The organism is Pseudomonas sp. LB3P14 (genome assembly GCF_054898045.1).
The window spans coordinates 717,460-945,069 of record NZ_CM142714.1 but is presented as its reverse complement, the minus strand read 5'-3'; the positions used below and the strand labels follow the sequence as shown (position 1 = coordinate 945,069).

Sequence of the window (227,610 nt, the reverse complement as noted above, 5' to 3'; positions counted from 1 at the left end):
AGTGCAGCGAGGTCGAGTTGAAGGTAGCGATGTAAAAGATCGAAATGCTGCACCGGCTGGCAGACCGGCTGATTGCACATGCAGATAAGGTGAAGGCAGGAAGAATTACTCATGATCCAGAGATGGGTAGTTGGCCTGGCGGGGATATTTAGGGAACATGCCCCTAGCCGATCTGGAACGAGGTTTGATGGCATGGCGCACTCACTTCAATACCAGATAACTGAATCCGTTCGCGTCGTTGAGATCGAGGTGGGGAAACTGCTCGATTTGGCAACAATGCTGAAGGACGCTGGAAATGATGTCTTGGCGACGGCGGTCTCGAACCAGGCGAATAAGCTGCTTGAGGCTGCGGTAGCACTGAGAATTGCGATGGCAAGCTGACTGCTTGTTGATAAAAAAAAGCTTGCCTCTTTGAGTCTACAGACGAGTTTTTTCAATCAAAATCAAGGCCATATCCACACGAGCAATTCGGATGCAAAATAGTTCAAAACCTTAATTCAACTCATTGTTATAAAAGAGATTTTAGAAAAAAGACGCTAACCTTTTTCACGTACTAGCCGATGGCCTCTTAAAGGAACCAAGGAGCAATCGGAATGAGAAATAATCAGCCAGTTACGCAGCGTGAGATTTCACTCGCACCTCAGCAGAAACTCATCTCGACGACAAATGATCGAGGAGTTATTACGTACTGCAATGACGCCTTCGTAGAGATCAGTGGTTTTGATAGAGCCGATCTGATTGGCGCCCCGCAAAATATCGTCCGCCATCCTGACGTCCCCCCTGCCGTATTTGCCCATATGTGGGGTGCTCTCAAGCAAGGCCGCCCGTGGATGGGTATCGTCAAGAACCGTTCTAGAAATGGCGATCACTACTGGGTCAACGCGTACGTCACACCGATATTTGAAGGCAGCCAGGTGGTGGGCTTTGAATCGGTCAGAGTCAAACCGACGACTGATCAGATTCGCCGTGCTGAATCCCTGTATAAGCGCATCAGCCAGGGAAAACCGGCCATCCCCCGCCAAGACGCTTGGCAACCTGCTCTGCTAGATTGCTTGCCGTACTTAGCTATGGGACTGGCGGGTACCATGAGCGGCTTGTTCTTCAGCGCGCCCGTGGCGATTGCCGTGGCCGTAGGCATAGCCATGCCGATCGGCTTGCTCTCTTCACGCTGGCAGATGCGAGGAACTTTGCGCCTGCTGCAGATGGCTGAGCCCTCTACCTCCGACTCACTAATCGCTCAGATGTACAGCGATGCGCGCGGACCACAAGCCCGCCTGGAAACCGCCTTCGTCAGCCAGACTTCGCGCCTGAAGACTTGCCTGACGCGCCTGCAAGACACCGCCGAGCAACTCAGCGAGCTGGCGGGACAATCCGACGTACTTGCCACTGACAGCTCAAAAGGCCTTGATCGCCAGCGCGTCGAAACCGAACAGGTGTCTGCCGCGGTCAACCAGATGGCCGCGACCACCCAGGAAGTCGCCAGCCACGTCCAGCGTACGGCTGATGCTACCCAACAAGCTATCCTGCTGACCAGTCGCGGCCGCGATGTGGCCCGAGACACCCGAGAGGCTATCGAGCGTCTCTCCGCTGTCGTTGGTGAGACAGGTCTGACGGTTGCACAGCTGGCCAAGGACAGCAACGAAATAGGGACAGTCGTTGACGTGATCAAAGGCATCGCCGATCAGACCAATCTGCTGGCACTGAATGCCGCCATCGAAGCAGCGCGCGCCGGCGACATGGGCAGGGGTTTCGCTGTCGTGGCCGATGAGGTTCGCCAACTGGCCCAACGCACCTCGCAATCCACCACCCAGATCCATGACCTGATCACCAAGCTCCAGACGTCGTCCAACAATGCTGTGCAGACCATGGAGAGCGGTCATCGTCAGGCCCAAGAAGGTGTGACCTGGGTACTTGAGGCAGACGAGGCATTGGTGGGGATCAGCGAAGCGGTCTCCCACATCACCGACATGACCACCCAGATTGCCGCGGCCACTGAAGAGCAAACTGCCGTCGCCGAGGAAATCAGCCGAAACATCACCACGATCGCCCACTTGGCCGATCAAACCTCGGAACAGGCGCACCAATCGGCAGATCTGAATAAGGAACTGACCAAGACCGCGTCCACGCAGTACTCATTGGTTGAGCGGTTTAACCGATAACCGATCAATCCTCATGGAGAGGCACGCCTTACGCGGGCTTTTGCCCGCGCTTTCGTATCCGCCCTGTCATGCCTTCGTCACACCCACCAAGCACAATGTGGTCAGCCAAAAGGATTTGGCCCCATCGACAGAGAGCCCGGCTAAGTGCCGGTTTTTTTGCGTTCCAGCGACATGCTTTTCACGAAGTGCTCACAGAACGGAGCGCAGATTGAACGGACAAAAGGATTTGACCCCATACAGAGAGCCCGCCATGCGCGGGCTTTTTGTTGTCAGACATTCCCGCTGCTAAGCTCCCCACTCTCTCGAATGGAGTCGAAGCTATGCCCTCTCGCGAATACTCGCTACCCGATGTCCTCGAACGTCTGTACCAAAACCAGCTGGCCTTAGAGGCGGCCGTGATGGAGTAGACCTTGAGGGTCGAGCGCCAAGGTGCGTCGGATACTGGCGACAATGTCCGCGGCGCGCTTCACACGATCGGTGAGAACGCCGGACACATCAAACAGGGCTTGGCCAAGCTGACGGCCCAAGGCCCACACCAATCAAGCTGCCCCCGACGTCCGCCTGCAACAGCGTTTTTGGACTTTGTGCGCATGCAGTCCGGGTTAGCACACGCTGTTCGGCGCGAAGGATGACCCCGTACGACACAATGCGTCAGATACAAATCCCAAACTATGTGTTCGCGGGCAAAATGGCATAATATGCCAATGGTCGAAAGAACCTGTTTGCCCAGAGCTGGAGCTAATTATGGCGACGCGAAACGTTGTGCTCACCCCTCACCAGGAACAGGTTATCCATGACCTGGTGCAGTCCGGCCGTTATCAGAATGCCAGCGAAGTGATGCGAGAAGGTTTGCGCCTATTGGAACAGCGCGTCGCCGAAGACACTGCCAAAATTGAGGCCCTGCGTCAGGCGACCTCGATCGGCATCATGGACCTTGAGCGCGGGCGCTTTACTCAGTTGAATGAAGGGGATCTGGAGCACTACCTCGAGGGGTTGAGCCTGGAGGCAACTATCCCCGCGAGAGAGAAACACTGAGCATGCCGCAGTATCGGATTTCCAACGCGGCGCGCGCCGACATTGTCGACATCCTCAGGCTCTCCCGGACGCAGTTCGGCGATCAAGCACGCCAACGCTACCAGGCGCTGATCCTCTCCGCATTACAAGCTATCGCCGACACGCCCTATCGCATTGGCAGCCACGACCGCGATGAGCTTGCACCGGGCCTTCGCAGCTATCACCTCATCTACTCACGCCAGCAGGCTAAACACCCCCATGGAACGGTCAAAAGCCCGCGCCATGTCGTGTTCTATCGCGTGGCAAACGACGACGTGATCGAGGTCGTCCGACTCCTTCATGACGCCATGGAAGTGCAACTGCACCTGCCCAACGACTGATCACCGACCTGGCCCAAAGGCTTAACTGGCCATGAACAGCGAAGGTCAGGCGCCCGCCTCTACATCTCAATCTGAGTGCACAGCGCTGTCGCCCGATTCGGCGAAGCACGGCCACACTATCGAGGTCGACGGCCGGATTGATATCAAGCCCTCCCTCGACGATGGCGTACCGGAAGAATTGATTTAAGCAGGTTCGGTACGTCTCTGCCGTCGAGCACGCGCCACGACGTTCAATTTCGCGCACCACCTCCAGCGCATCCTCAGACTCAACACCTTGAATCACGTCAACGTTCTAAGGCCCTTTCTTAGGTGTTTTCCGTGGTCAGGTGCCTGGCGTTACACACCTGCTGCCTATGAGCGCACGGATCGATGCCTCTGGCGACCAGCGACCTCGCAACATCACGCAGAGCGCGAGCATCTCGCAGGCTAATTTCAGGATAGGTACCGAGGGAAATACGGGGTTGCTTAGGCGCAGCGACCGAAGATTGCCTTCGGCCGCCGCGCCAGCAGTGGGCAAAGCCCGTTGTGGATCAGTAAGTTTCCAGCTTAAACGGCGCGTCCGCAGTGGCGGCATTGCCGGTGCTGAGCAGACCTGCCGCATTTGGCCGCTTCAGGACCGAGTCACGGGTCTGTATTTCCACCTCGATACTGTCGTCGTCAATCGCCGAGTTATCGGCGTTGAGTGGCAGCTTGAAGGTGGCCTTGGCTTCCAGGTGCGTCTGGCAGTTCATGCAACCTTCGACGTGCCAACGGCTGAGGATCGGCCGGGTACCCAGGTACTCGCGCTTGCCATCGACCTTGGCGTAGGCCGAGATCAGGAACGAACCACGGATTTTCGCTCGGTTGATACGGCTGACCCGCAGGGTCTTGCCGGTTGGCTGCGGTGCCGCGGCCTTGAACAGCAACTGCTTGGCGGGTTGGGCATAGGCATCCAGGGAACCGGCGCCATAGACGTAGCCCAGTTGCTTCTCGATGTTGATGCAGTCACGGGTGGTGAAGGGTTTGCCGTCTGCCTTGACGAAGGGGTCCAGGGTGGTGTCCAGGCTCAGTATGGCGTTCGGGTCCAGGCCCGCACCGCCCGCCGGGGGTTGCACGCCGTCGGGTTTATAGTAAGTGGCACCGGGATCCTTGGGGTCGATGCTGAATTCATCGGTGGCCCCTTGGCGGCACTGCCAGGTCCAGAACACATAGTCGATAAAGCAGTGGTGGAAGAAGAAAACCGGGTCCAGGCCGGCGGTTTCATTCTCGCCCATATCGCCATTGGCCCCGGGAATCGCCGAATTGTCGCCCTGGCCCGGATAGTCAAAACCGCCGACCGCCAGGTGCATGAAGTTGTGAGGCTCCTCCAGCGGCACATAGTGAGGGCCCTCCGGGACGGCGTCGTTCTTCGCGCCGGCGGAGGTTGTATTGGAGAATAGCGTGTAGCTCGGAGAGTCGAGGCAGGCTTCGAAGCGACTGAACACCTCGCCGCGCCACTTGCCACCAATCTTGATCTTGCCGCTCAGCCAGGTGCTGACGTTCTCATTGAGGTAGGTGATGTTCTTCGCCGGGTCCTTGAACTGCGCGTTGTGTGCCGCCGTGGCTACGCGGTCCGGTTCAGTGCCCAGCAGCCCGGACAGCGGATAGCGCACGGTCTCGTAGCCTTCGGGCTTGCTGTAGATGATCGGGGTGCCCGTGACCTCATCGGTGATGGCTTGCGGGAACACGAAAGAGCGCAGCGGGTTTTCGATCTTCTGACCGTCGATCACGAAGGATTCCTGGGTCAGGGCCGAAGGCAGGCCATTTTCTCGTGACTCGTCGCTACATTCATCCCAGAACGGCAGGGTGACGTTTTCACATTTGGGGATACTGCGCAGCGCCTCTTCCAGGCGCCAGAGATAGGCGCGGTGCCAGCTCGGAAAGAGCACCGTGCCGTGCTGGCAGTAGCCGCCCCACCAGTTGGGGTCGGTCTTGCCTTCACCACGGAACGGCTCGCCATGCAGACCACCGATGGAGAAGAAAGAGTTGGGGTTGTTGGCGGGAAGATCCTTGATGCCTTTCCAGGCGCGGATCAGTGCTTCAAGTTCATCTTTTTTGCCGTGGTCATAGTCGTACTGAACATCACTGAGAGAACGGCGTACACGTGGGGCGGATGACATGGTGACCTCCTTGTTGCCAGAAGTCCCGAAAGGCTCGGGGGGGTACTGCTCCATCGTCAGCATATATGGGATCTAGCAACGTGCCAGTAGGAACGCCAATACAACAAAGACCTGCGGCTAATATTGGTCGAAAACAGATGAACGACAAGGTCAGGATTCAGAATGTTGACTAGGAGTTGTCGATGGATCTTCCGCCCCTACTATCGCTCATCAGAAAACCGGTTACCTGACTCTGCGAGAAAATATCGGACTGGATGTTGAAGCGCCTGTTGCTACCAACCTATCGTCTTTCTCATGAGCGCGGGGCCTGTCATCACCGGCTAGGGGGCCACTGGGAACCATTGGGCGAACATGCAGAGTTCTCTGTTTATTTGAAGCGTCCGACCGACTCAGCGCCTAAAATATCCCGCAGCGCTTTTAGAGAAAAAAACTGAAATCACCCAGTTAAATATAGTATTTGAAGCGTGGGGCGGTTCAGTTCGCTATCCAGAACACATAATCGTGTACGACATTGATGAGCGGCCGGTGATTTGGACGTTCACCAACATCCCATGCAAGGACATCGTTGTACTCGACGAAGGTTGGGTTCGATTTTCGATCGAGCAATACCAGCTTCGCCGCTGTGAATTCAGCACTGGCACTGAACATCAGCGATGTTCGTCAGCTCCATCTGGGCGCTGTATACCTGACAGTTTCAGCCTTCGAGTCGGAAACCTCCGGTTACCCGCATAGGTTTTCGGGCTAAAACGGTTCTGCCGCGACCGCGAAAAACACCGCCTGAACTCCCTCCTCGCTAATCACTACCTCCCCCCATAGATACCGCCAGCGTCGATCAGTACCACTCAGCACCTGCCTACGAAAACGCCTTGCAGGTGGGCTGGCGTCGACTACGCTCCCCAAAAGCTGCCCTTGGGTATTAGTTTGAGGCAGCAAGACCTCCGGTTTTGCTGTCCGGGCATCGCAACGCTGATTAGCAGGACGCTACACACCTGACGACGCAAGCGCGTTCGCCGCGGTGTTTCCCAGGAGGGAGCCATGCCCGCACCAGGCCAGTACTTGATTGCAATCCCGGTTTACAATGGTGTGGACTTGCTCGACGTCAGCGCCCCTTACGAGCTGTTCAACTGGATGGCTCAGATTGAATCGCAGCACAACCCCGCCGCGCCACCCCGGGTAGTTCGGTTGATTTCTCTTGATGGGCCGTCCATCACCACCCGGGACGGCCTGACGCTCGGCGGCGATTTGCCCATTTTCGATCAACACTCTGAATACATCAGTCTGCTGTGGATTCCCGGCGGCGAACCTGACGACTTACAGCGCCTAATGGGCGATCCACAGCGCATGAACTGGCTGTTGCGACAAGGCGAGGCAGCGAAATTTTCCGCCTCCGTCTGCGAGGGTGCATTGCTGGCTGCCGCCGCCGGTTTGCTGGACGGTTACAATGCGACGACTCATTGGGCCTTCATCGCCTGCCTGAAACTCTTCACCCGCGTTAATGTGGTGGAAGGCTATCCGCGCTTCATCGTCGACGAACAACGCATCACCGGTGGCGGCATTTCGTCGGGGCTGGATGAGGCATTGAAAATTATCGCCTTGATCTCCAGCGATATCGTCGCCCAACAGGTGCAGTTGACCATCCAGTACAACCCCGCCCCTCCCTTCACCAGCGGCGACCCTTCCGTGGCCCAGCCGCCGGTCTACACCCCGGGTGCCGGACGCACCTGCGATTTTGCCGGCATGGCCGCGACCATCGCCAATGTGCTCAAGCGCAAAGGTTCTTCCTCAGCAACGTGTAGCCACCGCAGGGTCGATGCCGATTTCCACGTTAATCTGCTAATCAAAGGACACACGGCCATCATGGCTGTCGCACACATCCGCGCAGTGGCGCAGGGAGAACAACATGACTTCGCTTCGCATAGTCCTGGCCGGGTTGATGGTCTGCACAACCTCCTCGGCAGCGCTCGCCGAACTCGTGGCCCAGCCTTTCCTTGCACCGCTCAGACTCCTTGAAAAAGGAGCGCCGGGCACACTGAAGGCGACCGAGCAGGCCCTTCCGGAAACAGTTTGCAACCCGGCGGGCGACATCACCCGTGACGGTCAAACCGTCGAACTCAACCTGCAAGTGCAGAAACGCGAAAATTACATCTACAACCCGGGCAATCCCGACGGTGCCAAGGACAAGGTCAAGCTGCGCTCCTATGGCGGCTGCTTGTCGGGGCCGCTCATCGATGTGCAGCCAGGCAACACCCTGCGGGTGCACCTGGACAACCAACTGGAGAAAAACGATCCCAGCTGTCCGGGGGGAAACGATCCGGCGAATGGCGAGGCAGGATGCTTCAACACGATCAATCTGCATTACCACGGGATGCACGTGTCGCCGTCGGGCAACAGTGACAACGTGCTCTTGAACATCGCTCCGCAAACCAAATTCGAATACGAGATCAACATCCCCACAGATCACCCTTCGGGCACCTTCTGGTACCACGCGCACCGGCATGGTTCCACGGCGCTGCAGGTCGCCAGCGGCGCTGCGGGAGCCTTGATTGTGCGCGGTGACCGACCCTACACCGGCGGCAAACCAGGAGACATCGACACCATTCTCAAGGATGCTGCCGGGAAACCCATTACCGAACAAGTCTTTCTGTTCCAGCAAATCCCCTATGCCTGTTTCGACGACAAGGGCGCCATCATTACGCAAAAGGATGGCACCTGGACGTGTCCCAGCGGCAAAACAGGTGTTGTAGAGAACTTCAATGCGCAGCTCTCCTCGGCCACTGTCTGGGATGAAAGCGGTCGGTTCACCAGCATCAACGGCGCGGTGCAACCAACCCTCCAGGGCGTTGCCGCGGGAGAAATCCAACGCTGGCGCTTCATTCACGGGGGGATCCACGATACGGTGAACCTGCAGATCGTGCCCATAAACACGACCAGTCCCAAAGCCAGTCTCGCACTCAAGGGTGTGCTCAGCGGTACACCGAAGGAACAGGCTGCGATGATCGCCGACCTGTGCCCGGTGACGGTGCCCGATTCCAGCAAACCGGTCGAGCTTGTCCCTCAATTCGAGATCGCCGCTGACGGACTCACGCGCACCGCAATTCGCCCCATCGGCGTGAACAAAAAAAGCGTTAGCGGTGGCATCGGCAGTAACTTTCTGCAACCCGGTTATCGCAGTGATGTGCTGCTGATGTTCCCCCACGACGGCACCTACTGTGTGCTGAATCAGGCGGCCACGCCCGCAGAACGCGCCAATGCCGGCCCGGGTGGCCAGGGCCCGAACGAAACCCAATTGCTGGCGACGGTTATCGTCTCTGGCGGCAAGGTCGTGACCGACGACCCGCAAAGCTATATCCAGCAAGCGCTCTACGACGCCAACAAAACGGACCCGTCGCTGCCCGCCGAGGCCCTCGAAGGATTGCGTACCGGCAACCTGAAACCTTGGCGCGGGATGGACGACCTCAAGGATGCGGTGGTCAACAACGACATCCAGAAGGCTGACTTCTTCATCGGCAATCCGCCATTCCCGCCCTCACCGCCTGCCACCCCTCCGAAAAAACCGGGAGAACCTTGGACAGGCGCGTTCGGCTTTTACATCAACTACAAGTCCTATGACCCGGACCGCATCGACTTCACTCGCCAGGTCAACACCACCGACGACTGGGTGCTGACCTCGCAGGTTGAACCCCACATCTTTCATATACACGTCAACCCGTTCCAGGTGATGGACGTGCTCTACGCCAAGCCCGGCGAGAAACCCAAAAGTATCTTCGGTCCCAATGGCGAGTGCCTGGTGCCAGCCGACGAACTGGGACTGCAAAACCAATACTGCGGGATGTGGCACGAGTTCAAAGACACCATCTTCGTGCAGAACGACTACCAGGTGCTGGTGCGTACGCACTACGACCGCTACATCGGCGAGTTCGTCATCCACTGCCACATCCTCGACCACGAAGACGGCGGCATGATGACCAATATCCAGATCGTTCCAGACATCAATGCCATCGGCGGCGGCTTTGGCATGGCAGGTATGACGCACGCACCGCATCAACACTCAGATTCCAAGCAACACTGATAAGGAGATGTCAGTAATGAGTAATCCCTTTGCAGGAAAATGGACTTATAGGAGCTTTCTCAACAACCCTGCGTTGACAGACGGTGACCCGGAAAAACTGGCGGCCCTATTGTTCGCGGAAGGCGTGTGGACAGTGGAGGACACCGCCAACGGGACGTTCATCGGAGAACTCGGTTTCGGGTCGAACGCCCTCATGGACTTGAAGGGGGTCATCACCCCCGCCCACAACGGTGTTCCGGACCACGTACACATTGAGGGCAGCGGGCGGCCCGGGACCTCGACACAAGACTACTTCTACGATTATGACGGGTCACTGACGGAGCACTGGCCAAACGGCGTAAATCAGGTTTCGGCCATCACTGGATCGGTCATCCGCATGAAGCCTCACAACGGCGCCCCAGCTGGACTGGTCGCCTCGTTCATCGCCGTCAAGACAACCTAGGCGCTGCTTGTCGGGATACTACCGGGTCGCCAGGGCATTTCGAGCAAGATGCATGCGTTGAGCACGAGCATGCTGGCGACCAGGATCCGGTCCACTGGAACTTTTTTTGTTATTGACGACAAGGAGTCGGGCATGACAATGACCTCCACCACAGCGCCTATCACCAACGCTACCTGGTATGGGCAGGTCCGCGATTTGTTTACCTCCGAGGACAGGGAGCACATGGCCAGGCTAGGCCTTGATCTTGCCAGCTACAGCGTCGTGATGAACCTCGCCGGCAACATCTACCAACAAGTGGCGGCGGGCAACATGCCGCGGCGACCCTGGTCCCCTGACTGGGTGGGTAAGCGTTCTCACGCGAAGTGGTGTCGTGAGTTGAGAGCGACATCATGCGGGTAGGCCCAGTTCTACGCAGTTTTACTTACGACCCCTGGCCATTGCTTTTAGCCACGGCGGGACTCGGCCTGGCCCTTTCCGTTTACAACGAGGTGAACACAGAAGGTCCCGCGTTTTGCGTGTCCGTGAATGGGCTATCGATCATCACGAGTTGGCCCGTGGCGCTGCAAGCGGAGCTCGCACTGAACCCACTCCACCGAATCCTGGCGGGTTGGGCCCTGATGCTTTTGGCCATGATGCCGCCCCTTCTGGCGATGCCACTGGTGCATGTCTGGCGCTCTAGCCCGCCAAGCAGGCGAATACGAGCGTCGGTCGGGTTCCTGCTCGGTTACTGTACGCTGTGGATGGCAGTTGGCCCCATTCTGACAGCCCTAGCGTTGTTGCTACAGATTGCTGTCATAAAAAACGCCCTGGCGGTGGCACTGCTGATCGCGATGCTATGGAGCGCAAGCCCGTGGCACCGTGTAGCACTCAATCGGGGCCATCTACTGCGCCGAATAGGTATGTTCGGCTGGGCTGCCGACAGGGATTGTCTGATATTCGGCATGACGCATGGCGTCTTTTGTATCGTTTCGTGCTGGGCCTGGATGCTCGTGCCGCTTGTTAGCGGGGCATGGCACATTCCGATGATGCTGTTCGCAGGCGCCACCATGCTGGCTGAACGGCTCACGCCTCCTGGGCCACCGCGTTGGTGCTGGCACCCGTTTTTTTTACCGGTTCACCTTTACACCCTCCTCACTAAGCGCAATGCGGAGGGTCCCCATGGTTAGGCGTGTTTGTCTGGCAATCGGAGTGAGCGCGGTGACTCCTGTCCCGCCGAGGTCGTTGACCAGTTGATCCTGGCATTTGGCGGTCATGGACTCACCGATGCGAATATCGGTTCAATCTCATGCCTGTTAAGCGCCTCACTGCACCTGTAATACCGTGTTGTGGCCGATTTGTTCTATGCGGAATTACTACTGCGCGGCGTCAAGCGCATCACGCTCATTACCAATGCCTGCCGCGAAGCGCCCCAGAGTCTCGAGCTGATGCGGCTTGATGGAGTACGCGGGATCGTTGTACAGCGCGCTCAAGTTGAATGCCCTAGATTTGATCGCCTGCCGTCGTGTCAGGACGGACAACTCGGCTATATGGTCTATGACCCGGCGTCCCACGCGCCGGGCAAGTGCGTGTTCTTTGGCGTCATGGCAGATGTGCTCCGGGTTGTGGAACCGGCCGCCATCGCCGCCGGCTTGCAACCCTGGCTACACATCCCTCCCTGGGAATGCCGGGTCGCAGCAACTCGTGCCGGGTAGAAAACGCCTTCACCTTCGTATCATCGTACACAGTCGATTCTCCTAGGGCGTTTGTCGGTAGATCAGACTTCGATCTGGGGCGTTCACAGATGGCGACGCACGGCATACCCGCCCTGTGAGTTTTTTGCTGCCTGCTACGCTTTTCCTCACGCAAAGGAGGATCAAGCCATGCCGACCAACGACCTCATCCCTTCCCTGATCTACAAGCTCAATGAAAATCAGCTCGCCATTGCAGCGGCAGTGGAAGATCTCTCTGTTTGGATTGAACAGCTACATGGCCCGGCCGAGGACGCGGTCAGAATCCGCAACTCACTAACCAAGCTCGATGAAAACTTAGAGTTCATCACGCGCGGAGTCGCCGAGTTGTTGAATGATCGATAGCTCTATGGGGACTTTTCCCTGCTCCCTGTGCTTTCCCTTCTAACTGGAGGACCGGCCATGTCAGACGACCTTACCCCCGCCCTGCTCTACCGCATAAACCAGAACGTCATGACCCTTGAGTCTGCTGTCGAGGAGATCGGCATCTGGATCGACCAGCGTGGCTTCACGGAAACGTCCAGTCGGATAAACGCGCATCTGCAGGTATTGGCAGATAACACAGACGCCATTGCTGAGTTGATGGCTGATCTGATAGGTAGGTGGAAGCCGGAGGAAGAGATTGATCCGGAAGATTGAACCCGCGCAGCCCACCGCCTTTTAGCTCTTTTTGGAATCAACAAAACGGGTTCCAGCCTTGCGCGCGAGCTTGCGCCACTGGTCATCGTTGATGACTCCCTCTTTCTCCATCACGTCGGCTGCACTCAAGAGTTCGTGGTACTGCCCCTCGGCGTCCGCCCAGGAAACATGGCGATCGAATATTTCGCGCCCTCCAGCGCTAGATCAAGAGGGCGGCGCCTGACTGGAGAAGCTCTAATGTTCCAAAAGACGCTTGAGGCGCCAGGAACATTCGATGCCTGGCATGCAGCCCGCCACTGACTGGAAGATCGGGGCTACAGCTGCAGCGACACCTCTTCAATGCACCTAGTCGCAGTGCTCCAGGGAGATTGGCCGATCGCCAAGTGGAAGAACCTGACGCGAAAAGAAATCGCAGCGCTGGATGGCAAGGTCGATGGTAACTTTCGCGATGGGCCAGTGACCGTGCCGCTGAAATTCGCGCCGACCGCCTGACCCACCACTACCTATTCCGCCGAAGATCGCCTAGTCCTTTTCTAGGCGAAAGAGGAAGTCGCCGCTCAGTGAGCTTGCAACGTCGTCTTCAAGGAATCCCGCGAGCTTCCCGGAAGAGGAATAGATTTCCTCCCCTTCGATCCGGAAAAGCCAAGTTCCATTGTCGGACCTGACGAACTCATCGTGATCAATCCAGCCAACGCGAGGGCCATCAAGCCCTATTCCGTAGGCGGTGTACCGACCTTGACTGTAATCAACTGCCATCTCAGCGCTCCTTGATCCGGCCTTATGCCGGGATATCAATCAATAGCCCACAAACGCAAAGCACGCCACCGCATCCGGTCACGGAGGACGGCGCCTACCCGAGGTAATCGCAATGCCTGTTCTCCACAGCGTAATCCACAAGATCGACAAGAAGCCGGACGGTAGCCCGGCAGTCCTGCACCTCAGCGGCAGCCAGTTGGTCGAGAGCGGCGTCCGCGACAATCTGATCAGTCAGTTCAACGAAGGCTACAACGCTAAAACGGGCAAGACTTGGGGCTCCTTCCACGCCGAATCGGGAGCTCATCCGCTCAGCGGTTGGTTGGGCAAGTACCTGGCCGGCACCGAAAACTTCATGGAAGTCAGTAATAACGCCGTCGAGCATCTGACAATGCTCATGGAAGAATTCAACCTGTCTATCGGTGGAAACGCTCTCTTCTGCCACTACCTGCAAGACATGACCGACTACCTGTTGATTGCCCTGGTGCAGGAAACCGAAGCGGTGACCATGACCGATGGGCTGACGCGGATGCCAATCCGGCACTTGGACCTGGACCACATTCAGCTGGCAACTCGAATCAACCTCAGCGAGTGGAAGAGCAACCCCAGCGTCCCGCCAGTACATATCGCTAATCAAGGGCAAAAACGGCCGGCGTGCTAGCTATTTCCGCGACTTCATCGGCTGCCAGGAAGGTGTCGACGGCCCGGGCGAAACCCGCACTCTGCTCAAGGCATTCAGCGACTTCGTTGAAAGCGAAGACCTAGGCGAGGATTCGTCCCGCGAGAAGACCAACACCTTGGTCAGCTACGTGATGGCTCAAGCCAAGTTTGGTGAGCCGATCACCCTCGACGAATTATCCGAAGTACTCGACGACGACCAGCCAAGGGCGTTTGCCGACTTCATTCGCGACCAAGACTACGGCCTTTCGGCTTCGCTCCCGCCGGACAAGAAGACCCTGAATAAATTTTGGCGCTTCACTGGGCGGTCGGACGGCCTATCGATCAGCTTCGAGTCGCACCTGCTCAGCTCGAAGGTCGAGTTCGACAAAGCTGGCGGTACACTGATGCTGCGCGGATTGCCAACCCAGCTCACCGATCAACTCAAGCGTGCAGTCGCCTGACGCCTACCGCAACGCCGCGCTCTGAACGGAGGGCGGCGCCTGACTGAGGACAAAGCGATGTCTTCCCCCCTCCGCGTCAAGCGGATTGATCTATCGCGCCCGCGCATTCGTCGGCGCGTCCTGCAGGCTCTCATATCGAGTTACAGCCTAACTGGCGATCGATCACAAGAGCCTGGCTGTGTACAGCCAGCACACTGGTTTCACGCTGGGCGAATGGCGCGGGCACTACAACGCCAAGAACGAATGGGTGCCGCTATGACACCTCACGAGCTCATCGAAAAAAATGTGCACGATGAGCTGGTTAAGCAGGGCTTCAAAGCGGGCATATGCTTTTCGGTCTCGCGTCACGCCGTCGACTATTACCGCCAGCGCAGCATGTTCAAGAAGAACGTCATTGCGGATGTGCTGGCCTGGTCGAAGAAGCAGACGAAGGAGATGTCGCGGTGACCACCCTCACCTATTGAAATTCAAGTCGCCCAGTGATCGTCGACGAACTTCTCGGCCGCCTTTATTCCCGACTGGAGCGCGTCATCGTACGTTGCCCAGCTTCCAAAAATGACGTCGTACACGACCAGCTGACTATCAGTAGGCCTGCTGGGCTGCTGGTCCGGAGAGATGAAAATTCTCTGATAATTCCCTCGTACCGAAAATTAGATCAGTAAGTTTTCTTCTCGATAGGCGTGGACATGGGGAGGCCAACGTTCACTCATACGCTGCTCCTTGATCCGATCTTATGCCGGACCATAAACCAATAGCCCACAAACTCATGTCACGCCAGCCAGAAAACCTGATGCCTGGTCGAATGCCCGATCACTCATCTTCATCTAATCGGAATCTGCTCAAGACAGAAGACCCCGGAAGCTTACTAGTCTCAACCTCAACATGCCTCCCGCCACAGTGCTCGCAATTGAAAATCTGGCTGTCGATGTCCTCGTCAAAGCAAAGCTCTACGGACGTATCTTGCTTGCATTTCTGGCAGATCAGTTTTTTCGTCATGACTGAAACCCCTGAAAATTTGACCGCCTGAGCTTAGCCAACTTTTCCTATGACCACAGAGACACATCCCCATCCCAACAGAAAACAAACTTGCCTTGAAGCAGCAGCGCGTCGAGCACGTCAATCAGGCAATCCGGATCATCGCCGACCATGGCCGGCGGTTCTTCTCCAGTCAGGCCGTAAATCGTTACGCCAGCATGGAAGTCGATTCGCGGGGCAAGATCTGGTTTATCGACGACTACAGCGGCAAGCGCGTCTTCACGCATAAAACTGTATGGGGTGGCCGGTGGCGAGGCTTCACTCAAGGCGGCACGCTGCGCCAGTTGGTGGAAGAGTTCCGCGATTACATCCGGACCGGTGAGCCGCTGCACCCTGGCTATCTCGGACCTGAACGGTTCGATGACAACAACATCTGGGGTTACGACGACGAAGGCATGCGCGCTGTACGCGAACAGGCCGGCGCCCTTCCCGTCTTCCGTCAGCCAGTCGCGGAGGCCGCATGAAGCGCGCAGCTGCACCTGCCCAACGACTGGCCACCGACCTGGCCCAAAGGGGTAGCTGGCCATGAACCGCGAAGGTGAGGCGCCCCTCCTCTACATCTCAATCTGAGTGCACAGCGCTGTCGCCCGATTCGGCGAAGCACGGCCACACTATCGAGGTCGGCGGCCGGATTGATATCAAGCCCTCCCTCGACAATGGCGTACCGGAAGAATTGATTTAAGCAGGTTCGGTACGTCTCCGCCGTCGAGCACGCGCCACGACGTACAATTTCGCGCACCACCTCTGGCGCATCCTCAGACTAGACGTCTTTAAATCACGTCAATGCTGAAAGACCCCTTCTTAGGTGTTTTCCGTGGCCAGGCGCTGGGCATTACGCTCCTGCCGCCGATGAGCACGCGGATCGATGCCCCTGGCGACCAGTGCCCTCGCAACATCACGCAGAGCGCGAGCATCTCGTAGGCTAATTTCAGGATAGGTACCGAGAGAAATACGGGGTTGCTTATCCGCCCAGGAAAAGCGGAAGTGCCAGCACTTGGCGCCTTTCGTACTCACGAAAAGGGCGAGGCCGTTGTAGTCAGGGAGGGTGTAGTCCTTGGCACGGGGTTTGGCGTGTCGGACCGCGGTATCGGTGAGGGCCATCGTACAATCTCCGTCTCGTTTGAATAGAGGAGATTTGTACGGTTTCCAGAGAGGCGAGTACCACAAAAAAGTGATCTACCAAACGCCGGATTAATGTACTAAAAAATGTACTAAAAAATCGTGGCTGATAGTGCTTTCGAGTGGAACTTACTGGAACTAAAAAAGAGGCCGAAGCCTCATTTTTTCAGTCTCTGCAGACTTCAATAGAAGCCTGTAGAAAAATAATTGGAGCGGGAAACGAGACTCGCATCTGGCGTCCGACCCATTGAAATCTAAGGGGTTTCTTTTCTCGCCGAAGCTAGGAAAGGCTCAATTCTGGACTTGTTTTTTAGGTGTATCAAGAGCAAAAAAGGAAGAATCCCAAGGCAAGCTATTGGGCTCCAGAGGGCGACTAGACGATGGCGATCGCGAGGACGCCACCGCAGGTAAGTCGTGCTCCTACAACAGGCATTCAACGGCCATTGCCGTGGCCTCGCCGCCGCCGATGCAGATCGCTGCAACGCCACGTTTCAGGCCTTTCTGGCGCAAGGCCGAAAGCAAAGTCACGAGAATCCGGGCGCCGGACGCACCGATCGGGTGACCCAGGGCGCAAGCGCCGCCGTGAACGTTGATCTTCTCGTGGGGGATTTCCAGTTGGGTCATGGTGACCAGACTGACCACGGCGAAGGCTTCGCTGATTTCGAGCAGATCGACTTGCTCCAGCGACCAGCCGGTTTTCTTCATCAGTTTCTTGATCGCGCCCACTGGTGCTACCGGAAACAGCTCCGGAGCATCGGCAAACGCCGCATGGCCGTGAATCACCGCCAGCGGTTTCAGGCCTCGCTTTTCAGCTTCGGAACGGCGCATCAACACCAGAGCCGCGGCGCCATCGGAAATGGAGCTGGAGTTCGCCGCAGTCACCGTGCCGCCCTCGCGGAACACCGGCTTCAGCGAGGTGACCTTGTCCAGTTTGGCTTTCGGTGGTTGCTCATCGTTGCTAATCAGCACTTGCTCCTTGCCAATCGTCACGGTCAGCGGAACGATTTCATCCCTGAAGCTGCCGTCTTTGATCGCCTGCTGCGCACGGGTGGTCGAGGCAATGGCAAAGGCATCTTGGGCTTCACGGGTGAAACCGTTGGTCTCGGCACAGTCTTCGGCAAAGGTGCCCATCAGACGTCCCTTGTTGTAGGCGTCTTCCAGGCCGTCGAGGGACATTGAATCGATCACCCGGCCATGGCCCATGCGGTATCCGCTGCGTGCGCGATCCAGTAAGTAAGGAGCATTGGACATGCTTTCCATGCCCCCGGCGATAACCACTTCGGCGCTGCCGGCCACCAGCATGTCGTGAGCGAGGATGGCTGCTTCCATGCCCGAACCGCACATTTTGTTCAGGGTCGTGCAGCGGGTCGATTTATCCAGCCCGGCGCCCAGTGCGGCTTGGCGCGCCGGCGCCTGGCCCAGGCCGGCCGGCAGTACACAGCCGAACAGCACTTCGTCCACGGCATCGGGGGCAACACCGGCGCGCTCGACCGCCGCCTTGATCGCGGCAGCACCGAGTTGCGGCGCGGTCAGGCTTTTCAGTTCGCCCTGAAATCCACCCATCGGGGTGCGGACGGCGCTGACAATGACAATCGGATCGTCGGAAAGGGTCATGACAAATCCTCCTTATTTAGCGGCCATGCGCAAGGCTCCGTCGAGACGGATTACCTCGCCATTGAGCATGCTGTTTTCAATAATATGTTTGACCAGCCCGGCGTACTCGGCAGGTTTTCCCAAACGCGGCGGGAACGGCACGCCGGTCGCCAGAGAGTCACGGACTTCCTGGGTCATGCCGGCCATCATCGGGGTTTCGAAAATGCCCGGCGCGATGGTCATCACCCGGATGCCGAAGCGCGCCAGTTCACGGGCGGCGGGCAACGTCAGGCTGACGATCGCACCCTTGGACGCGGCATAGGCCGCCTGGCCGATCTGGCCGTCGTACGCGGCCGCCGAGGCGGTGTTGATGATCACGCCGCGCTCGCCGTCGGCATCCTCTTCGGTTTCAGCGATTGCCGCCGCTGCCAGGCGCAGCATGTTGAAACTGCCGATCAAGTTGACGTTGATCATCTGGCTGAAATTGGCCAGCACATGAGGGCCATTCTTGCCGAGGATCTTCTCACCGCGCACGATGCCGGCGCAGTTGACCAGACCATTCAAGCCACCGAAGGCTTTCACCGTCGCCTGCACGGCGGCTTCGGCCGCGGCTTCGTTGCTGATATCAGCCACCACGCTTTGCGCGCCGAGTCGTTCAGCCTGGACCGCAACGGCCTCGGCGTTCATGTCCACCAGCATCACTTTGGCACCGGTCGCGACCAGCATTTCAGCCGTGGCCGCACCGAGCCCGGAGGCACCGCCGGTGACGAGAAAAACCTTGTTGTCGATCTGCATTATGGTTTCCTATATTCGAGCTGGAACGTTATCGCCGCAGTCTCAATCGACATGGCAATATCGTGGAATTCCTGGCTGGTCTTGTTAAGGTTTGAAGAACTAAAGTTGATGAAATACTGGGGCCACATGACTAGCCGGACAATGGTCAAAGCCACCAACTTGTGTGATCGGTTTGGCCAAGGGCCGGGTTAGAAAAGACCAAATTCGCGGCTTGTAGCGAATGCGAACTGACCACGAAAGTCATACACCGAGCACAGCACTCACCACGTGGAGAACATGATGGTTACACCTCAGGACAAGGGAACCACGTCAATCGCACTGGTGCATGAAGCCCTCTATAGCGCCAGGCAACGAGGCATCGACGTGGCACTGGCCTTAGGGAAAGCCGACATCGACCCGCAACTGCTCGAAGCCCCAAAAGCAAGGGTGTCAGCCAGCTCATTCGCTCGCCTGTGGGTCGAGTTGGCGGATCTGTTGGATGACGAATTCTTCGGTATAGACAGTCATCCGATGCGACGCGGCAGCTTCAAACTGATGTGCCATGCCCTCCTTGATTGCAACACTTTGGGCCAGGCTCTGCAGCGAATGCTTTCGTTCTTGCGGCTGGTACTTGATGACATCCATGGTGAAATACAGACCAAGGAAGATCACGCCTTCATCATCCTCCACGATCACGAAAACCAGCGGCGGCTGTTCGCTTACGGCACCTGGTTTATCCTCGTACATGGCTTAGCGTGCTGGTTAGTCAACCAACGTATTCCATTGCTGGCGCTCAGTTTTCGCGCCAAGAAGCCTGCCGATGAAAGCGACTACCGAATGCGTTTTTGTGAAGACATTCAATACGACGCGCCGATAACACAGGTCAACTTCGACAAAAAATTCCTGGATATGAAGATTGCGCAGACTCCCGCCAGTCTTTGCGCGTTTTTAAAAGAGTCCCCCGCCAGCCTCTTGGTCAAATACCGTAACGACGACAGCATCAGTGCGCAGATAAGGCGACGCTTACGAGGGTTAAGCCCTGACCAGTGGCCGGAAAGGGACGAGCTGGCACTTGTGCTCTGCATGTCCAATTCAACCCTGCAGCGCCGGCTACAAGCAGAGGGCACCCATTATCAAAACCTGAAAGATGATTTACGCCGCGACATGGCTATTGACTTGCTATCGCGCGGAGACATGACGGTTACCGAGGTCGCGACAGAAACCGGCTTTCAGGAAACCAGCGCCTTCCACCGCGCATTCAAAAAGTGGACGGGAGTCAACCCGGGCGCCTATCGACGCAACCATTCAGACGAGTAATTTCAGTTAGCGGAACGATGCCCCAGCCCCATCCACAAGCGCCATGTGGATTTATTAGCTACGCGTTTTCTCTACAACCGCGTACGTCACTTCAATGCTTTTTCGCTGGTGTTTGACTCACTGGCGCCCTTCTCAGACATGCCCAAAGAGCTCACCCAAGTTGGCACCGCCAGGCATGGGCTGCTTTAAATCGCCTACCTAGAATGGCCATGAAACAGCAACCGCTCTCTCATCAATAAAGGCCTAGCAGTCGGCAGTGCCGAGCTGGCTTTTCGGCAATCTTGATGTACGCAAGCAAGTGCACTTCACCAAAAAAAATAAAATCGAAGGAGACACGATATGCAACCAGTCAACGTATACACGCTCGCGGGCAACTCAACATTCAACAGCTTCCATAGACTGATTCTTTTCTGGTGCGTGCTGATATTGGTCATTGACGGCTACGACCTGGCCGTCGTTGGCGCTGCATTGCCTGCCATTATGTTGGACATGAGGATAGACCCGACCAGTGCAGGCATCATGGCCGGCTCGGCCCTGCTAGGAACCATGCTTGGCGCGATCTTTCTGGGGACGTTAGCCGACCGCATCGGTCGACCAAAGATGATCGCCATCTGTGTTGCGTTGTTCAGCCTGTTCACCGCGGCTGCCGGGCTCACCAGCGACCCGATCAGCTTCAGCGTCGCCCGATTTATCGCAGGGCTGGGTATCGGTGGCGTTCTGCCGATCGTGACTGCACAAATGAGCGAGTTCTCTCCAGCGAAACTTCGTACCCGGCTTGTCACGTTAGTGTTTGCGGGCTATTCCGTGGGCGGGATTCTGGTCGCACTCACCGGCAAGCAACTGATCGAAAGTCACGGATGGCAGTCGGTGTTTTACGTTGCTGGGCTCCCCGTGCTGTTGATCCCGTTGATTTTGAAGACCATGCCGGATTCCATGGCTTTCTTGCTCAAGCAGGGTCGCCAGCAGGAGCTGCGCATCATCATCAATAGGATTGATCCCGCTTATCCATTGGATAGCGAGATGGTGCTGGCGGGACATCCTGCCGAGAACAATTCCTCACTCGACACCCCGATCAAAGGGCTGTTCAGCGATGGCCGCGGCTTCAGTACGGTGATGATCTGGGCAGCCTTCATGACTGGACTGTTCATGGTCTACGCGCTCAATTCCTGGTTGACCAAACTGATGGCGATGTCCGGCCATAGCCTGGGCTCGGCTCTCAATTTCGTCATCGTTTTCAACGTAGGTGCGATTGTCGGTGCGCTCGGCGGCGGATGGCTCAGCGACAAGTTCAACATCAAATATGTACTGGTTTCATTCTATGTAGTGGGCGCGCTGGCTCTCACCGCAATGGGCTTTACACGCTCGACTGAGTTGCTGTTCGTGGTCGTCTTCATTGTTGGCGCCTCCACCCTCGGCACTCAATTGATTGCCTATGCCTATGCAGGCGATTTCTACCCGACCTCAATCCGTTCCACGGGTGTGGGCTTCGCGTCCGGGGTCGGCCGCATCGGCGCAATTATCGCCCCAGTGCTTATCGGCTGGTTCGTCTCGTTGGCCTTGCCGCTCGAACAAAACTTCATGGTGATCGCACTTGCAGGCCTGATGGGTGCGGTGGCGGTCACGTTCGTAAACCAGTCACGGGCGGATTCGACACAGCTACGCAAAGCGCCTGCGTTGTCACGCTAAGCCACAGGTTGCAGCTCAGCTCTCATGGCCCGTTAGACCCGATGTGTTGAAGGATGTGAACCTTGAATCGCTTGTCACTACCACCGTTGTCAGCGCAAGAACTTAAACGCACTGTCGACTGGGCAATTGCGTCACGTCGCAGTGTCAGAGCTTTCCTGCCGACTGCAGTGTCGCGTGAAGAAATCGAAGCGATTCTGGACATCGCTCGTTTCAGTGCCTCAGGCGTCAATATGCAGCCGTGGCGTGTTCATGTCGTCACCGGCGAGGTGAAGGAACGTTTGTCGATGGCGATCGCCGCCATCGATAACGATCCACAGCTCAGTAGCGGTGCGCAAGATCCGTATGAGTACTACCCACGTGAATGGGTGACACCTTATGTGGATCGCAGACGCAAAGTGGGTTGGGATCTCTACGGTCTGCTTGGGATCAGTAAGGATGACAAGCACCGCATGCACCAACAGCACAGTCGCAACTACCGATTTTTCGATGCCCCGGTAGGACTGTTATTTACCCTGGATAAAGTGCTCGAGCAGGGCAGCCTGCTCGATTACGGCATGTTCCTGCAAAGCGTGATGGTGGCCGCCCGTGGTCGTGGTTTGCACACGTGCCCGCAAGCTGCATTTCTTAAGTACCACAACGTCATTTCAGAAGTGTTGGGCATTCCATCTGAGCAAATGCTGGTGTGCGGTATGAGCCTTGGCCATGCCGATCCTGCGTGCATTGAAAACACGTTGGTAACGACCCGCGAGCCAGTCAGCACTTTTGCCGTTTTTCATCAAAATAATAAGGAGACCTGCCCATGATTACCGGTGCCTACGCAAACGGACTCGATCAGAGTCCAGCGAACCATGTTCCGCTGACCCCCCTCGGTTTTTTGGACCGAGCCGCTCTTGTTCACCCTGAACGCGTCGCTATCATTCATGGTGAGCTGCAGAGGACCTGGGCGCAAACGCGTGAGCGCTGCTATCGACTGGCATCGGCACTCGTTGGCAGGGGCGTACTCCCAGGTGACACGGTCTCCATCCTTTCACCCAATACGCCGGCAATGGTCGAAGCGCACTTCGGGATTCCATTATCCGGAGCGATTTTGAATACGATCAATCATCGTCTGGACGCTGAAGGCATCGCGTTTATTTTGCGCCACAGCGAATGCAAATTGCTCCTGGTCGATTGCGAATACATGGCCGTTGCCTCTGCGGCACTTGAACTACTCAAATTCCGTCCGGTCGTGATTATTATTCGCGACCATTTGGCTGCAGTGTGCGTCGACCTGGAAGTACCTGACTACGAGGCACTACTCGCCGAGGGTGACTTGGAATTCGAGGGGATTTGGCCAAACACTGAGTGGCAGCCCATTGCCCTCAATTACACCTCGGGCACCACCGGAGATCCGAAAGGTGTGGTGGTCAGCCACCGGGGTACCTACTTGATGAGCCTGTTGCAGATGACCAACTGGCCGCTCCCACGTGCGCCTCGGTACTTATGGACGCTGCCTATGTTCCATGCCAATGGCTGGTGCTTCCCATGGGCTATCACCGCCGCAGCCGGTACACACGTGTGCCTGCGCAAGGTATCGGCTGAAACTGTATTCGACGCGATCACCCTTCATCAGGTTGACCATTTCTGTGCGGCGCCCATTGTGATGGCCATGATCGCCAACGCCCCCCATAGTCCTGAGTTGCCCCATTCAGTTCGCGTGTTGACGGCAGGCTCACCGCCGCCTGCAGCAGTGCTGGATGCCGCTGTGTCCATGGGGTTCGAAGTTGATCATGTGTACGGTATTACTGAGGTGGCTGGCACACCGATCAGTTGTGTCTGGCAGGACGGATGGGATGATCTTCCCGCTCAAGAGAAAGCGAAAGTACGGGTTCGGCAAGGCGCCCGCGCAGCAGCATTCGAGGGTTTGATGGTCGCAGATGCGGAAACGTTGCAGCCCGTTCCTCATGATGGTCAGACCACCGGCGAACTGCTGCTGCGCGGCAATACAGTAATGATGGGATACCTGAAAAACGAGACAGCAACGCAAAAGGCATTCGAAGGCGGATGGTTTCATACCGGAGACGTCGCAGTGGTCCATCCAGACGGATACATGCAGATAACGGATCGTTGCAAGGATGTCATTATTTCGGGTGGCGAGAACATTTCTTCCGTCGAAATCGAAGACATCCTCCATAGCCATCCGGCGGTGCTTCATGCCGCAGTAGTCGCCCAACCGGATGATAAATGGGGCGAAGTGCCTTGTGCTTTTATCGAACTGAAAAATGAACGTCACGCCCCTACAGAGGCCGATTTAATCGCGTATTGCCAGACACGCCTGGCGCGTTACAAATGTCCAAGTCGAGTGATCTTCAGGGTGCTGCCGAAGACGGCTACGGGAAAGATCCAAAAATTCATTCTTCGTGAACAAGCCGGTAGCCGGGAAGCCATCGTTCGGCTGGCCTCATGCGGTTAACACGTTACCGGCGCTCTGTTATGGCTGTATCTATACCGCCGACTACAACCCTTGCTTGAGCAGCGTGCGGAGCAAAGTCGCATCGCTCTTTCAATGAGCGGTGCGCGCTGCTGACACCAAAAACAACAACAAATGGTGCATTAGACATGTCGAAAAAAAGTGTGACGTCGCTCTCGGCGATCCTGTTCACGTGCGCGGCGCCCAGCGCCTTCGCGGAGTTTATCAGCGGCACAAAGACCAGCCTTGAACTGCGTAACTTCTATTACAACCGTGACTATCGTAACGACGAAGCACGGCAGTCCAAACGTGATGAATGGGCGCAAGGCTTCATCTTGAATGTGCAGTCGGGTTTTACCGAGGGCACACTTGGTTTTGGCGTGGACGCGCTCGGCCTGCTCGGCGTCAAACTGGATTCCAGCTCGGACCGAACCGGTTCCGGGCTGTTGGCTTTTGATTCGCAACGCAACGTAAACGATGAGTACAGCAAGCTAGTACCTACCGCCAAGGCTCGCCTGGCCGCTAGCGAATTACGCATCGGAGGGCTAAATCCCGTAATGCCCCTGCTGTCCAGCAATAACAGTCGCTTGCTCCCGCAAGTCTTCCGCGGTGGAATGCTGGTATCCAAAGACTTTGAGCCTTTGACCTTCAGTGCGTTACGGATCAATGCTGTGAAGCAGCGTAACTCGACGGACTTTGAATCGCTGACCACCTTCGGCTACAAAGCGGTGCAGGCCGACCATTACACCTACCTGGCATTTGACTACAAAGTGATGCCGCAACTGTCGCTCAGCTACCACGTGGCCGAGTTGGAAGACCTCTACCGTTCGAATTTTTTCGGCTTGAAATTCGAACGAGCACTGGGCCTCGGATCGGTGATTTCCGACGTTCGTTATTTTGCTGCCAGCGAAACCGGGGATGAAGCGCTGGGTGAAGTGGACAACCGGACACTCAGCACGATGTTCTCCTACCGTCAGAGTGGTCATACGTTCGGCCTCGGTTTTCAGAAAGCCTGGGGGGACACGCCCTTCGCCATGGTCAATGGTACCGACACGTACCTGTTCGGCGAATCGCTGGTGAGCACCTTTACCGCTCCGAACGAGCGCGTCTGGATTGCTCGTTACGATTTTGATTTCGCTGCTGCCGGTGTGCCCGGGCTAACTCTGGGCCTGAAGTATGTAAAAGGAGACGAAGTCGATCCTGCTCTTTTGGGATCATCCCAGGCAGCCAGTCTGCGAGCCCAAGGTCAGGATGGCAAAGAATGGGAACGGGTCAGCGATATCACCTACACCATTCAAAGTGGTCCGTTGAAGAACGTTTCGGCACAGTGGCGTAACTCCACAAACCGCTCCACCTACGCCGACAGCGCCAACGAAAATCGGTTGATCTTTCGATACACGTTCAAGTTCTGATCGCTGTGCGACCGCCGCACACAAGTTCTGTGTGCGGCAAATTCCAAATTGACCGAATTGAGATGTGAGCAACCACTTGATGTGGCCTTCTATTTGTTCCCATTAAGGCTCATCACCAAGCGACAACGGCAAAGATGCGATGATTTCAGCCTGGCACACCTGGAGTATTTCATCAGCCAACGACGAATCATCTGGGCACGCTCGCGACAACATGACCGCACCTATGGCATGCGCCAACATGTCGATCATTTTTGCCCGCGCCCTTTCTGGCGCTACGCCCTGCTCCGCCCTGTACTTCTCTTCGAGAGCCACCAGCGTGCTTTCTATCCCACTAGTAAAGGTGGCCTTCAATTCGGGTGATTGACGTGCAGCGTCCCCACACAAGGCTGCCATGGTGCAACCGTTTCCTCGCCCATCTCGGTGATCTCTTGACACATAGATTTTGATGAACTCTGCAACATCGAGACCACTGGTATCGGCGAGCGATTGCGAAAGACTATCCGCTGCCGCTTCCGCCATCAGATCAGCCTTAGAACCGAAATGTTTGTAAAAACCTCCATGCGTAAAGCCGGCCGCAGCCATGAGCTCCGCCACTCCCACGCCATCGTAGCCACGTTCACGAAACAGCATGGAAGCTGTCTCGACGATAAGAGCTCGATTGGCGAGTGATTGCGTCTTGGTGATCTTCATTTCGTTGAGCCTTCCATCTCGAATCCAAGGGGGCATCTTACTATGATGTTGATTGCAATCAAAAGCGTTGACTTCTTTGAGTATGGTCGACATCATAAATCCGTCTTCGCGAATCGCCGTATCTAGGGCGCCCTCGTCACTCATCAACGATCATGGAAACAAGATGAACACTAAAACTTTGTTTGAACCTTATGCGCTTGGCGCGTTGACGCTTTCCAACAGAATTGTCATGGCACCGCTTACGCGCAACCGTGCTGGCGAGGGCTTCGTACCTGGCGCGTTTACTGCGACCTATTACAGTCAAAGAGCATCAGCAGGTTTGCTCATCTCCGAAGCTTCCCAGATATCACAGCAGGGACAGGGCTATCAGGATACGCCCGGGATTTACACGCAGGCGCAGATAGATGGCTGGCGCGAAGTCACCGGCGCTGTGCATGCAAAGGGCGGCCGGATTTTCCTGCAACTGTGGCATGTTGGGCGTGTTTCCCACGTAGACCTGCAGGAAAATGGTGCAGCTCCAGTCGCCCCCTCCGCGCTACGTCCCGCCACTAAAGTGTTCGTCAACAATAGCTTCCAAGACGTTTCGGAACCCAGAGCGCTTGATATCAGCGAGCTGCCCGGAATCGTTAACGACTTTCGTCAAGCCGCGGCAAACGCGATTGCTGCCGGGTTCGATGGCGTAGAGATTCACGGTGCAAACGGTTATCTGCTGGATCAGTTCGTCAAGGACGGCGCCAATGTCCGTACTGATGCCTACGGTGGCTCGATTGAAAATCGTGCTCGCCTACTGCTGGAGGTGACTGCGGCTGTGGTCAGTGAGATCGGTGCTGGGCGAACTGGTATTCGTATATCGCCGGTCTCACCGGCCAATGGCGTCTCCAGCAGCGATCCAAAGGCTCAGTTCGACTACATTGTCGACCAGCTCAATGCCTTGGACATCGTTTATCTCCATGTCGTCGAAGGCGCTACCGGCGGGCCACGCGACGTTGCCCCCTTCGACTTTGGCGCCTTGCGTCAGCGCTTCAAAAACACCTACATCGCCAACAACGGCTACGACGTCACTCTGGCCACCTCGCAACTCAACGAGGACAAGGCCGACTTGATCGCTTTTGGGCGCCCGTTCATTGGCAATCCGGATTTGGTGGACCGGCTTAAAACCGACGCCCCTTTGTCAGCATTTAATCCTGCAACCCTGTATGGCGGCGGTTCAGTGGGTTACATCGACTATCCAACTTTGACTGAATCCAATCTCCAAAAGCATTGAAATTTCGCGGCTAAGCGCGTGCGCCAATTACCGCGCATGAAACGCTTGGTCCTCTACTTGAAGAAGAGAATGACACTATGAGCACGCGCACAACTGTTCTGATCACTGGCGCCTCCACCGGCATTGGCGCTGTTTACGCCGAGCGCTTTGCGCAACGCGGACAAGATCTTGTACTGGTAGCCCGTGACAATGTACGGCTAGAAGCATTGGCCGCCCGGCTGCGTAGCGAACACAACGTCAACATTGACATTCTCAAGGCCGACCTCACCCAAATCAGCGATTTGACGACAGTCGAGGCACGCCTGCGTGAAGACACGAGCATTAAGACCCTGATTAACAATGCAGGCGCGGCTCAAACCGGCAACTTTCTCGAACAGACACCAGACAGCGCCGCTCAACTCGTATCGCTCAACACGACCGCATTGGTGCGCCTCGCAAGCGCCATAGCCCCACGCCTGGCACAGGCCGGTGAAGGCGCGATCGTGAATGTCGGCTCAGTCGTGGGCCTGGCACCTGAGTTTGGTATGACGGTATACGGTGCAACAAAGGCGTTCGTGCTGTTTCTATCACAAGGAATGAGCCTGGAACTCTCCCCGAAGGGAGTCTACGTGCAAGCCGTACTGCCTGCGGCTACCCGCACCGAAATCTGGGAGCGCGCGGGAATCGACATCAATACCCTCAATGAGATCATGGAGGTGGGTAATTTGGTCGATGCAGCGTTGCTCGGTTTCGATCGTCGCGAACCCGTGACGATTCCGCCATTGCAGGAGGCTGAACGCTGGGATGTTCTGCAAGCGGCCCGCCAAGGTCTGCTCTCGGAGATCAGGCAGTCCCGTGTCGCCGAACGGTATCAGAGCCAAGCGTGATCATCTCGTAGCAGTGGCGGCAGGCAATTGGGGGGGGGTGAGCTCGATGCATATCGACTGCTGTGCATCGAGTAAAGCCTTCCGATTCTCACCTCGAGCACGGAGTAAAAATGACTATTTCAAATACAAAACCCGACCTCGAATCGCAAGTGCCGTTTGTGAGGGCAGCGAATAAGCAAATTTACGTTAACGGCACGGCCTTCGTTTACCGTGAGGTAGGTCCTCGTGGAACCGTACCGCTCATTCTGTTGAATCACTGGGGCGCAGTTCTAGACAACTTCGACCCGAGGATCGTCGACGGTCTCGCGAAGACGCGGCGTGTAATCACCACTGACTACCGTGGAATCGGCGCATCGGGTGGGACGGCTCCAGCGACCGTTGGTGAAATGGCAAACGATGCAATCAGTGTGATTCGCGCATTAGACCTCAAGGAAGCCGATCTACTCGGTTTCTCACTGGGAGGATTCGTAGCGCAGGAGATCGTTCTAAAAGCCCCTGGTTTGGTACGCAAGCTTATCCTCACCGGGACCGGACCCGCCGGTGGTGAGGGTATCGATAGGGTTTGGTCAGTATCATGGCCATTGATGGTAAAAGGTTTTCTGAGGCTAAAGGACCCAAAGTCCTACCTTTTCTTCACCTCGACATCCAACGGCCAGCAAGCCGCTAAAGACTTCTTGACGCGTCTTAAGGAACGTAAGACTGACAGAGACAAAGGTCCGACACCGACAGCGTTCTTACGGCAACTCAAAGCAATCATCGCATGGGGCAAACAAGCCCCACAGAATCTCAGTCATATCCGCATCCCAACGCTGATCGCGAACGGTGACAACGACATCATGGTACCGACCAAGAACTCTATAGACCTGGCGAAACGAATTCAAAATTCGCAATTGATCATTTATCAGGACGCAGGGCATGGCGGAATCTTCCAGCATCACGCTGATTTTGTGGCCAAAGCACTGGTATTCCTTGATGCGTGAGGACGAGGTCAACCCGCCACTGAGTTCGCGCATGCTTAGGGAAGTATTTCCACTTCGATGATGTGCATGTCAGCTGCGGACATTATTATTTAACTTAAGCAGAAAATATTTAGGAATGGCTGATGAGTGAATGTGAGCCTGCGCCAAAAACACACCAGCCTCACGCGGAAAGAATTGATGAAGGTCTCGTATCGCTTGACCACGCGACTGAGAATCCAAATTACTTACTTCACATTAAAGCGCAGCAAGATCAATCATCAGATGTGGATATTTCAAACCTTGCTATTGCGAAAAAAAATATTAAGTTGCAGCCTTCTACTGTTCTCATCGACCCTTCAACAATCATCTGGCGCAACTTGATGTTGGAACAGTAAAAAACCAATTCGCTAATGAAAGTTTATTCACGAGGAGCATTCGTGCCAGGTTAGCGCAGTAGCGGCAGCTGATCCCGTATTACCTCCAGACTGATGAATACAGCGAACTATCCAACCTATGCTCGCTGTTGATCAATGATTATGGGCATCGCTGCCATCCGCAAGAAACTCTTCTGAGACGAATGGGTGCGGTGATTGAGATGCGGAGCGTTATCTCACTTTGACGACGACCTTACCCTTCGAATGCCCTTCGGCAAGATACTCAAGCGCCTCCTTAGCCTGCTCGAACGCAAACACCTTATCGATTACTGGCCGGATGCGCTCCTCTTGAGAAGTTCGCCGATTTCGTTCAATTGATCGCCATCGGGACGCACGAACAAAAATGAATAGGTGACCTCCCTCCTTCTCGCAAGTCGCAATATCTTTCGGCCCATCACAGCCCGTCGCGGCTTCCTTGCCACCGAGAACATAGCACCGACGCCCGTGCACAGCGGCGCACCGAGGCGCCGTTGAAGTCGGCGCTCGGCTGATGAGCATGACGCCATGCACGAATAGCCAGCATCGCGAGATGCTGGAATCGCCGCGACACACTGTCATGCGTTTACGTCGACGACTGTGCGCCCCCGCACCTTGCCCTCAAGGACTCGACCGGCGATTGCGGGGACTTCGGCCAAACCGATCACCTGGGTCGTCCGCGCCAGCTTGTCGAGGTCCAGATCTGCAGCCAGGCGTGACCATGCCTGCAGCCGCACCTGCTGCGGTGCATTGACGGAGTCGATGCCTGCCAGCGTCACGTTACGCAGGATAAAGGGCAGCACCGAGGCCGGCAAATCAATGCCCTGGGCGAGGCCGAAGGCCGTGACGACGCCACGATACTGAGTCTGTGCCAGTGCGTTAGCCAGGGTATGACTGCCTACTGAATCCACGACGCCTGCCCAGCGCTCCTTGGCGATGGGCGCCCCCGGTTCAGACAGCGTACGGCGGTCAATGATCTCGGCGGCGCCCAGAGCGCGCAGATAGTCGGCCTCTTCGAGGCGCCCAGTCGATGCGATCACGCGGTATCCCAGGCTCGATAGCAGCGCGATCGCCACGGAGCCAGCGCCGCCATTGGCACCGGTCACCAGGATGTCGCCGCTCTCCGGCGTCAGACCACCATGCTCGAGCGCCAGCACCGCTAGCATTGCGGTGTAACCGGCAGTACCAATGGCCATTGCCTCTTTAGTCGAAAATACTTCCGGGACCTTGACCAGCCAGTCACCGCTGACACGAGCCTTTTGCGCGAAGCCACCATGCCAGGTCTGGCTTAGTCCCCAGCCGTTGGCCAATACACGGTCGCCGGCTACGATGCCGGGATAGGTAGAGGTCTCGACGATGCCCGCGAAATCAATACCCGGAATCAAGGGAAACTGACGGATTACCGGAGACCGACCACTGATCGCCAGTGCATCTTTGTAGTTCACGTTTGAGTACTCGACTACCACGGTGACGTCACCCGGCATGAGATCCTGATCGTTTAAATTGACCAGGTTGGTCGAGATCGCGTCGCCCGTCTTGGTGGCGAGCAGTGCTTTGAAGGTCATGATGTTCTCCTGTTCAAGTATGGGGACGCTATTGGTGCTGGATCAAAATACTGACTAACGCTAATACGAGCGGCCTGCCCAATTGGCTAAGGAACTTCAATGCTCGATCAGGGACAACGTCGCGTGCAGAAGTGCTGATATCGAACTGCAACTTTACACAGCCTCCCTCTAACAACTCGCTCGCCGCTCGCATCGTCTCAAGTGATGCGCTTTTCGAGTAAATGGAATGCGTATTTTATGATTATAATAATAATCATAAAGCATTGAGAGAGCAAGAAATGCCCCATGAATTCTTCGTCGGCACCAGGCTGCTGTTTTTTTCACGCTAAGTGGTCGTATTGCCTTTTGACTCGAATACAAGCGCTTAATACCTGAAGCGTCGTTCAATAGATCTATGGCAATACGTGAAGTGGATGTCGCGCGAGGAAAGTGACCAAATGCTTTACGACTTCATTCGGTGCGGAGTCGGGAAAGAAATGACCGCCTGGAATTGCGGCAGCTTCTATGGTCGAACAACGTTCAGACCAAGTGGCGGGAATGTCGTAGTGTCGGGCCATCGTTCCTGACGCACCGTAAAGAATCAACACAGGGGCCGCAATACGTCTTCCTTGATCAATCAAATCGTCCGAGAAATCGACCGCCAGCGTAGCGCGATAGTCGTTGCAGTAGCCGGCGATGGTCATTGGATCTCGCCATGATTGCCGGTACGCCGACAGTTGCTCTACATCGAAGTCCTCAGGCCCCGCCGCCCCCCATCCGAAAAGACAGCTCTCGAAGAAGAAATCAGGATCAGCCCCGATCATTCGCTCTGGAAAGGGGCCCGGCTGGGCCAAAAAGAACCAGTGCCAGTAGCTTTGCGCGACTTCCTTGCGCAGATCGGTCAGCAGCACCGTCGTTGGCACAACGTCCATCAGCGTTACGCTGACTACCGAGTCAGGATGGTCGAGCGCTAAGCGATACGCAGTCCGAGCGCCACGGTCGTGACCTACGATATGGAACTTTTCATGTCCGAGTGCACGCATAAGTGCCAACTGATCCAAAGCCATCGCCCGGAACCCATAGTTCACCAAGTTTGCCTGGGCCGGGGGTTTACCCGACGCGCCATATCCGCGCAAATCAGCGCAAACGACCCGACGGCCCTGCGCGACCAACGCTGGCGCGATCTGCGCCCAAACTGCCATGGTCTGCGGAAAGCCGTGAAGCATCAGTAGAGGTTCGCCTTCACCTGCAACGACACAGGCGATTTCAACTTCGCCTACTGTGATCTGATGACGCGTGAAGCCTTCAAACATAAGCCCTCCTTCCACACAAAGAATGCTCAAAGCTTGTCTCTTTGAATCACCTCCCATCGAAGCAGCGACCCTTTTTCAAGCATCTCCCCTGCCCCCAGGATAAGATGCCGCCCTTCAATGAGCCGCGCGAGTTCCGCTCCTGATAGTTGACGGTCGAGTTTTAGCGATCTTCCACATTATTTAACCTTAACGATGACCTTGCCTTTCGCCCGACCTGTTTCAACATAGGCCAAAGCATCCGGCGTCGATTCAAATGGAAAGATCTGGTCCACAACCGGGCGTATGGCCCCAGAATCGATGAGTGCGGTGATCTTACGCAATTGCTCACCGCTTGCTTTCATGTAAAGGAATGAATAACTGACGCCACGGCGTTTGGCTTTTTTCCTGATCCCATAACTCAACAGACGCATGACCAGCTTCAGGAACCCGGATAATCCAGCGCTTTTCGCAAAGTCAGCATCCGGTGGTCCAGAAATTGAGATGAGCTTTCCACCAGGCTTTAGCACACGTAGCGATTTCTCCAGTGTCTCTGTGCCCAGACTGTTCAAGACCACATCGTAATCGTGCAGGACTTTTTCGAAATCGTCTTTGCGGTAATCGATTACGACATCCGCACCAAGGCGCTTCACCCATTCGACGTTCGCCGTGCTCGTGGTCGTCGCGACGATTGCTCCCAAATGCTTGGCCAACTGAATGGCCAGCGTACCCACGCCACCAGAACCCGCATGAATTAACACTTTTTGGCCTTTCTTCAGGCCCGCTTTTTCGACCAGCGCCTGCCAGGCCGTCAAGCCAACCAGAGGGATAGACGCCGCTTCCTCCATGGTCAGACCTTTCGGCTTGATCGCCAACGAGCCCTGATTGATCGCAATGAACTCTGCGAACGCACCGATTCGATCATCGTCTGGCCGTGCATAGACTTCATCGCCGGGCTTGAACTGCTGCACTCGTGAGCCAACCTTTACGACGACACCGGCTAAATCATTACCCAGGATAAGCGGCATGCGGTAAGGCAAAATCATCTTGAACTCGCCGTCCCTGATTTTTAAATCCAGAGGGTTTACACCCGCAGCATGGATCTGGACTAAAACGTCATCTTTGCCCAATTTTGGTTCGGGCATTTCAGTCGCCCGTAACGCAGCTTTTTTTCCATAGCGATCGATAATGAATGCTTTCATCGTGTGTCCTTATTCCTGGCGTAACCAGGTCTGTGAGCGTCCCAGCACCGGCATGCCAATGTAGCCGCGCACACTGAGCTTTTTACCATCGTCGGTCAGGTGGACTTTGCTCTTGTAGACCTTACCGTTGTCAGGATCGAGGATTTGGCCATCGGTGTATTCTTCGCCGTCCTTTCGCAAGCCGGTCAGAATGGTTAGGCCAACAATCGGCGCGTCCTTGTTCACGCCCTCACATTTCTCGCACTTCGGATTCTGAGATTCGCCGGAGGTAGGAAACGCTTTTTCGATAACACCTTTTAGAACGCCCTCGGATTCGGTGATTCGAATCAGCGCCCTCGGCTTCCCACTGACGTCGTCTATGTTCTGCCACAGCCCAACGGGCGAATTATCGTCTGCCCAAAGTGCAGATGACATGACTGCTGCTGCCAGGGTAAGGCCGAATACACCTGCTTTGTTCAGATTACGCATTACCTGATTCCTCATTTCGAGAGTCTTTTTAATAATGGCTTGATGCCATTTTCGGGTTGTGAAATAGGCTTGGGGCTCATGGCTACCGGTTTGCGCATTCAGATTTAAGATCGTTTTGTGAGGCACGTGAGACGTAAAGGAACGCAAAGATGAGCGCGACTTCGATAAGAACGGCGGGCAAGATCCCAAAGTCCACATTACCCATGGCAAGTTCGAATATGCCAAGGACGGCGAGAATCAAGCAGGTCACGACCAACCCTGTGACCAACGATGAGCGGGCCGAGGACGGCCCCGTATTTCTTGCTGAAAAAAACATGACTCCTATCCCCGCATACAACGCAGCCCCGCGTCGTCCGGTTACCCCGACGGACTCAGTGAAATCCACGCCCCAGCTTGCCAGCAAAAAACCGGGTGCAAACGTCCAGGTGAAGGCCAGAGCAAAAAACAGACATGCTGAAAGGATGGCGAGATTTCTGAAGTTAACTTGCATTAGTAGATCCTAAAGTATTGTTTTTCGTTGTGGATGGACCAGGCGTGCCACCCTTCGCGCTTTACCGTTTTCGAGATCCACGCCTGAATCCCATGACGTCGATCCCTCATAAGCCCAGCTAGGTCTCCAGCCACTCGAATATATAACACTGTTATTTGATAAACATAACTCCGTTATGGCACTATTGCAATATGACCTCTGAAAACTCACTCCCTAATGCCCCCTCTCGCCTTGTCGAGGCGACCATCCGCGTGCTTGCGACTAGCGGCCCGTCCGAAGTCAAAGCGCGCTCGGTATCGAGTGAAGCCGGCCTCTCGACGATGGGCGTTTATACTCACTTCGGTGGCGTGCCTGAGCTTCTACAGGCGGTCGCTGACGAGGGATTCAAGCGGCTGGCAGCGGCCTTCAAGGGCGTGCCGGTTACGGATGATCCGATAGCCGACTTGTGTGCAATGGTCCTGGCTTGCCGAGAACTGGCACGAAGCAATCCTCATCTGTACGACTTGATGTTTGGTCTTTCGATTGACGGGAGGTATAGCCCCTCACGAGGTACCATGACACCGATTGCAGATGGACAATCGGAAGCGTTCAAGGCGACATACGCGATTCTGGTCGATGCCTGCGCTCGCTTGGTTGATGCGAAATGCGTCCGCAAAATCGATCCTGCTTTCATCGCACCGCAGCTATGGAGTGCTGCGCATGGATTCATCATGCTCGAGCTCGCCGGTCACTTTTCGAGCACAGCCAATCCTGCCTCAGAGATCCTGGTAGCGACGTGCAACAACATTGTTGTCGGCTTTGGAGCGAAGCGCCAAAGAGTGGAGGCTTCCACCGCTGGCGTAATTGCAAACTGGGCAAGCACGCCAGGCGTTTGAAAACCGCGCAACCCTGCAGTAGCGCGGTGCGAACGGTACTTCAGTTCATGTACTCATGCCGGTCGGCATATTCAGATGAGGGTCAACCGGTTCGTTCATTAGAAAATTGACCGGTCGTGATGAATGCTCATTTGCAGAGCAGGAGCGGGATCTGTATCGAGGCCACACGCGGATCATCTGGATGACTCGGCGCGACATCGGACTGCCTCGTAGCCACCGCTTCACCTCCTCCATGATTACCTTTGTTATTGCCCTGACGGGCCTCCGGTATCTGCGCCATTGCGTACTCGGCAAGTGCCGTGATGGTCAGCGCTGGATTAACCCCGGGATTTGCAGGCATCGCAGCGCCGTCACAAACCAACATGTTTTGATAACCAAAAACGTGGAGGTTCTGATCAATCACGCCGCTTTTAACATCGGCACCGATGACGGCGCCGCCCAGTACATGGGCTGTGGTTGGAATATTACCCAGTGCTTCCATTACGTTGCTCTGAGCAATACCGCCGGTATGCCTGGCCAGCCATTGAGCAGCCTGATTACCCATTTCAATGTACGTGGGATTTGGCTTGTCGCGATTCTGTTCTGTGACGAGGCGGTAGCCGCGGCCCAGCCAACGCTTGCTGGGGCGGAGAGCGATCGCATTGTCCAAAGTCTGCATTACGAGCAGCATCACCATGTGCCGGCTCCAGCCCCATGGCCATAGTGACTTCAGCCATCGTACCGGGTGCAACACGATAGTCCCCAGCCACTTCAGCGGCCGCGTCACGCGACCACCCTTGCCGACCAGCAGAGTGCAGAGCAGGCTAAGGAAGTCGGCGTTGCGACCGTAGGTGAGAAACTCGATGTGAGTATTCTGATCGACGTGCACACTGCTGCTGGCAGTGACGTCGTTCCAGGTTTTACGGTCCTCGGGCAGGCGCACGTTTAGAACCGATTCGCTGTTGGTGCGCACCAATTCGCCAAGACGATCGCTGACCCGGGGCAACGAGCCGCCGTGCTTGCAGTTGGCCAATAATTCGTTGGTACCGAGAGCCCCGCCGGCGAAGATAATTCCTCGTGCGGTATACGTCTGACGGTCACGGAAGAACCAGGCGCCGGGACGCTGAGTGGTCACACTGTAGCCTTCACTGCCATCGGCTGCCCCAAGCGGGATCACATCAACGACCTCGTGCTCTGCCAGTATCTGCACACCGCGTTTCTCTGCGAACCACAGGTAGTTTTTCACCAGCGAGTTCACAGCACCGACGCGGCATCCGACCATACAGGCGCCGCAGCGTATACACCCCGTGCGGTCAGGTCCTTCCCCACCAAAATAGGGGTCCTTGACAGTCTTGCCCGGCTCGCCAAAAAAGACCCCGGTGGGTGCGCGATTGAATGTGTCTTCGGTTCCGAAGTGTCGTGCCATCTCCCGGGCGAGTTGCTGGTTCGTCGAGTCAAAAGGCACCGTCTTTACCCCAAGCATGCGCTCGGCCGTTTCATAGTGAGGCTGCAACAGCTTGTCCCAGCGACCGAGTTCACGCCACTGCACGTTTTGGAAGAACTCTGGCTTGGCGCGGTACAACACACCGCCATACACGGTGCTGCCGCCGCCGACACCCGACTGACTGGGGAAGAAGACATGGCGAAACAGCGACATGCGCATAATCCCCTTCAAACCCAGTGCGGGTGCCCACAGGTATTTGTTGAACTGCCAAGCCGACTTGGGAAGGTCTTCGTCACGATAACGTCGGCCGCGCTCGAGCACCGCCACGCGATAGCCTTTCTCCACGAGGCGCAGCGCCGAGACGCTGCCGCCAAATCCCGATCCGATCACCAGCCAGTCGAAGTCGGTGTTTTTCATAGTGTGTCCCCTTCTACGTGCCAGCTGCTTTGCCGCCTAATGTCCATCAGGGAATTACCCTTCAATCGACCCACTCGGTCCACATCTTCCGCAGCCTCAGTTTGTCGACCTTGCCCACGGCGTTCTTCGGCAAGCTGTCGATGATGTTGATCGTGGAAGGTCTTTTGTAACGCGTCAGCCGGTCGGTACAGTGCTCATTCAAGCGCTGTTGGGTACCCGCGAACCCCGAACGAAACGCGACATAGGCAACAACAATTTCACCGAGTGTCTCGTGGGGAGCACCGATCACAGCTGCTTCGAGAACGCCTGGAAATTCGAACAACACATCTTCGATCTCCTTCGGATAGATGTTCTCGCCGCCGCGAATGATCATCTCTTTAAGGCGCCCGACAATAGCCAGATAACCGTCCTCGTCGATCCGCCCAATGTCACCGGTGTGCAGCCAGCCACCAACGATGGTCTTCGCTGTTTCCTCGGGTTTTCCAAGGTAGCCGCGCATGACGTTAGGGCCTTGCACCAGCACCTCGCCAATGGCGCCCTGCGGCAGATGCACACCGCTTGGATCGGCGATTGCAATGTATTGCCCGATGAAGGGCAGCCCGACAGTACCGACCTTGCGCAGGCCGTCGAAGGGGTTGATGGTCGAAGCACAGGTACCTTCGGACAGCCCATACCCCTCAAGCAGCGGAAAACCGAAACGAGCTTCAAATTTTTTAAGTAATTCCGCCGATGCAGGTGCCGCGCCGCAAATGCCATACCGAAGACTGGAGGTATAGGGTTTGATCTCACGGGGTAATGCGTTAAGCATTGCGTAGATGGTTGGCACTGCGGAGAAGTACGTGGGCCGAAGCCACTCGACATCCTCAAAAAATGTGTCGATGTTAAAACGCTTCCTGATCGTCACCCGGCCACCGCTTAATAGCGGAATAAGGGTACTCACCAAAATGCCGTTTACGTGAAATAGAGGCAGTATCAATAAACAATGGTCCGTTGCCGTGACCTTTAGCGAATGTCGGCCCATTTCCGACATAGCTTCAACATTGGCGTGATCGAGCATCACACCCTTCGGTAAGCCGGTGGTGCCACTTGTATAGATCAGGAGTGCCAGTGCGGTAGGCTCTTCGAAAGGTACGCCGGTGTAGGCCGCCCCACTTTCCAGAGTCGATACAGGCAGGGACAACACGCTTGGGACCACAGCTTCGCCACTGGTATTGATCAACAGCTTGGCCTTTGAATCAACCAGTTGATGGGTTGCTTCCTTACTGGTAAGCGCAGGATTAATAGGCGTGATCGCCGCCCCCAGACGCCAGGCGGCGAACATCGCCACCACAAATTCGACCTGGTTGGGCAACATGACGGCGACGACATCTCCGACGCCGACACCCATATTCGCGAAGACTCCCGCCGCGGCGAGGATTCTGGAGTGAAACTGCCGGTTAGTCAGGTTGCTGTTGTCGTCAGCGACACACAGAGCATTGGGCTCCGACGCCGTGCGTAAATCTGAAAGCTTGGAAAAGCACATTATTGTTGTTCTCTCTTAAAGTGACGGAAACGCTCGAATCAGTTAGCTGAAGATCCAAGTAGATGTTTCGTCAGGAAGTGGGTCTGATCCGCCACCAGCTCTTCGAATGCATCGCCCATGTAGAACTCGAAATGCCCAGCGCTATAAAGCCTCGTTTCTCCATGTGGCGCTCTGCGCACCAAGGCGATCGTCTGCTCTGCCGGCGTCACGGTGTCGGTAGTGCTGACACAAAATAGAATGGGGAACTTCACCTTCGCGGCGGAGCGTCCAGGTCGATACGCAATGATCTCCGGGAGCACCCGCGCTGCGACGTGATTGATGAACACCATCCCCTCTGGCATCAGGGCCAGATAACCCGGCAGGGCGTCATGGGCATTCATCAAGGCAGGCTTACCGGGAGCGGCAGCGATGGGCACCATCACTGGCGGGCGACCCAGCAGCTTGGCTGCAAAGTCACGCAGGAGGACCGGGGTAACCTGCAGCGACCCCTTCACACCCAGTGCGGCTGCCGCAGCCAGACCGTCGGTAAAGGGACACTGGCTGATAGCTGCCAGTAACTCAGGATGTCGGCTGGCCACCGTGATGGCATGCCCTCCCCCAAACGAGCTTCCCCATATGGCAACCCGGCTTCCATCGACATCCGGGCAGCCTTTGACGAAGTCCAGCGCCGCATCCCAATCAGCCAGTTGCCGCTTCACAGACATCAGCTGCCGGGGCCAACCACCGCTGTCTCCAAAGTAACGGTAGGTGAAGGCCAATGTAGCAATTCCCGCAGCGGCGAACCGCTCAGAAAAGGCATCGAGACGCATCTCGCGAACCGCACCGAGTCCGTGGCCGAGTACGACAATCGGTGGTTTCTCTACCCCGACCGGCAGGTAGAGCCAAGCCGAACAGTAGGTTTCGCCCGAGTCAAAGCGGATGTCCTGGCGAATGACTTGATAGGGAAGTCGCGACGCTTGATTCATTTCTCGCCTCCTGCGTTTTGCAGGGGCAAAGAACCTTGCTCAAGGGTGTGCTCGAAAATGGCCGGGTTGTAGAACGGGACGACACCGTCGCGATCGGTGCGCTCAAGGTATTCGACCATTAGCGATTGCGCAGTCTCGGAAGGCGAGATCTTGATGAATTCGGTGCGCTCCATGTGCAACCCCTCATCGAGGGTGGCTGATCCGCCCAAGTACACAGCCCGCTTGATAGCCTCAATGGCGCCCCTGGGTCGGGAGCCCAGATACCGGGCCAGCTCAATGGCTCGATCAAGCAATGCATCCGGAGCAACCACTTCGTCGATATAACCTATTTCGAGCGCTTTCTGTGGCGACACCGGACGGCCTTCGAGCATCAGCATAAGAGCTCGATGGGCACCGACCAGCCGTGGTAATCGCTGAGTGCCCCCGCCGCCGGGAAGGATTCCAAGAAGCACTTCTGGTTGCCCGATCAAGAAATCGCCATCCGCCATCAGGCGGACGTCGCAAGCCAGGGCGAGTTCGCTGCCAAGGCCCAGCGCGGACCCATTCAGAGCCGCGACGAAAATGACGCCGCTGCGGTTCATCCGTAAAAAAGTGTCGTGCAGCTTGTCAAGCTGCATTCCGCCCTCTAGCGGTGTCAGAGACGCTGCTGCCGCCAAAGGCGGAACACCGCGAACGGTCTTTGCGGTTCGAGCAATCGCCGAGGCAGCAGTGCGGCCGACCTGCGGGATGCTCTTCCCACCTTCTTGCAACCAACGAACGTCTGCGTGACCGATGAATCGCTCAGGGTGAGTTCCGGTTAGCACCACCGCTTTTACCGCAGTATCGGACTCTAGCTTGTCCAATAGCTGCGAAAGCTCATTGGCCATGTCCAACCCCATCAGCCCGTGTGGACCTCCATCCAGCCGCGCTATCAACACAGAGCCACGGGACTCCATATCTAGGTACTCAGGCGGCGTATGCATCTTCGTCATCTCTTGGATCCTCTGGTGATAAGCCTGGAGAGCAGGTCCGCGCTCCATCTGTAATGTCCACCTCGTAACAGCTATCAGTTCTGCTCGGGGTGGCAACCGTCGACTCAAAATCAATAACACTGTTATTTGCGAAACATAACACTGTTATAGTATGGTCGCAATACGGCCATCCCGTGCACGCGTTTTTTGATGACGACGATGGCCTTCGCTGACGCCGGCACCTGAGGAAACCAAAGAAATGAAACCGCATATCACTGTGGTGCAGAGCAATCGAGCCGCCAGGAATCCGTCCGAGTTGCCTTTTTCAGAATGGAGGCCTGCAATCCTCGTCACAGGCGCAGCCTCCGGAATCGGTCGTGCCTGCGCTGAGTTGTTTGCGCAGCGCGGCTGGTTTGTGGGTCTATACGATATTGATTCAGGGGGTGTCGCAGCGGTCGCAGCGACCTTGGGAGAGGGCAACGCCGTCTCCGGCACTCTCGACGTCAGCGATCCTGCGGCATGGGCGCAGGTGCTTGCAGAGTTCTGGACGCAAAGCGGTCGGCGGCTCGATGTACTGTTCAACAACGCAGGAATTCTCGCTGCTGGGCAATTTGAAACCGTCCCGTTGACCAAACACCACGCGATGCTTGACGTGAACGTTCAAGGAATGATTACCGGCTGTCACAGCGCCTTCCAGTACCTACGAGGGACGCCCTGCTCTCATGTCATCAATATGGCCTCAGCCACCGCAATTTACGGTCAGCCTGAACTCGCAACTTACTCGGCCAGCAAGTTTGCCGTCCGCGGATTCACTGAAGGACTTGACCTCGAATGGCAAAAGTTCGGCATCCGCGTGAGCGACATCTGGCCAAGTTTCGTAAAGACCGCAATGGCTGACGACTTCGGCCGCATCCCCAGCGCCAAGTCACTGGGCATTCGACTCACACCGCAAGACGTCGCGTCGACCGTATGGGCTTGCGCGACGGCAAAGCGACGCATCCACAAGACTCACTGGACTGTCGGCATGCAAGCCGGATTCCTATCGTTCGCTACACGCCTGGCGCCTCCAGCCCTCACCCGATGGATAGTCCAACACATGGCGAGATAACGGACGAGTTTACGACTCTCGAAAACGAACCAGGGCGAGACATCAGAAAACACGACTGACCAGGCACGGCCCCATAGGTGGACTTAGTGTCCCTGGGGCCATCCGATCGGGAAATGCTGCTCCCCATCCACCAAGATCTCGATACACAATGCCAACGATGGAGCTGCCAACAAAATGAAAGGCTTCAACTGGATCGATGAACTGAGCCCTCAAGTGCGGGATTCCATTTTACGTTGCGCTCATCCAAGAACCGTTGCCGATTCGAAGATCCTGTATCAAAGCGGCGATCGAGTAACGGAAGTTTTCCAGATCGTTTCCGGAGCCATCCGCAAATGCATCCTCACCGAGGACGGCCAGGAGGTACTGCTCTACGTTTATGGACCTGGCGATATAGTTGCTGATGCCCCGGTGACTGATGATGAGCCCTCCCCCGTCACACTGACGACGCGGGGAGAAACCAGATTGAGGGTCTGGTCGGCGAGCGATCTGAAACTGCTCCGGGAGCAGCACCATGAAATCGAAACGGCGCTCGCCTGCCAGATCAACCGTCGCTTACGGGTAGCACTTCAATTGATCGAGGAGCTGCTGACCTTGCCGGTCGCGGCAAGAATCGCGTCCCGCTTCGCTCAACTTAGTGATCTGCAGAAGCCTTCTGATCGAGGAATCGATTTACTGCTCTCGCAGGTAGATATAGGTCTCATGGTCGGAAGCACACGGCAAAGCGTCAATCGAGTGGTCAACGAACTGAGAGGGCTGGGCCTGATAGAACCGCTCTACGGCAAGATAACTATCAAGGACCTGCCAGGACTTAACCGCTACGTTCGAGAACATCACCGCTCGAGCGAACGATAGCTTTCGCAATGTAATTTGGAAAACGTTGTTGTTGTTTCGATAATCACTCCGCGGCAAGAGGTCCAAATCCTCAGAGGCGAAACGAAAAATAGCTCACACAATGTAATCTGGAAGACGTTTCCCTGGGATAACGCGCCCTACCATCAACTCCGTAAGCGCCCATGTCATAACAATAAATCAGGCGCTACCGGAGATCTCATATGCATCTACAAACACTCGCCAATATTTCGCCCTTTTACTCCCCTCCTCCATGGCCTCATCTCAGGCGCAGCCAGGCCAAGATCGGGGCAACGCATCCGCTGGCCCTCTCGATGATAACCAGTTCACCCAACTGCCGCCCGAGCGTGGCAACCAACGTCTTCCTGGTAGAAGCGATGCCTGCCGACCTGCCGATGCCGTCCTCGCTGATCTAGCTCCCGTTTTGTGTGTTGGGAAGTATGAAATTGAGCCCTTGTTACGGTTATAGATCCGCTCCGCTGCACCTGCGCATGTCGGATAAAGCGATCGCCGCAAGCTGGTGAAGAACCACGCTGTCACCCTCATCGGAGTAAAAAAATGAACAAAATTATTCTCCAAGGCACTTTCACACTGGCCTCCTGCGCGCTGTGCACCACCGCTGTTGCCAACGGCCTGGCCCTCAACGAGCAAAGCGCCAGCGGCGCCGGCACTGCCTATGCCGGCCGCGCCTCAACAGCGCTGGATGCCAGCACTGTCTATGGCAACCCCGCCGGCTTGAGCAAGCTCAAGCGCACCGAGGTCAGTGGCGGTTTCGCGGTGGTTAGTGCCAAGGTAAATATCAGTGACGCCCAGAGCGGTGCCTCGGGCAGCAACAAAGGCGACTCAGTACCGTTGGTTACAGTGCCTTTCGGTTACTTCTCCACGCCGATCAATGAGGACTTCACCTTCGGAATGGGCGTTTATGTTCCCCATGGGCTGATCAACGATTATGAAAGCGGTTTTCAGGGCCGCTATCACGGCAGCTATAGTAAGGTACAAGTGATCACCTTGCAGCCAACACTTGCCTATCGCATCAACGAGCGCGTCACTATCGGCGGCGGCCCAACCATCAATCGCATAGACGGTAAGCTGCAAAACTATCTGGCCACGGGGGCCCTGAATGCCGGCAAGGACACTCAGATCACAATCAAGGGCGACGATACCGCGATCGGCTACAACCTGGGGCTGATGGTCGATCTGAGTGACGCCACTACCTGGGGCATCACTTACCACTCCAAGGTTGCCTATCGCCTCGAAGGCCACACTGAAGTGAGTGACTCTCCGAGCGCGTTCGGCCTGAACGGTAAGTACAAGACCTCCTTGGATGCGACCCTCCCGGAGTCAGTAAATACCTCTTTCACTCATCGCTTCAACGAGCGTTGGACTGGTTACCTCGGTTCCACCTGGACGCGCTGGAGTCGTCTGCCGAAGCTCGAAGCACACAATAAGGGTGTGCCACCGCTCGGTCAGCAACTAGGTTTCAACACCATTGGCGAAGAGCTGAATTGGCACGACACCGTATCGGTTGCAGTGGGTGCCTCCTATCAACTTGATAAGGAGTGGGTGCTGCGTGCAGGCTTCGCTTACGATCCGTCACCGACCACCAACTCAGACCGGGAAGTGCGCATTCCCGTAGGCAACCGCCGAGCCCTGACCCTGGGAGCCGGCTACTCACCCAACGCGGATCTCACCGTCGATCTCGCCTACGCCTACCTGTGGGAAAATAGCAGCTCGGTTAGTCAGCCCAACACTTCCGGACTCCAGCCAGCCTACAGCGCCAAGTACGAGAACAGCGCCAACGGCCTACTGGCGCAACTGACTTATCGTTTTTGAGGCCAGCGCAACACGCCATCTGACGTGGGCGGGGTCATGATAAGTAAAACCACGCCAGCATCCGACCCGCCATGTGCAAAGCAGATCCCCTCATGTAGTAGAAGAGGCCAGACATCACCGGAAGCCGCCCCATGGTAGTAGGTGATGTCGTCGGCCAAGCAATGCCTGCTAGACCCGTCCCGTATCATCGATCAGATTCTCTCAATGATTACCCGGGCTTAAGACACGCAAGCTTTCCATCAAATCAATGATAATTATTTGTAGTCGATCCTCGTTCATCTACCACCAGCGCTACTTGGCCTTGACTCGAACAAAGAATAACTTGAACACAAACTCCCCTCTCAATGCCCGCGAGGTCTACCAGGTTCTAAGGGACGTCTCCCTTGGCATACGCACCATCCAAACGACGCTGGCAACGGCGCGAGGGTAGTGGAGGCCAATCTGTGCGTGATGCGCTCCCCGCGATCGTGCCCGGCCAGATGGAAGCGTTCACGCCCCAGAGCGCGCATCAGTGCCAGTTAGTATGCAGCCACCGCCCGAAGCCGTAGTGGGAAAGATCCGCTTGCATCGAAGGCTTACCCGACCCCGCCATAGCCGACCAGGCCAGCACACACTACGCTACAGCCGCGCGCGACCATTGCTGGTGCGATTACTTCTAGATCGCTAGCGGCTGGGGGAACCCGTGGAGCATCAGGACGGCATCGCCATCCCGCCGCTGTAAAGCATACGACCTCAGTGCGGCTGCATCGTGAAAGCCTTTTAACATGGAACCTAAGCTCCACAATGCCCCAGGGGCTTTGTTGGCATTGAGTCTATCGGCGAGACAAAGGACGACCCGAGTAATAGGTCAACGCCAGTGCTGCAATAAAGCGGCCGACAGGTGCTGGGGCAGCGTCTCTGGACTCGCAGCTTATGCCGGTTTCAGGAGCGGGCCCGCAAGCGGCGAGTGCGGAATGCCCCCCACCCGCTACCGAACGCAGCTTTAAGGAACGCCCAGAATCCACTTTCGTTGGGGCGAGGCTCGCCACCTTTGGCAATGCGTTTGAGTTGTCCGGTGTACCAGAGGATTTCCATAATCCCCATGCGATCCACGGCCTTGATGCCGGTATTGATTGGTCGCACCTGTTGATAGCTGTCGCTCCCCTTCAGCAATGCCGCTGGGGCATCCGGATCAATGGCCAACAATCGTGCCAGACCGACCACATCTAGCGATCCGGAGCGCAGTGCCTCGTTCATCCCTGCCGCCGTGCGAAAACCGCCTGTGACCATCAAGGGCACTTGTACGTTAGCTCGAACCTTCGCGGCGAACTCTAAGAAGTAGGCTTCGCGTGCTACGGTAGAGCCTTTTTTAGGCTCATGCATCGCACCACTCATGGCTGGAGCCTCGTAGGTGCCGCCGGATATCTCGACTAGATCAATACCTGCGTCGATCAGCGCGCGAATAGTTTCCATCGACTCCTCTTCAGTGAAGCCTCCGCGCTGGAAGTCAGCGGAGTTGAGTTTAATCCCCACCGGGAAGTCCGCTCCGACTTGACGTCGAATTTCGGCGTAGACGGCCAGCACAAAACGGCGACGCTTCTCCGGTGTGCCACCCCATTCGTCTTCGCGCCGATTGTGATGGGGTGAGAGGAACTGATTGATCAAGTAGCCGTGTGCTCCGTGGATTTCCACGCCACTGAAACCAGCTTTTTTGCAGATGGCGGCACTGCGCCCGAAACGCTCGATGATGTCTTGGATCTCGGCAACAGTGGCTTCACGCGGGGTTTCGAAAAAGGCAACCATATCCTCTCGGAACGGAACAGCCGATGGAGCAAGGTTGCTGGCGTTCAGCCCCTTTGTCGATTGTTTGCCAGGGTGGTTGAGTTGCACCCAGATCGCCGCCCCCTGGTCGGTAGCAACCTTCGCCCACTGTCGCAGTACCGGCAGATCTTTCTCGTCCTCAATGACGACATTGCCCGGTTCGCCAAGGGCGCGACGGTCAATCATCACATTCCCCGTAATGATAAGTCCCAGACCGGAAGCTGCCCAGCGACGGTACAGTTCGACCAGCCCCAGGGTGGGACGGTTATCGTAAGTGCCCAGCGTCTCGCTCATCGATGCCTTGGCCAGTCGATTGCGCAGCACGCTTCCGTTGGGCAGTTGCAGGGATTGGTTCAGCAGGTTTGTTTCAGCTTTCATCTGGTGTTCCCACAAGGCTGGAATGAGGAAGAGCAGCAAGCAATGTGTCCGGTAAGTTTTCCGGATTGAATTCGAGCACTTGAAACAGTTGCTCGAAGGTTTCGAGCTGTGTGTGCGGTAGATGAGCCCGACCTTCGCGCAACGCGTCTGCCGGCGAAATTTGTCGTAGGGCCAGCGCCATGAAGGTATTCAGATCGCAGTGGATGACTACATCGGCCGCTGGGGCAGAACCTGAGCGCGCGAGTATCTCGCTGTCATCCACGCGTACGTGAAAGACTTCCTCGCCCACGTGAAACTCGTATGTGGCGCGTAATCCAGTGTTTGCATCGGAGCGGCCGATGCCCGTGAGGCTCAGGGCTATGAGTTCAGCGCGTGCAGTCGCGGGATCGATGCGTTCGTCCACTGGCAAGCTCAGCCCCCAGAGTCCTAACGCGAGCAGTGGTTTACGCAACTGCTCCCCCAATTCCGTCAATTCGTAGGCGGAAATTGGCGCTGTAGCAGGCTTGGCGATTCCGTTGTCTACCAGCACCTTCAGGCGTGCGGACAACCGGTTAGTCCCCATTGCCGGCAATACCGCCAACAGCTCTTTGAACCGCTTTGGGCCCAATAGCAGTTCGCGGAGCACCAATAGCGTCCAGCGCTCGCCTAGCACATCGAGGCTTCTGGCAATCGGACAAAGCTGCCCATAGGTCTTGTTTAGCATTTTGTCAGGCGCCATCGTGGTTAAAACGCAGTGCGGTCATAGGGAGCGACCACTGTGGGTGGCTGCAGGTAAGCAGTCAGTCCCTGGAAAAACATTACCTTGAGGAAATCACCGTTGATAACCAACTCCTCGTTACCCAGCCCCCTAAGGAACGCTGCCTGGCTGTCCTTGGCCGAGAGAATTGCAAAACCCTTATCGGCGTCTTTAAATTTCAAAGTGAAGCGCGGATTGTCGGCCAGGCCGGCAACGGATCGGATGGTGCCGTTTCGGATGACGAAATAGCGGCCGATACCCGCATCGGTACGGATCTGGAACACAAGATCCTCGCCTTCGATGTAGCGAGCGCAACTGGGGTTTATCCTGACCTGCCGTTTCAGCAGTTGAGTGAACATCCACAATAGAAATTTGAACTTGATCATGGTGACAACCTTGAGTCAGTGGATCGGGTTTGACGTTATTCGCTGAGAAACCTAGCGGCGTGATAGAGAAAGCGCTCCGGGTACTGGAACTGCGCGCCATGTCCGGCATCCGGATAAATAAATAACTGCGCGTTCGGCAGATTGCGCGCCATGTAGAACGAGTTGATGGTCGGAATCATTACGTCGTTCACGCCATTAAGGATAAACGTCGGTTGCTTGATTTGACGTAAGTAGGCAAACGGATCCTCTTCGGACACCCTCGGCAGATACAGCATGTTTGCCTCGATCTGCGCTGATGCAACTTCCTGCGAAGCAGGCGGATCCTGATCCTCGCGCTGATGCCGGCGCTCCCAGAATTCGCTTGCAGCTCGCTTTGCCACCTCGGAACGGCCAAAAAACAGGTACTCAAAGTCTTCGTAGGTCGGAACTGGACGCGGCGCGGTCGTCAGTACCTTAGGTTCCATGTCCGGGTTGCCTCCACGCGGGCCTGTACCCAATAGCATCAGCTTACGAATAAGTGCGGGATGTCGCCATGTCAGATCCAGCGCCTGGAAGCCGCCAAGTGAGAAGCCCAAGACATCGATTTTTTCCAGGCCCAAGAAACCTACGAAGGCGGCGGCATCATCAGCCATGTCTTCAATGCGACGACGTGGCTGGCCGGACGACGAGGCCACGCCTCGACCATTAAAGAGGATCACTTCCCGGCCCTGGGCCAAGCCGTCGGTCAACAGCGGATCCCAGTGATCCATGCCACCGCGAAAGTGCTGAAGCATCAGCAGCGGCGGCTGATCGGTGGCCGTATTTCCCCACCTGCGGTAGGCGAAGCGGTCGCCATCGATCTCGCTGAAGCGGGTTTGGGCAGTCTGATGCGTATCGGTCATGTCTTTCCTCACGAGCGGTTTCGGATTCTGAGGCTGGAGCAATTCTAGCCTGTGACCGCCGGCATTTACTATACAAAAAATATAGCATTAATGAAATACGAATCGTATAGTGAATTCGTGACTGGGCCTTGCTCTGCTTTTGCAGGCCATGGCCTCTCCAAAAAAATAAAAATGGGAGCGTAACGTGGAACTGGCTTTCGACTTTGACTTCATCGTCATAGGCTCGGGCTTCGGCGGCAGCGTTTCGGCGCACCGGCTGACGGAGAAGGGCTACCGTGTTGGCGTGATGGAAATGGGGCGCCGTTGGCGTGCCGAGGACTTTCCGAAAAGCAACTGGGATCTGCGTAGATGGATGTGGATGCCTGCGCTGAAAATGTTCGGCTTCTACAGCATGCGGATGTTTCGACACGTGGTCGTCGCAAGCGGCAATGCGGTCGGCGGAGGCTCCATCACTTACGCCAACGCACTGCTGAGGCCTTCGGATAAGGTCTGGGACGAGGGCTCATGGGCAGGTCTGGCAGATTGGAAGAGCATCATGCCAAGGCACTATGCTGAGGCCGAGAGAATGCTGGGAGTGACTGAGAGCAAAATCCTGGGAGAAGCGGATTTGCGTCTTAAAAGGATGGCGGAGCTAAATGGCGTCGCCCACACCTTTCACGCACCCAATGTTGGTACCTTCTTCGCTCCAGAGGGCGAGGTCGCGGGCAAAACCTATCCCGATCCGTACTTCGGCGGTGAAGGCCCTGAGCGAGGAAGTTGCGTGGGCTGCGGCGGCTGCATGATGGGCTGCCGGCACAATGCCAAGAACACACTCGACAAGAACTACCTGTTTTTGGCTGAGAAGAACGGAGCTCAAGTCTTTGCGGAAACTCAAGTCGTAGACGTCCGACCGTTGAATGGCAAGGTGGACGGCAGCGATGGCTACGAGATCCACACGCAATGTTCGACTTCCTGGTTCCGCAAGAATAAGCGGGTCTTCCGCGCCCGAGGCGTGGTGTTCGCGGCATCCTCGTTAGGGACGATGGAGTTGCTGTTCCAGCTCAGGGAGAAAGGCTCTCTGCCTTGTATCAGTCAGGATCTGGGTAAACGGATACGCACCAATGCCGAGTCACTTATCGGCGTCCGCTTCCCTTCCACAGATAAAAGTATGTCCCCAGGCTTGGCGGGCGGGGCCAGTATCTACTTGGACGAGCACACTCATATAGGTGTCGTACGCTATCCGGAAGGGTCAGATGCCATAGGGCTGATGATGACGCTGATGAGCGGTGGTCGCCCTGGCTGGAGACGAATTGGTACTTGGATACTGGCATTACTCAGACACCCGATGCAGGCCCTACGGGTACACAACCCCAGAGGCTTTGCACGGGAAAACATGTTGTTGCTTGTGATGCAAACGGTCGATGCTCATATCAATATGCGTCTTAAACGTCGCTGGTACTGGCCGTTAGGAAGCCGTCTAGTGACAGAAGGCGGCCCAATTCCTACGTTCATCCCGCAAGCGAATGCCTTCGTCGAGAAGGGTGCCAAGGCACTAGGTGGTATAGCGACCACCTTCCTCAGCGAAATCCTGTTCAACATTCCAACAACCGCGCATTGCATGGGCGGTTGCGCCATGGCGGAATCCGACGGCCATGGTGTCATGGACGCGCAAAATAGAGTGTTTGGATATCGCAACCTGCTGATCTGCGACGGATCAATGCTCAGTGCCAACCTTGGCGTGAACCCAAGTCTGACGATCACTGCACTAGCAGAACACGCGATGTCGCACATACCAGTGAAAGGGAAACCTCAAGTCGAAACTCGGATTGCGATGACCCAGTTGGAATAACGGGTTGCTTTACGGGCGAACGTGCTCGGCAACTAGAGCAGAACCGTTGCGCCACGTGGATGCGGCGACCAAGACTCGATAAACGTCTCGAATTGCAGAAGCCGATTAGCGACTGCGTTTGCGCTGGTTTTGCTAGGGGTATAACTATCCATGTCCAAAAGTCATACAGGACGGCGCAAATTACGCCTTCTACAGAACCATCTAAAGAAGCCGTAAGAGAACTTTAAATCGATAAAAAACCATATCAATATAGAACCAGATTGGTCATATTAAAGAACTGCCATCCTTAGCTGGAAACGGCACCATTGCCTAAGACTAAAAACAAAAATGGGTCATCCAATGAATACAAAAAAAACTGTTGAACCATCAGCTGGCGTGATACCTCACCCCTGCCCTAGCGTCCAATCTAAACTTAAAATAAACACACACCTTACCCTGCGCAGTTCAACATTATTCGGGGCGACTCTAATACTAACACTAGGAATTCCATCTGCTTCATGGGCAAATGGACTTGCGCTCAACGAACAAAGCGCTAGTGCTGCGGGGACTGCTTATGCTGGCCGCTCCTCGTCAGCAATAGACGCAAGCACCGTGTATGGTAACCCAGCGGGTTTAAGTAAAATCAAAAAAACAGAGGTAAGCGGCGGACTGGCATTAATTGACGCAAAAGTTAACATAAGCGATGCAAGAAGTACTGCCACAGGTACCACTGACGGAAATTCCGTACCTCTTACAGCTATTCCTTTTGGATACTTCTCCTCGCCAATCGACGATCGCTTTACCGCTGGCATTGGTCTGTATGCGTCATACGGCCTCGTTAATGATTATGAGAGTTCCTTCCAAGGTCGCTACCATGGCTCCTACAGCAAGGTTCAGGTTAAAACATTGCACCCTGCTGTCTCGTACTGCTTAAACGATCAAGTAGCTATTGGCATTGGCACCACATTCAATCGTATTGAGAACAACATGCAGTCCTATTTAGCCACAGGAGCTTTTAATGATGGAAAGGACACACAGCTTACTGTAAAAGGAAATGACACTGCCATTGGCTATAACTTAGGCCTGATGGTTGATATGAACGAATCAACCACATGGGGATTAACTTATCACTCAAAACTCGACTTCCATGTTGATGGCCACACTAAAATAAGCGACAGTCCCGGCGCACTTGGCCTCGATGGAAAATACAACAACAAGATGGATGTGACCCTACCAGAGTCAGTGGATACATCGTTCACCCATCGCTTTGATGAGCGCTGGACTGGTTACGCAGGTGCTATTTGGACTCGGTGGAGTCGAATCCAGAGGATTGAAGCAATTAATAGTGGATTACCCTCCCTAGGCCAACAGTTAGGATTCGGCGCCGTTGGCGACGACTTTAAACTTCATAATACTGTGTCGACGGCTATTGGCGTTTCGTACCAACTCTCTTCGCAGTGGCTACTTCGCAGTGGCTTGGCTTTTGATCCTTCGCCGGCCCGCAACTCCGACCGAAACGTGCGACTTCCAGTAGGAAACCGAAAAGCCTTGGCTTTTGGTGCCGCTTACTCACCCAACTCTGATCTGACTATCGATATAGCCTATACCTATCTTTGGGAGTCAACCACATCTGTTAATCAAGCCGATACAAATGGTTTACAACCCGGTTTTAGTGCTAAATACAACAATAGCGCACACATTATAGCAGCACAGCTAACACATCGGTTTTGATGTCCCTTTGGCGTGGCATCTTGAATGATGCCATCGTCATTCTTGCAGACTAAGGGGCGTTGCGCGTTTCTTATAAATGAACATGAATCGCCCCAGTACTTAAGCCACTCGGATATCTCCGACTGGAAAAATCCTGATAATGCAATGCCAAACTCTTCGACTTTAACCCCAAAATTTTCAGAAACAGAAGGAACCCATACCGACACGAGGGCATAAATCTACTAATAGGCATATCTGAGTCAGTAATAAAAACGATCGTCTCAATAGCCGAGACACCAAAGTCACCCCTTGTCGACGAAACAAGGAAAATTTCTGATTCGATACTCAGGTTATAACATTGTCTCGGCACACCATCTTTTCAATAGTAGGTTTTCAATCCGCCGATAATGGCAAGGTGCCCCACACATCGACTAGAGCAAAAAAATGATAGCAATAATACCACACGGCAAGTGTTTTGATTTTAGTCACTCTTGCCCCAACTCAGCTAATGAATAAGATAGTCAAATGAGGTGTGAAAATGAGTTCCAGCAAAGCACAGGCGCGGAAAAATCGGGTACGCGTTGTTGAATCAGCTTCAGTGCTGTTCCGCGAGCGCGGCTATAACGGTATCGGGGTTAAGGAATTGATGGCGGGGGTCGGACTCACTCATGGAGGGTTTTACAACCAATTCAGCTCAAAGTCGACACTGATGATCGAAGCTACGTCGTTCGCTCTTTCCCAAATGACTGCTGACTCCAATGCGAGTGACTTCATCAATTACTACGTATCCCGTGCTCACCGTGATTCAGTCGGCCAAGGGTGCGCGATCGCTGCGCTCGGTGGCGATGCTGCTCGTCAACATAGAGATATCAAGTCCGTATTTGAGACCGGCATAGAGAAGCTAATCTCAGGCTTGAGTTCCGGGCTGTCCGCTGATGAGCAAAAGGAAGCCCGTGCCAAGGCAGTTTCATTGTTGGCACAAGCGGTCGGAGCCATTGTACTGTCGCGGGCCTGTCCAGATGATTCGCTATTAACCGACGAAATCCTGGACACCTGTAAGCTATCACTCGCCATTTAGTTCGCGCCCAGAAGCATGTTTCACCAGCAAGAGCCCTAATTGTTGGCGCAGATTGAACACAACCCTACCCTGTCGATTCAAATTTGACCTAGGGCGAAGATCGGTATCATGGATCTTGAGCATGGGCGCTTCACTCAGTTGAACGAAGGGGATTTGGAGCACTACCTCGAGGGGTTGAGCCTGGAGGCAGCCCTCCCCGCGCGGGAGAAACACTGAGCATGCCGGAGTATCGGATTTCCTACGCGGCGCGCGCCGACATTGTCGACATCCTCAGGCTCTCCCAGACGCAGTTCGGCGATCAAGCATTGGCAGCCACGACCGCGATGAACTTGCACCGGGCCTTCGCAGCTATCACCTCATCTACTCACGCCAGCAGGCCAAAAACACCCCATGGAACGGTCAAAAGCCCGCGCCATATCGTGTTCTATCGTGTGGTAAACGAAGACGTGATCGAGGTCGTCAAACGCCTTCATGACGCCATGGAAGTGCAGTTGCACTTGCCCAACGACTGATAGCAGACCTGACCCAAAGGGTTAAGTGGCCATGAACAGCGAAGGTGAGGCGTCCCACTCTACATCTCAGTTTGAGCGCCCAGCGCTATCACCCAATTCGGCGGCCAATTGAAGCGGGAGGCTGTGGCAAGGCCGCACTATCGAGTGCCCGCGGCCGGATTGGACTCGAGCCCTCCTTCGATGATGGCGTACCGGAGGAATTAATTTAACCAGGTTCGGCGCGTCTCCGCCGTCGAGCGCGCCACGACGTTTAATTTTGCGCACCACCTTCAGCACATCCTCAGACTCAACGCCTGTAAATCACGTCAATGCTGAAAGACCGCTTCTTAGGTGTTTTCAATGGCCAGGCGCCTGGCATTACGCTCCAGCCGCCGATGGGCACGCGGATCGATACCCCTGGCGACCAGTGCCCTCGCAACATCTCGCAAAGCGCGTGCATCCCGCAAACCAATTTCAGGATAGGTACCGAGAGAAATACGGGGTTGCTTATCCGCCCAAGAAAAGCGGAAGTGCCAGCGCTTGGCCCCTTTCGTATTCACGAAAAGGGCGAGGCCGTCGTAGTCAGGAAGGGTGTAGTCCTTGGCACGGGGTTTGGCGTGTCGGACCGCGGTATCGGTGAGGGCCATCGTACAATCTCCGTCTAGTTTAAATAGAGGAGAGTTGTACGGTTTCCGATGAGGTAAGTACCACAAAAAAGTGATCTACCAAACGCCGGATTAATGTACTAAAAAATGTACTAAAAAATCGTGGCTGATAGTGCTATCGAGTGGAACTTACTGGAATTAAAAAAGAGGCCGAAGCCTCTTTTTTTCAGTCTCTGCAGACTTCAATAGAAGCCAGTAGAACAATAATTGGAGCGGGAAACGAGACTCGCATCTGGCGTCCGACCCATTGAAATCTAAAGGGTTTAATATATTCCTGAAGCAGGAATGGACTTGATTCTGGACTTGTTTTTTGGGTGTATCAAGAGTGAGAAAGGGAATTAATCCAAGACACGCTACTGGGTTCTGCCCATAGCCACTCAACGCAGCCGGCAACGCGTTCGTTACCGCGAACGCCGGCTCCGCCGGGTACTGTGCCCGATTACGTACCAACAAGCTGGTTGCTCCGAACAATCTGTAAGTCTCCCCGTCTGCTGCACCACCCGAAAGTTGGCGCTTTTAAGCGCTTTGTTTTCGCAAACAGAAAGACCACCGTTCGAAGTTTCAGGAAAAGCGGCGAAACAGCAAGTCGTCAGCCCGGCATCACCTCCCGCGCGATCAACGCCCCCGGATACTGAATCACTCGCCCAGCCAGCCGGTGCCCTTCTGCAGCCGCGTGTTGTGGGGAGCCGCCGTGCAGCCGGGTGGCCAGGTAGCCCGCGCTGAACGAATCGCCGGCTGCCGTGGTATCGACCACCCTGTCGACCGTTGTCGCACAGACTTCATGCAACGCGCCGTCGTGCTGGACCAGACAGCTCTGCGCGCCACGTTTGATCACCACTTCACTTACACCCATCTGCCGATAGCGATTGAAGGTCGACTCGACATCGGCCTCCTCGAACAGCTCCTGCTCATCGTCCAGGGTCAACAAAGCCAGGTCCAGATGAGGCAGCAGTCGTTGATAGGTGTCTGCCGCGTGCTGACGGTCGCGCCACAGGCGGGGTCGGTAGTTGTTATCGAACACCAGTTTGGCGCCACGAGCGCGCGCCGCAATCAGTCGTGGCAAGAGGCGATCAAGACCGGCCTCACCGAGCACCGCCAAGGTGATCCCACTCAGATAAAACACCGAGTAATCGTCCAGCGCCGTCAGCACCTGAGCCGCCAAAGCGTTGGTAAAGCATTCGCGCACGGCGGCTTCGTTACGCCAATACAAAAAGCGTCGCTCGCCTTGGGCATCAGTCTGGATGCAATACAACCCCGGCAGGCGTCCGGGCAAACGCTGAACCAGCGACAGGTCGATCCCTTCATCCGTCCAGGCGGCACACATGGCGTCGCTGAAACTGTCATCACCCAGCGCCGTGACATAGGACACCTGCCAACCCGCTGCCATCAGGCGACGCAAATAAACGGCGGTGTTCAAAGTATCGCCGCCGAAGCTCTGCCGTAGTTGGCCGTCGGGGCGCTGTTGCAGTTCGATCATGCATTCGCCGATCAGGGCGATACGCAAAGGCGCGCGGGTCGGCGCAATGAAAATCATAAAGTTAAATCATCCGATGCAGGTCATAAAAAGCTCCTCATAAAAAGGAGGGGCAGATGCAGAAAAGCGGCATGCCGTCTTCAGGCGAAGATCAGCTGCACCTTCGCCGCTTTGCTTTTGTCACCGGCCAACTCCAGCGCCTCGATCACCTGGTCCTGATTGAATTCGGCTGACAGTAGCGGCAGCGGATCGATACGACCGCTCTCCAACCAGCGCACCGAGGTGGTAAACTCGTCGATGAAACGGAATGAACCGACCAGCTTGATCTCTTTGACTAGCAGCAGGCCCAACGGCATCTCGACCGTGTTGTGCCCCATGCCCAATTGCACCACCGTGCCTTTCGGGCGAGTGAATGATGCTGTGGAAGCTATTGCTGCCGGCGAGCCGGACGCTTCGAAGCACACATCGAAGTAACCACCCTCCTCGGCCCATTGTGCCGTTTGCGCGGAATCGGTCGGATCCACGGCGAGCGTCGCGCCCATCTGCACTGCCAGTTCGCGGCAGCGTTCGCTCATATCGGTGGCGACCACTTCGGCTGCACCGGCCTTGAGGGCGGCCGCCATCACCAGACAACCGATCGGGCCGGAACCGGTGACCAAGACCTTTTTACCAACCAGATCCCCGGCCTGATGCACCGCGTGAATGGCCACCGCCAAAGGCTCGGCGAAAACCATCACGCTGTCTTTGGAGCTATCGGCATACGGTACGCACTGCTGTTCCGTGACCGCGACGTATTCGGAAAAACCGCCATTTACATGGGGATTGAACTGCGCGCTGCCCATGAACTTCATGCTGCGGCAGACATTCTGTTTGCCCTCCAGGCACAGCGCGCACTTGTTGCACGGCTGCGACGGATTGACCGCGATCCGCTGACCCACTTTGAGTGCGCTGCCGGTCGGCACGGCTGCAATCACCCCGATGAATTCATGACCCAGCACCAGCGGGTTCTTGAGGATCGACATACCGGCCTTGGCATGCTGGTAGTAATGGATGTCGGAGCCGCAGATGCCGCCACGACTGACTTTGACCAACACTTGCTCCTGGGCGGAGTACGCGAGCGGCAGCGATGTGTGGCGAACGTCCTTGATCCCGTAGGCGACACACGCGCGGTTTTCTATTGTTTGAATGGCCATTGTGATTTACCTCATGCCTCGGAGTGTTTGCCCAAAGGGCGATCGGATTTGGATTCGGCGTTTGGAAGCTCGACGACCTCGATCTTGCCCACCAGAAATGTGTAAGCGAGAAAGCCCATCAGTGCGACGGCGGCGATGTAGAACATCGCGTACTGGAAGCTGTGCGTGCGCTCCAGAATCACCCCAATGACGATCGGACTGATGATCCCCGACAGATTGCCGAAGATATTCAGGAAGCCACCGAGAGTGCCGATCAGGTGCCGTGGAATGACGTCACTGCATACCACCCAGCCCAGATTGGAGAAGGCATTGGCGAAGAACGCCACCGACAGAATCGCGATGGCAATCACCGGCTGGTCTTCGAAAAAATTCACCAGGCAAATACTGGTGGTCACTGCCAGCCCGAGCATTACCGGAATCTTGCGCGCCTTGGTCCGCGAGTGACCACGTTTGAGCAGCATGTCACTGAGCACACCGCCGCAGAGCACGCCGCACATGGCCATCAAGTACGGAAACATGGCGCCGATCCCGGCTTTGGCAATCGACAGCCCCAAGCCTTTTTCCAGATAGACGATGAACCAGGTGAGGAAGAAATACAGGGTCGAGGACGCCGCGAATTGCGCGATAAACAACCCCCAGACCGTTGGCTGGCGCAGCACATGGCGCACGTCCGGCCAGTTGACCTTCGTGCTGTTGCCCCGCTGGTTGGCCGAACCATAGCCGCCACCGTCGCGGATCATGTCCAGTTCCGCCTGGTTGGCCTTGGTGCTGTCCTGCGGATCGCGATAAGCGATCAACCAATAGATACCGAATACGATGCCCACTGCGCCAGAGAGATAGAACGATGCTTCCCAGCCCCAAGTGGCGACGATATACGACAGCACCGGGGTCAGCACCGCCAGGCCAATGTATTGCGCGCTCGAATAAGTCGCCGTGGCCCGCGCCCGTTCATGATCGGGGAACCAGTTGGCGATGATCTTGGTGTTAGAGGGAAAGGACGGTGCTTCGGCCACGCCGATCAAGGCACGACAGACCAGCAGCATCACAAACGACGCCGACGCGGTGGCGAACAAATGATGGGAGGCGAAGCCCATGAGGAAGGTGAAGACACTCCACAGGATGATCGCGCTGCCGTACAAACGCCGTGGGCCCACGCGGTCGAGTACATAGCCGACCGGGACCTGGCTCATGGCATAGAACCAGGTGAACATCGAAAACAGCAGACCCAACTGGGTCGGCGACAGGGAGAACTGGCCCTGGATGGCCGAGCCGGCCACGGACAGGTTGGCCCGATCCATATAGTTGATCGCCGTGACCACAAACAGCATGGCCAAGACCGAAAGTCTTGCGCGTGTGGGTTTCATCGCTCTACCTATTTATTTGTATTTATCAGGTAAGTTCTTGCGCCCGCGAGCATGGCCACCGGCTGCCACGCTCGCGGGGTTGGATCACAGCGTGGCCAGCCAGCCTCCATCGACGTAGATGATCTGGCCGCTGACGTAGTTGGAGGCCTGGGATGAGAGGTAAACAGCGGTGCCAATCAATTCGTCAGCACGGCCCCAACGCTGCGTCGGGTTGCTGCTTTTGACCCAGCGATCGAAGTCTGGGTTGTCCACCAGTGCCGAGTTCATTTCGGTGAGGATGTAGCCTGGCCCGATGGCGTTGCACTGAATATCAAACTGCGCCCACTCGGCAGCCATGGCTTTGGTCAACATCTTGATGCCGCCCTTGGCCGCGGTATAAGGCGCGACCGTGGCGCGCGCCGCTTCGCTGGTCAGCGAGCCAATGTTGATGATTTTGCCGCCACGACCGGCGGCCACCAGGCGCTTGGCCACCGCCCGACCAACGATGAAGGCACTGGTCAGGTTGACGTCCAGCACCCGCTGCCAATCGGCCAGCGCCAGCTCAAGCATCGGTTGCCGGTGCTGTATGCCGGCGTTGTTGATAATGATATCGACCAGCACGCCCTGGCTGTCGAGTTCGCGGAACACCGCCTCCACCGCCGCTTCATCCGCAACATTGAAGAGATGGCCCGTGGCGTGATGCCCCTTGGCGGCGAGCTGGCCGATGGCGTCTTCCATCCGCGCGGCATCGGTGCCGTTGAGAATCACCGTGGCACCCGCCTCTGCAAGACCCAGGGCATAGGAAAAACCCAAGCCGCGGGTGGAGCCGGTAATCAGTGCGGTGCGTCCGCTCAAATCAAAGAGTGATGACATGATTTCCTCGCTTTTCAGCCATTTTTTGTTCTTGAGCCGAAGTCCTGACACGCCTGGCAAAGACGCTTTTCTCATCATCTCAACCTATAACATGACTAATAAGTTGAAAGAGAATATCGGGCTGATCGGACAACCTTGCGCTATCCTGATCCCGTTTTCAGGCAATAATCAAGAAATTAATCAGTTTTATTCCTGAACGGCTATTTACTTCTTCGAATTCTTGGCGGAAGGTGCTACAAAGATTGCTACTTATGTGACGAGCTAAAAACAACAAAATGAACACTGAAATCGTCAAAACGCAAAACACCGTCAACATCGTTTACGAGCAGATGAAGCGCAACATTCTGGAGGGGCTTTGGCCGCCCGGCAGCAAGCTGCCCTCCGAGTCCGAGCTGATCGCTACCTTCGATGTCAGCCGGGTCAGTGTGCGTAGCGCGGTTCAACGCCTGCGCGGCCTGGGCATTGTGGTGACGCATCAGGGCAAAGGCACCTTCGTCATCAAGGACCTCGAGCAACACGGCCTGCTCAATGACAACCAGCCGATCATGCACCTGTCTCAGGAAGAGTTTGAAGACATGCGCGTCTTTCGCCAGGCCGTGGAATTTCGCTGCATGGAGTTGGCGGTGGTGAACGCCACCAGCGGCGACATCGCCCTGCTGGAAGCGGCTCTGAACCGGATGCTGGTGAACAAGGATGATTACAAACGCTATTCCCTGGCCGACTTCGACTTCCACTACGCAATCGTCAAGGCCTCGCACAACAAGATCTTCATCCATGCCATGGATTCGATCCGGCACATCTATTTGTACTACCTCGAAGAATTGAATCGCGTACTAGGCATCACCCTGGAAAGCGTCAATGCGCACATCAAGGTCTACATGGCCATCAAGAACCATGACGCCGTCGCCGCCGCCGAAACCCTCAATGAGGCGATGGCCAACAACGTAGACGCGATCAACGAAGCACGACACATCGAGTAATGGGCCAACGCTGGCGACTGACTTAAGACTTATGCAAACGACGGTTTAACCGGGAGACCGAGATGGAATCTATAACAATCACAAACGTAAAAACGATTCTCACCGCCCCAGGCGGTATTGATCTGGTGGTCGTGAAGGTGGAAACCAATCAGCCGGGCCTCTACGGTCTGGGCTGTGCGACCTTTACCCAGCGCATCTTCGCGGTCGAGGCGGCCATCGAGCAGTACATGAAGCCCTTCCTGATTGGCAAGGACGCGCTGCGCACCGAGGACATTTGGCAGTCGGCGGCGGTCAGCGGTTACTGGCGTTCCGGGCCGATCATAAATAACGCGTTGTCCGGCGTGGACATGGCGCTGTGGGACATCAAGGGTAAGGTCGCCGGACTGCCGGTCTACCAGATGCTCGGTGGCCGCTGCCGCGATGGCGTGCCGCTTTACCGGCATTGCGACGGTGAAGACGAAATCGCCGTGGAAGACAGCATTCGTGCGGCAATGGAAGAAGGTTATCAGCACGTACGCTGCCAGATGGGCATGTACGGCGGCTCGGGCACCGAGGACCTCAAACTGATCGCCGGCAAACTGGCCAGAGCCAAAAACATCCAGCCGAAAATTTCCCCACGCAACAAGACCCACGGTATCTACTTCGATCCGGACGCTTACCTGCGCGCTGTGCCGAAGCTCTTCGATCATCTGCGGGACAAGCTCGGCTTCGGTGTCGAATTCATCCACGATGTACATGAACGGGTATCGCCAATCGCCGCCGTGCAACTGGCGAAGAACCTCGAGCAACATCAACTGTTTTTCCTCGAAGACCCGGTCGCACCGGAAAACATCGAATGGCTGAAAACCCTGCGCACACAGAGCTCGACACCGATTTCCATGGGTGAGTTGTTCACCAACGTTAACGAATTCAAACCACTGATTCAGAACAATCTGATCGACTTCATCCGCTGCCACGTCAGCACCGTCGGTGGCATCACCCCAGCGAAAAAGATCGCCACCTTTGCCGAGTTCCATGGCGTACGCACAGCCTGGCACGGACCGGGCGACATCTCACCAATCGGCGTCGCCGCCAACCTGCACCTGGACCTGAGCACCACCAACTTCGGCATCCAGGAATGGACCCCGCTCAACGACAATTTGCTGGATGTCTTCCCCGGATGCCCGGAAATCGACCGAGGCTACGCCTACCTCAGTGACCGCCCGGGCATCGGCGTGGACATCGACGAAGAGAAAGCCAAACGCTATCCATGCCAGGGCGGCATTCCGAGCTGGACCAATGCGCGCCTGCCAGACGGCACGGCGGCTCGCCCCTGAGATTGTCTGACGCCGTCGAGGGCAAGCCGCCCTCCCCTGGCTTGTCGGCGACGACCCCAGACCTGACCCGCATCACCTGAATGCAACACCCTCGCCTACAACAAAAATGAAGGGCCATTCATGAGTACCGTCAGAGATACAGCTCTCCCTACCGGAGACACCCCCGCCACCGTCCAGTCGAAGTCCGAAGGTTTCGCGACCAAACGCTGGTTCTATCTCATCCCACTGATCTTCATCACCTACAGCCTGGCCTACCTCGACCGAGCTAACTACGGTTTCGCCAGTGCCTCCGGCATCGAGCAGGACCTGAACATCAGCAAGGGCACCTCGTCGCTGATCGGTGCGCTGTTCTTTCTCGGCTACTTCTTCTTCCAGGTCCCCGGCGCCATCTACGCCCAACGTTACAGCGTGCGCAAACTGGTGTTCTGCAGTCTGATCCTGTGGGGATTTTGCGCCATGGCCACGGGCCTGGTGACCAACATCCCGATGCTGATGATCATTCGCTTCTCGCTGGGGGTGGTCGAAGCCGCGGTGATGCCCTCGATGCTGATCTTCATCAGCAACTGGTTTACCCGCAAGGAACGCTCGCGGGCTAACACCTTCCTGATCCTTGGCAACCCGATCACCGTGCTATGGATGTCGGTGGTCTCCGGTTACCTGATCAATGCCTGGGGCTGGCGTGAAATGTTCATGATCGAAGGTGCCCCAGCCATACTGTGGGCCTTCGTCTGGTGGCGTCTGGCGCGGGATAAACCCGAGCAAGCCAGCTGGCTGAGCCGCGAAGAAAAGGACCAATTGGCCGCCACCCTGGCCGACGAACAAAAAGGCATGAAGGTGGTACGCAACTACCGTCAGGCGTTCACCTCCCCATTGGTGATCAAGCTGTGCCTGGTGCATGCGCTGTGGAGCATCGGCGTGTACGGCTTCATCATGTGGCTGCCGTCGATCATCAAACAGGCCTCGGCGTCTGACATTGTCACCACTGGCTGGTTGAGTGCCGTGCCCTATGTTGCGGCGGTGGTGACCATGCTGGCGGTGTCCTGGGCCTCGGACAAAACCGGCCAACGCAAACTGTTCGTCTGGCCGCTGCTGGCGCTGGGCGCCCTGGCGTTTCTTGGTTCTTACCTGCTGGGTTCGACGCACTTCTGGCTGTCATTTAGTCTGCTGACCATCGCGGCGGCGGCGATGTACGCACCTTACGGTCCGTTCTTCGCGCTGATCCCGGAGCTGCTGCCAGCTAATGTATTCGGCGGCGCCATCGGTCTGATCAATGCCTGTGGCGCATTGGGGGCGTTTCTCGGTTCGTGGATTGTCGGCTATCTGATTGGCCTGACTGGCAATCCGGGGGCGGCGTATATCTTCATGACAGCGGGAATGTTGGCGGCGGCGGTCATTATGGGATTGGTTGTGGTGCGGCGCGAGGCTTAGCTATCTAGCCCCCTGCGACTCACTCCCCATGCCGTTTGATGCGCATCAATCCCAATGACGTTGGGGGTGATCTGAAACAGACAACCTGAAGCCGGTGCTGTACCGAGCGTTTCTCTGCTCAGTTCATGTCGGGCACTGGTGATGTACAGGACGTCTTTGTTCGGCCCGCCAAAAGCCAGATCAGTCGGGCTGGGCACTGGCAGTCCGATCATACGATCAAGACTGCCATCAGCATTGAGACGTACCAGACTCCAACCATCACGCAGGGTGGTCCAAACCCCTCCCTCGCTGTCCAGCGCCAAGCCACTGAGTCGACCGGACCCCTTGGGCATCGAGGCCAGACGGCGGACACTGCTGCTGCCAAATTGCATCACATACACGCTGCCGGAGTCAGGCCCCACGGCATACAGGGTTTGCCCATCGGCGTCCCAGCAAAATGCACTGATACGCTCCTGAAACGACCAGGGCGTGCGCAACTCGCCTTGCGCGGTCAACTCGCCAACCTTGCAGCCGCCAGCATTGCTCAAACAGGCCCAAAGGCTTCCGTTCGGGTGGCTGGCAAGCCCCAGCAAAGGCTTGCCTGGCCAACCCGGCAACGGATGTTCCTGCCCCTGCTGGTCCAGCAATGACCAGCCGTTGGCGTGAGCAATCAGCAGCCCTTCGCGATGCAACTCCATGGCTTGCACCGGCGCGTCGAGACGGGCGAATACCCGCTCGCCTTTAGCATCCAGTACCCGAATCGTCGGCGCCAGGGTGTCAGCCCAATACAGACATTGCTGCCCATGGGACCAACGCGCGAATGCGCCATTGAACGCCCAAGGTCCCTCCACCAGTTGCACTTCGCTGTCGGCAATACGCACCTGAGACTCACTCAACTGGGCACCGACCCGGCGAGCGGCGTCGGTCAGTTCCGGCCCCAATAATTCCAGGCGTTCCAGCGTCAGGCGATAGGCCGGCCCGGCGACGCTCAAGGCACCGCGCACCTTGCCCGAATTGTCGCGAATCGCTGCCGCGACACAGCGCACACCCAAGACAATCTCTTCGTCGTCGATGGCGTAACCACGGGCGCGGGTGATCTGCAACTCGGCGTGCAATCGCCGGCGATCGGTGATGGTCAGGGGCGTCAGCGCAGTGAGTGTCAGGCCCTTGATGATCTCCTCGCGCCTGGTTTCATCCAGCGCGGCGAGTATCGCCTTGCCCTGCCCGGTGCAATACACCGGCTTACTTCGCCCCAGGGCTGCGGCCGAGCGAGTGGTGTGTGCGCCGTCGCAGCGCTCCAGCGACATCACCTGATTACCGTCGAGCACAGCCAGGTAGGAGGTTTCCCCGGTCAGGTCGCGCAGGGCACGCAACTCGAAACTGGCAGCGGCCACCAGATCCGGCATCAAGTAGGCGTTACGCACCAGTTCCAGGTAACGAAACCCCAATCGATAGACCTTGCGCAACGGATCGCGCCGGATCATGCCGCGCTCGACCAGGCTGGCGATGATCCGGTAGAGCGTGGTGCGTGGCAGCGCCACCTGCTCGGCAAGATCGCTCTGGCTCAGGCCGTGGGGCGCCGAACCGATTGCCTCGAGTACGTCGAGCGCCTTTTCCAGTGCGCCGGTGCCTTCTACTGCCGCCATGACAAATTCCCACCATATGGAACTTAGATAGAGACCCACGATATGCGGCGTTTGAAATAAGTCAATCAAGTCTTAGGATCAAGCCATCGCAGGACGATGCGCCAAGCGCAAGTCCCAAAATGCGGGAATAGACGTCCTGCACTGTTTCAAGTTGAACCGCTGATCTTCAGGAGAACAACAATGACCACGATCCACCAGTACGCCGATGCCTACGACAACTCGGCCAATCGCCAAGTGGCCGTCAGCGACGAAGTGCTCGCCAAGCTCGCGACCTGCAGCAGCGGCTCGTTAACCACGCAATTGTTCAAGCTGGGCTTTCGCCAACCGGCGCTAGTCGGTCTGCGCCCGATGAGCAAAGACATCAAACCCTTCGCCGGGCGTGCCTACACCATGCGCTTCATTCCGGCCCGCGAAGACATCGACACGTATGGCACCATGACCACCAAGCCCAACGGTGACAATCTGCAATGGCAAGGTGTCGAGCAGATCCAGCCCGGCGATGTGCTGGTGATCGACAGCCAGAACGATCCTCGCGCGGCCTCGGCCGGCAACATTCTGGTGACCCGGCTGTTGGCCCGCGGCGCCAAGGCGATTGTCACCGACGGCGCGTTGCGCGATGGCAGCGAAATCGCCGCCCTGCCGCTGCCCGCTTACGCCCGGGAAATCACCGCGACCACACGTATCTCCTACCACCATGTTGCCGACTTGCAGGTACCGATCGGCTGCGCAGGCGTAGCGGTCTATCCCGGTGACGTAATCGTCGGCGACGCCGATGGCCTGACCGTGGTCCCCGCGCATCTGGCGGCAGAACTGGCCGAGTACTGCTCGCTGCAAGACGACCTCGAAGATTACCTGGGCATGCGCATCGCCTCGGGTGAAGCCCTGTGGGGCATCTACCCGCCAAGCCCTGCGGCGATTTCCGACTATCACGCATGGATCGCCGCTGGTCGCCAGCCGATCCCGAGCATCATCGCCAGCAAGGAGTCCAAGCGATGAGCCAGCAAGCCCGATACGCCGCATTGATCCGTCGCTACTTCGCCGCCTGCAATGCCGCCGACCACGCTGCCCTGGTGTCATGTTTTACCCCGGACGCCGTGCACTACTTTCCCGCCGGCTTGCCGGAAATTCCGTGGCGCAGCGCCGAAACCATCGCCGCCAAATGGGTATGGTGTGTGGAAAATCTCGGCTCGCAATGGACCATCGAAAAAATCCTGGTCAGCCCCGACAGCCCGGAGGCGGTGATCGAATGGACCCACTGGAAAGGCAAGCTCGGCACCGCCTTGCGTGGTGACGAATGGTATGTATTCGACGAGCAAACCGGCTTGATCAAGGAAATCCGTGCCTATTACGCGTCCCCCGCCGATCAGGCAGTGACGATCAATGAGTTGGTCGACTTCGATTACAGCGGCCGTGGCTACCACCTGGAACCCCAAGGGAATCGCTCATGAAAAGCCCGGAAATAATCCTGATCGATCAAGCTGTAGAGGCAGCGGCTAACTCGGCACCCTTGTGGGCCGAGTCGAAAGCCGGCCTGCGTATCCAGTTGCTCAATGGCCTGGCCGACGCCCTGGAGCGGCATCAAGTCGAACTGATCGCCATTGCCGATGAAGAAACCGGCCTGGGCGTGGCACGCCTGACCGGCGAAGTGGCCCGTACCGCTTTCCAACTGCGCGGTTTTGCCGATGCGATCGAAGCCGGTGTGCCTTACGCCGTGGTCGACGACCAGGCCATTGCCGGTGCACCGCCCGCCGGTCGCCCACATCTGACTCGGGTGCAACAGGCACTAGGGCCGGTAGCGATGTTCTCGGCCAGCAACTTCCCGTTCGCTTTTTCCGTGCTCGGTGGTGATACCGCATCAGCCCTGGCTGCCGGTTGTCCGGTGGTGGTGAAAGCTCACTCCGGCCACCCGCGATTGTCTCGCGCCGTACACGAAGTGGCGCTGGGCGTACTCTGCGCGCAAGGTTTGCCCACCGGATTGCTGGGACTGGTGGAAGGTGCATCCCGCGCAGCCGGCGTGCATCTGGTGGAACACCCGAAAATTGCCGCCGTGGCCTTTACCGGTTCCTATCAAGGTGGCACCGCCTTGTGGAAAGTCGCCAACGCGCGGCCACGTCCAATTCCGTTCTATGGCGAGCTGGGCTCGATCAACCCGTTGCTGGCGCTGCCGGAAATTCTTGAGCGCGACGGTGAAAGTCTGGCCAAGTCGCTGGCGGCCTCCATCACCCTGGGCTGCGGCCAGTTCTGCACCAGTCCTGGCGTGATCGTGCTGTTCGACCATCCGGCCAGTGAGCGTTTTGTCGAGCAGTTCGCTGCAGCCCTGCAACCCTTGAGCACTCACCGGATGCTCACGCCGAGCATGCGCCGTGGCTTCGATGACGGCGTCGCTCGTCTTCAACAGGCCCCGGCGGCTCGCCCGCTATTGCAGCCACACGCCGATACCGAAGGTCCGGCGCCAAGGCTGTTTGCCGTCGACGCCCAGGCCTTTGTCGAGGATGCGCACTTGCGCGAAGAAATCTTCGGTCCGGCGGCGGTTGTGCTGAAGGTCACTTCCGTGGCTCAGGCCATCGACGTATTGAACGCCATCGGCGGCAGCCTGACTGCGACCCTGTGGGGTTTCGAACAGGCCAGCGATGACAACCGCGCGCTGATCCGCGCCGCCCGCCAGATCGCTGGACGGGTGTTGTTCAGCGGCGTACCGACCGGTGTAGCCGTCACTGCCGCACAGCAACACGGCGGACCGTGGCCGGCCTCGACCCAACCACAAAGCACTTCGGTGGGGTACGCCGCGCTCGAACGTTTCCTGCGCCCCGTGGCGTTGCAAGACGCCCCTGTCTGGCTGCTCGACGAATAAGGAGTCCGGAAAATGATGAAGCACATTGTGATGTTCCGCCGCCTGCCCGGCAGGGAGCAAAACGTCGAACTGGAAACCCATCTGATCCAGTGGATGCGCGACCTGCCCAAGGACATCGACTTTGTCCGCGACTGGAAAGTCTCGGCCAATGAACTGGATCGGCCGATCTGCTGGGACTACCTGCTGGAGTCGAGCTTCGATGACGCCGCCGCCGTGCAGCGTTACCTGCCCCACCCGGCCCATGTGGCACTGATCACCGAATTGAAGACGTACTTCGAGTGGGTCGCCATCGATTACACAGAGGACACCGACCGACAGGCCGCCTGATCACTCACTCACGACGCGGGTCTTGCTTGCCCGACGCCTGACGCACTCGCGACAACAATAATTATATGAGGCACCAAATGAACAATACTGAGCGCTATGCGCTGGCCGGTGCCCCCGACCAGCCAGCGATTGCCGGCATGGGTGTTGATCACCCTGCCGCTGCGAGGCCTGCTGTGGCCAAAACCAGCTATCGGTTTCTGATACTCGCGCTGATCACGATCGTGCTGGCCCTCAGCACCGGTGACCGCGCCGCACTGTCGGTGGCCGGCACCGATATGGGCAAGGAGCTGGGTATCAGCGCGGTGGAAATGGGCTACCTGTTTTCCGCGTTCAGCTGGGCCTATGTGATCTTCCTGATTCCTTCCGGCTGGCTGACCGACTGGATCGGTTCCAAACGCTCGATGATGCTCGCCGTGGTGGTGTGGTCCTGCTTTACCGTGATGATGGGCATGGTGCATTTCATCGGCATGATCGTACCCCTGTTGCTGGGACTGCGCTTTTTGCTGGGCGCTGCTGAATCACCAGTCGGCCCGGCCTCGGGACGGATCATCGCGGCCTGGTTCCCCTCGTCTGAACGGGGCGTTGCCGGGGCCATCTTCAACAGCGCGCAATACCTGTCGCTGGCGTTGTTCACACCGATCATGGGCTGGCTGTGCTACCGGTTCGGCTGGGAATACGTGTTCATTATCATGGGCCTGATCGGCCTGGTGATTGGCGCGGTCTGGTGGAAGCTCTATTACCTGCCCATCGATCATCCGAAAATGAACGCCGAGGAACTCGAATACATTCGCGCGGACGGCGGTCTGGTAGACCTCGAAGGGCTCAAGGCCAAGGGTGCACAAAGCAAAGGCATGAAGCTCGGGGAAATCGGCCAGCTGTTTCGCAGCCGTATGCTGGTAGGGATTTTCATCGCCCAGTACTGCATAACCTCGATAACCTGGTTCTTCATGACCTGGTTCCCGATCTATCTGGTCAAGGAACGTGGTTTCGACATTCTCCAGGCCGGTTTCATCGCGGCGATCCCCGCACTGTGTGGCCTGGTAGGCGGCGTCTCCAGCGGCTTCATTTCCGACCGTTTACTGAAAAAAACCGGTTCGCTGAGCCTTGCCCGTAAAACCCCGATCACCATCGGCTTGCTGCTCAGTTCCAGCATCGTGCTGTGCAACTACGCCGACAGTGCCTGGCTGGTCGTTGCGCTGATGAGCGTGGCGTTCTTCGGTAAGGGCTTCGGCTCTTTGGGCTGGACGATTGTCGCCGACACCGCCCCCAAAGAGCTGATCGGCACCACCGGCGGTGTGTTTAACGCCTTCGGCAACACGGCCGGGATCATCACCCCGGTGGTGATCGGCTACATCCTGCAAAGCACCGGTTCCTTCGACGCGGCCCTGCTCTACGTCGGCGCCCACGGCCTGCTCGCAGTGGCTAGCTACTGGCTGATCGTCGGCAAGATCAAGCGCTTCGAACTGAACAGCGCATCCTGACAACAAGGCGTGAATGAGGTATTCCCGATGAAAATGATTTTCCGCTGGCACGGTCCGAAAGACCCCATCAGCCTGCAATACATCAAGCAGATCCCAGGCCTGTACGGCATAGTTTCCTCGCTGTACGACATGCCGCTGGGCGAAGTCTGGCCTGCGGATCGCATCCAGAGCCTGCGCAGTGCCGCCGCCGCGCACCACTTGAAGATGGACGTGGTCGACAGCTTCCGCGTGCATGAAGAGATCAAGCTCGGCAAATCGGGTCGAGAAGCACTGATCCCGCAGTACATCGAAACGCTGAAAAACCTTGCTGCCAGCGGCATCAAGATTGTCTGCTACAACTTCATGCCGGTGTTTGACTGGACCCGCACCCATATGGAGTATCAACTGCCGGACGGCTCCAACACCCTGGCGTTCGAAGCCGCGTTGGTGGACAAGCTCGACGTCTCCAGCGGCGTGATTCCGCTACCGGGTATCGGCACCAAATATCCGCCACAAAAACTCCAGGCACTGCTGGAAGAATACAAAGGCGTCAGCACCGAGCAGATGTGGAGCAATCTCGAGTACTTCCTCGGGAAGCTGGTGCCCGTGGCCGAACAACTGGGCCTTAAGCTGGCGCTGCATGCCGACGACCCGCCCCGTTCAGTGTTCGGCCTGCCGCGCATCATCAAGAACATCGAAGACCATCGTCGGGTGCTCGACATCATCGACTCGCCAGCCAATGGCCTGACCCTGTGCAGCGGTACCATCGGCTCGGACCTGAACAACGATGTGCCGGCCTTCATCAACGAATTCGCCGCCCGTCAACGCGTGCACTACGTGCATCTACGCAATGTGAAGGTTGCCGATAACGGCGACTTCTACGAGTGCGCACACCCGACAGAGTGCGGTTCCCTGGACATGGCGGAAATCATGCGCGCCCTGCATGACGCCAACTTCAGCGGCTACGCCCGGCCGGACCACGGTCGCATGATCTGGGGGGAAACCGGCGTGCCGGGCTACGGTCTGTACGACCGCGCACTGGGCATCATGTACCTGCAAGGCCTGTGGGAAGGCATCGCCAAACAGAAAAGCAAAGCCCTCCTCAAGTCCCTCAGCTCCGTGGCCTGATGCACATGTCGATGGGTACAAAACCCATCGACAGCCCAATAACAAGAACTGGAGAGTTCCATGACTACCCGTGAAGTCAGCCCCGTCATTCGCCTCGACCCTGCCGACAATGTCGTGGTGGCCCGTGTCGCCATCGCTGGCGGTACACCGATTCCCGGCGAAGGTATAACGACCCTGCAAGAAATACCGCTAGGCCACAAGATCGCCACGCGCAGGATCGGGCAAGGCCATCCAGTGCTTAAATACAACACGGTCATCGGTTACGCCAGTGAAGACCTGGCGCCTGGTACCTGGATGCACAGCCACAACATTGCCTTTGGCGAAACCGACCGCGACTATCGCTACGGCCTTGACTACGTGCCCACCGACCTGCTGCCGCCGGAACAGCGTGCAACCTTCCAGGGCATCGTACGCAAGGATGGACGCGTGGCAACGCGCAATTACCTGGGTGTGTTCGTAGTCGGCAACTGCGGCGCCACCGTCGCCCGGAAAATCGCCAACCACTTTGACGACCAACGCCTGGCGGATTACCCCAACATTGATGGCGTGGTGCCGTTCGTTCACGAAATCGGCTGTGGCATGGAAATGACTGGCGAGCCCATGGACCTGTTGCGTCGAACCATCGCCGGGCATATACGCCACGCGAATACCGCTGGTGGTTTGTTGATTGCCCTCGGCTGCGAACGCAACAACATTTACGGTTTCATCGAGCAAGAAAAACTCAAAATCAATGATCTGCTCAAAACCCTGGTGATCCAGGATGTCGGCGGCGTGAAAAGCGCGGTCGCACAAGGCATCAAACTGATCGAAACCATGCTGCCCGAAGCCAATCGGGTCAAGCGTGAGCCGGTGTCGGCCGAGCACTTGATGATCGGTATGCAATGCGGCGGCTCCGATGGTTTCTCGGGGCTGTCGGCCAACCCGGCGCTGGGGGCTGCGGTGGATATTCTAGTGCGCCATGGCGGCACGGCGATTCTCTCGGAAACCTCAGAAATTTTCGGTGTGGAGCACACGCTGACAGCACGGGCGGTGACCCCGCAGGTCGGCCGCAAGCTGATCGAACGCATCGAATGGTGGCTCAAGTACAACGAAGGTCGCGACACCCAGATCAATGGACGGGTCAGCCCCGGTAACAACGCCGGCGGCCTGGCCAATGTTCTGGAAAAATCCCTCGGCGGCGCCAAGAAAGGCGGCAATGCACCGCTGATGGAGGTCTATGAGTACGCTTATCCGGTCACCACTCACGGCCTGGTGTTCATGGACACCCCCGGCTATGACCCAGTGTCTGCCACCGGCCAGATCGCCGGCGGCGCCAACATGATCGCCTTCACCACCGGACGCGGTTCGTGCTTTGGCTCGGTTCCCGCGCCAACCTTCAAGCTCGCCAGCAACTCGCCCATGTTCAACCGCATGAGCGATGACATGGATATCAACTGCGGGCAGATCATTGACGGCGACAAGAGCATCAAGGAAATGGGCCAGGAGATCTTCGAACGCCTGCTGGCCCATGCGTCCGGCGAGAAGACCAAAAGCGAACTCAATGGTCTGGGCGAGGATGAGTTTTGCCCGTGGCAGATTGGCGTACTGGCCTGACAAACCGCTTCATCCCACAACAACAAAAATAACGCTGCACTCTGCGCGGCATGGCCACGCCATGCCCGCAATTCCCTTGGAGAGACCATGCACAATAATAAGAAAGCGTTTCTGGGCACCACCCTGCTCCCTCTCGGTCTGTTCGCCCCGTCAGCGTTCGCTGCGGGTTTTGCCGACGACAGCCATGCCACGTTGCAAACCAGTAACTTCTACATGAATCGGGATTTTCGCGAAGATGCCGGGGTGTCCAAACGAGAAGAATGGGCGCAAGGCTTCGTGCTGGATTTTCGTTCGGGCTACACCCCGGGCACGCTCGGTTTTGGCGTCGATGCGCTGGGTATGCTGGGGCTCAAACTCGACTCCAGCCCTGATCGCAGCGGCACCGGTTTGTTGCCGGTTGGCCATGACGGGCGAGCGCCGGATCAGTACAGCAAATTCGGTTTAGCGGCCAAGGTCCGGGTATCCAAATCCGAAATGAAAGTCGGCACACAGATTCTCAAATACCCGACCATTGCCTCCAGCACCGGACGAATCCTGCCGCAGACTTTTCAAGCCGGCATCCTGACCGCCAAAGAGCTCGACAATTTCACGTTCACCTTTGGTGATATCAATCGCACCACGTTGCGCGACTACTCGCACAACCAATCGCTGACCCTGGTAAACAAAAACAAACGCTTCAGCAGCACACCGGATGCCGACGATTTCAAACTGGGTGGCGCGGATTACGCGATCGGCAAAAGTCTGACCCTCAGCTACCAATACGGTGAGCTGGACAACATTTACCGACAACAGTACATCGGCCTGGTACACAACCTGGCGCTGCCGCTCGGTGCGTTAAAAAGCGATGTGCGCTACTACGTCAGCAACGAGGCCGGTGACGCACGTGCCGGCAAGGTCGACAACCGCACCCTCAATGCGCTGTTCACCTACACGCTCAGCGGTCATGGGGTTGGCCTTGGTTACCAGGGACTCAGTGGTTCGACTGCCATGCCGTATGTGGTCGGTACCGACGCTTACCTGACCAACTACATGATGGCCAACGACTTCATGGAACGCGGCGAGCGCTCATGGCAGCTGCGCTACAGCTACGACTTTGCCGCCCTCGGGATTCCCGGCCTGACTTTCGCCACCCGCTATACCAAGGCCGATCACGCCAGCCCGGCGACCGTTGCCGGAGAGGGCCGTGAGTGGGAGCGTGACACCGACCTGGGCTACACCGTCCAAAGTGGCGCCCTGAAGAACGTCAGCGTGCTTTGGCGCAACGCTGCATTGCGCTCGAACTACCTGCGCGATATCGACGAAAACCGATTGATCGTGAGTTACACCCTTCCATTGTTTTGACCGCGCAGGGGTTGTAAGCCCTCCAATGTCTACATCAGTCTCTCAAGGCAAGGCACCCAGTAGCCGGCAATAGGTAATCCCCGCTGCCAAATAGAGGCGTTGTAAGCCGTGGAATGGAATTCTGCGAAGGGGCGTGATCGGAAACGGAAAGTCCTGCGTCGCCCCCGACAGCTTCGCGGCCAGATGCCTGCCTAACGCCGTGGACAGGTGCCAGCCTTGTCGTTGCCGTTGCAGCCCCGTGACGCGACTGTGACCGTGGATCATCGCGCCCTGCCCCATTGCGGCCTTCGCCGGGCCACGAGCATAACTCAATGGATGCAAGCTGCCGGCCCGCGGGTCGACCCAGCCACCCAGATAATTCTCGGTACCAATACGTTGACTGACAGCTGCTCGGTCCAGCAGCTCCACATCGAAACCCCGTCGTTGCAGAGCAGGCCTGGTCTGACGACTGTCGCTTAAACCAGTTCCGAACGCTGTACCGAGGGCAGTTCTGGCCCCCGGTGCAGTTTTTTGGGCCCGAATTATTCCCCCCTTCACTCACGTGGCATCAGCAGTCATCACATCACCTGAATTCTCCGGTTTCGCACCTCGCACCATAACCAGCACCACAACCGCCCCCGCAGCTGCGGCGATACTCGCCAGAACGAACGCCGTGTTGTAACCCCCTCCGTACTGCACAACATAGCCAGTCAAGGCTGGGGCCAACAGCCCCGCCAAATTCGCCAGCAAGTGAACAAAACCACCGGTCCCTCCAATGTGCTCGGAAGGCACAATTTCTTGCAACAAAATCCAGCACAGCTGTGGCGACATGAACAGGAACAGATTGCCAAGGGTGATAAGCACCACCGCACTGGTCAGGTCGGACGTGCGCGACACCAGCAACACTGAAACAGCCGCTACGGCGAGCCCGAGGATCAGAATCGATTTGCGGGCAAACACACCTTTGCCAGTCTTGCGCAGAATGGCGTCCGAAGCGGTGCCTCCAGCAAGAAAACCAATCGCCGCTCCCACCCAAGGGATCATGCCGATGATGCTCATGCTTTTGACGTCCAGGTGCTGATAGTCGGTCAGGTAGCTGGGCAGCCAGCTCAGGAAGAAATACATCACGTAGTTGGAGCAAAAATAGGCAAACGCCACAGCCAGCACCGGCACGGAAAAGATGTAATGCCAGACGCTGTGCTTGCCCGCCTGACTCGCCACTGGTTGACGGGCGCGACTGCTCTCAATCAGCTCACACTCTTCAGCCGTCACTCGTGAATGCTGTGCGGGCTTGTCCTTAAACATCAGACACCAAGCCGCCAACCAAACCAACCCCAACAAGGCGATGACCACGAACGACACCCGCCAGCCATAGTGCCAGGCCACCAGGCCGACTATCGGCGCGGCAATCGCGGCACCCAATGGCTGTCCGCAGCTGGACAGACCTAAAGCGAACGCGGCCTCCTCCCGGGGAAACCAGTTGGTGACAGTCTTGTTGGTGGTACTACCCATCGGTCCTTCGCCGATGCCAAACAGCACCCGGCAGATCAGCAATTGAGTGAAGTTGCCCATCAACGCGGTGAGGCCGCAGAACACTGACCAGAACGCCGCCGCGCAGCCGAACACGCGTTTAGGTCCAAAACGGTCCGAGGCATAACCGCCAATAAAACAGAACACGCAGTAGCCCAGGAAGAAACTGCTGAACAGAATCCCCATCTGTGCGTCGTCGATTTTCAGGTCTTGTTTGATCAAGGGAGCGGCCACCGACAAGGCTGCGCGGTCGAGGTAATTCAGCATGCCGGCAAAGAATAGTAAGGCAGCGACGACCCAACGATATTTTTTATTCATGTGCGTTACCTGACTCAGGGAGTGGCTTATTTTTATGGCGACCACGCACCCATACGTAAGCTCACATCGCGCGGCGGTTCGATATACGAAGTTCACACGCGCGGATGTAACTGCCAATGCTTTAGGCATGTCCTACAGACCAAGAACGCCGGGTTGTCCCACGATCTGAGACTGTCCTCCATCCACCGCGAAAGCCCGACTTTGCTCATTACCCACCTCATGAATCGGACTAAAGCCTGCTTTTGTCTCAGGTATTGGAACGTCAGCAGCTCTGCCGTGACAGGCCAATGTTCAAGTGCCTGAGCGCAACGTAGGGTAAAGGACAGAAACCTGTCTGCTCACCCAACGCCCCTAGAGGTGGTTCATGCCTAACAATAAAAAGAAATATCGCTCCACGATTCTGTTCATGTTGTTGATGGCCATGATCATCAACTATATCGACCGCGCAGCCCTGTCGATTGCCATGCCCTTCATCACTCAGGATTTTCATCTGACGCCCGTTGAAAAGGGCCTCATATTCAGCGCATTTTCCGTCGGTTATGCCTCATTCAATGTCATTGGCGGCTATTTGTCCGACCGTTTCGGAGGACGCCGCGTGTTGATCTGGTCCATGGGAGGCTGGTCGTTGGTGTGCGGCATCACCGCATTGGTTTTCAATTTCTGGTCGTTGTTGGTGGTGCGGGCATTTTTCGGTGCCGGTGAAGGCCCGAACTCAGCCACTGCCAACAAAGTGGTGAACACCTGGTTCCCTATCAAGGAACGCGCCAGTGCGGCAGGCATCAATCAGGCCGGCGGCCCGATCGGTGGGGCCTTGGCCGGCCCGATCATCGGCTTCATGGCCTTGTGGCTGGGCTGGCGAGTGGCCTTTGTGGTGATGGCAGTGATGGGCTTGTTCTGGGTCGTGGCCTGGGCGCGGCTGACCACTGAAACCCCGGCTCAGCACCCCAAAGTCAGCCCGCAAGAACTCGCACTGATCAACCAAGGTCGTGAAGACAACGCCAACGTGGCAGGAAAGAAAGCTTCGTTTCGCGATGTGCTGCGCAACCGCTCGGTATTGCTTATGGGCATCTCACTGTTTTGCTACAACTACATCCTGTTTTTCTTCATGACCTGGTTCCCAAGCTATCTGGTGGACGCCAAAGGTGTGAGCCTGCAGAACATGAGCATCGTCAACTCGTTACCATGGATTGTCGGTGCCGTGGGATACCTGTCGGGCGGGCTTCTGGTGGACTACATCTTCCGCCGCACGGGCAAGCAGATGTTCTCGCGCAAGGTCGTGCTGGTCACCTCGTTGCTGATCGCCGCGTTCTGCATCGGCCTCACCGGACTGGTGGAGAACGTTAATCTGGCGGTTGGCATCATGACCGTCGCTATCGGTTTCCTGATGCTCACTGCGCCCGCCTACTGGGCGCTGATCCAGGACGCCGTGCCAAGCAATCAGGTGGGCACTGCCAGCGGTTTCATGCACGGGCTGGCAAACCTGTCGGGCATCGTCGGGCCGACGATTACCGGTTATCTGATCCAACATTCGGGCACCTACTCCACCGGCTTTGTGCTGGCGGGCACCTTGGGCGTTATCGGAGCGTTGATCGTGGCGTTGTTCGTCGGGCGCAACAAACCTGAGCCGGTAGGCGTGGCGCGTATGGCCTGATTGATCGTTGCTTCAATCCAGACAGCTGCCTTTGGGCGGCTGTTTTCATTCCCTTGCTACGGGCGCATATCCAATGCCTGCACCCTACCCCTTGAGCCCACAGATCCAGGCGATGCTTGCGCGAAGTTTGGTTTTCGCGCCGTCCGAAAACTCCCTGACCGCAAAACGTACGGCCTTTCTTGCCTTGTGCCGTGACTTCACTGGCAACAGGCCCGCAGGCTTGACGCAGCAGGACATTGACCTGGACGGACTGGCCTTGCGTGTCTACCAGCCTGAAACCAAACAACCTGAAAATGGATGGCCCACACTGCTGTACCTGCACGGTGGCGGCTGGAACATGGGTGGATTGGACAGTCACGACTGGTTTGCCTATGCGGTTGCCAGACGTCTGCACATTGCGATCGTCGCGGTGGCGTATCGACTGTCGCCGGAACATCCGTATCCGGCGGCCCTACAAGATTCGCTGACGGCATTGCACGCCTTGCGGACAGGGCGAGTATTGAACTCGTTGTCGTCGGATCGATTGGTTGTATGCGGAGAAAGCGCGGGCGGTACGCTGGCGGCCGCGCTGTGCATGGCGTTACGCCAATCAGGCGAGATACAGCCACTGGGTCAGGCACTGCTCTATCCGGTGCTAACGGCATTCGAGGACCTGCCATCTGCACATGAATGTGCCGATGCGCCGTTTCTGACCAGTGCCGCGTTAAGGGCATCGATTGAAAGCTATCTGCCGAATCGTGCTGACTGGAATTCGCCCTTGGCGATGCCGCTGGCGGCGACTGACTATACCGGGCTTGCGCCAACCTTCATCGGCGTCGTCGAGTTCGATCCATTGCGTGACCACGGCATCGAGTATCAACGCAGGCTGCTTGAGTCAGGGATCAATAGTGGGTTGTATATCGGCAAGGGGTTGGTGCACGGGTGTTTACGGGATGATTCAATTGCAGAGGTGGCGGCCCTGTATGAGCATTTCGTTCACCATGTTGCTGGCTTTTTCAAACTCTAGGAGCGTGCGTACCTACGATGAATCACTGAGGCGAGGGATTTTTATCGCCTGTCAGATCCAATCGCGGATAAGCGCGCATCTACAACGCATTCAGCAGGACCCACACGTCAATGGTGGTTGATCGACCACATCGCAGCCTACGGCAGTTCAGGGAGCACAGGCGCGGTCTTAGCCGCGCAAAAACTTCGCCACCACCCCCTCATCCGGGGCCAGCCCGATTCCCGGTTGATCGTCCAATACAAACTCTGCACCCTGGCGAACCGATGTCAGGTCGATCAGCCAGGCTGCAGGGTCCACGTACAGGTATTCCACTTGCATCATCTGTGGGAACGCCGCCGCCAAATGCAGCGTCGCCATAAAACCCGGACCGAAATACGGACTGTGCGGTAATACGCCAGTATTGTGCTGCCCAGCATTGTGCATGATCTTGATGAACTCGCTGATGCCACCGACCTTGCTTACGCTGGGTTGGATGTAATCCACCGCGCCGCTTTCCATGGCCTGCCGGAATTGATGTGCAGTGCACCAGTTTTCCCCGGCTGCAATTGGCACATCAGGGTTGCGCAGGCTGTTCAGCGCGGCGAAATCCTCCGGGGGGAAAATTGGTTCCTCCAACCAGGAAATGTTGCTCATTTGCCTCAGGCGTTGCAGGTTGTTCCGAGCCTCGGCCATTTCCCAACTGCAATTGACGTCAACCGAAATCGGTATCTGTCCGTCAGTGACCGCGTGGCAGGCCTCGATCGGTGCCATGTTGATTTCGTGCAGTTTCAGGCTGTCGAAACCTTCGTCCAGCGCCTTCTGGCAGATTTGCGGAGCGATCTCGACGTCGTTGTAGCGAACCAGACTCGCATAGGTGCAAAGACGTGTGTTCTCTCCCTCACCCAGCACCTTGTACAAGGGCTTTTTCGCTCGTTTGGCATACAGGTCCCATAGCGCCATGTCGACGCCTGAGATGGCGAACATCGTCACACCATAGCGACCGAACAAATGTAGCTGACGCTGGATGCGCTGGCTCCACCGCTCAATAGAATCTACCGTGGTGCCTTCCAGCATGGGTTTGATCAAACGCTCGACCACGGCCTTTGGGAATCGGCGATGAAGTAACCGAATGCCTCGCCCCATCCCACCACGCCGTCGCTGTCCTCAATGCGGATGAGTACAGTCTCCAGGGTATTCCAGGTCGTTGGTGTGATGCCCTGCCCCTTGCCACCATCAATGAACGGGATTTCAATAATGCGTGTCTGAACCGAACGGATTTTCATCTACACCTACCTTATTGTTTTATTCAAATCGATTACGCCAGCTTCAACGCATGAGGGATGTAAGGGCCGCCGACAAAATCAGGCCCTTCGCTGATCGGCATGTTGGTAAGAGCGACAAAATCATCGGCAAGATGCTCGCTGGCATGATCCAGAGGACGATAGCCCAGCGCGTGAGCTCGGGTATTTTCGAACAACGCATCAGGGCATCGAGACACGCCATAGACGGTTTCGCAGCGTAGATCTGGATGATTCAGACCGATTTCAATCAGCTGCACCAGATCGCGAATACTCACCCAAAGACGCAGCCGGCGGGCATCCACGACGGTGTCGCCTGCACTGCCGATGCGTATGTTCAGCGCTCGTAATCCAGTACGGTGGGCATACAGCGCCACCGCCCCTTCGCCAAACACTTTGCTCAGGGCATAAAAGCCGTCCGGGGCTACCGGCGTCTCGTCACCTGCAAAACCGACTGTTGGATGCTGACCCAACACATGGTGGCTGCTGGCGAACACGAAGCGCTCGATGCCGAATCGCTGACATGCGTCGAGCAAGTACAACGTGCCACGATAATTGGCGTCCAGGGTAGCTTCGAAGCTGATATCCAGGCTGTGAGCGCACGCGAGATGAATCACAGCATTGACACCCTGGCACGCTTCCAGCACCGAAGCCTGTTCCGCAAGGTCGGCAACAAAACAGGTCTCACCCTCTTGTAGGTCAGACGCGGCAATGCGGTCCAGCAAACGCAGTCGATAGTGTTTGCGTAATAATGGCCGGATGCGCGTGGCAACACCGCCAGCAGCGCCGGTTATCAGCAGGGTTTTCATGTTTTGCACCTTTAAAGTCGATTCTTGTCGTTGTCATTAGTAAGCGGACTGGGTAAAGGACAGGGTGCAGACAGCCCACGGTGAAATCAAAGTACAAAGGTCACAAACATCTGAACGAAAGCGGCCCGATCCAACAAATGGGACAGGCCGCCATAGAGTGTGTTTCAACCCACCTTGTCCAGCTCCATGCGCTGGATCTTGCCGACGATCATCCAATAACTGAATACCGCAATCAGCCCGTGAGCACCGACAAAGATCAGTGCACTGGCGAACGAGCCACTGGATTGCAGCAAGTAGCCAATGACTACTGGAGTGATGATTCCGGACAGGTTGCCAATGGCGTTGAACACACCGCCGGTGGTGCCAATCAATTCTTTCGGCGCCGTATCGGCGACCACCGCCCAACCTAGCGAGCCGAAGCCCTTGCCGAAGAACGCCAGGCTCATCAGGGCGATCACCAGTATCTCGCTGCTCACTACGTTGCACAGCATGATGCTGGAGCTCAGCAGCAGACCGATGGTGATCGGGGTTTTGCGGGCGATGCTCAGGTTGCCGGTCTTTTTCAGGATTGCGTCCGAGACGAAGCCGCTGGAGACACCACCGACCAAACCGCAGAGAGCCGGAATGGCCGCCACGAAACCAGCCTGAAGAATGTCAAAACCACGCTCCTTGACCAGGTAAATCGGAAACCAGCTCATGTAGAACCAGGTGATCGCGTTGATGCAGTACTGACCCAAAAAGATCCCTACCATCATGCGGCTCTTGAACAACCGACCGATATCGGCCAGCTGACTGCGTTTCTGCTCTCCAGCCTGCTTGTTCGAGGGCCGTTGTTCGAGATTTACCAAGCCATCACCAGCACGGATGTACTCAAGCTCGGTGGCGTTCATTTTTGGGTGATGGACCGGCAGGTAGTAATAGCGCCACCAGATGCTGCCGATGATCAGCCCCAGAAAGCCCATGATGATGAACACGTATTCCCAGCCGAAGCGATGACAAAGCCAGCCCATGAACGGCGTGAATACCGCCAGCGACAGGTACTGCGCACTGTTGAAAATCGCCCCGGCCGTCCCGCGCTCGGACGAAGGGAACCAGGCGGCGATCACCCGGCCTGCTGCGGGGCCGACCGGGGATTCCGCCGCGCCCAGCAAAAAACGCAGGGCCAGCAGCAGAGGGACCACCATGCCAATGAAATGGACTAGGCCCATGCACACAGTAAAAACTGACCAGACCACCACAGCGAGCATCATCGCCTTTTTAGAGCCGATGCGATCGGCCAGCCAGCCCGAAGGAATCAGAAACATCACATATGCCCAGCTGAAGGCGGAAAACAGATAGCCCAACTCGATGGAGCTGATGCCCAGCTCTTTGCCCATGTCACCGCCGGCTACCGACAGCGCCGCGCGGTCGCCGGTGCTGAGGGCCAGAACGATGGTGATCAGCGCCAGAATCCCGAAGCGGTAGTGAGTAGCCTTGAGTGCGCCCGCGACAGCCTTGGTCCCAGCGACGACTCTGGCCGGTCGCTGTTCGTCTAATGTGTGGAGTTTGTTCATGACTCAGCCTCATATAGTTATTGTGATAGGCAGGTGTTAGGTGTTGTTGCCTTGGCAAGAGGTTCAGCGTAAATCGCAGGCAGCCGAGCCCCGTCAGCGAAACGCCAGACACAAAAAATCATCAGTTCAAAGGGCTGACTCAAACAGCATCAGCCCTTTTCAGGTGCGCGGGTCAGTCAACCACGCCGATTGGCCACGGGACGAACTCATTGAGTCCGACGCCCAATGCCTCGCTTTTAGTCGGTTCGCCCGAGGCGTGGCGCAGGATCTGTCGGAAGATCTGCTGGCCCATTTGCGCGATGGTTGCATCACCTTCAATGACAATGCCGCAGTTGATGTCCATGTCGGCGACCATCCGCGTGTACATCGGGGTATTGCTTGCCAACTTCATGGTCGGCGCGGGCACCGAGCCAAAGCACGAACCACGTCCGGTGGTGAAAGCGATCATGTTGGCGCCACCGGCAATCTGCCCGGTCGCAGCCACCGGGTCGTAACCCGGCGTGTCCATGAACACCAGACCGTGCTGCGTCACCGGTTCAGCGTATTCATAGACTTCCATCAACGGAGCATTGCCACCTTTCTTGGCGCCGCCGAGGCTTTTCTCCAGCACGTTCGCCAAACCACCGGCGTTATTACCCGGGCTTACCCGGCCGTTGATCTGGGTGTCGCGGCCTTCGTTGTACTTGAGCCACCAGTTAATCCGCGCCACCAGCTTGCGCCCAACTTCCGGGGTGCGTGCTCTCGCAGTAAGCGTGTGCTCGACACCGAATATTTCCGAAGTTTCGGAAAGGATCGCCGTGCCACCGTTGGCGATCAACAACTCCATGGCTGCACCCAGCGCCGGGTTGGCCGACAACCCGGAAAATCCGTCTGAGCCGCCACATTGCAGACCGATCATGATGTGCTTGGCAGACACCGTTTTGCGCTCTACGTCGTTGGCTTTGGCCAGCATTTTCTCGACGGCGGTGATGCCGGACTCGATGCTGCGTTTCGTCCCGCCCAGCTCTTGTATCACCAGCGTTTGCAATTCTGTACTGACTTGAAGTTGCTGCTCTTGCAGGAACGATTCCAAATCGTTGTGCTCTTCGCCTAGCGCAATCAACAACCCTGCTACTGTATTCGGGTGCCTGATATAACCGCCCAAGGTACGTCGCAGCAACGCCATGGGCTCGCCGGTTTTCTCCATGCCGGAGCCTTGTTCGTGGATGTAAGGGACCACGCCATTGATGTTTGGATACGCCGCCAGCCGCTCCGGAGTAAACCAGGCGGAAATCTTGCGGGCCACTGTCGCGCCGCTGTGACCGACCGTGAAGATGCCGATGTAATTGCGGGTGGCGACCCGGCCATCTGCGCGAACAATGCCCTGGAATGTCGCTTGATGGTCCGGTGTGACCCTTTTCGTCGGGTGGTAATCCAGGCCGTGGCGATAATCCTTCACAACTTCATCAAAGGCGATGTTGTGGCTGTGGACCCAAGTACCCGGGGTCACGTCCTCTGAGGCGAAACCGATCACCGTGTTGTACTTCAGCACCGGTTCGCCCTTGGCCAGAAAACGTGTGGCAATCTTATGCCCGGCAGGCACCTTCTGCAGAGTGGTGACGCCTTCACTCGGTACCGCAGTGCCTGGTTCGACGTCCATCCGCGCAACCACCACGTTGTCCTTGGGGTCCAAGCGGATAAAAGGGCTTTTCATCGGCACGATGGTAGCGTTTGTTGTTTTGCTCATGTCTGCTGTTGTCATTGTTCTCTGCTCCACAATCAGGCCAAAACGCCCTTGGGCCATGGCACGAACTCGTTTTCGCCGACACCAAGGTCTTCGCTGCGGGTCTTTTCACCGCTGGCGTGCCGGAGCAGGCTGTCGAAAATGCGCTGTCCCATTTGCTCGACCGAAAGCTGGCCGTCGAGCACTGGCCCGCAATCCAGATCCAGGTCGTCTTCCAGATGGCGGAAGACTAGGGTCGTGCTGGCCAATTTCAGGGTGGGTGCCAAGGCTGCGCCAAAGCCGGAACCCGTGCCCGTGGTGAGGCAGATCATGGTGGCGCCGCTTGAAACCTGCCCAGTAGCCGACACCGCTTCGTAGCTCGGTGCATCCATGAACACCAGCCCCTTACACGTCACCTTGTGCGCGTAGCCGAATACACCCTGAATCGGCGTGCTGCCGCCGCGGCTCAGCCCGGTCACGGCTTTTTCGCGAATGGTCGACAGGCCCTTGGCTTCCTTGTCAGAGAAGATCTGTCGGTTCAGACGGGTATCGCGACCGTGCTGGTAGCTGCTCCACTCTTGCAGAGTCAATCGAAGTTGCCGGGCGACTTCATCGTCAGCCGCACGGCTCAACACGTCCCCACCCAATGCGGCAAGATCGCCGGTATCGGAGAGAATCACCGTCCCGCCGTTTTTCACCACCAGGTCCATCGCAGCGCCGAGGGACGGGTTTGCCGAGACCGCGCAGAAACCGTCCAGCGCGGCGGACTGAAGGCCGACACTCAAGTGCTCAGCAGATACCGTCTGACGAATGAACGTATTGGCCGTTGGCAGCATCTTTTCAATGGCGGCGATGCCTTGTTCGATGGCATTGGCAGTGCCACCGACCTCCTGCAACACCAGGGTCTGAAAGTCTGATGAGGCGCTAAGTTTTTCCTGATCAAGGAAGCCATAGATGTTGTTGCGTTCACAACCCAGGGCCAATACCAAAGCCCCGGCAATGTTCGGGTTGCGAATACTGCCACTCATGGTGCGATGCAGCAGATCCATGGGCTCGCCGGTCATTTCCATGCCGCAACCGATTTCATGAATGAACGGAATCACACCGTCGACGTTTGGCCAAGCCACCAGTCGTTCTTCAGTGAACCAGTCGGCGATTTTGCGCGCAGCTGTCGCCGCGCAGTTACCGACGATGAATACGCCCAAATAATTACGGGTTGCAACTTGCCCGTCGGCGCGCACATAACCTTGAAAGGTAGCGCGTTGATCTGCTGAAAGTAACGCCGTGACGCTGGCGGTCGGCAACGGATCACTGGACTGGTCATCAAGTTTGAAATCAGTGTTGCGGATTCTTGAGCCCGCAGCGATATCTCCTAGGGAAACGCCGATCAACCGGCCACCTTTGATTACGGGCTCACCCGCAGAAATATCACGCGCTGCGACTTTTTGGCCGGCGGGAATAGATTCGCGAGTGGTGATCGCTTCTCCGTCCAGAGCGGTGGCGCAAACAATGTCGACACGTGCGACGACCAAATTGTCGTCGTGATCAAGGCGAATTGTCTGGCGGTTAATGGACATCCTCGTGGACGAGGCTGCCTGTTGAGAGTGACGTGTGGACACGATTATCTCCTCTGCGCACGGATACTGCGTGGTGCGCGAAAGTTGAATGTTGGTCGAGATGCCCCCGACCGTTTTGTTTTTATGGAGGATCGATGAAACGACCGGACTTTATGAGAGCCCGGCTGACACACTCAAACGGCGACTACTTCCGGCATCGGATATTCGTCAGCGTTACGCACGAATCCAGGCATCAACGAAAAATCCAGTCGCGGCGGGCCGAAAATGTCCACCAGCCAGCAGCCTTGTTCCATGGCCTGACTGGTGTGAATCAAGCCAGCTGGAATGGCCAGCGCAGCAGGGCTGCCGATGTCCAGATGCTGATCCTCCTGCCACTGGGTGGAGTCAATTCCCCAAGGCGTTCGCAGGTGATGCACGAAGCGCCCGGCGCATGTAAGGGTGATCTGCTCGAAACTTTGGTGTGAGTGCGGTTTGAGCTTCTTACTGTCGCGCAGACCTGGGTAAATGTCGGTGATATTGACCATCAGGTTGCTACTACGAAACGCGCGGCCCGGCAGGTCGGCATCGACATATCGATCCAAGGGGTAATGTCGTAAACGATAGCCTTCAGGAGGCTTCGGCCACGGCACAAGTGGTGCAACCTCCGGCGCACCATTCGTGTAATCAGTGTAATTACTCGCCAAAGGCAATAGATCAAGCGCCTGATTGCTGAAAATCCGAACCAGATGACCACGCCCCTTAACCTCAATGGTGCTGGCACCCGGCGGGACGATAAACAAAGAGTTGCCGTCGCTCATAACATGCTCGTTGTCGACGGTGACTGAAACTTTCAGCCCTGGCGGTACGACAACCATATATTCATCGGTGTTAATCCGCGGCAAAAAAACCGACTCACTTACTTTAGTCATTGCCAATAAGAAGTTAGCCGTTCTCAAGTAACGAGTTTCTTCATCCTCATTTAAGTCCTGATATTCGATTTTATATTTTTCTACGGCTATTTTCCTCACGCCACACCTCTTCTTATCCGTTCACTGGCGTTTTACAAAGTCCGTTCCTAGGCGACATTAACCTCGTTCAGCCTGCGGTAGATCTGGCCGGCCGGCGGCCACCCACTGCTGATACTCCTGGCGTGTCTTGTCGTTGGCCGGGAATACACCCCAGATAGCGTCGCCACTGCCGATACGCTGGGCAATATAGTTTTCGATATCGTCCTGTGCCTCGCAGACATCCGCCAACTCCGCTGCCAGATGGGCCGGAATCACAGTGATGTTATTGCGGTCGCCATGGATCACATCGCCCGGATAAACCGCGACATCGGCGCAACCAATCGGCACTTGCAGGTCAGCGACATGATGAAACGACAGCCTTGAAGTAGCCGTCACTCCAACGCTCCAGGTCGGGATATCCATTTCCGAGATCTCGTCGCCGTCGCGGAAAGCACCGTCTGTGATCACTGCCCTGGCGCCGCGCAACATCATGCGTTTGATCAGCACATCCCCCATGGCAGCGGCGCGGGAATCGCCGCGACTGTCAATTACCAACACGTCGCCCGACGCCACCTGCTCGACACCAAACCATTGCAGATTGTCCGGATTGGGGCCAGTCGTCACGGTGGCAGCGGTATCGAGATCTTCTCGCGCCGGAATGAAACGCATCGTGTAGGCGCGCCCGGCAAACGGCTTGACCTTTTTGTTCAGCGGCGTCACTCCAACCATAACCGGCTGGCGAAAACCGCGTTTGAATAGTTGCGTGGTCAATGTACCGCTGGAAACTTTCGCGAGTCGATCAAGTATTTCATCGGACACGTAAGTGGTATTAGTCCGCAACGCCAATTCTTCTAAAGAGGGCGGTCTCGCGTTGGAAATTCTCTGTTGGCTATCTTCACTCATGGACATACTCACTTATTGAACTTAGTCTTTAGCGACACGGCAAAAGTTATCTGGCAGTGAATATTGCAGATCGCCGGGTGAGATAAAAGTGCTCCTGCTGCGCATCAACGGCACTTCGACCCATTCGTTCCATATGGTGAGACTCGACCATGACTAAAAACACAGGCGAAGGTACTGGCTCGCTGGAAAAAGCCATCGATATTCTCGACCTCATCAGCGAAAGAACCGACGGCATGAGCCAAAACGAGCTGACCGAACGCCTGGGACTGCCGCGCACAACGATCTATCGCATTCTCGCTACCCTGGTGGCCCGCGGACTGTTGCGCCGGGACCCGGGACGACGGATGTACTGCTTGGGTTTTCGCTGCGTGGAGATGGCCAAGCAGGTCTACTCAATGCCGGATCTGGTGTCAGCCGCTTCATCGGAGCTGCGCGCGCTTCGCGACCTGACAGGCGAGACGTCTTATATCGGCACCCTGGAAGGACTCGACGTCGTATCGCTTGAGCGTTACGACAGCCCTCACTCACAACGCTCCAATGCATCTCTGGGTCATCGCAAACCGGTATACGCGACCAGCCAGGGCAAGGCGATCCTGTCGGCATTGCCTGCCGAACTACGCGACTCAATCATTCGCGATCTCAACCTCAAGCCGCTGACTGAACTGACCATCATCGACCGGCGTCGGTTACAGGCAGAGCTGCGCATTATCCAGAGCCGTGGTTATGCCATCGACAATGAGGAGAACGTCATGGGTACCCGTTGCGTCGGCGCGCCCGTGATCGATCAGCAGGGCGTGGTGCGTGGCGCCATCAGTGTTGCCGGTCCCGCATATCGTTTAACGATGGCGCGCATCGAACTGTTGGGGCCGGAACTGGTAGACGCGGCTCGTCACATCGGCGCGCAGTTGCAGCCGCTGAAGTCCACGGTAAGCGACTCTTCAGCCCACGCCATCAGCGCGGTCCCGCAGACGATTCACGGCAGTCATCCATTGTGGTGTGCATTCAGCGGTCGACTGGTGTGGCTCGACACTCTGGGACCGGCCTTGCGCTTTTATCAACCTGGCGGCGAACACCAGAAAATACCTGTCGAACAACCCATTGTCGGCGTGTTCTTCAAGGATCAAAACCCGGTACTGATCATGGAAAAAGGTGCGGTACTGATCAAGGGCAACCAAGTGGAGACACTGACCAGCTGGACCCATAGGCAAGTACGAGCGGTCTGCAATCGGACTTCAGGCACGTTATGGGCTTCGATGGTCGCAGGCAACACCAGCCACATCGGCATCGTCGAGAGCGATGGTACTTTCGACCCGCTCTGGCAGCTCAACGAGACTGTGGATTACCTGTTGTGGCATGCCCAGAGCGAAACGCTGTACGCGAATGCGCCAGACTCGGGGAACATCCTGATGCTGAAGCCTGGGTCTAGCGCGGTGCGCAAGTTTGCCACGGTCCCGAAAAGCTCGGGAATCATCAGCGGCCTGGACATTGATGCCAACGGCGGTCTATGGACGGCACTACGCGATGGTTGGAGCGTGGTGCACTTCGCCAAAGACGGCAATCTCGATCACGTCATTCCGCTACCGATCCCCTGCCCGACCGGTGTTGCCATTGGTGGTATCGAGTGCAGGACGCTGTACGTGACCTCGGCAAGACAATTTGTGCCGCTGGACATTCTGAAGAAAGCGCCGTTATCCGGTTCGCTGTTCGAAATCGCACTATAAGTACAGTTTTTCTCACCATCTGGAACGCAAGCCGGCGTCGAAAAAAACACGCATTCCCATCAGCAAATAGCGCCCGTAGGATCGGACCACCTGAAGGAGCGAGGCCGCTTTTGCCCCTCCACCTGATGTAAGGAAAACAACCATGCGCAAGGGAGACCTCTGATGGCCGATATCGACCAGGCAAACTATGCCGCGCTGATACGTCGCTACTTCGACGCCTGCAATGCTGCCGATCACGCCGCACTGCGGTCATGCTTCACCGCCGACGCGGTGCACTTCTTCCCCGCCGGCCTGCCGAACATCCCATGGCGCGGCGCACAAACCATCGCCGACAAATGGGTCTGGTGCGTCGAGAGCCTCGGTTCACAGTGGACCATTGAAAAGATCCTTGTCAGTCACGACAGCCACGAAGCCGTTATCGAGTGGACCCACTGGAAAGGCAAACTCAGCACCGCCCTGCGCGGTGATGAATGGTACGTCTTCGACGAGCAAAGCGGCCTGATCAAAGAGATCCGCGCCTACTACGCCTCACCTGCCGACAAGGAAGTCGCAATCAACGAAATGGTCGGCTTCGACTATGCCGGCCGTGGCTACCACCTTGAACCTCAAAAGGACACAAGCCGATGAGCACCCCGGAAATCAACGCAATTGACCAGGCAGTTGCTGCCGCGTACACCGTGTCCCGCCAATGGGCGGAGTCCGATGCAAAGGTACGGGCAGGCTTGCTCGATGCGCTGGCCGGCGCGCTGGAGAATAATCAGGCCGACCTGATCGCACTGGCTGATCAGGAAACGCACTTGGGCAGCACGCGCCTGACCGGCGAAATCGCCCGCACGGCGTTTCAATTGCGTGGTTTTGCCACCGAAGTGCGCAACTGTGTGCCTTATCAGACCGTCGTTGATGCCGCACTCGCTGGGGCGCCTCCCGTCGGCCACCCGCGTATGAGTCGCGTGCACCAGCCATTGGGGCCGGTGGCAATGTTCAGCGCCAGTAATTTTCCGTTCGCTTTCTCGGTCTTGGGTGGCGACACCGCATCGGCGTTGGCCGCGGGCTGCCCGGTAGTGGTCAAGTCTCATTCGGGTCATCCACTGCTGTCAAAAGCGGTGCATGCGGTCGCACAAAAGGTGCTGTCCGATCTCGGGCTGCCACCCGGTCTACTCGGCCTGGTTGATGGTGCATCTCGGGTGGCAGGCACGCATCTGGTGTCTCATCCGGACATCGCAGCAGTAGCCTTCACCGGATCGTTCCAAGGGGGCACGGCCTTGTGGAAAGCCACCAATGAGCGCCCCCGCCCGATTCCTTTTTTCGGTGAGTTGGGCTCGATCAACCCACTGCTGGCACTGCCGCACGTCCTTGAGCGTGACGGCGACGCGCTGGCAACCACCCTTGCCAACTCCATCACCATGGGCTGCGGCCAGTTCTGCACCAGTCCGGGGGTAATTGTGTTGTTCGATCACCCCGCCAGCGAACGCTTTGTCGAGCGCTTAAGCGCAGCACTGCATCCATTGTCGACCCACACCATGCTCACCCCAGGCATGCGTCAGGGCTTCGAATCCGGCGTTAATCACCTTGCTGGCTCGGCCAACGCTCGCCTGCTGTTCGAGCCGATGGCTGACGGCGCAGGCCCGGCACCGCGTCTGTTCGAGGTGGATACGGACGCCTTCATTGCCGATCCGGCGTTGCGTGAAGAGATGTTCGGTCCGGCAGCTGTCGTGCTCAAAGTCCGGTCGGTGGAACATGCTGTTGCGGTGTTTGAGGCTATCGGTGGCAGCCTGACCGCGACCTTGTGGGGGTTGGAGCAAGACAGCATAGACAACCGCACGCTGATTCGCGCTGCACGTCAGGTGGCCGGACGGGTGTTGTTCGCAGGCGTTCCCACCGGCGTTGCCGTCTGCCACGCCCAGCAGCATGGAGGGCCATGGCCGGCGTCAACACGCCCGGACACGACGTCAGTGGGCTTTTCGGCGTTGTATCGGTTTCTGCGCCCCGTAGCGTTGCAGGACGCGCCGACCTGGCTGTTGGAGCTGTAACCGCCAAACTACTACCCGGCCGTCATAGCGGCCGGGTTGCTCAATTACCCCCTCGCTCAGGAACAACGCCACTCAGCACATCTGCTGGAAAAAACGCTCCACGCACCCCAGCACTCGCCGCAGCAAAGCCACTGCTCGAGTCAGAAACCCCACAACAATAATGATCGATGACTGACGGGACATTTCCCGTCAGCGGGGACGCTTAGCCATGAAAAAACGCACGCTACAAACCTGCTCCACCTTGGGCCTTGTTGCCGCCTGCCTTAACCAAGCCGCCTATGCTGATTTCCTCAAGGACAGCAAAGCCACGCTGTCCACGCGCAACCTGTATTTCAACAGCGACAATCGCGACGGCAGTGCCACACCAAACAAGACCGAAGAATGGGCCCAGGGCTTCGTCCTGAACTATGCCTCAGGCTTCACCGACGGCACGGTAGGATTCGGTATCGACTCCCTTGCCATGCTCGGCATTACCCTGGACAGTGGTGCCGGTCGCCATGTGGGCAGCTCTATGATTCCTTCCGACGGCGACGGCGCGGCCGCCCAATGGGCACGTTTCGAACCGACGGCGAAAATGCATTTCGCCAACACCGAAGCGCGCTACGGCACTTTGCAACCCAAGCTTCCGGTACTCATGGCTTCCGATGGACGTCTGTTGCCACAGACCTTTCAGGGCGGCCAAGTGACGTCCAAAGATCTGGACAACTTCACCTTTACCGGCGGCTTGATTTCCCAGGCCACCGGCCGTGGGTCGACTGATCGCACCGGGCTGAGCGTGGTCGGCGGTCAACAAGACAGCAATAGGTTTTACTTCGCTGGCACCGACTACAAGCCCCTAAAAAACCTGAACCTGCAGTACTACTTCGCCCGTCTGGACGACTATTACGATCAGCACTTTTTCGGTCTGCAGCATTCCTGGACAATCGATGATGCTAACTCGCTGTTCACCGACTTGCGTTATTTCAAAACAGGATCAAACGGCGCAAACGCCTCCGCCAGCGGCCGTAGTCAGGGCTACATCGCCAGTGGCTACAGCAAGGATCGCAAGGGTGAAATCGACAACGACACCTGGAGTGCCTACTTCACCTATCAACACCTGGCGCACTCAGTCACACTGGGTTATCAGGGCGTGTCCGAAAACAGTAATTTCATCCAAGAAAACCAGGGCAGCCTGGTGGACAAGGGCGCTGGAGGTTCGAGCTACTACCTGTTCACCGACCGCATGCTGCAAAGCTTCGTGCGCGCGGGAGAGCAAACGGTATTCGGTCAGTACACCTACGACTTCGCACCACTCGGGGCACCGGGCCTGAGAGCTACTCTCGTGTACTTAAAAGGCACCGGCATCAAGACCTACACCGGCCCCGATCAGTCGGAGTGGGAACGCGACGTAGCCCTAGAATATGTGGTTCAGAGCGGCACATTCAAAGGTCTAGGCCTGTCCTGGAAAAATGGCATGGCAAGGACCGAAGCCGGGCGTAACAGCGATCAAAACCGGGCGATTTTGAACTACACGCTGGCGTTGTTCTAACAGGCAGGATCGGCTCATCCAGTGTGATGAACAGGACAAATCGATTCAGCGTCTGAGGGGTACCTAACCGCTTATTGATGCCCCGTTCGAGCAGACCTATCTTTTCAGATAGGATACTGCCCCCTGGGAAGCCGCAGATTGGCTCCATCAGTGAGATAAATGTTCAATCCGGCCATTGTTGAGGCGCAAGTACGATCCCCGGCACATTGACGGTGTCGTTGGCATCCCCGCATTGGCCCCCGCTCGAAAAGGTAGACAGGTTTTGTCCGGCCCACCAAAAGCCAGATCGAGTGGGCTGGGTACCGGCAGCCCTATCATGCGGTCGAGACTGCCGTCGGCATTGAGCCGCACCAGACTCCAACCGTCACGCAGGGTGGTCCAGCCCCCTCCCTCGCTGTCCAGAGGCCACTGAGTCGTCCGGAACTCTAGGACAGCGAGGCCAGACCGCGAACGCTGCTGCCAGGTTGCATCATCCGTTATCAGTTACAGCGGCAACGTGTACGACACAATCAGGCGGTTTTCGTCGATCTTGCCCGCAGCATCGGAACGCATTATTGCGTTGCGCCAGCGCATGGCGACGTTTTTCAGCGGGCCGCTTTGCACGGTGTAGGTCAAGTCGAGATCACGCTCCCATTCCTGCCCCTCGTTCCCGGCGACTTTGAACTCGTCGCCCTTGAGGTAACGGTTGAACAGTGTCAGGCCGGGCACGCCTAAAGCGGCGAAATCAAGGTCATAACGCACCTGCCAGGACCGTTCCTGAGTCCGTGTGAAGTCGAGTATTTGCACGACGTTGGCGACGTTGGCGTCAGTGTCCTGCAGGTGCGGAAAGGGTGAGTCGCCGCGATTGTCCTGATAGCCCACACGAAAGGTGTGTGCCTTGAAACCCGCCGAAAGCAGCGCGGTAGTCAGGCCGTTATCGATTTTCCCTGCCCGTTCGTTCCCGACTTCTGACGAATCGAAGTAGCCGACGTTGGCCCCAGCGTCCATTCTCCCAGCGGCTGACTGAGCTGAACGCCCACGTAGTTTTGTAGGTAGACGTCCTTGAGCTCCGCACGCCATAACGAGGATTTGATGCCCGGCGTCCAGTTGTAGTCGGCTCCTGCATAGCTGAAGCGATCACTGCTGGCCGCGAAGTTGGCGGCGATGAAGTCATCGTGATTGCCACTGGAGTTGCGGTAATTGACGTCGCTGAACTGTGCCGCACTCAGCAGAAGGTTATCGACTTCGCTGGAAGCCAGCGTCACGCCGTTGAAGATCGGCGGCAAGAGCCTGGCGTCGCTGGAAAGCATGACCGGGTTTTCCGGAATGAAGCCGCCCACTTTGAGTTCGGTTTTGGAGAAACGGGCTTTGACTGCACTCGACAGATCGCTGAATTGATCGGGGCCCGAATCACCGAAACTGTTAGGCAGCAACCCGGTTCCCGCCCGCGCATCCGAGGAGTCGAGCTTGAGCCCCAAGGCTGCATACAGATCCAGGCCAAAGCCAATGGTGCCTTCGGTATAGCCGGACTGCACATTGAGCATAAAGCCTTGAGCCCACTCCTCACGCTTGGATTGCACCGCATTGTCTTCACGAAAATCGCGGTTGAAGTAGAAGTTGCGCAAGCTCAAGGTTGCCTTGCCGTCATCAATAAAGTCGGCTGCGGCCATCAGCGGAAAGCACAACGCTGAGCCCGCGCACAGAGCATTGCGGGTGAGCTGCCGGATAGTTTTTTTCATCGTTGAAGTCCTGTTGTTTATTGTTGTTATGGGTAGATTTTGCGCAAAAAAAGGCCAAGCGAATCCCCGGCACCGGCTTTTCAGTCAGTGCCCCGAAGGCTTATGGATGGCAACACGCCGGGTACAGGGTTGTTGGCGGGGAAACAGCACCCTTGGGCGAACAAAGAAGAGGTCGAACACATTCGTGCCGGTGGCGGCATCATCGACCTGGACAACGCCGACCGGCCGCAGAAAGCCCAGGTACGCACCTTGGCCTGTCGGCGGGGCGCTCGGGCAGTTGATGGGCCGCAAGTGCCGGGCCGCTTGGGCCACCAAAACCACCGTCACCACCCAACAGGCTGAAGTCGTGCCACGAGGTGAGTCACTCTCTGTCGCCTTGCAGTTGGCTGAAAAAGTCGGTGGACAGAGCCCCTCATCTGTCAGCCGCTGTAAAAGCCTTGTGATGAGCGCTCGGATATCGCCGCAAGCCGAGGGCTGGGCCAAGGAACGACAATTGTTCCTCGAACTTTTCGATACCCAAGATCAAAAAGAAGGTGTTACAGCGTTCCTGGAAAAGCGCAGTCCCCACTGGCTCAATGCTTGAGTATTTCAAAGCGAGAGCCCGTACAGGCTCTCGCCGTTTTACGATCAATTCAAGTACCTGAGTTTACGTTGGTTACGGCATGGATCGAGGGGTACCGCGACCACGATGACCAGGCCTTTGTGGGACACGGGGGTTATCGACGAAATTCACTTTTGACCCGTTCCAGCATCATCCGGCTGGACTCATCGGGGCGGTCCTCCCAGGCAAACACCGAGATCGTGGCAATGCCGTCGAACTTGATCTCGCGCAAGGTGCCAAAAAACGCTTCCCAGTCGACCTCGCCCTGGCCGATATCCAGGTGCTGGTGCACGGTGGCGTTCACTCCGGGAGGGTTGACGATATAGCGCTGCCCCGAAGACACCCTGTGATTGTAGGTGTCGGCGATGATCAGGTGGGTGAGCTTGGACCCGGCGTATTTGAGCATCGGGGCGATATCGCCCTTGCCGTCGTCATAAAAGAACGTGTGGGGCGCAGCGTAGACGTAGTTGATCCAGTCGCGATCCAGGCCACGGATGATGTCTACAGCCTCATTGTTGCGCTCGCAGAAATCGTAAGGGTGAGCCTGGATACTGAGATTGATACCCTCGCGCTCAAACTCAGGCATCAACTCGTCCATGGAGCGCATGAATTGGTTCTCGCACACCAGCGGTTTGTCCGACTGGCCGGTGAACTCGGTGTTGACCAGCTCGCAGTCCATCTCCACGGCAATCTGCAACGCACGCTTCCAGTTACGCACCGCGGCCGTCCGCAAGCCTTCGTCGGCGGAGGCCCAATGGTACATCGGTAATAAGGAAGAGAGCTTGACCCCTGTATCGCTCAGGGCTTTGCGAAATTCCTTGATCCGCGCCTTGTCGACCCGCGGGGCTTTGTAGAACGGTAGGAAATCTTCCCGGGGTGACAGCTCGATGTGTTCGTAACCAAGCTCGGCAACCTTGTCGACCATCTTGCCCAGGGGCAGATTGCGGTACATGTAGGGATCTAGTGCAATGCGCATAACTTACTCCTCTCATTCCCGCGCAAAACGCGTGGAACCGTCAACAATGAATTTTTATTTGAGGTAGTCATGTGCGAAGTCAGGCAGCACCACTTTGATAGTCGTCCTGCATTATTCGCACAAATGAATTATTTGGCCGTCGGCATGCTGAATTCAGGGCCCTTGGCGATGCTGTCGGGCCAGCGCTGCATCACGCTTTTGTAGCGGCTGTAGAAGCGGATGCCTTCTTCGCCGTACGCGTGGTGATCACCGAACAGCGAGCGCTTCCAGCCACCGAATGAGTGCCAGGCCATGGGCACCGGAATCGGTACGTTGATGCCGACCATGCCGACCTTGATGCTGCGGGCAAACGAGCGCGCAATGCCGCCGTCGCGGGTAAAGCAGGACACGCCGTTGCCGAATTCATGGGCGTTGATCAACGCGACGGCGCTGGCGAAATCCGGTACCCGAACGATGCCCAGCACCGGGCCGAAAATTTCCTGTTGGTAGATGCTCATTTCGGTCGTCACGTTATCAAACAGCGTCGCGCCGACGAAGAAGCCGTTCTCGGCGCCCGGCACCTTATAGTTGCGGCCGTCGACGATCAGCTGTGCGCCCTGGGCCACGCCTTCGTCGATGAAACCTTCGACTTTGGCCTTGTGCTCGGCGGTCACCAACGGTCCCATGTCGCTGTCGCCTTGCAGGCCGTTGCCGACCTTGAGCTGATCGATACGCGGCAGCAGTTTGGCAATCAGTTGGTCGCCGACATCGCCCACCACCACGGCAATCGAAATCGCCATGCAGCGCTCGCCGGCCGAGCCGTAAGCGGCACCGATCAGAGCATCGGCGGCTTGATCCAGATCCGCGTCGGGCATGACGATCATGTGGTTCTTCGCCCCGCCCAGCGCCTGCACGCGCTTGCCGCGGGAGGTCGCTTGCTGGTGGATGTACTCGGCAATCGGCGTCGAACCGACAAAGGAAATCGCTTCGATGTCCGGATGTTGCAGCAAGGCGTCGACCGCGGCCTTGTCACCCTGGACCACGTTGAACACACCGTCCGGCAACCCGGCTTCGGTCAATAATTTCGCCATCAGCAAACTGGCCGATGGATCGCGCTCGGAGGGTTTGAGGATGAAGCAGTTACCGGTGACCAGCGCGATCGGGATCATCCACAGCGGCACCATCACCGGGAAGTTGAACGGGGTGACCCCGGCGCAAACACCTAACGGCTGGCGCCGGTTCCAGTTATCGATGCCGCCGCCAATGTTGTCGCTGAAATCGGTTTTCAGCAGGTTCGGCGCACCGCAGGCGTACTCGACGATTTCGATGCCTCGGGTGACTTCGCCCTTGGCATCCGAAAACACCTTGCCATGTTCGCGGCTGATGATTTCTGCCAGTTCATCGTGATGGCGGTCGAGCAGTTCCTTGAACTTGAACATCACCCGCGAACGGCGCAGAGACGATTGCTCGGACCAGACCGGAAAGGCTTTCAGAGCCGAGGCGACGGCTTCGTCTACAGTCTTCTGGCTGGCCAGCCCGACTCGCGCCTGGACGCTGCCGGTGGCCGGGTTGAAGACGTTGCTGAAGCGTTCGCTGTTGCTGTCTTGCACTTGACCGTGGATGTAATGGCCTATTACCGAGGTGTCACTCATTGTTCTTGTTCTCCATTTGGATAAATTCAGAGATCCAGCAGCCAACTGTGCTGCGGATCGTTATGGAACCTGCCAGACGCGTTACGGGTCGCGCCATCACGTCCTATCGTCAAGCAGTGCTCGTAAGGTGTCGTAGCCTTTTTTGGCATAGACGTAGCTCGGCGCCACCGCCGGGTCCTGCTCGGCTTCAACCACCAGCCAGCCGTGGTAATCGGCCGCCAGCAGCACGTCGAGCAAGGCGCCGAAGTCAATATCGCCATCGCCGGGCACGGTGAACGTGCCGTTGATGATGCAGTCCGGGAAGCTCCACAGATTGTTGCGTGCCAGTTGCACCACCGGTTTGCGAACGTCCTTGAAATGCACGTGGCAGACGCGTTCGATGTGTTTGCGCAGCACCTGCAACGGTTCGCCGCCGCCCATGTAGCAATGGCCCGAATCGAACAGCAGACCGACTTCACTGCCGGTCAACGCCATCAACTTGTCGATGTCCGCCGGGGATTCGACGTAGGCGCCCATATGGTGGTGATACGCCAGGCGCACGCCTTGGGACAGGGTGAAGCGTGCTAGCTCAGTGAGCTTGTCGGCGTATTCCTGCCAGGCGTGTTCGGTATGGAAACGCGGGCGTTCAACCAGCGGAATGCGCTGGCCTTGAATGGAGTCGGCGACTTCACCGTACACCAGCACCTTGGCGCCGTTCTTCGCCAACAGCTCGACATGGCTGCTGATGGCGTCGATTTCTTCGGCCACCGAGCGGCGGGCCAGACGGCTGGAATACCAGCCGGACACCAGCGCCAGGTCATAGGGGCGCAGTACATCGCCGACACCCTTGGCGTCCTTGGGGAATTTGCCGTTGAGTTCGAAACCTTCGTAGCCGATTTCCTTGCCTTCGCTCAGGGCGGTGCTCAGCGGCGTCTCCCCACCGAGGGACGGCAGGTCGTCGTTGCTCCAGGAGATCGGGTTGATGCCAATTCGAATAGCGGGCATGGCTGCACCTTTTATTGTTTTACCTAACCATTGAATGCGGCACTAAACCCTGTGGGAGCGAGCTTGCTCGCGATTTCGGTGTATCAGACGACATTGATGTTGACTGTCAGTCCGCTATCGCGAGCAAGCTCGCTCCCACAGGTTCAGTGTTCACACATTGAAAATGTTCAGCTCCGCGCCGTGCGCCAGGCATCGATCAGTTCAACGAACGTGCCCTGCACCTGGCTGATCAGCGCCTCGTCATCGATTTCACCGGCCAGCCACGCTCGGCTCGGCTCCTGGAAAATCGTCCGGCCCACGGCGAAACCACGGCAGGTCTGGCTCTGGCTGGCCTGTTGAAACCCTTCGGCCAGTGCCGCTGCCGGTGCATTCAGCCCCAGCAACACCACGCCACGGCAGTACGGATCACGCTCCTGAATCAGCTCGTCGAGTTGTTTCCACTCCTCGGCGCTCTGCGCTTCGATCTTCCACCACGCCGGGTAAATGCCCAGGTTGTAGAGGCGTTTCAGGGCGCGATACAGCACGTCCGGATGGGTCGATGGATGATCTTTGGGCGGGATGATTTCCAGCAGCAGCTCATGACCACTGACCTGGGAGGCCTGATACAAACCCTTGATCTGCGCTTCCTGTTCCAGTCGCAGCAGCGGCTCGTCGTCGGGGTGGAATTGCACCAGGCACTTGATGATTTGTTCCTGCGGCCAGGCGATCAGGTTGCTGCCAATGGAGCGCCCATGTTCGAAAGCCAATGGCCGCGAACCTTGCACTTCCACCGGCCGCGCCACCCACCAGCCACGACCGGTGGCCGCGTTCAGCGAGTCCTGACCGAAGCGCTGATCGGCCAGCAGCCCGACATCGGCCTCGATGCCTTGCTTGCGCAAATCGGCTTCGACTCGCTCCACAGCCTTGATAAAGAGTTGCTTGAGTTCGCAGATGGCGTTCAGGTCGCGACCGCCCTTGTGCGCCAGTTCCACCAGTTGCCCGCGATGGTCAAAGGCAAAAATGAACAGTTGCTTCCACTGTTTGCGCGGCACGCTGACCTGATGCAGACGCTGCAACACCGCGTCCTGATCCGGCCGGGTAATCGGCACCGGGCTGTTAAACAGATAGTCGAGTTCGGCACGGGTCGGCATGGCCGGGGCGCAGGCATGGCGCGACACCACCAGACCACCGCAGGCATTGGCCAACTGGCAGCAGCGCTCGTCGCTCGCATCCTCCAGCCAACCGCTGAGGAAACCCGACATGAAGGCGTCGCCGGCCCCCAGCACATTCAAGACTTCCACCCGAACGCCGGGATAAATGGCGCCGTCTTCGAGACGCTCCGGAATGACTCCGTGAATCACCGTGCAACCCTGCGGGCCGAGCTTGACCACCAGGGTCGCAGCGCTCAGGCGCCGCACATTACGCAGCGCGGTGAGCAAATCCTCGGAGCCGCCGGCAATCAGGAATTCTTCTTCAGTGCCGACGATCAGGTCGAAACGCGGGAGAATTTTCTGCACATGCTGGCTGACGTTCTGGTCGGCGACGAAACGGGTTTCGCCGTCGGCCTTACCGGCCAGGCCCCAGAGCACCGGGCGATAGTCGATATCCAGTACGCGTTTGACGTTGTGCTTTTCGGCGTAATCCAGCGCCTGAATGCTCGCCTTGTAGACGCCGTCGGTGGAGAAATGGGTGCCGGTGATCAGCAAGGCTTTGCTGGAAGCAATGAAGGCTTCGCTGATGTCTTCGGCCCGCAGCGCCATGTCGGCGCAGTTTTCGCGGTAGAAGACCAAAGGAAAGGTTTCGCGATCCTTGAGGCCCAGCAGGACCATGGCGGTCAGGCGCTCCGGGTCGACCTTGATGCCGCTGACATCGCAACCTTCGCGAACCAGGGACTCAACGAGGAAGCGGCCCATGTGGTCGTCCCCTACCCGGCTCAGCATCGCCGATTTCAGACCCAGCCGAGCCGTGCCGAAGGCGATGTTAGCGGACGATCCACCGAGGTATTTGGCGAAGCTTGAAACATCTTCCAAGCGCGCTCCGACTTGCTGCGCATAAAGGTCGACGCCAAGGCGCCCCAGGCAAATCAGATCCAATTGACGCCCACTGGCAAAACGAGTCTGGCCCATGTTGGCTCCGGTTATTTTTATCAGCCTGCGTTCGGGCGAAAAGGCGCCGAACACTCTTGGTGGGATGCAGACTAAAACGACCGGAACCGAAAAATCAATATTTATTCCATTTCATTTTTTATTAGAATTATTTTTCTGTAATTTTGCTGAAATCTTCCAACTCACCAGGCACAGACGGTCAAAGGTCTCCAGGCGGGCCGAAGCCCCGGAAATAGGGGCAGCTGATCTTGCGGTTGCTTCAGGCAATCGCAAGATGCATAGGATCCAGTCTGCTCAGACTGCTCAGACTGCTTTAATGTGACGCCAGGACGCGACAATGGCGCAGACGCCGGGAAGCGCGATGAACAGCAAAGCCGAGAAAACGATATGTCCGCCATCCCGCAATCCATCCATGACGCCAGCGAGCGTATTCAGGACCGCAAGAGCACCGCCAAGGATCAGCATCGTCCAATTGGACGCGGACGTTCCTATCAACGCGAGCAGAACAGGGATAATCCATGCGCCATAGAAGATGGATACCATCCACAACATGCTTGAGTCGAACGTGATCGTCGGCATTGCGCCGCCCGCCCTGACATAGTCGTTGATGTAAGAAAACGACTGGACCGTCACGAATAGCACAGCACCGACTGCAGTTGTCAGCCAGAAAAGAGCGAGCCTGTTTTGTTCCTTGGTAATCATTTACGAATTCTCCTACCGCTATAACAAATGTAAAAAGACGTGAGGGCATACCCATGTCAGCACGACAAGTGCGAAGCGATCATTCGAACACCGAAGAAGTTCGATACTATTCGCGATCAGGCATACATCAAAAACTTTTGGTGAGCCCAACCCCTAACGTTCGGCCACGGCCCACTGAAACAATCTCCAGACCGCCGTACACACTCCCGAATGTTTCGTAGCGTTTGTCGAACAGATTACGTCCAAAAAGATAAACCTCGAGGTCCTTGTCTTTCCAACCAAGCCTGGTATTCACAATGCTGTAGGGATCGAGGTAGAACGACTTGTCGATGTCCGCAGTACGTTTTCCCGTGTATTGATATTGCATGTTGAATGACAGCATGCCTGGCACATTAATAATCTGGGCGGACGTTTCGTACTGCGGTCCCACCGACGCGGTCCATTCAGGTGTATTTGGCACCGGATTACCCGAAACAGTATTAGTGGCAGCGCCATTACTGCCGAGTGCACTATGGGTGTATCCAAGCCCGCCATTAAAGCTCAAACCCTCTGTAATAAGCGCACGCCCCTGCAACTCAAACCCTTTGGTTTTATAATCTTGATAGGCCGTGCGGAATGCTCCGAGTGCGGGATCGAGATAAGACATAACGCCGTTCTTGACGTCATTGTAATAAACGCTTGCGTCAAGCTGGAGACGATCATCAAGCAAGGCGGCTTTTATGCCGGCTTCATAGGTCCAGTCGGTTGCCGCCGGATAAGGGTCGGCCTCGACGCCGTTCACTGGATAGCTGAAGAGCGGATAAACCCGCGACGCATGACCCCGCGCAACCGACACGTAGGTTTGAATATCATCTGTCCACTTGTAAGCGAGCGCCATTCGCCCCGTTGGATACATCTGAGCGGTCGAATTGGAACCCGTCAGCGAGGCCAACCCTAAAGAGTTGTGTCGTTTCATCTCAATGTCGTCATGGCTTACCCGTGCACCCATTGACAACTCCCAGCGCTCTGCAAAGGGGATCGACACATCACCGAACAACCCAAGACTCAGCGTATCAAGCTCGCTGCTCATCGTAATCGCACTGGAGTAAGGAGCCGGCGCACATTGCGTGCTCTGGCACACTCGGGTGACGTCGGTGTGCATGGCGCTAGTCCCCACCACCCAACGGATTGGCTCACCCTCAAGCGAACTTAGCCGCAGCTCTTGGCTTACCGTATTTTCTTTATCAGTCAAGTAACTGACAGAACTGGATGCCGGGAGGCCAACCGCGCCATAGACAAGGCTATCAGCGCCGTCGAGTTCACTTTCCAGTTCGTTATATTGGTAAGCGGAGACCGACGTTAATTTGAAATTATCAAAAAAATGCTCAACGTTTAAGTTAGTGCCCACCTGAGTGTTCGTCGAATCCGGCTCGGTGAGAATTCCGCTTTTCGGGGTATGTTTACCGTTACGTAACAGATAAAGCGGAGCGTTTGCTTCGTCATGCAAGTAATTGCCCGTCAATGTAACAATGGTGTCATCCCATTCGGTAAATCTCAGTCCCCCTCGAAAAGCACCGATATCACGCTCACCCAGTTTATCGGTATGTACGCTGCTAATGTCGCCATCCTCATGGCCGAAACGGATCGCCATGCGCCCATCGAGTATGTTGGGGATCAGGTTGTCACCCATGATCGCCTCGCCCATACGATAACCATCTTCACCCACTTCAGTCGTCACCCGAACGTCATGGGTGCCATCGGGCTGATTGGTGATGACATTGATTGCGCCACCCAGCGCGTTGGTCCCCCAAAGAGTGCCCTGAGGTCCACGCAGCACCTCGACATGATCAACATCAAGCAAGACATTCGAAGCGCCCATCATGCTGGTAGGTACGCCATCGACATTGAACCCGATAGTGCCGTCGGAATAGTTGGCCGGCGACCCCAGTGAATTGATACCGCGAATCGAAAACCACTGAGAACCGGTCGTGCGGTTAACCCATTGAACATTGGGGGCGTTGCGAGCGATAGCCGCCCCCGGATCGAAAGGCGTTTCTTTCAACGTTTCGGCAGGCAAAACCGTAATGCTCACAGGAACGTCTTGAAGACGTTCAGTAGTTTTGCGCGCCGTAACCGTGACCGCCTCCAGCACTATGGGTGTTGATGAGGATTGCGACGTTGAGCTTTCCTCCGAACTGGCGGCTGCTTGCGCCTGTGTCACCTCGGCGGCAAACATCCCAGACGCGTTGACGAGAGCGGCGACGGCAATCGTCGTCCTAAAGAATGCGTGGCGCATGGTGCGTAGCTGGCCAACCGCGCCCGAGAGCACACGGCCGCTTCCTTTTACAGAAGGCGTACTAATCATTAAATAAAACTCATTCGTATTTTTGAGTGTTCTATTTAACGCTACGCATACAGGCGCAGATAACGAAATTTGGCCAGACTATTGTTTGTTTCGGCCAATGAGCAAAACGCCATCTATTTGGCCGTATTGCGAAATAAACTGACTAGTTTTCGCAATGCAGATTCTGGCCGGTATGGATAGGCTGCGCCTCATCGTGGCCTGCTATGCGTCAACCCTCGTCGCTTGGCTCAGCCGACCGAGCACTTCTTCCCAAGGAAATCTCCCCATGCATTCACTTAGCCCTGGTGGATCGGCGACGCAAAGCCGGTCACGCCCCATCTTGATTTCCATTGTTGTAGGGAGGCGCGCATGAGCACCGCTGTCACCCGCAACGCCAAACCCATCGCTATCAGCATTATCGGCCTCGTCGTGGTCTTTGGCCTGCTATATACATGGCGCATCTCCCGCAGCAGTGCCGCCGAACACCCTGTCATGCCCGCCATACCTGTATCGACGATCCGCGCCGAGACCCGCGGCGTGGCAGAGGAACTGCAGGCCGTTGGTAGCCTACAAGCTGTTCGCGAGGTGATGGTGGCCCCTGACACATCTGGACGCGTGACAGCCATCAATTTCGAAGCAGGTCAGGTCATTAAAGAAGGGACCATTCTGGTACAGCTTTACGACGCCCCGGAACAAGCTGATCGCACCGCTGCTACGGCCAAGGCCGATTTCGCGCAGCTGCAACTTCGGCGGTCGCAGCAGCTGGCGCCAACCGGTGCCGAGCCTCGTGAACTGCTTGAACAGCGCAAGGCCGACGCCGCACAGGCTGTCGCGGCGGTCCGGCAACTGGACGCGCGCATCCAGCAGAAGACCATCCGCGCGCCGTTCTCCGGCCAGATCGGCATACGGCGCATCAATCCTGGCCAATACCTCACGGCCGGGGACGCCATCGCCACACTGACCCAGCTCGACCCGCTCTACATCAACTTCACACTGCCCCAGCAGGATCTGCCCAGACTGACCTTGGGCGCCCCGGTGCAGGTGACCGTGGATGCAGCGCCGGGCCAAGTGTTCAACGCCAGGATCAGTACGATTGAGCCGCGTATTGAGGGCGAGACCCGCAACATTGTCGTGCAGGCGCTGCTGTCCAATGCCGACCGGACTCTGAAGTCCGGCATGTACGTGACGACGCGGCTGGTGCTGCCCGCGGCGACCAACGCCATCGTGTTGCCGCTGACGGCGATCCAAACCTCAGCCTCCGGCGACAGCGTCGTACTCGTGCAGGGTGCCAACGCGGAAGGGATCGGCAAAGCAGTCGCGGTGCCGGTCACCACCGGGCGCCGGCTCGGCGACGACGTCCTGGTGACCCAAGGAATCAAGCCGGGAGATACCGTGGTGACGGCCGGCCAGAATCGGCTGCCACCTGGTGCGATGGTGAAAATCAGTACCGCCGCACTCTCAGCCGCTGCGCCTCATGCGACCCCGGCTGTTATCTCTGCCACCGCCAGCGCACAGTAGGGAGACAGCACCATGCATTTTACCGACATCTTCATTCGTCGCCCCATCCTGGCGCTGGTCGTCAGCCTGCTGATTCTGCTGATGGGCGCCACCGCAGTGTTCCTGCTGCCCGTGCGGCAGTACCCGTATCTCGAAAACGCCACCATCAGCGTGAGTACCACCTTGCCGGGCGCGACCCAGGAAGTGATGCAAGGCTTCGTGACCACGCCGATTGCGCAGTCGATCGCGACTGCCAGCGGTATCGAGTACCTGAGCTCGACCACTACGCAAGGCAAAAGTGAGATCAAGGCGCGACTGGTGCTCAATGCCAATGCCGACCGTGCGATGACCGAGATCCTGGCCAAAGTGCAGCAAGTCAAATACCAGTTACCGGCCGGCGTCACTGACCCGGTCATCAACAAGTCCACCGAAGGCGGCACGGCAGTGCAGTACGTTGCCTTCTACAGCGACACGCTGTCGATCCCGCAGGTGACGGACTTTGCCACCCGGGTGGCGCAGCCGCTGTTCACCGGCATTCCCGGCGTAGCCTCGGCCGACATCATGGGCGGACAGACACTGGCGATGCGGATCTGGATCGACCCGGTGCGGTTGGCTGGACGCAGATTATCGGCTGGCGAGATCTCCGCCGCGCTGCGTGCAAACAACGTACAGGCCGCGCCGGGCCAGCTCAACAGCGCGCTGACCGTCACTAACATCAGCGCTGCGACCGACCTGCGTGGTGTCGAGGACTTTCGCCAGATGGTGATCAAGTCCAGTCCCGAGGGCGGTGTGGTGCGGCTGTCCGATGTAGCCACTGTCGAGATCGGTGGCCAGAACTACAACAACGCCGCATTCGCTACCGGTACGCCGGCCATTTTCATCGGCATCCAGCCCTCGCCCGATGGCAACCCGATCGAGATCGTCAAGCACGCCAGCGAACTGATCTCCAAGATCCGCGACATGGCGCCGCCCGGGCTGACAGTGTCGCCCAACTACGATGTCGCGCGTTTCGTTAACGCTTCTATCGAAGAGGTGAAGCACACGCTGGTCGAAGCCATCGTGATCGTCATCGTGGTGATATTCCTGTTCCTTGGCACCTTCCGCGCGGTCATCATTCCAGTCGTCACCATCCCCCTCTCATTGGTTGGCACCGCGGCGCTGATGCTTGCCTGCGGCTTTTCGATCAACCTGCTGACGCTGCTGGCCATGGTGCTGGCGATCGGCCTGGTAGTGGACGACGCTATCGTGGTGGTGGAGAACATCCATCGCCACATCGAGGACGGCTTGACGCCCGTGCGCGCAGCGCTACTGGGGGCGCGCGAGATTGTCGGGCCGGTGATCGCCATGACCATCACCCTGGCGGCGGTGTATGCGCCCATCGGCATGATGGGTGGGCTGACCGGTACGCTGTTCAAAGAGTTCGCCTTCACGCTGGCCGGTTCGGTCATCGTCTCAGGCGTGGTCGCACTGACGCTGTCGCCCGTGATGAGTTCGATGCTGTTGCATTCAAAGCAGGGCGAGGCTCGTCTGGAGAAATTCATTGAGCGCTACATGGCACGGCTGACCGCTGTCTACGGACGGCTGCTGGCGCACACGCTGGCCGCGCGCGGTGCGGTGTTACTGGTCGGTGCTGTAGTGTTGGCGGCGATCATGGTGCTGTTCAGTGGCGCGCGCCACGAACTGGCTCCGACCGAAGACCAGGGCTTGGTGATCGTCGTCACCAAGGCACCGCAGTACGCGGGAGTGGGCTATACCGCCCGCTATGCGGAGCAGATTGAAAAGCTGTTCGAGTCGATTCCAGAGTTTGACAGTAGCTTTATGCACATCGCCGGTATCGCCGGCGGCCAGAACCAGATGCTCGGCGGCGCAATCCTCAAGGATTGGTCCGAGCGCAAACGCTCGGCTACCGAGATCCAGGGCCAGATCCAGGCCGCTGGCGGCGCCATCGAAGGAGAAACGCTCACCGCCGTGCAACTGCCTCCGCTGCCCGGCTCTGCCGGCGGTCTGCCGGTGCAAATGGTGCTGCGTTCTCCCGACGACTTTAAAACACTGTACGAGACGGCTGAGAAGATCAAAAACGCCGCCTATGCCAGCGGCCTGTTCCTCTACGTGCAGAATGACCTGGCCTATGACAGCGCCCAGGCACACATCACCATCGATAATGCCAAGGCCAGCGAGATGGGTGTGACCATGCAGGCCATCGCCGATACGTTGGCGGTGCTGGTCGGTGAGAATTACGTCAACCGTTTCAACTTTCACGACCGCTCCTACGATGTTATCCCTCAGGTGCGCGGCAGCGAGCGCATGACACCCGAAGACCTCGGACGCTTCTACGTCAAGGCGACCTCCGGCGCGCAGGTGCCGCTATCGACCGTGACCCGCGTCGAAATGCGGCCGCAGGCCAACCAGCTCACCCAATTCGGCCAGATGAACTCGGCAACGCTCGAAGCGCTGCCGGCTCCGGGCGTGAGCATGGGCGAAGCTGTGGCATTCCTGCAGTCGCAACAACTGCCGCCCGGCACCAGCGTCGACTGGCTCAGTGACAGCCGCCAGTTCGTTCAGGAAGGCAACCGCCTGCTGGTCTCCTTCTGCTTTGCGCTGGTGGTAATTTTCCTGGTGTTGGCCGCGCAGTTCGAGAGCCTTCGCGATCCGCTGGTGATCCTGGTCACCGTGCCGCTGGCAGTTTGCGGCGCACTGGTGCCGCTGTGGCTGGGCTACGCGACGCTCAACATCTACACCCAGATCGGACTGGTCACGCTGATCGGGCTGATCTCCAAACACGGCATCCTGATGGTCACTTTCGCCAACCATATCCAGCACCATGAGAACCTCAACCGCATCGAGGCCATCGAAAAGGCCGCGGCGGTGCGTATGCGTCCCGTCCTGATGACCACGGCGGCGATGGTCGCCGGTCTGGTGCCGCTGCTGTTCGCCGACGGCGCAGGTTCGGCCAGCCGTTTCTCCATCGGAATCGTGGTGGTGATGGGCATGCTGGTCGGTACCTTCTTCACGTTGTTCGTCCTGCCCACCATCTACAGCTTTATCGCCAAGGACCACCGGACGGCGGCGCAAAGCCCCCGCGCCCGTGAACTGGCGTCGACGGAGGTCCCCAATGTCTGATCAAAACCACCGATCAAACGGCACCATCATCCGCCCTCGGCACGTGCCGCGGGCTACCCTGGCATTGCTCGTCCTGGCAATGGCCGGCTGCGCCAGCGGGCCGGACTATCGTACCCCGCCTCTCCCTCATACCGCTGCCGATCCCTTCATCAGCCGACCGGCCAAGACGGATTTCGCCGCATCGTTGCCAGCGGACTGGTGGAAGCTGTACGACGATTCAGTGCTCGACAGCCTGGTCCAGAAAGCCTTCTCGGCCAATACCAATCTGCGCGAGGCGCTGGCGAATCTCGACCGCGCACGAGCCATCTACAACGAAGCCCGCGGTGGACTGTACCCCTCGACCAACGTATCGGCGGGTGCAGGCTACGGACGTGACCAAACTACCTGGACTGGCACAGGGCAGGCGCCCAAACAGTGGAGTTACAGCGGCGGGCTCGACGTCTCCTACGAACTCGACCTGTTCGGCCGGGTCAGACGCGATATCGAGGCCGCGCGTGCAGATACCGATGCAGTTGCCGCGGCCTACGATGCCGCTCGGGTGATGGTGGTCGCAGAAACAACTCGAGCCTATGTGGACGCCTGTACCTATGGCGAATCCATTGACGTTGCCCGTTCATCCATCGAATTGGCGCGGCACAGCTTTGACCTCGTAAGCAGCCAGGAACAGGCAGGCTCGGCGTCTCGTCTGGATGTGGAGCGGGCAGCAGGCACGCTGGCTCAGACCGAGGCCGCCTTGCCGCCGCTGCAGGGTCAACGCGATTCCGCTCTCTTCGAGTTGGCGGCGCTGATGGGCCGCCCTCCGTCACAGGTACCGGAGGCGGCACGCGCCTGCTCCAAGGCGCCGGAAATAGCCGGTGAGCTGCCAGTCGGCGATGGCACCGCGCTGCTGCGCCGTCGTCCCGACGTGCGGCAGGCCGAACGCCAACTGGCGGCCGACACCGCTCGGATCGGCGTGGCCGTAGCCGATCTCTATCCACGCGTTACGCTGGGTGCTTCGGGTAAGTACCTGCGCAATGACTATCTGAAAGGAAATCGCACTTTCTCCTTCTCTGTCGGCCCGCTGATCTCCTGGAGTTTCCCCAACACCCTGGTGGCTCGCAGCCGTATCGCGCAGGCAAAAGCACAGAGCGCGGCCTCACTGGCCAGCTTCGACGGCACCGTGCTGAATGCCCTGAAGGAGTCCGAGCAATCGCTGAGCGCCTACGGTGCGGCAATGGAGCAACGCGATGCCCTGATCGAAGCGCGCAACCGTGCCGATAACGCCTTCCGGCTGGCAGACCAGCGCTACCGTGGTGGATCCATCAGCTACCTGGACGTCATCGTTGCGCAGAACACTCTGATCGATGCGAAATCGCAGGTGGCCACCGCCGACCAGAAGGTGGGTTCCACCCGAGTCAGTGTCTTCAAGGTGCTGGGTGGTGGATGGGAGCACGTCAATACGCAGTAAAAGAGAATGTTGCTCCTCAATGCCGCTGAATTGTTTCGCATCCTCTGCACTGGTAGATCTGGCTGCGCGGCTCTTGTCGCCGGCCAGTTTCAGGGCATCAATCAGGTCTTCCTGGCTGAACTCGGCAGACCAAAATGATCGCAATAACTTCTCGCAGTAGAAACCGCAATAGTCTTTTGGTTTGATTTTTCGAAAAGCACCCATATTTGAACGCGCTACACACATCCCGAATCTGTAGAAGATTTATTTGTGATCACGCGAGCGATCATCCTCTAAAAAGACCAGAGAACGACAACTATAAAAATAGCCACCCTATGGGTGACTATTATTTCAATAAGTGGTAGTTATGGCGAGATTCAAGCATGACAAAAGCTTCGGTGATTCAAAGCGTATCGCGCAGTAGCAAAATAAAAACAGACCGTCACCTGAACAACAGTTGCGAATCAGCATGCGCTCTCATGTCGAAAGCGCATGCCACACACAGTTAATTACAAGTCGGATCAGGAATATGTGAAGAACAGTTAATCGATGAGGCCTGTGCAACTTCTGCCATTACGGCGACGCTACCCACTGCCAAAATAGCCTGGAGGCAAACGGCAATGACCCGCTTGCGACCGACACTGTCGCCAAGCATTTTATTTCTAAACGTGTTTCCGATGGAATTACTCATAAGACACCTCATTTCAGAAAATAATGGAGCTTTTGTTTCCCAATTAATGGGACCTTTCCCCCGACACCGATAGGCCATCGAGAAAATCTTAATATGAGATACAGTTATCATTGCGCGAAAATTAACACCCACGCAAACCACTGGAATCAATAATAAAATTTATCTTCAGCTCTCTAAAAAAACTGAAAACCGCATGAAGCAGGTTTTAAGACAAAACCGCTTAATCTTTTTTAATGATGCCTCACCAATTTCTGTCCGTCATTTCGAAAGACTGCCATATTGTTATTCAGATCAGCCAATCGCTTTAGTCATGGCAAAAAACCATGTTCGCCGACTATTAATAACAGCACCACAAGATCATTGCAGTTCATGCACGACGTCGCGAGTCGCTCTTTAGAAGCAACATTAATTTTCACCTGAGATGGAGTCTGCAGGCTAAGTGCCCGTCATCGTGTAAAGGTTATATGATCGAACGGACCACGCCACCGTCCGCCCGAAGCGCCGCTCCAGTGGTGGCCGACGCTTGAGCGCTGCACACATAAGTAATCAACGCGGCAATTTCTGCCGGTGTCGTAAATCGCTGCAAAAGCGAAGACGGCCGCGCCGTCGATAGGAATTCGCGCTCCACTGTCGCGATATCGACTTCACGCTCAGCAGCCATCCGCGCAACTATCGCCCCTACGCCTTCCGACGAGGTCGGCCCGGGTAAAACACTGTTTACCGTAACATTCGTCCCTACCAAAGTCTCGGCAAGCCCGCGGGCCACAGCGAGTTGCGCGGTCTTGGTCATGCCGTAATGGACCATCTCAGCCGGAATCTGGAGGGCTGATTCGCTTGAAACAAACACGATCCGTCCCCAATCACGTGATCGCATTCCGCGCACATAGTGACGAGAAAGACGAACTCCGCTGAGTACGTTGGTTTCGAAGAAACGCAGCCAATCTTCATCCGCGATCTGCTCGAACGATTTCGGCTCGAAGATGCCGAGGTTGTTGACCAACAGGTCGACCTCCTGAAGCTGGCAAAGCAGTGTCTCGCAGCCTTCACGGCTGCTCAGGTCGGCGGCGACCCCGGTGATAATCGCGCCAGGAAGGTCACGTCTGAGCTCGCCCACCGCGCTGTCGACTCGCGCCTGAGTCCGGCCGTTCACCGTGACGTGAGCGCCCTCTGCCGCCAGCGCGCGCGCGGTTGCCAGCCCGATGCCGGCCGTTGATCCCGTCACCAGCGCCCGCTTTCCTTTCAATCCCAGATCCATGACCCGTCTCCCGCCTATTTGTTGATTTTTAAATCTAGCGGTGTTTTACGTGACTCGGTAGCGATGTCTGGTCAGATCATTGTTCAATCCAGACAATCAACATCGCTGCACGATTGGATAGGGTCAGACCTGATTGGGCAACATGATACCGGGCACAGAAACTGACTCACCGCCGACCAGGGCGCTAGCCATGCGATCAGAAAGGTATCGCGCTGGCGGCTTGCCTACCGCTTTACGGAACATGGTGACAAAACCACTGGCACTCTCATAACCAAGCTCCAACGCAACCGTCTGCACACTCTCCCCTTTAGTCAGGCGCTGCAGCGATAGAATCACATGCAGCTGCCGGCGCCAGCGTCCGAAACTCATCCCGATTTCGTGCAGCAAAAGCCGACTCATGCTCCGTTCACTCATGCCAATGCGAATGGCCCAGTCGCCCATCGATGTCTTGTCGGTGGGATCGGCCAACAACATTTGCGCGAGTCGACGCAGTCGCGCATCGCGAGGCATCGGCAAATGGAGACTTTCCACGGGGGCCGCCGACAACTCGTCCAGCAATGTTGCGATCAACCGGCCTTCACGCCCCTCGCAGGCGTATAGCTTAGGGAACCCCGCCGCCTTCAGAAGCAACTCACGGAGTAGCGGCGATACCGAGATCGTGCAGCAGATCTTCGGAAGATCTGGCGTGGCGTCAGGCTCGACAAACAGGCAATAACACTCTGTTTCGCCCGAACCGCGTGCCGAATGCGACAAGTCTCCGGGTATCCATACGGCGCATTGCGGCGGAACAATCCAGACGCCATCTTCTATCTCGCAATTGAGGATGCCACGCACGGAGTAGAGCAGTTGTGCCTTGCGATGATGATGCTTGGCCTGCTCCCAGTCCTTACTCACCATCGAAGCGCTCAGAGCAACAACCGGCCGAGAGATGCTGTCGACATCGAGGCTCGCGACAGGGTCTCTGAATACGGTGTCTGACATGGTAGGGGTGGACCTCGAACGGAAACAGCCATATGGCTGACTTGAACAATATGATGGCCAAATTGTGCAATGACGTCCAGTCGCTTGCTGGGTATCGTGAGATTAATCGTGCTGGTTACCGTTAGGACAGACGCTCTTCTGCGACAAGCGAGACTGCCAGCGATTTTTCACCCACTACCAAAGGAATATTGACATGCTTATAGATGCCTCCCGATTCCCACTCGTTTGGATGCAAATCGCCACGCCCAGCAAGAATCCTGGCGACTCGCCGTTTGCCGAATTCGAAGCTTTGCTCGCTCGTAAAGAACCCTTTGTACTCCTGAACGATGAAGGCCTCCATCAGGGAAGCCATGAGCACTCACCGGATGAAATGAAGCAGACTTCACTTTGGATGAAGCGTCACAAGAGTGATTTGAGGACCTTCGTCAAGGCCTCGATCCACATCGAACCGAGCACCCCCAAACGCCTGGCGGCCAGAGCATTTGCAATCGTGTATGAAAAGTTCTGGGGTTACCCCATGCTCATGACGGCCACCAAGAAAGAGGCTCTGGCATTGGCACAGAAACTTTTGGCGAAAGAAATCAACTCGGAATTCCGGGCTGGCTGAAGCGCAAGATTGACACGCAATAGAACAGTAACGCCAAGGCCGCCAGCAAGCCTCCAACCAGCCCTATGTAGGCGAACCCGAACTGGCCGCCTACCCAACTCCCCAGGAGTGCGCCTCCCCCTATACCCACGTTATAGATACCCGAAAACAGCGCCATCGCCACATCGGTAGCGTCCGGAGCCAGCACTAGGACCTTTGATTGCAGAGCCAGTCCGAAGCCCATGATCGCCATCCCCCAGAACAGACTCAGCGTCCCCAGATACGAGACCTCGCCGCTCAAAGGCAACAGCAATGCCAGGCACAACGTGAGCAACACCACAGTCACTATCAGAAAGCGCTGCGGGCTATACCTGTGCAGCCAGCTGAAAAGCAGCGAGCCGAAAATACCGGCACCACCGAACAACAGCAGAATGAGGGTCACCACATCGCCACTCAAGCCCGCCACCGCCTGAACGAAGGGCTCGATGTAGCTGTAGGCGGTGAACTGGGCGGTCACCACCAGCGCCGTCAGAACATAGAGTGACACCAGTGCAGGCCGCCTGAACAACAAGGGCAGACTTCTGAGAGAGCCCGAGTTCTGACTGGGCAACAACGGCAGGGTCCTGGCCAGCCAGAGCACCAATGTACCCGCCAGCACAGCGATCACGATAAAGGTGGTGCGCCAACCCATCGCCTCGCCCAACAACCTGCCGAGGGGAATACCCAGCACCATCGCCAGGGAAGTACCGGTGGCCAGCAAGCCCAAAGCCTGAACTTGCTTGCCCGGTGGCGCCAGGCGCACTGCCAGAGATGCGGTGATAGACCAGAACAGCGCATGAGACAGCGCCACTCCGATCCGGCTCAGTAACAGTACTCCGAAGCTTGTGGCCAGACTCGACAGGACATGACTGGCGATGAACATCCCAAACAACACGATCAACAGCTTGCGCCGCTCGATGTTACGAGTCAGCAGCATAATGGGAAGCGACGTCAGGGATACCACCCACGCATAGATGGTAAGCATCAGACCGACCTGAGCCGTCGACATGTCGAAGCTGCTGCCAATCGAACTCAACAGACCGACAGGCACAAACTCGGTGGTGTTGAACACAAACGCGGCCAACGCCAGCGCTATGACCGGGTGCCAATTACCGTCAGTTGTAGCGGCAGAGATGTTCATTTAAAGGTCACACTACTCTATCGATGATCAAACGGACCCTAGACTAGATACACACCGCGCCAAACGCCGCTTTTACAATCAAGCGACGCTTCGGTGCATATCGAGCAGGGTCCAGACAGGAAAACGAGGGCCACACTCGAACCTTGCAACACGCTACATTCCCCCGGCGAGCTCAGGCATGAACTGTGCCAGAGCGTGCTGGACACCACGCTGGGATCAATTCATAGACTTCTCGAACTCCTGTTCGTGATCATCGATTCCCCGGATACTTCAACTACACTGCCGGCGAAACTCTTCCTCGATGGATTCCAGACTACGTCCACGTGTTTCCGGAACGCACATCTTCACAAATCCCAGAGACAGCAACCCCAGAGCCACGAAGATAAAGAATGTGTAGCCGATGCCTACCAGGGCGACCAGGGTCGGGAAGAATAACCCGATGGTGAAATTGGTGATCCACAGGACGCAAATCGATACTCCCATGCTGAAGCCGCGCATACGCAGTGGGAAAATTTCGGAGATCATCACCCAGGCCACAGGCGCAATCAGGCCCTGCATGAATGTCAGAAACAGTGCCATGGCCCCCAGAATCAGGAAGGCACGAAACTCCGAAGGTGCGACCATTAACGACACCAGCCCGATCAGGAACAAGGCCAGGGTTGTGCCGGACAACCCGAGCAACAGCATTGTCCGCCGGCCGATGCGATCCAGCAGGTAAATGCCGGCGAAGGTGGCAACAACCGAAATCACGCCGTTGACAATATTGGCATACAGCGCCCCACCCCGCTCAAAGCCGGCCTCGGTGAGAATCTGGGTACCGTAGTACATGATCGAATTGACACCGGTGCACTGCATGACGATACCAATCCCGATACCGATAAAGAACACCCGACGAATCCAGGGTTTGGACAGTTCATGCCACCCCCCGCGACGAGCCAGATTGTCTTCGGCAGCCAAGTGTTTGATTTCTTCAAGCTCCGCGTTAGCCTGATATTCCTCGCGCACCCGTTTGAGCACCTTCAGCGCCTCCGCAAAGCGGCCCTTGGAGGCAAGCCAGCGAGGACTTTCCGGCATAAACATCATGCCGACCCAGAGCGCCACCGCCGGTACGCTGGCGATGACCAACATCCAGCGCCATACGCCATCGACCTCGCCAAAGAGATTGCCAATGGTTGCATTCGAGGTGAAGGCAAGGAACTGCCCGGCCACGATCATCAACTCATTCTGGGTGACGACCTTGCCGCGGATATGGGAAGGCGCCATCTCCGCCAGATAGGCCGGCACCGTGACTGAAGCGCCACCCACCGCGATCCCCAGGAGAAAACGCGCGGCCACCATCACTTCCATGCTCGGTGCAAAGGAACATGCCAAGGCACCGAAAAAAAATAGCACCGCCAGCACCAGAATGTTGTTACGTCGTCCGCGGCGGTCGGACCGACGCCCACCGAGAAATGCACCCACCGCCGCCCCCAATAGCAGGGAGCTGGCCACCAGGCCTTCGGTGAAGGGCGTCAGCCCCAGGTCATGCTTCATGTACAGCAGCGCACCATTGATCACACCAGTGTCGAAGCCGAACAACAAGCCTCCAAAGGTGGAAATCATGGTGATCAAACGTAGATAGCGTTTGGCTTTACGCTTTTGCGAAAGCACCACCTGCGTCGAGCCGGATTCGGCAGATTCATAAACGGGCATTGTCATTGTTATTCTCCGTATTTTTCAGTCAGCCTGCCCGTCCCGGGGGCCGGGCAAGAACGATTAATCAGCTCGGGTCATAGAATGCGGGCCTGGCTGGCATGTTGATTGGCACAATGGCACCGCTGATTTGCGCCTCGGCACAGGCGTCGGCGGCCAGCGCTGCAGCGAAACCGTTCCAGGCGGAGGGCCCTTTGATCTGGCCCTGGCCAGCACCGTCGATGAAGGCCTGCAGCTCATGGTCATAGGCGTCGATGAAGCGCTGCTTCCAGTCCAGCAATACGCGCTGCGAATTCGAACCTGCACGGCGTACCCGCGGCGAAGGCGGCGCCGCCAGTTCAGCGGTCCCGTCTTCACACACCACTTCGCACTGGATGTCATAGCCATACTTGCAGTTGACGAAAATTTCGACGTCGATACGCACGCCTTTGGCGGTTTCCAGAAGGACGATTTGCGGATCACGCAAATTGCTGTGGGCATGCCGAGTCACCCGGGGGAAAACCACTTGCGCCGAGACGTAATCGTCGTCAAGCAGCCAACGCAAAACATCGAGCTCATGCACCAGCGTGTCGGACACCGCCATATTGGTGGTGTAGGCATCGTTGACCTCTGGATTACGGTGCTTGCAGTGCACCATCAGAGGCACACCCAAATCGCCCGTGCGAATTTCTTTGCGCAGGGCGTTGTAGCCCTTGTCCCAGGGCCGCATGTAACCCACTTGCACCAGACGTTTGCCGTGGGCGGTTTCGGCTTCGATGATGCGTCGACAGCCCTCGGCAGTGACCGCCAGCGGCTTCTCGCAGAACACTGGCTTGCCTTCGGCAATGGCCGATAGCACGAACTCTTCGTGGCTCGGCCCCCAAGAGGTCACCAGTATCGCGTCAACCTCCCTAGACCTGATCAACTCATGGCCATCTGCGTACACCTCGGCGGAAATCCCCAAGGTGTCCAGCGCGCGCTGCGCCTGCTCGAGGTTGATGTCATTCACTGCGGTCACGCGGCTGCCGTTGAGCGCAAAGTGGCAACGGCGCATATGGTCCACGCCAATGGCACCGCTACCAATCACACCAATATTAAGGGTCATTTCTGGGGCTCCGTTCGCTGATACATAGGAAAACTGCTGGTGCGGTCACTGGCTGATGGTCTGTTTGAGAGCGTCGATAGAGGTACGAATGCCCGCGTCTACGCTCATGGTCAGGTCTTCCATTTCCAGGGATACATGCCCGTCGTATCCGAGCATGCGCACTACCGAGAAGAATTCGCGCCACCACTGCAAATCATGGCCACAGCCAACCGCCACGTAGTTCCAGGCGCGGGCCACCGTATCGGTGACTTCCTTGGTTTCCATGACACCGTTGATATCCACCAGGCCGCGCTCCAGGCGCGAGTCTTTGCCGTGCACGTGATGGATCGCCGGACCTAGGGCGCGGGCAGCGGCAATGGGGTCCGCGCCCATCCAGAACAGGTGACTTGGATCAAGGTTCAAGCCCACCAGAGGACCTACCGCATCCCGCAGCCGGAATAGCGTCTCGGGGTTGTACACCAGCATGCTGCTGAAGTTTTCCAGGGCTATTTTTTCCACCCCACAACCGCTGGCCTTGGCCACCAGCTTGTGCCAGTAAGGGATGGCGACGTCATTCCACTGGTAGTTCAGATAGTCCTTGAGCACGGGTGGCCAGCTCACGGTGTAGCTGATCCAGTTCGGCACCCGGTCTTCGGCACAGGCAGGTGGAAGCCCACTCATCATGATGATCTTCTTCACCCCGAGAGCTTCAGCGAGCTCGAAGGTACGCTCGGTATCATCTCGGTGTTTGGCCCCAAGGGCGCCCGGATCCAAGGGGTTACCGGAAACGTTGAGCGCGCACAGTTCAATGCCACGACTCTCCAGGGCACCGAGGAACGCATTGCGTTTCTCCGCACTTTCCAGCAGTTCATTCATCCGCAGGTGCGGCGCGCCTGACCACCCCCCGGTAGTCATCTCCACTGCCGTGACGCCCATCTGCGCCACCCGGTCGAGCATTGCTTCGAGGGGCAGATGCCCGAGGCTGTCGGTTACATAAGAAAGCTTCATTACCAGTACTCCGCGGCTTTGCCGCCTTGCGTGAACAATAGGGAAAATGGAACGAGCGCAGCCCTGCTACCAACCCGACTGCAGGCAACCAGAAGCCACCGGCGTCACGAATGACAGCGGCCTGTTTGAACCGGTTCTGCGAGGGCTGAATCGAGAGAAATCGCGAAGCAATAGCGCTGCGAATGCGCAATGGCGGCACAGAGAGAGAATGGGGGCGAACGGTGGAGCGGGAGTGGCAAGCGCCATGCTGGACCTCATTCATATATCATCTTGCGGCTGGCATTGATGGCGCCAGTTGAAATGATATATTTATATCTTTTTGTGATTGTTTTTGAGAGACTCAACTCAGATTATCGGAGAATTTTTTGATGTCAAGGATCACACCCACAATGTCAGACGTTGCACGCGAGGCGGGTGTGGCGATCGCGACCGTTGACCGTGTATTAAATAAAAGGGCGCCGGTGCGTTCTGGCACCGAAAAGAAAGTGCTGGAAGCCGCGAAAAGACTGGGCTTCGCTTTGGGGAAACTCAAAAGCCTGGATGACATCTATCAAGAGCATGATAGATCTCACATCAAGAAAATTGCATTTGTTCTTTTGCGCAGCTCTTCACCTTTTTATCAGATGCTTGCAACCGCCCTCACATCGATGAGCATTTCAGTACCCGGAGTCCGCGGAGACTCCGAGGTATTCTTTCTCGACGATCGACCTCCAACCCAAGTCGCCGAAACCTTGCTGGAGCTAGGCGAGCGCTTCGACGCCATCGCCCTGGTGAGCGTTGATCATCCCGCCATCAACCAAGCGATCGACACCCTCTACGGACGCGGCATTCCGGTCTACGCCCTGATCACCGACCTTACCGCGACCCATCGCGCCGGCTATATAGGCCTGGACAACCGCAAGGCCGGACGCACTGCCGCCTGGGCAGTGGCAGGCCTGAGCCGGCGTCCTGGCAAGATCGGCATGCTGATAGGCGATCATCGCTTCCTTTGCCAGGAACTATGCGAAATCAGCTTCCGCTCCTACATCCGGGAGCACTGCAATGATTTTCAGGTACTGGAGCCGCGCCTGGTTTACGAGGATGCCCAGCGCGCCGCAGAAGCGACCCATGCTCTACTTGCCGAGCACCCAGATCTGGTAGGCCTGTACGTCAGCGGCGGGGGAATGGAGGGCGTGGTGGAGGCACTCAAGGAGAGTGGCCGTGCGCGCGAGATCGTTGTGGTCTGCCATGAACTGACCGAAGTCACCCGCAGCGCACTGGTCGAAGGCGTCGTGGATGTAGCCCTGTCCATCCGTTGCGAACAGCTGGCACGCACACTGATGGAAACAATGACGCGCGCTGCGGACTCCCGACAAAATGGATCAGCATCCCTCCTGCTGCCCTTCGACATCATCAGCGCAGAGAACATCTAAGAGCCCTCTAACCACTGAACTGACCTAAGAAGGCCAAACACCATTGAAGGACTGGAATCGCGCTTGATCGAAGAAATTCGAATCCCGCTGCATAGCCTGGACCAGGCTCTCACGCACCGATGCTCGCGAGTTGGATACCTACTGACGCTGAAACTCTGCGTAATTTTCCCGGGTGATCAGTTGGGTCGGCACCCACAGATCGCCTTGCAGCTCCTGATGATTGACCAGCTTTAACGCAGCGTCGAGAGAGCCCGCGCCGATTGCCACCGGATCGCGGAAGACACTGACAGTCAGCTGGCCTTTCTTCAGCGCGAGCAAGCCATCCGACGTGCCGTCAATACCGCCAACCAAGATGTCGTCAGACCCCGCCTGGCGCATTGCCATGGCAGCGCCGATACCCATTTCGTCGTTGTTGGCGGCCACCGCATCAATGCGCTGGCCCTTGGTCAGCCATTCGTTCATCAGGTCCATGCCTTTTTCCCGCTGCCAGTCGCCGGACTGCTCTTCGACGATATTGATCTGCGGGTACTTGGCCAGTACATCCTTGACCCCGCTGGTGCGCTTGCCGGTGTCGCTATGTGTGAGGCGCCCGAGAATGACCGCAAGGTTACCTTTGCCACCCATTTTTTCGGCCAGGTACTGCATTTGCATCCGGCCGATGGCGCGCTCGTCGGTGCCGACGAACACTACTCCGGCTGGCAAGATGTCTACTTCCGGACGGCTGTTCATATAGACCAGTGGAATACCTGCGGCTATGACCTTCTCGCTGATCTGGCGGGTGGCGGCGGTATCCGCCGGATTGACGATGATGGCATCGACCTTCTGGCTGATAAAGCTTTCGACCTGGCTCAGTTGCCGCACCACGTCGCTGCCGGAGTCTTCCACTTGCAGGCTGATACCCCCCGGGACTTGTTTTGCGCGGTCCTGCATGGCTTTCACCAAGTAGGAAATGTAGTTGTCGAACTGGCCCACTGTCACGCCAATGCGCAGTTCGGCGTGAGCGGAAACGGACAGCAGCAGTGCGCATAGGCAGCCGAGAAAACGCCTCATGTCATGTGATCCTTTTTATTGTGGGAGACGGGAGAAGCCGGAACGATGGGTTCTGAAACTCAGATTAATGGAATAAATATTCCATATCAATCACCAATAGAATTTTTTATCTCAAGTGCGGTCTCATCTCACCCCCCGCAAACGACTACGCGTTTTAGACCGGCATCGCATCTTGTGTAACCAACGCCCCCGGCTACTGAATCACTTGCCCTGCCAGCCTCAGGCCTTCGGCAGCCGCCTGTTACGGGGCCTCCGTGTAAACGGGTGGCTAGTCACCCGCATTGAACGAATCGCCGGCAACGGTGGTATCAATCACCTCTACGAGCGGCGACCCGCCTGTTAGCGAGATTGGCACTAACCAGTGTTAGAGCCGACCTGGCGCTTTGGCAATAAAACTTGGCGGAATCAATAGTGCCGCTGCGACACCCCATGCATACAATCACCGCCTCAGAAAAGGGCGCCCACTTAAGTCGCGGGACCACGCGCCTTGCCACTTGTGATCAGCCTTCTCTTCAAAAAAGCGCAGCTAACTGTAATGGTGAAACCAGTTGTCGGCCTGAACTTAGCACGCTCGTGGCTAGCCAATACCGCGGGTAATTGCCAACGCCTCAACAATCCGTCAGAACTGGAAGGCGAAAAAACCATGAATCTTAGAACAATAAACGTCGCTCCAAGGGTCGCGGTATTTTTCTCTCTTATCGTTTTGGTGGTTTTCGCGCTGGGGAGTGTTGCTGCACTGCAAATGGGTAAGCTCCGTGAGTCCGAGCAGGACGTCGAAACAAAGTGGATAGCGAGCATCCGCCAGACAGATCTCATGAACGCGGGCGCTTTGCGCCTGCGCCTGGAAAGCTTGCGAGCCACCTCCACGCCGGACCCGCAACTGAGACAGAACACAGTGGCCGTATTCAGCGGTTATCGCGGCACCTTCTTTGATGCTGTCAGTCGTTATGAACCCCTAATTACGGACGAAGGCGAGCGTGCGCTGTACTTGGCCCTGCGAGCCACGGCTGATGCTTATGCCAAGCAACTGGACACACTCGAACCGCTGCTTCGTTCTGGTGACAACGCCGCCGCAGTGACTCTGATCAACACCAACATTCGCCCCTTGACCAACACATTGGAGGGCCAGATAAGTAAGCTCGCGGCCTATAACGATCAAGGGGTTAAGGATGCTGGTATCTATGCTTCTGCTGTTTACTCCAACGCCAAGAAGCTAGTGATCGGACTGGTGGCCATCACCGTATTGCTCACCATGGTGCTGGCCATTCTGCTGACCCGCAGCATCACCGCCCCGATCATTGACGCATTGGCGGTGGCTGAGCGCATCGCCTCCAGTGACCTTTCCAGAGAAATACAACTCAGCGGTCGCGATGAGGCTGGGCGCCTGCTCAGCGCATTGGCGAAGATGCAGGCGAACCTGCGTGAAACGATCGCGCACATTGCCAACACCTCCACTCGGCTGGCCTCGGCGTCGGGAGAAATGACCATCGAGATTGAAGAAGCCAGCAGAGGACTGATCGAGCAGAACGACGAAGTCAATCTGGCTGCCACCGCCATGACCGAGATGAGCGCGGCGGTGGATGAGGTCGCTCGGAACGCCGAAGCCGCTTCTCAAACCTCCCGAAAATCCCAGGAATTTACCCGCACCGGCATTGAAAACCTGGCCCAGACTTTGAAGGCCATCGAAGGGCTTGCCAGTAACGTGGCCAACACCGGCGAACAGGTCAAGGCGTTGTCAACCAGGGCGCAGGGCATCAGCAAAGTGGTAGAGGTAATTCGCGCCATTGCGGAACAGACCAATCTGCTCGCGCTCAACGCGGCGATCGAGGCGGCACGAGCTGGTGAGCAAGGGCGCGGGTTCGCGGTGGTGGCCGACGAGGTGAGAGCGCTCGCGCATCGGACCCAACAGTCGACTCAGGAAATCGAACAGATGATCATCGCGATTCAAAGCGACTCAGCGCAGGCCGTGAGTGCAATGAGCATGAGTGCCGACATGGCGAGCAATTCCATCGTTGTTGCGCAGAATGCGGACGTTTCGCTCACGCAGATCGCTGAGGCCATCACCCAGATCAACGAGCGGAACTTGTTGATCGCCACCGCTTCCGAGGAGCAGGCGCAGGTGGCCCATGAAGTCGATCGGAACCTGACGAGCATTCGGGAGTTCTCTACACAGTGCGCAGCGGGGGCCAGTTAAACGGCCATCGCTTGTGGCGAAATGTCCAATTTGGCGATCAATCTGAATCGACTTGTAGGACGCTTCAAAGTTTAACTATATGAACCATGGAGGAGAGGGTTTATGTGGCTGCCAGGGCCGAATCAAGGGCTCTGGTCAGCCGCTCGCTGACGATTAGGCGATTTGCCACTCTCTTCGCTCGGGGCAGAACCGGCCGAGAAATGCTGTCGACAGGGCTCTCTGTATACGGTATCTGGCATGGTAGATATAAATCTCGAACTAAAACCAAGCCATATGGCTGACTTGAACAATATCTTGGCCAACTTGTGCAATGACATCGAGTCACTAGCTGGGTATCGTAAGCTCGATCGTGCGGTTATCCGTTCGGCTAGGCCGAGCGTCACAATAGTGAACTGGGTGCCTTCGTCAAGGCCTCGATCCACATCGAACCAAGTACTGCCAATGCCTGGCGACCAGAGCATTTGCAATCGTGTATAAAAAGCTCTGGGGTTACCCCCATTTTCATGACCGCGACGAAGGAAGAGACACTGGCATTGACACGGAAACTTTTGGCAGGCAAACCCGAGAAAATCCGGAAACTCTAGTTCCGTAGCCTGGAATTCAGGGCTGGCAATGTGACGAGGTGATAAGCAGCGTTGACGACGTTCTGCACGGATCGCGCGTACGATCATTGCTTTCGTCAGAACCTACTATCCCGACATGGAGCTGCGTCACCTTCACTGTTTCGCGTGTTCGCTGAAGAACTGCATCTCACCCGTATGGACATCACGGCGGAGAACATTGTCGAGCGCATCACATTACGCACGATGCAGAACGTCCGCGCCATTTAAGACTAACAGCGTGCGAGTCGTGCCATTGATGAATGGACGCTTCATTGAGCAGATTGTCCAGGTGGAATTCGCGACCAGTTGATATCGATGTCACGATGATCGATACCTTCGGTAAAACTCTTGGAAAAAACCTTTCGACCCTGACCAGCAATCTGGAGCGTCAATTAGCTAAACTTGGTGCCCTCTGAATAAGTAATGTCAATTCAGACACAGCATGAATGCTCCATACATGAATGCTCCATACATGAAGGCTTCATGTAATTAGTTTTTGGGAGGCCGGATGTCTAAGGAGGCTTTTCAGCATGTATGCAACCCAAAGCTGTAATCCTTACGCCAAGGTATTTTATCGTCCCGTCGATGCAGCAATACGTTGGTGCAACCTAATGGCCTACGAAACGCAAATTCTTGAGGTGACCTGGCGCTCCCTCACCACGCTCGGATCTGCCTTTCCACAATGGCCGTGTCTACATGCCAACATCGAGAAAATTTTCGACGCCATCCAACATGGAGAACTACCCTACGGCTGCCTAGGTATACCGGTCGCCATTGGGACTCACATCGATTGCCTCCAGGTAACCATCTGCCATACTGACCTCAAACTTTGGATGTCACGCTTCCACCCTGAACAAAGACCAGCTTTTCTTTTCGAACAATCATCGGACCAGCATGGAGCTATTAGCATCGGTACCTATCTGGCCTTACAAGCCGACCGCGATGCCTTGCAGCTACAGGTAAAGAGTATAGAAACAGCCTATCAACAACTGTTGAATGAACTTGAAGCTGTCGGGCTGGAAAAGGAAAGCATCCATCATCTGCTCAACACCAATAGCAAGGTCAGCGACCGGAGCGAAAACGCTTACCTCCACATCATCGGCGCAATGGTCAGTCTGTTTCTAAGTCACTCTCCCTCGGGGAAACCTCATTCTGTTTTCCAATCCCAAGCCGCCATTGTCGACGCACTGACCGCTCACCATAAAAACCTGTCTGGCATTTCCAAGCGCACCCTGGATGAGAAATTCGCCGCCGCCAAGCGCAGCCTCTCCAAGCGCTGAGTCGTATTGCGCTGCAATCGCCCCAATTGCAGTGCAATGACTCTCTCCCGTTTCTGCTATTCAATTCAGGTCATTTCCCACCACGCGCCAATCGGCGCCAGGAGTGACCAGCATGTTCAACCAACCCTCCCCCATCGCTGAAGCACCTCTACCACCGGTCGAACGTCACATCATGCGGCGTGACGAGGTGGAGCGTAAAACCGGCTTCAAGCGTGCGCACATCTACAACTTGATGAAGGAAGGCAAATTCCCTCAAGCCAAACGCATTGGACTGCGCGCGGTCGGCTGGGATTCGTTGGAGATCGAGCGGTGGGTCGTTGAACGCTTAGGTCAGCAGGCCTGATGTCATGCGTGTGGTATCGTTGGTTTCCACCAAGGGCGGCGTGGGCAAAACAACGGTGGCCGCCAACCTTGGCGGTCTTCTGGCAGATGCTGGTCTGCGAGTTCTGCTGCTGGACCTGGATAGCCAGCCCACTCTCTCAAGCTATTACGCATTGAGCCACGAGGCCATCGCTGGTGCGTACGAGTTCATTGCGCTCAACCTGACAGATCCTGCGCAGATAATTTCCACAACCACGGTTGTTGGTCTCGACCTGATCCTATCCAACGATGATCGAGGCCGACTGAGCACCTTGTTGCTGCATGCCCCTGATGGGCGACTGCGTCTGCGCAATTTGCTCGACAATTTCCGCCCCAGTTATGATCTGCTTTTGATCGACACCCAAGGCGCACGCAGCGTGCTGCTGGAGATGGCCATCCTGGCCTCTGATCTCGCCCTCTCTCCCATCACGCCGGAAATGCTCGCCGCCCGCGAACTGCACCGCGGCACCTTGAAGCTGCTCAGTGAGCTCGAACCGTTCCGCCACTTGGGCATTACACCGCCTCCCTTGCGACTGCTGCTGAACCAGGTAAATAGCATCCGGGTGGACACGCGAATGATCATCCGCGGCCTGCGCGAGACCTTCGCTGGGGCTACCAACATCTCGGTTCTAGACACCGTAGTTCCAGACCGAGTGGCGTATCTCAATGCCGCCTCCCTTGGCCTGCCGGTCCACCGAATCGAGACTCGCCAGTCATCGCCATCTGCGTTGGAAACCATGCAAGCGCTGGCCATCGAACTGTTTCCGGAATGGCGCGAAGCGATCTCTACGGTGAGCAGGTGCGCGGAGGTTCAATGAGACGAATCACCAAGCCGGCATTTTTCATCAAATCATTTTTTATCGACCTTGATGCCAACAGCGTTTGGCAAGGAGTCTTTTGATGTTGGATCAACCTCCCATCATCGTTCAACCATCCATTCGACCACACCACCCACCTTGCGAGAAGTACTGCACCGTGGTCTTTCGCCTGCAGGGTGGGGGCTCGGCCATGGGGTGGTTCCTCGCAGAACTCTCCCGACATTTCGAAGGTTCGGGGACTGCCGAGATCGTCAAGTTCGAGGTCGGTGACCATTTGCGCAACCGGCGTTAACTGAGGCTGTTCATGAAAAAGCTCAATCAGGAGGAGATTAACGACAAGCTGCACCAAGACCACTTCCCTCGAGGTCCAGAACTGGAGCGGCTGTCCGATCCACTCATCGACACGCCTATGCTGGTCACTCTGGAGCAGTTGCGGCCCTACGAACACAACCCGCGTTTCATCCGTAATCCGCTGTACAACGATATCAAAGCCTCGATCCGCGAACGCGGGCTGGATCAACCACCGCCGATTACCCGCCGCCCGGGAGAAACCTATTTCATCATCCGTAACGGCGGTAATACTCGCTTGGCGATTCTCGGCGAGCTGTGGCAAGAAACCCGCGACGAGCGTTTCTTTCGCATTCATTGCCTGTTCCGGCCTTGGACCAGTGAAATCACTGCCCTCCTCGGCCATCTGGCCGAAAGCGATCTGCACGGCCAGCTCACCTTCATTGAACGTGCGCTGGCGGTAGCCAATCTCAAAACCATGCTCGAAGCAGATGGAGCGGTGCTCTCGCAACGCGAGCTGGCACGACGTCTTGCCGCTGGGGGCTATCCCATTTCGCAATCGCACATCAGCCGGATGCTCGACACCCTAGAACACCTACTGCCCGCCATTCCACAAACCCTGTATGCCGGATTGGGTAAGACCCAGATCGAACGCCTGATTGGTCTGCGTAGCCAAGCCGAGCGAACTTGGAACCGTTATCCAACCGCCACCGTTGCGTTCACCGAATTTTGGCTCGAGGCCCTGGGCGACTTCGATGCCGAACCCGAGTCCTTCGATCTTGAGCAAATCCAGGATGAACTGCTCGAACGCATGAGCCGCTTACTCGGACAGTCCTACCGTATGTTGGCCTTGGAACTGAGCGATACCCAACATGTCATCTCGCCGCCTGGCATTGTGGTCAGCACGCCCTCGAAGAACGGCCATCTCCCGAACGTTGATGAAGCCGCGGTTAAGTCTCCCTCCTCCGGGTCTCAACCCAAATCAGCTGAGACCAGAACCCAGACCGAAACAGCTCAGGAAGAACTGCCCACACCACCCGAAACGAATGTCGTATCAGCAGTCAGCCCTCCGTCACGTGTCCAACAGATTCGCGAACAGATTGATCGCGACACAGCCACTCAAGTAACACCGACCGTCGAAACCTGCACGATCGACGACATCTGGAGCATCACACCAGCACTGGATACCCCCGAACAATTACGCTCAGCCATTGCCGGGCTGGCTCGGGAAATGGCGGCAAATGCCGGACATCCTGAGAGCATTATCGATCAGAAGCTTGGCTTGGGCTTCGCCCTGAACATCGAGCGACTTGATCTTGCAGCGCCTCGCGCGACCGGCGTTCACCTACTGCTCCTGGCCCTATTGCGCGCTCAAGACGACGTGAACTGGGAGGATCGCCAGCAACTGCCCTCAGCCCTGTTCGGCCAGCTGTTGCTGGGTATCTATCAACTCCCTCTGACAGATCGTCCCGCCGTGGACGTAGGACTGGAGCGACTGCCCGACAGTCTGTTAATCAAATTGTATCGCCTGATCCGCCTGGCCCGTCGCCTGATCGACTTAACGCTTTCCCCTGAAAACGACTCACCGAAGGGGCTGCCATGAACCTATCCTTCAATGTGCTCAACCACGCCATGCTGACTCAGGTGCTGCATGAGCTGCGCCTGGGTAATCTGCAACGCTGCAAGGCACTCGGCCTGGGGGAGGATGACATCTACCTGTTGCAATCCTTACCGCCCACCACCCTGTCGCGCTTGGCCCATGCCACCGTACCCTGGGTTGAGGTCAAGATTGACTCGCCGGTACTGCATCGGTTGATCGAGCAAGCCGAACGCGACGAGCAAAATGAGCGCTTGATCAACCGAGCGCTCAAGCTCGGCGCCAGCAGTACCATCATGTATCAGTGCTTCGGCTTGGCGCATTCGGAAACCGCCCTGCGCCGACGTCTGCTCAAGATCGAAACCCGTAAAGGCCGCCCTCAGCATTTGAGCGAAGCACAGGAACATGCGCTCTGGCAGCGATGGTGCCAGCTACGCACTCAAGACGGTACCGAGGATCAGCTCGACGCCATGATGATGCTGGCCGAAGAGCAACAGATCAGCTTGACCATCGTTTGGCAGCAGATCGACCATTACAGCAACGGAACATGAACACCACTCCTCCCAGTCGCTGGCAGCGTGTCCTGCAGCAATGCACCCAGCAGCTGAATGAGCGCTGGCCCGCACGCCCTACCACTGAACCACCCTCTAACCAGGCTCTGCAGGCTGGCTTTCTGTTCAGTGGCCAATCACACGAAGTCGTGCCGCGTCGCCTGCTGTTGGATAATCGGCTGACGCCATTGGAACGGAATGCCTGGCAGGTGTTTCGACTCATGCTGCAAGGTCAGGGTGTGGTGACGCCGCGCTATGAGGATTTGCAGCCTTACCTTTCGAGCGTGCCCTATGGTGCGCTAGCCTCCCGTGAAACCATTGCTCGCGTCTTGACGATGCTAAGGCTGACGCGCTGGCTCAGCTTGGTGAGTCGCGGACGCGATCAGCTCAGCGGGCGCCTACAAGGCTCTCTATACGTCCTGCACGATGAGCCGTTAACCCCCGCCGAAGCCATGGAACTGGATCAGGATTACCTGGAGCTGGTCGGACATTGCCTCAGCCATAACACCAAGGCTGTGCGTATTGTCGCCCAGCACGTTCTGGAGGAAGTCCGCCAAGATACGAATATCGATCGGGATCGGTTACCGACGCGACTCGACAGCTGGGGAGATCACTGGACGCAGCAAGGATTGGACCAGGCAACCGATGACGCTTTACACGATTCCGAACTAGGGGAAGATCACCTAGTTCGGAATCGTGTAGGCCCTCGTTCGGAATCCGAACCAGGCTTGAACGCCAGTGTTTCCGGCACCGTTCGGAATCCGAACGCCGCCTGTACTGTATTAAAAGAAAGTATTTGTACTGTACCGCGCGCGACCCCAGCGGTGGATAACCTGCAATGGCCCGATCCGCTGCACCTGAGTCCAAGTGAGCGTCAAGCTATCGCCGTGGCGCTGAACAAGCTCTATCCAGCGGATCGTCAGGCGGTGCTCAACGAAGCGGGGGCACGCTGTGCGGCAGGAAGTGTCCGCAAGCCAGCGGCGTATCTGATGGCCCTAATCCAGCGCGCACTGAAAGGAGACTTCCGTCCTTGGGCAGGTCAGACAGAGCCCCCACCCGTTGCAGAACCGCTCCCAACAGCACCGTCACGCCCACCCCGAAAACAGGGCGAACCCGCTTCCGCCCTCGCCCAAGCGTGCCTGAATGAGCTACGTCAACTGCGCGGAAAACGCTCTGGACGTCAGTAGATTTGATGCCAGTGGCATCAAATCCACTGAATTCTACTGTGAGACCGCGTAGAGCCGGTCTTGAGCAATCCGAGCGATACGGCCATCGCCATCCCTGGAAATGATGCCACTGACATCACTCGCGAACGTCTCCGGAATTAATCCTCTCAAACCAAACCGAACAGACCGCATTCAGCTTTTTGGCTGCCCTTGACGATTATCCGTCGCAATGATCTTGCCCAAGATTATGCGAGGACAACACCGTGGCCGATCACTATCAACTCAACCTGGGTTCATTGCGTAGCAGCATCACCCTGACCCTGCACACTCACCACGCCGCTCGGATCTGGCAAGGTCGCACCGCACGCGACGGTGTCCACGCGATCATGGGCATGGCCGGCTACATCAGTGTCACCAACCTGATCAAACAAACCGCGGCCCAGGACGATCCCTATGCCGACTGGGCCATCGTGCAACTCGAAGAAAAACTGATGCAGGCCAAAGCTGGGATGCTGGAACTGACCCAACAGCTGGATCGGATTAGACAGGACCTGCCGACACAGATCGACATGGGCGACAACCTCAACATCCACCCCGTCACCTTGCCGCTGTACATCGGCAGCCAGCTGGGTTTTCTGGCGGTCTACCTGCTGACCGACTACGACACCCTGGTGCGCCGGACCCTATTGGCCCACCACACCGCCCTGATCGGCCGAATTGACATGGAAGCCTGGATCGACGACGGTGCCCATTTGCTGCGCAGCCTGTTCGGCCAGGCACAGCGCTATCGGCATGCCGGCGTCACCCGTGATGACATCGCGGCGAACAACGCCCGTGCCCTGACGGCCATCGCTAAAATGGGTTTGCCCCCCATGGACATCCTAGAGGGTCATCGTCGCTCCCAGTTCGCACCGCCGATCATTCGTCGTGGTGCGGTAGCGGTGGATGACCCTGACGCGTTGGCAGAGGAAGCCAGATCATCTGCGGCAGTGGATGAGCCCGAGGACGAAGCATGAATCCCATGCTCCCGGCTCAACCAACGCCCTTCGAAACGTTGACACCGGATGCCTATCGACAGCTCGAACACGCTACCTCCCTAAAAGGCCTTTTAAAGCCCTTTAAGGGTAAGGGGGAGTTGGAGCACCTGGCGCAGGTGGCGAGGGAAATCGAGGCGCAGTTATGCCACCTGATGGAGGCTGTGGTGCAGCAAGCCGGACAGCCCCCTTACTCACTGCTGGACATTCGATTGGTGCTGCAGAACACCAGCGCTGGCAGCACCTTTTTGCGTTGGCGCACCCGTGACTTCACCCGCATGGGGGTTGCGGTTTGGGAACGCCAGGTGAGCAACAAAGTCCTGCCGCTGGCCGTACACGAGGGATTGCACCGTTTCGAATGCAACCGCATTGCACTGAACCTGCAGATGAGCGTGGTGCATTCGCTTTACCGCCAGGCCACCACCTGCGCGATCAAAATGGCCAGTGCCGAACGGTTACTGCGCCAACTCACAACCGCAGTGGAGGTATCACGATGAGTACTTTTTTTGTCGGCGAAGGCAATATCGGCAGTGCGCCAGAGTTCCAGGAATTCCCGTCAGGCAATGACGAGCCACGGCGTTTGCTACGGCTGAATGTGTACTTCGACAACCCCGTGCCGCGCGAGGGCAGCTATGAAGATCGAGGCGGCTATTGGGCGCCGGTTGAGCTTTGGCACCGCGAGGCTGAACACTGGAGCACGCTGTACCAGAAAGGCATGCGCGTGTTGGTCGAAGGCCGCACCGTGCGCGATGAGTGGGAGGACAGCGAAGACAATGCGCGGGTGACCTTCAAGATCGAGGCCCGTCGAGTCGGCATCCTACCTCACCGGGTATACAGTGTGGTAATGCGGGAACGCTCCAGTGAACCGGCGGCATCTGCGACACACGTCGGGCAAAATACAGAGCAGGCCAGTTCAGCTACGTCCAAACCCAGAAAGCGCAAAGGACAGCCATCTCCGGACTGACTTCAGGCATAAAAATTGCGCCTTTGCGCGGAGTTGCTGGGTTGTTATTACTCGCTGCTCGTGAAAACCCACCCTGTTGCCCTCGCTACAGCAAGGTAGCAGGCCCGCGCATTCAAGGCTGCCATATGGACTAATATGAGGAACCTGCCATTCAGGTTTCTCCTATCTCGCAACGGCTGTTTCCAACAACGCTGCTCCGAACTCAATCCGGAGTAGTTCTATGCACCTCTTCCTCTGCGAGAAACCTTCCCAAGGTCGTGACATCGCCAAGGTTCTCGGAGCCACTCGGCGCGGTAATGGTTGCCTGATCGGTACCGATTCAACCATCACCTGGTGTATCGGCCATCTGCTCGAGACAGCCCCACCTGAAGCCTATGGCGATCAGTACAAATCCTGGTCGTTAGATCAACTACCGATCATTCCCACGCAGTGGCAGGTCGAGGTCAAACCCAAGACCGCCGCACAATTCAAAATCATCAAGCGCCTGCTCAGTGAAGCCACCACCGTCGTTATCGCGACCGACGCCGACCGCGAAGGTGAAATGATTGCCCGCGAGTTACTGGAGCTCTGCAAGTATCGAGGTCACGTGCAGCGTCTCTGGTTATCCGCACTCAACGAGGCGTCGATTCGCAAAGCATTGTCCTTGCTGAAGTCTGGTCAGGAGACCTTCTCGCTCTACCACTCGGCCCTCGCCCGCAGCCGCGCCGACTGGCTGATCGGCATGAACCTCAGTCGCTTGTTTACCCTCCTCGGTCGGCAGGCGGGTTACGACGGCGTATTGTCGGTTGGACGCGTCCAGACACCCACTCTACGCCTGGTGGTGGATCGGGATCGCGCGATTGCCAGCTTCGTCTCGGTGCCCTACTGGGACGTGGATGTGCACCTGTCCTCCATGGGGCACCCATTCATCGCCTCGTGGTTACCACCCAGCTCAGGACAAGATGAGGCCGGTCGTTGCCTGCAACAGGCGCTTGCCAGTCAGACCGTCCAAGCGATCTCTAGCAGTAAGACCGCCACAGTGCTCTTGCTGCAGACTGAGCATTTCCGCGAAGCGCCGCCCCTGCCCTTCGACCTGAGCACACTGCAAGAAGTCTGCTCTCGCAAGCTGGGACTCGGCGCTCAGGAAACCCTGAACACCGCCCAAGCCCTGTATGAAACCCACAAAGCCACCACCTATCCGCGCAGCAATTGTCGTTACTTACCGGAGAGTATGATCGACGAGGTACCCGCAGTACTCGATGCCCTGCTCAAAACAGATCCCGCACTGCGGCCCGCACTGGGAGGACTCGATCGATCATTGCGCTCACGGGCATGGAACGATGCCAAGGTCTCCGCGCACCACGGCATCATCCCCACCACCGAGCCGGCAAACCTGGTGCGGATGTCCGAACAAGAACGCCAAGTCTACGAACTGATTCGTAGTCACTACCTCGCGCAGTTTCTTCCGCATCATGAGTTTGATCGAACCCAAGTCGAACTGGAGTGTGGCGAAGAACGATTGACCGCTGTTGGCAAACAGATCCTGGTCCAGGGCTGGAAAGGCTTACTCTCCGAAAACGTCGAGGAGTATCAGCCCAGTCAAAAGCCCCAAGTCTTACCAGTCTTGCAACAGGGTACTCAGTGCGCAGTGGACGACGTCGAACTCAAGTCCATGCGCACCGCCGCTCCCAAACCTCTTACCGAGGGCGATCTAATCAAAGCGATGAAAAATGTGGCCAAGCTGGTCAACGACCCACGCCTGAAACAGAAACTGCGAGACACCACCGGAATCGGTACCGAAGCCACGCGGGCCGGCATCATCAAGGGGTTGATTGATCGTGGTTATTTGCTGAAGAAAAAACGCGCCTTAATGGCCTCTGCTGCGGCCCATACCCTGATTGAAGCGGTTCCCGCTGCAATCGCAGATCCAGGTATGACCGCGATCTGGGAACAGGCCCTGGACGAAATCGAAGCGGGACGCCTGTCTCTGGATTCGTTCGTCGCCAAGCAGGCGAGTTGGATTGCACAATTGGTCGAACACTGCGGAACGCTCACCTTGGCGGTACCGGTCGAAGCCGGTCCAGCCTGCCCCATATGCAATGCCTCAACACTCAGACGAAAGGGGAAATCAGGGCCGTTTTGGTCGTGCTCCCACTACCCAGACTGCAAAGGCACTGTGCCCATCAGAAAAGATGCGCGTCGCCCATGACGCGCCATTGACGATCAACATGAATATTGGAGGCGATGTACTGGTCAGTGCATCATCAACGGCGGCTGCCCCCTCTCTAAGTCGCTTATCGGTTGTCCGATTTCACGGGCCAAGGCGATGCCTGTCGAAATCCATATCTGCCCTAGTTCGTTGAACGCTTTCAAGTGTGCAGGATTTTCGTTGAGCCAATGAACAAGGCTGTCGAAGTGTTCGGGGTTATCCGGGCAATCATGGATCTTGATGAACAGCTCCAGTGTTCGATCCCAGATCAGATCCATGACGTTCTCGCTCTCATCTTCCATGCTCAACCATTCCTCAGCTTGGCCCTATCAGACCGTTCATTCTCACTGGCCATCCTGGACTCTGATCCTGGAGGAACAGAACCCACGTCGCATTACTCAGCTATTTCAGCCAATATAACAACCTTAAAAGTCGATACTCAACCTTTAAGGATGTTCATGTCAACGGGTCTTTGCTCAACCATTCGGGTTGAACTGGAGAACTCATCACTTGGCACATAAACATCCAACCCAAGCCCAAATCGGGCGCATGATCGCGAAACATCGCACCGAGCGTAATCTGACCCAGGAAGAGGTGGCTGAACGCTTGGGGATCGGCAGCGAAGCCATTTCGCGCCTGGAGCGGGGTGTGGTGGAGCTTTCCGTGGTCAAGCTGATGCAACTGGCGGACATTTTCGACTGCCGGATGGATGAACTGCTGACGGAATCGAGCAATCGCCCCAATGACCAGAGCCAGAGGATCGCCGGCCTAATGAGCGGACTGAAAGAAAGTGACCGCGCCTTTATTCTGGCTACCGTCGAACAGTTGGCTGCTCATCTCGGCAGTAAGTAACTTCTTTCATTGCGCTCAATGCGGGGTCTTATGAGGATCACCCACTGGCTTGACGTAGTCCCACCCTCTCTGCTGTAGTGCCTCAGGATCATCGCCAACGGCGACCCAAGACCGATTCGCTCCGGGTAGCTCGGTCGGACTCCTTGAGTTCGGAGCCCTCTCTTCTGCGGAATTTCATTCCCGTTTTGTGCTCGACCTGATCGTGGTGGCGGATGACCACTGTTGCCTCTGCCAGGCAATAGCGGTCATCCGCTACGGCGATCGTATTCAGCCCCGGAGCCCACCGGGGAAACACTGGGCACCCTTTGTGCGCGGATGCGTGCCAGCATGTTTCGACCCAGGCCACGACAAGGGTCGGTTGGCGAATCATGGCGCAGTTAAACCAAGTTTTGCGAGGAGCTTGTTGACTGCGTAAGACCGCCAAAGGTGGCTTTTCTCTTCCTCGCCTGGCACCCCGCCAGGCCCCCTCTTCACTTTCTTCAGTCCAGTGACTATCACTATATTCCAGCCATAAAAAATCGGGTTGCAGCGTCTTGACGCTCCCCTGTGACAGTCTTATACAAAGGGCGTGGTTCGCTGTCGTTGACAGCCCAGCCCAGGTAGCCAGAACCTTCAAGGCTACGCCACGTTTGTGGTGGTTTACCCAAGTGCGATCAGCGTTCGGAAGCTCGCGCGGTTACCGCTTCAGCGGTAATGAATGCCCACTCCCCCATGCCTGCGAACCACCACCGCAGACCTTTCTCTGCTGCACCGCTATTCCTCCAGACGCATTGTTCTGAACGTCATCGGCTTGCCGGTGGCGAGTAGTCCATCGCTCACCTTCACCTCACCCACCCTGACGGGGGCTCACTTTCCCGTCAGGGATTGCGCGTCGCCGTTTCCCTTGAAACAGGAGAACCACCATGGCCCACGCCAACCATTCCCAAGAAGCGACCACTTACTTCAACCTGCACACCGTCGGTATCGGCTACCTCAACCGTGTTCGTGAAGTACAAGTCCGCCGCGGCCAGCCATTCATGGCCTGCGATATCGCAGCCCTGCACGGTGCCACCGATGCGGTGGAGTACACCCGCTTCGACTGCAAAGTCGCTGGGGGCGAAGCTGAACGCTTAATTCGTCTCTATATGGACGCCGTCAACGCCGAGAAAAAGGTCTTGTTGTCGTTCCGTATCGGCGATCTCTGGATCGATCCATTTCTCTACGAGAAAGGCGAGAAACAAGGCCAACCGGGCGCCAGCCTGAAAGGTCGTTTGTTGTTCATCGACTGGATCAAGGTCAACGGCACGTTCGAGTACAAAGCGCCCGCCAGGCAGGAAGCAACAGCACCTGCTGAGCAAGCGCCGATCAATGAACCCTCTCCAACGTCGGTTGATGCCGAAGCTGAGGAGACCGAAAACCCAACAGAGGCTCGGGTCGAACCTGAATCTCCACCTGCTCCCCGCACGGCCCGCCGTGATGCCACCCGTACCGTTTAGTCCGCCTGAACAGTCCACGATGTTCCACATCAAGGCGCTCCCTCGAGCGCCTTTTCTTCAATCAGCACAGGAGAACCAGCATGGAATCCTTCTGGCTTTGCGACGACTGTCTGTTCGCTGCTGCTTACGAGGACTACGGCTCGTTATCGCTCTACTACACGACCGATGAAATCGAGAAACGCATCGCCGGTATTAATCGTGGACTGGTCCGGTTAATGCCCATCAGTGCCGACTTCGATCCCGAAGCCGGCAGGGGAATAAAAGCCTTTTCCCCATTGCCCTGCGACGGTTGTGGTTCACACCTACACGGTCAACGCCATCGATTTACTCGGCTGTAAACAGCGCGCCATCTGCTAACACCCGCGACTCTCTATCCACCTCGGGGACACCACTCCCCTAGGGCGTGTACCCCTGATTGTTCCCTTCGGAGGTACCACCATGAGCACCCAACTCGTACGGATTGAAACTCCAGATTTCGAGGCTGATCGTATCGTCCTAGAAAACCAGCTGATCGACGAAGCGCTGCATATTCTGGATCGTCGGCTGTTCACCCGCGGCCCTATCCTGACCTCCCCTGACACCGTAGCTGCTTACCTAAAACTGCAGCTTGCACAACAAGAGCATGAAGTCTTCGGTGTGATTTTTCTCGATGCCAAGCACCGGGTGCTGGCGTTCGAAGTCCTCTTTCACGGCAGCATTGATGGGGCCAGCGTTTACCCCCGCCAAGTCGTTAAGCGTTCCCTCGCGCATAACGCTGCGGCCGCCATTTTTGTTCACAACCACCCCTCAGGTTGTACGGAACCCAGCCAGGCGGATCGCGTCTTGACCGCACGGTTGAAGCCTTGGCCTTGATCGAAGTACGCGTACTGGATCACTTCATCGTGGGCGAAGGTCGCCCGCTCTCCCTTGCCGAACATGGCTGGCTTTAACCCTCACAGGCGCCTTCGGGCGCCTTGTTAATTTTCATCTTGGAGAACTCTCATGAACCCCGCCCCCGAAGCCCCAGCCCTGCGTACGGCATCAAACCCGTTTGCTCGCGGTTACGACAACCTTCATATCGAACGGCTTTTACTGATCACCTACGAAAACGACTGCCCTCCCTGCTTTCGACCTGTGCACGACTCACAGGCCCATCTGTGCGACGATGAGCTGCAGCTGTTCCCCTGCCTGTTCAATGACGATTTCGCCTTGATCAGCGAAGGCCAATCCATTCCGGATGAGTTGGATGAACGCTGCCAGTCAACCGGGCTAGTGCGCCAAGTGATCTACGCCGTGATTGGCGAAATGTTCAATGAGCGGCATCACGTCGGCGACCTGTACTCCCTGGAAGAAGCCCAAGCCATGGTCCATCGCTTGGTCTTCGAAACGGGACACTACAGTCGAGCCTGGGAGATCAGTACCGCACACCTCACTGAAGAAGCGATGTTCTATCTGGAAGGGTGGATCAGTAACTCCGCTCCGAGGCAAACCGGCCTTTTGTTTGAGCTTTTCGCATTGCCGGATTGCTGCGGTATCGGTTGCAAGCTGATCGGCACACCATGGACGGACGACAACTTTATGAACATTGAGGGCAAGCCTTACTCAAGCCTGAGACAAGAGCAGTTCGACGCTGGCACGCCGGAAGCCTTGATCAACGCACTGTATCTGGCGGCATTGGCGGATGTGCGATTGTTGATCTTCGACCCCGACGCTTCCGCCGTGGATGGGCTAACCATTTTTGATGAATAGCAACGCGTTCAGCGTTAACACGACCCGCCTTGAATCAACTTTCTCACTGAATCGCTCCTTCACCTCATGTCAGGTTCTGCACTGAATCTGACATGAGGTTTTTTACATGGAGCGTTTTTTCACGCCTGTCTGCCTGCTGGGTTTGTTGAGCGCCTGCACCGCGCAAATCCCCAACCCATTGCCGACCAATCAAGAGATCGACAGTGGCTCCAATCGGGCACAGCTCTCGAGGGGCACAGCCGAAGGAAACCATCCGGCAGAACTCCGCTATGGCCGCTATACGCTGGTCAGCACCGAGCCCACCACGGAACAACGCGATCTTCTCGCCCAAATTATCGACGTGAGTATCCCGTCCAACCTGAATCCTTCGGTACAGGAGGTGATGCACTACGTGCTGCAGCGCTCAGGTTATTCGCTCTGTCCTGCCGCTGAGCCAGTGAAGGTGCTTTTTACCCGGCCTCTGCCCGCAGCCCATTACCGGCTCGGCCCGATCTCTTTGCGCCGCGCGCTGCAAGTGCTCGCTGGCCCAGCCTGGCAACTCACGACCGACGAAGTCAGCCGTTCGGTCTGCTTCGAACAGCAGAAAACGGAGGCCGGCGTCGCGCTGATCACACCAGTCTCGCCCCATCTGTTGGAGGCACGTCCATGAAAGCCTCGACGTTTCAAACCCTCATCATTGGGCTGCTTTGCTTGGCGGTCGCCGGCCTGAGCGGTGGTTTGTATAACAAGTATCAACGCGTGGCCGAACTACAGAGCACGAACACGCAATACCAACAAACCCTGGACACCCTGCAACGTGATTCAAGCGCCCTCAAGGATGCACAGGAAAAACTGCAGTACGCGCTGAAAGACCTGAAGCAAATGGTCGATTCCGGTGAGCAACAGGCCAATACCCTCGATCCGATGTTGGATCAATGGGCACAAGAGATACAGGAACTGCGCGATGGTCTGGCAGCCCGCTCCACCGCGGCAGACATGACTGCGCTACGTGCACGCCTTGAACAGGTCGAGCAGCAGCTCCTGGACCTCAGGACAAAGCCATCCTCCCCACCACCGACGCCTTCCGCGACCAAACCGAAAAAGACCGCTCGCCCCAAGCCCGCCCTGCTCTCGCCGCCGTTCTCAGTGTTGAGTGTCGAGTCCCGCGGTGGCGAGCGTTTTCTGGCAGTCGCACCTCATGACAGTCGCTCTCTCACGGATGTCCGGCTGCTACATAGCGGCGAGCAGCTCGGGGCCTGGCACCTAAAAGTACTGGAGCCGAACTCAGCCATCTTCGCGGTGGACGCTCAGCCAGACCAGACCGTGAAACTCCCTTGAGAAGCGATCATGAACAGAGCGCTACTGCCCGCCGTCGTCTGTCTCGTTTCTCTATTGACCACGGGCGCAGCGATGGGCAACCCCGTCCCTACACAGTCACGGATCCAGGACACGCAGTCCGTTCCCCTGGGGCGCTCGCACTCTGAGCAGGCTGCGAGCTGGGGTCTGACGGAGCAGGAGTGGACGCGCTTCGAACAGATCCAAGCCGGCCCGCGCGGTTTCTGGAGCCCGAGCCTCGATCCGTTGACTGCACTCGGGGTCGAGGCCCAGACCGACCAAGAGCGCCAGCGCTATGCCGAATTACAGGTAGCACTGGAAGCCAAACGCGCCGAGCGCGAGTTGGCCTACCAAAACGCTTACACCGCGGCCTGGGCCAAGCTGTTTCCCGGGCTGCTGCCGATCCAGGGCATGGCATCCCCGTCCCCTGCCAGCTCATCGGTCGTGCCACGCCCGGCCCTGTTTGTGGAGGACCACTGTCCAGCGTGCACCGCCGAAGCACAGCGCCTGCAAAGCAGTGATAAGGCGTTCGATATCTACCTGGTGGGCAGCCAAGGCGAGGACGACCGCGTCCGTAACTGGGCCCGGCAAGCAGACATCGATTCGGCCAAGGTTCAGCGCCGGCAGATTACCCTGAATCATGACCGTGGTCGCTGGTTCAGCCTAGGTGCCCCGGGGCCATTGCCTGCCACATTCCAACAGGTGAATGGACAATGGCAACGCCTCGACTGAGTGTTATTGCGCTCCTGCTGACGGTGCTCGCCGTCCAGGCTGACCAACTTCCGCCTCCTGCCTACCAACTGGCCGCGCATGAGGCCGATATCCCTTCTACGGTGCTGTTCGCGATTGCCTTGCAGGAGAGTGGTATCCGCGTCCGTGGTCGACTGCTGCCCTGGCCTTGGACCCTGAACATCGCCGGAACACCCTACCGCTTCGCCACTCACCAGGCCGCCTGCCACGCCTTGCTCCAGGTGCTCGCCCGACATGACGCCAAGCGGGTCGATGTCGGACTCGGGCAAACCAACCTGGGTTACCACGGACAACGTTTTTCCAGCCCCTGCGAAGCCCTAGACCCCTACCGAAATCTCGCGGTGACCGCCGCACTGTTGCAGGAGCATCACGCCGTCACCGGTGATTGGGTGTCAGCTGCCGGCCGCTATCACCGCCCGGCAGGAGGAACGCCGGCCGCGCGTTACCGCGCCGGCTTTTCCCGGCAACTCGAACGACTGATGGTATCCTTTAAACAGGGCACACCACCATGAAGCGAATACTTCTTGCCAGTAATTGCATCCTACTTTTGACAACTTTTACCCAGCTGCAATTGGCCGTAGCCGGGGATCAGCCTAGCGACTACGCCCGACCCCATTTTCAAGCTGCCAGGCCGTCAATAAACAACAGAACCCAGCCTGATCGGGCCATGCATGCGGACCTGTCCACGTTTGCCGATGAAGCCTGGACACTGCCCGTCCGCAGCTCACTCCTAAGCCCAGGCCAGATCATTCCTCGCGCCCTGAACATGCCGGGCTTGCGGCCATTTTTCCTGGTCGGTGAGGATCCCCAATCACTGGCTTGGTTGCGTCAACGCGCAGCTGAACTGCAGAAAATGGGTGCCGCCGGCCTCGCCATCGAAGTGGCCGATACCGAAGCTTTGGCCCGGATTCGAGCAGCCGCTCCGGGCATCACCATTCTGCCGGTCAACGGCAACGACATCGCCACCCGCCTGCAGATCGAGCACTACCCCGTCTTGATCACCGCCACCTCACTGGAACAGTGAGTCCAGGTCGTGGCCGAACATGCGATGGAGTCCAAGCTCCGGCCAGCGGTGGAGCTGTACACCGTAGCGATCTCCATCGCCGCCGCGGTGTTGTGCGTGTACTCACCCTGGGCTGTGGCCCTGTCACCCGAGATCGGTCTGGTTGCGGCGCTGGCCTATGCCCTGTTCGGCCTGATCCGCTTGCGACAAGCCTGGGAAGTGCTGCGCTATCGGCGCAATATCCGTCGGCTGCCGCGCTACGAACTGACCAGCCGACAGATTCCTGTCAGTCGTAAGCGCTTGTTCATGGGTCGCGGCTTTCGCTGGACCCGCCTGCACACCCAGCGCTTGGTCGAAGCCCAAGACCCGGCGGTCGCTCACTATGTCGACCAACCGACCCGTTACCGCCTGGCCCGTGGGCTCGAACATCGCTTGGAACATGCACCGTTTCCATTCTCGACACTGGCCCGTGTCACTGCCTGGGATAGCGTCTTCAATCCGTTGCGCCCTCTGCCCCCCGTAGGTGGCTCGCCGCTGTTGCATGGAGTCGAGCCTGACGAAACGGAAGTCAGTCTGCCGCTGGGCGAACGGGTCGGACATACCCTGGTGCTGGGCACTACCCGTGTTGGCAAGACCCGGCTCGCCGAGGTGTACATCACCCAGGACATTCATCGCATCGAACATGAGGTGGTCATCGTCTTCGATCCGAAGGGCGATGCCGACTTGCTCAAACGGATGTACGTCGAAGCCAAACGGGCCGGTCGGGAGAAGGAGTTCTATGTTTTCCATCTGGGCTGGCCGGAGATCTCCGCCCGTTACAACGCCGTGGGACGTTTCGGCCGCATTTCGGAAGTGGCGTCACGCATTGCTGGGCAGCTCAGCGGTGAAGGTAACTCTGCGGCCTTCCGTGAGTTCGCCTGGCGCTTCGTTAACATCATCGCCCGCGCACTGATCGAACTGGGCCGGCGTCCGGACTACCTGCAGATCCAACGGCATGTGGTCAACATCGACGCACTGTTCATCGAATACGCCCAGCAGTTTTTTGCCAAGACCGATCCGAAAGCGTGGGAAGTGATCGTCCAGCTTGAAGGCAAGCTCACCGAGAAGAACATTCCTCGGCATATGGTGGGACGCGAAAAGCGCGTGGTGGCCATCGAGCAGTACCTGGCGGTGAAGCGGGTATTTGATCCGGTAATGGACGGACTGCGTTCGGCGGTACGCTATGACCGTACTTACTTCGACAAAATCGTTGCCTCGCTGCTACCGCTGCTGGAGAAACTCACCACCGGCAAGACCGCCCAGTTACTGGCCCCCAACTACACCGATTTAGATGACCCGCGGCCAATCTTCGACTGGATGCAGATCATCCGAAAACGCGGCATAGTTTACGTCGGTCTGGATGCGCTGACCGACGCCGAGGTGGCCGCCGCTGTGGGTAACTCCATGTTCGCCGACTTGGTCTCGGTCGCCGGACACATCTACAAACACGGCATCGACCATGGCCTGCCCCAATCGGGTAACAACAGTGACAAGTTGCCGATCAACCTGCACGCCGATGAGTTCAACGAGCTGATGGGCGATGAATTCATCCCGCTGATCAATAAGGGCGGCGGTGCTGGTATCCAGGTAACCGCCTACACCCAGACCCTCAGCGATATCGAAGCGCGAATCGGTAACCGCGCCAAGGCCGGCCAGGTTATTGGCAACTTCAACACCCTGCAGATGCTGCGGGTGCGAGAAACCGCGACCGCTGAACTGCTCACTCAGCAGTTGCCCAAGGTTAACGTGCTGACCAAGACCCTGGTGTCGGGTGCCACCGACACCTCCGATCCGGAGGCCAATACAGACTTCACTTCGTCCTCGCAGGACCGCGTCAGCAGCACCAGTGTGCCGCTGATCGAGCCAGCGCACATCGTCAGCTTGCCCAAGGGGCAAATGTTCTCCTTCCAGGCCGGTGGGCAGCTCTGGAAAGTACGCATGCCTTTACCTAAATCCACCAACGACGATGCCATGCCCAAGGACTTGCTGGAACTCACTCAGCGAATGCGGGCGGCCTACAATGAGCAAGCGGGGCAATGGTGGAGCGCAAGCGGTGGCGGCCCAACAACACATTTCGATTTGGATCAGGTGGTGTAGCCCCACCTCTCCGTTTCGATTCAGCACAAAACCATTCAGAAAGCGTCGTGACGACATCAACTCTGCAGCGCGTAATGGAGTGAACAATGGCGACTTCAGCACAGAACACGTCGCCACAACCGATCCAGCGCCCGGGAGTGATCGTCTCGGCGATTGGCTTGGTTTTTCGCATCATCGGTTTGCTGATCGCCTCGTTGCTGTTCTCGATCCTGATCGAGTTCGGCCTACTGCTGCTCTGGGGCGATCAGGGCTGGCGACACAGCCAGGCCATGCTGACCAGTGAACTGGGCTGGCTCAGAGAGCACTTCAAATCGTCACTTATCATCCAACAACCCGGACCGACGATTGTCCATCTGCTGGACTTTCTCAATCAGTGGCTGCTGGTCAAGACGGGCTTTGCGGATTTTGCCCAGCAGGCACGGGTATCGAGCATGGACGACGGCTTCTGGGGGTGGATCACCAAGTTTTACGTGAGCATTGAGGATTTCGTGCTGGCGGCGGTGTACGTCACCTTCACCTTCGTCGTGAGGCTAACCATTCTGGTCCTGGCGATACCCTTGTTTCTGCTGGCCACGCTCACTGGTTTTGTTGATGGTTTGATGCACCGCGACCTGCGCAAATTTGGAGCAGGACGAGAAAGTAGCTTCGTCTATCACCGTGCTAAACGAGCAGTAATACCGCTGCTGATCGTGCCCTGGATCATTTATCTGTCCCTACCCTTTTCGCTCAATCCTATGGCCGTATTTTTGCCTTGTGCTGTAATGCTTGGCATCACAACGGCAATCACGGCATCTACATTTAAGAAATATCTCTGATTCGGGAAATTATATTTTCCTTCATATATCCCCTGGTGTCAGGATAGTTATCCAGCGACTGCAGAACTGATACCCCGCACGAGTTAACCCGCCAGAATTCGACCGAGATTCCCCACTTCGAGCGGAGTGTTGAATGAAAGGCAGGCTCCCAAAGTTTGTGAGTGTGCCTCGAGATTGGTGCAGGAGTGGGACCAAGATTCGCATTCAGGACTCATCATCCTCACCAACAAACAAGCGCCCATTCAGAGCCCTTGTAATCAAACCGTTCTTACTGCGTACGCCACGACTCGACAACGTCTGCGCCAAACTCGATTTTCCATTCTTTCAACTGCCGATGGTTACCTCCCTTGGTTTCGATCAGCTCACCAGAGTTCGGATTTTTGTAAATTTTCACATCGCGAGCTTTACGTGCTGCCTTCACAGGTGCTGCTATTAATGTCGAGGTACGACGGCCAGCCTTTGGATCTAGGATGCTAAGGATGTTCTTCAAGCTGAAGCCGTACTCGCCAAGCAACGCCCGCAATTTGCTCTCAAATTCCATTTCTTTTTTCAGGCCGGAATCACTTTTCATCGACTCAAGCTCTGCGAGCTGTTCGGCCAGTTGTTGCTCAAGCTTACGAAATTCAGCCAACCGAGACATGTGAAACTTCCTTCAGGTTAGGGAAATGAGGAATGAACATTTCAATGCTAAGCGATGATTAGCTCTTCGTCACCCATGCCGCCTTCAAGCACGAGCTATTCCACTCATTACCGCATGAGCAGCACATAATTATCGAGGTAGGAGTGCTGTCTGAGCTTTCTATATCGCCGAATCGATTGCTGATGTATGTGTGAGCAATCTTCTTCCGCTCTCCCCCAAAAAAGCGATACATCCCACCTCGCGTTTAATACTGAATAGTTCAACCTCTAACTTGATGCTGGCTCCATCTCCACATGGGCCAGCATCATGTCGACTACCGCCTTTTGCTATTTTTTACTCCTGTCACTGATCATCGTTCAAGGCAGCAGCTATGCCGCATCTGCTCACGAGCAGGAACAGCTCAGCCTGGTCCAGCAGCAACTCGACACCATCGAACGCCTTGCAACACGATCTGCGACAGCCACCACGTCTGAACCCGACGATCGCTATCGCTTCGACTATCCCCGCCTGTCTCGGGACATCCAGCGCATCCGTCACGGTGTGCAGGACTATCTGTCCCCCTCTCGCGCTCAACCTCGCGATCCCGCCGAACTGGTCGGCGATTACCGCCTCGACACTCCGCCCGCGGAGCTGTCGCCATGAGCATGACTGACGTTCAGAGCTCAGCGTTCCAAAACGCCTCCGGCTTCTCGGCACAGAGCAGTTCGACGCTATGGCTGTCCCTGGTTCTCGTTCTCACATTGCTCTGGTGCACATGGGTGATGTGGACGGCCTACCGGGGATGGGCGACAGGCAGTGTGCGCTTCGGCGCCTTCGGCGGCAGTGCTGTACGCGTGTTGCTCGCGTTGTTGGTCCTGATGTTCTTCACCCTTTCCTAACCCCGGAGATCGCCGTCATGCTCAAGTGCCTTATCCCCCTGAAAAACAACCTGCGTGATCGTGCCAGCCAGCGCTTGATCGGCCTGCTACTGGTGCTCGGCCCAAGCCTGGCTTTTGCCGAACTCCCCACCATGGAAGCGCCTTCACGTGGTGAAGGCTCCGGGTTGATCGAGACGATCAAAAACTACGCCTATGACGGCGGCATCCTGCTCGGTCTGCTGATCGCCCTGCTCGCTTTTCTAGGTGTGGCTTGGCATTCGCTGACGGTGTATGCCGACGTGCAGAACCAGCGTAAGACCTGGAAAGACCTCGGCGCGGTGGTCGGCATCGGCGCCCTGCTGGTGGTGATCATCATCTGGTTCTTGACCAAGGCTGCCGCGATTCTGTGAGGTCGACATGAACGACACCATCGAACGACTTACGGACGGCACCTTGGTCTTTCTGCCGGAGCGACTTAATCGCGATCCTGCTGTATTGCGCGGTTTGACCAATGATGAGATGTGGTTAGCGCTCGGCACCGGCGCAGTCATTGGCCTGCTGCTGGGCGTTCCTCTGGCGTTCGCCACCGCCTCCATTGCTGTGGCGCCGACCGGCATGATCGCGGGTATGGCGGTGGTGCTATTTGCCGGTGGCACGCTACTGCGGCGGGCCAAACGGGCCCGCCCCGAGACCTGGTTGTACCGCAAATTCGAATGGATACTCGCCAGCCGATGGCGTCTGGGTCGTGGAAGTTTGATCCTCCATACCGGCGCCTGGACGGTTCGCCGCTCACGTCGACTACCCCCTGCCCTGTCTCGGTGGCAGTCATGAGCCGATTTCGAAACAAGGTCGATGCCCAACAGGCCCACATCTTCAGTCTTCGTCTGGCGGTAATGATCCTCGCCCTGGTCTGTGCCGGACTCTGGTATGGCTGGCGCTCGGCACCGACCGATCTGACCGTACATGTCCCCCCGGATCTGCGCTCGGGCAGCACGCGCAAGTGGTGGGATATCCCCTCAGAGAATGTCTATGCCTTTGCCCTCTACATCTTTGGCCAACTAAACCGCTGGCCCTCGGATGGCGAGCAGGATTATCGCCGCGCCATCTATGGCTTGCAGTCCTACCTGACACCCGCCTGCAAGGCCTTCCTCGACGGGGATTACGAGTACCGCAAGGCCGCTGGCGAACTGCGCCAGCGGGTGCGTGGCGTCTACGAAATTCTGGGCCGAGGCTACAGCGAGGATCCGGAACTCAGGGTCAAGCAACTCGATCGCGACAGCTGGCTGGTCAAGCTCGACCTCAATGCCGATGAGTATTACGCCGCCGAACCGGTGAAACGGGTGGTGGTGCGTTATCCATTACGCGTGGTGCGTTTTGATCTGGACCCCGAACGCAATAAGTGGGGGCTGGCACTGGATTGTTATCAGGGCATTCCGCAAAAAATCTCCCTGCCTGGAGGTGAGCCATGAAGTGGATTTCTAACCTAGGACTCACCGTCGTACTGATGTTATGGGGAGTTGCTGCGCAGTCCGTCGAGCTGATGCACTGGGAACGCCTCCCCCTCGCGGTCCCACTGGTGGTCAATCAGGAGCGGGTGGTCTTTGTCGATGAGGATGTTCGAGTCGGTGTGCCCTCAACCCTGACGGGCAAGCTGCGCGTGCAATCAACCGGCGGCACGTTGTACCTTCGCGCGTCGGAAGCCATCGCCCCGACCCGCCTGCAACTGCAATCAGTCGCCACGGGCGAGATCATCCTTCTGGATGTCGCGGCCACTCCCGGCGATCAACTGCTGGAGCCCGTGCGTATTCTCAAGAATGCTCCGGTGCAAACTACCGAGACGGAATCGAGCACCGCCCCTGTTCCAGAACGTACACCGATCCCGGTCGCTTTGACGCGCTACGCCGCGCAAAGCCTGTACGCGCCGCTGCGCACCGTGGAGTCCCTGCCCGGGGTACGCCGCGTCCCGCTTAAGCTGCGCACCGAACTGCCAACCCTGCTGCCGACCGAAAACGTGTCCAGCACACCTGTCGCCGCCTGGCGACTCGGTGATTACTGGGTAACGGCGGTGAAGTTGCGCAATCGTGGTTCGGAGACGTTGCAACTCGATCCGCGCCGGCTGCAGGCCAAGCTGTTCGCTGCGGCCTTCCAACATGCTTTCCTCGGACCAACTGGCAGCGCTGAAGACACCACGCTCGCCTACCTCGTCACCCGCTGTGCCGGCCTCGAACACGCCGTGACGCTGCCGCCCGTTGCGCGAGGTGCTGACGATGAAAGCTAACGCCTTGCTCAAATGGCTGGTACCGGCTGCGCTGCTGGCCGTGGTGTTGATCATCCTGAAAACCTGGGTCGCGGGTGGCAGTACGCCCTCTCCAGAGAACCCAATTGACCAGGGCAACCTTCAGTTATCCGCCGAGCAAGCCAAGTCGCTCGGCATTGCTGGCGATACCCCACGCGATACGGTTGCCACCCTGGTCGGCCAGGTGAAGGCCATGCGCAGCGACATGCTCGGTTTGAAGAAACACAACGATTCGCTGCAGACGGAGAACAACCGCCTGCGCGAGCGGGAAAACAATGTCGATTCGCGTATCCAGACGGCGCTTGGCAGCGTGACCCAGCAGGTCGACGAAGGCCGCCGACAAGCCAACGAGGCCCGACTCAAAGCGGAACAAGACAGTCGTCAGGCGCGCGGTCTGCTGACGCAATTGCAGGAACAGTTGTCGGGGCTGACCGGCAAAGGCAAGGATATGCCGATCGGATTGGGGCTTGAGCCCGGCGACGGGGCTCAGTTCGAAGGGCGGCATTCTGCCAATGATGCGCTGCAGTGGATTGAACCCTCGGATGCTCTGTCCACCGACGCCCGAGGCAAAACCAAGACCTCCTCCGCACTGAGTCTGCCTACTGCCTTCAACTCACTGGAAGGCTTGAAAGATAACGCCATTGATCGCAGCCAGAAACAGCTACGGGCAGTCACCAAGGGTGAGCGTGACCTGACGCGATCCGTTGATCGTACCGAAGGCGCGAAGCCGGTCTACACCATTCCCGAAAACGCGACATTGATGGGCTCGGTCGCCATGACCGCGCTGATCGGCCGAGTCCCGGTGGACGGTACAGTGAATGATCCCTATCCCTTCAAGGTGCTGGTCGGTCCGGAGAACCTGACTGCCAACGGCATCGACCTGCCGGACGTTGCAGGTGCCGTGATGAGCGGCACGGTGTCCGGTGACTGGACCCTGTCTTGTGTACGCGGACAGGTCGAGTCAATCACCTTTGTGTTTACCGACGGCACCATCCGCACAGTGCCTCAGCCGAAGGCGGTAGCCAGCCGCAATGCCTCCACCACTCAGAGCTCGAACACTGACAAGATCCGTGGCGGACTCGGCTACCTGTCCGATCCGTATGGCATTCCTTGCATCGCCGGCGAGCGCCGCTCAAACGCTCAGCAATACCTCGGCAGCCAGAGCCTGATCACGGCGGCTGGCGCCGGTGTCGCCGCTCTGCTCGGGGATGAGCGGAACAACAGCAGTGTGATCAGTTCGGGCGGCAGTACGCTCGGGGTCACCAGTAGCACGGGCAACAGCGCACTGAACTCAATCCTCAGTGGTGGTGTCAGCGACATCCGCGAGTGGATCAACAAGCTGTATGGCGAGGCCTTTGCTGCCGTGTACGTGCCTCCTGCCGCCCACGTCGCACTGCACCTCGACCATGAGATCACCATCGACTACGAGCCCAAGGGCCGGAGCGTTCGCCATGAAAAAGACCATGCCTCCCTGTCTGACCTGGATTAGCCTGATCTGCTGGGTCCTGGCGGGGTGTTCCACCGACAAAGAGACGCTGCTGCCCCATGGCGAGCAAACCATGCTGGACATCTGGAACGGCGCTGGTTCGCAAGGTACTCAGCAGCAACTGCTGGATGCTCGGCAGCAGTTACGCCGCCCGCTGGCCCAGGCAGATTTCTCCGCTTCTCTCCAGGAACCGTACACTCGCACAGCAGAGAACGAGATCCACAGCCTGTTCCCTCGCCTGCCCAATCCCGATCTGGTGCTGTACGTGTATCCGCATTTGAGTGGCACCGAGCAGGCACCGGTCCCGGGTTACTCGACCGTCTTTCCGTTCTACCAACGGGTGCAGTACGCATTGCCTGGTGAACGCCAGGAAGACTTGTAGTGCGTCCCAGTAATTTGGACAACCGCACTCCCGCGTGGAAAGCCTGGCGCAACCCATTGCGCCCTCGCGCGACCTTGGCCGATGAAGCGGCACTCTATGCGCACAACCCCAGCTTCACCGATCATCTGCCTTGGGTCGAGTACCTCGACACCGAGCAGTGTTTTCTGCTGGATGACAATCGCTCGGTGGGTGCGGTGTTCGAGTTGCTGCCCATCGGTACTGAAGGGCGCGAACCCGATTGGCTGACGGCCGCCCGCGATGCTCTCGAGGATGCCTTGCAGGATAGCTTTGACGAGCTGGATCAAGCGCCTTGGGCGGCGCAGTTTTTCTGCCAGGATGACAACGACTTCACCCCCTACTTGACCCGGCTCACCGATTACATTCAGGACAGCGCTCGAGGCACGGTCTTTACCGAGGCATATTTGGAACTCAGCCGCCGTCATCTGAAGGCCATCGCCAAGCCCGGCGGTCTGTTTGAGGATAAGGTGGTGACGCGTCTGCCCTGGCGTGGCAATAACCGACGGGTGCGCCTGGTGGTCTATCGCTGGCTTGAGTCTGACGCTGAGGAGACAGGACTCAACCCGGTGCAATCCCTGCATCAGGCTTGCGAACGAATCGGTGCCTCGCTGCAAGCCTGCGGGGTGCAATCGACGCGAGTCGATGGCCGAGGTCTGTATGCCTGGTTAGTGCCCTGGTTCAATCCGGCACCCAGGCTCACTGATGAAGCGCCCGAGGAGTTCTACCGCCACGTGGCCTATCCGGAGTCGGGTGACGGTGAGTCGCTGGAACTGCCCTTCGATCATGACTTCGCCGAGCGGCTGTTCTTCAACGAACCGCGTTCGGATGTGCAGCACGGACTTTGGTTTTTTGACGATCAGCCCCACCGGGTCATGGTGGTGGACAAGCTGCGCCGGGCCCCACTGATTGGTCAGCTCACCGGAGAAACCCGCAAGGGCGATGCGGTGAACGCATTATTTGACCAGTTACCCGAAGGCACGGTGATGAGCCTGACCTTGGTGGTCAAACCGCAGGATGTACTTGAGGATCAGTTGAACCGCCTGGCGCGCAAAGCCATCGGTGAAACCCTGGCCTCGACCCGGACCCGCCAGGATGTCGAAGAGGCTCGCGCGATCATCGGCCGCCAGCACAAGCTGTACCGGGGAGCCCTGGCGTTTTACGTGCGCGGTCACGATGAGCAGCAATTGCACCAGCGTTCGGTCAGCCTGGCTAACGCACTACTGGGTGCGGGCCTGCAGCCGGTACGCGAAGGCGATGAAGTCGCCGCCTGCAACAGTTACCTGCGTTGGTTGCCGATGGCTTACAACCCAGCCCGCGACACACGCAACTGGTACACGCGTTTGATGTTCGCCCAGCACCTGGCGAATCTGGTTCCAGTCTGGGGCCGCAGCACCGGCACCGGCCACCCGGGCATTACCCTGTTCAATCGTGGCGGCTCGCCGTTGAGTTTTGATCCGTTGTCTCGCCTGGACCGGGCCATGAACGGTCATCTGCTGTTGTTCGGCCCCACCGGCGCCGGCAAGTCGGCGACCCTGGTCTCCCTGCTGATGCAGGTCATGGCCGTGTACCGCCCTCGCCTGTTTATCGTCGAGGCCGGTAACTCATTCGGCTTGCAGGGCGACTACTTCGCGACACAGGGCCTGTCGGTCAACAAGGTCCAATTGAAACCTGGCGCCTCGGTCAGTCTCGCCCCGTTCGCCGATGCTTGGCGCCTGGTCGAGCAGCCGGATCAGGTGGCGAATCTGTCGATCGATGAGTGGGACGATGAGGTGGTAACCAGTCGCGAAGACCAGCGCGATGTTCTCGGCGAACTGGAAATCACCGCCACGTTGATGATCACCGGCGGCGAGGCCAAGGAAGAGGCGCGCCTGAGTCGAGCCGATCGCAGCTTGATCCGCGAGTGCATCCTGGATGCGGCACAGACCTGTGTCGCCGCGGGCCGCCAGGTACTGACCCGCAACGTGCGCGACGCCTTGCTGCGCGTCGCCGCCGACCCGCACTTGCCGGAGAAGCGTCGCGAGCGTGCCCAGGAAATGGGCGAGTCCATCGACCTGTTTTGCCAGGGTTTCGAGGGTGAACTGTTCGATCGCGAGGGCACGCCTTGGCCCGAGAGCGATGTGACCATTGTCGATCTGGCCACTTACGCGCGCGAAGGCTACGAGGCACAGATGTCCATCAGCTACATCAGCCTGATGAACACCGTGAACAACCTTGCCGAGCGCGACCAGTACCTGGGCCGACCGATCATAATGGTCACCGACGAGGGCCATATCATCACCAAAAACCCGTTGCTGGCGCCCTTCGTGGTCAAGGGCACGAAGATGTGGCGCAAGCTCGGCGCCTGGTTCTGGCTCGCCACACAGAACCTTGCCGACTTTCCCACTGCGGCGCAGACCATGCTCAACATGATCGAATGGTGGATTTGTTTGAACATGCCGCCCGCGGAGATTGAAGAAATCGCTCGCTTCAAGAAGCTCACGCCGGCACAAAAGGCCTTGTTGCTCTCCGCCAGCAAGGAGCCGGGTAAATACACCGAGGGGGTCGTGCTGTCGAAAAAGCTCGAAACACTGTTTCGAATCGTACCGCCCAGTCTTTATCTCGCCCTGGCCATGACGGAGCCCGAGGAAAAAGCCGAGCGCTGGACACTGATGCAGGAGAACGGCTGCTCGGAGTTGGAAGCGGCTTTCCAGGTCGCTGAACGCATTGACCAGGCCCGTGGAATCGGGACGTAAGTATCGATTTGAAGCCCAAATAGCGTTACATCTGCAAAGGCTGGAGAGCGGTTTTGTGCTGGATATGCCCGAACTATCTGAGTAGATTACTCGTCAACATTCAGCCAGCAGAAGGAGTCAAACATGAATAAAAACGATCTTGTCGAGGCCATAGCGACCTCCGCCGACCTCCCGAAGTCCACTGCCGGGCGCGCACTGGAAGCCCTCACAACCCTCATATCCACTGCGTTGCAAAACGGTGAGAACGTCACCTTGGTTGGTTTTGGTACCTTCGCGATGAAAGCGCGTGCAGCGCGCGACGGTCGTAACCCTAAAACAGGCTTGAATATTCACTAGGATCTAAATTCTTATCATTAGGATTTCAATTAAAGGATTCAATATATCTGCACTCGTATTAGACAAATACTGTTAGATAAGCAACCCCCTAGTGTCTCTCACTGTCAAAACCCCATGTAAAGGACCGCGTAAAAAGCGCTGACGACTCATGAAAACTTCCTTTCCTCACCAAACTATGAAGGTCGGAGCTATCTACAGAACAAGGCGAATCAATCGATGAAAGTCAAAATCAATTATGCACCTATCTTTTTTAACTTTCTTTTTAGATACCAAGACCCTCACCTTCGACTATTTCAAAACCTCATAAAGCACCTTTAAAATTGAAATTTAAATTAACACCCAGCTTCCGACGCTCGGCTCTAATCTATATTGCAATTTAGACAAATCCGGTCTAGCTTGTACGAATAAAAATGCGACGAAAACCGTCATACGAACAAAATAAAATAACAACAAGAGCATCATCAGATGAAAGTTATCTACATCTACCTTGGCATCTCCATCCTACTCATCACAGGTTGCAACAACGCATCCCATAACAAACCCCTGCCCGAAATCACTCTCGCCACATACTGTAACCAGCAAATGAACTGCCAGTACTATGGCTACGGTTCTTCGTGGCCAAACGCCTTCTAGTAAGACAGTCGCATGACCAGAGCGCCGACGGATTCAGAACCAAGTTTCACCGTAAGAACGAGACATTTGCTAGTAACCATTCATCATTCTGATCACCGCTGATGAATTCTTAGATAAATAGCGTCTTGATCTTGCATCCGGCCCGCTCATCCAATCGGCGAACCTTTACCAGCAGGGCTGACTCGGTACCTGGTGAAACTCTCCTGATTGCGAATGCAGGCTGGCCTACGTTGCGTAGGCCCTTCATTGAAGCGCGCCTTTAACGCGCGCCGTCTATCAACAGCCCACCGTCGAGATTCATCGCATAACAGGTGAAATAGGACGAATCTTCACTGGCGAGGAATACAGCGGTTCTGCCGATATCCTCCTCGCAGCGCCCAATACGTTTAATGGCCAGCTTCGCCACCACCTGTTCTTCGAATCGTTCCTCCGACCGCTCATCGATAATCTTCTGGATGGGTGGGGAATCGGTCTACTCATATTATTTTTCCTTCATTAAGTTAAGCATTGTGCAAGGTGCACCATCTTCAGCCGATCAACTGCACACAGCTGAACCGCATAGCTTTCAAATTGTCACGTGAACTGATAATCGAAGCTGCGCATCGACATCAACTAGCGCCGCACCACCGCGGACTGTGGTGTTAGTCGCATTCTCAGCAAAGCGTTCATTCAGGCGCCTTGAACTCCGTCAAGTTTTCAAACGAGCACCAAAGCGAGGAGCCTGTATATCCCCTCCCAATCTCGCTACCTCCCGCTCGACATTAGCGAGGATACTGGGCGCCTCATCTTCGAAGCGCGCCACATTCATATGGGCGTGGACGAGCGCCAGAAGTAACTTATCGCGCTCGTCATCGTTTCTGGCAGCGGGAAGGGGTTTGATCAGTTTGGCAGGATGCGGCTGTGCGTAACCTCGAACCACAAGTGTCTCGAAGGCTGCCAGCGGCAGCGGATCGCCGATCACCTTGTTCGCGCGCTCGCGCTTCTCCACCATATTCCACAAGATTTCTGCATACCCTTGAGGAGGGAGTAGTTCGCCAATCACGAAATTGCCGGCGTATGCGCCGGTATCGGCCAGCGCGATATTCAACGACTCCACATAACGGAGCAACCCTGCCATCGCAATGCTGACATTGGTATGACTGGGCAGCGGTACGACCGCGGAAAGTCCCGAGGTAAAAAGCAAGGCGCCATCGCCTCGCTCAACCATATCATCCAGAACACGAGTCGCAGCCGTGATGGCGCCATAGACAACATGATCCATAAATGGCATCACGCTTTCTGGCGTGGTGCTGGTGGCCGAGCGCAGATCGTTGGCATCGATCATCGGGCTGTATTCCAAAACATCGATTCGACCAAAATGACTTTTTAACTCATCAATAGCCGACTCCAGCTGCGGCCGATTGCATACATCCTCCAGAAAGTATGCTGCGTCGACACCTTCATTCGCGAGCTCGGCAACATATACTGCAAGGCGCTCCTTATTGCGCGCCACCAGACCAACTCGATAGCCCGCCCGCCCGAATCGGCGCACGACCGCCATACCCAGCTGCGGCCCCATACCGACAATCGCCAATACCTTCTCTGGACTCTTCATCAATTGTTTCCTCCCCTAGCGGTTCTGGGACGCACTTGATGCGATTCGATCGAATACACTCTGCCGCGTGCGCCTCATATTCGAGGCGTACCTCCAGCGTGTTGTCAGGCTGTTCAGGCGAGTGCTGCCTCAATTGCCGAAACCAGTACTGGGTCTTCTGGGGAAGTATCGGGAGCAAACCGTCCTGTAATACGGCCAGAACGATCGATAAGAAACTTCTCATAATTCCACGCAATATCACTTGGATTTTTCGGAAGTCATCCATGTTGCTCAAGTAACAAAAACATTGCGTTGTCGCCGGATGGCACTCTTGAAGGCTGTTCTGTAATCAAGGCGGCATACAGAGGGTGTCGGGCCGTCCCATTAACGTGGACCTTCGCAAACATTAGGAACTGCACTCCATAGTTGCTAGTGCAAAAACTCGCAATCTCCTCGTGCGAACCAGGTTCCTGCTCACCAAAGTCATTGCACGGAAACCCCAGCACCTGCAGCCCATCCTCGGCGAAGCGCTCCCGGAGCACTTCCAAGCCGGCATATTGAGGCGTCAGGCCGCATTGGGATTCGACATTTACGAGTAACAATACCTTGCCGCGGTATTCATCCCGTGTGGTGGGTTTCCCGTCAAGCCGCTGTAAAGGGATCTGGTAAATTGAGTCGCTCATGTTTGTGCTTCTCTAAGGTCGAGGTTCGCCCATGAACAAAAAAGTAGGGTCGGCATTGCCCAAGCGAATAACAGGTTTGTCTGGACAAACGCACACCGGCCCTACTGGAAAAACCTGTTAATCGACTGCCTTGACCATATCTTCGATGACTTTCTTGGCGTCACCAAAAACCATCATGGTTTTGTCCAAGTAGAACAGTTCGTTGTCCAGACCGGCATAGCCGCTGGCCATCGAACGCTTGTTGACGATGATGGTCTTGGCTTTGTACGCCTCGAGGATCGGCATGCCGGCGATCGGCGATTTCGGATCGTTTTTGGCGGCCGGATTGACCACGTCGTTGGCGCCGAGCACCAGCACCACGTCGGCCTGGCCGAACTCGGAGTTGATGTCCTCCATTTCGAACACTTGGTCATAGGGCACTTCGGCCTCGGCCAACAGTACGTTCATGTGGCCAGGCATACGGCCGGCGACCGGGTGGATTGCGTACTTCACGGTCACGCCACGATGGGTCAGCTTCTCAGTCAGTTCCTTGAGCGCGTGCTGAGCACGGGCCACCGCCAGGCCGTAACCAGGAACGATGAGCACGGTGTCGGCGTTGGTCAGCAAGAAGGTTGCATCGTCAGCCGAGCCGGATTTCACCGGGCGAGCTTCTTTGGAACCTGCAGGGCCAGCAGTGTCCGTAGCCCCACCGAAGCCGCCGAGTAGTACGTTGAAAAACGAACGGTTCATCGCCTTGCACATGATGTACGAGAGGATCGCGCCGCTTGAGCCCACCAGCGAACCGGCGATGATCAGCATCGAGTTGTTCAGCGAGAAGCCGATACCGGCCGCTGCCCAACCGGAGTAGCTGTTGAGCATCGACACCACTACCGGCATGTCGGCGCCGCCAATCGGGATGATGATCAACACGCCGAGCACGAAGGCCAGGGCGAGCATCACACCGAAGGCGGTGTAGTCGCCAGTCAGCATAAAGGTAATGCCCAGTCCGAGCGTAGCCAGGCCTATCAGCAGGTTCAGCTTGTGCTGGCCGGAGAACTGCACCGGTGCGCCCTGGAACAGACGGAACTTGTACTTGCCAGCCAGTTTGCCGAATGCAATGACCGAACCGGAGAAGGTGATCGCACCGATGGCCGCGCCCAGGAACAGCTCCAGCCGGTTACCGTCCGGGATCGCGTCACCCAGTTGCCGGACGATGCCCAGCGACTGCGGCTCGACCACCGCAGCAACGGCGATGAACACCGCCGCCAGACCGATCATGCTGTGCATGAAGGCGACCAACTCGGGCATCTTGGTCATTTCGACGCGCTTGGCCATGATCGAGCCAGCAGTGCCACCGATCAGCAGGCCGACGATCACGTAGACGATACCGTCGTGGGCGAGCTCGGCACCCAGTTTGTAGATCAGGCCGGCCGTGGTCAGGATTGCCAGCCCCATGCCAAGCGTGCCGAACAGGTTGCCGCGCCGGGACGTCGTTGGGTGAGAGAGTCCCTTGAGCGCCTGGATGAAGCAGACCGAGGCGATCAAATACAGGGAAGTAACCAGGTTCATACTCATGCTTGCTGCACCTCTCCCTGGACCGCAACGGACTTGGCTGCCGTAGCTTTCGCAGGAGCCGCTTTCTTCTTGAACATTTCCAGCATGCGTCGGGTGACCAAAAAGCCACCGAACACGTTCACCGCAGCCAGGGTCACGGCCAGGGTGCCCATGGTCTTGCCCAGTGACGTCACGGTCAAAGCCGCTGCCAGCATGGCGCCGACGATCACAATCGCCGAGATTGCGTTGGTCACTGCCATCAAAGGCGTGTGCAGCGCAGGTGTTACGTTCCAGACCACGTGATAACCGACATAAATCGCCAGCACAAAGATGATCAGGTTGTAGATACCGTGAGAGATCAGCATGTCTTCCATTGTTTTTATCCTCAGCCGTTCTTGCGCACGATCTGGCCGTCGCGGCACATCAGGCACGCGGCGACGATGTCGTCTTCGAGATTGATCGCCAACTGCCCGTCTTTGTCGAACAGCAGTTTCATGAAATCCAGCAGGTTGCGTGCATACAGCGCCGAAGCATCTGCCGCGACCATGGCCGCCAGGTTGGTCGGGCCGACAATGGTCACGCCATGCTTGACCACCACCTGATCTGCCTCGGTCAGCGGGCAGTTGCCGCCTTGTGCGGCAGCCAGGTCGATGACTACCGAACCCGGTTTCATCTGGGCGACGGTTTCGGCACTGAGCAGCGTCGGTGCCTTGCGACCCGGAATCAGTGCAGTGGTGATGACGATGTCAGCCTGTTTGGCGCGTTCGTGCACGGCCACGGCCTGACGCTGCATCCAGCTGGCCGGCATTGGTCGGGCATAACCGCCGACACCGACGGCGCATTCGCACTCTTCATCGGTCTCGTAAGGCACGTCGACGAACTTGGCGCCGAGGGATTCGATCTGCTCTTTCACCGCCGGACGCACGTCAGAGGCTTCGATCACTGCACCCAGACGTTTCGCCGTAGCGATCGCCTGCAAACCGGCCACGCCAGCACCGAGAATCAGCACGCGAGCGGCTTTCACAGTGCCCGCAGCGGTCATCAGCATCGGCATGAAACGAGGGTAGTAGTGAGCGGCCAGCAACACGGATTTATAACCGGCGATGTTGGCTTGCGAGGACAACACATCCAGGCTCTGGGCTCGTGAGGTGCGAGGCGCCGCTTCCAAGGCGAAGGCGGTGATGCCGCACTCGGCCAACTTGGCGATGATCTCGTTGTTGAACGGATTGAGCATGCCCACCAGTACCGTGCCGTATTTCATCTGGGCCAGTTCGTTGTCGGTCGGTGCGACGACTTTCAGCACCAGGTCCGCACCGAAGGCGGTGGCAACGTTACCAATGGCGGCACCCACAGAGACATAAGCACTGTCCGGAATACTGGCGCTGACGCCGGTACCAGATTGGACTGTGACTTGATGGCCCAGGCCGATCAGCTTTTTGATGGTTTCGGGGGTCGCGGCAACCCGCGTCTCGCCGGTACAGGTCTCGAGAGGAACACCGATATGCACTTATTATTCTCCGGTGAAAAATCCTGAAAAGCCCTTCCCTTTGAACGCATCGAAATGCATCCAGAAGCAGGGCTAGCGGTTACACATGGTCACTGCCAAGTTAGAGTCAGAGGGCTTGCGCCATTTCTGGAACGAGGTCGAACAGGTCCCCAACCAGCCCATAGTCCGCCACCTGAAAAATAGGAGCTTCTTCGTCTTTGTTGATGGCGACGATCACCTTGGAGTCCTTCATCCCGGCCAGGTGCTGAATCGCACCGGAGATACCGACTGCGATGTACAGCTGTGGAGCAACGATCTTGCCGGTTTGGCCAACTTGCATATCGTTGGGCACGAACCCAGCGTCGACCGCCGCCCGGGATGCCCCTACCCCAGCGCCGAGCTTGTCGGCCAGGCTATACAGGTACTTGAAGTTGTCGCCGTTCTGCATGCCGCGACCGCCGGAAACGACGATTTTGGCAGCGGTCAGTTCCGGACGATCGGACTTGGCCAGCTCTTCACCGACAAAGAACGATGTACCCGCGTTGTACGCAGCAGCAACCTGCTCGACAGCAGCCGAACCACCTTCAGCGGCGACGGCGTCGAAGCCGGTGGAGCGTACGGTGATGACCTTGACCGAAGCGCTCGATTGCACGGTGGCAATGGCGTTACCGGCGTAAATCGGGCGCTTGAAGGTGTCGGCCGATTCAACAGCGATGATCTCGGAGATCTGATCGACGTCCAGTTGCGCGGCAACGCGCGGAAGGATGTTTTTACCGTTGGAGGTCGCCGGGGCCAGGACGTGGCTGTAATCAGCCGCCAGCGCGACGATCAGCGGCGCAACGTTTTCCGGCAGTTGGTGAGCGTAGGCGGCGTTATCAGCCACCAGTACCTTGGCAACGCCAGCGATTTTTGCAGCGGCTTCAGCCACGGCACCAACGCCAGCACCCGCTACCAGAACGTGGATGTCACCGCCGATTTTGGCGGCGGCAGCCACAGTATTCAGGGTTGCCGGAGCGACTGCGCCGGCTGCGTGTTCAGCAATAACCAGGATAGCCATCAGATTACTTTCGCCTCGTTCTTCAGTTTCTCGACTAGCTCGGCCACCGACTTGACCTTGATGCCGGCACTGCGGGAGGCCGGTGCTTCAACTTTCAGGGTGGTCAGGGTGGACGCCGTGTTCACACCCAATGCAGCAGGTGTCACGGTTTCCAGCGGTTTTTTCTTGGCCTTCATGATGTTGGGTAGCGACGCATAGCGCGGCTCGTTCAGGCGCAGGTCAGTGGTGACAATGGCCGGCAGTTTCAGGGAAACCGTCTGTGCGCCGCCGTCGATTTCGCGGGTCACAGCCACTTTATCGCCACTGATTTCGACTTTCGAAGCGAACGTGCCCTGACCGTAGCCGCTTAAGGCAGCGAGCATCTGGCCAGTCTGGTTGTTGTCGCTATCGATCGCTTGCTTGCCAAGGATCACCAACTGAGGCTGTTCGTTGTCGACAACCGCTTCCAACAATTTGGCAACGGCCAGGGAGGTCAGATCATCGGCAGATTCGACGAGAATGGCGCGGTCGGCACCCAGAGCCAGGGCGGTGCGCAGTTGCTCTTGAGCGGTGCTCGGGCCGACGGAGACGACAACGATTTCACTCGCGATGCCTTTTTCTTTAAGCCGCACGGCCTCTTCCACGGCGATTTCGCAGAAAGGGTTCAGTGCCATTTTCACGTTGGTGAGGTCGACGCCAGAGTTGTCCGCCTTGACGCGAACCTTGACGTTGTAGTCGACCACTCGTTTGATTGCGACGAGGACTTTCATAGGGCTTCTCTTCAATAAAAGAACAAGGCCGTAAGGCATTTGCTCAAAAGTTATTACAACGCGTAGTGGGTCAGTTCGCGAGCGATCAACAGGCGTTGGATCTCGCTGGAACCTTCGTAAATCTGGGTGATGCGGGCGTCGCGGTAGTAGCGCTCCACCGGGTAGTCCTCAAGGTAGCCATAGCCGCCATGGATCTGCATGGCCTTGGAGCACACCCGCTCGGCCATTTCCGAGGCGAACAATTTGGCCTGCGAAGCCTCCGACAGGCACGGATGCCCGGCGCTTTTCAGGCGTGCGGCATGCAGCACCAGCAAGCGAGTGGCATTGAGCTGCGTGTGCATGTCAGCCAGCAGATTGGAGATGCTCTGGTGCTCGATGATCGGCTTGGCGAACTGAATGCGTTCCCGGGCATAGCCGAGCGCGGCCTCGAAAGCGGCTCGAGCGATGCCCAGTGCCTGGGCGGCAATGCCGATACGTCCGCCTTCCAGGTTGGACAAGGCAATGGCTAGGCCCTTGCCACGCTGGCCAAGCAGATTTGCCTCCGGAATCACGCAGTTATTCAACGTCACCGCGCAGGTGTCAGAGGCTTTAATTCCCATTTTGTGTTCACTACGGTCAACCACGAAGCCTGAGTTGTCGGTGGGCACAAGGAAGGCCGACAGGCCTTTCTTGCCCAGCTGCGGATCGGTGACGGCGAAGACGATGGCCAGTCCGGCACGTTTACCATTACTGACGAACTGCTTGGCGCCATTGAGGGTCCACTGGCCATCGCGCAGCTCGGCACGGGTGCGCAGGTTATGGGCTTCGGAGCCCGCATGCGGCTCGGTCAAACAAAAGCAACCGATAGTCTTGCCGGCTGCGAGGGAATGAAGCCACGTTTCTTTTTGCTGCTGGGTGCCGTAGCGCAATATCGGGCCACAACCGACCGAATTGTGGATACTCATCAGTGCGCCTAGGGCGCCATCGCCGGCGGAGATTTCTTCGACTGCCAGAGCATAGGCGACGTAGTCAATGTAGGAACCGCCCCACTCCTCCGGGACGACCATGCCGAGCAGGCCCAGTTCGCCCATCTGGGCAACCATGCTGTCGTCGATCCAGCCGGCCTTTTCCCAGGCTTGCGCATGTGGGGCGACCTCACGACGGGCGAAGTCACGCGCCATTTCGCGAATCATGCGTTGTTCCTCGCTCAGTTCGATTTCGTGCATCAGGCTCTCTCCTTTTCCAGTAGCCAATTAGGCAGTCGCAGTGCACGCGCTCTTGCTGGAGGTGGGCTTGAAGCCGGCGAAGAAGGCTCGGGCCATCTCGACTGATGTTGCTTCCAACGTGGGTGGGTTCCAGCGCGGGCACTTGTCCTTGTCGATCAGCAACGAACGCACACCTTCCATGATGTCGCCCTTGGCGAACCACTGGCGGTCAAGATGCAGCTCCAATTCGAAGCATGCGCCCAGCGGCAGGGTGCGGCCACGACGCAGCAGTTCGAGCGTGACACTCATGGCCAGCGGTGAGCGACTGTCAATCAGTTTGACGGTCTCCTCGGCCCAATCCTGGAATGCAGGACGGGTTTCGCTAAGCAGCGCCATACGAATGCTCTGCATATCCGGCAGGGAGAAATACTCGTCGATGACTGGGCGAAAGGCTTTCAACTCGGCTCCGGCGATCTTGTTCGAGGCCAGGGTAGCGAGCAGACTGTGCAGGGCTTCATGCGGATCAGTGGTCCAACTCATATGATCGAGGCACCGATCGAACTCTGCGAGCAGATTACTCGGTAGGCACCAGTCGGCCAGCCCCGTATACAAGGCATCGGCAGCACGTATCTGACGTCCGGTAATGCCTAGGTAAAGACCAATTTCACCCGGCAGGCGCGACAGGAAGTAGCTACCACCGACATCGGGAAAATAGCCGATGCCGACTTCCGGCATGCCCATCTTCACTCGCTCGGTGATCACACGCAGGCTGGCACCTTGGACCAGCCCCATACCGCCACCGAGTACAAACCCGTCCATCAACGCCATAATGGGTTTGCTATAACCGTGGATGTATTGGTCGAGTGCGTACTCCTCCTCGAAGAAGATGCTGTGTAGTTCATCGCCCGCCTGGTGGCTATCGTACAGTGCGCGGATATCACCACCGGCGCAGAATGCCTTCTCGCCGGTGGCACGCAGTACCACGGCGAGAATCTGCGAATCCTCCTCCCAGGCCTGCAGCTGCTGCCAAAGCGCACGGATCATGGGCAGGGTAAGGGCATTCAGACCGGCAGGACGATTCAGCGTCAGGTGACCAATCTGGTTACGGACCGCCGTCAGAACGGGCGCTTGGGCATCGCTCATGGTTAGGCCTCTTGCTTGCGGTACAGGTTGATGATCGCGGAGAAGTCGAGATCGCCGTTCCCTTGCAGGCTGAAGGTCTGGTAAAGCTGTTGCGCGGCGGCGCCAAGGAGCACGGGTTGGCGCGCCTGCTTGGCAGCTTCGGTAGCCAAGCCCAGGTCCTTGAGCATTAGATCGGTGCCGAAGCCACCGCTATAGCCACGCGCCGAAGGCACGTTGTCCATGGTCCCGGGGAAAGGGTTATAGGTATCCGAACTCCAGCAGCGCCCACTGGATGTGTTGATAATGCCGGCCATCACCTTGGCATCCACCCCAAGGGAAACGCCCAGGCTCATGGCTTCGGACACCCCAATCATGGAGATGCCCAGCAGCATATTGTTGGCCACCTTGGCCGCCTGGCCATTACCGGATGCGCCACAATGCGCGATGTTCTTGCCCATGCCGACGAGAATCGGCTGAGCGTGATCGAAGTCGGCCTCGCTGCCACCGACCATGAACGTCAGGGTGCCCGCCGCTGCGCCACCAGTGCCACCGGAAACCGGCGCATCGATCATCCGGTTGCCGTGTTTGGCAGCCGCTGCAGCCACTTCCCGGGCACTCATTGGATCGATGGTCGAGGAATCGATCAGCAGCACATCTGCTTTGACGTTGGCCAGCAGGCCGTTTTCGCCAAGGTAGACACCTTTCACATGGGCCGCTGCCGGCAACATGGTGATGATCACGCTGACATTGGCCTGTGCTAGCGCAGCGGGGGAAGCGGCCGCTTGAGCGCCCGCCTCTACCAGGCCGGCGACAGCAGCGCTGGAAAGATCGAACACGGTGAGACTGTGGCCTGCCTTGAGCAGGTTACGGGCCATGGGGCCGCCCATGTTGCCGAGTCCGAGAAAGCCGATGTGCATGGAAGTGTCCTCTTGTTGTTCTTAAAGTTGTGATCAGTTATGGGTGAACCGCGCCGGTCGCTTTTCGACAAAGGCAGCCATGCCTTCCTTCTGGTCCGCGGTGGCGAAAACCGAGTGGAAGACTCTGCGCTCGAAACGTACGCCTTCGCTGAGGCTGGTCTCGAACACGCGGTTGACGCTCTCTTTGACCATCATGGTGCTCGGCAGTGATTTCTCGGCGATGCCGTGGGCTGCCTTGAGGGTTTCTTCCAGCAGACTTTCCCCCGGCAGTACACGGGCCACCAGGCCAGCACGTTCAGCTTCATGCGCGTCCATCTGGCGTCCGGTCAGGCACATTTCCATGGCCTTGGCTTTTCCCACGGCCCGGGTCAGGCGTTGGGTACCGCCGATGCCGGGCAGTACGCCGAGGTTGATTTCCGGTTGTCCGAAACGGGCGTTGTCGGCGGCGTAGATAAAGTCGCACATCAGCGCCAGCTCGCAGCCGCCACCCAAGGCGTAGCCGGCTACAGCGGCGATCAGCGGTTTGCGTCGGCTGGCGATGCGGTCGGCCGAGGCGAAGAAATCATCCAGGTAGACCTGCGGAAATGTCAGGTCGGCCATCTCCTTGATGTCGGCGCCGGCAGCGAAGGCTTTGGCCGAGCCGGTGATGACCATGCAGCCAATGCGTGGGTCTTTCTCGAACTGGTCCAGTGCCAGGTTCAGCTCGGCGATCAACTGGCCGTTGAGGGCATTGAGCGCCTTCGGCCGGTTCAGGGTGATCAGTCCAACGCGCTCGTGTACCTCGAGCAGCAGGGTTTCGAATTCCATGGGGCGCTCCTGAAGTGGGCCAAGGGGAATGCCTCAGCCCTTGCGGGTTATTTCAGGGTGATGGTGGTGTTGACGGAGCCGCTCTCTTCATCCTCGTCGAACCAACGCTCGGTCACGGTCTTGGTCTGGGTGTAGAACAGCACGACCTGCTTGCCGTACGGGCCCAGGTCGCCCAGCTTGGAAGCGCGGGAACCGGAGAAGGAGAAGATCGGAACCGGTACCGGGATCGGCACGTTGATGCCAACCTGACCGACGTCGATGTCCTCCTGGAAACGCCGGGCCGAGGCACCGGAACGCGTGAAGATGGCGGTGCCGTTGCCATTGGGGTTGGCGTTGATCATTTCGATGGCTTCATCGAGAGTGTCCGCGTTGAGCACGCAAAGCACCGGACCGAAAATCTCTTCACGGTAGACGGTCATCTCCGTGGTGACGTTGGTGAACACCGTCGGGCCGACAAAGTTGCCGTCCTCGTAGCCAGGTACATGCGGGTTGCGACCATCCAGCGCGAGCGTTGCGCCCTCTTCTACGCCCTTGGCGATCAGCCCGCTGATGCGATCCAGTGCAGAACAGGAAACCACTGGGCCAATGTCGGTACCGGGTTCGATGCCGCCATTGATCTTCAGGGTCTTGGCACGCTCGATCAGCTCGGGCAGCCAGGTTTGCGCTTTGCCCACCAGAATCACCACAGGCAAGGCCATGCAGCGCTGGCCAGCAGCACCGAAGGACGCACCCAGCAGGTTGTTCAGCGTCTGCTGCTTGTTCGCATCCGGCAGGACGATGGCGTGGTTCTTTGCGCCCATCATGCACTGTGCGCGCTTGCCATTCTGGGTCGCGCGGTTGTAGACGTGGGTGCCAACCTTGGTCGAGCCAACGAAAGAGACAGCCTTGATGTCGGGGTGATCGCAGATCAGATTGACCGCGTCCACGCCGCCGTGGATCACGTTGAGCACGCCGGCTGGCACACCGGCGTCCATGGCCAGTTCGACCAGGCGCATGGTCACCATCGGGTCCTGCTCGGACGGTTTGAGGACGAAGGTGTTACCGGTGGCAATGGCCATCGGGAACATCCACAGCGGAATCATCGCCGGGAAGTTGAACGGGGTAATGCCGGCGCATACGCCCAGCGGTTGCATCAGGGTATAGGTATCGACGCCACCGGCGACGTTATTGGCCAACTCGCCGAGCTGCAGATTACCGACACTGGCGGCGTGCTCCACCACTTCCAATCCGCGGAACACATCGCCCTCTGCGTCTGGCAAGGTCTTGCCCTGTTCGGCGGTGAGGATGGCCGCCAGCTCTTTCATGTTCTCGCGGATCAGTTGCTGGTACTTGAGAAAAACCCGGGCACGTGTGCCGATCGGCGTCTTGCGCCAGGTCTTGAAGGCCTGCTTGGCACTGGCCACGGCGGCGTTCATTTCATCCTGAGTGGCGAACGGTACGCGGGCGAGGACTTCCTGGGTGGCCGGGTTGACCACGTCGCGCCATTGGCTGGTTTTCGATTCGACGAACTCGCCGCCGATCAGCAGCTTGACGGTCGGGATTGCTGGGTTGGTTGCGTTCATTTGTTGTTATGACTCCAGCCTTCGCAGGCAAATGCAGATGAGGGGCGATGCAATGGCAGCCAGTGCCTTGGCCCGGATCAGGCGTGACGTTTGCGCTGCACAGCTAACGCACGCTTTCTTGTTCTTCAGCGACAGCCGAACATGCCGCCATCGAGGGTCATTTCACTGCCGGTTACGTACGCCCCTGCCCGCGAAGACAGAAAGATGCACAGGCCGACAATGTCCTCGGCCGTGCCGAGGCGCTGTAACGGAATACGCGCTTGAAGCTCGCTGGCGCGCTCCTGTTCTTCACGAATATGCGCGGTCATCTTGGTGGGGAAGTACCCGGGAACGATGGTATTCACCGTGATGGAATCTGGCGCAAGCTCTGCCGCCAGTACCCGTGACAAATGATGCAGAGCAGCTTTGCTTGCGACGTACGAGTACGCCGAGACGGGCTCGACCAAGGCACCTGCCAACGAGCCGATATTGATCACGCGAGCGGGGTTATTAGCGTTGGCGGCGCTGCGCAGCAATGGCAACAATTCGCGGACCAGGGTGAACGGCCCTTGCACATTGACTGCCATGACCGCTGCCCACGCCTTGTCGGGAAACGTCTCCAGCGGCGCGCCCCAGGTACGGCCAGCATTGTTCACGAGGATATCCAGACGGTTTTCGTGGGTCTTGAATTGCTCGACCAGGCCGATGACCGCTTCCGGTGAATCCAGGTCGGCGACCAGACCGACGCAATGGCCAAGCGCGGACAGGTCCTGCACCGCTGCCTGACAGATGTCCGCCTTGCGCGAGCTGATGTAGACCTTGGCACCCGCCCGAACCAACCCTTCGGCGATCATTCGGCCCATGCCCTGAGCACCACCGGTGACCAGCGCAACTTTGCCTTCGACAGAAAACAATGTATTCACGGCAGGTTCCTCAGATGGTGACCACGATTTTGCCGAACTGGTGTGATTGCTCCAGGTACTGCAACGCTTCCTTGGCCTGGTCGAGGCCAAACACGCGGTCGATCACAGGTTCGATTCGATGCAGTTCGATGAAGGCCAGCATCTCGCGGAACTCACTCAGCTCACCGACATTGGTGCCGATCACACTGACGTTCTTCAGGAACAGCTCCGGCGCATTGACCGTGAACGACGCGCCACCGGTGGAGCCATACACCACAACCCGTGCACCCATGCGCAGGCTGCGTGAATAAGGGGCGAAGGAGCCGGCTGGTGCACCGTCAAACACCACATCGATACCGCCGCTTTGCTTGCCAAGCGCCTTGCGCCATTCCGGATCGTGATAGTTGAAACCCGCCGTAGCGCCCATTTCCAGAGCCTTGCCCAAGGTCTGATCGTTGCCACTGGTGACAAAAGCCTTGGCGCCCATGGCCACGCCAAACTTCAAGGCAAAGGTGGCGACGCCACCGCCTACACCGGTGATCAGCACATGCTCACCCGCTTTGAGACGGCCTTTGGTGGTCAGCCCGCGCCATGCCGTCAAGGCTGCCAGCGGAATGGCCGCCGCCGCTTCAAAGCTCAGGAAGTCGGGCTTCTCGACAGCACTTTCGACCGGCACACAGATACGCTCGGCCAAAGTCCCTGGCCCAGGCATCCCCAGCAGACCAAAATCGGGGGCTGGGAAGCGTGGATCGTCACCCCAGCGAAGGCCGGGATACAGCACGACCGATCTACCGATCAGGCCTGGATCGACACCCTCGCCCACCGCCTCGATCACGCCCGCGCCATCGGCACCGAGGGTGCACGGCAGCGTCATGCCCGGATACTGGCCACGGCTGATCCACAGTTCACGATGGTTCAACGATGCAGCCTTGAGTGCTACCTGTACCTCGCCAGCATTGGGGGCGAGCGCTTCGACCTGTTCCAGGACAATGCCGGCCAGCCCCTCAGCGGTTTTCAGCGTTAATGCTTTCATCGAGATGCTCCTATGCCGGTCGGGGAGGCGGCCGTTTTCAGCCAGCCTTTACCCGCGACAATTAAGAAGTGGTTCAGAAAGAACGTGGCAGGCCCATACCTTCGGCAAGGGTATTGCGGCACATCTCGCTGGTAATCGGGCCGATGCGCCACAGGCGTGAGTCACGCCAGTACCGCTGCATATCGGTCTCGGCCGAATAACCCATGCCACCAAGGATCTGGATGCCCATGTCGGCGCTCTTGTTGGCGTATTCCGAGGCCAGCAACTTGACCGCGGTCGACTCCATGTGACACGGCCGGCCCTGACTCTGCAGCCAGGCGGCGTGGTACATCATCAATTCGACGGACTGGCGCCAGGCGACCATGTCGGCGACGTAATGTTGCAGCGACTGGAACTTGCCGATGACCTGGCCGAAAGCCTTGCGTTGCAGCATGTACTCGACCGCATCCTCGATGACCCCGTCCATCACACCGGTGCAGAACGAAGCAACCATGATGCGTTCGTTGTTGAGGGTCGGCAGCAGCGTGTACCAGGCCTTGTTCGGCTCGGCCAGGACTAGCGAATCCGGCACATAGACATTGTCGAAGTGCACGGTGCAGGAACCCATCGAGCGCATGCCCAACTTGGGCAGCGGCGTAATGGTCACACCCTTCTGCTGCGCCGGTACCCAGAACAGGGTCAAACCCTGATGGCGTTTCTCCACATTTTTGTCGGTGCGGGCCAGTACCAGCAGGTAGTCGGCCACATGTGCCGAAGAGCTCCAGATTTTCTCGCCGGACAGAATCCAGCCGCCGTCGCCGCGCACGGCTTCGGTGCGCAACGCGCCCAGCACATCGGTACCCCCGTCAGGCTCGGTGAAGGCAATGGCTGCCTTGAGTTCGCCCGAAGCGATCCGCGGCAAGAACTCACGCTTCTGCTCTTCGGTGCCATAGATGCCGATGGATTTGCTGCCAGCGAACGAGGTGATCCCCCAGATCCACGCCAGGCCGCCCAAAGAGCGGGCCAGCTCGCGGGCCAGGATCATTTGCATCAATACGTCACCGCCGGCACCACCGTATTCCTCAGGGATACCCACGCCATGAAAGCCGGCTTCGCTGAACTTCTCCCACAGGGCGAACGGATAGTTGTGCTCGTCCATCTCCAACTCGCGGGCCCAGCTCTTGGGTACTTCCTTGGCCACCCACTTACGTACAGAATCCTGGAAAGCGCGGTGTTCTTCTGGCAGTTCGAAATCCATGCGTGTTCTCCAATGCGTTTATCAATTGCACAATCAACTGCTATCGAGTTTCGACCAGCCCCCGACCCACAACACCTATCGGAAAAGATAGAAACCGAGCCCTTCGATAGCGCTACAACACGAGGGATTAACCGACGACTTCTTCGGGGCGCTGCCAATCTATCCCGCGTTCTGCCATGTCCTTATCGTGCAAGGCATTGGGATCGACCGAGCTGACAACGATCTCCTCGGCAACGTCGCGTTGCTGATGCAGGCGATAAAAGCGATCGGCCAGTGCCGCCGGATCGCCTATGGCATCACCTGGCCTGATCAGGACGCTGATGCAGACGGTCCCCACATAGATGCCCTCGCCGCTCAGGACCTCGTTCAGGCAGAGCGCGTAGCTACGCAAGGCGGCCATCACCATGCCGATAGGCGTATAGACCGGCATGACGTGATGCGCTGACCCTGAGGTCGTCAGGAAAATCGAGCCGCTGCCGGCGGCCTGCATATCCGGAAGCACGGCGCGCACGCAAGTGATCGCGCCAAGGATGATCAGCCGGTGCAGCCGATCCATCGTTTCGCGATCCAGCCCCGTCGGCGTGAACATCGAAGCGTCACCGTCCGGTGAAGGTACCGGGCTGAATTCGAGCACACCGATCGGCCCAAAACGCTCCTTGGCCGCTTTTAATGCGGCCTCAAGCGCGCTGCCATCAGTGATATCTGCAACGAAACCCTCGGCCGTCACCCCCTCGGCCCGAAGCTCCGCTACCATCTGATCGAGCGATTCCCGGCGCCGCGCGATCAGCGCAACAGCATAACCCTCCCGCGCGAAGCGACGCGCAACAGCGAGCCCGAGACCGGGACCGGCCCCCACAACAGCGACCGTCAATTGAGTCATTTTGCGTACCTCTCAGAAAGATAGAAATTCAGCCTTTCGAAAGCACTGCCACACGTACTGAAACCGTGCGGCCAAGGTCCGGCAGCTCGCCCAAAAACTCCAGGCTATGCGCGGTCTTGGCATGAGCCTCGCGAGCGGTCTCATTGGCCCAGGTTTCGAGCACGTGAAAGCGATCGCTGTTTTCGGTATCGACGGTGCAGCGATATTCCAGGCAACCGATTTCCCGGCTGCTGGCCTGCGCCTGTCGACGCAAAGCCTTGAGCATGGCCTCGCTCTGGCCGAAATGCGCCTGCAGGGTGACGTTGACCAGCAATGCCACATCGTCCTGTTGCTCTTGTTGCAGCTCTTGTTGAGGGTGCCAGCGGCCATCACCATGGCTCTCGTAAGGCGAAGCGACTTCGATCAGTACGCCGTGCGCACTCTTGGCCGAGACCCATCCCCAGCGTTGCCATGGCATCTCGTCATCGGCATAGGTTTGCGCCGAGGCCAGTTCAATACCGCTGGCCGACAAGCGCGCCAGCGACCCCGGCACATCGGGTGTGGTGAAACACAGGTGGTGCACATGCTCGCCGTACTTGGCCAGGCGCTTGCCCAGCGGCGTGCCGGGCGCCGGCTGGATAAACTGGATCTCGGCGCCATGCTCTGAAACGTAAGTAGCCCAGCGCAAACCCGAATCATCGGCGCTGGCAAAGTCTTCGTAGCGCACGATCGGTTCACTAAGCTGACCAGGGTCGAGTACGGTGAGAATCTTGTCCCAGTCACCAATGGCCTGGTCGAGATCATTGACCAGGAAACAGACGTGGGCGAATGGTCCGCTGGGCATGCTCAGTTGCTCCTTGATTGTGTAAGTGTGAGAGCGGCCTGTACGGCCAGCACCTTGTCGCGACCCTCAGCGCGCAACCAGGCTTCGCAAGTGACCCGCACGCCTTCGGCGGTCGCTTCTACGGCACTGATCTGGCCGCCGGCCTCAAGGTTGTCACCTGCAAAGGCATTGCCCAGGTAACGGGTATCCAGGGCATCGATCCGCCCCTCCGGAAAAGCCGTCTGGAGCATGCTGATCACATAGGCCAGGTTGGCCGGCCCCTGATTGATGACCCGATCACCGAGCCCCTGGGCCTGTACCGCTGCCGGGTCGAGATGGATGGGGTTGGGGTCGCGCAGAATCTTTGCCCAGACCCTCATCGACTCCGGGCTTAGGTTATTGATTTGGAATACGGGCAGCTGTTGCCCAACGACAGGCGTCATGCCAGGTTCCTCCGTGGCAGCATCCAGGTATTGGTGGTTTCCAGAATCGGAGTGCCGTCATCGAGGCTCAGACTCAGTTGATACTCGAGCACGTCCACCACACCGAAGGTACGACTTGGCTTACGTGTCAGGCTGAGAATTTCACCGCCGACCCGATAGGACTGACCAACACGCAAGGGTTGCGCGAAGGTCGTTCGCGAGGCGCCCATCATCGGCCCGTCGGCCACGTCGAAATCGCAGGCGGCGCACAACCCGGCCACGGTCTGCCCCATGCCAACCTGGGTTGCTATGAAGAAGTACACCGGGTGCGCAGTTCCGTCCGCTGCAGGCGTGACCCCCAGGGTCGAACACAGCTGGCGATTTTCCTCAGTGCTGATCAGAAAGGGTGAGTGGCCGGCCAATGAAAAACCGGCTGCCTCAGGCGGTAGGGGAAAACTCATGATCGCAAGGCTCCTGGAAACGGCTTGATGAGCCCACAGGTTTAGCCGCCAGCCCTAGCACGTCACCTACCGAAAAAGATAGCCCCAAGGCGGCGCGGACAAGGGCGCCAATTAAAACGATACCGTTCCGTTCTTCTCGTTGAGCTTGTCGCGAATGCGGCGCTTTAATCGGCCCAAGCCTGAAATCAGAACAACAAGGAAAAACCGAACATGCCAAGCGCCGGAAAGATTCCCGCTCACGTGCCTCACGAGCTGGTACATGACTTCGATGTCATCCAGGCTCCCGAGCTCAAGCGCTGCCCGCACCACAATGCAGCCAAGGCCTTGCACGGTGAACGCCCGCCGATTTTCTATACCACCAGCAATGGCGGGCACTGGGTAGTGACCAGCGCCGAATTGGCCACCGACATCATGGCCCACCCGGAACTGTTCTCCAGCAACTCGACCAAATACGACCCCAACCTTGAGCCTGGTGTGCCGCACCTGATCCCGTTGATGGAAGATCCGCCCGAGCACGCAAAATTTCGTCGCTTGATCAATCCGCTTTTTGCTCCAGCCCGGACCGCAGCCATTGAGGAGAAAGTGCGCGAAACCGCCCGGCGCTTGGCACTGAGCGTGAAGGACCAGGGTGGTTGCGAATTCGTCGCTGACATTGCCAAGTACTTCTCCGTTTCGATCTTCCTGGAAATGTGTGAGATCCCGGACGACCAGCGCGAGATTTTCATGGGATGGGTCGAAGATATCTCTCGTGCCGGCTCTCCAGAGGCCATGGGTGCCGGTTACGCCAAGCTGTTCGGCTTCATGCATCAAAAGCTGCAGGAACGCCGTGAGAACCCGGGCGAAGATCTGCTCAGCACCCTGATCCAGGGAAAAGTCGACGGCGAACCGGTACCGGATCAGGCCGCCTTGAGCATGTGCGCCACCGTATTCATCGGTGGCATGGACACCGTGGTTTCGGTGCTTTCGTTCATCATGCATTACCTGGCCGAACACCCGCAGCAGCGCGAAGCAATCACCGCGCAACGTGAAGAACTGGGCAACGATATCGTCGACGAGCTGCTGCGCAACTTCGGTGTGGCCAACATTCGCCGTCTGACCACCGGGGACTTCACCTATCGCGGCGTGCAGTTCAAGCAAGGCGAACGCGTAGTCATCATTACACCGATCCTCAACCTGGACCCGGCCCACACCGAAAATCCGCTAGAGATGGACTTCAGCCGCAAGCAGCCGATGAACCTGATCTTCGGCTCCGGCCCGCACCGCTGCCCCGGTGCACCGCTGGCTCGATTCGAAGTGCGGGTATTCCTTGAGGAGTGGTTCAAGGTGATCCCCACTTTCGGTCTCAAGCCTGATGCCGACGTGCAGGTCGGTACCGGCCTTGTCTGGTGCCCGAATGCCCTACCGTTGGTTTGGAATCTTTGAACCCGTTTTTGGAGACACAATCATGACCAGTATTACCTTGATCCAACCCGATGACAGCGAGCGCGTGCTCGAGAACCTGTCCAACGAGGGTAACGTGCTGCAGGCGGCCCTGGCCAACAACGTCAATGGCATCATCGGCGAGTGCGGTGGCTTCTGCCAATGCGCGTCCTGTCACATCTACGTCGATGAACAGTGGCTGGGCAAACTGACCCCACCTGACGAGATGGAAGAAGCCATGCTCGACTGCACCTACTCGCCGCGCCAGGCCAATAGCCGGTTGTGCTGCCAGATCCAGCTCAGTCCGTCCATCGACGGTCTGGTGGCGCGGATACCGGAGAGGCAAGTGTGAGCAGCCTTGGCACAGTTGTCATCCTCGGTGCCGGGCAAGCAGGCTTTCAAGCCGCCAGCTCCCTGCGCGAGCGGGGCCATATGGGCACCATTGCGCTGGTCGGGGACGAGCCACACTTGCCCTACTCGCGTCCGCCTCTGTCCAAGGCGTATCTGGCCGGCAAGGTCAGTGAAAGCAATCTGGCCTTGCGCCCGGTTGCCTGGTACCAGGATCAGAATATCGAGCTGTACCTTGGCCGGCGAGCTGTCGCGATCGATCGGGCTGCACGCCAGCTCCAACTCGATGACGGCGCCCTGCTCGGTTACGACCACCTGATCTTCGCCACCGGTGCTCGTAACCGAGCCTTGCCGCTCGAAGGTGCCGAGCGTCTGACCGGGGTCTACTCGCTTCGGACACTGGACGATGCCCAACGTTTGCGACAAGCCCTGCCTGCAGCCCGCAAAGCCGTGGTGATCGGTGCAGGCTTCGTGGGCCTTGAGTTCGCCGCCACAGCACAGCAACAAGGCGTGCAGACCACCGTGATCGAAATGCAGACGCGCCCCCTGGCGCGCGCCATTAGCGCCGACATGGCGGCTGTGTTCACCCGCGAGCACAGTCGCCATGGCATCCAGCTAAAATTCGGCGCGGGCGTGCAACGGTTGTTGGAACACCAGGGGCAGGTCTGTGGCGTGGAGCTGGTAGGCGGCGAGCAGATCGAAGCCGATCTGCTGGTGGTGGGAATTGGAGCACAAGCCAACAGCGAATTGGCCCAGGAATGTGGGCTGCAGGTAGCCAATGGTATTGTCGTCGACGAGCAGATGCTGACCAGCGATCCGCACATATCAGCGATCGGCGATTGCACCCAGCATCCAAACGTTCACGCCCAAGGCAGCATGATCCGCCTGGAATCGATTCAAAACGCTGCCGATCAAGCGCGTTGCGTAGCCGCACGCCTCACCGGGCAGGCAGTCGACTACACCAGCCTGCCATGGTTCTGGAGCGACCAGGGGGCCTTGAAATTGCAAATCGCCGGGCTGATCGATGGCAGCGAACAACGGGTGGTGCGTGGCGACGACCAAGGCACGGCCTATTCTGTTTTTTGCTTTCGAGATGAACAGTTGGTGGCAGTCGAGTCGGTCAACCGCCCGCTCGATCATATTGCCGCGCGGCGATTGCTCGGTAGTGGCATTGCGATCACTCCCGAGCAAGCTGCGGACACCAGCATCGACCTGCGCACGCTGCTCGCCGCTGAATCGGTCGTTTAATCGGAGTTGCCTTCCCGCGGAAGGCAACCTTGCAGAAAAAGCCTTGCACATTGTAACGACAGAGCCGCGCGACGCGGCTCTTGAACGATAGCACCCTGGCTGTCGAGCAGGTCGGCAATGGCGAAGAATGTCCCCTGTATGAAATACCCGGCAGCGAACTCTGGATCGTCGATGCTTAGCCGACCCTGGGCGGTAAGCGCCCGCAAATAGTTGGCCAGCGGTACGCACGAGCGATCGAAGAAAATCTTGCGACAAGCCCGCACACTGTCTGGCAAGCGCGCTGCTTCGGCGATCAGCAAGCGTGCCAGGTCACGAGCTGGCGATGCCATGTTGCCTTGGCCCTGGACGAGATTGACGTGAGTAAGAGCAAACTTGGCGAGCACCTCTTCTACCGGCCGGCTCTCATCGAGCAGGTCACCCAGCTCCGGTAACAACTCGCTACTGGCCTCGAGCACAACACTGCGAAACAGGTCAGCCTTGTCGACGAAATGACGGTAGATGGTGACCTTGCTGATACCGGCCGCCAATGCAATCTGCTCCAAGCTCGCACCTTCGTAGCCGTGCTCGATGAAGTGCCGCATGGCAAGTTCGCGCAGGTGACGCAAGCGGTCAGCCACGTCCTCCTTGCGGGGGCGACCGACACCATGGCTTGCTGCATCAGTGTCTGATTTGACACCCATAGCCAACTCCAGTGCTTTGACCGTAAAGGGCGCTCAGGTTAACCGGGTGGTTGATTGGGTATCAATGCTTGAGGAGGGGAATGTTGTCTATGCGGACTGCCTGTGAGTCCTTGGTTTACCGATCGCTGGCAAGCCAGCTCCTACAGGTGTGATGTGATCCTGGTGGGAGCGCTTGCCGGACCGCCGCGATGGGCTGCAAAAGCAGCCCCGGATCTATGCCACGCGACTGCTACTGCAGGAACTTTGCTCCGTCATTGCAGCCCGCGTTGCTGCCGTCACTGGCACCACTTCGGTCGCAGCCGCTACCGGTTTATCCGGCAGCAAAAAGTGCGACAACGCCGGAATCAACACCATAGCCCCAAGCATGTTCCAGATGAACATGAAGGTCAGCAGGATGCCCATGTCGGCCTGGAACTTGATCGGTGACCAGGCCCAGGTAATCACACCGGCTGCCAGTGTCAGGCCAACCAGCCCTACGACCTTGCCAGTGAAGCCCAGGGCATCGCGGTAGGCTTCGCTGAGGGTGGCGCCGGCTTTCTGCCGAGTGATCTGAACCGAGAGCAGATACAAGGCATAGTCCACGCCGATACCCACACCCAACGCAATCACCGGTAAGGTCGCGACCTTGACGCCAATGCCCAGCATCACCATCAAGGCCTCGCACAACACCGAGGTCATCACCAGTGGAATCATCGCCACCAGCACCGCACGCCAGCTACGGAAGGTGACGAAGCAGAGCACAGCCACGGCCAGGTAAACCAGGAGCAACATCTGCCGGTTGGCCTGGTGCACGACGATGTTAGTCGCCGCTTCTATCCCGGACGAACCGGCCGCCAGCAGGAACTGCCGGTCATCAGTGTTGTGTTCGGCGGCGAACGCTTCAACCACTTTTACTACCGAGGTCAGCGTTTGCGCTTTATGGTCGGTGAGGAACGCCAGCAATGGCGCCACCGCGCGCTCCTGATTGGAGAGTTCGGGCTGACTGATGATCACGTTTGAAAAAGCATCGCCGAGGACAAACGGATCACGGTTGATGGTCATCCATTTTGGGTTGCCTTCGAAGTTACCCGCCGTGTACATACGCACCATGCTCGCCGCCGACGAAGTGGTCTGCACACCGGGCAAGCCCCGTAGCTTCTGTTCCAAGCGGTCCATTTCCATCAACGTCGGGAACGATGCGATTCCACCTGGTGGGGTGGTCACAATCACCGCGAACTGGTCGCTGGACAGCCCGTAATTGCGAGCAATGTAAGCGTTGTCCTGATTGTAGCGCGAATCGGCGCGCAACTCCGGTGCGCCCGGATCCAGGTCACCGATCTGCAGGTGTGTGCTGACGATGAAGCCCAGCACCGTAAGCACGCCCGAGACCAGCAGCGCAGCTGTCGCCCAACGACGGGTGGTGAACTTGGCCAACAGATTGATAAGCCGCGCAGAAAGATTACCGCCCCTCTCGGTACTGTCATCCTCCACCAGGCTGCGGCTAGCCGCCTTCGCGCTGACCCCAACATAGGACAGCAGCACGGGGAGCAACAGAAGGTTGGTAAAAATCAGTACTCCCACACCGATGCTGGCAATCATCGCCAGCGAACGAATGACCGGAATATCGATCATCATCAGCACGGCAAAACCCACTACGTCGGCTAGCAAAGCCGTCAGGCCAGCCACGAAAAGGCGGCGAAAGGTATAGCGAGCAGCGACATACTTGTGCGTGCCGCGACCGATGTCTTGCATGATGCCGTTCATTTTCTGAGCACCGTGGGACACACCGATTGCAAAGACCAGAAACGGTACCAGCACCGAGTAAGGGTCGATCACGAAACCAAAGAGTTGTGCGATGCCCAACTGCCAGATGACCGCGGCCAGAGAACACAGCATCAACAGCACGGCACTGCGCAGACAGCGGGTGTAGAGATAAATAACCGCCATCGCGATAGCCGCAGCAGCAGCAAAAAATGCCAGTACTTGCAGCATGCCGGCGATCAAGTCGCCGATTAACTTGGCGAAACCAACGATATAAACGCCAGTGTTGTCACCTTCGAAGCTTCTGATCTTCTGCTCTAACGCCTTGGAAAAAGCGCCATAATCCAGTGGTTTACCCGTGGCTGGATTGGCGTCCAGCAGTGGCAGCACTATCATGCTTGAGTGCTGATCACCGGAAACCAGCGAACCGACGATGCCCGAACGCAGGATGTTGGTGCGCAATTGCTCAATGGTTGCAGCCGACCCATCATAGGTATCCGGCATCACCGGCCCGCCACTGAAACCCTGCTCAGTGATTTCTGTCCAGCGCACGGTCGGAGTCCACAGCGACTTCATGAAGCTACGATCGACACCCGGCATCAAGAACAACGTGTCGCTGATTTTTTGCAGGGTCATCAGGTAGTCAGGGTCGTAAATATCGCCCTTGCGATTTTCCACTACTACCCGCACCGAGTTGCCGATACCACGCAAGGCTTCAGCATTGGCAAAATAGTTGCGTACGAAGGGATGCGACTGCGGAATCATTTTGTCAAAGCCGGCATTGATCTCCAGCTTGAACGCCGACCAGGCGAACACCACCGTCAGCAGCCCACAAATCAGCATGATGGGCAAACGGAAGTTGAAGACCAGGCGCTCCAGCGCCCCGCCGCTGCTGGTATCGAATTCTTTCGGATCCGCTACCACGCACATCGATTGAGTAGTCTTACCCACTACAGACATTTCAGACCTCTCGTACATTCGCCCGGTGCAATCGCAGAAGGTTTGTCCTGCGCGTCACTCGCCGACCCAAAGTCGTTGAGCTGCATTCCTGCCAGGCCGCTAACTGCGACCCGGCCATCATCCAGTGATACCAGCCCAGTCAACAGGGTCGGTCTGGGCGGCATTTTTGCCTCGAAACCGGCCCAGTCCAGGGAACTGATCCACAATCGTCCGGCAACGCTGGCCAGTACGATGCGCCCGTCAGGTAATACCGTGCTGCCGGTCAAGGCCGCGCGCTCAGGGAGCTTCACCACCTGCCAGTGTTGACCGCCATCGCAACTGGCATACAACGCGCCGCGCAGCCCATAGGCCAGGAGCTTGTCGCCCTGGCCGTTGATGCCGAAAAAGCTTCCGGCATACCCCGTTTCCAATGGCTCAAACTGCTGGCTGGTACGATTCAGGCGAAAAACCACGCCTTGCTCAGCGGCGATGTAGAGGTCATTGCCAACCTTGCGAATGGCATTGAGATTAAGCAGGCGCGGATTGTCGATCTGCTCGGAGCCCGGCTGCCAGGACTTGCCGCCATCCTTGGTGATCGCGATGCTGCCGAATGAGCCGATGGCGTAGCCATGGTCGAGGTCATCAAACAACACATCCAGGTATGGCAGGCTTGGGCCTTGTCCATAGTTACGCTCGATTTCACCTAGCCAGACCGCCAGGTCCGCTTCACCTGCGTCGATGCGCTGTTGATAAAACGCCTTGAAGCTCTCGGCGGCCATACGTCCATCAAACTGGCGCTGCCAACTACTTCCGGCATCTTCGCTGTGCAGGATGACGCCGTCATGCCCCACTGCCCAACCGACCTTGTCTGTAGCAAAAAACACAGCAGTCAGGTCGCTCTGCACAGGCGTCTGGACTTGCTGCCAATGCGCCCCCTGGTCGTCAGAGATGATGATCTGGCCATGCATGCCCACCGCCACCAGCCTTTTTCCGGCACGGCTGACGGCCATGGTCGATTTCACCTGCTGTTCGGGTAACTGATCGGCAACCAGGTCCAGCGGATCGACAAAAGCGCTTTTTATTTGCTGGGCCGAAACACTGCTCAAGATCCCGCCCAAGACGACCGCCGCCAGGGCCAAGGCCCGTAGATCGAAGCTTTTCATATACAGGTCCCTTTTTATTGTTGAAGGGTGGACCTTTAAGGGCGAGCGCGGCTTGAACCGGGCCCGCCTCTATTAACGCTCAAGCCATCAACGCAAGCCTTGACCAGCCATAGTCTCGGGCGTGAAACGAGACTGTTGTGGCAGTTCGTCGTAAGGGATCTGATGGGTCCTCGGATCCGCCAGGTAAGCCGTTGCAGCCCAGGAGCCCTTCGTCAGGTCATAGACAAACTGACTTGGTTGAGCGAGACGGGGCATGTCGTATAGGAAGGCGCTTGTGTTGTTCATCACCCGGTAGACTTCATTGCTGTGGTCGTAACCGACAGCCCCCACTTGCTGCCAGGAGTCTTCATCGAAATACATCAGGCGCTTGCTGTAGATATGGCGCTTACCGGGACGCAGTGTGCCTTCAACGACCCACACACGGTGTTTCTCCCATCGCATCAAGTCAGGATTCTCATGTTTGTCACCGAGCAGTCCGGTGTCAAAGAGCGCGCTATAGCTATTGTAAGGAATAAGCATTTCCTGCTTGCCGATCAACTTCCAATCGAAGCGGTCCTTGCGACCGTTGAAACCGCCGAGTTCTTCGAAACTCAACACACCACCAATGGCAGCGGCCGGCGTGTCGTACTTCAATTCCGGGGCAACACGGACGCGACGCTGACCAGGGGTATACACCCAGGTGGTGTCATCCTTGAGCGTGTTGTTGGTCGTCCACTTTTGCAGAAACACCTGGCCAACCTGAGCGGGTGGACCAAAGTACTTGGTCACGCCGGTGAGGTAATTCCAGGTATCGACCGACGTGCTCTTGGGGTCGTAGTAGGCCCACATGAACTGGGTTTCCTGATCACCCACCATGGTCTTGGTGCCGTTGCGGTCAACGAAAAAGGTGTTGAAACGCATATCGATACGAGGCCCCTGATATCGCATGGCCTGGTTCCACAACACCTCCAAGCCGTTCTCCGGCTTGGGGAACGGGATTGCGCCATAGGCGCCTTCAAGGCCATCGCCCGGTTCATCGCCAACCAGCTTGGCTTTGCCGGCATTGTCCAAAGAATTTTTCAGAACCCACCCCGGGTACTGCATGGTTCGGTGACTCTGATACACGTCCATTCGGTAATCGGGGAAGCGTTTGAACAGCTCCTTGACCCCCTCTCCCAATAGATTCTGGTATTGCCCCATGTTCTGGGCAGTGACGCTGTACAGAGGTTTTTCGCCCTTGAACGGATTGGGATAACGCCCACTGCCTGGTACGAAATCAGCCGGGATATTTTTGATTCCGTTCCCCTGATAAGCCGGGATAGAACCGTCCGCGTTGCCCGCTACTTCCGCACCAAACGGGGTCAGATCCTTGCCCAAGGTGCCGCTCGCACCTATCGCAGGCGACACGAGACCACTCCAAAAAAGCGCCATACCCAGCGCAGCCATCGGTTTGAACATCTTCATCGCGTGTTCCTCGTTATTGTTCTTGGGCGAGATTCAGAACGTGGTGTTGAAGGTCAGCGACCACCAATTGCGGTCCTTCATCGAGTACATGTTGTTGCCAGCGGCGGTATAGGTTGAGCCATCGATAGAACTGGTCGCTGTACCGAACGAGCGGCCGTAATAGCCGTTGTACTGCAGCGTCAGGTTGTATCGTTGATACATGACGCCTTTGATCCCGGCGCTGTAGGTGACATCATTCTGGTTGACTGGAACACCAACACTGGCACCATTGCCGTCCAGCCCGTACATGGCGAACAATGGGGTGGAAATGTCGACCCCGGGGAATACTTGCAACCACTGCGGCTCGAATAGACCCGCAATAACAGTGGCATCATCGGTCGAGCAACCGGTGTGACGATCACCGGTACCGCAGGCTGCGGTGCCGACACCTTTGTAAAGTTCTTCATGATCGGTGACATCGAGTTTGTGCACGTAGCCCAATTCGATCAAGGCAGTACCTGTGTCGTAAAATGACGAACGCTCCAGGGCCTTCACCGAGTTCAACACGACGTTGAGGGTGTCGCCGCGCGGACCTTTGGTCTCATCACTCGCGATCACGATGTTTGAGCCATTGAGTGCCGTATTTTTGCGATAACTGACTTCGGCACCCAGGCTGTAGCCACCCAGTTCCTTATCCAGGCTAAGGCCGAACAACTGCGCATGTTCGTTGTAACCCAAGGTGTAGGAGGTCGGAGCGGCCACCACTACACCGGGAGCAACCTGCAGTGGATCGAGGCGAATGAACGGCGAGGAAGCCTGGGTTTCATCGTACTGACGGAAGTAGGCGCCTAGAGTGCCGTCCAGCCAGCTCGGGCTCCAGCGCAGGCTGATACCGAAGTTGTCATTTATGTTGTCCGGTTCTTTTGCGTTGCGGTTCACAGCGCCGCCCAGAGCAACGGCACTGTCCGGCCCGCTGAACAGGAAATCCGCAGGACCGAGAAAGGTACCGCCCTCCGGCATCCGGTTGGGCTCATATTCGAGGAAGTACTGTGCACTGAACGACAAATCATCAGCCAACTGCGTAGTGAAGTTGATCTGCCCGCGTGGCAGTGCCAGTTCCTTGGCCTGGGTGCCGGGTGCTGCCGAGGATTTGATCAGGTCAGTGGCTGTCTGTCCGTTACTGATGCCCAAGGCGCTGAAGAACAGTGAATTACCCCAGTACTGGGTCAACCGACCGACCCGCAGCGACGATGGCCTTTCGAAAATGTCGAAGTTGGTAAACACGAAGGCATCCAGCAGCTGAGTGCCTTCCAGGTAGTATTTCTTGGTGTAGTTGGAGTACTTGCGGTCGTCGTAGTTGCTCGGGTAGCCCGGCTTGGTCTCGGCATCATCGTCGTAGGCATAGTCCTTCCAACCCGAAGCACTGACACGCATCCCGTATTTGTTGTCGTAGACGGCATCGAACTCGGTCAGCAGTGAGAGGCGGTTAGTCACAATGTCACCACGGTCGGCGAACTTGTATTCCGACTCGGCGTGCGCCGGGTCGTTGCCGATTCGGTTGTCCACACTTTGGGCACGCGCCCCCAGGTTGTACTGCAAGGTGTTGTCCCAACGCACTGCCCAATCAGTGCCTGCATCGATTTCGAATGCCTGTGCCGAACCCACTGTGCCGAGCACGGTTGCGACGGCGATGGCAATACTACTGCGACGGTGAAGCCGGTATTTCGATGTGCTGGTGCTCATGCTCCCTCCTGGGGACTGTTTTTGTTGTTCGTCTACTTTTATGGCAAAAATGTATTTTTTGCAAATAGTAGATTGAAAAAACAATCACAGATTTTTTTTAGCTCCCATCGGTTGGCGCATTCACATCCAGTTCAAACACCTCGATAGCTCCCTGCGGGCAAGACTCGGCACCTTCGCGGGCACGCGCTTCCAGACCAGGAGGGACGATTTCTTGTTGCAGTACGACGATGCCGTTCTCATCGAGCTGGTAGAGCTCGGGACAAATCTCGGCACACAAGCCGTAGGCACAGCAGGCGCTGCGATCAACCACGAGCTTAAGTCGGGGCGCTGCGGTATCCACCGCAGGTTGCAGGGGAGTGTTCAATGCCGTCTTCCTCTTATTTTTATAAAGGCGAAAACTTGACTTCTGCGACTAGAAAATCTCAACGATGCGCTCTGTCCGGTATGTTTCTGCCAGGCGAGCATAATGTGTTCGCATTGAACATATTTTGTCAATCAGTTCAATACCCCCTTTGGTCGGTGACATGCCCCTCCCCCTCTCCAATCCATCGGACGGCAAATGCAGCCTCACCTGACAAAATACAGCTTGAACATATTTTGAATAATATGCTTAATCATCACGACCTTCTCCCGAAGCTGAAATACAACAAAAACAAGAGGAGATACCATGCTGATTCCCACTCGGCGCGTGCTGACCGACGGCACTCCCATCGATACGCTGGTCGACCTGCAACGGCGCGAAGTCTCCATGCGCACCTTGCATGACCGCGAAATCTACGAACTCGAACTGCAAAATATCTTTGCCAAGACCTGGTTGCTGTTGGGCCACGACACGGAGATCGTCAACCCCGGTGATTACGTGGTGCGGCACATGGGCGAAGACGGTGTAATCGTTGCCCGCGACCGCAACGGCGAAATCCACGTATCGCTCAACGTCTGCCCGCATCGCGGCATGCGCGTGGCACTCGGCGAATGCGGCAATGCCATGGCACACCGCTGCATCTATCACGGCTGGGCCTTCCGCCCCAACGGTGACTTCATTGGCTCGCCAGTCGAGCGCGAGCAGATGCACGGCGAGATATGCGCCAAGGCCGAACTGGGCCTGCGCCAGGCGCGAGTGGCGGTGTATGGGGGGCTGATCTTCGCCACTTGGAACATCGAAGGCCCAAGCTTCGATGAGTTCCTTGGCGACATGAAGTGGTACCTCGATACTCTGTTCTGTCGCACCGACAAGGGCCTGGAAGTGCTTGGCCCGCCACAGCGTTATGTGATCCCCGCGAATTGGAAGACTGCTAGCGAACAGGCTGCTGCTGACGGCTTTCACACCCTGACTGCACACCGCTCGCTTCTGGAAATGGGCGTGCTCGGTGGCGACGGAGACTCGATTTACGACAAAGCGCCAGCCATGTACGGCTTCGACATTGGCTCGCCCCATGGCCATGCCTTGCGTTGTTTGTCTGCCGAACAGACCTTCAGTCTGGCCATGGGCATGGACATAACCGGAATTCCAATTGAGGAGCGGCTGGACATCCTGCCACCGCCGGGGATCGATGCGACGTTATTGCCGCAGGTGAAGCGCAACATGAGCCCCGAACAACTGAACCTGATGGCCGAGTCGCCAGCCCAGGTCGGCGGACTGTTCCCGAATATTCTTATCGGTTTCATTTATGCACCCCAGCCCGACGGCACCATGAGCTCGGCGCTGTCACTACATGCCTATGTGCCGCGCGGCCCGGATCATTTCGAGTTCATCAACTGGATGTTCGCCGAGAAAGACACGCCTGAAGAACAGAAGCAGTTGATGCTGGCCAATGCAGTCTTTCTGCTTGGCACCTCCGGCACCATCGAACAGGACGATGCGGAGATGTGGCCATTGCAGACCAAATCCGCACGCGGCGCGATCGCTCGCCAGGGCACGCTGAAGTACCAGGCGATTTGCCATCAGGAAAAACCTGCCGACTGGCCCGGCGGTGCCTATGTCTATCCAGGCTTCACCAAGGACGACACCCAGTGGAACTGGTGGAAATACTGGCACCAATTGATGACCAAACAGGACTGATACACGGCACGCGATTGCCCCATGCCAGGAGACTCACTGCATGAATGAAGTAACGCTTACCGCAGATAAAAGCCTGCGGATCGCTACCGGCTGCGAACTGTACAACAGCATTCTTGAATTTCTGATCGATGAAGCCACCCTGCTCGACAACTTCCGGTTGATGGAGTGGCTCGCCTGCCTGACAGAGGACATACGCTACACCGCGCCAATCCGCACCACGCGAATGTTTACCGACAAAGTGTCGACCATCGACCGTAGCTCCCAGCATTTCGCAGAAACCCATGGCTCGATGAGCGCTCGCATATTGCGCCTGGTCAACAGCAAGAGCGCCTGGGCGGAAAACCCGATCTCGCGTACCCGGCGCTTTATCACCAACCTGCGCGCCGAACGTACTGCCAATGCCAATGAATACGCGATCGTCAGCTACATCTATCTGGCCCGCAGCCGTTACGAAGACGCCCACTATGAAGTGCTCACCGGTGAGCGCCACGACCTGCTGCGTTGGACCGATGGCGAATTCAGGCTGGCACGTCGCGAAATCATCCTCGACCAATCGGTACTGGGAATGTCCAACCTGGCGGTGTTCCTATGACCGAGCCGATCATCGTCGTCGGCGCCGGACTGGCCGGCTACGGCGTACTGCGCGAGTTGCGCAAACTCGACCCAAAGGCGTCGCTGGCTCTGGTCGCCGCCGACACCGCCGACTTCTATTCCAAGCCGATGCTGTCCACCGCTCTGGCCAAAGGCAAGAGCGCTGCCCAACTGATCGGCACGCCTGCGGCGAACATGGCCGAGCAACAGCGCAGCACCCTGCACGCCAACACCCGTGTCGAGCGCATCGATGCGCAGACACGCACGCTACATACCAGCAGCGGCGAGTTGCATTACTCCAAACTGGTGCTGGCCCTCGGAGGTCAACCGATCCGCTTGCCGCTCGGCGGCGATGCGGCGCACGAGGTACTTTCGATCAACGACCTGCATGACTACACGCGGTTCCGCGAGTGCCTGAACGGCAAGCGGCACGTCGGCGTCATCGGCGCCGGCCTGATCGGCTGCGAATTCGCCAATGACCTTTGCGCCAGCGGCTATCAGGTCAGCGTGGTCGATCCGCTGGACACACCACTGGCCAGTCTGATCCCGGCGCAGGTCGGGGAACCGCTGCAGGCAGCGCTGTCCGGCCAAGGTGTCGAATGGCACCTGGGCACGGCGGTCGAGGCTGTCTGGCACTGCGACGCCGGCTACGAATTGCATCTGGGCAATGGCCAGCGCCTGCACGTCGACATGGTGATCAGCGCTGTCGGCTTGCGCCCACGCACCGAACTGGCGGATCAAGCCGGCCTCGCGGTGAGCCGGGGCATCCGCGTCGATGCTCACGGTCAGACCTCCGATCCGCACATCCATGCGATCGGTGACTGTGCCGAATACCCGGTCGGTGTCTGCCTTTATATAACCCCGATCATGGCCACCGCCCGCGCCATTGCCGCCTCGCTGCTCGATCAGCCGACGCCGATCCGTTTCCCGCCGCTATCGGTGATCGTCAAGACCAGCGCCTACCCTCTGGCCCTGCTGCGCCCACCTGAGGGTCTGGCCGGCCAATGGCTGGAAGTCGAGCACGATGACAGCGGTATCAAGCTACTGTATTGCGATGTGCAAGGCATGCTCGCCGGTTATGTGCTGAGCGGCGCCAAAAGCAGCCAGCGTGCCAATCTCGACCGTCAGGTGGGCAGCCAACTCACCGCTTAGCGTCGCCACTCCACCAACAATAACAACAGGAGCAACCGCAGTGACTACCCAATCCATCGTTGCCGTGACCGGCGCGTCCGGCCTGGTCGGTATCCCGGCCATCGACTTTCTACTACGCAAGGGTGAACACTTGCGCGTGCTCACCTCCAGCCCCGCCTCGGCCGAGAAACTCAAGGCGCGTGGTGTGCAGGAAACCCTGCTGGGCGACTTTCGCAACGACGCTGACCTCGACCACCTGATGGATGGCGCCACCACCCTGGTGCATATTCCCCCTGCTGTGGCCGAGGACGAACACCTTATTGGCCTGCGCGCCATTGCCGCTGCGCAAAAAGCCAGGCTTGAGCACTTCGTATTCGTCTCCTGCTATCACTCGCTGATCCGCGAACTGCGCCATCACCACAATAAATTACTGGTCGAGCAGACTTTGGCCACGTCCGGACTGACCTATAGCGTGTTGCAGCCGGCGATGTTCATGCAAAACCTCAACTACATCTGGACCAAGATCGAACAGGGCATCTTTGAATGGCCGTGGGATCCGACCAGGAGATACACCATGTGTCGACACCCTCGATCTTGGCGAGGCAATTGCCCGGGTAGTCAACGATCCACGCCTGCGCGGCGGCACTTACGAACTCTGCAGTCCTTCGCCGCCAGGATCGCCGAGCAGCAACTTGGCACCGTTGCGGCTTGAGCGCCGACCTAATCAGGAGAACCATCGATGGGACTACTAGACAACAAAATCGCGATCGTCACCGGCGCCGGCCAAGGCATAGGTCGTGGCATCGCCCGCCGCTTCGCCGCGGAAGGCGCACGGATGGTAATAGCCGAAATCAGCCAGGAGCATGGCGAACGAACCGCAGGGGAAATCAACGAAATGTATCCCGGGCAGGCTCTATTCATCGCCACCGACGTGGCCGACAAGGCCCAGGTACAGCGCGCGGTCGCGCGCACGGTCGAGCACTTCGGCGCGCTGGACATCCTTGTCAACAACGCGTCCGCCGGTTCACCAAACGTGCCACTTGAAGCCAAGACCGATGCCATGCTCGCCCGTACCCTGGGCGCCGGTCTGTGGGGCACCTGGTGGTTCATGCATTTCGCCCTGCCGCACCTGCGCGCACGCGGCGGTGGCCGCATCATCAACTTCTATTCGATCGACGCTGATGCCGCCGCCTGGCTCCATGGCGATTACAACGCCAACAAGGCGGCGATCCAGGGCCTGAGCCGTTCGGCCGCCGCCGAGTGGGGACGTTTCAACATTCTCACCAACCTGATCGCCCCCGCCGCCGCCGGCACCGTTTTCGAACAACTGGAACGTGAGCACCCCGGTTTCGCCGCAGCCGCTGCGGTCAGCAATCCGCTGGGTCGGGTCGGGGACCCGGAAAGCGATATCGCCCCGGCTGTTGTATTCCTCGCCTCCGACCTGGCGCGCTACGTCAACGGTGTGACCCTGGAAGTCGACGGTGGCCAGCATCTGCCGCGTTATCAGAGCCGGCCGGCGAGCCTCGCTGAATTCGAAGTGCTACCAACATAATAAGGAAGAGACGCAATGCACAAGCTCAACCACAAAGTCGCGCTGGTAGTCGGCGGCGGCAACGGAATCGGCGAGCAGATCGCACACACCCTGGCCCAGGCGGGCGCCACGGTGGTGGTCGCCGACTATCGCCTGGAGGATGCCCAACGGGTTGCCCAGAAGGTGATCGTCGACGGCGGTCGCGCCCTGGCGGTGCGCACCGACATCACCGATGAACAAGACGTCTGCGTCCTGATTGATACAGCCGTGGCCCGCTTCAAGCACATCGACATTCTGGTCAACAGCGCCGCCGCCACCGATCCACAGCACATGGCCCGCGACCTCGATATCGTCAACATGGACATCGCCGTCTGGGATCGCACCATGGCCGTCAACCTGCGCGGTGCCATGCTCACCAGCAAGCACGCAATCCCGCACATGATCGCCGCTGGCGGCGGCTCGATCATCAACATCGCTTCGGCGGCCGGTCTGGCTGGCGATCTGGTACGCCCGGCCTATGGCGCCTCCAAGGCGGGACTAATGATGGCCACCCAGTACATCGCCACTGCCTACGGCAAGCAGGGTGTTCGCGCCAATGCCCTCGCGCCCGGAGTTATCATGACCAATGCGCTGAAAGACGCGATGCCTGGCCCACTGCTCGATTTGTTGCTCGAAAGTCATTTGACTCCACAAGCCGGCACACCGCAGGACGTAGCCCAGGCCACACTGTTCCTGGCCAGCGACGACAGTCGCTTCATCACCGGCCAAACGCTGGCAGTGGATGGAGGTTTCTCCAGCCACACGCCTTGCTATGCGGACTTCAACCGCTTGGCGGCATCGGCCAATAGTTGAACGGCATATTTTTTTGAAATAACAAAATCAATAAAACTGCACTATTTGTTTAGTTTATGGTCAACTTGTTCATATACTTGACAACTGTAATGGCTGCTACCTACTTCTCTAAGCAGACCCCTAATCATGACAAAAATGATGTCTTCAGAAACCAAGAAGTCCGTGACCCCGGTGACAACAGAGAAACCCGCTGTGATCAAGCCTGCAGCCGCCAGCGAAAAGCCGGCACCGGCATCGAGCAGCTCACGTTACATGCGTTCGTCGGGGCCGGAGCAAAGTGTCAATCGCATTCTCGATTCCACCCTGGAAGCCATCTCGCGCCAGGGCCTCAAGCACTTGTCCATGAGTGATATCTGCCGGTTTTCCGGTGTCGCCAGAGGCACGCTGTACCGTTACTTCCCAACCAAGGAAGCGGTGCTCGAAGGTATCGCTGAACGGGTCAGCAAACGTTTCGAGGATGGCCTTAACGACGTCTGCGACCCTGCGCACGCGCCCTTTGAACGTTTGAGCGCAGTGCTCAACTTTCTGGCAGACCATTCGCGCGAAGCCAAAGGCGATAACATACTCGAGGTAGAACCCTCTTTCGCCCTGGAATTTATCGGTCGCATGCTACCCCGTTACTCGGAGTGGGTGAGCAAGGCATTGGCACCGATGTTCGACGAAGTAAAAAAACAGACCGGGCAAAATATCGATCGGCTGATCTGGTCCAACTTGCTCATGCGGGTCAACGTCTCAATCTTCCTGCTGCCACCGCCAGACGATTCTGCCGAGCATTTCAAGCAGATGCTCGCCTCAACTGCATTCGCCATGCTCGGCATTGCCCAGTCCCCGCCTGCGGCCGTCGAAAAGAAAAAAGCCGCCCGTACGCGCAAAGCGTAACCCGCCCGCAAGAAAATGGGGTCGCCGCTTGTGGCGCCCCACAAACCTTATTTCCTGATTGATCACTTACGCTGCCGCGGTGCACGGCGCTTTGCTGTGCGCGTCCTTTAATCACGCCAGCGAATTTATTGAACACTTTATACACTTCTTGACCATTATCTTTACTCGATGCTAATTTGACTGAACGGTTCATTCGAGAACCCGCCCGACCGGAAGAGCGCCCGAGGATAAAAATAATGTCGACGAATGAGACTCCCGCCATGAGCTACAACACTGCGGCGGAGCCCGAATTGATCGCCCGCGCCCGTGAACTGCGAAGCCTGTTGCGCGAGCACGCACCACGCCACGAACAGGAGCGACGGGTCAGTAAAGAAGTGTTCCAGGTCCTGAGCGAAGCCGGCTTCTGGGCCATGGCCTCGCCACGCCGTTGGGGTGGGACTGGCACATCTGCCACCACCATGTCGCGGGTCGGCCTGGAGTTGGCCAAGGGTGACCCCGCAGTGGGTTGGGTCTACACCATTCTGCATGGCACTACCTGGGTTGCCAGCCTCGGCCCGGATGAACTGCAGGAAGCAGTGTTCGGCAAAGGCGACCATCACCCCACCATCTGCGGCGTAGCAAGCCCACCCGGCATCGCCGAAGAGGTCGAAGGCGGCTACCGGGTCAATGGCCGCTGGGGCTACTGCTCTGGCTCACGAAATGCCGAGTGGGGCCAGTTCGGCTGCAATATCAAGAAGAGCGACGGCAGCGTGGTGCCTGGGGGCTTTGCGTATCTGCGTATGAGTGATGTCAGCATCGAAGACACCTGGTACATGACCGGGATGCGTGGCACAGGCTCCGAAACCAGTGTGGCCAAAGATGTATTCGTGCCTCACGAACGCTTCTTCAAGGTGGCCGAACTGGGCATGGGCAAGCATCCTGAAGGCAAACGCCATGTCGGTGAGCCAAGCGATTACTGGCCGTTCATGCCATTCCTGCGCGCCACCGCTTTCGGTGTGCTGGTAGGTGTTGCCCAAAGCATTCTCGAACAGGTCACGGTCGCTGCCGGCAAGAAGCCTATCGTCTACACCAGCTACACCCGCCAGAGCGATTCTGCGGCGGTGCAGCACAACCTGGGTGTCGCCGCAGCCAAGATCGAAGCTACGCGCATTCTGGTCGAGCATGAGACCCGCCAGATCGACGAAGTCGGTCTCACACGCATTCCTCTGAGCGCCGCGCAGCGTGCCCAAAGCAAAGGCGTAGGCTCGCTCACCGTGCAGATGCTGACCGAAGCGGTGGACTCACTGATGACGCTGGCCGGCTCCGGTGCCTTCGCCGAGGCCAATGAGCTGTCGCGGTTGTGGCGAGACTTCAACGTAGCCGCACGGCACACCGCCAATCTGCCCTACGTGGGTTATGAAATCTTCGGCAAGAACCTGCTCGGTATCGAACCGAATATCGCACCGCCGGACTTCATCTGAATACCGTGTAATAAAGGGGAGACTAGTCACCCATCTGCATCTCCAACAACAATAATCGAGCAAGGGAATCAGCATGCAAAAGTCGAACGAACTCGAAGGCAAGACCGCCATCGTCACCGGCGCTGTACGTGGCATCGGCCTGGAAACGGTCAAACACCTGGCCGCGGCAGGGGCCAATGTGGTGTTGGCCGGCAACGCCGGAACCCCGCTGGAAAGTGCGCTTTCCGAAGCCCGCGAGTGGGGCAACGTTGTTGGCTTCAATGTCGACATCTCGGATGAAAAAAGTGTCGCCACCCTCTTCAAGTACACTCTCGACACCTTCGGGCGCCTGGACATCCTCGACAACAACGCCGCCCTGCAAGGCCTTCAGGATGATACCGACCTGCTGTCAATGTCCCAGGACGTCTGGGACAGCGTATTCGCCGTCAATGGCCGTGGCACCATGCTGATGTGCCGTCACGCCGTGCAAGCCATGCTCAAGACCGGTGGCGGCTCGATCATCAACATCAGTTCCGGTACCGCCACTGCCGGCCAGATGTACCAGACTGCCTACGCCTGCTCGAAGGCGGCGATCCAGACCCTGACCCGTTACATTGCGACCCAGTATGGCGAGCAAAACATTCGCTGCAACGCCATTGCCGTGGGGCTTGTGCAAACCGAAAAGTTGGCCGCGGGCCTGCCTAAGCCATTCCAGGACATGATCGTCGAGAACAAGCTGATTCGCCGCCTGGGCGAAAGTGCCGATGTGGCGCAAATGGTGTTGTTCCTGGCTTCGGAACGCTCGTCCTGGATCACCGGACAAATCTATCCCGTGGACGGTGGCTTCTTCGCCCACGCACCGCATTTGCAAGGAGAAAGGAAGTTGCTGGCAGCGCTGCATAACGCCTGATGAGGCAGCCGCCTACGATCAGTAGGCGGCTTTTTTACGCTTACAGCATCGACTCGACCTGGCCGCCATCACAGAGGATGGTTTCACCGCTGGTGAACAAACGATCGGAGCACAGCAGTGCGCACAACGCTGCCATGTCCTCCGGCTTGCCCAGGCGGCTCATGGGAATACGCTGGTAGCACCATTTCTCGACCATCTGCTCGTAGCTGATGTTGTTCTCACCGGCACGCACCTGCATCCAGCGGCGGAGCTGTTCGGTCTCGATGGAGCCGGTGGCAATGGTGTTCAGCGTGATGCCGTAGGGGCCAAGATCTGCAGCCAGGGTCTTGGTCAAACCCACTGCGGCGATACGGTGGGTATTGGCCAGGACGTAACCGAACCCTGAGCTTGAACGTACCGGTTGTTTGGCAGTACCGGAGCCCACAGTGACGATGCGGCCCCAACGATTTTCCTTCATGGACGGTGTTACAGCTCGCACCATTGCTGCAAAACAGCTAACCACGATGCGATAGGCGTAGTCGAAGTCGTCCTGAGTCAGGTCCTCGAAACCTCCCGGTTTGGGTGCTACCAGGTTGAACACAGCAATGTCCGGCGCACCCAGTGCGGCGGTGGCCTGGTCGACTACTCGCTGATAATTCTCCAACTCCGTGAGGTCGGCACTGATGCCGATGGCAGTGCCGCCCTTGGCGCGAATCTGCGCCAAGGTTTCATCGATCGCCGCCTGCTCGCGCGCGACCACGATGACCTTGCAACCGTTGTCGGCCATTTCCAGGCTGATGCTGCGACCAATTCCCTTGCTACCACCGGTGACCAAAGCCACCTTGCCAGCAATCTGCAAATCCATGGTTCACCTCGTCTTGTTGTGAATTATTCGGGAGGGTGTAACAGGATCGAGTAGGAGGCGGGGTTGCCCCCGCCGTCCTCTCACACCACCGTACTTACGGTTCCGTATACGGCGGTTCCTGCCTACTGACAAACAACGCCAGCGAGCTTGGTTCCGTTGATGTGTCGCCTGCGGTATCTAAGCGCCCAGACCGGCCCTCGGAGCTTCCGACTCTTACTCCTGATGGTCTCGCCCCCCGCTACGCGGAGTTTCTGCTTTACGCTCTAACAGAGCAGGTTCAGCCCTTCATTACTCCGGTTTCGAGCAACTACTACGGCCTCTGCTGACTTCTGTCGCCCATCCCGTCATCTCGCGACGCCGGTAGCACATGGCAGGCTAAACAGATCTCCCAGGGTAATTCGCGCGACCTTCCTGCTTATGCCTGTCGGATCTACGTCACAGCGTTCCGTGCAAGTATTGGGCTTTGACGATTTGGGCCGTCTTACCCCGCTGCGCCGCCTCTATCCGCTTCCTGTTCGTCAGGCCAGCATTTTGCCTCGGGCTTCCTTCAGATTCGCAGTCACCCACGACACCCTTGCCTCTGGCTAACACTTCCCCTTGCCGGGTGTTGTAGAGGACTTTCACCTCCAAGTCACCAGCGTGGCCACCACAGCAAAGCTGGTTGCGCGTGCGCGCAACGCGCCATGCCTGGCGCACCAAAAAAAAAGCCGGCAGATGCCGGCCAAAAACGCTCAATCAGGCAAGACTTTCCAACAGTTCAGCTGCTGCCTCTGGCTGGCCGACCATCACTGCGTGATCGCCCTCCATGACGTGCACCGGCCAACCCAGGGCCCGCGCTCTTTCGTGCTGGGAAACCATGATGGTATGGGTGCAGGCGATGTACTCCACCGGCAAGGTCACCGTTTCGGCACCTACCGTCACAGGACTTACGTTGGCGCGAGTAGGCATTTCGGAAAGATGGTCGAGCATCCAGGCCTGACGCTCGGCTGACATCAGGAAGGGTTCGGCCTTGGCCATCTCGCGTTGCATCTCAGCGACACCGGAATAGATCGAAGCCTCGCCACGCAACAACGCCGATACAATCGCCTGGCATTGTTCGCGAGTCATGAAGCCCATAGCTTCGGATACCGATTCGCCGGTATTACAAACCAATGCATCGAAGAACACGGCTTTGCGAATCCGGTCAGGGGCAGCCTGGAGTACGCCGGGGATAACAGAACCGGAATAACTGTGTCCGACCAGCACTGCATCTTTGACGTCTTCGTAGAACAACGCGTTGACCACGTCGGCCACGTGAGTGTCCTGATTCACATCCTTGGTGTTGAGGTGTCGGCGTTCGGCGAACCCAGTGAAGGTAATGCTGACGACCTCGTGCCCCCGATTACGCAACAGGTCACGTACCGGATTCCAGAACCAGGCGCCGGCGGCGCCGCCGTGAAGCAATACGAAGGTGGACATGGATTGACCTCGCAACGGTTGAGTTTCAGCGGTTAGGGTTATTGGTCGGCAGGGTGGCTTTGTCGATGGCACCTATCTGGATCATCATGCCAAGCACGTCAGCGATGCTGAAAATGCGCAGAATCTTGCCTTCCTTGAAGGTCACGATGGAGAACCACTCGACGTTGATTTCGTTGCCTGACGGCGCGATACCCATGTAGGGGCCGCCTGTGTGCTTGCCATAGTGATGGCAGTACGCCCAGACCTTGTCGCCTTCTGCGGTAATGTCCTTCACCGAATAGCGGCACGGCGGGAAGGTGCTGTAGTTGGCCATCGGCGACTGCTTCCAGGCCTGATAGCCGGACAGGTCGGGGCGCGATGGGTTGGCGTACTCGAAATCGGGATGAAAGAAACTGTCCATGGTCTCGAAGTCCCCTTTATTGAGGGTCTCTTGCAAATCAACCCAGGCCTTCTTGTTACGTTCTTGTTCGCTCATGGGATCTCCTTGCGCGAGGCGCAGTGCGCTCACGATTGCTGTTTACAACTCGAAATTGGTCACGAAGTCTTCGGGTACCGCCGGCCCCCAGAGATACATCGCGTCCTCGACCGGCTGGTCGCTGCCGACCCAATCCTTGTCGACGGGGATGTAATCCATATCGGCAGAATATTCGGCATGGCTGCCCCAAGGATCGCGCACGTAATGGAAGTAGTTGGCCCCCAGCACATGCCGCCCTACCCCCCAGGCCCGGTCATAGCCGCGCTCGGTCATCTGCTTGGAACCCAGGCCCACGTCCTGCACCGAGCCTACATCCCAACTGCTGTGGTGGAGCCCTGGGCCGCCCGATTTCACCAGCGCCAACAGGTGGTGCTCGCTGCCATGGGCGCCATGCAGGAAGGCGACGATATCGGCTGAGCGGTCGGAGAGGCGCAAGCCCAACGTCCGGTGATAGAAATCGATGGAGTGCTCGACGTCATTAGTGAAGATGGCGATATGCGCGAGGCGCCGGGGTTGCACCAGCGGTGCCTGGCTGCGGCGCACAGTACCGCGCTCACCGGCAGCGCAGGAGTGCGCGGTGAATGCTGATTTGGCGGTGGGTGCCGAGCGTCGCGCCGGGCGGATTTCCAGCAAAAGCCCGGCGGGATCGCGGAACCACAAGCCCTGCTCGTCATTGTGAGCCGGGGGCGGCAACAGCTTGATATCAAGCGACTGCAGGTGCTCGCGAAACCTTGGCAGGTCATCCTCGAACGCACCGAACGAGAGGTACTCAAGGTGCTTGCGAGGCCCCTGCAGCAGGCGGCCCCAACAATGTTGCCGATCCTGGCAATACAGCTCGAGCGTTTCAGTTGAAAACTCGACCCGAAGGCCAAAGGCCTCGTAAAAATCCCAAGCCTCGTCGAGGTCGGGGACCGTCAGGCAAAAATGATCGATCGAATGCACGCCCAGGTAATCCGGACGCCGCGGATTGTTGTGAGACTCAGGCATTTCGCTGCCCTCTTGTTCTTGTTGTCGCGTTGAAAATCAAGGGCGGCAAGCCGCCCCCGGCTTATTGCTCGTCGACGACCTTGTTTCTGAGGATGCCCAGGCCCTCGATTTCCACTTCACAGACATCGCCGGCCTTCATGTACAACGGCGGCGTGCGTGCGTGACCGATACCCGCCGGAGTGCCCATCAACACCACATCACCGGCTTCCAGAGTCAGCGCTTCGCTGAGCAGTGCAATGACTTCGGCCACATCGAAGATCAGGTCGTCAGTGAATGCCTGTTGCATCACCACACCGTTGAGACGGGTTTCCAGGCGCAGACCGGAAGCACCCGGCGGGACTTCGTCCGGAGTCACCAACCAAGGGCCGAAGGCACCCGTGCCATCAAAGTTCTTGCCGATGGTCCACTGTGGGGTCTTAAGCTGGTAATCGCGTACGGAAACATCGTTGAAAATCGAGTAGCCCGCGACGTGCTCAAGGGCTTTCTCACGGGAAATATGCCGTCCACCTTTGCCGACCACGAACACCAACTCACCTTCAAAATCAAACTTGTCGGATACCTTGGGACACACAACTGGCTGCCCGTGTCCAACCAGGCTCGAGTTGAAACGGCCGAACAACGTTGGGTACTCGGGAATAGGAAAACCACCCTCCTTGGCGTGGCCGGCATAGTTCAGGCCCAGGCAGATAATTTTCGGTGCCTTTACCAGCGGCGGCAGGACCTTGACTGATTCCAGATCTATAAGCTTGCCGCGAAGCAGCTGCCGGGCACCCTCATTCAGGGCATCGCCACCTGTAGCAATCAATTGGTCCAGATCGCCAGGCCAGGCCGGATCGTTATCCAGCAAGCCCATCAATTTACCTTGTGGGTTGGTTACTGCCAACCCTTTGCGGCCATCGGCCTCGAAAGCAAGAAATCGCATAGTCGCCCCAACTCACTGTTGTTATGTGACGTCGATCTTTCCGCTTAACAATATATTTGTCAAATAAAAATGTATTTTTAATTTAAAAAAAGACGACGAGTTGATGGCAGATCACTGATGCCAAAAGCGTCCCGCAACAGTTGAACAAATTAACCTATTATTGATCAATTAGTACAGAGCCGATTTCGAGATAAGGAAAGGTCTGCCAATGTGCGGGCAGCAGAACACACCCCGGGGTTATAGCCCCTGGGATGCGATTAGACGGGGATCAAACGTGTAGAATCAGTCGACTGCGGGGGCGGCAGCCTTGCGGCGTTTACGTACAGGCTCAACTTGACTCAAGGGGGGATTTTTCTCCATGGCATCGAGCAGGATCTGGCTGGTCGCCTGCAAGTGCGCCTTGATCAGCGAAACAGCAAGGTCTGCATTGCGTGCGATCGCCGCTTCCATCATCGCTTTGTGTTCCTTGTCAGTGTTGCGCTTGACCTTGGACAACGGCAACGAGAGCAAACGATAACGCTCCGATTGGGCGAACAGCATGCTACGAACCCGCAACAACCACGGGTTGTCGCAAGCCGCAACAAGGAGTTCATGATAATTACGGTGCGCAACGGAGAAATTCTCACTGAGTCGTTGCGGGTCGGCCGGTTCACGCTCAGGCGTGTGCGAGACCTGATGATAAGCCGCTACCAGCGCCGACTCCCAGCCAACATCGCCTAGCTCGATGGAGCGACGCAGGCACATCGACTCGATCTCGCTGCGCAGCTCGGTCAAGTGCTTGAGATCGTCGGCAGAAATCGGCGCGACACTGAAGCCACGCTGCGGTTCGACCACCACGAAGCCTTCAGAGCTAAGCCGCGACAAGGATTCGCGCACCGCACCCTGGCTGCTGCCCAGACGCTCGCAGAGCTCGTTGATCTTCAGGCGCGCGCCCGGTTGCAAACGGCAGGTGAGTAAATCCGAGCGCAGCCTCTCGTACACCTCCTGGGTCATGCTCTGCTGTTCACGCGCCATACCGACTCCCGGAAAATACATTGCCCACTTCGACTAAATATATACTATTTTTAATATAAGATATTTTTATCGAGCTATCACGTAACAAGCACTCAGCGCCCCACCGGGTGCCGACCACGAAATAACAATCAAGGGCAAAGATAATCGCATAAAAAATCTATTTCCCATAACGGGCAAGACAGCGCTGGTCAAGGACGGCTGCGATGGGCTTGAGTTGAGGAGCGCACTGCTTTGCCCGATATCGCGGGCAGCGTGATCTAGCCGACGTCGCGGGCTGGCGCGTATGTGAGGGGACGGTGATAGCGATGGATGGAGGGATCAGCAGGACGTTTCAAGCAATTGCGCAGCTGTTGCCAGTTGGCGACAGCTGCGTAGAAGTCAGGTGCACAGAGAAGCTGATCGCTCAACGCTGCTGGTTATTGATCGCGCGGTCGGAGCTGTCCCACATGCGTGGCAACTCGATGTCGGTAATCTGAACCAGTTGCTTGAGCAGCATTTTCAGCGCCACGGCATCCCAGTCGCCGAAGCGGGTGAGAATCTCTGACTCGATAGCCTTGAGCCCGGCGATGATCTGCACAGCGATCTCGCGGCCCTTGCTCGTCAGGAACAGCCCCTGAGCGTCAATGCGCAGCAGCTCGCGCGTCTGCAACCCTTCGATCACTTGCTCGGTAATGTGATGTCCGGTCAAGCAGAACATCTCCTCGATTTCCTCACGGCCGCGACCGTCACGACCGATGAGGCTTACCAAGACGAAAAACTCTGCATCTGTCAGGTTATGGCGCAAGTGTTCCTGCCGTGAGCGGGCGTAAATCTGGTAATGCGCACGTGGCAGAAGAAAGCCCAGGAAGTCGTCGCCGACTTCGATGCCCTGGCCATAGCTGGATGTCGGCATCTGCCCGAATTTGCGCGCCGCTACCGCATAACCACCGGCGTGAAAAACCAGTGGCGGCACTTCGTTACGATCGAAATCCAGTACCTCACCGACAAAGATGATGTGGTCCCCGCCCTCGTACTGGAACAACGTCTTACACTGCAACCGCGAGGTGCAACCAGAGAGCAAAGGGACGTCGCCAATCCCACGCTCCACCTCAACGCCGGCGAATTTATCTTCGCTGCTCTTGGCGAACCGGTCCGATAGGGGTTGCTGGTCGACCGCCAGAATATGCACGGCCCAGTGGTCGGCTGCCGTGAACGTCTCCAGGTTACGCGAGGTCTTGGCCAGGCTCCAGAGCACCATGGGCGGATCCAGCGATACCGAGTTGAAGCTATTGGCAGTGAGCCCCACCGGCGTACCGTCGTCGGTACTGGTGGTGATGATGGTCACGCCGGTGGTGAAGGTACCCAGCGTCTTGCGAAACTCTTTAGGGTCGAAGCGGGATTCTTGCATACATCCTCCGGTGAACAATTCTGCCGCCCAATGACGGCGTTGCAATGCCTTCAGCTCAAAAGCTCCGGGCGGTCTCGAAACAGCTCCAGCGCTTGCGGGTTTGCCAGCGCCTCGACGTTTTTCACGGGCAGACCGTGCACAACATTGCGCACCGCCAGCTCGACAATTTTGCCGCTCTTCGTGCGGGGGATATCTGCCACCTGTAGCACCTTGGCCGGTACATGTCGGGGGGTGGTGTTGTCACGCACGGTCTGACGAATGCTCTGCACCAGAGCCTCGTCCAACACGCGACCGTCCTGCAGGCGGACAAACAACACCACGCGCACATCGCTCGGTGCCTCAGGTGGCCATGCCTGACCAATGACAATCGACTCCAGCACTTCGGGGAGTTTCTCCACCTGACGGTAGATCTCCGCCGTGCCGATACGCACCCCGCCGGGGTTGAGCGTGGCATCGGAACGGCCATGGACCACCCAACCGCCGTGCTCGGTGATTTCACAAAAGTCGCCATGACACCAGACGCCAGGAAAGCGCTCGAAATAGGCGGCGCGGTATTTGCTGCCATCGGGGTCGTTCCAGAAGCCTACCGGCATGCAGGGAAAGGTTCGGGTACAGACCAGTTCGCCCTTCTGACCGACTACCGCCTGGCCCTGCTCGTCCCAGACCTCGACGGCCATGCCCAGGCCTGCGGCCTGGATCTCGCCACTCCACACTGGCAAATCGGGCGCACCACCGACAAAGGCGCTGACGATATCGGTACCACCCGAGATCGATGACAACTGCACATCAGCCTTGATCGACGAATAGACGTAGGCAAAACCTTCCGACGACAACGGACTCCCGGTCGACAGCACCACGCGCAATGGCGACAGGTCGTAGCGCTGCACTGGACGCAGGTCGGTCTTGGCCAGCGCGTCGATGTATTTGGCCGAAGTGCCGAAATGGCTGATGCGTTCGGCTTCAGCGAACTCCCAGAGAATGCGCCCGTCACTGGCGAAGGGGCTGCCGTCATACAACATCAGCGTCGCATCGGACGCGAGCGCACTGACCAGGCAATTCCACATGGTCCAGCCACAGGTCGTAAAGTAGAACAAGCGGTTACCGGCAGCGATGTCCCACTGCAGGTAGTGCTCCTTGAGGTGCTGCAACAAGGTTCCGCCGGCACCGTGCACGATGCACTTGGGTACGCCGGTGGTTCCGGACGAATACAGAATGTACAGCGGGTGATCGAACGGTAACTGGCTGTACAGGGGAGTATTGGCCGTCGCGTAGTCCGCCAGGAATTCATCGAAGCGCCTGGCTCCAGGAAGGCCGCTGGCCGCCACATCGAACTGCGCATCAAGGTAAGGCACCAGCAAGGTCAGCTCGACGCTCGGCAAGCCGGCGATGATTTCATGCAGCTTGCGGACACAATCGTTCGCCTTGCCGTTGTACCAATAGCCGTCACAGGTCAACAGCACCCGTGGCTGGCATTGGCCAAAACGGTCGAGTACGCCTTGTGGACCGAAGTCCGGCGAGGCCGAAGTAAAGATCGCGCCAAGGCTGGACGCAGCCAGCATGGCAATCAGGGTTTCCGGTACGTTGGGCAGATAGGCCGCGATCCGGTCGCCCGGCGCTATACCTAACTCGCGCAAGCCCGCCGCCAGCTGCGCCACGGCCTGGCGCAGCTCGGCGCGGCTCATCCTGCGCTTGACCTTGTCCTCCCCCCAAAACACCAAGGCATCGGCGTTGCTGCTGTCGCGTAGCAGGTTCTCGGCAAAGTTCAGACGGGCATCGGGGAACCACTGGGCGCCGGGCATTTTCTCGCCATCGTGCAACACCCGCCCGCCACGCTCACCGCGTACGCCACAAAAATCCCAAAGCGTGCTCCAGAAGGCCTCCGGCTGGTCCACTGACCAGCGCTGCAAGTCATGAAAGTCGCCCTCTTGCGGGGCCCCTGCCATAGCAGCGGCGGCGCGAAACTGTGCCAGGCGGGTCGTTGCCACGCGCTCTGCAGAAGGCACCCATAGGGGGGTGCCGGATGACTGGCTACTGGCCTCTCGCATCACTCTACTCCGTCAAATCCATGGAAAGACATGACAGCAGCTTGGCGCCCCGAGATGGCAGCGGCACCTATCGGAAAAGATAGTCAGGAGGGCACGATATTTTATTTGACGACTGTCAAGTTAAGGCATAGGTTTTCGTGAAAATAACAACAACGCTCTCAAGGCAGGGACCCTCCATGACCACCGCACACCCTGATCCAGGCTGGCCTGATAGAACCGTGACCGATAATTGGTGGGCCCTGGCCCGCAGCGAAGATGTCAGTAACAAAAAGCCATTGGCTGTCCATTGTGGGCGGCATGAAATCGTTCTGTTTCGCGACGCCGACAATCAAGTGCGTGCCCTCGAAGACCGCTGCCCACACCGGCGCGCACCGCTGTCGCTAGGGCGAATTCGCCCCGAAGGCTGGCTGCAATGTGGTTATCACGGCTGGACCTTCGACGGCGAGAGCGGCCAATGTCGGGAAATTCCCAACCTGAGTGCCGGCGAGCGCGTGCCGCCCAAGCATAAAGTCGAGGCGTATCCCGTCTGCGAGCGCGAAGGTCTGGTCTACGTCTGGATCGGTGCCGCCCTGCCGGACACCGCACCCGCGCCCCTGCCCTATGCATCCGTCAAGGGCGAGTCAAGCGCAAGCCTGACCGTGAGCCTGAGCCATGAGCAGTACATCGCAGCACTGCTCGATGGCCCGCAAGCACTGCTGAAGATGCCCGGCATGCGCATCACCGATCACCTCTTGGGCGACCCGAAATGGCGCGACGGCTTTTGGGTCAGCGAGCGAGGCATGATGTGGGTCGGCCCGGCGTTGCCGGATCGTTTCGTACGCGACTATCCACTGATCCTGCGCATCAGCGTGGCAACGCAAACAGGATTGGCCATCGTCGAAGCCTGCAGCGCTGATGAACAGGTGCTGGCATCGGCCGTCATCAGCAGCGCTCCGGGTGCACGCGGCACCACAGCCGTGAGCTGGCGCAGTCGACGTCACTCCGGTGGTAGCTGGCGCACGAGCCTGGCGCGGTTGCTTGGCAAGGCACCGGTTCAACCGCTTGAACACCTCGACGGCGCGGCGCTGGCCAAGTTGCTGGTGGGCCCGTCACGGGTTCTGCAGGCAGCTCCGCTGATTTTCAGCACAGCCCAGCAGCACGCGGTTTGACCTCTGATACAGACATGGTCGAGGAGGCCATCCCCATGAATGCAGTTCTTGAAGACAACGGCAATGCCAGCAGCGACAGCAAGATCCTCTTGCGTGACTGGGTGCCCGGTGAATATGTGCTGCGCGACGCCTGGTTTCCGGTCGCCTTGAGCCGCCACGTCACCGACAAACCGATCCGCCGCCATATCCACTCGTTGCCCTATTATCTATGGCGCAATCGCGGGCGGCTGGAAGTGCTGGAGTTTCATCCGCGCGATTTCTCGCACCTGTCCAGTTTTGCCGGCGAGTTCACGGCTGGCACCGGCCGCTTCCCGGCGCTGGAGCGTTACGGCTACGTCTGGGCCTGGTACGGCAACCCGGCCAATGCCAATGAAGCCCTGGTACCGAACGTACCCTTCCTGCCACGCGAAGGCGGCCTGCCCGGCTGGTTCAGCGGCACGGTGCGCTTCGACTGTTGTTCGGACCTGTCCCTTGAGAACCTGATCGACCTGACCCATGCAGACTTCCTTCACGGCAACGTGGTCGGCAACGAGGTATCGGAAAGCGATGAGGTCACCGTGGAATCCACCTCGGAAACCGTGACGATGATCCGCACCGTCCGCAACAAGACAGCCGCACCGATCATGCGCCTGTTCGGCGGAATCCGCGAAAAGGTCCAGGATGTGCGCGCGGTGATCCACGTGCATTTGCGCAGCCGCGTCGCCCTGGCCTACGGCCGCTATCGCCCCGGTTTCGATATCCCGCTGTTCCACCCTTGTGTGCCGGTCGCACGCAATCGATGCCGGTTGGACTTCAGCTTCAACCTGGTCGAAGCGCCGTGGGTTTTCCGCCAGATCATGCCGCAGTCGTCCTACCTCATATCCCTGCAGGACAACCTGATGACCCGGCCGCAGAACCCGCGCTATGCCGAACCGACCGAGCGCCGCGACCTGCACTCGCGCTTCGACAGCCCGGGAATGCGTTATCGCTTCTTGATGCAACAACTGGCCAGGCGTCAGGCACAAGGCGATTTCAGCTACCTGCCCGATGGCGACCCCAGCCGCGACGTCAGCGAACTATTGGGCATGCGCTGATTAAACCTCGCTCCCCGACGCCAGCGCCGGGGCTACCCCAAAATACGAGATAGCCATAATGCCGATCATCACCTACATCGAACATAACGGCACCGCACATGAAGTCAATGTCGCCAACGGCGACAGCCTGATGCAAGGTGCCGTCAACAACGCCATTCCGGGCATCGATGCCGATTGCGGTGGAGCATGCGCCTGCGCCACCTGCCACATCTACATCGAGGAACCCTGGACGGGCCAACTCAATAGTGCCGATGCCATGGAGCAGGCCATGCTCGAATGCGTGCAGGAACTTCGTCCCGGCTCCCGACTGGCGTGCCAGGTTTGCGTCAATGATGCCCACGACGGCATGCACGTTGCGATGCCACAACATCAGGGTATGTAATCAGCTGCGCCCCTGAGTCACCGCCGTCAGCATCACATCCGCAAACACCTCAGCCTGACGGCGGATTTCCTCGCCATTCAACTGTTCTGGAAAACCCAGTTTGCGAATCAATGGATAAAGCGCGAAGTAGCTGCCGATGCCATGGACCATCAACACCATGAACGTCGCCGAAGACATCGGCATGCGTCCATGGCTTTGCGCCAATCGAGCGAGCAGCAGTTCCACCTGCTGACTGAAGGGCGCGACAAACGCCTGGAACAGATGGTCCAGACGCCAGGAATCGCGGCGACCTTCACTGCTGATCAAGCCGATCACCGCGGGGTTGGCCGCAGCGGCCTCGGTGAACCCCATTACCAACGCGCGCAGGCGCTCTTCGTCACTGGCAAAACACTCCGTGAAGACATGCATGCTGCGTTCACTGTGCTGTGACAGACAGTGATCGACCGCTCGTAGCCAGAGGTTTTCCTTGGAACCGAAACGCGAGTGGATGAGGTTGTGACTGACGCCCAGCCGGCGGCACAGGTCGCGCAAGGCGGTGCCTTCATAACCCAGTTCGGCAAAAGTTTCGAAAGCCATCCGCAGAAGCGCGTCGTCAGGGGCTGCGGGTGCCGCATCGCGTGCGGGGCGACCCGCCTTGCGCGGCTGGCGCTTGAGAGTCGAATCGACGGCTTCGCCAAGAGTGCGAGTCATGCTGGGTTCCATTCGCCATAGACCTGCCATTTTAGAGGCGAATGGAGGGTTTCGTCGCGCCTCAATTCAAGACGCGCAATGATCCGCTCAAACCAGGTCCTGCAGGTCGTCCAGTTGCGCCAGCGCTGCCTGTTCTGCCTGCTCGGCATCGAAAGCCACGCCTTCAATATTCACTGTGGCGGTAACGGCCAGTCCCATGTAGCCGAGTAACACCTTGATCAGCGGCTGCTGGAAGTCATTGGCGCAATAGGGCTCCACGGAATAATCCGCACCGCGCGCCTCGACCAGAAAAACCCGCTTGCCAGGTAGAAGCCCAACCGGGCGACCGTCCTCGTAGCGGAACGTCACCCCCGACCGGAGTACATGATCGAACCAGGCCTTCAGCGTGCTGGACATGCTGAAGTTGATCATGGAAGAGGCAACCACCAACACCGAATGGCTGCGCAGTTCTTCAATCAGTCGATCAGAGACGGCCACCGCCGCATGCTGCCGCGCAGACCGCTCGGCCGCCGGTAGTATGCGGCCGCTGACGTAAGCTTCGTTGATATGCGGCAACGCTGCCTGTGCAAGGTCATGCACCGTCAGGCGGCTGCCGGGATGACGTGCAAGCCAGCGCCGGGCCAACTCGCGGGCCACTCTGGATGAGTGCGAAACCGCGCCGCGAGGGCTGGACAGTAGCAGTAATACGTCGGTCAAGGCGGTACTCCCGGCAAAGCCGTGGCTGTTATCAGTTGAGGTTCGAAAGCGGCGAAATTCCCCAGCGCGCACGAGAGAAACTTTGTGCCGGTTCATCCCAGGTCAGGTTGGCTTGCAAGCCCGCCATAGTGATATCGCGCCCCAGACGCCCCAGCTGCTGCGTATCGAACATTGCACTGGCATCACCCGAGGTAATCAGACGATTGCTGGCCTGCAGACTCATACGCGTGGCATAGGCCACGTCACGGCGCATGCGCGCACGCTCGGCATCACTCGGCACGTGGCCTTTCTGGCCCCATTCGGCAAGGGTGCGGCAGTTGTTACGGATGAACATCATCGCGGCATCGATCTCGGCCGACGATTCAGCAAAACGCAATTGCGTACCGGCGCCCTCGGAAGCGGGCTTGAAGGTATGCAGATCGAAGCGCTTGGTCACGCGCTCCTCAAACAGATCCAGCACACCGCGACCCATGCCGATGGTCGCGGCGAGCAGCAGCTGGTTCACCACTAAGTTGAACGGCACCTGGTAGTAAGGATTATCCGCGTAAATCTTCGAACCCGGCGTAGTACCAGCGCGCAAGTCAGCCAGGGTGACGCAACGATGTGGCGGGATCCAGGCATCCTTGACCACCACTGATTTGCTGCCGGTTCCGCGCAATCCCGAAACGTGCCAGTCATCCAGCACCTCGAAATCCGACTTGGGAATCAGGCCCATGCCATGTTGAGTGGTGAAGAAAATCCACTGAGCGTAATCGCAGCCGCTGGAAAAACGCATCTGGCTGTCGCGTACGCGAAAACCACCACGCTCGGGTTCAATGTTGACCCGGGCTTGGGCCGATGCGGTGGAGGACATGGTGTCCGGGTCCTGTGCCCAGTATTCCTGCTGCGCTTCCAGCGAAAAGTAACCGACCATGAACTGGTGACCCGGCCATTGCCCGGCCATCCAGGCAGACGAACCGCAACCACGACCGACTTCCATGCCCACTTCAGCGATGGTATCGATGCCATGCCCCCAGCCGCCGAACTCTCGTGGTTGGGCAATACGCAACAGGCCAGCGTCACGAAAGTTCTCGAAGGTTTCTCGGGGAATATGGCGTAGCTGCTCGCAGTGCGCACTGCGCTCACGCAGGGTCGGGACCATCGCGCGGGCGCGGGCCACCAGTTCTGCAGGCTCTAGAATTGTGTCCAGCGTCGGAGTAGGCGCGTTGGCATTCATGCTTGATGGCTCCACTTGATCAGTTTTTGTAATGGAAGTTGCAGCCCGATTTTGATTTGAAGCTTATGAGCCTCGGGCAAGACGGGCACCTGTCGAAAAAGATAGGCCTCAGTCGTTGCCGAACAGCACCTGCAGCGGCTTGAACGAACGGGTAAACAAGCCGCAGAAGCGTGGCGGCGGTGCAGCCGGATCCAACCGCAGTTCAGGCAGTCGATCGAGCACCTGATTCAGCGCCACGCGTATTTCGGCCCGCGCCAGCGACAAACCTGCACAGGTTCGTGGCCCGGCATTGAAGGCCAGATGGTCGCGGGGCTTGTCCCGATGCAAATCGATCTGCGCCGGGCAAGCGTAGTGTTCAGGGTCACGGTTGGCCGCGGCATTGAGGGTAAACACCACCTGATCCTTGCGAATCTGCACGCCGCCCAGTTCGATGTCCTGGTTAGCGACCCGGTAGCGGTATTGCACCGAACCCCAGACCCGCAGCACCTCCTCGATAAACACTGGCAAAGCCCGTTCGCGATCGGCGCGAACCGCCGCTGCCACATCTGGATTGGTCAATAGCACATGCAAGGCGTTGGAAAGCGCGTGCACCGTGGTATCGCTGCCACCCAGATACAACTCTCGACAGGTGGCGAGCATGTCTTCTTCGCTGACGTCATCGAGAATACCCGGGGCCTCGGCCCACAAACGGGTCATCAGGTCATCGGCCGGTTGCTCGCGGCGCTGACGGATAAAGGGCAGGAGGATCTCGTTCAGTGCATGGGAGGCTGCGAGCGCCTTGCGCGTGGCATCCTCGCCGAGAAAGTGACGACCACCGGCCCAGACCATAATGTCGTCGTGCAAGGCCAGCACTCGGGCCAGGAATTCGTCGTCACGCGCATCCATGCCGAATAGCGACATAAACACCCGACACGGCAGTTGGTCGGCAAATTCGGCCACCAGATCGGCATGGTGGTGTTGCACAAAACGGTCGATCAGAAATTCGGTGATCGGCTGAACATGGTGCTCAACATACATCTCGATGTTTTTCGGGGTGAACAGCTGGATCACATAGCGGCGCATACGCTCATGTTCGGCGCCCTGCAATACCACGATATTGCGCCGCCCCCCCTTGACCTCTACCATGGTCGCGTCAGCATCGGCGTAGGGGTGGCGAAACAGCTGCTCGTTGACCAGCACGAACTTGCAGGTTTCGTGGCTCAAGGCGACCCAGCCTTTCATGCCGTCGTCCCAGACTACCGGCCCTTCTGCTCGCAAGGCGTCGAAGTACGGATGCGGGTCACTGTCCTGGGTGGACAGGATGGATTGATGCGGACATCCACTGTTCATCGCTAGCGCCTCTTCGGATTAAACCAGTGCACCGGCCGCCAGGGCACGGGCAACCAGTTGCGGGTCAATGTTCCAGTCGACGACCACCTGCTTGCGGCTGGCCCCCACCGCCACCGGTGCACGCGGCGTGGCCGCCGTGGTACGGCTGAAGCGCGGCGCCGGGGCGTTCTGCAAAATCCCGCCGACCTCGACAAAGGTCTTGCGCGCGATGTTGTGCGGGTGTGAGGGCGCATCGGCCAGACTCAACACCGGCGTGACGCAAGCATCGAGCCCCTCGAACAAGGCGCACCAGTGTGCCTGGCTCTGCGTCTTGAACAGTGCTTCGAGCTCCAGCTTCAGGCTTGGCCACAGCTGCTCGATATGCGTCTGGGTATAGGCTGGATAACCCGCCGGCAGGAAGCGCTCGGCGTCAAGTTCCAGGCGCTCGACAAAGGTGCGGTAGAACGCGGGCTCAATCGGGGCCACCGAGAGAAACTTGCCATCGGCGCAGGCATAGACGTCGTAATAATGCGCGCCGCCGCCAAGGAAGTTGGCGCCTGGCCCATCGATGAACTGCCCTTGTTCGCGGTAGCCGAAAAACATCGCCATGAACGAGATCGCCCCGTCCATCATCGCCGCGTCGACGACCTGACCCTGCCCCGAACGGCCGCTTTCAAGCAGCGCGCAAACCAATCCGTAGGCCATCAGCAATCCACCGCCACCGAAATCGCCGATGACATTGAGTGGCACCACCGGTTTGCCCCCGGTTGGGCCAATCTGGTTGAGCAAGCCGGTCAGGCCGATATAGTTCAGGTCATGCCCGGCGTGCTGGGACAATGGCCCTTCCTGGCCCCAGCCAGTCATACGCCCGTACACCAGGCGCGGGTTACGCGCCAAACACGCCTCGGGGCCGATACCCAGGCGCTCGGCAACCCCGGGGCGAAAGGCCTCGATAATTGCATCGGCCTTTTCACAAAGGGCCAGCACGGTTTCCACGCCTTCGGGCTTTTTCAGGTCGACCACGATCGAACTGCGGTTGCGCAACAGAGGTGAGTTGTCCGGGGTGTCGGCATTACCACCGGCGCGGTCTACCCTGATCACCTCGGCCCCCAGGTCGGCGAGCATCATCGCGGCATAGGGTGCAGCCCCCAGGCCGGCGATTTCAATGATACGAATACCTTTCAACGGACCCATTGTTCACTTTCCTCACGGCTGGCTAATGTTTCGATATGCGGTGCTCGGGCCATCAGCAGGGCCGCGGCGGACAACATTGTGTAAATGCAAATAGCAATAAAGGCTGGGGCGTAACTGCCCTGACGGTCGTAAACCAGACCCACCAAGTAAGGCGCCAGGGCTGCCAACGGGGTCAGTAACGCCATTTGCAGCCCCATGACCGAAGCAAAACTGCCAGCTCCGAAATAATTGGCGACGAGTGTCGCCCAACAGACAAAGGATGCCGCCGCACCGCCACCAACCAGCACCGCGGCCAGGTAAACCATCCAGGCGTTGCGTGCATCCATCATCAGCAGCAGACCCGGAACACACAAAAGCAGCGCAGCCACCCAGACCCGGCGTGGCTCGTAGCGGTCACATAACAGCCCGCCCAACAATTTGCCCAACACGCCGACCAGTGACAGACAACCCAACGCCAGCGCCGCCACCTGCGGGCTGTGCCCAAGGCCACGCAGGTGTGGCACCAGGTGCGCCAGCAACGTGAAGGCGACGATGTTGAAGGCGAGTGCGGCATTGATGCTCAACCACAGGGCCGGCTGCTTGAGGGTGGCGCGCCAGGGCATGTCGGCAGCGACAGGCTCGGTCCGCGCCAAGGTGTCGATACTCGATTGTTCGCCATCGGCGACTTGGCCGTATTTGGCGGGCGAGTCCCCCACGCCGATCAGTGCCGCGATACCCGCGAGCAAGGTCAGCCCGGCCACACAGAACCAGCCGGCCCGCCATCCGTCATGGGCTGAACTCACCATTTCCCCGAGCAGGGGCGCTGCAACGAAGCCACCAAGAGAGCTTGCTGTCATCACGATCGACATTGCCAATCCACGCCTGCGCACGAACCATAATGACGTACAGGTTTGCAGCGGAATGCCGCCGGCCACCGCACTTCCTGTGCCCATCAGCAGTCCGAATAACAGCAGGTAATGCCAGGCCTCGGTCGCCAGCAATGCCAGTGCCAGCGTGGCAATGCTAATGACCAGCGAACCGCAGGCAATCACCAGGCGTGCCCCCAGTTTATTGACCAGCCAGGCAACCAGAGGCGCGGTACCGCCCTGAGTCAGTACGAACAGGCCGAAACCCATGCCCAGCGTACTGCGCTCCAGGCCCAGATCCGTCGCCATGGCGGCATTGATTACCCCGGCCCCGTAATTGGGAAAGGCCTGGGTGACCAGCGCCACACCCCAGAGGGCCGCCAATACGCGCCAGCCGGAAAACTTCATGAGATGAAGCTCAAGTAGTCCTGCGCCAATCGCTTCGGTGCTTCCATCAACGGTATATGGCCTACGCCCGGCAAGCGTTTCAGGCTGGCCGAAGGCATTGCGTTCAACAGCACCTGAGCCCCCGCAACAGGCAGCAGTTGATCCAACTCCCCCCAACACAGGCGCAATGGCACGCGGCAACCGCGCAACATGTGCTCCAAAGGGGCCGAGAACCAGAAACCGGTCTGCACCTGACGCAATGCTTCGTACGGTGCTTCACGGGCAACGATGACTTTCACCCATTGCTGCGGCACACGCGGCGGCTTGACCATGGCCAGCGACATGGTCCGATGGAAACACTGGACGCTGTCGACAAACAGCAGGTTGCGACTTTCGACTTGAGCCTTCTGCTGCAACAACGGTGGCAACCCACCGTTGACTCCGGCAGGTGCGACCAGATAAGTGCTCAACAAGTCTTCAGGGTAAAGGGCCACATAGGCTCCAGCCACATATCCCCCCATCGAATGCCCGATCAGATGAACGCGTCCAAGCTGCAACGCCTGGATGAACCCACGCAGGCGCTCGGCCTGACTCGCCACATCATATTCGCCATCCGCCGCCGCAGGGCTCTGGCCAAACCCTGGCAAATCGGGGATCAGCAAGCGAAAACCGCGGCCCTTGAAAAAACCGGCCACCGCCAGCCAACTCTCCTTGTTAGACGCATAGCCGTGTACCAGCACGATCGGAACATCATCGCCGCCGCTGTCCAGGTATGCCCACGAATCAGCACCAACATCTACGCGCAATGGTCGTAGACCCACCTTCCAGCGCGCCACAGCCATAGCACCATCGAGCAGCCATGCCGGTGCCCAGCAGTAGATGCCGAGCACAAGCAACAGAGGCAGTACCAGCACACTCGCCCATGGCATTAGGTTCAATTGAGCTTGCGCTCATCGAGCCCAAGGCTGCGGCCAATGATTTCTTTCATGATCTCACTGGCACCGGCGAAGATCCGGGTAATCCGCGCGTCGGTGTACATCCGCGAAATGCGATACTCCTCCATGTAGCCGGCACCGCCATGCAGTTGCACGCACTGATCGAGCACCCTGCCCTCCAGTTCACTGGACAGCAGTTTTGCCTCAGCGGCGAGTTCGGCATCCAGGCGACCGCCGTTGTACTCCAGCACGCACTGGTCGACGAAGGTCTGGGTCGCGTCCAGTTGTGCACGCATTTCCGCCATGACGAAACGGCTGTTCTGGAAAGCCCCGATCGGCCGGCCGAAGGCCTTGCGTTGCAGCACATACTCCAGGGTCAAATCGAACGCTGTCTGCGCCGATGCCATTGAGCCGATGGCCGCGATCAGCCGCTCACCTCCAAGAAACTTGCCCAGATAAGCAAACCCCTTGGCCGGATCTCCCAGCACGTTGGCCTTGGGCACCTTGACGTTGTCGAAGAACAGCTCGGAGGTGTCCTGCGCCTTTAAGCCCATCTTGTGCAGTGGCTTGCCGCGGGAGAAGCCTTCCATGCCCCGCTCCACCAGAAACAGGCCGATGCCATGGCGCTGTTCCGGCACACTGCGTGCCGCGACCACAAACACGTCGCCGATCTGCCCATTAGAGATATAGGTCTTGGCACCGTTGAGCAGCCAATGGTCGCCCTTATCCTCGGCACGGGTGCGCATACCCGCCAGATCGCTACCAGCATTCGGCTCGGTCATCGCCACGCCGAGAATGGTTTCGCCGCGGACGCATCCGGGCAGAAAGCGCGCTTTCTGCTCGTCATTGCCCAGCTCGCCGATGTAGGGGGCGACCAACCCGGAATGCAGATTGATATAGAAGCCTATTTCACCGTGGCGGATGTTTTCTTCGTAAACGATCTGCTCATAGCGAAAGTCCCGTACCCCGGCGCCACCGTATTGCTCGTCGGCCCACATCAGCAGGTAACCGAGTTCACCGGCCTTGCTGTAGGCCGAACGGTCGACATAACCCTGCTCGCGCCACTTGGCTGCATGCGGGGCGATTTCATTCTGGAAGAATCGCCGCACGCTGTCGCGAAACTGCTCGTGTTCGGCCTCGAAAATCAGTCGACGCATCAGGCCACCTCTTCCTTGGCGTAGAAGGGTTCGCCACGCAGAGCGCGCTCACGCAACCAGATCGAAGGCTTGAAGCGCGGGCCGTACAACTTGGCCATGCGCTCGCAGTCGGCGACAAACGCCTGCACACCGACGGTGTCGATCAACGACAGGGTACCGCCAGTCCAGCTCGGGAAGCCCCAGGCCAGCAGCGAACCGACGTCACCATCGGCCGGATGGGTGAGCACACCCTCTTCCAGGCAGCGTGCCGTTTCCAGGGCCTGGATGTAGAGGATGCGTTTGCGTAGCTCAGCGACATCCGGTTGTTCCGCCAGGCGCGGGAACGCTTGCTCAAGCCCGGACCATAGTCGCTTGCCACCTTCGGCCGGGTAGTCATAGAAGCCACCAGTGCCACGTCGACCAATGCGTTTGAACTCTTCGACCATGCGTTGCATGACGGTATAGGCGCAGGGTTTGACGTAGCCATCACCTAGCGCGGCTATCGATTGCTGCACGATTTTCCACGGCAACTCGATAGTGACCTCGTCCAGCAGCGCCAGCGGGCCAATCGGCATGCCGGCGAGTTTGGCTGCGTTTTCGATCAAAGCCGGCTCGACGCCGTCTTCAAGCATGCGCATGCCTTCGTGGATAAAGGTCTGGAACACCCTGCTGGTATAGAAGCCGCGACTGTCATTGACCACGATGGGGGTCATGCGCAATTGCGCGACGAGGTCCAGAGAACGCGCCAGGGTTTCGTCGCTGGTCTGCTTGCCAACGATGACTTCCACCAATGGCATTTTGTCGACCGGCGAGAAGAAATGCAGGCCGATGAAATTGGCCGGACGCTGAGAAGCCTCGGCCAGTCCGGAAATCGGCAGGGTGGAGGTATTGCTGGCGAAGATCGCCTGCTCACTCAGCACCGCTTCGGCCTTCGCGGTTACCTGGGCCTTGACTTGCTGATCTTCAAACACCGCTTCAACTACCAGCTCGCTACTCGTCAGGTCAGCGTAATTGGATGTTGGCAGAATCCGTGCGAGCACAGCATCGGCTTGCTCACGGGTGCGGCTGCCGCGCTCGACCGCCTTGTCGAGAATCTTGCGTGAATAATCGCGGCCCTTCTGCGCTTGCTCGATGGTAGCGTCGAGCAAGACCACATCAATACCCGCCGCTGCGGCCACGTAAGCGATGCCCGCACCCATCATGCCTGCACCGAGCACGCCGAGCTTGCTGACTACACTCTTGGCCACATGTTTCGGACGGCGCACCAGGCGATCGGCCTGACCTTTGTTGACGAAGGTGGTACGGATCAGATTGCGCGCTACAGGGTCGGTCAGTAGCCGGGCGAAGTGCTTGGACTCAACGCTCAGCGCTTTGTCGAACGGCATCAACATGCCTTCGAATACTGAGTCGAGGATCGCAATCGGTGCCGGGTAGTTGTGCCAGGTCTTCGCGGCAATAGCGCCCACCTGCATGCTGTAGGCTGCGGCCTGGTTGGCATTGAGCAGCCCCAGACCCTCTGCTGGCCGATAGCCCTTCTGGTCCCAGCTGCGCTGGGCCTGGGGGTTGGCCAGCAACCAGTTACGGGCGGTTTGCAGCAGGTTTTCGGCGGGCACCACGGCATCGACCATGCCCAGCTTGACCGCTTCGACTGGCGTCAGGGTCTTGCCCTCGAGCAACAGCGGCAAGGCTTTCTGGATACCGATCATGCGTGGCAAGCGCTGTGTACCACCGGAACCGGCCAGCAAGCCCACGGTGACTTCCGGCAGGCCCACCACAGCTTTTGGATTATCGACAATCACTCGGTAATGGCAGGCCAACGCCAGCTCGAAACCACCACCCAGAGCCAGCCCGTTCAAGGCAACGGCGAATGGTTTGCCACAGGTTTCCATGCGCCGGTGCAGCTTGGAAGCGTATTGGCTGAAGGCATAGGCCTCCTGCAAGGTCATCTCGGCCTCGAAGCGGCCCATCAGGTATTTGAGGTCGGCACCGGCCATGAAGGCGGCCTTGGTCGAAGTGATCAATACACCCTTGACCGAGGGGTCGGTGGCGACCTGCTCGACAGTGGCGATCATTTCTTCGAGCCACAGCGGCGAAACCACGTTCATCGGCCGATCAGGATCGTTCAAGGCGATCACTGCGATACCGTCCGCTTGGATATCCAGACTCAGGGTTTTCATGCGCAGCTCCTAGATTCTTTCGATGACGGTGGCAGTGGCCAGGCCGTTGCCGGCACACAGGGTAATCAAGCCAGTGCTCAGGTCACGGCGCTCCAGCTCGTCGAGCAAGGTGCCGAGAATGATCGCGCCGGTGGCACCCAAAGGGTGGCCGAGAGCAATGGCGCCGCCGTTGACGTTGACCTTTTGCGGGTCGAGGCCCAGAGCGTTCTGATAACGCAGGACCACCGAAGCGAAGGCTTCGTTGATTTCGTACAAGTCGATGTCGCCCGGGCGCATGCCCAGGCGCCCCAGCAGCTTCTCGGTGCAGGCTGCCGGGCCGGTCAACATGATGGTCGGCTCGCTGCCGATCGAAGCGAAGCCCTTGATGCGCGCACGCGGTTTACGCCCGATGCGCTTGCCGAACTCGGCAGTACCCAGCAGGACGGCCGCCGCGCCGTCGACGATGCCACTGGAGTTGCCACCGGTGTGTACGTGGTTGATGCCCAGTACTTGCGGATAGCGCTGCAAGGCGATGGCATCGAAGCCAGCCTGCTCGCCGAGTGCCGCGAACGCCGGCTTCAGAGCCGCCAGGGCCTCAAGGGTAGTACCGGCCCGCAGATGTTCATCGCGGTCAAGCAGCACTTCGCCGAGCAGATCGCGGATAGGTTCGATGGAGCGATCGAAGTAACCCTGCTGCCAGGCATGCGCTGCGCGACGCTGGCTCTCCAGCGCGTAAGCGTCGACATCGTTGCGGGAAAAGCCGTCCAACGTAGCGATCAGGTCGGCACCGATGCCTTGCGGGGCGAAGTAATTGTGATAGGCGACCCAGGGGTCGGCACTCCAGGCACCGCTGTCGGCGCCCATAACGGTGCGCGACATGGATTCGACACCACCACCGACAGCTGCCTGGGACTGGCCGGACATGATTTGCCCGGCGGCATTGTTCACCGCCTCCAGCGCCGAAGCGCAGAAACGATGGACCTGCTGCCCGGCCACCGACTGGGCATATCCCGCGGCCAGCACTGCCGCGCGGCCGATATTGCTGCCCTGCTCACCCACTGGCTGAGCGCAACCAAGGATCACATCATCGATCAGCGCGGTATCCAATTCGCTGCGGCGCGCCAGCGCCTGCAGTACCTGAGAGGCCAATTGCACCGCGGACACCTCGTGCAAGGATCCGTCAGGGCGGCCACGGCCGCGCGGCGAACGTACATGATCGTAAATGAAGGCTTCGGCCATGATGATGAAATTCCTCTGAGTCTGAGTAGGCCATCAGGCCCGCCAGGCGGGCACTACGGGGGATGTCAGAGTCACAGCAGAGAGATGGGGGGGCACCTATCGAAAAAGATAGAAGTCGGGCTTGTGGGCGTTTGCCATAGTCACTGCCATAAGAACGATGAGCGCTTGATGCGCGAGGAGAATGTCCCGATGAATCAGCCGGCAACAACCCAACAGCCTGCTATCTACCAGCCGTATGTCGGTGAGGACCCACGCCTCAGTCGTATAGAGGTCACCACCATAGGCGACTTGTTGCTCAAGGCCTATGATCGTTACCCGGACAGTCCGGCACTCATCTTCCCCGACAGCCAATGGACCTACGCCGAGTTGGTCGAGCGCGCCCTGCACACGGCACGAGGACTCAAGGCGCTGGGAATCAAGCCGCGCGATCATGTCGGCATTCTCATGCCGACCTCACCCGAGCTGGTCCAGGTGTTCTTCGCCGTGGCCTTTTGTGGTGCCGTTTCGGTATTGATCAACGCGCGCTACAAGCCCAGCGAACTGGCCTACGTGATCGAAAACGCCGATCTGGTCAGCCTGATTACCACCGACACCGTGGCCGAGCACGTCGACTTCGTCGATCGCCTGCAAAGCGCCTTGCCGGATCTGGCCAGCAGCCCGAACTGCTACAACCTGGCACTGGAAAACGCACCCCGCCTGCGCAATCTGGTGTTGCTCGGTAACAGCCAGGCGACAGGCTTCATCAGCCGCACGGCTTTCGAGCACGCTGCAGAGGGCATCAGTGAACTGGAAGTACATCGCAGCCGGGTCACCGTGCGGGTTCGCGATAATGGCTTGATCCTGTACACCTCCGGCACCACGTCCAACCCCAAGGGTTGCCTCATCACACACGAAGCCATGGTGCGCAATAGCAGTGTGTTGGGGCGTCATCGCTTCCAACTGACACACGACGACAAACTCTGGTCTCCGTTGCCGCTGTTCCATATCGCGGCAATGCTGCCGTTGCTGGCGATTTTCGAAGTCGGTGGCTGCTACCTGGGGATGGGCCATTTCGAACCAGGCCAAGCCCTGAAAATGCTTGAACAGCACAAGGTCACTATGGCGTTTACCCCTTTCGTGACCTTCCTCCAGGCGCTGATCTACCACCCGGACTTCGAGGCCACTGACCTGTCCAGTGTGAGGTTGATGAACAGTTGCTTCGCCGCGCAGCCCAAAAGTGTCGGCGAGGCCTTCCGCAAAGCCATGCCGCAAACGCTCCAGGCCGGGACCTTTGGGATGACGGAAGCCTCCGGAATCGTCGCCACCGCACATTGGGGCATGGACCCTGAATTGGGCTTCACCCGCCTGGGCCTGCCGATGGTCGGCCAGGAAATCCGCATCATCGACCCGCAAACCGGCGCTGACCTGCCCATCGGCGAGCGCGGTGAAGTGCTGGTGCGCGGCTACAACCTGTTCGATGGCTACTACCGTGACCCTGAGAAAACCGCCGAAGCCTTGGATTTAGCGGGCTGGTTCCACAGCGGCGATATCGGCTCGCTGGACGAACACGGGCATGTGATGTTCCACGGGCGCTTCAAGGACATGCTCAAGGTTGGCGGCGAGAATGTCGCCGCCGCTGAAATCGAAGCGGTGCTGGCACGCCATCCCGCGGTAAAACTCGCCCAGGTGGTTGGGATGCCGGATGAAAAATACAGCGAAGTACCGGCCGCCTTCGTCGAGATCGCGCCCGGTAGCCAAGCCAGCGCCGAAGAGCTGATTGCTTTCTGTCGCGCCGAAAGTGCCTCGTTCAAGGTACCAAGAATGATCCGCTTTGTGGATGAGTGGCCGATGTCGGCCTCGAAGATCCAGAAATTCCAACTGCGCAATGCCTTACTGCGTGAACTGGGTATCGTTGAGCAATGAACAACCGAACCTGTCTTCGCACCCGATACTTTAATAACGGCCAACAACGTCTCAGCGCCAGCGTGGCAGGTTCGCCGGACAAGCCTTGTGTGATCTTGCTACATGGCGGTGGGCAAACCCGCCATGCATGGAACACTAGCGCGCAAAACCTGCTGCGTGCCGGTTATCAAGTACTCAGTCTGGACTTGCGCGGCCATGGTGAAAGCGACTGGGCCACTAATGGCGACTACAGCCTGGACAGCCAGATAGGCGACCTCAAGGCGGTCATTGCGCAATTACCCAATCCTCCCATATTGGTGGGCGCCTCGCTGGGCGGTTTGATCGCCCTGGCATGCGCTGGCGAAAACCCTGGTATCGCTTGCGCATTGGTGCTGGTGGATGTCACTCCAAAAGTCGATCCCGAAGGGGAGGCCCGGGTCAAGCAGTTTATGCAAGCCAACCCCGACGGCTTCGCCAGCTTTGGAGAAGCCGCCGCCGTCATCGCTCGTTACTTGCCGCACAGGCCTCGTCGCCCGAGCACCAAGGGCCTGCGAAATAATTTGCGCTTTCGCAATGGGCGTTACTACTGGCACTGGGACCCGCGCCTGTTCGACACCCTCGATGTCAGCCCACAGATCGCGCAGGCACGATACGACCAGGCCGCAGCGAGCCTGAAGATCCCGACACTGTTGATACGAGGCGCGCGTAGCGAACTGGTTGGTAGCGAGCATGTCGAGCACTTCCTGACACTCATGCCGCACGCGCAATACCTCGATGTCGCAGGCGCTGGGCATATGGTCAGCGGTGACAGTAACCATGTCTTCAGCCAGGCACTGGAACAATTTCTGACAACGGTGGCCCCTCCTCCTGACGCGTAAACGTCGACAAACTCTGCGGATAACAAAAACAATGAACAGACTATCGATCAAGCTCAGGCTCATCCTGTTGGTCTCCCTCGCCATCGCAAGCCTGGTGTTGCTGGGCGCTGTCGGCACGCTTGGTGTGCGTCAAGTACACCGTTCACTCTGGCAGATCAGTGAACAAAGCCTGCCAGCCCTTAATGAGCTGGTGACCATCCGCATGTGGCAACTCAAAGCCCTGCTGATTTCCCGTGAGGCTGCCAGCTGGAGCCCCCAGCAGTACGAAACCCTCGACGATCCCACGGCCGAAGCACGGGGCTTTTTTGGCACACTGCTCAAGGAAAAGCGCAACGTCGATGAACAGCTCGACAACGCCTATAAGCGCTATGCACAACGGCAAAAAAGCCCGGATGCATTGCAGCTATGGCAACCGTTGGAGGAGGACTGGAAAACCTGGCGCGAGACGGCTGAAAACTGCTCGAACACCCTCGCAGCCCTGGGCAATGCCAGTAGCTGGCCGGATGTTCAACAAGGCAGTTCCATGCTGCAATCGCTCGTTGAATACAGTGCCATCCCCCTCAACCGCGCCGATGCCAGGGTCAGCGAACTAATCGACGTCGCCAGCGCCAGTGCGCAGCAGGCCCAACGTGAGGGCCAGCGCGTCGGTGAGCGCGCCACACAATTGATTGGCAGCATGCTCCTCGCAGCCTTGATTGGTCTGGGCCTGTTTGCCATGCTGATCGTGCGCAGCATCAGCCGCAACCTGGGCAACACACGTAATAGCATCGTACGCATCGGCCAGGAGAATGATCTGACCATACGTGTGGGCATCCACAGCCGTGATGAAATCTCCCAGACCGCTGAAGCCCTCAATCACCTTCTCGACAGCATGCAAGGCGGCCTGAAACAGGTACTCTCCAATGCCTCGCGCTTGACCGATGTCGGTGCCAACACTCTGACCTCAGCCCGACAACTGTCAGCTTCGGCGCTCAGCCAAAGCCAGGCTTCGGCCGACATGACCCAGTCCATCGAGGAGATGGCCGGCAGCATCCAGCACATTTCCGGCCAGGCCCGGGCCGCTCGCGAGCAAGCCGAAGCAGCCGGCACGGCGGCGACCGAGGGCAATCTGATCATCTCCCGCAGCGCCAGTGAAATGGACGCCATCGTCAACACCGTGGGGCGCACGGAAAAAGCCATTGTTTCGCTGGGCAATCAAACGGCGCAGATCGCCAACATCGTCCAGGTGATCCGTAGCGTCGCCGAACAGACCAACCTGCTGGCGCTCAATGCGGCCATCGAAGCGGCCCGTGCCGGCGAACAGGGCCGTGGCTTTGCCGTGGTCGCCGATGAGGTGCGAAGCCTCGCACAACGCACCGCCCAGGCCACCGAAGAAATCCAGCAGATGGCCAGTACCACTCAGAGTTTATCGAGCGAGGCAGTCAATGAGATGCTTGGCGCCGTGAAGCAAGTGGGACGGGGTCAGCAACTGGCCGGCCAAGCCGCGGAACGCATGCACGAGATCCAACACAACGCAAGCCAGGTACTCAGCGCGGTGATGGCTATTTCAGGGGCGCTTGAGCAGCAGGAACACGCCATCAAGGGCATTGGAAAACGTGTGGAGGGGGTTGCCGACCTTAGCCAAAGCAACAGCGAGGCAGCGCAAGCGACGGTGTTGCAATCCAGCGAGCTGCAGGAAATGGCCGAAGCCTTGCGTAGGGTAAGCAGTCAATTCAAGGTGTGAGAACACTCGCCACTAAGGACAAGGCAACCTGTCAGGCTGCTTTGTCCTCGGAATGAATCACTTCTTTGCTTCCTCTTTCCGACCACGGCTGCGAAACAGCCCTTTCAGAAAGATCACCGGTAGCCGCAGAATCACCTTCCACGGCATCAACGACAGGACTTGCGACATGTCTTCAGGTTTGATGTAAATCGCAGTGTTCATCGCCCCCATCATCTTGCCTTTCATTACCAGGTTGTCGCCCTCGAGCTGGAAGGATTTCAGATCCATCATTTCCACGCCTTCTTTACTGAACATTTTCATACGTGATTTTTCCTGACTGAATGCATGCAGGGGCACCGACGGCCCCTGCAGTTTGGTTAGAGCAAGGCGTCAATTAAGCACTTTGTCGAAGTCCAGGCCCAGTTCTTCGAACAGCACCTGCGCTACGTTGCGCCCGGAACCACCGGTGATACCGCCGCCAGGATGGGTACTGGCACCGGCCATGTAGAACTTCGACAGTGGCGTCTTGTACTGGCCCCAGCCCGGCACTGGGCGGTTGCCACCCAACTGCCAGTTGTAGGCACCGATGTGCAGGATGTCGGCGTTCATCATTGCCGGGTTGTGGCGTTCTATATCCAGTGGTGTCTTGTAGGCCATGCCAATGATGTTGTCGGCATCCATGTTGGTGGTCAGTTCGCGCAGGTCTGCGATGAAACCGTCAGCGACTTGCTTGCCGATTTCATCCCATTTTTTTGGCCCGCCATTTTTCAGGTTGTAGGGGGCAAAGGCATAGATATGCATCATGCTTTTGCCTGCAGGTACGCGGCTCGGGTCGGCTTTGTGCTGACCCACATAGGCGGCGAAGTCGCGCCGGGGGATGCCGTATTCCATGTCGCGGAAAGCCTGGGCAAAGTCTTCCAGGTGCGAGTGGGATTTTTCGATCCAGAAGAACTCGTCGACCTGCGGGCCAATCTTGTATTTCGGCTCCTCATGCAGCGCCAGGTGCACGGTCATCGGCTGGATGCTGCTGAATTTGTTGTTCTGGATACGCCGCTCGAACCCATCTGGCAACTGCAGGTCGGGCATCATGTGCGGGAACACTTGCTTGGCATTGAGGGTCGAGACGACCGCCTTGCTGGCGAAAATCTCCTCGCCGCTGGCCAGCTGCACGCCCTGCACTTCTGAACCGTTATGGACGAACCGCTCGACCGAACTGCTGAGTTTGATCGTACCGCCGTGATCTTCCAGGCAACGAGCCAGCGCCTGGGTCAACGCACCTGAACCACCTACCGGAATACCGGAACCGAATTTGTGCATGAACGGTAGGATGATATAGAAACCAAAACCGGTGCCGTTGTCGAACGGGTTGGTCATGGCTTCAGAGGCATAACGGGTCAGGCCGATCTTGACGCGCTCGTCCTCGAACCACTCATCGATCAGGGCCCAGGAACTGATAGCCTGAGCACGCATCATTTCCTGACCTTGCGGACTCTGGTCGAGCATGGCCGCCTGCATGCCGGCAGTCGGCGGGATGTTGTACATGCCCATGACCAGCATGTCGAGCATCTGGAAAACCTGCAGATTGAAGCGGCGGTAGGCCTCTGCATCGCGCTGGGAGAACTGTGCGATCGACTCGCAGGTGCGCTCCATGTCGGTATAGAACTCGAGTACCCGACCGTCTTCGAAAATCGCCGCTGTCATTTTCTCCGGGTTGACGTACTTGAGGCCGTATTTCGATTGCAGCTCAAGTTCATCGTTACGAAGCAGCGGGTTGGCCTGCAGCATGGTATGCGCGACCGAGCAGATATCATTGAGAAAGCCCGGGGCGATCAGTTCGCGAGTCATGGCGCCGCCGCCGATGCGATCACTCTGCTCGACCACACAGACATTGACCCCAGCCTTGGCCAAGTAACAGGCGGCGATCAAGCCGTTATGTCCGCCACCAACGACAACAACTTCATACTTTTCCGTCATTTTTGTTTTTCCTATTTTTGACTCAGCGTTTCCAGGGATCGCCCATGGCCGATGCCAGCATCAGCATGTTCTGCAGCCCGCCATCGACCACGATGTTTTCACCAGTGATATAGGCCGCATCCGGACTTGCCAGAAAAGCGATAACCGCCGCCTGGTTCTCCGGTGAGCCGACCATCTGCAAAGGGTTGCGCTTGGCCGCGGCTTCGCGCTGGACTGGGTCGCTATAGCGGGTATCGGTCATGCCTGTGTGGGTCGAACCTGGCGAGACGCTATTGCAGCGAATGCCATCGGGGCCCCACTCCACCGACATCTGCCGCACCAGCATCACCAGCGCCGCCTTGCTCGCGCTGTAGGCGCCCAATGGCGGCGTCGGCTGGGTGGCCGAAATGGATGCTGTGGCGATCAGGCTACCGCGCGACTGGGACAGCCACGGATGTGCGGCCTTGCCCAACAACCAGGTGGCCCGGGTATTGATTGCGAATGCGCGGTCAAAGTCTTCGACACTGGTTTCAAACAAGGTACCGCGCTGGATGATCCCGGCATTGCTGACCAATACATCCAGCCCGCCGAATGACTCTATAGCCGACGCTACCAGTCTCGCCGGTACTTCGGCATCGCTGAGGTCACCCACGAAGGGCACAGCCTCGACCCCCTGGCTGCGCAGTATTTCGACCAGGGTTGCCAGGCCATCGGCGCTGATGTCCGCAAGCAATAACTGCGCGGGCTTGCCACCACGGGCCTGGGCATCGGCCGCCAGGCGCAACGAGGTTGCACGTCCAATGCCACTGGCGGCACCGGTCACTATCGCTCTCATGGGCTCTCCTCTTGGGGTTTACGGGCTCCGCCGCAGCATTGCTTGCACCGCACTGACAGGCACCTACCGAAAAAGGTAGGTAGGTGCCAATTCAACGAGTGAACAAGACTGACAAATTAAACATATTTTGCTCAATACCAACCAAAATGACCCACCCAATGCAACCAAGTATCACCAGCGCCGCCTTGCTTGCACAGTCGCCCCTCAGGAGTGGCGTCGGCTGGCCGCCCGAAATTGATGCTTTGGCAATAAGGCTGCTGCGTGATTGGGCCAGCCAGGGATGAGCGGCCTTGCCCAGCCCCCAGGTGGCTAGGGTATTTATTGCGAACGCGCGGTCAAAACCTTCGGAACTGGTCTCCAGCAAGGTACCTCGCTGGAGGGTCCCGGCATTGCTGATCAGCACATCCAGCCCGCCGAACGCCTCGATCGCCGCTGCTACCAGTTGCGCTGGCACTTGAGCATCGCTGAGGTCACCCACGAAGGGCACGGCCTCGACCCCCTTGCTGCGCAGAATTTCGACCAGGGTTGCCAGGCCGTCGGCGCTGATGTCCACAAGCATCAACTGGGCGGGCTTGCCGCCACGGGCCTGGGCATCGGCTGCCAGGCGCAGCGCGGTTGCACGTCCAATGTCACTGGCGGCATCGGTCACTATCGCTCTCATGGGCTCTCCTCTTGGGATTTATGAGCTTCGCTGAAGCATTGTTTGCACCGCCCTGACCGGCACCTACCGAAAAAGGTAGGTAAACGCCCAAACAACAAATGAACATCATTGACAATTTATACACTATCTGTTCAATATCAACCCCAACAATCCACCCCAATAAAAACAAGAGAGGCTCGCCATGGAATTGTTGGTGACTAAACTGGTCCCTCCCCTGGAGGCCGGCACCCTGCTCGGCCGTCAGCGCCTCTATGGCCATACCCATAGGATGGCCAGCAGTCGCCTGACCGTCGTCCAGGCTGCCGCCGGCTTTGGCAAAACCAGCCTGCTCAACCAGTGGCAACACGCATTGTCCGCCGACGGCCACACGCCAGCCTGGCTGACGCTGGAACCTTCAGACCAGGATCCCGTGCGCCTGCTCATCTACATTGCTGCCGCGCTGGCACGCACCGATGCAGACCTAGGTGCGACCCTGACCAAATTGATTCAAACCGAGCGCTACCTGAGCGGCGAAGTGATGATCACTTCCCTGGTCAATCTGCTCGGTGAAACCGACCGCCCGCTATTCCTGCTGCTGGATGACGTTCATGTGCTGGAGTCCGGCGCCCAGGCCACCCTGGGCCGACTGATCGAGCGCGCCCCGGCGAACCTGCATTTCATTCTGGCCACGCGCACGCTGCTGCCGCTCAACCTGTCGAAATGGCGTACCCAAGGCCAGTTGTTCGAGCTGGACGCCAGCGACTTGCGCTTCACTGCTGATGAAGTGGCCGTGTTCTTTCGCTATAGCAACTGCCCCGAGCTCTCGGCGGAGCACCTGTCGGCCATAGAAGAGCGCACCGAAGGCTGGGCGGCCGGTCTGAAACTCGCCAGTATTCTGCTGAATCGAGAAAACGCGCAGCAGCCCTCGCTTGCTTCGTTTTCCGGCAGTCATTCGGCGGTAGCGGACTTTTTTGCCGAAGAGGTTCTGGCCTTCCAATCCGTGGAAATCCGCGACTTCCTCCTGCTCACAGCACCGTTGGGACGCTTCTGTGCGGAACTCTGCGCAGCGGTGGCCGAGAGCCCGGACGCATGCCAACTGATCAATTGCATCGAAGCCAGCGGGCTGTTCTTGCAGCGCCTGGACGATCAGCGCCAGTGGTATCGCTACCACCACCTATTCGCCGATTTCCTTCAGCGCCGCCTGCATGAACAGGATCCCAACGCCCAAACCAGGGTATTCAGCAAGGCCAGCGTCTGGTTTCAGGAGCGCGGCGCCTTTATCGAAGCCATCGACTACGCACTCAAGGCCGGTGAACACCACCAGGCCGCGCAAATTCTCGACGCCTGTTGCCTGGACATGAGCTACGACGGACGAATTCGCCTGGTCGCCCAGTTCGCCGAACGCATACCACCGGCTCTGCTCAATCATTACCCCACGGTGCTGCTCAGCTGGGCCTGGTTGCTGACCCGTAACCTCGACTTCGAAGCTGCGCGCAAGTTACTTGGACGGGTACGAAACTGGCTCAAGGGCAACGAGTCGACCCAGGAACACTCGGCAGAGCGGCTGAATGAATTGCGCAATCTGCTGCGCCACCGGGAAATGACCCTGGCGGCGGCCGAAGACAAGATCGCCCTGGTCGAAGAACACTGCCAGACCCTGGTCGATGATCGCCTGACTGATACCCACCCTTACCTGGCCGGGACCATTTACGCGCAGTTGCAATACGCACAACGTGAGCAGTACAAGCTCAGCGAAGTCGAACGTCTGGCGGCCATCGCCCAAGGTACGCTACGTCGCTCGGGCTTCAATTTCGCACTGATCTCCGTGCAATCGCTGGTCGGGCCTTCCCTGCATGCCTTGGGTAACAGCGACGCGGCCATCAATGCATTGGAAGAAGGTCTGGAGGAAGCCATTCGTTACGGCGGCGAGAGATCAGCGCTGAGCGCCCTGCCGGCCTTGCCCCTCGCCGGTATTCTCTACGAGCGCAATGAGCTGACGCGAGCCCGACAACTGCTTGATGACAGCTTGCCGGTGGTCAGCGAGTTCGGTTTTGTCGACCAGTTGCTCGCCGGTTACCTGACCCAGTCCCGCATGCTTCAGGCCGCAGGCGACAACGAAGGCGCGCGCCAAGCGCTGGACAGCGGTATGTCGGTGGCTTTGGACCGCGGTCTGGAACGCCTGCGCATGTTTATCGTAGCCGAACGTATCAAGCAATTACTCGATGGCCAGCACTTCGAGCAAGCAGCACAGTACGCGCGCTCGGCGGGCGTGCCTGCCGACGGCAAGGCCGTGCAGCCCAGAAGCGGTTGCACAACTAAGGACGAAGCCCAGGCGATCGCCTGGACGCGTCTGGCGATCAGTCAAAATCGCCTGGTCGATGCACTGAATGTCGCCAAACAATGGCGCTCTTTCTGCAACGGACACAATGCCAGCCGCTCGCTGATTGGCTGGAACTTGCTGCTGGCACAACTGCAACTACTCAGCGGCGAACAACGCAGTGCCCTGCGCTCCCTGCGCGAAGCTATTGCCCTGGCTGCGCCGATGCGCGCCATTCGTTGCTTCATCGATGAAGGCCCGGCCATCGCCAACCTGCTCGCGAACCTGCATGAATCGCCTTCCCAGTCGCAGCACCCGACCGATGTCTTTGCCCGTGAGCTGTTCGAACTCTGCAAGCCCCCCTGCGACCAACTCGGTACCGAGAGCGATTGTGAAGGTCTGTACGGCAAATTGAGCAAGCGTGAGCTGGAGATTCTTTCACTGGTGGGCGTCGGCATGCGCAACCGTGAAGTCGCCGCACGCCTGGGCATGACCGAAGGTTCGATCAAATGGTACATGCAGCAGGTGTACGACAAGGTGGGCACGCGCCGGCGGTTGAAAGCAGTCGAGCAGGTTAAAAAGATGGGACTGATTCGTTAGTCCAACAGCATTACTTATCCATCAAGAGGTCATCACATGGTACTGGTTGCACGCGCGTTACTTGTATTACTGACGCTACTCCCAGGGCTCGATGCAATTGCACAAACCAAGGTTGACACGACCTATGAGCAAGAGGCGCGAGATGCCAAGGCGCTGCTGCAAAAAGCTGTCAGCTACTATCAGGCACACGGCGACGAGGCCTTTGCCGCATTCAGCCGTCAGGGCGAGTTCATTAACGGCCAATTGTATGTCTACGTGGTCGATACCAATGGAGTGATGCTCGCCAGCGGCGGGCCATCCGTCTTGCTGGTTGGGCAGAATATGTCCGACGTGCTGACAGGAGAACTGAAAGAGGCATTCGATCAGGCAGTCACCAAACCCGAAGGCACAGTGCATGACGGCGAATACCGCTGGTCCAACTGGCAGGACGCAGGCAAGGTCGAACGCAAACACGCCTACTTCCAACGCGTCGGCAACCGTGTACTGGCGGTCGGATACTATCTTCCGCGCTCCAATCCGCAACAGGCCAAACAACTGCTCGACCAAGCCAGCGAGGCGATCCGACAGGATCCTGACTCCAGCCTCCAGGCCATCAACGGCATGGACAAGCGCTTCTATCAGGACGATCTGTATGTGTTCGTCGTTGACCTCAAGAGCCGCAAGTTTATTGCCCACGGCTACAATCGACGGCTAGTCGGCACCGACTTCCAGTCTCTGAAATCCCCAGACGGCACGCCGATCGGCCAGCGCATGCTCGACTCCATCAAAACCAAGGACCAGGGCGAGCTCCAATACCTGTGGCGCAATCCTGTCACGACTCGCAATGAGCACAAGCACGCCTACCTGAGGAAGGTCGGCGACTATATGGTTGCGGTGGGTTACTACTCGCGCTAGTGGGCAATTGCACCTGGTCCTGACAGGCCGCAATCGACCGATTGAATCCACGGGCGAAGCGGCCATTGGCGCTGTGGTGATGCAGTTTCAAGCGTGATGCGTTCGCCTGGTCAACTGCTTACAAGGTCATGCCACCCGACACCGGAATCACCGCGCCGGTGACGAAATTGCCGGCTGGCGACGCCAGGTAGATCACTGCGCCTACCATATCCTCTGGATTGCCTACGCGTCGGCGCGGTACGTTGCTCACGGCGGCAGCCAGCTGTTCGTCGGCTATTTGAGTCAGCTTGGAAATAAAGAAACCCGGCGCGATGGCATTGACCGTGATGTTTTCCGGGCCCATGCGCTTGGCCAGCGAACCGCTGAGGTGATGCAGGCCGGCCTTGGCCGCCTGGTAGGAATAATTTTCCCTGGGGCCGACGCGCAGACCACCCACCGAGCCTATATTGATCACACTCGCCTGACCGACTTCAGCGGCCGCGATGCGCAGCAACGGCAATAGCTGCTGAGTGAGGAAAAACACCGATTTGAGGTTGAGGTCAACGATGCTGTCCCAACCCTCCTCTGTGAACGCGTCGATCGGCGCTTCGTACATCGCGCCAGCGTTATTTACCAGAATATCCAGCCCGACTTCCTGCGCTTGCAATTGCTCGGCAATTGCCAGCACGCCGGCCTGAGTAGACAGATCCCCCGGCAGCGCTCGGCAATCACCGAAGCCAGACAGCTCGCTGGCGACCGCCGCACATGAGTCGGCATTGCGGCCGACAATATAGGTGCGCACGCCATGTTCGACCAGCCCGCGGGCGATCATCAGGCCGATACCGCTGGTGCCACCGGTAACCAGTGCGACCTTGCCGGCCACGGAAAAAAGCTTACTCATGATGTTGTCCTTGTTTGTACGAAATCGGCTAGTGCTTGTGGTCGCCCTATCTGCAATCCACCAAGCGCAGGTTGTCTGGCGTCGAGCGCCTTGCGAGAAAGGTTACTTGTAAGGGTCGACGGGCTGTTTGTAGTCGATCACGCCGATATC

General features: G+C 57.8%; 215 protein-coding genes and 11 pseudogenes (1 of these 226 only partly in view). 119 read left to right on the top strand and 107 right to left on the bottom strand.

Translation table 11 applies throughout. The features are described 5' to 3' along the window. The 6 genes and pseudogenes from ACYZT5_RS04495 to ACYZT5_RS04470 all read left to right on the top strand — a co-directional run. Positions 1-35, top strand: the final stretch of a protein-coding gene (locus tag ACYZT5_RS04495) for a hypothetical protein (RefSeq protein WP_462049985.1). Its footprint begins 100 nt before the window's first position; 35 of the gene's 135 nt are visible here — the last part of the coding sequence; its start codon lies off the left edge, out of view; it ends in the stop codon at positions 33-35. A gap of 157 nt (positions 36-192) precedes the next feature. Beyond that, positions 193-381 carry a hypothetical protein gene (locus tag ACYZT5_RS04490; protein ID WP_462049984.1) on the top strand — a complete coding sequence of 63 codons (189 nt, stop codon included), beginning with the start codon at positions 193-195 and terminating at the stop codon, positions 379-381. Between the two features lie 212 nt (positions 382-593). Continuing rightward, positions 594-2,159 (top strand): methyl-accepting chemotaxis protein, encoded by a 1,566-nt coding sequence (locus ACYZT5_RS04485; RefSeq protein ID WP_462049983.1) that lies wholly within the window; start codon positions 594-596, stop codon positions 2,157-2,159. A 320-nt stretch (positions 2,160-2,479) separates the two neighbouring features. Beyond that, positions 2,480-2,689: pseudogene (locus tag ACYZT5_RS04480) on the top strand (hypothetical protein); the annotation flags it as partial. 214 nt (positions 2,690-2,903) lie between these two features. After that, positions 2,904-3,194, top strand: coding sequence for a type II toxin-antitoxin system ParD family antitoxin (locus ACYZT5_RS04475; RefSeq protein ID WP_462049982.1), 291 nt, complete (start codon positions 2,904-2,906; stop codon positions 3,192-3,194). 2 nt (positions 3,195-3,196) lie between these two features. Continuing rightward, positions 3,197-3,553, top strand: coding sequence for a type II toxin-antitoxin system RelE/ParE family toxin (locus ACYZT5_RS04470; RefSeq protein WP_462049981.1), 357 nt, complete (start codon positions 3,197-3,199; stop codon positions 3,551-3,553). Here ACYZT5_RS04470 and ACYZT5_RS04465 read toward each other — a convergent pair. From ACYZT5_RS04465 to ACYZT5_RS04450, 4 genes are all read right to left on the bottom strand, one after another. Continuing rightward, complete coding sequence (locus tag ACYZT5_RS04465; RefSeq protein ID WP_462052188.1) at positions 3,441-3,797, bottom strand: hypothetical protein; 357 nt, start codon at positions 3,795-3,797, stop codon at positions 3,441-3,443. The two genes, ACYZT5_RS04470 and ACYZT5_RS04465, sit on opposite strands and share 113 nt — an antisense overlap. 61 nt (positions 3,798-3,858) lie before the next feature. Beyond that, positions 3,859-4,008 carry an Arm DNA-binding domain-containing protein gene (locus ACYZT5_RS04460; protein ID WP_462052187.1) on the bottom strand — a complete coding sequence of 50 codons (150 nt, stop codon included), beginning with the start codon at positions 4,006-4,008 and terminating at the stop codon, positions 3,859-3,861. Positions 4,009-4,083: 75 nt separating this feature from the next. Next, complete coding sequence (locus ACYZT5_RS04455; protein ID WP_462049980.1) at positions 4,084-5,691, bottom strand: tyrosinase family protein; 1,608 nt, start codon at positions 5,689-5,691, stop codon at positions 4,084-4,086. Between the two features lie 474 nt (positions 5,692-6,165). Then, positions 6,166-6,339: a hypothetical protein gene (locus ACYZT5_RS04450; RefSeq protein ID WP_462049979.1), complete on the bottom strand. Its 174-nt coding sequence runs from the start codon at positions 6,337-6,339 to the stop codon at positions 6,166-6,168. Between the two features lie 387 nt (positions 6,340-6,726). Here ACYZT5_RS04450 and ACYZT5_RS04445 point away from each other — a divergent pair, with 387 nt between their 5' ends. From ACYZT5_RS04445 to ACYZT5_RS04405, 9 genes are all read left to right on the top strand, one after another. Beyond that, the gene (locus tag ACYZT5_RS04445; RefSeq protein WP_462049978.1) at positions 6,727-7,701 is read left to right on the top strand and encodes a DJ-1/PfpI family protein; all 975 of its coding nucleotides are present in this window, start codon (positions 6,727-6,729) and stop codon (positions 7,699-7,701) included. Continuing rightward, positions 7,592-9,760, top strand: a complete 2,169-nt coding sequence (locus ACYZT5_RS04440; protein ID WP_462049977.1) for a multicopper oxidase family protein — start codon at positions 7,592-7,594, stop codon at positions 9,758-9,760. The genes ACYZT5_RS04445 and ACYZT5_RS04440 overlap by 110 nt, the downstream gene beginning before the upstream one ends. A gap of 16 nt (positions 9,761-9,776) precedes the next feature. Then, complete coding sequence (locus tag ACYZT5_RS04435) at positions 9,777-10,202, top strand: hypothetical protein (RefSeq protein ID WP_462049976.1); 426 nt, start codon at positions 9,777-9,779, stop codon at positions 10,200-10,202. Positions 10,203-10,334: 132 nt separating this feature from the next. Beyond that, entirely contained in the window at positions 10,335-10,601 is a 267-nt protein-coding gene (locus ACYZT5_RS04430; RefSeq protein ID WP_462049975.1) for a hypothetical protein, read from the top strand. After that, on the top strand, positions 10,592-11,368 hold the full coding sequence (locus ACYZT5_RS04425) for a copper chaperone (RefSeq protein WP_462049974.1): 777 nt from the start codon (positions 10,592-10,594) through the stop codon (positions 11,366-11,368). The genes ACYZT5_RS04430 and ACYZT5_RS04425 overlap by 10 nt, the downstream gene beginning before the upstream one ends. A 159-nt stretch (positions 11,369-11,527) precedes the next feature. Next, positions 11,528-11,893 carry a hypothetical protein gene (locus ACYZT5_RS04420; protein ID WP_462049973.1) on the top strand — a complete coding sequence of 122 codons (366 nt, stop codon included), beginning with the start codon at positions 11,528-11,530 and terminating at the stop codon, positions 11,891-11,893. A 168-nt stretch (positions 11,894-12,061) separates the two neighbouring features. Next, positions 12,062-12,274, top strand: coding sequence for a hypothetical protein (locus ACYZT5_RS04415; RefSeq protein WP_462049972.1), 213 nt, complete (start codon positions 12,062-12,064; stop codon positions 12,272-12,274). A gap of 57 nt (positions 12,275-12,331) precedes the next feature. Then, the gene (locus ACYZT5_RS04410) at positions 12,332-12,568 is read left to right on the top strand and encodes a hypothetical protein (protein WP_462049971.1); all 237 of its coding nucleotides are present in this window, start codon (positions 12,332-12,334) and stop codon (positions 12,566-12,568) included. Between the two features lie 339 nt (positions 12,569-12,907). After that, a complete protein-coding gene (locus ACYZT5_RS04405; RefSeq protein WP_462049970.1) occupies positions 12,908-13,060 on the top strand; it encodes a hypothetical protein in 153 nt (50 codons plus the stop codon). 30 nt (positions 13,061-13,090) lie between these two features. On the opposite strand, the gene ACYZT5_RS04400 is transcribed toward ACYZT5_RS04405, so the two are convergent. Further along, the gene (locus tag ACYZT5_RS04400) at positions 13,091-13,324 is read right to left on the bottom strand and encodes a hypothetical protein (protein ID WP_462049969.1); all 234 of its coding nucleotides are present in this window, start codon (positions 13,322-13,324) and stop codon (positions 13,091-13,093) included. Between the two features lie 112 nt (positions 13,325-13,436). Between ACYZT5_RS04400 and yejK the strand changes: the two are divergent. From yejK to ACYZT5_RS04385, 3 genes and pseudogenes are all read left to right on the top strand, one after another. After that, positions 13,437-14,442: pseudogene (gene yejK / locus ACYZT5_RS04395) on the top strand (nucleoid-associated protein YejK). Between the two features lie 57 nt (positions 14,443-14,499). Continuing rightward, the gene (locus ACYZT5_RS04390) at positions 14,500-14,889 is read left to right on the top strand and encodes a hypothetical protein (protein WP_462049968.1); all 390 of its coding nucleotides are present in this window, start codon (positions 14,500-14,502) and stop codon (positions 14,887-14,889) included. Positions 14,890-15,533: 644 nt separating this feature from the next. Beyond that, positions 15,534-15,941 carry a hypothetical protein gene (locus ACYZT5_RS04385; RefSeq protein WP_462049967.1) on the top strand — a complete coding sequence of 136 codons (408 nt, stop codon included), beginning with the start codon at positions 15,534-15,536 and terminating at the stop codon, positions 15,939-15,941. Here ACYZT5_RS04385 and ACYZT5_RS04380 read toward each other — a convergent pair. From ACYZT5_RS04380 to ACYZT5_RS04365, 4 genes and pseudogenes are all read right to left on the bottom strand, one after another. Continuing rightward, positions 15,917-16,216, bottom strand: coding sequence for a hypothetical protein (locus ACYZT5_RS04380; protein WP_462052186.1), 300 nt, complete (start codon positions 16,214-16,216; stop codon positions 15,917-15,919). The genes ACYZT5_RS04385 and ACYZT5_RS04380 overlap by 25 nt on opposite strands. Before the next feature lie 65 nt (positions 16,217-16,281). Then, positions 16,282-16,578: pseudogene (locus ACYZT5_RS04375) on the bottom strand (Arm DNA-binding domain-containing protein); the annotation flags it as partial. A 438-nt stretch (positions 16,579-17,016) separates the two neighbouring features. Further along, positions 17,017-18,210, bottom strand: a complete 1,194-nt coding sequence (locus ACYZT5_RS04370; protein ID WP_462049966.1) for an acetyl-CoA C-acyltransferase — start codon at positions 18,208-18,210, stop codon at positions 17,017-17,019. A 12-nt stretch (positions 18,211-18,222) separates the two neighbouring features. Beyond that, on the bottom strand, positions 18,223-18,984 hold the full coding sequence (locus tag ACYZT5_RS04365) for an SDR family NAD(P)-dependent oxidoreductase (protein ID WP_462049965.1): 762 nt from the start codon (positions 18,982-18,984) through the stop codon (positions 18,223-18,225). Between the two features lie 279 nt (positions 18,985-19,263). Here ACYZT5_RS04365 and ACYZT5_RS04360 point away from each other — a divergent pair, with 279 nt between their 5' ends. The 5 genes from ACYZT5_RS04360 (at position 19,264) to ACYZT5_RS04340 (ending at position 25,827) form a co-directional block, all read left to right on the top strand. Next, positions 19,264-20,280, top strand: a complete 1,017-nt coding sequence (locus tag ACYZT5_RS04360) for an AraC family transcriptional regulator (RefSeq protein WP_462052185.1) — start codon at positions 19,264-19,266, stop codon at positions 20,278-20,280. A 339-nt stretch (positions 20,281-20,619) separates the two neighbouring features. Then, positions 20,620-21,966: an MFS transporter gene (locus tag ACYZT5_RS04355; RefSeq protein ID WP_462049964.1), complete on the top strand. Its 1,347-nt coding sequence runs from the start codon at positions 20,620-20,622 to the stop codon at positions 21,964-21,966. Between the two features lie 62 nt (positions 21,967-22,028). Continuing rightward, the gene (locus ACYZT5_RS04350) at positions 22,029-22,769 is read left to right on the top strand and encodes a nitroreductase (protein ID WP_462049963.1); all 741 of its coding nucleotides are present in this window, start codon (positions 22,029-22,031) and stop codon (positions 22,767-22,769) included. Next, on the top strand, positions 22,766-24,418 hold the full coding sequence (locus ACYZT5_RS04345; RefSeq protein ID WP_462049962.1) for an AMP-binding protein: 1,653 nt from the start codon (positions 22,766-22,768) through the stop codon (positions 24,416-24,418). The genes ACYZT5_RS04350 and ACYZT5_RS04345 overlap by 4 nt, the downstream gene beginning before the upstream one ends. A gap of 146 nt (positions 24,419-24,564) precedes the next feature. Continuing rightward, positions 24,565-25,827 (top strand): OprD family porin, encoded by a 1,263-nt coding sequence (locus ACYZT5_RS04340; RefSeq protein ID WP_462049961.1) that lies wholly within the window; start codon positions 24,565-24,567, stop codon positions 25,825-25,827. Positions 25,828-25,929: 102 nt separating this feature from the next. Here the strand turns inward: ACYZT5_RS04340 and ACYZT5_RS04335 are convergent, their stop codons facing one another. Then, positions 25,930-26,517: a TetR/AcrR family transcriptional regulator gene (locus ACYZT5_RS04335; RefSeq protein WP_462052184.1), complete on the bottom strand. Its 588-nt coding sequence runs from the start codon at positions 26,515-26,517 to the stop codon at positions 25,930-25,932. A gap of 163 nt (positions 26,518-26,680) precedes the next feature. Between ACYZT5_RS04335 and ACYZT5_RS04330 the strand changes: the two genes are divergently transcribed. The 4 genes from ACYZT5_RS04330 (at position 26,681) to ACYZT5_RS04315 (ending at position 30,001) form a co-directional block, all read left to right on the top strand. Beyond that, a complete protein-coding gene (locus tag ACYZT5_RS04330) occupies positions 26,681-27,781 on the top strand; it encodes an alkene reductase (protein WP_462049960.1) in 1,101 nt (366 codons plus the stop codon). A 77-nt stretch (positions 27,782-27,858) separates the two neighbouring features. Next, on the top strand, positions 27,859-28,647 hold the full coding sequence (locus ACYZT5_RS04325; RefSeq protein WP_462049959.1) for an SDR family NAD(P)-dependent oxidoreductase: 789 nt from the start codon (positions 27,859-27,861) through the stop codon (positions 28,645-28,647). Positions 28,648-28,757: 110 nt separating this feature from the next. After that, on the top strand, positions 28,758-29,627 hold the full coding sequence (locus ACYZT5_RS04320; protein ID WP_462049958.1) for an alpha/beta fold hydrolase: 870 nt from the start codon (positions 28,758-28,760) through the stop codon (positions 29,625-29,627). Between the two features lie 122 nt (positions 29,628-29,749). Beyond that, positions 29,750-30,001 (top strand): hypothetical protein, encoded by a 252-nt coding sequence (locus ACYZT5_RS04315; protein WP_462049957.1) that lies wholly within the window; start codon positions 29,750-29,752, stop codon positions 29,999-30,001. A 210-nt stretch (positions 30,002-30,211) separates the two neighbouring features. Here ACYZT5_RS04315 and ACYZT5_RS04310 read toward each other — a convergent pair. From ACYZT5_RS04310 to ACYZT5_RS04285, 6 genes and pseudogenes are all read right to left on the bottom strand, one after another. Next, positions 30,212-30,438, bottom strand: a pseudogene (locus ACYZT5_RS04310) (zinc-binding dehydrogenase); the annotation flags it as partial. Between the two features lie 156 nt (positions 30,439-30,594). Then, positions 30,595-31,581, bottom strand: a complete 987-nt coding sequence (acuI, locus tag ACYZT5_RS04305) for an acrylyl-CoA reductase (NADPH) (protein ID WP_462049956.1) — start codon at positions 31,579-31,581, stop codon at positions 30,595-30,597. 392 nt (positions 31,582-31,973) lie between these two features. After that, positions 31,974-32,873: an alpha/beta fold hydrolase gene (locus tag ACYZT5_RS04300; protein WP_462049955.1), complete on the bottom strand. Its 900-nt coding sequence runs from the start codon at positions 32,871-32,873 to the stop codon at positions 31,974-31,976. Positions 32,874-33,049: 176 nt separating this feature from the next. Beyond that, positions 33,050-34,051 (bottom strand): NADP-dependent oxidoreductase, encoded by a 1,002-nt coding sequence (locus tag ACYZT5_RS04295; RefSeq protein WP_462049954.1) that lies wholly within the window; start codon positions 34,049-34,051, stop codon positions 33,050-33,052. 9 nt (positions 34,052-34,060) lie between these two features. Further along, positions 34,061-34,519, bottom strand: a complete 459-nt coding sequence (locus ACYZT5_RS04290; RefSeq protein ID WP_462049953.1) for a DUF2147 domain-containing protein — start codon at positions 34,517-34,519, stop codon at positions 34,061-34,063. Between the two features lie 82 nt (positions 34,520-34,601). Further along, positions 34,602-35,009: a hypothetical protein gene (locus tag ACYZT5_RS04285; protein ID WP_462049952.1), complete on the bottom strand. Its 408-nt coding sequence runs from the start codon at positions 35,007-35,009 to the stop codon at positions 34,602-34,604. Between the two features lie 191 nt (positions 35,010-35,200). Between ACYZT5_RS04285 and ACYZT5_RS04280 the strand changes: the two genes are divergently transcribed. Further along, the gene (locus ACYZT5_RS04280) at positions 35,201-35,884 is read left to right on the top strand and encodes a TetR/AcrR family transcriptional regulator (RefSeq protein WP_462049951.1); all 684 of its coding nucleotides are present in this window, start codon (positions 35,201-35,203) and stop codon (positions 35,882-35,884) included. Positions 35,885-36,011: 127 nt separating this feature from the next. Here ACYZT5_RS04280 and ACYZT5_RS04275 read toward each other — a convergent pair whose 3' ends face one another. From ACYZT5_RS04275 to ACYZT5_RS04260, 4 genes are all read right to left on the bottom strand, one after another. Then, complete coding sequence (locus ACYZT5_RS04275) at positions 36,012-37,724, bottom strand: GMC oxidoreductase (protein ID WP_462049950.1); 1,713 nt, start codon at positions 37,722-37,724, stop codon at positions 36,012-36,014. Positions 37,725-37,785: 61 nt separating this feature from the next. Then, positions 37,786-39,246, bottom strand: coding sequence for a class I adenylate-forming enzyme family protein (locus ACYZT5_RS04270; RefSeq protein WP_462049949.1), 1,461 nt, complete (start codon positions 39,244-39,246; stop codon positions 37,786-37,788). Between the two features lie 38 nt (positions 39,247-39,284). After that, complete coding sequence (locus ACYZT5_RS04265) at positions 39,285-40,211, bottom strand: alpha/beta hydrolase (protein WP_462049948.1); 927 nt, start codon at positions 40,209-40,211, stop codon at positions 39,285-39,287. Next, complete coding sequence (locus ACYZT5_RS04260) at positions 40,208-41,182, bottom strand: enoyl-CoA hydratase/isomerase family protein (RefSeq protein WP_462049947.1); 975 nt, start codon at positions 41,180-41,182, stop codon at positions 40,208-40,210. The genes ACYZT5_RS04265 and ACYZT5_RS04260 overlap by 4 nt, the downstream gene beginning before the upstream one ends. Positions 41,183-41,420: 238 nt before the next feature. Between ACYZT5_RS04260 and ACYZT5_RS04255 the strand changes: the two genes are divergently transcribed. The 4 genes from ACYZT5_RS04255 (at position 41,421) to ACYZT5_RS04240 (ending at position 44,951) form a co-directional block, all read left to right on the top strand. Continuing rightward, the gene (locus tag ACYZT5_RS04255; protein ID WP_462049946.1) at positions 41,421-42,269 is read left to right on the top strand and encodes an SDR family oxidoreductase; all 849 of its coding nucleotides are present in this window, start codon (positions 41,421-41,423) and stop codon (positions 42,267-42,269) included. 174 nt (positions 42,270-42,443) lie between these two features. After that, positions 42,444-43,121, top strand: a complete 678-nt coding sequence (locus tag ACYZT5_RS04250; protein ID WP_462049945.1) for a Crp/Fnr family transcriptional regulator — start codon at positions 42,444-42,446, stop codon at positions 43,119-43,121. Positions 43,122-43,321: 200 nt separating this feature from the next. After that, a complete protein-coding gene (locus tag ACYZT5_RS04245) occupies positions 43,322-43,534 on the top strand; it encodes a hypothetical protein (protein ID WP_462049944.1) in 213 nt (70 codons plus the stop codon). Positions 43,535-43,676: 142 nt separating this feature from the next. Beyond that, the gene (locus ACYZT5_RS04240; RefSeq protein ID WP_462049943.1) at positions 43,677-44,951 is read left to right on the top strand and encodes an outer membrane protein transport protein; all 1,275 of its coding nucleotides are present in this window, start codon (positions 43,677-43,679) and stop codon (positions 44,949-44,951) included. Between the two features lie 921 nt (positions 44,952-45,872). Here the strand turns inward: ACYZT5_RS04240 and ACYZT5_RS04235 are convergent. From ACYZT5_RS04235 to ACYZT5_RS04220, 4 genes are read right to left on the bottom strand one after another with little or no spacing between them, the layout of a single operon-like run. Then, positions 45,873-47,129: an NADH:flavin oxidoreductase/NADH oxidase family protein gene (locus tag ACYZT5_RS04235; protein ID WP_462049942.1), complete on the bottom strand. Its 1,257-nt coding sequence runs from the start codon at positions 47,127-47,129 to the stop codon at positions 45,873-45,875. Further along, positions 47,119-47,832: a winged helix-turn-helix transcriptional regulator gene (locus ACYZT5_RS04230; protein WP_462049941.1), complete on the bottom strand. Its 714-nt coding sequence runs from the start codon at positions 47,830-47,832 to the stop codon at positions 47,119-47,121. Before ACYZT5_RS04230 ends, ACYZT5_RS04235 begins: the two co-directional genes overlap by 11 nt. A 20-nt stretch (positions 47,833-47,852) precedes the next feature. Next, positions 47,853-48,251, bottom strand: coding sequence for a helicase (locus ACYZT5_RS04225; RefSeq protein WP_462049940.1), 399 nt, complete (start codon positions 48,249-48,251; stop codon positions 47,853-47,855). Between the two features lie 35 nt (positions 48,252-48,286). Next, positions 48,287-49,132, bottom strand: a complete 846-nt coding sequence (locus ACYZT5_RS04220) for an alpha/beta fold hydrolase (protein WP_462049939.1) — start codon at positions 49,130-49,132, stop codon at positions 48,287-48,289. Positions 49,133-49,316: 184 nt separating this feature from the next. Here ACYZT5_RS04220 and ACYZT5_RS04215 point away from each other — a divergent pair, with 184 nt between their 5' ends. The 5 genes and pseudogenes from ACYZT5_RS04215 (at position 49,317) to ACYZT5_RS04195 (ending at position 54,239) form a co-directional block, all read left to right on the top strand. Beyond that, on the top strand, positions 49,317-50,960 hold the full coding sequence (locus ACYZT5_RS04215; RefSeq protein WP_462049938.1) for a GMC oxidoreductase: 1,644 nt from the start codon (positions 49,317-49,319) through the stop codon (positions 50,958-50,960). Positions 50,961-51,299: 339 nt separating this feature from the next. Continuing rightward, the gene (locus tag ACYZT5_RS04210) at positions 51,300-52,670 is read left to right on the top strand and encodes an outer membrane protein transport protein (RefSeq protein ID WP_462049937.1); all 1,371 of its coding nucleotides are present in this window, start codon (positions 51,300-51,302) and stop codon (positions 52,668-52,670) included. A 517-nt stretch (positions 52,671-53,187) separates the two neighbouring features. Beyond that, complete coding sequence (locus ACYZT5_RS04205) at positions 53,188-53,727, top strand: TetR/AcrR family transcriptional regulator (protein ID WP_462049936.1); 540 nt, start codon at positions 53,188-53,190, stop codon at positions 53,725-53,727. Between the two features lie 99 nt (positions 53,728-53,826). Further along, positions 53,827-53,943, top strand: a pseudogene (locus tag ACYZT5_RS04200) (type II toxin-antitoxin system ParD family antitoxin); the annotation flags it as partial. Between the two features lie 2 nt (positions 53,944-53,945). Beyond that, positions 53,946-54,239: pseudogene (locus tag ACYZT5_RS04195) on the top strand (type II toxin-antitoxin system RelE/ParE family toxin). A gap of 326 nt (positions 54,240-54,565) precedes the next feature. On the opposite strand, the gene ACYZT5_RS04190 reads toward ACYZT5_RS04195, so the two are convergent. The 5 genes from ACYZT5_RS04190 to ACYZT5_RS04170 all read right to left on the bottom strand — a co-directional run bounded on the left by ACYZT5_RS04190 (position 54,566) and on the right by ACYZT5_RS04170 (position 59,766). Beyond that, on the bottom strand, positions 54,566-54,865 hold the full coding sequence (locus ACYZT5_RS04190; protein ID WP_462049935.1) for an Arm DNA-binding domain-containing protein: 300 nt from the start codon (positions 54,863-54,865) through the stop codon (positions 54,566-54,568). Between the two features lie 607 nt (positions 54,866-55,472). Next, positions 55,473-56,417, bottom strand: a complete 945-nt coding sequence (gene kdgK, locus ACYZT5_RS04185; protein ID WP_462049934.1) for a 2-dehydro-3-deoxygluconokinase — start codon at positions 56,415-56,417, stop codon at positions 55,473-55,475. Positions 56,418-56,497: 80 nt separating this feature from the next. After that, positions 56,498-57,550, bottom strand: a complete 1,053-nt coding sequence (idnD, locus tag ACYZT5_RS04180) for an L-idonate 5-dehydrogenase (RefSeq protein ID WP_462049933.1) — start codon at positions 57,548-57,550, stop codon at positions 56,498-56,500. A gap of 11 nt (positions 57,551-57,561) precedes the next feature. Then, a complete protein-coding gene (locus ACYZT5_RS04175; protein WP_462049932.1) occupies positions 57,562-58,914 on the bottom strand; it encodes an MFS transporter in 1,353 nt (450 codons plus the stop codon). Positions 58,915-58,998: 84 nt separating this feature from the next. After that, complete coding sequence (locus tag ACYZT5_RS04170; RefSeq protein ID WP_462049931.1) at positions 58,999-59,766, bottom strand: SDR family oxidoreductase; 768 nt, start codon at positions 59,764-59,766, stop codon at positions 58,999-59,001. On the opposite strand from ACYZT5_RS04170, the gene ACYZT5_RS04165 reads away from it, so the two are divergent. The 4 genes from ACYZT5_RS04165 to ACYZT5_RS04150 all read left to right on the top strand — a co-directional run bounded on the left by ACYZT5_RS04165 (position 59,765) and on the right by ACYZT5_RS04150 (position 63,490). After that, entirely contained in the window at positions 59,765-59,962 is a 198-nt protein-coding gene (locus ACYZT5_RS04165) for a hypothetical protein (protein ID WP_462049930.1), read from the top strand. The genes ACYZT5_RS04170 and ACYZT5_RS04165 overlap by 2 nt on opposite strands. Positions 59,963-60,041: 79 nt before the next feature. Beyond that, positions 60,042-60,746, top strand: coding sequence for a FadR/GntR family transcriptional regulator (locus tag ACYZT5_RS04160; protein WP_462049929.1), 705 nt, complete (start codon positions 60,042-60,044; stop codon positions 60,744-60,746). Positions 60,747-60,808: 62 nt separating this feature from the next. Further along, a complete protein-coding gene (locus tag ACYZT5_RS04155; protein WP_462049928.1) occupies positions 60,809-62,062 on the top strand; it encodes an enolase C-terminal domain-like protein in 1,254 nt (417 codons plus the stop codon). Between the two features lie 120 nt (positions 62,063-62,182). Next, positions 62,183-63,490, top strand: coding sequence for an MFS transporter (locus ACYZT5_RS04150; RefSeq protein WP_462049927.1), 1,308 nt, complete (start codon positions 62,183-62,185; stop codon positions 63,488-63,490). Here the strand turns inward: ACYZT5_RS04150 and ACYZT5_RS04145 are convergent. Then, positions 63,487-65,115 carry an IclR family transcriptional regulator domain-containing protein gene (locus ACYZT5_RS04145; protein WP_462049926.1) on the bottom strand — a complete coding sequence of 543 codons (1,629 nt, stop codon included), beginning with the start codon at positions 65,113-65,115 and terminating at the stop codon, positions 63,487-63,489. The two genes, ACYZT5_RS04150 and ACYZT5_RS04145, sit on opposite strands and share 4 nt — an antisense overlap. Positions 65,116-65,295: 180 nt before the next feature. Here ACYZT5_RS04145 and ACYZT5_RS04140 point away from each other — a divergent pair, with 180 nt between their 5' ends. The 8 genes from ACYZT5_RS04140 (at position 65,296) to ACYZT5_RS04105 (ending at position 73,815) form a co-directional block, all read left to right on the top strand. Further along, complete coding sequence (locus ACYZT5_RS04140; RefSeq protein WP_462049925.1) at positions 65,296-66,111, top strand: RraA family protein; 816 nt, start codon at positions 65,296-65,298, stop codon at positions 66,109-66,111. Next, positions 66,108-66,563, top strand: coding sequence for a nuclear transport factor 2 family protein (locus ACYZT5_RS04135; protein ID WP_462049924.1), 456 nt, complete (start codon positions 66,108-66,110; stop codon positions 66,561-66,563). Before ACYZT5_RS04140 ends, ACYZT5_RS04135 begins: the two co-directional genes overlap by 4 nt. After that, on the top strand, positions 66,560-67,966 hold the full coding sequence (locus tag ACYZT5_RS04130) for an aldehyde dehydrogenase (NADP(+)) (RefSeq protein ID WP_462049923.1): 1,407 nt from the start codon (positions 66,560-66,562) through the stop codon (positions 67,964-67,966). Before ACYZT5_RS04135 ends, ACYZT5_RS04130 begins: the two co-directional genes overlap by 4 nt. Positions 67,967-67,978: 12 nt before the next feature. Further along, complete coding sequence (locus ACYZT5_RS04125; protein ID WP_462049922.1) at positions 67,979-68,293, top strand: Dabb family protein; 315 nt, start codon at positions 67,979-67,981, stop codon at positions 68,291-68,293. A gap of 77 nt (positions 68,294-68,370) precedes the next feature. Beyond that, positions 68,371-69,774 (top strand): MFS transporter, encoded by a 1,404-nt coding sequence (locus ACYZT5_RS04120; RefSeq protein ID WP_462049921.1) that lies wholly within the window; start codon positions 68,371-68,373, stop codon positions 69,772-69,774. Positions 69,775-69,801: 27 nt separating this feature from the next. After that, entirely contained in the window at positions 69,802-70,881 is a 1,080-nt protein-coding gene (locus ACYZT5_RS04115) for a mannonate dehydratase (protein WP_462049920.1), read from the top strand. 60 nt (positions 70,882-70,941) lie between these two features. Next, the gene (locus tag ACYZT5_RS04110) at positions 70,942-72,474 is read left to right on the top strand and encodes a UxaA family hydrolase (RefSeq protein WP_462049919.1); all 1,533 of its coding nucleotides are present in this window, start codon (positions 70,942-70,944) and stop codon (positions 72,472-72,474) included. A gap of 87 nt (positions 72,475-72,561) precedes the next feature. Next, on the top strand, positions 72,562-73,815 hold the full coding sequence (locus ACYZT5_RS04105; protein WP_462049918.1) for an OprD family porin: 1,254 nt from the start codon (positions 72,562-72,564) through the stop codon (positions 73,813-73,815). Positions 73,816-73,857: 42 nt separating this feature from the next. Here ACYZT5_RS04105 and ACYZT5_RS04100 read toward each other — a convergent pair whose 3' ends face one another. Both ACYZT5_RS04100 and ACYZT5_RS04095 read right to left on the bottom strand, forming a co-directional pair. Further along, positions 73,858-74,223: an FAD-dependent oxidoreductase gene (locus tag ACYZT5_RS04100; protein ID WP_462049917.1), complete on the bottom strand. Its 366-nt coding sequence runs from the start codon at positions 74,221-74,223 to the stop codon at positions 73,858-73,860. Positions 74,224-74,352: 129 nt separating this feature from the next. After that, positions 74,353-75,642, bottom strand: coding sequence for an MFS transporter (locus ACYZT5_RS04095; protein ID WP_462049916.1), 1,290 nt, complete (start codon positions 75,640-75,642; stop codon positions 74,353-74,355). Positions 75,643-76,006: 364 nt separating this feature from the next. Between ACYZT5_RS04095 and ACYZT5_RS04090 the strand changes: the two genes are divergently transcribed. Then, positions 76,007-77,293, top strand: a complete 1,287-nt coding sequence (locus ACYZT5_RS04090) for an MFS transporter (RefSeq protein ID WP_462049915.1) — start codon at positions 76,007-76,009, stop codon at positions 77,291-77,293. Between the two features lie 73 nt (positions 77,294-77,366). Then, positions 77,367-78,299 (top strand): alpha/beta hydrolase, encoded by a 933-nt coding sequence (locus ACYZT5_RS04085; protein WP_462049914.1) that lies wholly within the window; start codon positions 77,367-77,369, stop codon positions 78,297-78,299. A 168-nt stretch (positions 78,300-78,467) separates the two neighbouring features. Here the strand turns inward: ACYZT5_RS04085 and ACYZT5_RS04080 are convergent, their stop codons facing one another. The 8 genes from ACYZT5_RS04080 to ACYZT5_RS04045 all read right to left on the bottom strand — a co-directional run bounded on the left by ACYZT5_RS04080 (position 78,468) and on the right by ACYZT5_RS04045 (position 87,112). Continuing rightward, positions 78,468-79,364 carry a mandelate racemase/muconate lactonizing enzyme family protein gene (locus ACYZT5_RS04080; RefSeq protein WP_462049913.1) on the bottom strand — a complete coding sequence of 299 codons (897 nt, stop codon included), beginning with the start codon at positions 79,362-79,364 and terminating at the stop codon, positions 78,468-78,470. Then, positions 79,361-79,561 carry a hypothetical protein gene (locus ACYZT5_RS04075; RefSeq protein WP_462049912.1) on the bottom strand — a complete coding sequence of 67 codons (201 nt, stop codon included), beginning with the start codon at positions 79,559-79,561 and terminating at the stop codon, positions 79,361-79,363. Before ACYZT5_RS04075 ends, ACYZT5_RS04080 begins: the two co-directional genes overlap by 4 nt. Before the next feature lie 32 nt (positions 79,562-79,593). Continuing rightward, complete coding sequence (locus ACYZT5_RS04070) at positions 79,594-80,385, bottom strand: NAD-dependent epimerase/dehydratase family protein (protein WP_462049911.1); 792 nt, start codon at positions 80,383-80,385, stop codon at positions 79,594-79,596. Between the two features lie 164 nt (positions 80,386-80,549). Then, positions 80,550-81,938 carry an MFS transporter gene (locus ACYZT5_RS04065; RefSeq protein WP_462049910.1) on the bottom strand — a complete coding sequence of 463 codons (1,389 nt, stop codon included), beginning with the start codon at positions 81,936-81,938 and terminating at the stop codon, positions 80,550-80,552. A 172-nt stretch (positions 81,939-82,110) separates the two neighbouring features. Next, the gene (locus ACYZT5_RS04060; RefSeq protein WP_462049909.1) at positions 82,111-83,664 is read right to left on the bottom strand and encodes a UxaA family hydrolase; all 1,554 of its coding nucleotides are present in this window, start codon (positions 83,662-83,664) and stop codon (positions 82,111-82,113) included. A gap of 32 nt (positions 83,665-83,696) precedes the next feature. After that, entirely contained in the window at positions 83,697-85,259 is a 1,563-nt protein-coding gene (locus tag ACYZT5_RS04055) for a UxaA family hydrolase (RefSeq protein ID WP_462049908.1), read from the bottom strand. A 131-nt stretch (positions 85,260-85,390) separates the two neighbouring features. Next, a complete protein-coding gene (locus tag ACYZT5_RS04050; protein WP_462049907.1) occupies positions 85,391-86,224 on the bottom strand; it encodes a cupin domain-containing protein in 834 nt (277 codons plus the stop codon). A gap of 57 nt (positions 86,225-86,281) precedes the next feature. Beyond that, positions 86,282-87,112: an RraA family protein gene (locus tag ACYZT5_RS04045; protein WP_462049906.1), complete on the bottom strand. Its 831-nt coding sequence runs from the start codon at positions 87,110-87,112 to the stop codon at positions 86,282-86,284. Between the two features lie 143 nt (positions 87,113-87,255). Here ACYZT5_RS04045 and ACYZT5_RS04040 point away from each other — a divergent pair, with 143 nt between their 5' ends. From ACYZT5_RS04040 to ACYZT5_RS04025, 4 genes are all read left to right on the top strand, one after another. Further along, positions 87,256-88,827 carry an IclR family transcriptional regulator domain-containing protein gene (locus ACYZT5_RS04040; RefSeq protein ID WP_462049905.1) on the top strand — a complete coding sequence of 524 codons (1,572 nt, stop codon included), beginning with the start codon at positions 87,256-87,258 and terminating at the stop codon, positions 88,825-88,827. A gap of 162 nt (positions 88,828-88,989) precedes the next feature. Next, positions 88,990-89,454: a nuclear transport factor 2 family protein gene (locus tag ACYZT5_RS04035; protein WP_462049904.1), complete on the top strand. Its 465-nt coding sequence runs from the start codon at positions 88,990-88,992 to the stop codon at positions 89,452-89,454. Beyond that, on the top strand, positions 89,451-90,857 hold the full coding sequence (locus ACYZT5_RS04030) for an aldehyde dehydrogenase (NADP(+)) (RefSeq protein WP_462049903.1): 1,407 nt from the start codon (positions 89,451-89,453) through the stop codon (positions 90,855-90,857). The genes ACYZT5_RS04035 and ACYZT5_RS04030 overlap by 4 nt, the downstream gene beginning before the upstream one ends. A gap of 208 nt (positions 90,858-91,065) precedes the next feature. Beyond that, the gene (locus tag ACYZT5_RS04025; RefSeq protein ID WP_462049902.1) at positions 91,066-92,385 is read left to right on the top strand and encodes an OprD family porin; all 1,320 of its coding nucleotides are present in this window, start codon (positions 91,066-91,068) and stop codon (positions 92,383-92,385) included. Between the two features lie 147 nt (positions 92,386-92,532). Here ACYZT5_RS04025 and ACYZT5_RS04020 read toward each other — a convergent pair whose 3' ends face one another. Together ACYZT5_RS04020 and ACYZT5_RS04015 are read right to left on the bottom strand one after the other, a co-directional pair. Next, entirely contained in the window at positions 92,533-92,736 is a 204-nt protein-coding gene (locus ACYZT5_RS04020) for a hypothetical protein (protein ID WP_462049901.1), read from the bottom strand. 132 nt (positions 92,737-92,868) lie between these two features. Then, a pseudogene (locus ACYZT5_RS04015) lies at positions 92,869-94,034 on the bottom strand (OprD family porin). Between the two features lie 171 nt (positions 94,035-94,205). Here ACYZT5_RS04015 and ACYZT5_RS04010 point away from each other — a divergent pair. Both ACYZT5_RS04010 and ACYZT5_RS04005 read left to right on the top strand, forming a co-directional pair. Further along, complete coding sequence (locus tag ACYZT5_RS04010; protein ID WP_462049900.1) at positions 94,206-94,445, top strand: hypothetical protein; 240 nt, start codon at positions 94,206-94,208, stop codon at positions 94,443-94,445. Continuing rightward, the gene (locus ACYZT5_RS04005; RefSeq protein ID WP_462049899.1) at positions 94,384-94,686 is read left to right on the top strand and encodes an enoyl-CoA hydratase-related protein; all 303 of its coding nucleotides are present in this window, start codon (positions 94,384-94,386) and stop codon (positions 94,684-94,686) included. The genes ACYZT5_RS04010 and ACYZT5_RS04005 overlap by 62 nt, the downstream gene beginning before the upstream one ends. 133 nt (positions 94,687-94,819) lie before the next feature. On the opposite strand, the gene ACYZT5_RS04000 is transcribed toward ACYZT5_RS04005, so the two are convergent. The 4 genes from ACYZT5_RS04000 to ACYZT5_RS03985 form a co-directional block, all read right to left on the bottom strand. Continuing rightward, positions 94,820-95,680, bottom strand: a complete 861-nt coding sequence (locus ACYZT5_RS04000) for a sugar phosphate isomerase/epimerase family protein (protein WP_462049898.1) — start codon at positions 95,678-95,680, stop codon at positions 94,820-94,822. A 128-nt stretch (positions 95,681-95,808) separates the two neighbouring features. Then, positions 95,809-97,311: a CoA-acylating methylmalonate-semialdehyde dehydrogenase gene (locus ACYZT5_RS03995; protein ID WP_462049897.1), complete on the bottom strand. Its 1,503-nt coding sequence runs from the start codon at positions 97,309-97,311 to the stop codon at positions 95,809-95,811. Between the two features lie 96 nt (positions 97,312-97,407). Continuing rightward, positions 97,408-98,295: a myo-inosose-2 dehydratase gene (gene iolE / locus ACYZT5_RS03990; protein ID WP_462049896.1), complete on the bottom strand. Its 888-nt coding sequence runs from the start codon at positions 98,293-98,295 to the stop codon at positions 97,408-97,410. 167 nt (positions 98,296-98,462) lie between these two features. Next, positions 98,463-100,400: a bifunctional 5-dehydro-2-deoxygluconokinase/5-dehydro-2-deoxyphosphogluconate aldolase gene (locus ACYZT5_RS03985; RefSeq protein WP_462049895.1), complete on the bottom strand. Its 1,938-nt coding sequence runs from the start codon at positions 100,398-100,400 to the stop codon at positions 98,463-98,465. On the opposite strand from ACYZT5_RS03985, the gene ACYZT5_RS03980 reads away from it, so the two are divergent. Continuing rightward, positions 100,399-100,701, top strand: a complete 303-nt coding sequence (locus ACYZT5_RS03980; protein ID WP_462049894.1) for a hypothetical protein — start codon at positions 100,399-100,401, stop codon at positions 100,699-100,701. The two genes, ACYZT5_RS03985 and ACYZT5_RS03980, sit on opposite strands and share 2 nt — an antisense overlap. Here ACYZT5_RS03980 and ACYZT5_RS03975 read toward each other — a convergent pair. Beyond that, positions 100,683-101,081 (bottom strand): hypothetical protein, encoded by a 399-nt coding sequence (locus ACYZT5_RS03975; protein ID WP_462049893.1) that lies wholly within the window; start codon positions 101,079-101,081, stop codon positions 100,683-100,685. The two genes, ACYZT5_RS03980 and ACYZT5_RS03975, sit on opposite strands and share 19 nt — an antisense overlap. A gap of 127 nt (positions 101,082-101,208) precedes the next feature. After that, the gene (locus ACYZT5_RS03970) at positions 101,209-103,425 is read right to left on the bottom strand and encodes a TonB-dependent receptor (protein ID WP_462049892.1); all 2,217 of its coding nucleotides are present in this window, start codon (positions 103,423-103,425) and stop codon (positions 101,209-101,211) included. A 348-nt stretch (positions 103,426-103,773) separates the two neighbouring features. Here ACYZT5_RS03970 and ACYZT5_RS03965 point away from each other — a divergent pair, with 348 nt between their 5' ends. From ACYZT5_RS03965 to ACYZT5_RS03955, 3 genes are read left to right on the top strand one after another with little or no spacing between them, the layout of a single operon-like run. After that, positions 103,774-104,922 (top strand): efflux RND transporter periplasmic adaptor subunit, encoded by a 1,149-nt coding sequence (locus ACYZT5_RS03965; protein ID WP_462049891.1) that lies wholly within the window; start codon positions 103,774-103,776, stop codon positions 104,920-104,922. Between the two features lie 12 nt (positions 104,923-104,934). Further along, on the top strand, positions 104,935-108,021 hold the full coding sequence (locus ACYZT5_RS03960) for an efflux RND transporter permease subunit (protein ID WP_462049890.1): 3,087 nt from the start codon (positions 104,935-104,937) through the stop codon (positions 108,019-108,021). Further along, positions 108,014-109,468: an efflux transporter outer membrane subunit gene (locus tag ACYZT5_RS03955; protein WP_462049889.1), complete on the top strand. Its 1,455-nt coding sequence runs from the start codon at positions 108,014-108,016 to the stop codon at positions 109,466-109,468. The genes ACYZT5_RS03960 and ACYZT5_RS03955 overlap by 8 nt, the downstream gene beginning before the upstream one ends. A gap of 484 nt (positions 109,469-109,952) precedes the next feature. On the opposite strand, the gene ACYZT5_RS03950 is transcribed toward ACYZT5_RS03955, so the two are convergent. The 3 genes from ACYZT5_RS03950 to ACYZT5_RS03940 all read right to left on the bottom strand — a co-directional run bounded on the left by ACYZT5_RS03950 (position 109,953) and on the right by ACYZT5_RS03940 (position 112,374). Continuing rightward, entirely contained in the window at positions 109,953-110,138 is a 186-nt protein-coding gene (locus ACYZT5_RS03950) for a hypothetical protein (protein WP_462049888.1), read from the bottom strand. A gap of 460 nt (positions 110,139-110,598) precedes the next feature. After that, positions 110,599-111,393 (bottom strand): SDR family NAD(P)-dependent oxidoreductase, encoded by a 795-nt coding sequence (locus ACYZT5_RS03945; RefSeq protein ID WP_462049887.1) that lies wholly within the window; start codon positions 111,391-111,393, stop codon positions 110,599-110,601. A 123-nt stretch (positions 111,394-111,516) separates the two neighbouring features. After that, entirely contained in the window at positions 111,517-112,374 is an 858-nt protein-coding gene (locus ACYZT5_RS03940; protein ID WP_462049886.1) for an AraC family transcriptional regulator, read from the bottom strand. Positions 112,375-112,567: 193 nt separating this feature from the next. On the opposite strand from ACYZT5_RS03940, the gene ACYZT5_RS03935 reads away from it, so the two are divergent. Continuing rightward, on the top strand, positions 112,568-112,981 hold the full coding sequence (locus tag ACYZT5_RS03935) for a hypothetical protein (RefSeq protein ID WP_462049885.1): 414 nt from the start codon (positions 112,568-112,570) through the stop codon (positions 112,979-112,981). On the opposite strand, the gene ACYZT5_RS03930 is transcribed toward ACYZT5_RS03935, so the two are convergent. From ACYZT5_RS03930 to ACYZT5_RS03915, 4 genes are all read right to left on the bottom strand, one after another. Further along, positions 112,956-114,140 carry a sugar transporter gene (locus ACYZT5_RS03930; protein ID WP_462049884.1) on the bottom strand — a complete coding sequence of 395 codons (1,185 nt, stop codon included), beginning with the start codon at positions 114,138-114,140 and terminating at the stop codon, positions 112,956-112,958. The two genes, ACYZT5_RS03935 and ACYZT5_RS03930, sit on opposite strands and share 26 nt — an antisense overlap. Positions 114,141-114,410: 270 nt before the next feature. Then, positions 114,411-115,838, bottom strand: coding sequence for a sugar porter family MFS transporter (locus ACYZT5_RS03925; RefSeq protein WP_462049883.1), 1,428 nt, complete (start codon positions 115,836-115,838; stop codon positions 114,411-114,413). 61 nt (positions 115,839-115,899) lie between these two features. Then, positions 115,900-116,916, bottom strand: a complete 1,017-nt coding sequence (locus ACYZT5_RS03920) for a Gfo/Idh/MocA family protein (RefSeq protein ID WP_462049882.1) — start codon at positions 116,914-116,916, stop codon at positions 115,900-115,902. A 45-nt stretch (positions 116,917-116,961) separates the two neighbouring features. Further along, positions 116,962-117,903, bottom strand: a complete 942-nt coding sequence (locus tag ACYZT5_RS03915) for a sugar phosphate isomerase/epimerase family protein (RefSeq protein ID WP_462049881.1) — start codon at positions 117,901-117,903, stop codon at positions 116,962-116,964. Between the two features lie 389 nt (positions 117,904-118,292). Here ACYZT5_RS03915 and ACYZT5_RS03910 point away from each other — a divergent pair, with 389 nt between their 5' ends. Continuing rightward, positions 118,293-119,315: a LacI family DNA-binding transcriptional regulator gene (locus ACYZT5_RS03910; protein ID WP_462049880.1), complete on the top strand. Its 1,023-nt coding sequence runs from the start codon at positions 118,293-118,295 to the stop codon at positions 119,313-119,315. Positions 119,316-119,453: 138 nt separating this feature from the next. Here the strand turns inward: ACYZT5_RS03910 and ACYZT5_RS03905 are convergent, their stop codons facing one another. Continuing rightward, positions 119,454-120,365, bottom strand: a complete 912-nt coding sequence (locus ACYZT5_RS03905) for a sugar ABC transporter substrate-binding protein (RefSeq protein WP_462049878.1) — start codon at positions 120,363-120,365, stop codon at positions 119,454-119,456. Between the two features lie 535 nt (positions 120,366-120,900). On the opposite strand from ACYZT5_RS03905, the pseudogene ACYZT5_RS03900 reads away from it, so the two are divergent. The 13 genes and pseudogenes from ACYZT5_RS03900 to ACYZT5_RS03840 form a co-directional block, all read left to right on the top strand. Beyond that, positions 120,901-121,731, top strand: a pseudogene (locus tag ACYZT5_RS03900) (MCP four helix bundle domain-containing protein); the annotation flags it as partial. A 39-nt stretch (positions 121,732-121,770) separates the two neighbouring features. Beyond that, a complete protein-coding gene (locus ACYZT5_RS03895; protein WP_462052183.1) occupies positions 121,771-122,559 on the top strand; it encodes a methyl-accepting chemotaxis protein in 789 nt (262 codons plus the stop codon). 1,132 nt (positions 122,560-123,691) lie between these two features. Continuing rightward, the gene (locus ACYZT5_RS03890) at positions 123,692-124,441 is read left to right on the top strand and encodes a hypothetical protein (RefSeq protein ID WP_462049877.1); all 750 of its coding nucleotides are present in this window, start codon (positions 123,692-123,694) and stop codon (positions 124,439-124,441) included. A gap of 112 nt (positions 124,442-124,553) precedes the next feature. Then, entirely contained in the window at positions 124,554-124,784 is a 231-nt protein-coding gene (locus ACYZT5_RS03885) for an AlpA family transcriptional regulator (protein WP_462049876.1), read from the top strand. A gap of 4 nt (positions 124,785-124,788) precedes the next feature. After that, complete coding sequence (locus ACYZT5_RS03880; RefSeq protein WP_462049875.1) at positions 124,789-125,619, top strand: ParA family protein; 831 nt, start codon at positions 124,789-124,791, stop codon at positions 125,617-125,619. An 82-nt stretch (positions 125,620-125,701) separates the two neighbouring features. Continuing rightward, positions 125,702-125,911: a hypothetical protein gene (locus ACYZT5_RS03875; RefSeq protein WP_462049874.1), complete on the top strand. Its 210-nt coding sequence runs from the start codon at positions 125,702-125,704 to the stop codon at positions 125,909-125,911. Between the two features lie 12 nt (positions 125,912-125,923). Beyond that, the gene (locus ACYZT5_RS03870) at positions 125,924-127,510 is read left to right on the top strand and encodes a ParB family protein (RefSeq protein ID WP_462049873.1); all 1,587 of its coding nucleotides are present in this window, start codon (positions 125,924-125,926) and stop codon (positions 127,508-127,510) included. Continuing rightward, complete coding sequence (locus tag ACYZT5_RS03865; protein WP_462049872.1) at positions 127,507-128,055, top strand: DUF2857 domain-containing protein; 549 nt, start codon at positions 127,507-127,509, stop codon at positions 128,053-128,055. The genes ACYZT5_RS03870 and ACYZT5_RS03865 overlap by 4 nt, the downstream gene beginning before the upstream one ends. Further along, a complete protein-coding gene (locus ACYZT5_RS03860) occupies positions 128,052-129,242 on the top strand; it encodes an STY4528 family pathogenicity island replication protein (RefSeq protein WP_462049871.1) in 1,191 nt (396 codons plus the stop codon). The genes ACYZT5_RS03865 and ACYZT5_RS03860 overlap by 4 nt, the downstream gene beginning before the upstream one ends. 242 nt (positions 129,243-129,484) lie before the next feature. Next, positions 129,485-130,237: a PFL_4669 family integrating conjugative element protein gene (locus tag ACYZT5_RS03855; RefSeq protein WP_462049870.1), complete on the top strand. Its 753-nt coding sequence runs from the start codon at positions 129,485-129,487 to the stop codon at positions 130,235-130,237. Then, complete coding sequence (locus ACYZT5_RS03850; RefSeq protein WP_462049869.1) at positions 130,234-130,752, top strand: DUF3158 family protein; 519 nt, start codon at positions 130,234-130,236, stop codon at positions 130,750-130,752. Before ACYZT5_RS03855 ends, ACYZT5_RS03850 begins: the two co-directional genes overlap by 4 nt. Continuing rightward, entirely contained in the window at positions 130,749-131,219 is a 471-nt protein-coding gene (locus ACYZT5_RS03845) for a single-stranded DNA-binding protein (protein WP_462049868.1), read from the top strand. The genes ACYZT5_RS03850 and ACYZT5_RS03845 overlap by 4 nt, the downstream gene beginning before the upstream one ends. Positions 131,220-131,439: 220 nt before the next feature. Beyond that, positions 131,440-133,407: a DNA topoisomerase III gene (locus ACYZT5_RS03840; RefSeq protein WP_462049866.1), complete on the top strand. Its 1,968-nt coding sequence runs from the start codon at positions 131,440-131,442 to the stop codon at positions 133,405-133,407. Between the two features lie 44 nt (positions 133,408-133,451). On the opposite strand, the gene ACYZT5_RS03835 is transcribed toward ACYZT5_RS03840, so the two are convergent. Next, positions 133,452-133,709 carry a hypothetical protein gene (locus tag ACYZT5_RS03835; protein WP_462049865.1) on the bottom strand — a complete coding sequence of 86 codons (258 nt, stop codon included), beginning with the start codon at positions 133,707-133,709 and terminating at the stop codon, positions 133,452-133,454. A 208-nt stretch (positions 133,710-133,917) separates the two neighbouring features. Here ACYZT5_RS03835 and ACYZT5_RS03830 point away from each other — a divergent pair, with 208 nt between their 5' ends. From ACYZT5_RS03830 to ACYZT5_RS03775, 12 genes and pseudogenes are all read left to right on the top strand, one after another. Continuing rightward, entirely contained in the window at positions 133,918-134,259 is a 342-nt protein-coding gene (locus tag ACYZT5_RS03830) for a helix-turn-helix domain-containing protein (protein WP_462049864.1), read from the top strand. Between the two features lie 902 nt (positions 134,260-135,161). Next, the gene (locus tag ACYZT5_RS03825) at positions 135,162-135,734 is read left to right on the top strand and encodes an STY4534 family ICE replication protein (protein WP_462049863.1); all 573 of its coding nucleotides are present in this window, start codon (positions 135,162-135,164) and stop codon (positions 135,732-135,734) included. Between the two features lie 80 nt (positions 135,735-135,814). Beyond that, positions 135,815-136,072, top strand: a complete 258-nt coding sequence (locus ACYZT5_RS03820; RefSeq protein WP_462049862.1) for a hypothetical protein — start codon at positions 135,815-135,817, stop codon at positions 136,070-136,072. A 100-nt stretch (positions 136,073-136,172) separates the two neighbouring features. Further along, positions 136,173-136,663 (top strand): annotated as a pseudogene (gene radC / locus ACYZT5_RS03815) (RadC family protein). A gap of 52 nt (positions 136,664-136,715) precedes the next feature. After that, entirely contained in the window at positions 136,716-137,462 is a 747-nt protein-coding gene (locus ACYZT5_RS03810) for a DUF5983 family protein (protein ID WP_462049861.1), read from the top strand. A gap of 106 nt (positions 137,463-137,568) precedes the next feature. After that, complete coding sequence (gene pilL2, locus ACYZT5_RS03805) at positions 137,569-138,111, top strand: PFGI-1 class ICE element type IV pilus protein PilL2 (protein WP_462049860.1); 543 nt, start codon at positions 137,569-137,571, stop codon at positions 138,109-138,111. Next, complete coding sequence (locus tag ACYZT5_RS03800; RefSeq protein ID WP_462049859.1) at positions 138,108-138,779, top strand: chemotaxis protein; 672 nt, start codon at positions 138,108-138,110, stop codon at positions 138,777-138,779. The genes pilL2 and ACYZT5_RS03800 overlap by 4 nt, the downstream gene beginning before the upstream one ends. Positions 138,780-138,788: 9 nt before the next feature. Next, a complete protein-coding gene (locus tag ACYZT5_RS03795) occupies positions 138,789-139,508 on the top strand; it encodes a TIGR03759 family integrating conjugative element protein (protein ID WP_462049858.1) in 720 nt (239 codons plus the stop codon). Continuing rightward, positions 139,490-140,038 (top strand): lysozyme family protein, encoded by a 549-nt coding sequence (locus ACYZT5_RS03790; protein ID WP_462049857.1) that lies wholly within the window; start codon positions 139,490-139,492, stop codon positions 140,036-140,038. Before ACYZT5_RS03795 ends, ACYZT5_RS03790 begins: the two co-directional genes overlap by 19 nt. After that, complete coding sequence (locus ACYZT5_RS03785) at positions 140,035-140,550, top strand: integrating conjugative element protein (RefSeq protein WP_462049856.1); 516 nt, start codon at positions 140,035-140,037, stop codon at positions 140,548-140,550. The genes ACYZT5_RS03790 and ACYZT5_RS03785 overlap by 4 nt, the downstream gene beginning before the upstream one ends. A 9-nt stretch (positions 140,551-140,559) precedes the next feature. Next, complete coding sequence (gene traD / locus ACYZT5_RS03780; protein WP_462049855.1) at positions 140,560-142,665, top strand: type IV conjugative transfer system coupling protein TraD; 2,106 nt, start codon at positions 140,560-140,562, stop codon at positions 142,663-142,665. A gap of 86 nt (positions 142,666-142,751) precedes the next feature. Further along, on the top strand, positions 142,752-143,480 hold the full coding sequence (locus ACYZT5_RS03775; RefSeq protein WP_462049854.1) for a TIGR03747 family integrating conjugative element membrane protein: 729 nt from the start codon (positions 142,752-142,754) through the stop codon (positions 143,478-143,480). Between the two features lie 268 nt (positions 143,481-143,748). On the opposite strand, the gene ACYZT5_RS03770 is transcribed toward ACYZT5_RS03775, so the two are convergent. After that, entirely contained in the window at positions 143,749-144,120 is a 372-nt protein-coding gene (locus ACYZT5_RS03770) for a histone-like nucleoid-structuring protein, MvaT/MvaU family (protein WP_462049853.1), read from the bottom strand. A gap of 306 nt (positions 144,121-144,426) precedes the next feature. Between ACYZT5_RS03770 and ACYZT5_RS03765 the strand changes: the two genes are divergently transcribed. The 10 genes from ACYZT5_RS03765 to ACYZT5_RS03720 all read left to right on the top strand — a co-directional run bounded on the left by ACYZT5_RS03765 (position 144,427) and on the right by ACYZT5_RS03720 (position 152,227). Beyond that, on the top strand, positions 144,427-144,762 hold the full coding sequence (locus ACYZT5_RS03765) for an integrative conjugative element protein, RAQPRD family (protein WP_462049852.1): 336 nt from the start codon (positions 144,427-144,429) through the stop codon (positions 144,760-144,762). Beyond that, on the top strand, positions 144,759-144,998 hold the full coding sequence (locus tag ACYZT5_RS03760; protein ID WP_462049851.1) for a TIGR03758 family integrating conjugative element protein: 240 nt from the start codon (positions 144,759-144,761) through the stop codon (positions 144,996-144,998). Before ACYZT5_RS03765 ends, ACYZT5_RS03760 begins: the two co-directional genes overlap by 4 nt. 17 nt (positions 144,999-145,015) lie before the next feature. Further along, on the top strand, positions 145,016-145,387 hold the full coding sequence (locus tag ACYZT5_RS03755) for a TIGR03745 family integrating conjugative element membrane protein (RefSeq protein ID WP_095973829.1): 372 nt from the start codon (positions 145,016-145,018) through the stop codon (positions 145,385-145,387). Positions 145,388-145,394: 7 nt separating this feature from the next. Further along, entirely contained in the window at positions 145,395-145,808 is a 414-nt protein-coding gene (locus ACYZT5_RS03750) for a TIGR03750 family conjugal transfer protein (RefSeq protein ID WP_462049850.1), read from the top strand. Then, the gene (locus ACYZT5_RS03745; RefSeq protein WP_462049849.1) at positions 145,805-146,446 is read left to right on the top strand and encodes a PFL_4703 family integrating conjugative element protein; all 642 of its coding nucleotides are present in this window, start codon (positions 145,805-145,807) and stop codon (positions 146,444-146,446) included. Before ACYZT5_RS03750 ends, ACYZT5_RS03745 begins: the two co-directional genes overlap by 4 nt. Continuing rightward, positions 146,443-147,255 (top strand): TIGR03749 family integrating conjugative element protein, encoded by an 813-nt coding sequence (locus tag ACYZT5_RS03740; RefSeq protein WP_462049848.1) that lies wholly within the window; start codon positions 146,443-146,445, stop codon positions 147,253-147,255. The genes ACYZT5_RS03745 and ACYZT5_RS03740 overlap by 4 nt, the downstream gene beginning before the upstream one ends. Continuing rightward, positions 147,245-148,762, top strand: coding sequence for a TIGR03752 family integrating conjugative element protein (locus ACYZT5_RS03735; protein WP_462049847.1), 1,518 nt, complete (start codon positions 147,245-147,247; stop codon positions 148,760-148,762). Before ACYZT5_RS03740 ends, ACYZT5_RS03735 begins: the two co-directional genes overlap by 11 nt. After that, on the top strand, positions 148,725-149,141 hold the full coding sequence (locus ACYZT5_RS03730) for a TIGR03751 family conjugal transfer lipoprotein (protein ID WP_462049846.1): 417 nt from the start codon (positions 148,725-148,727) through the stop codon (positions 149,139-149,141). The genes ACYZT5_RS03735 and ACYZT5_RS03730 overlap by 38 nt, the downstream gene beginning before the upstream one ends. Continuing rightward, complete coding sequence (locus ACYZT5_RS03725) at positions 149,141-151,891, top strand: conjugative transfer ATPase (RefSeq protein ID WP_462049845.1); 2,751 nt, start codon at positions 149,141-149,143, stop codon at positions 151,889-151,891. Before ACYZT5_RS03730 ends, ACYZT5_RS03725 begins: the two co-directional genes overlap by 1 nt. Before the next feature lie 123 nt (positions 151,892-152,014). Beyond that, positions 152,015-152,227, top strand: coding sequence for an HU family DNA-binding protein (locus ACYZT5_RS03720; protein ID WP_462049844.1), 213 nt, complete (start codon positions 152,015-152,017; stop codon positions 152,225-152,227). Between the two features lie 892 nt (positions 152,228-153,119). On the opposite strand, the gene ACYZT5_RS03715 is transcribed toward ACYZT5_RS03720, so the two are convergent. The 20 genes and pseudogenes from ACYZT5_RS03715 to ACYZT5_RS03620 all read right to left on the bottom strand — a co-directional run bounded on the left by ACYZT5_RS03715 (position 153,120) and on the right by ACYZT5_RS03620 (position 171,249). Beyond that, positions 153,120-153,266, bottom strand: a complete 147-nt coding sequence (locus ACYZT5_RS03715; protein ID WP_462049843.1) for a hypothetical protein — start codon at positions 153,264-153,266, stop codon at positions 153,120-153,122. A 282-nt stretch (positions 153,267-153,548) separates the two neighbouring features. Further along, a complete protein-coding gene (locus ACYZT5_RS03710) occupies positions 153,549-154,454 on the bottom strand; it encodes an SDR family NAD(P)-dependent oxidoreductase (protein WP_462049842.1) in 906 nt (301 codons plus the stop codon). A gap of 113 nt (positions 154,455-154,567) precedes the next feature. Continuing rightward, a pseudogene (locus ACYZT5_RS03705) lies at positions 154,568-155,116 on the bottom strand (glutathione peroxidase). A gap of 117 nt (positions 155,117-155,233) precedes the next feature. Beyond that, entirely contained in the window at positions 155,234-156,670 is a 1,437-nt protein-coding gene (locus ACYZT5_RS03700) for an NAD(P)(+) transhydrogenase (Re/Si-specific) subunit beta (protein WP_462049841.1), read from the bottom strand. Then, positions 156,667-157,023 (bottom strand): NAD(P) transhydrogenase subunit alpha part 2, encoded by a 357-nt coding sequence (locus tag ACYZT5_RS03695; RefSeq protein ID WP_462049840.1) that lies wholly within the window; start codon positions 157,021-157,023, stop codon positions 156,667-156,669. Before ACYZT5_RS03695 ends, ACYZT5_RS03700 begins: the two co-directional genes overlap by 4 nt. Positions 157,024-157,034: 11 nt before the next feature. Beyond that, positions 157,035-158,156, bottom strand: coding sequence for a Re/Si-specific NAD(P)(+) transhydrogenase subunit alpha (locus tag ACYZT5_RS03690; RefSeq protein ID WP_462049839.1), 1,122 nt, complete (start codon positions 158,154-158,156; stop codon positions 157,035-157,037). A gap of 106 nt (positions 158,157-158,262) precedes the next feature. After that, entirely contained in the window at positions 158,263-159,192 is a 930-nt protein-coding gene (locus ACYZT5_RS03685; RefSeq protein WP_462049838.1) for an electron transfer flavoprotein subunit alpha/FixB family protein, read from the bottom strand. Further along, positions 159,192-159,941, bottom strand: coding sequence for an electron transfer flavoprotein subunit beta/FixA family protein (locus tag ACYZT5_RS03680; RefSeq protein ID WP_462049837.1), 750 nt, complete (start codon positions 159,939-159,941; stop codon positions 159,192-159,194). Before ACYZT5_RS03680 ends, ACYZT5_RS03685 begins: the two co-directional genes overlap by 1 nt. Positions 159,942-159,994: 53 nt before the next feature. Next, complete coding sequence (locus ACYZT5_RS03675) at positions 159,995-161,146, bottom strand: acyl-CoA dehydrogenase family protein (protein WP_462049836.1); 1,152 nt, start codon at positions 161,144-161,146, stop codon at positions 159,995-159,997. Positions 161,147-161,173: 27 nt separating this feature from the next. After that, entirely contained in the window at positions 161,174-162,268 is a 1,095-nt protein-coding gene (locus ACYZT5_RS03670; RefSeq protein WP_462049835.1) for an enoyl-CoA hydratase/isomerase family protein, read from the bottom strand. Positions 162,269-162,270: 2 nt separating this feature from the next. Beyond that, a complete protein-coding gene (gene mmsB / locus ACYZT5_RS03665) occupies positions 162,271-163,164 on the bottom strand; it encodes a 3-hydroxyisobutyrate dehydrogenase (protein ID WP_462049834.1) in 894 nt (297 codons plus the stop codon). A gap of 33 nt (positions 163,165-163,197) precedes the next feature. Beyond that, positions 163,198-163,971, bottom strand: coding sequence for an enoyl-CoA hydratase (locus ACYZT5_RS03660; RefSeq protein ID WP_462049833.1), 774 nt, complete (start codon positions 163,969-163,971; stop codon positions 163,198-163,200). A 47-nt stretch (positions 163,972-164,018) separates the two neighbouring features. Continuing rightward, on the bottom strand, positions 164,019-165,533 hold the full coding sequence (locus ACYZT5_RS03655) for a CoA-acylating methylmalonate-semialdehyde dehydrogenase (protein ID WP_462049832.1): 1,515 nt from the start codon (positions 165,531-165,533) through the stop codon (positions 164,019-164,021). A 125-nt stretch (positions 165,534-165,658) separates the two neighbouring features. Then, positions 165,659-166,435: an SDR family oxidoreductase gene (locus tag ACYZT5_RS03650; protein WP_462049831.1), complete on the bottom strand. Its 777-nt coding sequence runs from the start codon at positions 166,433-166,435 to the stop codon at positions 165,659-165,661. Positions 166,436-166,445: 10 nt separating this feature from the next. Beyond that, complete coding sequence (locus ACYZT5_RS03645; RefSeq protein ID WP_462049830.1) at positions 166,446-167,447, bottom strand: zinc-binding dehydrogenase; 1,002 nt, start codon at positions 167,445-167,447, stop codon at positions 166,446-166,448. Positions 167,448-167,520: 73 nt separating this feature from the next. Continuing rightward, entirely contained in the window at positions 167,521-168,684 is a 1,164-nt protein-coding gene (locus ACYZT5_RS03640; RefSeq protein ID WP_462049829.1) for an acyl-CoA dehydrogenase family protein, read from the bottom strand. Positions 168,685-168,811: 127 nt separating this feature from the next. Further along, the gene (locus tag ACYZT5_RS03635) at positions 168,812-169,564 is read right to left on the bottom strand and encodes an SDR family NAD(P)-dependent oxidoreductase (protein WP_462049828.1); all 753 of its coding nucleotides are present in this window, start codon (positions 169,562-169,564) and stop codon (positions 168,812-168,814) included. A 28-nt stretch (positions 169,565-169,592) separates the two neighbouring features. Next, positions 169,593-170,387 carry an antibiotic biosynthesis monooxygenase gene (locus ACYZT5_RS03630; protein WP_462049827.1) on the bottom strand — a complete coding sequence of 265 codons (795 nt, stop codon included), beginning with the start codon at positions 170,385-170,387 and terminating at the stop codon, positions 169,593-169,595. Positions 170,388-170,389: 2 nt separating this feature from the next. Further along, positions 170,390-170,809 (bottom strand): MaoC family dehydratase, encoded by a 420-nt coding sequence (locus ACYZT5_RS03625; protein WP_462049826.1) that lies wholly within the window; start codon positions 170,807-170,809, stop codon positions 170,390-170,392. Continuing rightward, a complete protein-coding gene (locus ACYZT5_RS03620; protein WP_462049825.1) occupies positions 170,806-171,249 on the bottom strand; it encodes a hypothetical protein in 444 nt (147 codons plus the stop codon). Before ACYZT5_RS03620 ends, ACYZT5_RS03625 begins: the two co-directional genes overlap by 4 nt. Before the next feature lie 210 nt (positions 171,250-171,459). Between ACYZT5_RS03620 and ACYZT5_RS03615 the strand changes: the two genes are divergently transcribed. Genes ACYZT5_RS03615 through ACYZT5_RS03605 form a run of 3 tightly spaced genes read left to right on the top strand, consistent with a single transcriptional unit; the run spans position 171,460 to position 174,264 of the window. Beyond that, entirely contained in the window at positions 171,460-172,671 is a 1,212-nt protein-coding gene (locus ACYZT5_RS03615; RefSeq protein WP_462049824.1) for a cytochrome P450, read from the top strand. 22 nt (positions 172,672-172,693) lie between these two features. Next, complete coding sequence (locus ACYZT5_RS03610; RefSeq protein WP_462049823.1) at positions 172,694-173,020, top strand: 2Fe-2S iron-sulfur cluster-binding protein; 327 nt, start codon at positions 172,694-172,696, stop codon at positions 173,018-173,020. After that, positions 173,017-174,264 (top strand): NAD(P)/FAD-dependent oxidoreductase, encoded by a 1,248-nt coding sequence (locus tag ACYZT5_RS03605; protein WP_462049822.1) that lies wholly within the window; start codon positions 173,017-173,019, stop codon positions 174,262-174,264. Before ACYZT5_RS03610 ends, ACYZT5_RS03605 begins: the two co-directional genes overlap by 4 nt. Here ACYZT5_RS03605 and ACYZT5_RS03600 read toward each other — a convergent pair. The 6 genes from ACYZT5_RS03600 to ACYZT5_RS03575 form a co-directional block, all read right to left on the bottom strand. Further along, on the bottom strand, positions 174,261-174,944 hold the full coding sequence (locus ACYZT5_RS03600) for a TetR/AcrR family transcriptional regulator (RefSeq protein WP_462049821.1): 684 nt from the start codon (positions 174,942-174,944) through the stop codon (positions 174,261-174,263). The two genes, ACYZT5_RS03605 and ACYZT5_RS03600, sit on opposite strands and share 4 nt — an antisense overlap. A gap of 213 nt (positions 174,945-175,157) precedes the next feature. Further along, positions 175,158-177,644, bottom strand: coding sequence for an efflux RND transporter permease subunit (locus ACYZT5_RS03595; RefSeq protein WP_462049820.1), 2,487 nt, complete (start codon positions 177,642-177,644; stop codon positions 175,158-175,160). Beyond that, on the bottom strand, positions 177,635-178,786 hold the full coding sequence (locus tag ACYZT5_RS03590; RefSeq protein ID WP_462049819.1) for a WD40/YVTN/BNR-like repeat-containing protein: 1,152 nt from the start codon (positions 178,784-178,786) through the stop codon (positions 177,635-177,637). The genes ACYZT5_RS03595 and ACYZT5_RS03590 overlap by 10 nt, the downstream gene beginning before the upstream one ends. An 87-nt stretch (positions 178,787-178,873) precedes the next feature. Next, positions 178,874-180,229 (bottom strand): DUF1329 domain-containing protein, encoded by a 1,356-nt coding sequence (locus tag ACYZT5_RS03585; protein ID WP_462049818.1) that lies wholly within the window; start codon positions 180,227-180,229, stop codon positions 178,874-178,876. 33 nt (positions 180,230-180,262) lie between these two features. Next, positions 180,263-181,951, bottom strand: a complete 1,689-nt coding sequence (locus tag ACYZT5_RS03580) for a DUF1302 domain-containing protein (protein WP_462049817.1) — start codon at positions 181,949-181,951, stop codon at positions 180,263-180,265. Positions 181,952-182,048: 97 nt separating this feature from the next. Next, positions 182,049-182,315, bottom strand: a complete 267-nt coding sequence (locus tag ACYZT5_RS03575; RefSeq protein WP_462049816.1) for a ferredoxin — start codon at positions 182,313-182,315, stop codon at positions 182,049-182,051. Between the two features lie 303 nt (positions 182,316-182,618). Here ACYZT5_RS03575 and ACYZT5_RS03570 point away from each other — a divergent pair, with 303 nt between their 5' ends. From ACYZT5_RS03570 to ACYZT5_RS03530, 9 genes are all read left to right on the top strand, one after another. Further along, positions 182,619-184,010, top strand: a complete 1,392-nt coding sequence (locus ACYZT5_RS03570; protein ID WP_462049815.1) for an aromatic ring-hydroxylating dioxygenase subunit alpha — start codon at positions 182,619-182,621, stop codon at positions 184,008-184,010. 40 nt (positions 184,011-184,050) lie between these two features. Next, positions 184,051-184,602, top strand: a complete 552-nt coding sequence (locus tag ACYZT5_RS03565; protein ID WP_462049814.1) for an aromatic-ring-hydroxylating dioxygenase subunit beta — start codon at positions 184,051-184,053, stop codon at positions 184,600-184,602. Further along, complete coding sequence (locus ACYZT5_RS03560; RefSeq protein ID WP_462049813.1) at positions 184,599-185,753, top strand: NAD(P)/FAD-dependent oxidoreductase; 1,155 nt, start codon at positions 184,599-184,601, stop codon at positions 185,751-185,753. The genes ACYZT5_RS03565 and ACYZT5_RS03560 overlap by 4 nt, the downstream gene beginning before the upstream one ends. Before the next feature lie 40 nt (positions 185,754-185,793). Further along, the gene (locus tag ACYZT5_RS03555) at positions 185,794-186,444 is read left to right on the top strand and encodes an SDR family oxidoreductase (protein WP_462049812.1); all 651 of its coding nucleotides are present in this window, start codon (positions 185,794-185,796) and stop codon (positions 186,442-186,444) included. Positions 186,445-186,471: 27 nt separating this feature from the next. Further along, a complete protein-coding gene (locus ACYZT5_RS03550) occupies positions 186,472-187,284 on the top strand; it encodes an SDR family NAD(P)-dependent oxidoreductase (RefSeq protein WP_462049811.1) in 813 nt (270 codons plus the stop codon). Between the two features lie 15 nt (positions 187,285-187,299). Then, a complete protein-coding gene (locus ACYZT5_RS03545) occupies positions 187,300-188,115 on the top strand; it encodes an SDR family NAD(P)-dependent oxidoreductase (protein WP_462049810.1) in 816 nt (271 codons plus the stop codon). Between the two features lie 138 nt (positions 188,116-188,253). Beyond that, positions 188,254-188,994 (top strand): TetR/AcrR family transcriptional regulator, encoded by a 741-nt coding sequence (locus tag ACYZT5_RS03540; RefSeq protein ID WP_462049809.1) that lies wholly within the window; start codon positions 188,254-188,256, stop codon positions 188,992-188,994. 260 nt (positions 188,995-189,254) lie between these two features. After that, the gene (locus tag ACYZT5_RS03535) at positions 189,255-190,454 is read left to right on the top strand and encodes an acyl-CoA dehydrogenase family protein (protein ID WP_462049808.1); all 1,200 of its coding nucleotides are present in this window, start codon (positions 189,255-189,257) and stop codon (positions 190,452-190,454) included. A 73-nt stretch (positions 190,455-190,527) separates the two neighbouring features. Next, on the top strand, positions 190,528-191,343 hold the full coding sequence (locus tag ACYZT5_RS03530) for an SDR family NAD(P)-dependent oxidoreductase (RefSeq protein ID WP_462049807.1): 816 nt from the start codon (positions 190,528-190,530) through the stop codon (positions 191,341-191,343). A 40-nt stretch (positions 191,344-191,383) separates the two neighbouring features. On the opposite strand, the gene ACYZT5_RS03525 is transcribed toward ACYZT5_RS03530, so the two are convergent. The 8 genes from ACYZT5_RS03525 to ACYZT5_RS03490 form a co-directional block, all read right to left on the bottom strand. Further along, positions 191,384-192,187, bottom strand: a complete 804-nt coding sequence (locus ACYZT5_RS03525; RefSeq protein WP_462049806.1) for an SDR family oxidoreductase — start codon at positions 192,185-192,187, stop codon at positions 191,384-191,386. A 735-nt stretch (positions 192,188-192,922) separates the two neighbouring features. Beyond that, positions 192,923-193,645 carry an alpha/beta fold hydrolase gene (locus ACYZT5_RS03520; protein WP_462049805.1) on the bottom strand — a complete coding sequence of 241 codons (723 nt, stop codon included), beginning with the start codon at positions 193,643-193,645 and terminating at the stop codon, positions 192,923-192,925. 25 nt (positions 193,646-193,670) lie between these two features. Next, on the bottom strand, positions 193,671-194,120 hold the full coding sequence (locus ACYZT5_RS03515; RefSeq protein WP_462049804.1) for an ester cyclase: 450 nt from the start codon (positions 194,118-194,120) through the stop codon (positions 193,671-193,673). Positions 194,121-194,162: 42 nt separating this feature from the next. After that, entirely contained in the window at positions 194,163-195,107 is a 945-nt protein-coding gene (locus ACYZT5_RS03510; protein ID WP_462049803.1) for a VOC family protein, read from the bottom strand. 61 nt (positions 195,108-195,168) lie between these two features. Next, on the bottom strand, positions 195,169-196,029 hold the full coding sequence (locus ACYZT5_RS03505) for a fumarylacetoacetate hydrolase family protein (RefSeq protein ID WP_462049802.1): 861 nt from the start codon (positions 196,027-196,029) through the stop codon (positions 195,169-195,171). A 282-nt stretch (positions 196,030-196,311) separates the two neighbouring features. Further along, positions 196,312-197,043 carry a GntR family transcriptional regulator gene (locus tag ACYZT5_RS03500; protein ID WP_462049801.1) on the bottom strand — a complete coding sequence of 244 codons (732 nt, stop codon included), beginning with the start codon at positions 197,041-197,043 and terminating at the stop codon, positions 196,312-196,314. A 403-nt stretch (positions 197,044-197,446) separates the two neighbouring features. Beyond that, positions 197,447-198,430, bottom strand: a complete 984-nt coding sequence (locus ACYZT5_RS03495; protein ID WP_462049800.1) for a flavin reductase — start codon at positions 198,428-198,430, stop codon at positions 197,447-197,449. A gap of 50 nt (positions 198,431-198,480) precedes the next feature. Further along, entirely contained in the window at positions 198,481-200,475 is a 1,995-nt protein-coding gene (locus ACYZT5_RS03490; protein WP_462049799.1) for an acetoacetate--CoA ligase, read from the bottom strand. A 176-nt stretch (positions 200,476-200,651) separates the two neighbouring features. Between ACYZT5_RS03490 and ACYZT5_RS03485 the strand changes: the two genes are divergently transcribed. The 3 genes from ACYZT5_RS03485 to ACYZT5_RS03475 are packed head-to-tail and all read left to right on the top strand — an operon-like array spanning position 200,652 to position 203,078. Further along, positions 200,652-201,623, top strand: coding sequence for a Rieske 2Fe-2S domain-containing protein (locus ACYZT5_RS03485; RefSeq protein ID WP_462049798.1), 972 nt, complete (start codon positions 200,652-200,654; stop codon positions 201,621-201,623). A 35-nt stretch (positions 201,624-201,658) separates the two neighbouring features. Continuing rightward, complete coding sequence (locus ACYZT5_RS03480) at positions 201,659-202,696, top strand: oxygenase (protein ID WP_462049797.1); 1,038 nt, start codon at positions 201,659-201,661, stop codon at positions 202,694-202,696. Between the two features lie 58 nt (positions 202,697-202,754). Further along, positions 202,755-203,078, top strand: a complete 324-nt coding sequence (locus ACYZT5_RS03475; RefSeq protein ID WP_462049796.1) for a 2Fe-2S iron-sulfur cluster-binding protein — start codon at positions 202,755-202,757, stop codon at positions 203,076-203,078. Here the strand turns inward: ACYZT5_RS03475 and ACYZT5_RS03470 are convergent, their stop codons facing one another. The 10 genes from ACYZT5_RS03470 to ACYZT5_RS03425 form a co-directional block, all read right to left on the bottom strand. Then, positions 203,079-203,768 (bottom strand): TetR/AcrR family transcriptional regulator, encoded by a 690-nt coding sequence (locus ACYZT5_RS03470; protein ID WP_462049795.1) that lies wholly within the window; start codon positions 203,766-203,768, stop codon positions 203,079-203,081. Between the two features lie 87 nt (positions 203,769-203,855). After that, a complete protein-coding gene (locus ACYZT5_RS03465) occupies positions 203,856-204,464 on the bottom strand; it encodes an FMN-dependent NADH-azoreductase (protein WP_462049794.1) in 609 nt (202 codons plus the stop codon). A 31-nt stretch (positions 204,465-204,495) separates the two neighbouring features. After that, positions 204,496-205,680: an acyl-CoA dehydrogenase family protein gene (locus ACYZT5_RS03460; RefSeq protein WP_462049793.1), complete on the bottom strand. Its 1,185-nt coding sequence runs from the start codon at positions 205,678-205,680 to the stop codon at positions 204,496-204,498. 108 nt (positions 205,681-205,788) lie between these two features. Next, positions 205,789-207,009 (bottom strand): cytochrome P450, encoded by a 1,221-nt coding sequence (locus ACYZT5_RS03455; protein WP_462049791.1) that lies wholly within the window; start codon positions 207,007-207,009, stop codon positions 205,789-205,791. A gap of 18 nt (positions 207,010-207,027) precedes the next feature. Next, on the bottom strand, positions 207,028-208,182 hold the full coding sequence (locus ACYZT5_RS03450; protein ID WP_462049790.1) for a CaiB/BaiF CoA transferase family protein: 1,155 nt from the start codon (positions 208,180-208,182) through the stop codon (positions 207,028-207,030). Then, the gene (locus ACYZT5_RS03445; RefSeq protein WP_462049789.1) at positions 208,170-209,435 is read right to left on the bottom strand and encodes an MFS transporter; all 1,266 of its coding nucleotides are present in this window, start codon (positions 209,433-209,435) and stop codon (positions 208,170-208,172) included. Before ACYZT5_RS03445 ends, ACYZT5_RS03450 begins: the two co-directional genes overlap by 13 nt. Beyond that, entirely contained in the window at positions 209,432-210,343 is a 912-nt protein-coding gene (locus ACYZT5_RS03440) for an alpha/beta fold hydrolase (protein WP_462052182.1), read from the bottom strand. Before ACYZT5_RS03440 ends, ACYZT5_RS03445 begins: the two co-directional genes overlap by 4 nt. Before the next feature lie 5 nt (positions 210,344-210,348). Next, complete coding sequence (locus tag ACYZT5_RS03435; protein WP_462049788.1) at positions 210,349-211,506, bottom strand: acyl-CoA dehydrogenase family protein; 1,158 nt, start codon at positions 211,504-211,506, stop codon at positions 210,349-210,351. Next, positions 211,506-213,662, bottom strand: coding sequence for a 3-hydroxyacyl-CoA dehydrogenase NAD-binding domain-containing protein (locus ACYZT5_RS03430; protein ID WP_462049787.1), 2,157 nt, complete (start codon positions 213,660-213,662; stop codon positions 211,506-211,508). Before ACYZT5_RS03430 ends, ACYZT5_RS03435 begins: the two co-directional genes overlap by 1 nt. A 9-nt stretch (positions 213,663-213,671) precedes the next feature. After that, positions 213,672-214,880 carry an acetyl-CoA C-acetyltransferase gene (locus ACYZT5_RS03425; protein WP_462049786.1) on the bottom strand — a complete coding sequence of 403 codons (1,209 nt, stop codon included), beginning with the start codon at positions 214,878-214,880 and terminating at the stop codon, positions 213,672-213,674. A gap of 189 nt (positions 214,881-215,069) precedes the next feature. On the opposite strand from ACYZT5_RS03425, the gene ACYZT5_RS03420 reads away from it, so the two are divergent. The 4 genes and pseudogenes from ACYZT5_RS03420 (at position 215,070) to ACYZT5_RS03405 (ending at position 219,362) form a co-directional block, all read left to right on the top strand. Beyond that, positions 215,070-216,782, top strand: a complete 1,713-nt coding sequence (locus ACYZT5_RS03420) for a class I adenylate-forming enzyme family protein (protein WP_462049785.1) — start codon at positions 215,070-215,072, stop codon at positions 216,780-216,782. Then, a complete protein-coding gene (locus ACYZT5_RS03415) occupies positions 216,779-217,639 on the top strand; it encodes an alpha/beta fold hydrolase (RefSeq protein WP_462049784.1) in 861 nt (286 codons plus the stop codon). The genes ACYZT5_RS03420 and ACYZT5_RS03415 overlap by 4 nt, the downstream gene beginning before the upstream one ends. A gap of 31 nt (positions 217,640-217,670) precedes the next feature. After that, positions 217,671-218,456, top strand: a pseudogene (locus tag ACYZT5_RS03410) (Tar ligand binding domain-containing protein); the annotation flags it as partial. A 54-nt stretch (positions 218,457-218,510) separates the two neighbouring features. Then, complete coding sequence (locus tag ACYZT5_RS03405; protein ID WP_462052181.1) at positions 218,511-219,362, top strand: methyl-accepting chemotaxis protein; 852 nt, start codon at positions 218,511-218,513, stop codon at positions 219,360-219,362. A 57-nt stretch (positions 219,363-219,419) separates the two neighbouring features. Here ACYZT5_RS03405 and ACYZT5_RS03400 read toward each other — a convergent pair whose 3' ends face one another. The 4 genes from ACYZT5_RS03400 to ACYZT5_RS03385 form a co-directional block, all read right to left on the bottom strand. Then, positions 219,420-219,662 (bottom strand): hypothetical protein, encoded by a 243-nt coding sequence (locus tag ACYZT5_RS03400; RefSeq protein WP_462049782.1) that lies wholly within the window; start codon positions 219,660-219,662, stop codon positions 219,420-219,422. Positions 219,663-219,731: 69 nt separating this feature from the next. After that, positions 219,732-221,315 carry a phytoene desaturase family protein gene (locus tag ACYZT5_RS03395; RefSeq protein ID WP_462049781.1) on the bottom strand — a complete coding sequence of 528 codons (1,584 nt, stop codon included), beginning with the start codon at positions 221,313-221,315 and terminating at the stop codon, positions 219,732-219,734. 22 nt (positions 221,316-221,337) lie between these two features. Then, positions 221,338-222,129, bottom strand: coding sequence for an SDR family NAD(P)-dependent oxidoreductase (locus ACYZT5_RS03390; protein WP_462049780.1), 792 nt, complete (start codon positions 222,127-222,129; stop codon positions 221,338-221,340). Between the two features lie 91 nt (positions 222,130-222,220). Then, a complete protein-coding gene (locus tag ACYZT5_RS03385; RefSeq protein ID WP_462049779.1) occupies positions 222,221-222,778 on the bottom strand; it encodes an SDR family NAD(P)-dependent oxidoreductase in 558 nt (185 codons plus the stop codon). A gap of 205 nt (positions 222,779-222,983) precedes the next feature. On the opposite strand from ACYZT5_RS03385, the gene ACYZT5_RS03380 reads away from it, so the two are divergent. Next, the gene (locus tag ACYZT5_RS03380) at positions 222,984-225,686 is read left to right on the top strand and encodes a LuxR C-terminal-related transcriptional regulator (RefSeq protein ID WP_462049778.1); all 2,703 of its coding nucleotides are present in this window, start codon (positions 222,984-222,986) and stop codon (positions 225,684-225,686) included. A gap of 36 nt (positions 225,687-225,722) precedes the next feature. Further along, the gene (locus ACYZT5_RS03375; protein ID WP_462049777.1) at positions 225,723-226,580 is read left to right on the top strand and encodes a cache domain-containing protein; all 858 of its coding nucleotides are present in this window, start codon (positions 225,723-225,725) and stop codon (positions 226,578-226,580) included. Positions 226,581-226,698: 118 nt separating this feature from the next. Here the strand turns inward: ACYZT5_RS03375 and ACYZT5_RS03370 are convergent, their stop codons facing one another. Further along, positions 226,699-227,460: an SDR family oxidoreductase gene (locus ACYZT5_RS03370; RefSeq protein ID WP_462049776.1), complete on the bottom strand. Its 762-nt coding sequence runs from the start codon at positions 227,458-227,460 to the stop codon at positions 226,699-226,701. Between the last annotated feature and the right edge of the window lie 150 nt (positions 227,461-227,610).

What these genes read in the sequence shown, in the direction of transcription:
- ACYZT5_RS04490 (WP_462049984.1), top strand. Translation starts at nt 193, where the DNA reads ATGGCGCACTCACTTCAATACCAGATAACTGAATCCGTTCGCGTCGTT.
- ACYZT5_RS04485 (WP_462049983.1), top strand. Translation starts at nt 594, where the DNA reads ATGAGAAATAATCAGCCAGTTACGCAGCGTGAGATTTCACTCGCACCT.
- ACYZT5_RS04475 (WP_462049982.1), top strand. Translation starts at nt 2,904, where the DNA reads ATGGCGACGCGAAACGTTGTGCTCACCCCTCACCAGGAACAGGTTATC.
- ACYZT5_RS04470 (WP_462049981.1), top strand. Translation starts at nt 3,197, where the DNA reads ATGCCGCAGTATCGGATTTCCAACGCGGCGCGCGCCGACATTGTCGAC.
- ACYZT5_RS04455 (WP_462049980.1), bottom strand. Translation starts at nt 5,691, where the DNA reads ATGTCATCCGCCCCACGTGTACGCCGTTCTCTCAGTGATGTTCAGTAC.
- ACYZT5_RS04450 (WP_462049979.1), bottom strand. Translation starts at nt 6,339, where the DNA reads ATGTTCAGTGCCAGTGCTGAATTCACAGCGGCGAAGCTGGTATTGCTC.
- ACYZT5_RS04445 (WP_462049978.1), top strand. Translation starts at nt 6,727, where the DNA reads ATGCCCGCACCAGGCCAGTACTTGATTGCAATCCCGGTTTACAATGGT.
- ACYZT5_RS04440 (WP_462049977.1), top strand. Translation starts at nt 7,592, where the DNA reads ATGACTTCGCTTCGCATAGTCCTGGCCGGGTTGATGGTCTGCACAACC.
- ACYZT5_RS04435 (WP_462049976.1), top strand. Translation starts at nt 9,777, where the DNA reads ATGAGTAATCCCTTTGCAGGAAAATGGACTTATAGGAGCTTTCTCAAC.
- ACYZT5_RS04430 (WP_462049975.1), top strand. Translation starts at nt 10,335, where the DNA reads ATGACAATGACCTCCACCACAGCGCCTATCACCAACGCTACCTGGTAT.
- ACYZT5_RS04425 (WP_462049974.1), top strand. Translation starts at nt 10,592, where the DNA reads ATGCGGGTAGGCCCAGTTCTACGCAGTTTTACTTACGACCCCTGGCCA.
- ACYZT5_RS04415 (WP_462049972.1), top strand. Translation starts at nt 12,062, where the DNA reads ATGCCGACCAACGACCTCATCCCTTCCCTGATCTACAAGCTCAATGAA.
- ACYZT5_RS04410 (WP_462049971.1), top strand. Translation starts at nt 12,332, where the DNA reads ATGTCAGACGACCTTACCCCCGCCCTGCTCTACCGCATAAACCAGAAC.
- ACYZT5_RS04405 (WP_462049970.1), top strand. Translation starts at nt 12,908, where the DNA reads ATGCACCTAGTCGCAGTGCTCCAGGGAGATTGGCCGATCGCCAAGTGG.
- ACYZT5_RS04400 (WP_462049969.1), bottom strand. Translation starts at nt 13,324, where the DNA reads ATGGCAGTTGATTACAGTCAAGGTCGGTACACCGCCTACGGAATAGGG.
- ACYZT5_RS04390 (WP_462049968.1), top strand. Translation starts at nt 14,500, where the DNA reads ATGTCTTCCCCCCTCCGCGTCAAGCGGATTGATCTATCGCGCCCGCGC.
- ACYZT5_RS04370 (WP_462049966.1), bottom strand. Translation starts at nt 18,210, where the DNA reads ATGACCCTTTCCGACGATCCGATTGTCATTGTCAGCGCCGTCCGCACC.
- ACYZT5_RS04365 (WP_462049965.1), bottom strand. Translation starts at nt 18,984, where the DNA reads ATGCAGATCGACAACAAGGTTTTTCTCGTCACCGGCGGTGCCTCCGGG.
- ACYZT5_RS04360 (WP_462052185.1), top strand. Translation starts at nt 19,264, where the DNA reads ATGGTTACACCTCAGGACAAGGGAACCACGTCAATCGCACTGGTGCAT.
- ACYZT5_RS04355 (WP_462049964.1), top strand. Translation starts at nt 20,620, where the DNA reads ATGCAACCAGTCAACGTATACACGCTCGCGGGCAACTCAACATTCAAC.
- ACYZT5_RS04345 (WP_462049962.1), top strand. Translation starts at nt 22,766, where the DNA reads ATGATTACCGGTGCCTACGCAAACGGACTCGATCAGAGTCCAGCGAAC.
- ACYZT5_RS04340 (WP_462049961.1), top strand. Translation starts at nt 24,565, where the DNA reads ATGTCGAAAAAAAGTGTGACGTCGCTCTCGGCGATCCTGTTCACGTGC.
- ACYZT5_RS04335 (WP_462052184.1), bottom strand. Translation starts at nt 26,517, where the DNA reads ATGAAGATCACCAAGACGCAATCACTCGCCAATCGAGCTCTTATCGTC.
- ACYZT5_RS04330 (WP_462049960.1), top strand. Translation starts at nt 26,681, where the DNA reads ATGAACACTAAAACTTTGTTTGAACCTTATGCGCTTGGCGCGTTGACG.
- ACYZT5_RS04325 (WP_462049959.1), top strand. Translation starts at nt 27,859, where the DNA reads ATGAGCACGCGCACAACTGTTCTGATCACTGGCGCCTCCACCGGCATT.
- ACYZT5_RS04320 (WP_462049958.1), top strand. Translation starts at nt 28,758, where the DNA reads ATGACTATTTCAAATACAAAACCCGACCTCGAATCGCAAGTGCCGTTT.
- ACYZT5_RS04315 (WP_462049957.1), top strand. Translation starts at nt 29,750, where the DNA reads ATGAGTGAATGTGAGCCTGCGCCAAAAACACACCAGCCTCACGCGGAA.
- acuI (WP_462049956.1), bottom strand. Translation starts at nt 31,581, where the DNA reads ATGACCTTCAAAGCACTGCTCGCCACCAAGACGGGCGACGCGATCTCG.
- ACYZT5_RS04300 (WP_462049955.1), bottom strand. Translation starts at nt 32,873, where the DNA reads ATGTTTGAAGGCTTCACGCGTCATCAGATCACAGTAGGCGAAGTTGAA.
- ACYZT5_RS04295 (WP_462049954.1), bottom strand. Translation starts at nt 34,051, where the DNA reads ATGAAAGCATTCATTATCGATCGCTATGGAAAAAAAGCTGCGTTACGG.
- ACYZT5_RS04290 (WP_462049953.1), bottom strand. Translation starts at nt 34,519, where the DNA reads ATGCGTAATCTGAACAAAGCAGGTGTATTCGGCCTTACCCTGGCAGCA.
- ACYZT5_RS04285 (WP_462049952.1), bottom strand. Translation starts at nt 35,009, where the DNA reads ATGCAAGTTAACTTCAGAAATCTCGCCATCCTTTCAGCATGTCTGTTT.
- ACYZT5_RS04280 (WP_462049951.1), top strand. Translation starts at nt 35,201, where the DNA reads ATGACCTCTGAAAACTCACTCCCTAATGCCCCCTCTCGCCTTGTCGAG.
- ACYZT5_RS04275 (WP_462049950.1), bottom strand. Translation starts at nt 37,724, where the DNA reads ATGAAAAACACCGACTTCGACTGGCTGGTGATCGGATCGGGATTTGGC.
- ACYZT5_RS04270 (WP_462049949.1), bottom strand. Translation starts at nt 39,246, where the DNA reads ATGTGCTTTTCCAAGCTTTCAGATTTACGCACGGCGTCGGAGCCCAAT.
- ACYZT5_RS04265 (WP_462049948.1), bottom strand. Translation starts at nt 40,211, where the DNA reads ATGAATCAAGCGTCGCGACTTCCCTATCAAGTCATTCGCCAGGACATC.
- ACYZT5_RS04260 (WP_462049947.1), bottom strand. Translation starts at nt 41,182, where the DNA reads ATGACGAAGATGCATACGCCGCCTGAGTACCTAGATATGGAGTCCCGT.
- ACYZT5_RS04255 (WP_462049946.1), top strand. Translation starts at nt 41,421, where the DNA reads ATGAAACCGCATATCACTGTGGTGCAGAGCAATCGAGCCGCCAGGAAT.
- ACYZT5_RS04250 (WP_462049945.1), top strand. Translation starts at nt 42,444, where the DNA reads ATGAAAGGCTTCAACTGGATCGATGAACTGAGCCCTCAAGTGCGGGAT.
- ACYZT5_RS04245 (WP_462049944.1), top strand. Translation starts at nt 43,322, where the DNA reads ATGCATCTACAAACACTCGCCAATATTTCGCCCTTTTACTCCCCTCCT.
- ACYZT5_RS04240 (WP_462049943.1), top strand. Translation starts at nt 43,677, where the DNA reads ATGAACAAAATTATTCTCCAAGGCACTTTCACACTGGCCTCCTGCGCG.
- ACYZT5_RS04235 (WP_462049942.1), bottom strand. Translation starts at nt 47,129, where the DNA reads ATGAAAGCTGAAACAAACCTGCTGAACCAATCCCTGCAACTGCCCAAC.
- ACYZT5_RS04230 (WP_462049941.1), bottom strand. Translation starts at nt 47,832, where the DNA reads ATGCTAAACAAGACCTATGGGCAGCTTTGTCCGATTGCCAGAAGCCTC.
- ACYZT5_RS04225 (WP_462049940.1), bottom strand. Translation starts at nt 48,251, where the DNA reads ATGATCAAGTTCAAATTTCTATTGTGGATGTTCACTCAACTGCTGAAA.
- ACYZT5_RS04220 (WP_462049939.1), bottom strand. Translation starts at nt 49,132, where the DNA reads ATGACCGATACGCATCAGACTGCCCAAACCCGCTTCAGCGAGATCGAT.
- ACYZT5_RS04210 (WP_462049937.1), top strand. Translation starts at nt 51,300, where the DNA reads ATGAATACAAAAAAAACTGTTGAACCATCAGCTGGCGTGATACCTCAC.
- ACYZT5_RS04205 (WP_462049936.1), top strand. Translation starts at nt 53,188, where the DNA reads ATGAGTTCCAGCAAAGCACAGGCGCGGAAAAATCGGGTACGCGTTGTT.
- ACYZT5_RS04190 (WP_462049935.1), bottom strand. Translation starts at nt 54,865, where the DNA reads ATGGCCCTCACCGATACCGCGGTCCGACACGCCAAACCCCGTGCCAAG.
- kdgK (WP_462049934.1), bottom strand. Translation starts at nt 56,417, where the DNA reads ATGATTTTCATTGCGCCGACCCGCGCGCCTTTGCGTATCGCCCTGATC.
- idnD (WP_462049933.1), bottom strand. Translation starts at nt 57,550, where the DNA reads ATGGCCATTCAAACAATAGAAAACCGCGCGTGTGTCGCCTACGGGATC.
- ACYZT5_RS04175 (WP_462049932.1), bottom strand. Translation starts at nt 58,914, where the DNA reads ATGAAACCCACACGCGCAAGACTTTCGGTCTTGGCCATGCTGTTTGTG.
- ACYZT5_RS04165 (WP_462049930.1), top strand. Translation starts at nt 59,765, where the DNA reads ATGATTTCCTCGCTTTTCAGCCATTTTTTGTTCTTGAGCCGAAGTCCT.
- ACYZT5_RS04170 (WP_462049931.1), bottom strand. Translation starts at nt 59,766, where the DNA reads ATGTCATCACTCTTTGATTTGAGCGGACGCACCGCACTGATTACCGGC.
- ACYZT5_RS04160 (WP_462049929.1), top strand. Translation starts at nt 60,042, where the DNA reads ATGAACACTGAAATCGTCAAAACGCAAAACACCGTCAACATCGTTTAC.
- ACYZT5_RS04155 (WP_462049928.1), top strand. Translation starts at nt 60,809, where the DNA reads ATGGAATCTATAACAATCACAAACGTAAAAACGATTCTCACCGCCCCA.
- ACYZT5_RS04150 (WP_462049927.1), top strand. Translation starts at nt 62,183, where the DNA reads ATGAGTACCGTCAGAGATACAGCTCTCCCTACCGGAGACACCCCCGCC.
- ACYZT5_RS04145 (WP_462049926.1), bottom strand. Translation starts at nt 65,115, where the DNA reads ATGGCGGCAGTAGAAGGCACCGGCGCACTGGAAAAGGCGCTCGACGTA.
- ACYZT5_RS04140 (WP_462049925.1), top strand. Translation starts at nt 65,296, where the DNA reads ATGACCACGATCCACCAGTACGCCGATGCCTACGACAACTCGGCCAAT.
- ACYZT5_RS04135 (WP_462049924.1), top strand. Translation starts at nt 66,108, where the DNA reads ATGAGCCAGCAAGCCCGATACGCCGCATTGATCCGTCGCTACTTCGCC.
- ACYZT5_RS04130 (WP_462049923.1), top strand. Translation starts at nt 66,560, where the DNA reads ATGAAAAGCCCGGAAATAATCCTGATCGATCAAGCTGTAGAGGCAGCG.
- ACYZT5_RS04125 (WP_462049922.1), top strand. Translation starts at nt 67,979, where the DNA reads ATGATGAAGCACATTGTGATGTTCCGCCGCCTGCCCGGCAGGGAGCAA.
- ACYZT5_RS04120 (WP_462049921.1), top strand. Translation starts at nt 68,371, where the DNA reads ATGAACAATACTGAGCGCTATGCGCTGGCCGGTGCCCCCGACCAGCCA.
- ACYZT5_RS04115 (WP_462049920.1), top strand. Translation starts at nt 69,802, where the DNA reads ATGAAAATGATTTTCCGCTGGCACGGTCCGAAAGACCCCATCAGCCTG.
- ACYZT5_RS04110 (WP_462049919.1), top strand. Translation starts at nt 70,942, where the DNA reads ATGACTACCCGTGAAGTCAGCCCCGTCATTCGCCTCGACCCTGCCGAC.
- ACYZT5_RS04105 (WP_462049918.1), top strand. Translation starts at nt 72,562, where the DNA reads ATGCACAATAATAAGAAAGCGTTTCTGGGCACCACCCTGCTCCCTCTC.
- ACYZT5_RS04095 (WP_462049916.1), bottom strand. Translation starts at nt 75,642, where the DNA reads ATGAATAAAAAATATCGTTGGGTCGTCGCTGCCTTACTATTCTTTGCC.
- ACYZT5_RS04090 (WP_462049915.1), top strand. Translation starts at nt 76,007, where the DNA reads ATGCCTAACAATAAAAAGAAATATCGCTCCACGATTCTGTTCATGTTG.
- ACYZT5_RS04085 (WP_462049914.1), top strand. Translation starts at nt 77,367, where the DNA reads ATGCCTGCACCCTACCCCTTGAGCCCACAGATCCAGGCGATGCTTGCG.
- ACYZT5_RS04075 (WP_462049912.1), bottom strand. Translation starts at nt 79,561, where the DNA reads ATGAAAATCCGTTCGGTTCAGACACGCATTATTGAAATCCCGTTCATT.
- ACYZT5_RS04070 (WP_462049911.1), bottom strand. Translation starts at nt 80,385, where the DNA reads ATGAAAACCCTGCTGATAACCGGCGCTGCTGGCGGTGTTGCCACGCGC.
- ACYZT5_RS04065 (WP_462049910.1), bottom strand. Translation starts at nt 81,938, where the DNA reads ATGAACAAACTCCACACATTAGACGAACAGCGACCGGCCAGAGTCGTC.
- ACYZT5_RS04060 (WP_462049909.1), bottom strand. Translation starts at nt 83,664, where the DNA reads ATGAGCAAAACAACAAACGCTACCATCGTGCCGATGAAAAGCCCTTTT.
- ACYZT5_RS04045 (WP_462049906.1), bottom strand. Translation starts at nt 87,112, where the DNA reads ATGTCCATGAGTGAAGATAGCCAACAGAGAATTTCCAACGCGAGACCG.
- ACYZT5_RS04040 (WP_462049905.1), top strand. Translation starts at nt 87,256, where the DNA reads ATGACTAAAAACACAGGCGAAGGTACTGGCTCGCTGGAAAAAGCCATC.
- ACYZT5_RS04035 (WP_462049904.1), top strand. Translation starts at nt 88,990, where the DNA reads ATGGCCGATATCGACCAGGCAAACTATGCCGCGCTGATACGTCGCTAC.
- ACYZT5_RS04030 (WP_462049903.1), top strand. Translation starts at nt 89,451, where the DNA reads ATGAGCACCCCGGAAATCAACGCAATTGACCAGGCAGTTGCTGCCGCG.
- ACYZT5_RS04025 (WP_462049902.1), top strand. Translation starts at nt 91,066, where the DNA reads ATGAAAAAACGCACGCTACAAACCTGCTCCACCTTGGGCCTTGTTGCC.
- ACYZT5_RS04010 (WP_462049900.1), top strand. Translation starts at nt 94,206, where the DNA reads ATGGATGGCAACACGCCGGGTACAGGGTTGTTGGCGGGGAAACAGCAC.
- ACYZT5_RS04005 (WP_462049899.1), top strand. Translation starts at nt 94,384, where the DNA reads ATGGGCCGCAAGTGCCGGGCCGCTTGGGCCACCAAAACCACCGTCACC.
- ACYZT5_RS04000 (WP_462049898.1), bottom strand. Translation starts at nt 95,680, where the DNA reads ATGCGCATTGCACTAGATCCCTACATGTACCGCAATCTGCCCCTGGGC.
- ACYZT5_RS03995 (WP_462049897.1), bottom strand. Translation starts at nt 97,311, where the DNA reads ATGAGTGACACCTCGGTAATAGGCCATTACATCCACGGTCAAGTGCAA.
- iolE (WP_462049896.1), bottom strand. Translation starts at nt 98,295, where the DNA reads ATGCCCGCTATTCGAATTGGCATCAACCCGATCTCCTGGAGCAACGAC.
- ACYZT5_RS03980 (WP_462049894.1), top strand. Translation starts at nt 100,399, where the DNA reads ATGTTGGCTCCGGTTATTTTTATCAGCCTGCGTTCGGGCGAAAAGGCG.
- ACYZT5_RS03985 (WP_462049895.1), bottom strand. Translation starts at nt 100,400, where the DNA reads ATGGGCCAGACTCGTTTTGCCAGTGGGCGTCAATTGGATCTGATTTGC.
- ACYZT5_RS03975 (WP_462049893.1), bottom strand. Translation starts at nt 101,081, where the DNA reads ATGATTACCAAGGAACAAAACAGGCTCGCTCTTTTCTGGCTGACAACT.
- ACYZT5_RS03970 (WP_462049892.1), bottom strand. Translation starts at nt 103,425, where the DNA reads ATGATTAGTACGCCTTCTGTAAAAGGAAGCGGCCGTGTGCTCTCGGGC.
- ACYZT5_RS03965 (WP_462049891.1), top strand. Translation starts at nt 103,774, where the DNA reads ATGAGCACCGCTGTCACCCGCAACGCCAAACCCATCGCTATCAGCATT.
- ACYZT5_RS03960 (WP_462049890.1), top strand. Translation starts at nt 104,935, where the DNA reads ATGCATTTTACCGACATCTTCATTCGTCGCCCCATCCTGGCGCTGGTC.
- ACYZT5_RS03955 (WP_462049889.1), top strand. Translation starts at nt 108,014, where the DNA reads ATGTCTGATCAAAACCACCGATCAAACGGCACCATCATCCGCCCTCGG.
- ACYZT5_RS03950 (WP_462049888.1), bottom strand. Translation starts at nt 110,138, where the DNA reads ATGAGTAATTCCATCGGAAACACGTTTAGAAATAAAATGCTTGGCGAC.
- ACYZT5_RS03945 (WP_462049887.1), bottom strand. Translation starts at nt 111,393, where the DNA reads ATGGATCTGGGATTGAAAGGAAAGCGGGCGCTGGTGACGGGATCAACG.
- ACYZT5_RS03940 (WP_462049886.1), bottom strand. Translation starts at nt 112,374, where the DNA reads ATGTCAGACACCGTATTCAGAGACCCTGTCGCGAGCCTCGATGTCGAC.
- ACYZT5_RS03935 (WP_462049885.1), top strand. Translation starts at nt 112,568, where the DNA reads ATGCTTATAGATGCCTCCCGATTCCCACTCGTTTGGATGCAAATCGCC.
- ACYZT5_RS03930 (WP_462049884.1), bottom strand. Translation starts at nt 114,140, where the DNA reads ATGAACATCTCTGCCGCTACAACTGACGGTAATTGGCACCCGGTCATA.
- ACYZT5_RS03925 (WP_462049883.1), bottom strand. Translation starts at nt 115,838, where the DNA reads ATGACAATGCCCGTTTATGAATCTGCCGAATCCGGCTCGACGCAGGTG.
- ACYZT5_RS03920 (WP_462049882.1), bottom strand. Translation starts at nt 116,916, where the DNA reads ATGACCCTTAATATTGGTGTGATTGGTAGCGGTGCCATTGGCGTGGAC.
- ACYZT5_RS03915 (WP_462049881.1), bottom strand. Translation starts at nt 117,903, where the DNA reads ATGAAGCTTTCTTATGTAACCGACAGCCTCGGGCATCTGCCCCTCGAA.
- ACYZT5_RS03910 (WP_462049880.1), top strand. Translation starts at nt 118,293, where the DNA reads ATGTCAGACGTTGCACGCGAGGCGGGTGTGGCGATCGCGACCGTTGAC.
- ACYZT5_RS03905 (WP_462049878.1), bottom strand. Translation starts at nt 120,365, where the DNA reads ATGAGGCGTTTTCTCGGCTGCCTATGCGCACTGCTGCTGTCCGTTTCC.
- ACYZT5_RS03895 (WP_462052183.1), top strand. Translation starts at nt 121,771, where the DNA reads ATGCAGGCGAACCTGCGTGAAACGATCGCGCACATTGCCAACACCTCC.
- ACYZT5_RS03890 (WP_462049877.1), top strand. Translation starts at nt 123,692, where the DNA reads ATGTATGCAACCCAAAGCTGTAATCCTTACGCCAAGGTATTTTATCGT.
- ACYZT5_RS03885 (WP_462049876.1), top strand. Translation starts at nt 124,554, where the DNA reads ATGTTCAACCAACCCTCCCCCATCGCTGAAGCACCTCTACCACCGGTC.
- ACYZT5_RS03880 (WP_462049875.1), top strand. Translation starts at nt 124,789, where the DNA reads ATGCGTGTGGTATCGTTGGTTTCCACCAAGGGCGGCGTGGGCAAAACA.
- ACYZT5_RS03875 (WP_462049874.1), top strand. Translation starts at nt 125,702, where the DNA reads ATGTTGGATCAACCTCCCATCATCGTTCAACCATCCATTCGACCACAC.
- ACYZT5_RS03870 (WP_462049873.1), top strand. Translation starts at nt 125,924, where the DNA reads ATGAAAAAGCTCAATCAGGAGGAGATTAACGACAAGCTGCACCAAGAC.
- ACYZT5_RS03865 (WP_462049872.1), top strand. Translation starts at nt 127,507, where the DNA reads ATGAACCTATCCTTCAATGTGCTCAACCACGCCATGCTGACTCAGGTG.
- ACYZT5_RS03860 (WP_462049871.1), top strand. Translation starts at nt 128,052, where the DNA reads ATGAACACCACTCCTCCCAGTCGCTGGCAGCGTGTCCTGCAGCAATGC.
- ACYZT5_RS03850 (WP_462049869.1), top strand. Translation starts at nt 130,234, where the DNA reads ATGAATCCCATGCTCCCGGCTCAACCAACGCCCTTCGAAACGTTGACA.
- ACYZT5_RS03845 (WP_462049868.1), top strand. Translation starts at nt 130,749, where the DNA reads ATGAGTACTTTTTTTGTCGGCGAAGGCAATATCGGCAGTGCGCCAGAG.
- ACYZT5_RS03840 (WP_462049866.1), top strand. Translation starts at nt 131,440, where the DNA reads ATGCACCTCTTCCTCTGCGAGAAACCTTCCCAAGGTCGTGACATCGCC.
- ACYZT5_RS03835 (WP_462049865.1), bottom strand. Translation starts at nt 133,709, where the DNA reads ATGGAAGATGAGAGCGAGAACGTCATGGATCTGATCTGGGATCGAACA.
- ACYZT5_RS03825 (WP_462049863.1), top strand. Translation starts at nt 135,162, where the DNA reads ATGGCCCACGCCAACCATTCCCAAGAAGCGACCACTTACTTCAACCTG.
- ACYZT5_RS03820 (WP_462049862.1), top strand. Translation starts at nt 135,815, where the DNA reads ATGGAATCCTTCTGGCTTTGCGACGACTGTCTGTTCGCTGCTGCTTAC.
- ACYZT5_RS03810 (WP_462049861.1), top strand. Translation starts at nt 136,716, where the DNA reads ATGAACCCCGCCCCCGAAGCCCCAGCCCTGCGTACGGCATCAAACCCG.
- pilL2 (WP_462049860.1), top strand. Translation starts at nt 137,569, where the DNA reads ATGGAGCGTTTTTTCACGCCTGTCTGCCTGCTGGGTTTGTTGAGCGCC.
- ACYZT5_RS03800 (WP_462049859.1), top strand. Translation starts at nt 138,108, where the DNA reads ATGAAAGCCTCGACGTTTCAAACCCTCATCATTGGGCTGCTTTGCTTG.
- ACYZT5_RS03795 (WP_462049858.1), top strand. Translation starts at nt 138,789, where the DNA reads ATGAACAGAGCGCTACTGCCCGCCGTCGTCTGTCTCGTTTCTCTATTG.
- ACYZT5_RS03790 (WP_462049857.1), top strand. Translation starts at nt 139,490, where the DNA reads ATGGCAACGCCTCGACTGAGTGTTATTGCGCTCCTGCTGACGGTGCTC.
- ACYZT5_RS03785 (WP_462049856.1), top strand. Translation starts at nt 140,035, where the DNA reads ATGAAGCGAATACTTCTTGCCAGTAATTGCATCCTACTTTTGACAACT.
- ACYZT5_RS03775 (WP_462049854.1), top strand. Translation starts at nt 142,752, where the DNA reads ATGGCGACTTCAGCACAGAACACGTCGCCACAACCGATCCAGCGCCCG.
- ACYZT5_RS03770 (WP_462049853.1), bottom strand. Translation starts at nt 144,120, where the DNA reads ATGTCTCGGTTGGCTGAATTTCGTAAGCTTGAGCAACAACTGGCCGAA.
- ACYZT5_RS03765 (WP_462049852.1), top strand. Translation starts at nt 144,427, where the DNA reads ATGTCGACTACCGCCTTTTGCTATTTTTTACTCCTGTCACTGATCATC.
- ACYZT5_RS03760 (WP_462049851.1), top strand. Translation starts at nt 144,759, where the DNA reads ATGAGCATGACTGACGTTCAGAGCTCAGCGTTCCAAAACGCCTCCGGC.
- ACYZT5_RS03755 (WP_095973829.1), top strand. Translation starts at nt 145,016, where the DNA reads ATGCTCAAGTGCCTTATCCCCCTGAAAAACAACCTGCGTGATCGTGCC.
- ACYZT5_RS03750 (WP_462049850.1), top strand. Translation starts at nt 145,395, where the DNA reads ATGAACGACACCATCGAACGACTTACGGACGGCACCTTGGTCTTTCTG.
- ACYZT5_RS03745 (WP_462049849.1), top strand. Translation starts at nt 145,805, where the DNA reads ATGAGCCGATTTCGAAACAAGGTCGATGCCCAACAGGCCCACATCTTC.
- ACYZT5_RS03740 (WP_462049848.1), top strand. Translation starts at nt 146,443, where the DNA reads ATGAAGTGGATTTCTAACCTAGGACTCACCGTCGTACTGATGTTATGG.
- ACYZT5_RS03735 (WP_462049847.1), top strand. Translation starts at nt 147,245, where the DNA reads ATGAAAGCTAACGCCTTGCTCAAATGGCTGGTACCGGCTGCGCTGCTG.
- ACYZT5_RS03730 (WP_462049846.1), top strand. Translation starts at nt 148,725, where the DNA reads ATGAAAAAGACCATGCCTCCCTGTCTGACCTGGATTAGCCTGATCTGC.
- ACYZT5_RS03720 (WP_462049844.1), top strand. Translation starts at nt 152,015, where the DNA reads ATGAATAAAAACGATCTTGTCGAGGCCATAGCGACCTCCGCCGACCTC.
- ACYZT5_RS03710 (WP_462049842.1), bottom strand. Translation starts at nt 154,454, where the DNA reads ATGAAGAGTCCAGAGAAGGTATTGGCGATTGTCGGTATGGGGCCGCAG.
- ACYZT5_RS03700 (WP_462049841.1), bottom strand. Translation starts at nt 156,670, where the DNA reads ATGAGTATGAACCTGGTTACTTCCCTGTATTTGATCGCCTCGGTCTGC.
- ACYZT5_RS03695 (WP_462049840.1), bottom strand. Translation starts at nt 157,023, where the DNA reads ATGGAAGACATGCTGATCTCTCACGGTATCTACAACCTGATCATCTTT.
- ACYZT5_RS03685 (WP_462049838.1), bottom strand. Translation starts at nt 159,192, where the DNA reads ATGGCTATCCTGGTTATTGCTGAACACGCAGCCGGCGCAGTCGCTCCG.
- ACYZT5_RS03680 (WP_462049837.1), bottom strand. Translation starts at nt 159,941, where the DNA reads ATGAAAGTCCTCGTCGCAATCAAACGAGTGGTCGACTACAACGTCAAG.
- ACYZT5_RS03675 (WP_462049836.1), bottom strand. Translation starts at nt 161,146, where the DNA reads ATGCACGAAATCGAACTGAGCGAGGAACAACGCATGATTCGCGAAATG.
- ACYZT5_RS03670 (WP_462049835.1), bottom strand. Translation starts at nt 162,268, where the DNA reads ATGAGCGATGCCCAAGCGCCCGTTCTGACGGCGGTCCGTAACCAGATT.
- mmsB (WP_462049834.1), bottom strand. Translation starts at nt 163,164, where the DNA reads ATGCACATCGGCTTTCTCGGACTCGGCAACATGGGCGGCCCCATGGCC.
- ACYZT5_RS03660 (WP_462049833.1), bottom strand. Translation starts at nt 163,971, where the DNA reads ATGGAATTCGAAACCCTGCTGCTCGAGGTACACGAGCGCGTTGGACTG.
- ACYZT5_RS03655 (WP_462049832.1), bottom strand. Translation starts at nt 165,533, where the DNA reads ATGAACGCAACCAACCCAGCAATCCCGACCGTCAAGCTGCTGATCGGC.
- ACYZT5_RS03645 (WP_462049830.1), bottom strand. Translation starts at nt 167,447, where the DNA reads ATGAAAGCATTAACGCTGAAAACCGCTGAGGGGCTGGCCGGCATTGTC.
- ACYZT5_RS03640 (WP_462049829.1), bottom strand. Translation starts at nt 168,684, where the DNA reads ATGGATTTCGAACTGCCAGAAGAACACCGCGCTTTCCAGGATTCTGTA.
- ACYZT5_RS03635 (WP_462049828.1), bottom strand. Translation starts at nt 169,564, where the DNA reads ATGACTCAATTGACGGTCGCTGTTGTGGGGGCCGGTCCCGGTCTCGGG.
- ACYZT5_RS03630 (WP_462049827.1), bottom strand. Translation starts at nt 170,387, where the DNA reads ATGCCCAGCGGACCATTCGCCCACGTCTGTTTCCTGGTCAATGATCTC.
- ACYZT5_RS03625 (WP_462049826.1), bottom strand. Translation starts at nt 170,809, where the DNA reads ATGACGCCTGTCGTTGGGCAACAGCTGCCCGTATTCCAAATCAATAAC.
- ACYZT5_RS03620 (WP_462049825.1), bottom strand. Translation starts at nt 171,249, where the DNA reads ATGAGTTTTCCCCTACCGCCTGAGGCAGCCGGTTTTTCATTGGCCGGC.
- ACYZT5_RS03615 (WP_462049824.1), top strand. Translation starts at nt 171,460, where the DNA reads ATGCCAAGCGCCGGAAAGATTCCCGCTCACGTGCCTCACGAGCTGGTA.
- ACYZT5_RS03610 (WP_462049823.1), top strand. Translation starts at nt 172,694, where the DNA reads ATGACCAGTATTACCTTGATCCAACCCGATGACAGCGAGCGCGTGCTC.
- ACYZT5_RS03600 (WP_462049821.1), bottom strand. Translation starts at nt 174,944, where the DNA reads ATGGGTGTCAAATCAGACACTGATGCAGCAAGCCATGGTGTCGGTCGC.
- ACYZT5_RS03595 (WP_462049820.1), bottom strand. Translation starts at nt 177,644, where the DNA reads ATGTCTGTAGTGGGTAAGACTACTCAATCGATGTGCGTGGTAGCGGAT.
- ACYZT5_RS03590 (WP_462049819.1), bottom strand. Translation starts at nt 178,786, where the DNA reads ATGAAAAGCTTCGATCTACGGGCCTTGGCCCTGGCGGCGGTCGTCTTG.
- ACYZT5_RS03585 (WP_462049818.1), bottom strand. Translation starts at nt 180,229, where the DNA reads ATGAAGATGTTCAAACCGATGGCTGCGCTGGGTATGGCGCTTTTTTGG.
- ACYZT5_RS03580 (WP_462049817.1), bottom strand. Translation starts at nt 181,951, where the DNA reads ATGAGCACCAGCACATCGAAATACCGGCTTCACCGTCGCAGTAGTATT.
- ACYZT5_RS03570 (WP_462049815.1), top strand. Translation starts at nt 182,619, where the DNA reads ATGCTGATTCCCACTCGGCGCGTGCTGACCGACGGCACTCCCATCGAT.
- ACYZT5_RS03565 (WP_462049814.1), top strand. Translation starts at nt 184,051, where the DNA reads ATGAATGAAGTAACGCTTACCGCAGATAAAAGCCTGCGGATCGCTACC.
- ACYZT5_RS03560 (WP_462049813.1), top strand. Translation starts at nt 184,599, where the DNA reads ATGACCGAGCCGATCATCGTCGTCGGCGCCGGACTGGCCGGCTACGGC.
- ACYZT5_RS03550 (WP_462049811.1), top strand. Translation starts at nt 186,472, where the DNA reads ATGGGACTACTAGACAACAAAATCGCGATCGTCACCGGCGCCGGCCAA.
- ACYZT5_RS03545 (WP_462049810.1), top strand. Translation starts at nt 187,300, where the DNA reads ATGCACAAGCTCAACCACAAAGTCGCGCTGGTAGTCGGCGGCGGCAAC.
- ACYZT5_RS03540 (WP_462049809.1), top strand. Translation starts at nt 188,254, where the DNA reads ATGTCTTCAGAAACCAAGAAGTCCGTGACCCCGGTGACAACAGAGAAA.
- ACYZT5_RS03535 (WP_462049808.1), top strand. Translation starts at nt 189,255, where the DNA reads ATGAGCTACAACACTGCGGCGGAGCCCGAATTGATCGCCCGCGCCCGT.
- ACYZT5_RS03530 (WP_462049807.1), top strand. Translation starts at nt 190,528, where the DNA reads ATGCAAAAGTCGAACGAACTCGAAGGCAAGACCGCCATCGTCACCGGC.
- ACYZT5_RS03525 (WP_462049806.1), bottom strand. Translation starts at nt 192,187, where the DNA reads ATGGATTTGCAGATTGCTGGCAAGGTGGCTTTGGTCACCGGTGGTAGC.
- ACYZT5_RS03520 (WP_462049805.1), bottom strand. Translation starts at nt 193,645, where the DNA reads ATGTCCACCTTCGTATTGCTTCACGGCGGCGCCGCCGGCGCCTGGTTC.
- ACYZT5_RS03515 (WP_462049804.1), bottom strand. Translation starts at nt 194,120, where the DNA reads ATGAGCGAACAAGAACGTAACAAGAAGGCCTGGGTTGATTTGCAAGAG.
- ACYZT5_RS03510 (WP_462049803.1), bottom strand. Translation starts at nt 195,107, where the DNA reads ATGCCTGAGTCTCACAACAATCCGCGGCGTCCGGATTACCTGGGCGTG.
- ACYZT5_RS03505 (WP_462049802.1), bottom strand. Translation starts at nt 196,029, where the DNA reads ATGCGATTTCTTGCTTTCGAGGCCGATGGCCGCAAAGGGTTGGCAGTA.
- ACYZT5_RS03500 (WP_462049801.1), bottom strand. Translation starts at nt 197,043, where the DNA reads ATGGCGCGTGAACAGCAGAGCATGACCCAGGAGGTGTACGAGAGGCTG.
- ACYZT5_RS03495 (WP_462049800.1), bottom strand. Translation starts at nt 198,430, where the DNA reads ATGCAAGAATCCCGCTTCGACCCTAAAGAGTTTCGCAAGACGCTGGGT.
- ACYZT5_RS03490 (WP_462049799.1), bottom strand. Translation starts at nt 200,475, where the DNA reads ATGCGAGAGGCCAGTAGCCAGTCATCCGGCACCCCCCTATGGGTGCCT.
- ACYZT5_RS03485 (WP_462049798.1), top strand. Translation starts at nt 200,652, where the DNA reads ATGACCACCGCACACCCTGATCCAGGCTGGCCTGATAGAACCGTGACC.
- ACYZT5_RS03480 (WP_462049797.1), top strand. Translation starts at nt 201,659, where the DNA reads ATGAATGCAGTTCTTGAAGACAACGGCAATGCCAGCAGCGACAGCAAG.
- ACYZT5_RS03475 (WP_462049796.1), top strand. Translation starts at nt 202,755, where the DNA reads ATGCCGATCATCACCTACATCGAACATAACGGCACCGCACATGAAGTC.
- ACYZT5_RS03470 (WP_462049795.1), bottom strand. Translation starts at nt 203,768, where the DNA reads ATGACTCGCACTCTTGGCGAAGCCGTCGATTCGACTCTCAAGCGCCAG.
- ACYZT5_RS03460 (WP_462049793.1), bottom strand. Translation starts at nt 205,680, where the DNA reads ATGAATGCCAACGCGCCTACTCCGACGCTGGACACAATTCTAGAGCCT.
- ACYZT5_RS03455 (WP_462049791.1), bottom strand. Translation starts at nt 207,009, where the DNA reads ATGAACAGTGGATGTCCGCATCAATCCATCCTGTCCACCCAGGACAGT.
- ACYZT5_RS03450 (WP_462049790.1), bottom strand. Translation starts at nt 208,182, where the DNA reads ATGGGTCCGTTGAAAGGTATTCGTATCATTGAAATCGCCGGCCTGGGG.
- ACYZT5_RS03445 (WP_462049789.1), bottom strand. Translation starts at nt 209,435, where the DNA reads ATGAAGTTTTCCGGCTGGCGCGTATTGGCGGCCCTCTGGGGTGTGGCG.
- ACYZT5_RS03440 (WP_462052182.1), bottom strand. Translation starts at nt 210,343, where the DNA reads ATGCCATGGGCGAGTGTGCTGGTACTGCCTCTGTTGCTTGTGCTCGGC.
- ACYZT5_RS03435 (WP_462049788.1), bottom strand. Translation starts at nt 211,506, where the DNA reads ATGCGTCGACTGATTTTCGAGGCCGAACACGAGCAGTTTCGCGACAGC.
- ACYZT5_RS03430 (WP_462049787.1), bottom strand. Translation starts at nt 213,662, where the DNA reads ATGAAAACCCTGAGTCTGGATATCCAAGCGGACGGTATCGCAGTGATC.
- ACYZT5_RS03425 (WP_462049786.1), bottom strand. Translation starts at nt 214,880, where the DNA reads ATGGCCGAAGCCTTCATTTACGATCATGTACGTTCGCCGCGCGGCCGT.
- ACYZT5_RS03420 (WP_462049785.1), top strand. Translation starts at nt 215,070, where the DNA reads ATGAATCAGCCGGCAACAACCCAACAGCCTGCTATCTACCAGCCGTAT.
- ACYZT5_RS03415 (WP_462049784.1), top strand. Translation starts at nt 216,779, where the DNA reads ATGAACAACCGAACCTGTCTTCGCACCCGATACTTTAATAACGGCCAA.
- ACYZT5_RS03405 (WP_462052181.1), top strand. Translation starts at nt 218,511, where the DNA reads ATGCAAGGCGGCCTGAAACAGGTACTCTCCAATGCCTCGCGCTTGACC.
- ACYZT5_RS03400 (WP_462049782.1), bottom strand. Translation starts at nt 219,662, where the DNA reads ATGAAAATGTTCAGTAAAGAAGGCGTGGAAATGATGGATCTGAAATCC.
- ACYZT5_RS03395 (WP_462049781.1), bottom strand. Translation starts at nt 221,315, where the DNA reads ATGACGGAAAAGTATGAAGTTGTTGTCGTTGGTGGCGGACATAACGGC.
- ACYZT5_RS03390 (WP_462049780.1), bottom strand. Translation starts at nt 222,129, where the DNA reads ATGAGAGCGATAGTGACCGGTGCCGCCAGTGGCATTGGACGTGCAACC.
- ACYZT5_RS03375 (WP_462049777.1), top strand. Translation starts at nt 225,723, where the DNA reads ATGGTACTGGTTGCACGCGCGTTACTTGTATTACTGACGCTACTCCCA.
- ACYZT5_RS03370 (WP_462049776.1), bottom strand. Translation starts at nt 227,460, where the DNA reads ATGAGTAAGCTTTTTTCCGTGGCCGGCAAGGTCGCACTGGTTACCGGT.